Origin of the sequence: Emticicia sp. SJ17W-69 (assembly GCF_051209875.1) — a bacterium.
In the GTDB taxonomy this organism is placed as follows: Bacteria; Bacteroidota; Bacteroidia; order Cytophagales; family Spirosomataceae; genus Emticicia.
Window position 1 is genome coordinate 1,211,102 of sequence record NZ_JBNTQY010000001.1, and the last position, 230,686, is coordinate 1,441,787.

Consider the following 230,686-nt stretch of genomic DNA (forward strand, 5'->3'; position numbering starts at 1 on the left):
CTTACGATTTTATTACTAAGCCACCTGATTTGAATCGTTTGCTTGTAACGGTGCGTAATGCCATTGAAAAAAACAAAGATGTAGAAGTAATCAAAGTTCTTAAAAGAAGAATTTATAAAATCAATGAAATCGTTGGTGAGTCTGACCTTATCAAGAAAGTAAAAGAAACCATCGATCGTGTAGCTCCAACGGAAGCACGTGTATTGATTACAGGGCCAAATGGTTCGGGTAAAGAAATGGTTGCCAAGCAAATTCATGAAAAAAGTAACCGTTGTAATCAACCTTCAGTTGAGGTAAACTGTGCTGCGATTCCTTCAGAATTGATTGAAAGTGAACTTTTTGGACATGAAAAAGGAGCTTTTACTTCGGCAATTAAGCAAAGAATTGGTAAATTTGAACAAGCTGATGGCGGTACACTTTTCTTAGATGAAATTGGCGACATGAGCCTTTCAGCACAAGCAAAGGTGTTACGTGCTTTGCAGGAAAGTAAAATTACCCGTGTTGGCGGAGATAAAGAAATTAAAATCAATGTAAGGGTGATTGCAGCAACAAACAAAGATTTGAGAAAAGAAATTGCTGAAGGAAACTTCCGTGAAGACTTATTCCATCGTCTGAATGTTATTCCGATTCATGTTCCTGCATTATCTGACCGTAAAAATGACATTCCTTTATTGACAGATAAGTTTTTGAATGATGTAGCAGAAGAATATGGTGATGCAACCAAAGAGTTTGATGCAGACGCTATGGAGTATATGAAAAACTTGCCTTGGACAGGAAATGTGCGTGAATTACGCAACGTAGTAGAGCGTTTGGTAATAATGTGTGGACCTACTATCACACTTGATGATGTGAAATTGTATGCTGGTATTGGTTTTTAAGTAGTCAATGGACAACAGTCGATAGATGACAGATAGAAAAAGCGTCATGTTGAGATTCTCAGCATGACGCTTTTATTTTGTTAGCTATATTATAAAAATATTGTCTGCGGACTAATAAACAAATTCTCCAAATTCGCTTTTGATCGTTACTTTTTTGCTTTCGGCTGCTTCAACTCGACCAATAATTTGAGCATCAATTCCAAACGATTGAGAAATTTCGATAATACGTTGGGCATGAACTTCATCCAAATAAACTTCTAAGCGATGTCCCATATTGAAGACTTTATACATTTCTTGCCAAGAAGTTCCGCTTTGTTCTTGAATTAATTTAAACAGTGGAGGAATCGGGAAAAGATTATCTTTGATAACATGCAAGTTTTCGATAAAATGTAAAACCTTTGTTTGAGCTCCGCCACTACAATGTACCATGCCATGAATTTTCGAACGAAGTTCGGTCAAGAATGCTTTGGCAACTGGTGCATACGTACGAGTAGGAGATAGGATGAGTTTGCCTACATTTGTGCCAGCTATTTCCTCAGTTAATTCCTTTCCGCCGCTATACACCAAATCTTTGTTTATTTCATTGTCGTAGCTTTCTGGATATTTTTCGGCATAATTTTTAGACAAAACATCGTGTCTGGCAGAAGTCAAGCCATTACTTCCCATGCCTCCGTTGTAACTATTCTCGTAAGTCGCTTGTCCGTAAGAAGCTAAACCAACAATGACATCTCCTGCTTTAATATTATCATTAGAAATAATTTCATTTCGTTTCATTCGGGCAACGATGGTGCTATTGACAGCAATAGTTTTTACAAGGTCTCCCACATCGGCAGTTTCACCACCAGTACTATAAATTTCTACTCCGTGGCTACGAAGCATCGCTAAACAATCTTCTGTACCGTTGATAATTTCTCCAATTACTTCACCAGGAATTTTATTTTTGTTTCTATCAATACTCGATGAAATCAACATCGGGCCAACTGCTCCCACACAAATCAAATCATCAGTATTCATCACAATTGAATCTTGTGCAATGCCACGCCAAACCGAAATGTCCCCTGTTTCTTTCCAATATAAATAAGCTAATGAAGTTTTTGTACCAGCACCGTCGGCGTGCATAATATTGCAATAATCGGCATCTCCGCCTAAAGTATCAGGCGATATTTTACAAAATGCTTTTGGAAAAAGCCCTTTGTCTAATTTCTCAATTGCCTTATGTACATCTTCTTTTGCAGCCGAAACGCCACGCTGCATATAACGGTCAGTCATTTTAATAGTCTATTATTGAGTCACAAAGGTACTTGTTTAATGGGGAATGTAAAATGGATAATTGAAAATTAATAGTAGCACAATTCTCCGAATTGTACAAAACAAACAATTCGGAGAATTGTGCTACATTTTTTTTCGTTTCTTTAAATCAAATTTTTCGCCTTTTTGAAGCATCAAAAACTTCATTTCATTGGGCTGCTTTAAGGTTTCAAAAATCATTACTTGACTTTCGCCCAAGACTTCTGCATAGCGATTTTGCTCCACCACTAAAGCTGTATTTTCGTCAATACCAACACCTAACAGGGTAGGATTTTTGAAAATCAAGCCAATCAAACGATTTTGTCTTTGACGTTTGATAAAATGCTGATCAACAATGATTTCATTCATTAGTCCAAGTCCTTTTTTTGTTTCAACTTTCGAACCATCAATCACCTTGAAATCACCTTCCCCACTGATCATTATTTCCGACATAATGGCTGTCCCAGCACTTGTTCCTGCAAAAATTACGCTATTTTTATACATTTCGTGCATAGTTTTGAATAACTCTTCATCTTTCAAAACATCCATGATACGATTTTGGTCGCCGCCGCAAAAAAATACTCCTTTAGCGGTTTTTAGTTGAGCTAAAAGTTTTGTTTTTGTTTCTGCATTGAGCGGAGATAAAGGAGCATTTTCAACTGAAATTTTTGAAAGAGCAGCCACTTCATTTTTAATGTTTGAAAAAGCAATTTCTTGTTCGCCACTCGCCCATGGAATCACTAATATTTTACCATTTTCATTGCCACTAAATTCGATGAATTTTGTCAAAATATCAGGTGTTCGTTTGCCTCCACCAATCAAAATTAAACGTTCTTGAGCAAAGCTGATACTTGATATAAAGAATAGAAGTAAGGATAATTTTCGAGTCATGTTTTCAGAAAAATGGTTTATATCTTTTTTTTGTTGATTTTGCAGTATATTTCAGTCATAATTATAATTAACCAAACTTATACTTTTCAATCAAATCTATGAAAAAAAGTTTAATTCTTTTGCTTTTAGCCTTGGCTTCTTGCAGAAATACTACGCAACAAACTTGGCAACTTGCACCTTTTGCGAAACAGGATGCTGAAAATCCGATTTTAGGAGCAGTCGATACGACGACTTTTAATGACCCGATTTTGCAAAAATCAATCAATTGGGAAGCAAAGGATGTGTATAATCCTTCGGCAGTGGTGCGTGATGGGAAAGTATATTTGCTTTATCGAGCAGAAGATACTTTAAAAATTGTTGATGGTACTTCTCGTTTGGGTTTGGCTATTAGCGAAGATGGGATTCATTTCAAACGCCAAACAAAACCAGTGTTTTTTCCTGACAATGATTTTATGAAGAAATACGAATACCCAGGTGGTTGCGAAGACCCACGTTTGGTCGAAACTGAGGATGGGAAATATATTTTAACTTATACCGCTTATGATGGAAAAACAGCAAGGCTTTGTGTAGCTTCTTCGTCAAACTTACAGAACTGGAAAAAAGAAGGTTTGGCTTTTAAAGACCCTAAAAATGAAATGTTGTGGTCGAAATCAGGGGCGATAATTTGTAAGAAGGTTGAAGAAAGATTTGTAGCAACCAAAATCAATGGCAAATATTGGATGTATTGGGGTGATACCAATTTATTTTTGGCAAGTTCAGATAACCTGACTGACTGGAAGATTTTGGAAGACGAAACAGGAAAACCCAAGCCAATTGTAAAACCTCGTGATGATAATTTTGATAGTTGGTTGGTAGAATCAGGCCCAGCAGCATTTATTCAAGAAGAAGGAATATTCCTTATATATAATAGTGCCAACAAAGGTTTTCAAAATAAGAGTAAAGATAGCAAAAATGCTTACCGTGCTGGCCAAGTACTTTTTGATAAAAATGACCCTTCTAAAGTTATCGACCGTTCAAAAACTTTTTTCTTTGAACCCGATAAACCTTACGAACTCGAAGGACAAGTAAACCATGTAGTTTTTGTAGAAGGTTTAGTGAATTTCAAGAAGAAATGGTATTTGTATTATGGTACTGCCGATTCTAAGATTGCAGTGGCTGTGAAAGAAGAGTAATAATCATTTTTAGATAGATTTGACAACTTGCGAAACGTCGCACCGTTCAAAAGTTGTCAAATCTAAAATGATTATTTTAAACTTTCCAATTCAATAATTCCTCTAAAGCCGAATCAACTTTATCGAAGTCAAAATCATTGATGGTTTTATTCATCATTTTGGTGATTTCTTCATTACACAAATTTCCAATACTTCCTTCGAGTGTATGATTTAGTTCTCGTGGAGCTTCGTAGCTGCCACCAAAAACTTCCTCTTTTACTTGCAAATAAGCATCTCTAAAAGGTAAACCTTGCATCACCAATTCATTGACACGCTCGACTGAAAAGATTGGGTCATATTTTTTGTCTTCCAAAAGATTGGGTTTTACTTCAATATTTGAAAGCATGAAATGAGCAATGTCTAAGCATTCCAAAATTTGGTCGAAAGCAGGCATTAAGATTTCCTTTAAAATCTGCATGTCTCGATGATAGCCACTTGGAAGATTACTTGTGACAAATGCCAGCTCAGTTGGAAGACCTTTCAAACGATTGGTTTTTGCTCTCAGAAGTTCGGCCACATCAGGATTTTTCTTGTGAGGCATAATACTGCTACCCGTCGTGAAATCATCTGGCAAAGTCAAGAAACTAAAATTCTGAGAATTGTAGAGACAAATATCCATCGCCATTCTTGACAGCGTTGTAGCCAAAGAGGTAAGCCCTGAAAGTACTACATACTCAGTTTTTCCACGAGTCATTTGGGCATATACTACATTATAATTAAGGTCATCAAATCCCAAAAGTTTTGTAGTCAAAGTTCTATTTAATGGAAACGAACTTCCATAACCTGCCCCCGAACCAAGCGGGTTTTTATTAACGACTTTATAAGCTGCTTGCATCACCACAATGTCATCGACCAAACTTTCGGCATAAGCCCCAAACCAAAGCCCAAAAGACGAAGGCATGGCAATTTGCAAATGCGTATATCCAGGCAATAAATCGTTTTTATGTTTATTACTTAGTTCGATGAGTTTATGGAAAAGTTGTTCGCTTTGTGTAACAACTTGACGAACTTGGTGACGCATAAACAGTTTCAAATCGACCAGTACTTGATCGTTGCGTGAGCGGCCACTGTGGATTTTTTTTCCTGCATCTCCGAGTGCTTGTGTTAGTAACCACTCTACTTGTGAATGAACATCTTCAATATTTTTTTCGATGAAAAATTTGCCATTTAAAATATCATTATATATCTTTCGACACTCATTCAAAATGAGTCTAAGTTCTTCGGTTTCGAGCAAGCCGATACTCTCTAACATAATGGCATGAGCCATTGAGCCGAGTACGTCAAACTCTGCTAAATACATATCCATTTCACGGTCTCCGCCAACCGTAAATTTTTCAATGCGAAGGGCAGCTTCTATTGAGCTATCCTTCTTATCTAAATTTTTATTGCTTTCCTTTTGCCAAAGTTTCACGAGATTTGTGGTTTTATTAAGCTACAAAGTAACGCTGTTTTTCTTTGTAAATGAAGTATTTAGAAGTTTTTTAGATGTTTGCATCCGCCTGATAATTTTTAGCACGGTTTTTGCACAATTTGTAATTGATTAGAATTACCTAATATTATTAGATAGTCTTGTATTTCAAATAGTAATGATATTTTCCGATTATTTTTAGTTAAAAAAAATATAGGAACATAAGTGAAAGTTTGGCACAGATTTAGATAATGTGGGTAGGTAAGTATGGCAAATATTATGCCAAATAGTGCCATTTAGTGCCGTTTCTTGGAAAGAATACCTTTTTGAATATAAGCAAGTTACTGGAATTGAAAAATATTATTATTGATCAGTTACATTTTCTTATTTTTTGAGTCATAAATTTCATAAGAAAGACTCCCTTCTTGGGACGATATTCTTACATTTATTTCTATTTTGCTATTGAGTGAACCTTTACTATTATAAAAAGATGATTGAATTCTACAAGCCTCTTCATGAGGGTATGGTATATTTTACCATAAGCTCCCTCCGCATTTTTTTTCCCCACTTCAAGCATGATGCACAACTGTGCATGATTTCGATACGCTAAAAGACGATTCTTCGCCTTTGGGCTTTGCTATTGGGTAAAATCAAACTTTAGTAAAGGAAAATACTCATAATTACAAAAATACCCTGATTAAATTGAATATGAGATTAATTTTTACACTACAAAAAGCTATTTACAATATTACTGCTATTTTAATAGTGGCTAATAGTGTTTTGGTTTATGGTAGTGTTGGGTTTATCAGTGAGAACCCAAGCTCAGGAGCAGTTATTGGAGCAACAGTAGCTACGAAATGGGGTGAAATGACTGTAAGGACGATGAAACATACTCCTGGTGGCACACCGACCTATGGTTCAAGATCAGTAGGTTATATGGGCTTAACTATGTACGAAAGTATTGTTTGGGGAACACCAAAAAAGAAATCAATGGTTGGTCAAGTGTCAGGATTAGAAAATTTGCCAGTACCTAATAGTTTATACAAATACAATTGGATTCTATCTTTGAATGCTGGGCAATCTTACTTACTAAAACAATTATACTCACAAACATCTGCCATCAATAAAGCGAGCATTGATTCGCTTGAAAAAGTAATTTATCAATCTGAAATAGGATCAACGAGTCAAGAAATTGCTGAACGTTCGGTTAAATTTGGACAAGAAATTGCCAAAGCGATTTATGAATGGTCAAAAACTGATGGAGGATTTGAAGGCTACAAAAGAAACTTTGATAGTACTTATCAAGTTCCTGTGGGTAATGGTTTTTGGAAAGCTCCTAAAAAAGGTCAGTCTCCAGTTGAATTGCCTTTACATCCATACTGGGGAAAAAACAGAACGTTTGCTCCTGCAAATGGCGTTTTGCCTGTTCCTGAAATCATACCTTTTGATTATCATAAAGACTCTCCTTATTATGCTCAAATGTATGAAGTATTTGCCAAAAGAAATACTTTAACCCAAGAGGAAAAAGAGATAGCTAATTGGTGGGGTGATGATCCTTCTCAAACATTTTCACCACCAGGGCATTCATATAATTTAGCAACCATAACAATCAAGACAGCTAAACCAGATTTATTTACTGCAGCAGAGACTTATGCACGTGTTGGAATGGCAGTGGCAGATGCTTTTATTAATTGTTGGAAATGCAAATATACCTATCATGCCGAAAGGCCATTTTTGTTTATTTATTATAATCTAAGCAGAACATGGAACCTCTTTTGGCCAGAACCTCCATTCCCAGCTTTTTATTCAGGACACGCAGGACAGGCCGCCGCCGCTGCATCGGTACTAACAGATTTATACGGAGGTGCATTTAAATTCATTGATGATTCACATGTTGGAAGACCAAAAGATGAATGGAGGTCGGTTGAGTATAAAGCTCGAAGATTTAATTCATTTTGGGAGGCAGCCTTAGAGTCTGCCAACTCTCGTTTATACGGAGGCATTCATACTTGCCAAGATAATGAAGTAGGTTTGAAAGAAGGTAAGAAAATTGGGCAGAATATCAATGCTTTATCTTGGAGAAAATAACAAATATAATATTTAGTAAAAGCGAGTACAACTTTTGCATTTATAAAAAAAATTGAGTGAAAAATTACAATTACAATACGATGAGAAATTCTACATCTTGGTTGGCTATTGTCAACAAAATTGCTAAAAAAGGGAAAGCGTTCTACCTTTTCGCTGCTTTGATTAACTTTTTTCTATCAGAAAAAGTATGGAAAACATTTTTTCAAATGCCTGTAATGCAGGTGTTTGTTGGAAATGGATTGTCTATCAAAGCAAGAAAGCAAGCATTCCGCCCAGTAATCGGAGGCTATGTTTTAGCTTTTTTAGCAATGTTGTTTTCATTAGGTTCAGTTTCAACTGCTGAAGCACAAAATGCACCGCAAGGCTGCGACAAGTATTATTTACTTGTTGGAGAAACTGGTTCGGCTGCAGGAACCAATGGATTAACAGATGTATATCAATACTCTTCAAATCAAGCTTTCACAGGTTGTAGTTTACCTGGTGGTGGTGGTGAAGGCATGGTTGTTGACCCAACAAAAAACATAGCGTATTTATCTACGCCTAATAGTGTTGGACAAATTCGTATTTATGATATTGTAGCAGGAACATTTCTCACTCCTATTCAATTACCTTCTGGAGAAGATATATTAGATGTATCACCAACCAGTGATTTTAATTTTTTGTTTGTTTCGACTTATACAGGTGTATACAAAGTAAGTACTGTAAATAAAAATGTAGTTGGTTATAAACAAAAATCAACTTTAGTAAATTCTGGAACTGCTGATTTATGGGGTTGTGCTGTTAGACCATCAAATGGGAATGTTTATGTTTCTACTAACTGGCAAGGAGGAGCAAGTACAATTGAATATTTTAATCCAACAACGATTGTTAGTGGAGTAATGACGGGAGCAAGTACCAAAATTGCTGACGCTCCATCGGGCTATCAATATAGAGGTATTATATTTGATGCAGCAGGTAATCTTTGGGCAGTTGCTTCAAGTACAGCAGGTGGAACGAAAGCAGATAAAATTTTTAAATATAATCCTAGTGCCTATAATAGTTCTCCTCTTGCAACTTTCACTATGCCCGTTGCTACACACGCACCTTATGGAAATGTAAACGCATTTGACTTAGCTTTTGGACCAAACATCGGCACTGATCCAATTTTATATATTACAACTTTTCAAGGAGATTGCGTAACTCAATTAAATACAGTAACAGGGGGTTTTAACTCTTACTTAGACTACCGTTCTGGTTTTACTGCAAAATCAATCGCATGGGTTTGTGGAAACTTTAAATGTATTTGTACCGCTCCTGTGTTGACACTTAGTAATGTAAGTACTACACCTGGAACTTGTACAGGAAGTACGCCTAATAATAATGCAACAGCTACTATTAGAGGACTTGTTTATAATGCTACTGATATTGTCAAAGCTGATATAAAAGAAGGTTCGTCTTATGGACAAATACCTGTTTATGGTGCAGCTTCAAATGTTACATTAGCTTCAGGAGCGACTTCGGTTAAATTTACTAATCTCAAACCAGGTACGACCTATACAGTTCGAGCTTGGAGTGGAAAGGACGAATGTTTTAGTGATATTACTTTTACGACGGCTCCTTCTGCGTGTTGTACAGGTTGTATTTCTAATAATTTTGTAGTAAATGGAGATATGGCAACCGGGAATCCTCCAAGTAGTTGGACAGCTCCACAAGGTGCATGGACATTAGGAACTGGTTCAAATCGTGGAAATTTTGGCGTTTTAAATAATAGCAATACCAATAGTGATTTTTATGTTTATCAAGAACAAACAGCCGTATCTGGATTGACTTATACTTTAGATGCTTGGGTTGCTTCACATGGTATCGCAAATGCCAATGCTGTGGCTGAAATGTATTTGGAGTTTTATAATGGTGCTACTAAAATTGGAGAATCGGCACATTCAGCAACAACGTTAAATTATAATGGTACACTCGAAGTTTTGAGTACGATTGCAGCTATTGCTCCGACCAATACTACAAAAGTTAGAGTAGTAGGGCATGCCCGTGGTACAGCATTGAAATTTACAGATGTAATATTAACAACTTGTTATGGTGTTGTCAATTTAACATTAGGTAGTAAAGTTGACCCTAACTGTAATGTTAGTAATGGTTCGATTACTGTAACAGGTACAGGAGGTAGTGGCTCTTATGAATACCGTATTAATAGTGGAACATGGCAACCATCAAATACTTATACAGGTTTAGCTCAGGGTTCTTATACATTAGAAATAAGAGATAAAAATGCCCTTACCTGTACAAAGACTTTGAGTGTAACACTCACTTGCGTACAAACCTGTAACACAGTTATTTCTGGTACAGTTACGAATGTTACAACAATGGGTGCTTCGACAGGAGCAATCAATGTAACAGTTACAGGTGGTATTGCACCTTATACCTATTTATGGAATGATGGAGTAACAACACAAAACCGTACGAATCTTAAAGCAGGTATTTATTGGGTAACTGTAAAAGATGTACAGGGATGTAGCAAAATGTGGCAGTTTATTATTACTCAGCCTTATGATTGCAACGGTTTCCGTACGCAAACACAAGGTGGTTGGGGTAGTGATGCCAACGGCGAAAACCCAGGAGCGTATCGTGATGCAAATTTTGTAGGAGCGTTCCCAAGTGGTGTGACTGTAGGTTGTGGAACAAGATTATTAAAACTGACAACATCTCAAGCAGTTCAAGATTTCTTACCATCAGGTACAACTCCAACCACATTACCAGCAGGAACACTTACCAACCCTGGACAATCATATAGCAATAATTTTGCTGGACAGGTTGTTGCATTGACACTAAGTGTAGGCTTCGATAACTATGATGCCAATTTTGGTACTTCAACAGATAATCTAAAGAACTTAATAGTTAAGTCTGGCGTATTTGCAGGAAAAACAGTCCAGTTTGTTTTAGACGAAGCCAATAAAGCTTTGGGAGGCTGTACAACTTCATATACCATTACAGATTTACATAATGCAGTAACCAGTATCAATGAAAGCTATGTTAATGGCACTGCCACTGGTGATTATTTGAATTGTTGTACTTTAACTGTGGATGCAGGTGCAAACAAGACAATTTGTAATACTGACCAAATTGTTTTGAATGGTACAGTTACTAATGTTTCTTCTTGTGGAACACCAGGAATCACTACCTGTGCAACAACAATCACAGCCTCAACAGGTTGGATTGCAGATTTAAACTATGCGAAAGTTTGTGGCGATAATTTAGGAGCGAAATTATGGACAAAATCAGGCGATCCATCACCCTCATCTATTACTTTAGATTTAGGGCAATCATATCCAGCAGGAACAATTATAAGAGTAAGTTTAAAATTAGAGCATTGTTCAAACACAACATCTTATCAATCAGATGCTTTGATACAAGCCTCAACAAGTCCATCATCAGGCTATGTAAATTTGGTTTCATCTTTATTATTTACACATACATCTTTACAAGAATATACTTATACTTTATCTTCAGCCGCCCGTTACATCAAAGTTACTGATAATGGCAAATGTGCATTTAGATTAGATTATGTAAAAGCAAGTACTGTTGCTACCACATCAAATAGCGTTACTTATCTGTGGACAGGTCCAGGAATTGTTGGAGCTAATAATACTGAAAGTGTTACAGTAAATGCGGCAGGAACATATACATTAACAGTAACGGATTGTAATAACTGTCAAAAAAGCGATGTTGTAGTTGTTACACAAAATAATGTGTCTGCTAATGCAGGCGTTGATGCAACTATCTGTGCAGGAGGAAGTACTACCTTAACGGCTACCTTAGTTACAGGTGCAACTTATGAATGGAGAAGTTCAACCAATAGTGCAGTGCTTTCAACGAATCCAACCTTTACAGTTACCCCAACTACAACAACTGATTATATTTTAACAGTGATTAAAAATGGTTGTAGTGCTTCTGACGGAGTTAGGGTTACTGTAAATCCAATACCAACTTTAGTAGTGAGTGGTACACCAACACAACCTATTTGTACGCAAAGCAATGGTTCGGTTACTGTGACTGCAACAGGTGGTACTGGTGCTTATGAATATAGTAAAGATAACTTTGTTACTAAACAAAGTTCAAATGTATTTACAGGATTATCAGGTTCTGCTGCACCTGGAACTACTTACACTTTTTATGTAAGAACAGTCAATGCTCCAAATTGTGTTGGAACTGTGACGACAACCCTTATTTGTACACAAAACTGTACTTTAACTGTAGATGCAGGTCCAGACAAAACACTTTGTAATACTGATCAAATTGTTTTAAATGGCACAGTATCAAATGTTTCGATTTGTGGTACTCCAGGGGTTACCACCTGTGCAACAACAATCACAGCCTCAACAGGTTGGATTGCAGATTTAAACTATGCGAAAGTTTGTGGCGATAATTTAGGAGCGAAATTATGGACAAAATCAGGCGATCCATCACCCTCATCTATTACTTTAGATTTAGGGCAATCATATCCAGCAGGAACAATCATAAGAGTAAGTTTAAAATTAGAGCATTGTTCAAACACAACATCTTATCAATCAGATGCTTTGATACAAGCCTCAACAAGTCCATCATCAGGCTATGTAAATTTGGTTTCATCTTTATTATTTACACATACATCTTTACAAGAATATACTTATACTTTATCTTCAGCCGCCCGTTACATCAAAGTTACTGATAATGGCAAATGTGCATTTAGATTAGATTATGTAAAAGCAAGTACAGTAGGCAGTACAAATAACAGTGTTACTTATTTGTGGTCAGGCCCTGGAATTGTTGGAGCTAATAATACTGAAAATGTTACAGTAAATGCGGCAGGAACTTATACATTGACTGTAACAGATTGCCAAGGATGTGTAAAAAGCGATATTGTAGTTGTTACACAAAACAATGTTTCTGCTAATGTTCCAGATGTAACTATCTGTGCAGGAGGAAGTGCTACTTTAACAGCAACGCCAGTTGCAGGAGCAACTTATGAATGGAGAAGTTCAACCAATAGTACTGTTCTTTCAACAAGCCAAACCTATACAGTTACCCCAACCACTACGACTGATTATATTTTAACAGTTATCAAAAATGGTTGTAGTGCTTCTGATGGTGCTAAGGTAACAGTATTGCCAGCAGCAACGGTCTCTTTACCCGCAGATTTTCAAGTTTGTAGTGGTACAAGTACAACACTGACTGCTACAGGTTGCACAGGCACATTATTATGGAGCAATAATTCGACAGCATCAACAATAACCGTTGTACCTACAAATAATGGTGCTACACCGATTACTGTTAATTACTCGGTTACTTGTACCACTAATACTTACAATGGTTGTACTGCAACAGATGCTATTGTTATTACAGTTAATCCAAATCCTACTGTATCAGCAGATTCAAAAACAATATGTTTAGGTGGAACAGCCACTTTAACAGCTACTGGTTGTGTAGGTAATGTCGTATGGTCAGGTGCAAGTACAGCAAATGGAACAACAATTACTGTTACTCCTGCAAGTGTTGGTTCATATAGTTATATAGCTACTTGTACAAATACGAATGGATGTAAAGCAACATCAACAGGAGTTGTAACAGTAACGCCAACACCAACTGTTAGTTTACCAGCAGATTTTGCTGTTTGTAGCGGAACATCAACAATTTTAACAGCAACTGGTTGCTCAGGAGGTACATTATTATGGAGTGCTTCGGCCAATAGTGCAACAACAACTTCGGTTACAGTAATTCCGACAAATACTGGAGCGTCTCCAATAACGATTACATATTCAGTTACTTGTACAACCAGTTCAAATAATGGTTGTACCGCAACAGATGCAGTAACTGTCACAGTAAATCCTAATCCATCAGTAACGCTTACTCCAACAAATATTACATGTAATGGAGCAAAAGACGGGAAAGTCTTAGCAACAGGAAATGGTGGTACACCACAATATACATTTAGTTTAAATGGTGGAACATTTACAACACCAGCCGCAACTACAAATACATTTACTGGTTTAGACCCAAATACAACTTATACTATCACAATTAAAGATACTAAGGGATGTATAGGTACTGCTACAACTTCGCTTACACAACCAGCAACATTATTATTATCAACAACTAAAGTTGACCCTAAGTGTGAAAAATCAGATGGTTCAATTAATTTGTCCGTATCAGGTGGAACAACGCCTTATACTTACCTGTGGTCGAATGGAGCAACTACGGAAGACTTAACAGCTAAAGCTGAAGGTACATATAGTGTGACTGTTACAGATAAAAATGGCTGTTCAGCTACAACATCTGTTAACCTCACTCCACAAGATTGTTCGTTTGACTTAGCATTGAAGAAAGTATTAAAAACTGCTGGTACTTATAAACCAGGTGATAATGTAACATTTACAATCTCAGTTATTAATCAAGGAACAGTAACGGCAACGAATGTACAAGTAACAGATTATATACCAACAGGCTTAACTTTAGCAGATGCTGCATGGACAGCAGTTTCAGGAAAAGCTACTTTGAACGCAGTAATTGCAACGCTTGCTCCAGGTATAACAGTTACAAAAGATATAACATTTACAATCAATCAGTCTTATGAAGGAGCGACTGTAATCAATAGAGCAGAAATTAGTGCAGTAACAAATGCAAGAGGTCTTTTAGATAAAGATAGTAATCCAAACGCAACATTAGGTGATGATAAAGGTGGATTAGTAAGTAGTCCAGCCGATGATTATGTAGATGGAAATGGTACTGGTGCAATAGGTGACGGTGTAGCAGCGACAGACGAAGATGATGAAGACCCAGCTTTACTTAATATTACTCAAACATTTGATTTGGCCTTAGTTAAGAAATTATCAAATCCAAGTCAAGTAGTAGTACCAGGTAGTGATGTGAAATACATTATCACAGTAACGAATCAAGGGACCTTAACCGCGACGAATGTACAGATAACAGATTACATTCCAAGTGGGATGAGTTTGAATGATGCCAACTGGACATCAGTAGCAGGCAAAGCGACGTTGAATAGTCCAATAGCGAGCATCAGTGATAATAATGGTACAGCGACGGTAGCGATTACTTTGAAAGTAAATGCAGATTTTGAAGGGACTAAATTAGTAAACAGTGCAGAGATCAGTGGAGCGAGCAATAGTTTAGGACAAAATGATATAGACAGTACCCCAGACCAAAATGCGGATAATGATGCAGGTGGCAAGGAAGACAGTGCAAGTGATGATGTGATTACTGGAAATGGTACAGGTGTACATGATGATACCAATGCAGCGACAGACGAAGATGACGAAGACCCAGCAAGTGTAGTAGTGAAACAAACATTTGATTTGGCTTTAGTTAAGAAATTATCAAATCCAAGTCAAGTAGTAGTACCAGGTAGTGATGTGAAATACATTATCACAGTAACGAATCAAGGGACCTTAACCGCGACGAATGTACAGATAACAGATTACATTCCAAGTGGGATGAGTTTGAATGATGCCAACTGGACATCAGTAGCAGGCAAAGCGACGTTGAATAGTCCAATAGCGAGCATCAGTGATAATAATGGTACAGCGACGGTAGCGATTACTTTGAAAGTAAATGCAGATTTTGAAGGGACTAAATTAGTAAACAGTGCAGAGATCAGTGGAGCGAGCAATAGTTTAGGACAAAATGATATAGACAGTACCCCAGACCAAAATGCGGATAATGATGCAGGTGGCAAGGAAGACAGTGCAAGTGATGATGTGATTACTGGAAATGGCACAGGTGTACATGATGATACCAATGCAGCGACAGACGAAGATGACGAAGACCCAGCAAGTGTAGTAGTGAAACAAACATTTGATTTGGCTTTAGTTAAGAAATTATCAAATCCAAGTCAAGTAGTAGTACCAGGTAGTGATGTGAAATACATTATCACAGTAACGAATCAAGGGACCTTAACCGCGACGAATGTACAGATAACAGATTACATTCCAAGTGGGATGAGTTTGAATGATGCCAACTGGACATCAGTAGCAGGCAAAGCGACGTTGAATAGTCCAATAGCGAGCATCAGTGATAATAATGGTACAGCGACGGTAGCGATTACTTTGAAAGTAAATGCAGATTTTGAAGGGACTAAATTAGTGAACAGTGCAGAGATCAGTGGAGCGAGCAATAGTTTAGGACAAAATGATATAGACAGTACCCCAGACCAAAATGCGGATAATGATGCAGGTGGCAAGGAAGACAGTGCAAGTGATGATGTGATTACTGGAAATGGCACAGGTGTACATGATGATACCAATGCAGCGACAGACGAAGATGACGAAGACCCAGCAAGTGTAGTAGTGAAACAAACATTTGATTTGGCTTTGGTTAAGAAATTAAAAGCAGGTCAACCTTCGGAAGTAGGTTGTGAAGATGTCGTAAACTACGCCATTACCATTTACAATCAAGGTACGTTAAAGGCTTCAAATATTGATATTACAGATTATATTCCAACTGGTTTGGCTTTGAATAGTACATTAAGCTCTGGTTGGACATTAGTTGCTGGAAACGCAAAATATACTATTGTTGGACCAATATTGCCAGGTCAAAGTGCAACAATTAATATAGCATTGAATGTACTTCCATCGGCGGCTACAGGTTCAATTGTGAACATGGCCGAAATTAGTAACAATGCAACAAATGCCTTGAGTTTATTGGATATCGACAGCAAAGCTGATACAAACCCTGCTAATGATGCGGGTGGTTTAGCAGGCTCTCCAGCTGATGACTTTATAGATGGTAATGGAACGGGTCCAGTAAATAGTGGTACTGCAGCAACTGATGAAGATGATTCTGATCCTGCGTTAATTACTATGAAGGCGAAACCAACAGTAGTTGCTTCAAACAACGGACCTAAATGTTATGGTGATGAAATTACATTAACTGCCGTAGGAAATGCAACAACATATTCATGGACAGGGCCAAATAATTACAGTGCAACAGGAGCAATTGTGAAAATTGCGGCGTTGCCTGCAAATAGTGGTACATATACTGTTACTGCTATGTTAAATGGTTGCTTTATAACGGCTACAACAGTAATAAATCAAGCTGATAAAGTAACAGCGAGCATTGTAGGTACAAACCTGACTTGTAATGGCGATAACAGTGGCAAAGCGAACTTAACAGCGAGTGGTGGCACAGGAGCCTTGAAATATTTGTGGAGCAATGGAGCAACGACAGAAGATTTAACAGGTTTAGCTGCAGGTACATACAGTGTCACAGTAACAGATGCGAACTCGTGTACAGCAACAGCCAGTGTGTTAATCACCGAACCAACAAAAGTAGTAGCAAGCATTGTTGGCACAAACTTAACTTGTAATGGGGATAACAGTGGCAAAGCGAACTTGACGGCGAGTGGTGGCACAGGAGCCTTGAAATATTTGTGGAGCAATGGAGCAACGACAGAAGATTTAACAGGTTTAGCTGCGGGTACATACAGTGTCACAGTAACAGATGCGAACTCGTGTACAGCAACAGCCAGTGTGTTAATCACCGAACCAACAAAAGTAGTAGCAAGCATTGTTGGCACAAACTTAACTTGTAATGGGGATAACAGTGGCAAAGCGAACTTGACGGCGAGTGGTGGCACAGGAGCCTTGAAATATTTGTGGAGCAATGGAGCAACGACAGAAGATTTAACAGGTTTAGCTGCGGGTACATACAGTGTCACAGTAACCGATGCGAACTCGTGTACAGCAACAGCCAGTGTGTTAATCACCGAACCAACAAAAGTAGTAGCAAGCATTGTTGGCACAAACTTAACTTGTAATGGCGATAACAGTGGCAAAGCGAACTTGACAGCGAGTGGTGGCACAGGAGCCTTGAAATATTTGTGGAGCAATGGAGCAACGACAGAAGATTTAACAGGTTTAGCTGCAGGTACATACAGTGTCACAGTAACCGATGCGAACTATTGCAGTGCGACTGCCAGTGTGTTAATCACCGAACCAACAAAAGTAGTAGCGAGCATAGTAGGTACAAACTTGACTTGTAATGGCGATAACAGTGGCAAAGCGAACTTGACGGCGAGTGGTGGCACAGGAGCCTTGAAATATTTGTGGAGCAATGGAGCAACGACAGAAGATTTAACAGGTTTAGCTGCAGGTACATACAGTGTCACAGTAACCGATGCGAACTATTGCAGTGCGACTGCCAGTGTGTTAATCACCGAACCAACAAAAGTAGTAGCGAGCATAGTAGGTACAAACTTGACTTGTAATGGCGATAACAGTGGCAAAGCGAACTTGACGGCGAGTGGTGGCACAGGAGCCTTGAAATATTTGTGGAGCAATGGAGCAACGACAGAAGACTTAACAGGTTTAGCTGCAGGTACATATTCAGTAACAGTAACCGATGCGAACTCGTGTACAGCAACAGCCAGTGTGTTAATCACCGAACCAACGAAAGTAGTAGCAAGCATTGTTGGCACAAACTTAACTTGTAATGGCGATAACAGTGGCAAAGCGAACTTGACGGCGAGTGGTGGCACAGGAGCCTTGAAATATTTGTGGAGCAATGGAGCAACGACAGAAGACTTAACAGGTTTAGCTGCGGGTACATACAGTGTCACAGTAACCGATGCGAACTCGTGTACAGCAACAGCCAGTGTGTTAATCACCGAACCAACGAAAGTAGTAGCAAGCATTGTTGGCACAAACCTGACTTGTAATGGCGATAACAGTGGCAAAGCGAACTTAACAGCGAGTGGTGGTACAGGAGCTTTGAAATATTTGTGGAGCAATGGAGCAACGACAGAAGACTTAACAGGTTTAGCTGCAGGTACATACAGTGTCACAGTAACAGATGCGAACTCGTGTACAGCAACAGCCAGTGTGTTAATCACCGAACCAACAAAAGTAGTAGCAAGCATTGTTGGCACAAACTTAACTTGTAATGGGGATAACAGTGGCAAAGCGAACTTGACGGCGAGTGGTGGCACAGGAGCCTTGAAATATTTGTGGAGCAATGGAGCAACGACAGAAGATTTAACAGGTTTAGCTGCGGGTACATACAGTGTCACAGTAACCGATGCGAACTCGTGTACAGCAACAGCCAGTGTGTTAATCACCGAACCAACAAAAGTAGTAGCAAGCATTGTTGGCACAAACTTAACTTGTAATGGCGATAACAGTGGCAAAGCGAACTTGACAGCGAGTGGTGGCACAGGAGCCTTGAAATATTTGTGGAGCAATGGAGCAACGACAGAAGATTTAACAGGTTTAGCTGCAGGTACATACAGTGTCACAGTAACCGATGCGAACTATTGCAGTGCGACTGCCAGTGTGTTAATCACCGAACCAACAAAAGTAGTAGCGAGCATAGTAGGTACAAACTTGACTTGTAATGGCGATAACAGTGGCAAAGCGAACTTGACGGCGAGTGGTGGCACAGGAGCCTTGAAATATTTGTGGAGCAATGGAGCAACGACAGAAGACTTAACAGGTTTAGCTGCAGGTACATATTCAGTAACAGTAACCGATGCGAACTCGTGTACAGCAACAGCCAGTGTGTTAATCACCGAACCAACGAAAGTAGTAGCAAGCATTGTTGGCACAAACTTAACTTGTAATGGCGATAACAGTGGCAAAGCGAACTTGACGGCGAGTGGTGGCACAGGAGCCTTGAAATATTTGTGGAGCAATGGAGCAACGACAGAAGACTTAACAGGTTTAGCTGCGGGTACATACAGTGTCACAGTAACCGATGCGAACTCGTGTACAGCAACAGCCAGTGTGTTAATCACCGAACCAACGAAAGTAGTAGCAAGCATTGTTGGCACAAACTTAACTTGTAATGGCGATAACAGTGGCAAAGCGAACTTGACGGCGAGTGGTGGTACAGGAGCTTTGAAATATTTGTGGAGCAATGGAGCAACGACAGAAGATTTAACAGGTTTAGCTGCGGGTACATACAGTGTCACAGTAACCGATGCGAACTATTGCAGTGCGACTGCCAGTGTATTAATCACCGAACCAACGAAAGTAGTAGCAAGCATTGTTGGCACAAACTTAACTTGTAATGGCGATAACAGTGGCAAAGCGAACTTGACGGCGAGTGGTGGCACAGGAGCTTTGAAATATTTGTGGAGCAATGGAGCAACGACAGAAGACTTAACAGGTTTAGCTGCAGGTACATATTCAGTAACAGTAACCGATGCGAACTCGTGTACAGCAACAGCCAGTGTGTTAATCACCGAACCAACGAAAGTAGTAGCAAGCATTGTTGGCACAAACTTAACTTGTAATGGGGATAACAGTGGCAAAGCGAACTTGACGGCGAGTGGTGGCACAGGAGCCTTGAAATATTTGTGGAGCAATGGAGCAACGACAGAAGACTTAACAGGTTTAGCTGCGGGTACATACAGTGTCACAGTAACCGATGCGAACTCGTGTACAGCAACAGCCAGTGTGTTAATCACCGAACCAACAAAAGTAGTAGCGAGCATTGTTGGCACAAACTTAACTTGTAATGGCGATAACAGTGGCAAAGCGAACTTGACAGCGAGTGGTGGCACAGGAGCCTTGAAATATTTGTGGAGCAATGGAGCAACGACAGAAGACTTAACAGGTTTAGCTGCGGGTACATATTCAGTAACAGTAACCGATGCGAACTCGTGTACAGCAACAGCCAGTGTGTTAATCACCGAACCAACAAAAGTAGTAGCGAGCATAGTAGGTACAAACTTAACTTGTAATGGCGATAACAGTGGCAAAGCGAACTTGACAGCGAGTGGTGGCACAGGAGCTTTGAAATATTTGTGGAGCAATGGAGCAACGACAGAAGACTTAACAGGTTTAGCTGCAGGTACATATTCAGTAACAGTAACCGATGCGAACAGTTGCAGTGCGACTGCCAGTGTGTTAATCACCGAACCAACGAAAGTAGTAGCAAGCATTGTTGGCACAAACTTAACTTGTAATGGCGATAACAGTGGCAAAGCGAACTTGACGGCGAGTGGTGGCACAGGAGCCTTGAAATATTTGTGGAGCAATGGAGCAACGACAGAAGATTTAACAGGTTTAGCTGCGGGTACATACAGTGTCACAGTAACCGATGCGAACTCGTGTACAGCAACAGCCAGTGTGTTAATCACCGAACCAACAAAAGTAGTAGCAAGCATTGTTGGCACAAACTTAACTTGTAATGGCGATAACAGTGGCAAAGCGAACTTGACAGCGAGTGGTGGCACAGGAGCCTTGAAATATTTGTGGAGCAATGGAGCAACGACAGAAGATTTAACAGGTTTAGCTGCAGGTACATACAGTGTCACAGTAACCGATGCGAACTATTGCAGTGCGACTGCCAGTGTGTTAATCACCGAACCAACAAAAGTAGTAGCGAGCATAGTAGGTACAAACTTGACTTGTAATGGCGATAACAGTGGCAAAGCGAACTTGACGGCGAGTGGTGGCACAGGAGCCTTGAAATATTTGTGGAGCAATGGAGCAACGACAGAAGATTTAACAGGTTTAGCTGCAGGTACATACAGTGTCACAGTAACCGATGCGAACTATTGCAGTGCGACTGCCAGTGTGTTAATCACCGAACCAACAAAAGTAGTAGCGAGCATAGTAGGTACAAACTTGACTTGTAATGGCGATAACAGTGGCAAAGCGAACTTGACGGCGAGTGGTGGCACAGGAGCCTTGAAATATTTGTGGAGCAATGGAGCAACGACAGAAGACTTAACAGGTTTAGCTGCAGGTACATATTCAGTAACAGTAACCGATGCGAACTCGTGTACAGCAACAGCCAGTGTGTTAATCACCGAACCAACGAAAGTAGTAGCAAGCATTGTTGGCACAAACTTAACTTGTAATGGCGATAACAGTGGCAAAGCGAACTTGACGGCGAGTGGTGGTACAGGAGCCTTGAAATATTTGTGGAGCAATGGAGCAACGACAGAAGACTTAACAGGTTTAGCTGCGGGTACATACAGTGTCACAGTAACCGATGCGAACTCGTGTACAGCAACAGCCAGTGTGTTAATCACCGAACCAACAAAAGTAGTAGCAAGCATTGTTGGCACAAACTTAACTTGTAATGGCGATAACAGTGGCAAAGCGAACTTAACAGCGAGTGGTGGCACAGGAGCTTTGAAATATTTGTGGAGCAATGGAGCAACGACAGAAGACTTAACAGGTTTAGCTGCGGGTACATATTCAGTAACAGTAACCGATGCGAACTCGTGTACAGCAACAGCCAGTGTGTTAATCACCGAACCAACAAAAGTAGTAGCAAGCATTGTTGGCACAAACTTAACTTGTAATGGGGATAACAGTGGCAAAGCGAACTTAACAGCGAGTGGTGGCACAGGAGCTTTGAAATATTTGTGGAGCAATGGAGCAACGACAGAAGACTTAACAGGTTTAGCTGCGGGTACATATTCAGTAACAGTAACCGATGCGAACTCGTGTACAGCAACAGCCAGTGTGTTAATCACCGAACCAACGAAAGTAGTAGCAAGCATTGTTGGCACAAACTTAACTTGTAATGGCGATAACAGTGGCAAAGCGAACTTGACGGCGAGTGGTGGCACAGGAGCCTTGAAATATTTGTGGAGCAATGGAGCAACGACAGAAGATTTAACAGGTTTAGCTGCAGGTACATATTCAGTAACAGTAACCGATGCGAACAATTGCAGTGCAACAGCCAGTGTGTTAATCACCGAACCAACGAAAGTAGTAGCAAGCATTGTTGGCACAAACTTAACTTGTAATGGGGATAACAGTGGCAAAGCGAACTTGACAGCGAGTGGTGGCACAGGAGCCTTGAAATATTTGTGGAGCAATGGAGCAACGACAGAAGATTTAACAGGTTTAGCTGCGGGTACATACAGTGTCACAGTAACCGATGCGAACTATTGCAGTGCGACTGCCAGTGTATTAATCACCGAACCAACGAAAGTAGTAGCGAGCATTGTTGGCACAAACTTAACTTGTAATGGCGATAACAGTGGCAAAGCGAACTTAACAGCGAGTGGTGGCACAGGAGCCTTGAAATATTTGTGGAGCAATGGAGCAACGACAGAAGACTTAACAGGTTTAGCTGCAGGTACATATTCAGTAACAGTAACCGATGCGAACTCGTGTACAGCAACAGCCAGTGTGTTAATCACCGAACCAACAAAAGTAGTAGCGAGCATTGTTGGCACAAACTTAACTTGTAATGGGGATAACAGTGGCAAAGCGAACTTAACAGCGAGTGGTGGCACAGGAGCCTTGAAATATTTGTGGAGCAATGGAGCAACGACAGAAGATTTAACAGGTTTAGCTGCGGGTACATATTCAGTAACAGTAACCGATGCGAACTATTGCAGTGCGACTGCCAGTGTATTAATCACCGAACCAACGAAAGTAGTAGCAAGCATTGTTGGCACAAACTTAACTTGTAATGGCGATAACAGTGGCAAAGCGAACTTAACAGCGAGTGGTGGCACAGGAGCTTTGAAATATTTGTGGAGCAATGGAGCAACGACAGAAGACTTAACAGGTTTAGCTGCAGGTACATATTCAGTAACAGTAACCGATGCGAACTCGTGTACAGCAACAGCCAGTGTGTTAATCACCGAACCAACAAAAGTAGTAGCAAGCATTGTTGGCACAAACTTAACTTGTAATGGCGATAACAGTGGCAAAGCGAACTTGACGGCGAGTGGTGGCACAGGAGCCTTGAAATATTTGTGGAGCAATGGAGCAACGACAGAAGATTTAACAGGTTTAGCTGCAGGTACATATTCAGTAACAGTAACCGATGCGAACAATTGCAGTGCAACAGCCAGTGTGTTAATCACCGAACCAACAAAAGTAGTAGCAAGCATAGTAGGTACAAACTTGACTTGTAATGGGGATAACAGTGGCAAAGCGAACTTGACAGCGAGTGGTGGCACAGGAGCTTTGAAATATTTGTGGAGCAATGGAGCAACGACAGAAGATTTAACAGGTTTAGCTGCAGGTACATACAGTGTCACAGTAACCGATGCGAACTATTGCAGTGCGACTGCCAGTGTGTTAATCACCGAACCAACAAAAGTAGTAGCGAGCATAGTAGGTACAAACTTGACTTGTAATGGCGATAACAGTGGCAAAGCGAACTTGACGGCGAGTGGTGGCACAGGAGCCTTGAAATATTTGTGGAGCAATGGAGCAACGACAGAAGACTTAACAGGTTTAGCTGCAGGTACATATTCAGTAACAGTAACCGATGCGAACTCGTGTACAGCAACAGCCAGTGTGTTAATCACCGAACCAACGAAAGTAGTAGCAAGCATTGTTGGCACAAACTTAACTTGTAATGGCGATAACAGTGGCAAAGCGAACTTGACGGCGAGTGGTGGTACAGGAGCCTTGAAATATTTGTGGAGCAATGGAGCAACGACAGAAGACTTAACAGGTTTAGCTGCGGGTACATACAGTGTCACAGTAACCGATGCGAACTCGTGTACAGCAACAGCCAGTGTGTTAATCACCGAACCAACAAAAGTAGTAGCAAGCATTGTTGGCACAAACTTAACTTGTAATGGCGATAACAGTGGCAAAGCGAACTTAACAGCGAGTGGTGGCACAGGAGCTTTGAAATATTTGTGGAGCAATGGAGCAACGACAGAAGACTTAACAGGTTTAGCTGCGGGTACATATTCAGTAACAGTAACCGATGCGAACTCGTGTACAGCAACAGCCAGTGTGTTAATCACCGAACCAACAAAAGTAGTAGCAAGCATTGTTGGCACAAACTTAACTTGTAATGGGGATAACAGTGGCAAAGCGAACTTAACAGCGAGTGGTGGCACAGGAGCTTTGAAATATTTGTGGAGCAATGGAGCAACGACAGAAGACTTAACAGGTTTAGCTGCGGGTACATATTCAGTAACAGTAACCGATGCGAACTCGTGTACAGCAACAGCCAGTGTGTTAATCACCGAACCAACGAAAGTAGTAGCAAGCATTGTTGGCACAAACTTAACTTGTAATGGCGATAACAGTGGCAAAGCGAACTTGACGGCGAGTGGTGGCACAGGAGCCTTGAAATATTTGTGGAGCAATGGAGCAACGACAGAAGATTTAACAGGTTTAGCTGCAGGTACATATTCAGTAACAGTAACCGATGCGAACAATTGCAGTGCAACAGCCAGTGTGTTAATCACCGAACCAACGAAAGTAGTAGCAAGCATTGTTGGCACAAACTTAACTTGTAATGGGGATAACAGTGGCAAAGCGAACTTGACAGCGAGTGGTGGCACAGGAGCCTTGAAATATTTGTGGAGCAATGGAGCAACGACAGAAGATTTAACAGGTTTAGCTGCGGGTACATACAGTGTCACAGTAACCGATGCGAACTATTGCAGTGCGACTGCCAGTGTATTAATCACCGAACCAACGAAAGTAGTAGCGAGCATTGTTGGCACAAACTTAACTTGTAATGGCGATAACAGTGGCAAAGCGAACTTAACAGCGAGTGGTGGCACAGGAGCCTTGAAATATTTGTGGAGCAATGGAGCAACGACAGAAGACTTAACAGGTTTAGCTGCAGGTACATATTCAGTAACAGTAACCGATGCGAACTCGTGTACAGCAACAGCCAGTGTGTTAATCACCGAACCAACAAAAGTAGTAGCGAGCATTGTTGGCACAAACTTAACTTGTAATGGGGATAACAGTGGCAAAGCGAACTTAACAGCGAGTGGTGGCACAGGAGCCTTGAAATATTTGTGGAGCAATGGAGCAACGACAGAAGATTTAACAGGTTTAGCTGCGGGTACATATTCAGTAACAGTAACCGATGCGAACTATTGCAGTGCGACTGCCAGTGTATTAATCACCGAACCAACGAAAGTAGTAGCAAGCATTGTTGGCACAAACTTAACTTGTAATGGCGATAACAGTGGCAAAGCGAACTTAACAGCGAGTGGTGGCACAGGAGCTTTGAAATATTTGTGGAGCAATGGAGCAACGACAGAAGACTTAACAGGTTTAGCTGCAGGTACATATTCAGTAACAGTAACCGATGCGAACTCGTGTACAGCAACAGCCAGTGTGTTAATCACCGAACCAACAAAAGTAGTAGCAAGCATTGTTGGCACAAACTTAACTTGTAATGGCGATAACAGTGGCAAAGCGAACTTGACGGCGAGTGGTGGCACAGGAGCCTTGAAATATTTGTGGAGCAATGGAGCAACGACAGAAGATTTAACAGGTTTAGCTGCAGGTACATATTCAGTAACAGTAACCGATGCGAACAATTGCAGTGCAACAGCCAGTGTGTTAATCACCGAACCAACAAAAGTAGTAGCAAGCATAGTAGGTACAAACTTGACTTGTAATGGGGATAACAGTGGCAAAGCGAACTTGACAGCGAGTGGTGGCACAGGAGCTTTGAAATATTTGTGGAGCAATGGAGCAACGACAGAAGACTTAACAGGTTTAGCTGCGGGTACATATTCAGTAACAGTAACCGATGCGAACAGTTGCAGTGCAACAGCCAGTGTGTTAATCACCGAACCAACAAAAGTAGTAGCAAGCATTGTTGGCACAAACTTAACTTGTAATGGGGATAACAGTGGCAAAGCGAACTTGACGGCGAGTGGTGGCACAGGAGCCTTGAAATATTTGTGGAGCAATGGAGCAACGACAGAAGATTTAACAGGTTTAGCTGCGGGTACATACAGTGTCACAGTAACCGATGCGAACTATTGCAGTGCGACTGCCAGTGTATTAATCACCGAACCAACGAAAGTAGTAGCAAGCATTGTTGGCACAAACTTAACTTGTAATGGCGATAACAGTGGCAAAGCGAACTTAACAGCGAGTGGTGGCACAGGAGCTTTGAAATATTTGTGGAGCAATGGAGCAACGACAGAAGACTTAACAGGTTTAGCTGCGGGTACATATTCAGTAACAGTAACCGATGCGAACTCGTGTACAGCAACAGCCAGTGTGTTAATCACCGAACCAACAAAAGTAGTAGCAAGCATTGTTGGCACAAACTTAACTTGTAATGGGGATAACAGTGGCAAAGCGAACTTGACGGCGAGTGGTGGCACAGGAGCCTTGAAATATTTGTGGAGCAATGGAGCAACGACAGAAGACTTAACAGGTTTAGCTGCGGGTACATACAGTGTCACAGTAACCGATGCGAACTCGTGTACAGCAACAGCCAGTGTGTTAATCACCGAACCAACAAAAGTAGTAGCGAGCATTGTTGGCACAAACTTAACTTGTAATGGGGATAACAGTGGCAAAGCGAACTTGACAGCGAGTGGTGGCACAGGAGCCTTGAAATATTTGTGGAGCAATGGAGCAACGACAGAAGATTTAACAGGTTTAGCTGCGGGTACATACAGTGTCACAGTAACCGATGCGAACTATTGCAGTGCGACTGCCAGTGTATTAATCACCGAACCAACGAAAGTAGTAGCGAGCATTGTTGGCACAAACTTAACTTGTAATGGCGATAACAGTGGCAAAGCGAACTTGACAGCGAGTGGTGGCACAGGAGCCTTGAAATATTTGTGGAGCAATGGAGCAACGACAGAAGACTTAACAGGTTTAGCTGCGGGTACATATTCAGTAACAGTAACCGATGCGAACTCGTGTACAGCAACAGCCAGTGTGTTAATCACCGAACCAACAAAAGTAGTAGCGAGCATTGTTGGCACAAACTTAACTTGTAATGGGGATAACAGTGGCAAAGCGAACTTGACAGCGAGTGGTGGCACAGGAGCCTTGAAATATTTGTGGAGCAATGGAGCAACGACAGAAGATTTAACAGGTTTAGCTGCGGGTACATATTCAGTAACAGTAACCGATGCGAACTATTGCAGTGCGACTGCCAGTGTATTAATCACCGAACCAACGAAAGTAGTAGCAAGCATTGTTGGCACAAACTTAACTTGTAATGGCGATAACAGTGGCAAAGCGAACTTAACAGCGAGTGGTGGCACAGGAGCTTTGAAATATTTGTGGAGCAATGGAGCAACGACAGAAGACTTAACAGGTTTAGCTGCAGGTACATATTCAGTAACAGTAACCGATGCGAACAGTTGCAGTGCAACAGCCAGTGTGTTAATCACCGAACCAACGAAAGTAGTAGCAAGCATTGTTGGCACAAACTTAACTTGTAATGGCGATAACAGTGGCAAAGCGAACTTGACGGCGAGTGGTGGCACAGGAGCCTTGAAATATTTGTGGAGCAATGGAGCAACGACAGAAGACTTAACAGGTTTAGCTGCGGGTACATACAGTGTCACAGTAACCGATGCGAACTCGTGTACAGCAACAGCCAGTGTGTTAATCACCGAACCAACAAAAGTAGTAGCGAGCATTGTTGGCACAAACTTAACTTGTAATGGCGATAACAGTGGCAAAGCGAACTTGACAGCGAGTGGTGGCACAGGAGCCTTGAAATATTTGTGGAGCAATGGAGCAACGACAGAAGACTTAACAGGTTTAGCTGCGGGTACATATTCAGTAACAGTAACCGATGCGAACTCGTGTACAGCAACAGCCAGTGTGTTAATCACCGAACCAACAAAAGTAGTAGCGAGCATAGTAGGTACAAACTTAACTTGTAATGGCGATAACAGTGGCAAAGCGAACTTGACAGCGAGTGGTGGCACAGGAGCTTTGAAATATTTGTGGAGCAATGGAGCAACGACAGAAGACTTAACAGGTTTAGCTGCAGGTACATATTCAGTAACAGTAACCGATGCGAACAGTTGCAGTGCGACTGCCAGTGTGTTAATCACCGAACCAACGAAAGTAGTAGCAAGCATAGTAGGTACAAACTTGACTTGTAATGGGGATAACAGTGGCAAAGCGAACTTGACAGCGAGTGGTGGCACAGGAGCTTTGAAATATTTGTGGAGCAATGGAGCAACGACAGAAGACTTAACAGGTTTAGCTGCGGGTACATATTCAGTAACAGTAACCGATGCGAACAATTGCAGTGCGACTGCCAGTGTATTAATCACCGAACCAACAAAAGTAGTAGCGAGCATTGTAGGCACAAACTTAACTTGTAATGGCGATAACAGTGGCAAAGCGAACTTAACAGCGAGTGGTGGCACAGGAGCCTTGAAATATTTGTGGAGCAATGGAGCAACGACAGAAGACTTAACAGGTTTAGCTGCAGGGACATATTCAGTAACAGTAACCGATGCGAACAATTGCAGTGCGACTGCCAGTGTATTAATCACCGAACCAACGAAAGTAGTAGCGAGCATAGTAGGTACAAACTTGACTTGTAATGGGGATAACAGTGGCAAAGCGAACTTAACGGCGAGTGGTGGTACAGGAGCCTTGAAATATTTGTGGAGCAATGGAGCAACGACAGAAGACTTAACAGGTTTAGCTGCAGGTACATATTCAGTAACAGTAACCGATGCGAACAGTTGCAGTGCAACAGCCAGTGTGTTAATCACCGAACCAACGAAAGTAGTAGCAAGCATAGTAGGTACAAACTTGACTTGTAATGGCGATAACAGTGGCAAAGCGAACTTGACGGCGAGTGGTGGCACAGGAGCTTTGAAATATTTGTGGAGCAATGGAGCAACGACAGAAGATTTAACAGGTTTAGCTGCGGGTACATACAGTGTCACAGTAACCGATGCGAACTATTGCAGTGCGACTGCCAGTGTATTAATCACCGAACCAACGAAAGTAGTAGCAAGCATTGTTGGCACAAACTTAACTTGTAATGGCGATAACAGTGGCAAAGCGAACTTAACAGCGAGTGGTGGCACAGGAGCCTTGAAATATTTGTGGAGCAATGGAGCAACGACAGAAGACTTAACAGGTTTAGCTGCGGGTACATATTCAGTAACAGTAACCGATGCGAACTCGTGTACAGCAACAGCCAGTGTGTTAATCACCGAACCAACAAAAGTAGTAGCAAGCATAGTAGGTACAAACTTGACTTGTAATGGGGATAACAGTGGCAAAGCGAACTTGACAGCGAGTGGTGGTACAGGAGCCTTGAAATATTTGTGGAGCAATGGAGCAACGACAGAAGACTTAACAGGTTTAGCTGCAGGTACATACAGTGTCACAGTAACCGATGCGAACTATTGCAGTGCGACTGCCAGTGTATTAATCACCGAACCAACGAAAGTAGTAGCAAGCATTGTTGGCACAAACTTAACTTGTAATGGGGATAACAGTGGCAAAGCGAACTTGACAGCGAGTGGTGGCACAGGAGCCTTGAAATATTTGTGGAGCAATGGAGCAACGACAGAAGATTTAACAGGTTTAGCTGCAGGTACATATTCAGTAACAGTAACCGATGCGAACTATTGCAGTGCGACTGCCAGTGTATTAATCACCGAACCAACGAAAGTAGTAGCAAGCATTGTTGGCACAAACTTAACTTGTAATGGCGATAACAGTGGCAAAGCGAACTTAACAGCGAGTGGTGGCACAGGAGCCTTGAAATATTTGTGGAGCAATGGAGCAACGACAGAAGATTTAACAGGTTTAGCTGCGGGTACATACAGTGTCACAGTAACCGATGCGAACTATTGCAGTGCGACTGCCAGTGTATTAATCACCGAACCAACGAAAGTAGTAGCAAGCATTGTTGGCACAAACTTAACTTGTAATGGGGATAACAGTGGCAAAGCGAACTTGACAGCGAGTGGTGGCACAGGAGCCTTGAAATATTTGTGGAGCAATGGAGCAACGACAGAAGATTTAACAGGTTTAGCTGCAGGTACATATTCAGTAACAGTAACCGATGCGAACTATTGCAGTGCGACTGCCAGTGTATTAATCACCGAACCAACGAAAGTAGTAGCAAGCATTGTTGGCACAAACTTAACTTGTAATGGCGATAACAGTGGCAAAGCGAACTTAACAGCGAGTGGTGGCACAGGAGCCTTGAAATATTTGTGGAGCAATGGAGCAACGACAGAAGATTTAACAGGTTTAGCTGCGGGTACATACAGTGTCACAGTAACCGATGCGAACTCGTGTACAGCAACAGCCAGTGTGTTAATCACCGAACCAACAAAAGTAGTAGCAAGCATAGTAGGTACAAACTTGACTTGTAATGGCGATAACAGTGGCAAAGCGAACTTGACAGCGAGTGGTGGTACAGGAGCCTTGAAATATTTGTGGAGCAATGGAGCAACGACAGAAGATTTAACAGGTTTAGCTGCGGGTACATATTCAGTAACAGTAACCGATGCGAACTCGTGTACAGCAACAGCCAGTGTGTTAATCACCGAACCAACAAAAGTAGTAGCAAGCATAGTAGGTACAAACTTGACTTGTAATGGCGATAACAGTGGCAAAGCGAACTTGACAGCGAGTGGTGGCACAGGAGCCTTGAAATATTTGTGGAGCAATGGAGCAACGACAGAAGATTTAACAGGTTTAGCTGCGGGTACATACAGTGTCACAGTAACCGATGCGAACTATTGCAGTGCGACTGCCAGTGTATTAATCACCGAACCAACGAAAGTAGTAGCAAGCATTGTTGGCACAAACTTAACTTGTAATGGCGATAACAGTGGCAAAGCGAACTTGACGGCGAGTGGTGGCACAGGAGCCTTGAAATATTTGTGGAGCAATGGAGCAACGACAGAAGACTTAACAGGTTTAGCTGCGGGTACATACAGTGTCACAGTAACCGATGCGAACTCGTGTACAGCAACAGCCAGTGTGTTAATCACCGAACCAACAAAAGTAGTAGCGAGCATAGTAGGTACAAACTTAACTTGTAATGGGGATAACAGTGGCAAAGCGAACTTGACAGCGAGTGGTGGCACAGGAGCCTTGAAATATTTGTGGAGCAATGGAGCAACGACAGAAGATTTAACAGGTTTAGCTGCGGGTACATACAGTGTCACAGTAACCGATGCGAACTATTGCAGTGCGACTGCCAGTGTATTAATCACCGAACCAACGAAAGTAGTAGCAAGCATTGTTGGCACAAACTTAACTTGTAATGGCGATAACAGTGGCAAAGCGAACTTAACAGCGAGTGGTGGCACAGGAGCTTTGAAATATTTGTGGAGCAATGGAGCAACGACAGAAGACTTAACAGGTTTAGCTGCAGGTACATATTCAGTAACAGTAACCGATGCGAACAGTTGCAGTGCAACAGCCAGTGTGTTAATCACCGAACCAACAAAAGTAGTAGCAAGCATAGTAGGTACAAACTTGACTTGTAATGGGGATAACAGTGGCAAAGCGAACTTGACAGCGAGTGGTGGCACAGGAGCTTTGAAATATTTGTGGAGCAATGGAGCAACGACAGAAGACTTAACAGGTTTAGCTGCAGGTACATACAGTGTCACAGTAACCGATGCGAACAGTTGCAGTGCAACAGCCAGTGTGTTAATCACCGAACCAACAAAAGTAGTAGCAAGCATTGTTGGTACAAACTTAACTTGTAATGGGGATAACAGTGGCAAAGCGAACTTGACAGCGAGTGGTGGCACAGGAGCTTTGAAATATTTGTGGAGCAATGGAGCAACGACAGAAGATTTAACAGGTTTAGCTGCAGGTACATACAGTGTCACAGTAACCGATGCGAACTATTGCAGTGCGACTGCCAGTGTATTAATCACCGAACCAACAAAAGTAGTAGCAAGCATTGTTGGCACAAACTTAACTTGTAATGGCGATAACAGTGGCAAAGCGAACTTAACAGCGAGTGGTGGCACAGGAGCTTTGAAATATTTGTGGAGCAATGGAGCAACGACAGAAGACTTAACAGGTTTAGCTGCAGGTACATATTCAGTAACAGTAACCGATGCGAACAGTTGCAGTGCAACAGCCAGTGTATTAATCACCGAACCAACGAAAGTAGTAGCAAGCATTGTTGGCACAAACTTGACTTGTAATGGGGATAACAGTGGCAAAGCGAACTTAACAGCGAGTGGTGGCACAGGAGCCTTGAAATATTTGTGGAGCAATGGAGCAACGACAGAAGACTTAACAGGTTTAGCTGCGGGTACATATTCAGTAACAGTAACCGATGCGAACTCGTGTACAGCAACAGCCAGTGTGTTAATCACCGAACCAACAAAAGTAGTAGCGAGCATAGTAGGTACAAACTTGACTTGTAATGGCGATAACAGTGGCAAAGCGAACTTGACGGCGAGTGGTGGCACAGGAGCCTTGAAATATTTGTGGAGCAATGGAGCAACGACAGAAGACTTAACAGGTTTAGCTGCGGGTACATATTCAGTAACAGTAACCGATGCGAACTCGTGTACAGCAACAGCCAGTGTGTTAATCACCGAACCAACGAAAGTAGTAGCAAGCATTGTTGGCACAAACTTAACTTGTAATGGCGATAACAGTGGCAAAGCGAACTTGACGGCGAGTGGTGGCACAGGAGCCTTGAAATATTTGTGGAGCAATGGAGCAACGACAGAAGACTTAACAGGTTTAGCTGCGGGTACATACAGTGTCACAGTAACCGATGCGAACAATTGCAGTGCGACTGCCAGTGTGTTAATCACCGAACCAACGAAAGTAGTAGCAAGCATTGTTGGCACAAACTTAACTTGTAATGGCGATAACAGTGGCAAAGCGAACTTGACAGCGAGTGGTGGCACAGGAGCCTTGAAATATTTGTGGAGCAATGGAGCAACGACAGAAGATTTAACAGGTTTAGCTGCGGGTACATACAGTGTCACAGTAACCGATGCGAACTATTGCAGTGCGACTGCCAGTGTATTAATCACCGAACCAACGAAAGTAGTAGCAAGCATTGTTGGCACAAACTTAACTTGTAATGGCGATAACAGTGGCAAAGCGAACTTAACAGCGAGTGGTGGCACAGGAGCTTTGAAATATTTGTGGAGCAATGGAGCAACGACAGAAGACTTAACAGGTTTAGCTGCAGGTACATATTCAGTAACAGTAACCGATGCGAACAGTTGCAGTGCAACAGCCAGTGTGTTAATCACCGAACCAACAAAAGTAGTAGCAAGCATAGTAGGTACAAACTTGACTTGTAATGGGGATAACAGTGGCAAAGCGAACTTGACAGCGAGTGGTGGCACAGGAGCTTTGAAATATTTGTGGAGCAATGGAGCAACGACAGAAGACTTAACAGGTTTAGCTGCAGGTACATACAGTGTCACAGTAACCGATGCGAACAGTTGCAGTGCAACAGCCAGTGTGTTAATCACCGAACCAACAAAAGTAGTAGCAAGCATTGTTGGTACAAACTTAACTTGTAATGGGGATAACAGTGGCAAAGCGAACTTGACAGCGAGTGGTGGCACAGGAGCTTTGAAATATTTGTGGAGCAATGGAGCAACGACAGAAGATTTAACAGGTTTAGCTGCAGGTACATACAGTGTCACAGTAACCGATGCGAACTATTGCAGTGCAACAGCCAGTGTGTTAATCACCGAACCAACAAAAGTAGTAGCAAGCATAGTAGGTACAAACTTGACTTGTAATGGGGATAACAGTGGCAAAGCGAACTTAACAGCGAGTGGTGGCACAGGAGCTTTGAAATATTTGTGGAGCAATGGAGCAACGACGGAAGACTTAACAGGTTTAGCTGCAGGTACATATTCAGTAACAGTAACCGATGCGAACAATTGCAGTGCAACGGCCAGTGTGTTAATCACCGAACCAACGAAAGTAGTAGCGAGCATAGTAGGTACAAACTTAACTTGTAATGGCGATAACAGTGGCAAAGCGAACTTAACAGCGAGTGGTGGTACAGGAGCTTTGAAATATTTGTGGAGCAATGGAGCAACGACAGAAGACTTAACAGGTTTAGCTGCAGGTACATACAGTGTCACAGTAACAGATGCGAACAATTGCAGTGCAACGGCAAGTGTGTATATTACTCAACCTGAACCACTTACGTTGACAGGTACAAGTATAGATGTTAAATGTAATGATGAAACAAATGGCTCTGTTACTTTAACAGCAACCGGAGGTAAAACACCTTATTCATACAGTAAAGATGGAATTAACTTCCAACCAAGCAATGTGTTTAGTGGTTTGACAGCAGGAGTTTATACATTTACTGTGAAAGACCAAAATTACTGTATTAAAACAACTGTGGTTGAAGTTAAACAACCAGATAAATTAATTGCTACACCTTCTAAGACGGATGTAACATGTTACTCAGGCAAAGATGGTTCTGCAACTGTCAATGTTAGCGGTGGTAAAACACCATATTCTTACCAATGGAATACGGGAGCCACTACTCAAACCATTACAGGTTTAGCCGCAGGTACTTATACTGTTCAAGTAACTGACGCAAATGGTTGTAAGGTATCACTTACTGGTATTATTGTTAATCAACCAGCTCCTTTAGTTCCAACTATTGGTAGTAATTCACCAGTTTGTGAAGGAACAACAATTAGCTTAACATCAAGTGGTGGTATTACATATTCTTGGACAGGTCCAAATAGCTTTACCTCAACATTACAAAATCCATTTATCACACCAGCAACATTAGCTGAACAAGGCACTTACAATGTAACTGTAACTGATAGTAAAGGGTGTATAGGAACAACAGCAACAGTTGTAACAATCAAAGTATTGGAGAAAATTGTTTCAACAAATGCTAATGTTTGTGAAGGGCAGAACTTAACATTGACTGCCCCAGATTATGGTATTGGTGCAACATATCAATGGACAGGACCCAATGCTTTTGCTCAGTCGGGTAGAATTGTTACAATTAATAGTGTAACGTTAGCAGCTGAAGGTGTTTATACTATTGTTGTAACAAAAGAACTATGTACTACAACTGGAACAGTAACGGTTGATGTGAAAGAAAAACCAACACCACCTACAATCAGTGTTGATGGTGCAAATACAATATGCGAAAAAGGTTCTGTTACACTGGTAGCATCTGCTTGTGTAAGTGGAACTGTAGTTTGGTCAACAACAGCTACTGGTAATACTATTACTGTAGCGAATGAAGGAACCTATACTGCCATTTGTAAAGTAGGTGATTGTTCAAGTAACGTTTCAAATTCGGTAATTGTAACCAAGGGAACCACTCCTGTAGCTCCGACTATTACAAGTGACAAGACGATATGTTGTGATGGAGAGAAAGCGAAATTAACAGCGAGTGGTTGTGTAGGAAGTTTGACATGGAGTACAGGAGCAACGACGAGCATCATCGAAGTGAGTGTAGCAGGAACCTATACAGCAAGTTGTAGTAATTCTTGTGGCAGTAGCTCATCATCGACCCCAATAATAATCAGGACAGGAGTAAAACCAACAACTCCAACGATCGTAACGAATAAAGAGACGCTATGTTTAGGAGAGAGTGCGACATTAATAGCAAGTGGTTGTAATGGTAGTTTGAACTGGAGTACTGGAGCGACGACAAGCAGTATTACAGTACTTGTAGCAGGAACCTATTCAGTGGTATGTGAGACGATTTGTGGGGTAAGTCCTAAGTCGAATGAGATATTGATCAATACAGGAAACAAGCCAAATGCACCATTGATCAGTGCAGACAAGACAGGCATCTGTGTTGGAGAAAGTGCAGTATTGACAGCGAGTGGTTGTGTAGGAAGTTTGACATGGAGTACTGGAGCGACGACTAATATCATCACCGTCAGTGCAGCAGGCACATATACGGCAATTTGTAGCAATGTATGTGGTAGTAGTGGATCAAGTAATCCAGTGGTAATCAACCAAAACAGCAAGCCAAATGCACCACTGATTAGTGCAGACAAGACGATATGTTGTGATGGAGAGAAAGCGAAATTAACAGCGAGTGGTTGTGTAGGAAGTTTGACATGGAGTACAGGAGCAACGACGAGCATCATCGAAGTGAGTGTAGCAGGAACCTATACAGCAAGTTGTAGTAATTCTTGTGGCAGTAGCTCATCATCGACCCCAATAATAATCAGGACAGGAGTAAAACCAACAACTCCAACGATCGTAACGAATAAAGAGACGCTATGTTTAGGAGAGAGTGCGACATTAATAGCAAGTGGTTGTAATGGTAGTTTGAACTGGAGTACTGGAGCGACGACAAGCAGTATTACAGTACTTGTAGCAGGAACCTATTCAGTGGTATGTGAGACGATTTGTGGGGTAAGTCCTAAGTCGAATGAGATATTGATCAATACAGGAAACAAGCCAAATGCACCATTGATCAGTGCAGACAAGACAGGTATTTGTGTTGGAGAAAGTGCAGTATTGACAGCAAGTGGTTGTGTGGGAAGTTTGACATGGAGTACTGGAGCGACGACTAATATCATCACCGTCAGTGCAGCAGGCACATATACGGCAATTTGTAGCAATGTATGTGGTAGTAGTGGATCAAGTAATCCAGTGGTAATCAACCAAAACAGCAAGCCAAATGCCCCATTGATTAGTGCAGACAAGACCGGTATCTGTGTTGGAGAAAGTGCAGTATTGACAGCGAGTGGCTGTGTGGGAAGTTTAACATGGAGTACTGGAGCGACGACTAATATCATCACCGTCAGTGCAGCAGGCACATATACGGCAATTTGTAGCAATGTATGTGGTAGTAGTGGATCAAGTAATCCAGTGGTAATCAACCAAAACAGCAAGCCAAATGCACCATTGATCAGTGCAGACAAGACAGGTATTTGTGTTGGAGAAAGTGCAGTATTGACAGCAAGTGGTTGTGTGGGAAGTTTAACATGGAGTACTGGAGCGACGACTAATATCATCACCGTCAGTGCAGCAGGCACATATACGGCAATTTGTAGCAATGTATGTGGTAGTAGTGGATCAAGTAATCCAGTGGTAATCAACCAAAACAGCAAGCCAAATGCACCATTGATCAGTGCAGACAAGACAGGTATTTGTGTTGGAGAAAGTGCAGTATTGACAGCAAGTGGTTGTGTGGGAAGTTTAACATGGAGTACTGGAGCGACGACTAATATTATCACCGTCAGTGCAGCGGGTACTTATACGGCAATTTGTAGCAATGTATGTGGTAGTAGTGGATCAAGTAATCCAGTGGTAATCAACCAAAACAGCAAGCCAAATGCACCATTGATCAGTGCAGACAAGACAGGTATCTGTGTTGGAGAAAGTGCAGTATTGACAGCAAGTGGTTGTGTGGGAAGTTTGACATGGAGTACTGGAGCGACGACTAATATCATCACCGTCAGTGCAGCAGGCACATATACGGCAACTTGTAGCAATGTATGTGGTAGTAGTGGATCAAGTAATCCAGTGGTAATCAACCAAAACAGCAAGCCAAATGCACCATTGATCAGTGCAGACAAGACCGGCATTTGTGTTGGAGAAAGTGCAGTATTGACAGCAAGTGGCTGTGTGGGAAGTTTAACATGGAGTACTGGAGCGACGACTAATATCATCACCGTCAGTGCAGCAGGCACATATACGGCAATTTGTAGCAATGTATGTGGTAGTAGTGGATCAAGTAATCCAGTGGTAATCAACCAAAACAGCAAACCAAATGCACCATTGATCAGTGCAGACAAGACAGGCATCTGTGTTGGAGAAAGTGCAGTATTGACAGCGAGTGGTTGTGTAGGAAGTTTAACATGGAGTACTGGAGCGACGACTAATATCATCACCGTCAGTGCAGCAGGCACATATACGGCAATTTGTAGCAATGTATGTGGTAGTAGTGGATCAAGTAATCCAGTGGTAATCAACCAAAACAGCAAGCCAAATGCACCACTGATTAGTGCAGACAAGACGATATGTTGTGATGGAGAGAAAGCGAAATTAACAGCGAGTGGTTGTGTAGGAAGTTTGACATGGAGTACAGGAGCAACGACGAGCATCATCGAAGTGAGTGTAGCAGGAACCTATACAGCAAGTTGTAGTAATTCTTGTGGCAGTAGCTCATCATCGACCCCAATAATAATCAGGACAGGAGTAAAACCAACAACTCCAACGATCGTAACGAATAAAGAGACGCTATGTTTAGGAGAGAGTGCGACATTAATAGCAAGTGGTTGTAATGGTAGTTTGAACTGGAGTACTGGAGCGACGACAAGCAGTATTACAGTACTTGTAGCAGGAACCTATTCAGTGGTATGTGAGACGATTTGTGGGGTAAGTCCTAAGTCGAATGAGATATTGATCAATACAGGAAACAAGCCAAATGCACCATTGATCAGTGCAGACAAGACAGGTATTTGTGTTGGAGAAAGTGCAGTATTGACAGCAAGTGGTTGTGTGGGAAGTTTGACATGGAGTACTGGAGCGACGACTAATATCATCACCGTCAGTGCAGCAGGCACATATACGGCAATTTGTAGCAATGTATGTGGTAGTAGTGGATCAAGTAATCCAGTGGTAATCAACCAAAACAGCAAGCCAAATGCCCCATTGATTAGTGCAGACAAGACCGGTATCTGTGTTGGAGAAAGTGCAGTATTGACAGCGAGTGGCTGTGTGGGAAGTTTAACATGGAGTACTGGAGCGACGACTAATATCATCACCGTCAGTGCAGCAGGCACATATACGGCAATTTGTAGCAATGTATGTGGTAGTAGTGGATCAAGTAATCCAGTGGTAATCAACCAAAACAGCAAGCCAAATGCACCATTGATCAGTGCAGACAAGACAGGTATTTGTGTTGGAGAAAGTGCAGTATTGACAGCAAGTGGTTGTGTGGGAAGTTTAACATGGAGTACTGGAGCGACGACTAATATCATCACCGTCAGTGCAGCAGGCACATATACGGCAATTTGTAGCAATGTATGTGGTAGTAGTGGATCAAGTAATCCAGTGGTAATCAACCAAAACAGCAAGCCAAATGCACCATTGATCAGTGCAGACAAGACAGGTATTTGTGTTGGAGAAAGTGCAGTATTGACAGCAAGTGGTTGTGTGGGAAGTTTAACATGGAGTACTGGAGCGACGACTAATATTATCACCGTCAGTGCAGCGGGTACTTATACGGCAATTTGTAGCAATGTATGTGGTAGTAGTGGATCAAGTAATCCAGTGGTAATCAACCAAAACAGCAAGCCAAATGCACCATTGATCAGTGCAGACAAGACAGGTGTCTGTGTTGGAGAAAGTGCAGTATTGACAGCAAGTGGTTGTGTGGGAAGTTTGACATGGAGTACTGGAGCGACGACTAATATCATCACCGTCAGTGCAGCAGGCACATATACGGCAACTTGTAGCAATGTATGTGGTAGTAGTGGATCAAGTAATCCAGTGGTAATCAACCAAAACAGCAAGCCAAATGCACCATTGATCAGTGCAGACAAGACCGGCATTTGTGTTGGAGAAAGTGCAGTATTGACAGCAAGTGGTTGTGTGGGAAGTTTAACATGGAGTACTGGAGCGACGACTAATATCATCACCGTCAGTGCAGCGGGCACATATACGGCAATTTGTAGTAATGTATGTGGTAGTAGTGGATCAAGTAATCCAGTGGTAATCAACCAAAACAGCAAGCCAAATGCACCATTGATCAGTGCAGACAAGACAGGTATTTGTGTTGGAGAAAGTGCAGTATTGACAGCAAGTGGTTGTGTGGGAAGTTTAACATGGAGTACTGGAGCGACGACTAATATTATCACCGTCAGTGCAGCGGGTACTTATACGGCAATTTGTAGCAATGTATGTGGTAGTAGTGGATCAAGTAATCCAGTGGTAATCAACCAAAACAGCAAGCCAAATGCACCATTGATCAGTGCAGACAAGACAGGTGTCTGTGTTGGAGAAAGTGCAGTATTGACAGCAAGTGGTTGTGTGGGAAGTTTGACATGGAGTACTGGAGCGACGACTAATATCATCACCGTCAGTGCAGCAGGCACATATACGGCAACTTGTAGCAATGTATGTGGTAGTAGTGGATCAAGTAATCCAGTGGTAATCAACCAAAACAGCAAGCCAAATGCACCATTGATCAGTGCAGACAAGACAGGTATTTGTGTTGGAGAAAGTGCAGTATTGACAGCAAGTGGTTGTGTGGGAAGTTTAACATGGAGTACTGGAGCGACGACCAATATCATCACCGTCAGTGCAGCAGGCACATATACGGCAATTTGTAGTAATGTATGTGGTAGTAGTGGATCAAGTAATCCAGTGGTAATCAACCAAAACAGCAAACCAAATGCACCATTGATCAGTGCAGACAAGACAGGTATTTGTGTTGGAGAAAGTGCAGTATTGACAGCGAGTGGCTGTGTGGGAAGTTTGACATGGAGTACTGGAGCGACGACCAATATCATCACCGTCAGTGCAGCGGGCACATATACGGCAATTTGTAGTAATGTATGTGGTAGTAGTGGATCAAGTAATCCAGTGGTAATCAACCAAAACAGCAAGCCAAATGCACCATTAATCAGTGCAGACAAGACAGGTATTTGTGTTGGAGAAAGTGCAGTATTGACAGCAAGTGGTTGTGTGGGAAGTTTGACATGGAGTACTGGAGCGACGACCAATATCATCACCGTCAGTGCAGCGGGTACTTATACGGCAATTTGTAGCAATGTATGTGGTAGTAGTGGATCAAGTAATCCAGTGGTAATCAACCAAAACAGCAAACCAAATACCCCATTAATCAGTGCAGACAAGACAGGTATTTGTGTTGGAGAAAGTGCAGTATTGACAGCAAGTGGTTGTGTGGGAAGTTTAACATGGAGTACTGGAGCGACGACCAATATCATCACCGTCAGTGCAGCGGGTACTTATACGGCAACTTGTAGCAATGTATGTGGTAGTAGTGGATCAAGTAATCCAGTGGTAATCAACCAAAACAGCAAACCAAATGCACCATTGATCAGTGCAGACAAGACAGGTATTTGTGTTGGAGAAAGTGCAGTATTGACAGCAAGTGGTTGTGTGGGAAGTTTAACATGGAGTACTGGAGCGACGACCAATATCATCACCGTCAGTGCAGCGGGCACATATACGGCAATTTGTAGTAATGTATGTGGTAGTAGTGGATCAAGTAATCCAGTGGTAATCAACCAAAACAGCAAGCCAAATGCACCACTGATCAGTTCAGACAAGACGATATGTTGTGATGGAGAGAAAGCGAAATTAACAGCGAGTGGTTGTGTAGGAAGTTTAACATGGAGTACAGGAGCAACGACGAGCATCATCGAAGTGAGTGTAGCAGGAACCTATACAGCAATTTGTAGTAATTCTTGTGGCAGTAGCTCATCATCGACCCCAATAATAATCAGGACAGGAGTAAAACCAACAACTCCAACGATCGCAACGAATAAAGAGACGCTATGTTTAGGAGAGAGTGCGACGTTAATAGCAAGTGGTTGTAATGGTAGTTTGAACTGGAGTACTGGAGCTACGACAAGCAGTATTACAGTACTTGTAGCAGGTACCTATTCAGTGGTATGTGAGACGATTTGTGGGGTAAGTCCTAAGTCGAATGAGATATTGATCAATACAGGAAGCAAGCCAAATGCACCATTGATCAGTGCAGACAAGACAGGTATTTGTGTTGGAGAAAGTGCAGTATTGACAGCAAGTGGTTGTGTGGGAAGTTTAACATGGAGTACTGGAGCGACGACCAATATCATCACCGTCAGTGCAGCAGGCACATATACGGCAATTTGTAGTAATGTATGTGGTAGTAGTGGATCAAGTAATCCAGTGGTAATCAACCAAAACAGCAAACCAAATGCACCATTGATCAGTGCAGACAAGACAGGTATTTGTGTTGGAGAAAGTGCAGTATTGACAGCGAGTGGCTGTGTGGGAAGTTTGACATGGAGTACTGGAGCGACGACCAATATCATCACCGTCAGTGCAGCGGGCACATATACGGCAATTTGTAGTAATGTATGTGGTAGTAGTGGATCAAGTAATCCAGTGGTAATCAACCAAAACAGCAAGCCAAATGCACCACTGATCAGTTCAGACAAGACGATATGTTGTGATGGAGAGAAAGCGAAATTAACAGCGAGTGGTTGTGTAGGAAGTTTAACATGGAGTACAGGAGCAACGACGAGCATCATCGAAGTGAGTGTAGCAGGAACCTATACAGCAATTTGTAGTAATTCTTGTGGCAGTAGCTCATCATCGACCCCAATAATAATCAGGACAGGAGTAAAACCAACAACTCCAACGATCGTAACGAATAAAGAGACGCTATGTTTAGGAGAGAGTGCGACGTTAATAGCAAGTGGTTGTAATGGTAGTTTGAACTGGAGTACTGGAGCTACGACAAGCAGTATTACAGTACTTGTAGCAGGTACCTATTCAGTGGTATGTGAGACGATTTGTGGGGTAAGTCCTAAGTCGAATGAGATATTGATCAATACAGGAAGCAAGCCAAATGCACCATTGATCAGTGCAGACAAGACAGGTATTTGTGTTGGAGAAAGTGCAGTATTGACAGCAAGTGGTTGTGTGGGAAGTTTAACATGGAGTACTGGAGCGACGACCAATATCATCACCGTCAGTGCAGCAGGCACATATACGGCAATTTGTAGTAATGTATGTGGTAGTAGTGGATCAAGTAATCCAGTGGTAATCAACCAAAACAGCAAACCAAATGCACCATTGATCAGTGCAGACAAGACAGGTATTTGTGTTGGAGAAAGTGCAGTATTGACAGCGAGTGGCTGTGTGGGAAGTTTGACATGGAGTACTGGAGCGACGACCAATATCATCACCGTCAGTGCAGCGGGCACATATACGGCAATTTGTAGTAATGTATGTGGTAGTAGTGGATCAAGTAATCCAGTGGTAATCAACCAAAACAGCAAGCCAAATGCACCACTGATCAGTTCAGACAAGACGATATGTTGTGATGGAGAGAAAGCGAAATTAACAGCGAGTGGTTGTGTAGGAAGTTTAACATGGAGTACAGGAGCAACGACGAGCATCATCGAAGTGAGTGTAGCAGGAACCTATACAGCAATTTGTAGTAATTCTTGTGGCAGTAGCTCATCATCGACCCCAATAATAATCAGGACAGGAGTAAAACCAACAACTCCAACGATCGTAACGAATAAAGAGACGCTATGTTTAGGAGAGAGTGCGACGTTAATAGCAAGTGGTTGTAATGGTAGTTTGAACTGGAGTACTGGAGCTACGACAAGCAGTATTACAGTACTTGTAGCAGGTACCTATTCAGTGGTATGTGAGACGATTTGTGGGGTAAGTCCTAAGTCGAATGAGATATTGATCAATACAGGAAACAAGCCAAATGCCCCAGTAATCAGTACGACTAAGAATAGTTTGTGTAACAATGAAAGTGCGACCTTGAGTGCAACAGGCTGTTCAGGCAATATCAAATGGAGTACGGGAGCTACGACAGCAAGCATCAGTGTAAGTGCCGCAGGAACTTATACCGCAACCTGTAGCAATGCTTGTGGCGAAAGTGGAGCGAGCAATGCAGTGATTATCAACACTGGCAACAGTCCAGCGTCACCAGTAATCAGTACGACTAAGAATAGTTTGTGTAACAATGAAAGTGCGACCTTGAGTGCAACAGGCTGTTCAGGCAATATCAAATGGAGTACGGGAGCTACGACGGCAAGCATCAGTGTAAGTGCCGCAGGAACTTATACCGCAACCTGTAGCAATGCTTGTGGCGAAAGTGGAGCGAGCAATGCAGTGATTATCAGCACTGGCAACAGTCCAGCGTCGCCAGTAATCAGTACGACTAAGAATAGTTTGTGTAACAATGAAAGTGCGACCTTGAGTGCAACAGGCTGTTCAGGCAATATCAAATGGAGTACAGGATCTACGACAGCAAGCATCAGTGTAAGTGCCGCAGGAACTTATACCGCAACCTGTAGCAATGCTTGTGGCGAAAGTGGAGCGAGCAATGCAGTGATTATCAACACTGGCAACAGTCCAGCGTCACCAGTAATCAGTACGACTAAGAATAGTTTGTGTAACAATGAAAGTGCGACCTTGAGTGCAACAGGCTGTTCAGGCAATATCAAATGGAGTACGGGAGCTACGACGGCAAGCATCAGTGTAAGTGCCGCAGGAACTTATACCGCAACCTGTAGCAATGCTTGTGGCGAAAGTGGAGCGAGCAATGCAGTGATTATCAGCACTGGCAACAGTCCAGCGTCGCCAGTAATTAGTACGACTAAGAATAGTTTGTGTAACAATGAAAGTGCGACCTTGAGTGCAACAGGCTGTTCAGGCAATATCAAATGGAGTACGGGAGCTACGACGGCAAGCATCAGTGTAAGTGCCGCAGGAACTTATACCGCAACCTGTAGCAATGCTTGTGGCGAAAGTGGAGCGAGCAATGCAGTGATTATCAACACTGGCAACAGTCCAGCGTCACCAGTAATCAGTACGACTAAGAATAGTTTGTGTAACAATGAAAGTGCGACCTTGAGTGCAACAGGCTGTTCAGGCAATATCAAATGGAGTACGGGAGCTACGACGGCAAGCATCAGTGTAAGTGCCGCAGGAACTTATACCGCAACCTGTAGCAATGCTTGTGGCGAAAGTGGAGCGAGCAATGCAGTGATTATCAGCACTGGCAACAGTCCAGCGTCGCCAGTAATTAGTACGACTAAGAATAGTTTGTGTAACAATGAAAGTGCGACCTTGAGTGCAACAGGCTGTTCAGGCAATATCAAATGGAGTACGGGAGCTACGACGGCAAGCATCAGTGTAAGTGCCGCAGGAACTTATACCGCAACCTGTAGCAATGCTTGTGGCGAAAGTGGAGCGAGCAATGCAGTGATTATCAACACTGGCAACAGTCCAGCGTCACCAGTAATCAGTACGACTAAGAATAGTTTGTGTAACAATGAAAGTGCGACCTTGAGTGCAACAGGCTGTTCAGGCAATATCAAATGGAGTACGGGAGCTACGACGGCAAGCATCAGTGTAAGTGCCGCAGGAACTTATACCGCAACCTGTAGCAATGCTTGTGGCGAAAGTGGAGCGAGCAATGCAGTGATTATCAGCACTGGCAACAGTCCAGCGTCGCCAGTAATTAGTACGACTAAGAATAGTTTGTGTAACAATGAAAGTGCGACCTTGAGTGCAACAGGCTGTTCAGGCAATATCAAATGGAGTACGGGAGCTACGACGGCAAGCATCAGTGTAAGTGCCGCAGGAACTTATACCGCAACCTGTAGCAATGCTTGTGGCGAAAGTGGAGCGAGCAATGCAGTGATTATCAACACTGGCAACAGTCCAGCGTCACCAGTAATCAGTACGACTAAGAATAGTTTGTGTAATAATGAAAGTGCGACCTTGAGTGCAACAGGCTGTTCAGGCAATATCAAATGGAGTACAGGATCTACGACAGCAAGCATCAGTGTAAGTGCCGCAGGAACTTATACCGCAACCTGTAGCAATGCTTGTGGCGAAAGTGGAGCGAGCAATGCAGTGATTATCAACACTGGCAACAGTCCAGCGTCACCAGTAATCAGTACGACTAAGAATAGTTTGTGTAATAATGAAAGTGCGACCTTGAGTGCAACAGGCTGTTCAGGCAATATCAAATGGAGTACGGGAGCTACGACAGCAAGTATCAGTGTAAGTGCCGCAGGAACTTATACCGCAACCTGTAGCAATGCTTGTGGCGAAAGTGGAGCGAGCAATGCAGTGATTATCAACACTGGCAACAGTCCAGCGTCACCAGTAATTAGTACGACTAAGAATAGTTTGTGTAACAATGAAAGTGCGACCTTGAGTGCAACAGGATGTTCAGGCAATATCAAATGGAGTACAGGATCTACGACAGCAAGCATCAGTGTAAGTGCCGCAGGAACTTATACCGCAACCTGTAGCAATGCTTGTGGCGAAAGTGGAGCGAGCAATGCAGTGATTATCAACACTGGCAATAGTCCAGCGTCACCAGTAATCAGTACGACTAAGAATAGTTTGTGTAACAATGAAAGTGCGACCTTGAGTGCAACAGGCTGTTCAGGCAATATCAAATGGAGTACGGGAGCTACGACAGCAAGCATCAGTGTAAGTGCCGCAGGAACTTATACCGCAACCTGTAGCAATGCTTGTGGCGAAAGTGGAGCGAGCAATGCAGTGATTATCAACACTGGCAACAGTCCAGCGTCACCAGTAATCAGTACGACTAAGAATAGTTTGTGTAACAATGAAAGTGCGACCTTGAGTGCAACGGGATGTTCAGGCAATATCAAATGGAGTACGGGAGCTACGACAGCAAGCATCAGTGTAAGTGCCGCAGGAACTTATACCGCAACCTGTAGCAATGCTTGTGGCGAAAGTGGAGCGAGCAATGCAGTGATTATCAACACTGGCAACAGTCCAGCGTCACCAGTAATCAGTACGACTAAGAATAGTTTGTGTAACAATGAAAGTGCGACCTTGAGTGCAACAGGCTGTTCAGGCAATATCAAATGGAGTACGGGAGCTACGACGGCAAGCATCAGTGTAAGTGCCGCAGGAACTTATACCGCAACCTGTAGCAATGCTTGTGGCGAAAGTGGAGCGAGCAATGCAGTGATTATCAGCACTGGCAACAGTCCAGCGTCGCCAGTAATCAGTACGACTAAGAATAGTTTGTGTAACAATGAAAGTGCGACCTTGAGTGCAACAGGCTGTTCAGGCAATATCAAATGGAGTACAGGATCTACGACAGCAAGCATCAGTGTAAGTGCCGCAGGAACTTATACCGCAACCTGTAGCAATGCTTGTGGCGAAAGTGGAGCGAGCAATGCAGTGATTATCAACACTGGCAACAGTCCAGCGTCACCAGTAATCAGTACGACTAAGAATAGTTTGTGTAACAATGAAAGTGCGACCTTGAGTGCAACAGGCTGTTCAGGCAATATCAAATGGAGTACGGGAGCTACGACGGCAAGCATCAGTGTAAGTGCCGCAGGAACTTATACCGCAACCTGTAGCAATGCTTGTGGCGAAAGTGGAGCGAGCAATGCAGTGATTATCAGCACTGGCAACAGTCCAGCGTCGCCAGTAATCAGTACGACTAAGAATAGTTTGTGTAACAATGAAAGTGCGACCTTGAGTGCAACAGGCTGTTCAGGCAATATCAAATGGAGTACAGGATCTACGACAGCAAGCATCAGTGTAAGTGCCGCAGGAACTTATACCGCAACCTGTAGCAATGCTTGTGGCGAAAGTGGAGCGAGCAATGCAGTGATTATCAACACTGGCAATAGTCCAGCGTCGCCAGTAATCAGTACGACTAAGAATAGTTTGTGTAACAATGAAAGTGCGACCTTGAGTGCAACAGGCTGTTCAGGCAATATCAAATGGAGTACGGGAGCTACGACAGCAAGTATCAGTGTAAGTGCCGCAGGAACTTATACCGCAACCTGTAGCAATGCTTGTGGCGAAAGTGGAGCGAGCAATGCAGTGATTATCAACACTGGCAACAGTCCAGCGTCACCAGTAATCAGTACGAGCAAGAATAGTTTATGTCCAGGCGAGAGTGCGACCTTGAGTGCAACAGGCTGTTCAGGTAATATCAAATGGAGTACAGGAGCCACGGGAAATACAACAACAGTAAGTAGCTCAGGTACTTATACAGCGGTATGTTTGAATGCTTGTGGCGAAAGTGGGGCGAGCAATGTAGTAACGATAAGTGTGGGGACCTTACCAACAGCACCAGTGATCAGTACGACTAAGACAAGCTTGTGTGGCACAGAAAGTGCGACCTTGAGTGCGAGTGGATGTGTAGGGACATTGAAATGGAGTAATGGAGTAACAGGCAGCAGTATAGTTGTGAGTACATCAGGGACCTACACAGCAGTATGTAGCAGTACATGTGGCGACAGTGGTAACTCAAATGCGATAGTGATTAGCACAGGGTCAAATCCAGCGTCGCCAGTGATCAGTACGAGCAAGAATAGTTTATGTCCAGGCGAGAGTGCGGTATTGAGTGCAACAGGCTGTTCAGGCAATATTAAATGGAGTACAGGAGCCACGGGAAATACAACAACAGTAAGTAGCTCAGGTACTTATACAGCGGTATGTTTGAATGCTTGTGGCGAAAGTGGGGCGAGCAATGTAGTAACGATAAGTGTGGGTACCTTACCAACAGCACCAGTGATCAGTACGACTAAGACAAGCTTGTGTGGCACAGAAAGTGCGACCTTGAGTGCGAGTGGATGTGTAGGGACATTGAAATGGAGTAATGGAGTAACAGGCAGCAGTATAGTTGTGAGTACATCAGGGACCTACACAGCAGTATGTAGCAGTACATGTGGCGATAGTGGTAACTCAAATGCGATAGTGATTAGCACAGGGTCAAATCCAGCGTCGCCAGTGATCAGTACGAGCAAGAATAGTTTATGTCCAGGCGAGAGTGCGGTATTGAGTGCAACAGGCTGTTCAGGCAATATTAAATGGAGTACAGGAGCCACGGGAAATACAACAACAGTAAGTAGCTCAGGTACTTATACAGCGGTATGTTTGAATGCTTGTGGCGAAAGTGGGGCGAGCAATGTAGTAACGATAAGTGTGGGTACCTTACCAACAGCACCAGTGATCAGTACGACTAAGACAAGCTTGTGTGGCACAGAAAGTGCGACCTTGAGTGCGAGTGGATGTGTAGGGACATTGAAATGGAGTAATGGAGTAACAGGCAGCAGTATAGTTGTGAGTACATCAGGGACCTACACAGCAGTATGTAGCAGTACATGTGGCGATAGTGGTAACTCAAATGCGATAGTGATTAGCACAGGGTCAAATCCAGCGTCGCCAGTGATTAGTACGAGCAAGAATAGTTTATGTCCAGGCGAGAGTGCGACCTTGAGTGCAACAGGCTGTTCAGGCAATATCAAATGGAGTACGGGATCTACGACGGCAAGCATCAGTGTAAGTGCCGCAGGAACTTATACAGCGGTATGTTTGAATGCTTGTGGCGAAAGTGGGGCGAGCAATGTAGTAACGATAAGTGTGGGTACCTTACCAACAGCACCAGTGATCAGTACGACTAAGACAAGCTTGTGTGGCACAGAAAGTGCGACCTTGAGTGCGAGTGGATGTGTAGGGACATTGAAATGGAGTAATGGAGTAACAGGCAGCAGTATAGTTGTGAGTACATCAGGGACCTACACAGCAGTATGTAGCAGTACATGTGGCGACAGTGGTAACTCAAATGCGATAGTGATTAGCACAGGGTCAAATCCAGCGTCGCCAGTGATCAGTACGAGCAAGAATAGTTTATGTCCAGGCGAGAGTGCGGTATTGAGTGCAACAGGCTGTTCAGGCAATATCAAATGGAGTACAGGAGCCACGGGAAATACAACAACAGTAAGTAGCTCAGGTACTTATACAGCGGTATGTTTGAATGCTTGTGGCGAAAGTGGGGCGAGCAATGTAGTAACGATAAGTGTGGGGACCTTACCAACAGCACCAGTGATCAGTACGACTAAGACAAGCTTGTGTGGCACAGAAAGTGCGACCTTGAGTGCGAGTGGATGTGTAGGGACATTGAAATGGAGTAATGGAGTAACAGGCAGCAGTATAGTTGTGAGTACATCAGGGACCTACACAGCAGTATGTAGCAGTACATGTGGCGATAGTGGTAACTCAAATGCGATAGTGATTAGCACAGGGTCAAATCCAGCGTCGCCAGTGATCAGTACGAGCAAGAATAGTTTATGTCCAGGCGAGAGTGCGACCTTGAGTGCAACAGGCTGTTCAGGCAATATCAAATGGAGTACAGGAGCCACGGGAAATACAACAACAGTAAGTAGCTCAGGTACTTATACAGCGGTATGTTTGAATGCTTGTGGCGAAAGTGGGGCGAGCAATGTAGTAACGATAAGTGTGGGTACCTTACCAACAGCACCAGTGATCAGTACGACTAAGACAAGCTTGTGTGGCACAGAAAGTGCGACCTTGAGTGCGAGTGGATGTGTAGGGACATTGAAATGGAGTAATGGAGTAACAGGCAGCAGTATAGTTGTGAGTACATCAGGGACCTACACAGCAGTATGTAGCAGTACATGTGGCGACAGTGGTAACTCAAATGCGATAGTGATTAGCACAGGGTCAAATCCAGCGTCGCCAGTGATCAGTACGAGCAAGAATAGTTTATGTCCAGGCGAGAGTGCGGTATTGAGTGCAACAGGCTGTTCAGGCAATATCAAATGGAGTACAGGAGCCACGGGAAATACAACAACAGTAAGTAGCTCAGGTACTTATACAGCGGTATGTTTGAATGCTTGTGGCGAAAGTGGGGCGAGCAATGTAGTAACGATAAGTGTGGGTACCTTACCAACAGCACCAGTGATCAGTACGACTAAGACAAGCTTGTGTGGCACAGAAAGTGCGACCTTGAGTGCGAGTGGATGTGTAGGGACATTGAAATGGAGTAATGGAGTAACAGGCAGCAGTATAGTTGTGAGTACATCAGGGACCTACACAGCAGTATGTAGCAGTACATGTGGCGATAGTGGTAACTCAAATGCGATAGTGATTAGCACAGGGTCAAATCCAGCGTCGCCAGTGATCAGTACGAGCAAGAATAGTTTATGTCCAGGCGAGAGTGCGGTATTGAGTGCAACAGGCTGTTCAGGCAATATTAAATGGAGTACAGGAGCCACGGGAAATACAACAACAGTAAGTAGCTCAGGTACTTATACAGCGGTATGTTTGAATGCTTGTGGCGAAAGTGGGGCGAGCAATGTAGTAACGATAAGTGTGGGTACCTTACCAACAGCACCAGTGATCAGTACGACTAAGACAAGCTTGTGTGGCACAGAAAGTGCGACCTTGAGTGCGAGTGGATGTGTAGGGACATTGAAATGGAGTAATGGAGTAACAGGCAGCAGTATAGTTGTGAGTACATCAGGGACCTACACAGCAGTATGTAGCAGTACATGTGGCGATAGTGGTAACTCAAATGCGATAGTGATTAGCACAGGGTCAAATCCAGCGTCGCCAGTGATCAGTACGAGCAAGAATAGTTTATGTCCAGGCGAGAGTGCGGTATTGAGTGCAACAGGCTGTTCAGGCAATATTAAATGGAGTACAGGAGCCACGGGAAATACAACAACAGTAAGTAGCTCAGGTACTTATACAGCGGTATGTTTGAATGCTTGTGGCGAAAGTGGGGCGAGCAATGTAGTAACGATAAGTGTGGGTACCTTACCAACAGCACCAGTGATCAGTACGACTAAGACAAGCTTGTGTGGCACAGAAAGTGCGACCTTGAGTGCGAGTGGATGTGTAGGGACATTGAAATGGAGTAATGGAGTAACAGGCAGCAGTATAGTTGTGAGTACATCAGGGACCTACACAGCAGTATGTAGCAGTACATGTGGCGACAGTGGTAACTCAAATACAATAGTGATTAGCACAGGAAGCGGGCCTAATCCTCCATCAATTAGTACTACTAAAACAAGTATTTGTGGTACTGAAAATGCGATATTGACGGCAACAGGTTGTGCAGGAACAGTTACTTGGAGTAATGCAGCAACAGGAACCAGTATCACAGTAACCATAGCAGGTACATATACTGCGAGATGTTCAGGAATTGGTTGTGGAGATAGTGTGCCTTCAAATCAAGTAGTGATTAAAACAGATTCAGCACCAGCATCACCAATTATTAGTGCAAGCAAAGTTGGTCTTTGTGGAACAGAAACAGCCACATTAACAGCATCAGGTTGTAACAATACTGTGAAATGGAGCAATGCAGCAACAGGAACCAGCATTACGGTAAGTACTGCAGGAACTTATACAGCGACTTGTATTAGTGCATGTGGTGAAAGTGGACAAAGCAATGCAATTGTGATTGTTCTTACGCCTGCACCATCAATTCCAACAGTCACAGCAAGTAATACAAATATTTGTGGAACAGAAACAGCAACATTAACAGCGACAGGTTGTGCTGGAACAGTGACATGGAGTACTGGTGCAACGACAACAAGTATTAGTGTAAGTGTAGCAGGAACATATACTGCCACTTGTAAAACCATTTGTAGTGAAAGTGAGCCAAGCCAAGGCGTAGTTATCAAACGTGGAAATACACCTTCTGCACCAGTTATTTCATCAAACAAAACAAATGTTTGTGAAACAGAAAAAGCAACTCTAAGTTCAACTGGTTGTACAGGTATAATTACTTGGAGTACAGGAGCTACAAGTTCAAGTATTCAAGTAGGTGCGGGAACTTACACAGCAACTTGTACAAATAGTTGTGGAGTAAGTGGAAACTCAAATGCTATAATTATAACGAATGGTGGTTTACCTAATTCTCCAACTGTAACAGCAAATAGGACAAGCCTCTGTGGAACAGAAACTGCGATTTTGACTTCATCAAGTTGTGCAGGTACAATTACTTGGAGTACTGGAGCAACAGGAAGTTCATTGACAGTCACAACAGCAGGGACATATACAGCAGTTTGTAAAAATGCCTGTGGAACAAGTCCAGCATCAGTTGCAATAACAATTACTTCTGGAGGAAATCCTTCAGCACCTAATTTGACTACCGATAAACCAGAAATTTGTGCAACGGAATCAGCAACTTTGACAGCAACAGGATGTAGTGGAACAGTGACATGGAGTACAGGAGCAACAGGAAGTACTTTGAAAGTAACGACTGCTGGTACTTATACTGCAACTTGCCAAAACACTTGTGGAATAAGTATTGCAGCAGCACCACTAAACATCAAAACGAAAGCAGATTGTGGAACATGTAATGCACCAACGCCAGCAATAACAGCATCTGTAACAACTATCTGTAAACCACAAAATGTTACTTTGACAGCAACTGGTTGTGCCACTGGTACAATAGTTTGGTCAACAGGTCAGACTGGTACTTCGGTAATAGTGAAACCAACCGCGACGACAATTTATTCGGCAACTTGTAAAGTTTCAGATAATTGCACAAGTCCATTATCAAATACAATACAAATAAAGGTAGGTACAGTCGCAACACCGACACTTGCATGTAGCACAGATTTAGTTTGTAAAGGAGAATCAGTAACGATTAAAGCTTATGGTTGTGAAGGAGTGGTGATTTGGTCAACTGGCCAAACAGGTGAGTCAATTATTGTTACACCAGACGGTTCATCTACTTACACAGCAAAATGTAAAGTTGGAGATTGTGAAAGCCCAATTACTGAACATTTGAATATTGCTGTTGGAACACCTAACAAACCATTTGTGACTTGTAAAAATAGTGTCATCTGTTTAGGCGGAAGTTCAACTTTAACAGCATCAGGTTGTACAGGAACGGTAGTTTGGTCAACGGGTCAAACGGGTGCTGTCTTAACTGTTTCGCCAAAAACTGAGAAATCAACTTATTCTGCAATTTGTAAATCAAATGGTGGTAAGTGTGAAAGCGAAAAATCAAACGAGATTGAAATAACAGTTGGTAAGACGGTAGTTGCTCCAAAAGTAATAGCGGAAGTTAAGAATATCTGCCCTTTCAATACTGCAGACCTTAATACAGCCATTTTAGGAGATCCTTCCACCAATGGAGGTCAGTTTGAATTCCATACCTCAAGCTCACCAAGCTCACCAATCGTTACAAATCCAGGAGCAGTTGGAGAGGCAACATACTATGTCTTTGAACGTAGCAATGTTGGATGTTATTCCGATGCAGTTGCCGTGAGAGTGGTAATTACAGTTTGTCCAGGTGGCGTTACACCACCAAGCCCTCCAGTTGTTGATATTGAGGTAAGAAAAGTAGCTTCTGCCAAAAATATTCCAGTTAATGAAATAGCAACTTATAAAGTTGTTGTGAAAAATAAAGGAGAAGTGAAAGCATCGGGTATTGAAGTAAGAGACATCTTACCAAGCGGTTTAACTTTCGAAAGTGTAAGTAGCAATGCGAAGTATGCCAATGGAATCGTATCTATTAAAATTGATACTTTGAAAAAAGGTGATAGTACAACATTTACTTATACGACTAAAGTAACGGCTGCTGGTAAAATTGTAAATAAAGCCGAATTGTTCAAAATTAATGAAACAGATAATGTTTTATCAAACAATTCAAGCGAGTTTATAATCAACGACCCAATCAATGGTAAACTCATTGGTATCAGTAAAGTATGTGACCCAGCGGTCTTGGTAAGTGATATGATCTACAATGTGCCGTTTGTTATTTATGTAACCAACTTGGGCGGTGAAGATGTGAATAAACTTCAAGTGAAAGATGACCTTGACCGTGCATTTGGTAATGGAGCTAAGATTTTGAATGATACAATTAAATTAGTAGCAGATGCTGGTTTAGTAGTCAATCCAAAATACACAGGTCGTGGCTTAAATACAAACATGCTAATTGATTCAGCAAGTAGCATTAAGAAAGGTCAAAAATTAGCAATTAGATTTACGGTTAAAGTTGATTTGAAAAATGCAACTATCACAAACTTCTTTAATAGTGCTGAAGTTACTTTTGATGGTAATAAAAATGATATTTCAACCAGCGGTGTAAATGCTGACCCTGATGATGATGGTGACCCAACTAATAACCAAGAGGCAACTAAGATTGATATCAAAATCGACAATGTACCGACTAAACCTGCGATTGGTATTGCATTATCAATTGCTGATTCGGTGAAGGTTGATGATAAATCTTATAATGTAACTTATTTAGCACTTGTTAAAAATGTTGGTAACTCGAAATTGACGAATGTACAAGTAGCTGATAGTCTAAGCAAAGTATTTGCTGATAGTGTGACTTACCAATTGGTAGGTAAACCAACAGCAGGCAAAAACAGTACGTTGAAGTTAAATCCAAACTTCAATGGTAAAGAAGACGTAAATCTCTTGATTGCAGACTCGACCAGCAAGTTGAATGTAAGTCAGTTAGATTCAATCTACTATACCGTTAAAGTGTTCCATAATGGACACACTGGACCATTTGCAAACTATGCTTATGCGAAAGCAATTGGTAATGGAAATATCGTATCTGACATCTCAAATACAGGTATTGAAATTAAAGTAAATGAATCATCGCCAACCTTGCTAAGATTACCATTAGTATCAGGTATTGTTATTATTCCAGAAGCATTCTCACCAAATGGTGATGGTAATAATGACTTCTTTAAGATAACAATTCCAAATACAGCAAAATTGATAAGTGCTGATATTTATAACCGTTGGGGACACGTGGTCTATAGAGACAAAGATAATGTCTTGGCAACCAAAGGTTGGGATGGTACATCTAATCAAGGTATCAGGTTCGGAACAGAGGGTGTTCCTGATGGAACGTATTATTATGCAATTGATTACGAACTTGATGGACAAAGAGTTCATAAAGTAAGCTACATCACCATTGCAAGATAGGATAAATCTTAAGTAACCCACTAAATGCCACCTTTTCAAAACGAACAAAAACGTGATGAAAGGGGGCATTTTTTTATTAATTAAAAGTGTAATTTTTGAGCTAAAATTGAGTAGAATTGATTAATACTGGTAGAAAATACAACGCTCATAGGCCCTATGTTTGATGTGATTATGAATTGCCAATTATTGACCTTAGAATATCACTTTTTTTTCGAAAGTATTAACATTGTTACAGGCATGATTTTTGTAAACTGTTCGTTATTCATTCAAGAAGCAACTATTTTTAGAAAATGTTATTAAAGAGGTTAATCATATTTATCTACCTCACAACTGCTACTTTTGCCTTATTTGCCCAAAATAACTCCAAATTGCTTCAAAAAGCAGATGCACAATATGGAGCCTTGGCATATGCAAAAGCCATAGAGTTGTATGAAACTGCTTTGAAAAAACCGAAGAGTTTGACAGATGATGAGATCATAAAAGCTAAAATCAATCTTGCTTTAAGTTATAAACAAGTAAAAGATTATCAGAATGCTGAAAGAGTATTTTATGATGTTTTAAGTGGAAATCCTATCTTAAAAGGAGACGATATTAAAGCATATCGCACATTTGCCCAAGTGCTTACAAGTAATGGTAAATTCTCAGAAGCCAATTTATATTGGCAAAAATTTAATGAATTACAAGAACAAGATAAACGAGGAGTTGAATTTGTTAAATTGAATAGCAACCGTGAAGCTTTAGAGCGAAATTCAGGAAGCTATAAGATAGAATATGTTGGAATCAATTCAAGTAGTGCCGATTTTAGCCCTGTTTATTATAAAAAAGGCTTAGTTTTTGTTTCAGGAAGAAGTGCCAACGCAAGTATTAAGAGAGTTTTTAATTGGGATGCTTCTTCATTTCTTGACCTATTTTATCTCGAAGACCTCAAAGCTCTTGGTACGGAAACAGGTGCATCTGCTACTGGTTCGAGTTCTCAAACAGCTTCTCCAAAAACACCTCAACCATCCAAAAGGCTGGGGAGTGATTATTATACTCCACCTACTGCCAATGATACAAAAACCGTTGGTCGTAAAGGAAGTGACTATATCACTGGTAGTAAAGATTTGGATTATGAAGAAACACCTTCGATTCCTACCGAGAAATTTAGCAAATCACTTAATTCAAAATACCATGAAGGCCCTTGTGCTTTTTTTCATGATGGAATGAAAATTGTTTTCACAAGGAATAGCCAAAGTGGGGGAGGAGGTATTTTTGGACAAAAGAAAAATGCAGCGATTACTCGATTAAAACTTTATACTGCCGAATATGAAGACAAAGAGTGGCGAAAAATCAAAGAAATTCCTTTTAATAGCAATGATTATTCGTGCGGACATCCAACCCTGACCATTGATGATAAAATCATGTATTTTGTGTCTGACATGCCAGGAGGATATGGTGGAACCGATATTTGGATGACTCGATATAACAATGGAGATTGGACAAAACCTCAAAATTTAGGCGGAACAGTGAATACTCGTGGTAATGAAATGTTTCCATTCATTGATGAGCGTGGCAACCTCTATTTTTCGTCCGATGGTCATCCAGGCTTGGGTGATTTAGATATGTTTTTCATTCCAATGAATACAGCTACGGCCATGCCAAGTGGGAAAATACGCAACTTAGGTGCTCCGCTTAATTCAAGTAAAGATGATTTCGGAATTATTACAGATAGCGAGCGTCGTACAGGTTTTTTGAGTAGTAACCGAAAACGTGGCGGAAACGATGACGATATTTATAAATTTACTCGTCTTGGTACACTTTATGGCTGCCGTGAATTAGTCGTAAATATCTTTGATAATGAAACCAAAAAGCCTTTCGATAGAATTAGGTTTGAGTATGAAGTTAAAGGAGAGCCAGCCTTACGTGAAAGTGCGATCACCAATACTTTAGGTACAATAAAACTATGTTTAGAAGCAGATAATGACTTTAATTTCTATGTAAAACAAAATGGTTATCAACCAATAACTGTGAATTTTTCAAACAAAGACGCTTCTGATTATGAATCTTCAAAATTAGATATATACCTAAAAAAAGAAGTGTTGATTGTAGAAAAAAACAAAAAAAGTAAGGTTGAAACACCTAATCTTACTGCTAATGAGATTTTGGTAGCTCGTAGAAATGGTAATAGTATTTCTACAATTTTTAGAGGAGTTGTGACGGCAGGTAAAGATAGTACGCCAATTGCGGGAGTATTGATAAAGTTTATCAATCAATGTAATGGAAGTATTCAAGAAATGACCACAGGAGCCGATGGTTCTTATGAGTTTAAGCGTGAGTTAAATTGTGATTATATTTTGGAGTCGGTGAAGGAGGGATTTGGAAAATCTTCAGAATTAGTGGCAAAAGTTGAAGAAAAACGTAGTATTATTAATATTTTCCGTAAAAAGACTGCACCAGTAAATATCGGTTCATTATTTGATACAAAGTTGTATAAGGTGGGAGATGTGGTACAATTAGACAATATTTACTACGACTCCGAAAGTGCAAAAATCAGGAAAGATGCTGCCCGTGAACTTGAAAAATTGGTAAATACCATGCGGAAAAATCCGAACATGATTATCGAAATTCGCTCGCATACTGATACACGTGGCAATGCTCAAGATAACTTATATCTTTCTCAACTCAGAGCCAATGAGGTTGTAGATTTTATGGTACAAAAAGGAATTGCCCGTGGAAGAATGCGAGGTGTTGGAAAAGGAGAGTCAGAGCCTGTTAACGGATGTGGAGATGGTGTGCAGTGTACTGAAGCAGAGCATCAACGCAATCGCAGAACTGAATTTAAAATTCTTTCAATTGAACGGAAATAATCCTATTCATATTTAAAAAAAAAGATAGGATGAATATATTTATTCATCCTATACTGTATAGCCATGAAAACTATTTTTCAATAGTGTACAAATATAAATAATACTTAATTGTAATTGTATATAATTCTATAAACTGTATTTTTTGGTGTTAAATCGACATGAAAACCAAGTTTTTGAGTAGGAATTATGACAACATATCTCGAAAAGATATGTTGTTTTGTTTTAAACTAATTTATCCAAAATTTTAAATGATTTATTTTGAAATCAAATTAATTATTTAGATATTTATATAAATAATTAATTATTGATTATTAAGCATCTAAAATCATGGCAGAATTCACAAATAATACTCGTCAATCAAGGGTGGATATGACCCCAATGGTAGATTTGGGATTTTTACTTATCACCTTCTTTGTTTTTACCACTACATTTTCATCGCCAAATATGATGAAACTAATGATGCCTGATAAGTCAGACAAGGAGGTTCCATTTATAAAGTATAGAAATACTTTGACTTTTATATTAGGAAAAGATAATCGAATTTTTTGGCATCAAAAAGGGCGTACAGACCTTAGTTCAGAAGTTTTAAATGAGACTTCTTATGGAACAACTTTAAGTAAATTAATTATTGAAAAACGGAATAGTGCTATTGAAAAGGAAAATTTTACGGTAATAATCAAGCCATCCGATGAATCAAATTATAGAAATACTGTGGATGTGCTGGATGAAATGAAAATAACTAATCAGCCAATTTATGTGCTAACTGATATTTCACCGAAAGAAGTAGAAGTGTATCAGAATAAGGTGAAGTTATGAAATAATTGAGCCGCTTGAAAACCCTCAAGCGGCTCAAAATACGCTTAATTATTGCTTCTCGCTTTCACATTGATTTGTAAAGGACTATTAACGTTACCAATACCTTTGATTGAAAAATCAGTGATATAAGGAATATTTGTTAAACCCGATGGAACAAAAGGTGTTGTACCCGAAAATGCCCCAATAGGTGTGCTACTTGGTCCAACTATAAGTGCAGGTGAGTTTACAGAAAGTTCTAAATTGCTTTCAAGAAAAGGATTTTCTGCCCAAGGGTTTGTTACTTTAAAAACGGTACTTGAGCTAACTGAGTTTACATTTCCATTATTAACTGGTAAGCCTGCATGTCTGGTGCATAGGTTATTTGATACTGTTGTTCCTTGACAAGTTGTCACTTCTATAGCAAAAAAGGACTCTGTATCACGTGTATCAAAAATATTGGCTGTGATGGTATTTGCATCCACATCTCTAAAAGCAAATACTTTTTCGCTAATATAAAATGTATTTCTTGTGATGTTTGCTGAAACAAAACTCGCTAAACCTTCAGAAAATCGGCCAAATGGAAATGAAATATTTTATTAGTTATAGTACAGTTTGATGTTCTTCTACCGTCTGAGTTATTTGCATAAGACTCATTTCCTAATCCAATAAGACTATGAGTAATTCTATTATTGCGTATAATGGTATTATTTGCAATGGTTGTTACACCTTCAAAGGTTTCAAATCCTAATGAAAGCGAATTTATAAGATTACGTTCAACGATACAATTAGCATCACTAATAGTAATTGCACCCAGTATATCCAATCCAGTTATTCGGCTGCCAGCACTTCCCTGAGCAAAGTATGATATTGATAATAATATGAATAGCAATGCGTTTTTTATGATATTTTTTATCTAATTATTTGATTATCAGTATATTATCTGGTTATTTGTTGAGTTTTTATACTTTCGAGTGCTGTGAGTTTTTGTTCAAAACCTTCCAGCATTTTCTTCAAAGTATTAATCTGAGATTGTTGTTCTTTTACTGCATTGACGAGAGGCATCACGAAGTCAGAATATGCCAATGAATAATATCCATCAGCCGATTTTTTCAAACCACTAAATGGTAGATTTAAATCTTTCAATATTTGTTCAATATCTTGAGCAATAAATCCATCGTAACGGATTTTATTTTTATCATCAATGTAGTTATAAGAAGCAGTTTGAAGACGATTGATAAAATCAAGACCGAGTTTAGGCGTATAAATGATGTTTTCTTTGAGGCGTCTATCTGAAGGATTGCTCCATGCAACTTGCCCTTCTATGACCGTCACGGAAGTGTTACCAATACGCACTTTATTGCTGGCATTTACTTTAGCATCAAAGCCTATGGCTGTGGCATTTGATAGGTTTGGTAGGCTTACATCTGCACCATTACCAACACCTGTATTATTTCCTCCAGTAGTATTACTATTTAGTGAATTTAACCCAACGCCAGTATTACCATAGCCAGTTGTATTGTTTTCAAGGGAAAAACTTCCAAGAGCAGCATTGTTTGTACCAGTTGTATTGTTTTTAAGAGTTAATATACCAGTAGCACTATTTTGAGAACCTGTTGAATTTGCAAAAAGAGAAAGATGCCCATTTGCAGTATTGTAGCCACCAGTTGTGTTATAGAAAAGAGCCTTGAATCCGCTAGCTGTATTAGCATTACCAGTAGTATTTTTAAACATAGTAGTGGAGCCAATCGCTACATTATTAATACCAGTCATATTAGAAAAAAGCGATGCTTCTCCGATAGCCGTATTATCATAAGCAGTTGTATTGTTATAAAGTGCACCTGTCCCTATAGCAGTATTATAATCTCCATCTATATTACTAAATAGTGTCGATTGTCCAACGGCAGTATTTCGAGAGCCAGTTTTATTGGCTTTTAAAGCATCCGTTCCCATAGCGGTGTTTTCTTCACCAATTGTGTTACTGAATAAAGCCGCAAAACCAGTAGCGGTATTACTACCTGCTGTTTTATTTTGATGGAGAGCAAAGAATCCTGTAGCAGTATTATAACTACCAGTAGTGTTGCTATAAAGTGCATCAGGGCCTAAAGCAGTATTCGCACCGCCTGTTGTATTATTACTAAGCGTATAATAGCCATAAGCGGTATTATAATTTCCCGTTGTATTTTTTTCTAATGAAAGAAAACCACTAGCGGTATTCCAGCTACCAGTCGTGTTATTATATAAAGTGTGTGTGCCAAGGGCAACATTTTGTGTGCCAGTTGTGTTAGAATACAGCGATGATTCTCCGACAGCAGTATTCTCACTGGCAGTGGTATTAGAATTAAGTGCCCGACTTCCGACTGCTGTATTATTGTTGCCCGTTGAATTTGTGCCAAGTGTAAAAAATCCAATCGCCGTATTCTCATTACCAACATTGTTTACTGCTAAAGAAGAACTCCCCATAGAAGTATTATAATTGCCAGTGGTATTTGAAGATAAAGCTCTATTACCAACTGCACTATTTGAAAATCCTGTTGTATTTTGTAGTAATGACCACATTCCAACAGCTACATTAGTTCTTCCAGTTGTATTTTGGGAAAGTGTATATCCTCCAATTGCAACATTCTGAAACCCACTTATATTTGAACGTAAAGCGTTTGTTCCAATGCCAATGTTAAGTTCTCCACTATTGTTAAAAAATAATGTTGAATCTCCAATGCCAATATTGCTATATCCAATAGTATTTGAGTAAAGGCTGTTTCTTCCAACAGCCACATTACTATGTCCTGTGGTAGTTGATCTAAGTGTATTTGTACCCAAACCCACATTTGTAATAGAACCATTGCCGCTGGTTTTGCCTTGAATCCCTCGTGGACTGATAATAACCGAGCCATCGGTGGCTTCTTGGGTATTGATTTGTGCATGACCCAGTAAGGTGATGCTTGAGAATATTGAGATTAGGATTTTTTTCATGAGTTAGTTTTTTGATAAAGTTTAATTGCAACCTTCAATTTTAGCAGAGAAAACACTGCCATTATTTGCTTGAAATGTGGGTGAAAGCGTCACGCTTTGGGTAGCCGAATATATACTTGTAGCACCTGCCGCCACACGTTGCGTAGATATAATAGTACCTGCTCGTTGGGTAGAGGTAGTGGCATTGCCCGATAAAGTCAGATTCGAACCGCTTACTGCAACTGCATTTGAGGTACAAATGGTGTTGCTATACCTTAAAATATTATTGTTACTGCCGTAATCTCGCCCGATTATCCAGCCACTGCTACCACCAGGAAGCATAAAAATTCTAATGCCAATGTATTGGGTTGGCTGAGTAAAATATGTTGACCCTTTAAAGAATGTGTTACCTCCGTTTTTGGTCGTAATAATATCTGAACCGATAATATTTGAGGATAACATCCAACCCCGATTGTTATCAATAAATTGTAAAGATGTAATGCCCCGATTGGCATAAGCCGTAGTCTGAATAGCCGAATATGAAAGCCAGTTTGTACCTCCATTGACAGTTTTTGAAACATCAGGAAGTGTAACGCTTGGATTTGCATTCCGTCCACCAGTCCAGCCAGTATTGTTATCTATAAAGGAAAGTTTTCTATATACTCCCGCACTGGTAGAAGTAGAAGTTGTCCAATTTATACCACCATCAACGCTTTTACGTACAAAACTCGTATTATTAGCAGAGCTACTGCCCGTTAAATAACCTGTATTAATATCAGTAAATTGAACATCAGTATAGGTGTCATTTGTTGATGCTCCATTATCAATACTTACTGTATTCCATGTAGCTCCACCATCAATTGTTTTCAATACTAAGTATTGGCTACCAACTGCCCAACCAGTAGCTGCATTCAAAAAGAAGACATCCGTCAAATTGTTACTTACACCACTTGATACGGTTTGCCAAGTTGTTCCACCATTCATGGTGCGTACGATTACACCATTGGCTCCCACAGCTACACCATTATTGGGGTTGGTAAAATAAATGGAATTCAAAGTTGTTGTGATTCCGCTTGTTTGTTGCGTCCAATTATCACCCCCCAAAGTTGTTTTGAAGATTTGTCCATCACTTCCAAGTACCCAGCCTGTGGTTGAGTTAATGAAAAAAAGATCAATAAGTTGTTGATTAGATGGAGATGCCAATGTAGGCATCCAATAACCTTCTTCCAAAGTGGTTGCTACCTGATAGGTTGCTGCATCAGTGGGGGTATAAGTAGCACTTGTAGCACCCAAAATAGCGTTAAAATCTTTATACCACTGAAAACCAGTTGCTCCGTTTGCTGATGCTGTAAGCATAGAACAAGTAAAACCCGAACCTGAGATAATTGGAATAGATGTCTCGGTGCAAGCATTAGCATTGGGGGTTGATAAAATGTTAATAAATGCTGTCTTTATTGTCGTTGCTGATGCATTTCCACAAATATATGCAGGCGAATTGGGGTAAGTTAGGACATCTAATTTCACAGTATAAATACCAGATACCGAGAATGATATAGTAGGATTAATAGCAGTATTACTACTAATTGTATAACCTGTAGTTGAGCCACCTCTATATGGTGTTATTGTCCAAGTATAATTAGTAATTTCACATAAATTAGTGGAAAGGTTATTTAAAGTGTAGGATGTACCCTTGTTTAGTGTCACACTTGTAGCATTTTCAGGGAAATTTGAGATACTAAAATCTGCACCTAACTGCTGAGCATTGGCATCTGCTAAAAAAAAGCTACAAATTAATAAGCACCATGTTTCCCAAAAAGCTTTTTCGTTAGTGTTAATAATTATCTTATTCATCATATTAATAATTTAAATTTTAAAAAATAAGTGTAAAAATATGCCTATTGACAGGCATTAAACTTCCATTGCACGAGCTACTATTTATAAATAAATTGTTACCCGATTGACTAACTTGACCGTCAACAAAAACATAGAAAAAAAGAAAAGGAGAAATTTCTCATTGATCTTAAAATTCAGAATTTGCCCTTATTGTGAGATTATTTAGCCATTTTTTCCATAACTTGTTTTCCCTGTCTTCGTGAAAAGGGAATTATCTGGTTATTATGAAGTGTTAATTGTTTAGCACAATGACTAAGTACATAATCCCAGTTAACGACAAATTTCTTGTTGGTTCGAATAAAGTTTCCGTGAGAGTTGAGGCTTTTTTGGACTCTTTTTAGGGTAGTTGCGATAATGAATTGTTCGCCATTGAAGAGGTGAATGGTAGTATAGTTAATATCAGCAACAAGCATTAAAACTTGCTTGGGTGATACTGTTTTTCTTCCCCCAATCGAAATATAATTCGATTCAGAGTTCGATTTTGTTGAATCCGTTTTCATTGAAAAATACTATTTTGAACAGCAAAAGATTGTACTTTGTTTCGATACAAATGTACAGGTAAAGATTATTGCAAAACAATACCACGTTAGAGGGATTTTTGTGTTACTTCGATTAGAATTTTGAAGATTTATGACTGTTTTTCTCAATTTTGTGAATAAAAACCTTAGAAGTACCGAATAATAAAAATGGTTAAAAAATATTATAATATGATATTTTAATTACTACTTTTGAAAGTTAATGATTATTAATATTTAGTGTATTAATCATTAAATTAAATGTAGATATAGTTATTTGTCTGTTTAACTTTTGGGTATTAAAATAAGCCTTCATCAAATATTGTTAATCATCAACTTAAACTACTATTTTGAATAAACTCACACAGATTTTTGTCATATTTTTGTTTACATATCCTTATTTTGTTTTCGGTGGAAATGTTAAAAAAGTACAATTTGACAGAAACTTTAAGTACCTGTATTTATCAGGAGAGAATCAATATGTAAGGTCTGAAAAACGACTAACTTTTGCTGAACTTGTTAAAGATGCAAACACCAATACGCTAACTTTTTTGCATAATTTCAAAACCAAGCGAGACAATAGTTTTTATTGTATTAAGATAGAAGTACAAAATATTGATAACGAAGATATTGAGGTTATAATGCTTGTGGATGAACCACGCATTGATCATTTCAATTTTGTAATGTTTGAAAACGGAAAGCCTATAAATACCTTCTCAAAATTTATTCTTGACCCTCATATAAAAATCTTAGGTAACAAATTAATAAATGAATTGCCATTAGTATTAAAAGCAAAAACAAGTTATAAGTTATATTTCCAAATAGATAATCGAATTTCGCTCAATAAATTGAAATTACCTCTCAAGTTTATTGCTAAATCATATTATCCTACGCAACAATTCTGGGCGACACTCTTTGAAAAGATATATTTAGGAACATTATTTTTTATCGTGGTCTTTACATTGATTTTTGTTGTTTTGTATCGTCAACGTATTTACTTTTTTTACTTTTTGTATCTTTTAGGTTTGGTGATATTCTATGTTTGTGTCAATAATTTCATAGTATATGTATCAGATTCAGAAACTTTTTTTAAGAATAATTGGAGCGGACTTGCTCTTAGTTACTTTTTAATGCTGGTGGGTTATGTTCATTTTTCTGAAGAATTTCTAAATGTTTCACAGTTTGTCAAACCCATATATATCAGATATCTTAATCTATTAAAAAAGAGCTTTTACATTTACTATATTGTATCAATTTCTCTTTTATGGTTATTTAATTTTAGTTCGGTAAAAGTAGCTGCGGTGTCTGTATTTATCATAAACCCTTTAATGCTATTATATATCTGGTATTTTATATTCAAAGCATTTCAAAATAAATTTAGTCCAGTCTATCTTTTTACATTAAGTTATTTCCCTATTTTCTTAGTTGGCTTTTTTCTTGACCCACTTGGGACTTCAGGGCTATTAGGAGCCAATATAAATGCGATCTTCTACAGTTCACATATATTTGAACTTTTTACATTATCAATCGCAATTATTTACCGATTCAGATTGATTGAAGTAGAAAAAAACAACTTAAATCTTGTGGTGTTTCAACAGAAAGAAAATTTATTGAATGTAGAAATAAAAGCACAGGAAATGGAGCGTGAAAGGCTCGCAAAAGACTTACATGATGATTTAGGTGGAACACTTACTGCCATTAGAAATATGGCAATCTCCAAACCGAATGAAAAACAGTTACTCCCATTAATCGACCGTGCGATTATTGATTTAAGGAATGTTTCAAAAAACCTTCTACCAATAAACCTTGTAAATAATGGATTGATAAAGGCCGTTCAACAAAATATAAATTACCTTCAAGTTGCGTCGAATATAGAATTTGACTTTATAACATTTGGAAAAGAAAAACGATTAAATAAAGAAGAAGAATTACATACTTATCGAATAATTGCAGAATTATTAAACAATATTATTAAACATTCTGTAGCAACAAAAGCTACAATGCAGATACTATATTATGATGATTATTTGCATATTTCGATAGAAGATAATGGCATTGGTATCGACACACATAAAAATAATTTAGGAATTGGCTTGCTAAATATTCAAGCACGTATTGATTTCCTGAAATCTAAACTAATTATTGACACTAATGAGAATGGTACATTGATAACTTTTGATGTGTATTATTCGACTCATTAAATTAACTGAATGAAACCAAAAATTATTATAGCCGATGACCACTTACTTGTGAATGATGGTATAAAATATTTATTATCAACTGACTATGATATTGTTGCTCAAGTAATAGATGGAGGAAACGTGATCGAAGTTTTACACCGTTTTGTGCCCGATGCAATTTTATTAGATATTAATCTGCCTAATAAGAACGGCTTTAAAATTGCAGAAGAGATAAAGCGAAGTTTCGGTAATATAAAAATCGTTTTTTTAACAATGTATAGTGAAATGAGATTTATTGAAAAAGCCAGACTTTTAGAAGTTCACGGATATATGCTAAAACATTCGACAAAAGAAGAGCTTGTCGAATGTCTCAATGCAGTGTTGATCAATAAAACCTATTATGACCCAAAACTTGAAGCATTAACCATTAATTTGCATCAAAAAGATAATTTTGTTAAACAATTTGCTATCTCTCCACGAGAGTTAGATGTCATTAATCTTATTTGCAAAGGGCTAAATTCACAAGGTATTGCTCAAAAATTATCAGTTAGTGTCGAAACAGTTAAGACCCATCGAAAAAACATTTATTATAAGTTAGGAATAAATAGCGTTTTTGAATTAGTCGAATTTGTTGATAAAAATAGTTTATCATAGCATACTGTATATTAGAGCTACAAAAACAATCATAAAAATGGCATATCTCGAAAGGATATGCCATTTTTGTTGTTCAATATTATTTTTTATCAAATCAATGGAACACAATCAAATAAGCTGCCCCAACTGTAAACATAGTTTTTCGATCAATTCTGCTATTGCGAGTGATATTGAAAAGTCTATTTCTGAAAAAGTGAAGAATGATTATCGCCAAATTATGACCGATTGGCAAAAGAAAGAAGCTGAAAAATTTGAACTAAAAGAGCAACAACGTGATGCAGAATTGAAGCGAAAAGAGCAAGAATTGGCAGATTCTATTGAAAAACAACGCAAAAATCTCACAGATGAGATTCAAGAACGCCTTAAACGTGAGAATATGGCTTCTATCGAATCATTGACTAAGCAATTGGAAAATCAAACTGAAATGATAAGTAGTTTGAGGAAAAAAGAGATAGATTTTCTGGAAAAAGAACAAGCCTTGAAAGATGAAAGAGACCGAATGGAGTTGGAGAGAAAACAGTTTGAACTTCAAATTCAAGACCAATTGAAAGAAAAACTAAGTAAAGATTTCGAAATAAAATATGATTTGATTATCAAAGAAAAGGAAAAACAGCTCGAAGATCAAAAGAAACTGGCAGCCGAAATGCAGCGAAAAGCCGAGCAGGGTTCGATGCAATTGCAAGGCGAGGTACAAGAAATGGGTTTGGAAGAAATGCTAAAAAATACTTTTATCTATGATGAAATCAGTGAAGTTGGTAAAGGAATTCGTGGAGCAGATGTCATTCAAACTGTGAAAAATGAGTTAGGGCAAATCTGTGGAAAAATTATCTATGAAAGCAAGCGTACACAAAATTTTGGTGGAGATTGGATTGAAAAACTAAAAGATGACCAACGACAAATCGGAGCAGAAATAGCCGTATTAGTTACTCAAACAATGCCCAAAGATATGGAGCGTTTTGGCGAAAAAGATGGTGTATGGGTTTGTAACTATTTGGAAATGAAGGGATTAGTATTTGCTTTGCGAAAGATTTTGATTCAAACACAAACTGCTAAATCTGCCAATGAAAACAAAACAGATAAAATGAGTTTGCTTTATTCATTCTTGACTTCTAATCAATTTCGTCAGCAAATAGAAGCTATTGTAGAAAGCTTTACAACGATGAAATCAGATTTGGATAAGGAAAGACGTGCCATGCAACGCATTTGGAAAGAAAGAGAAATGCAAATCGAAAAAGTAATTGGCAGCACCATTGACATGTATGGTAGTATCAGAGGCATTGCAGGAAATGCTATCGCCCCAATTCAATATTTGGAATTGCCTGGAAGTGAGGAAGAATAAAAGTAGGACAGATTTTTTAATCTGTCAAGCGTAGAAGCGAAAAAGACGGATTAGGAAATCCGTCTTACTTTTCTACATAACTTTTCTCAAAGCATTTTTTACTTCAGGAGCAGAAATAAGCCCCGTATGTCGCCAAAGTAATTTTCCATTTTGGAAAAGCATCAAAGTTGGCACAGCTTCCAATTTAAATTTCTTTTTGAGGGCAACATTTTTGTCCACATCAATTTTTACAACCAGTAGGTCTTCCTCCAATTCATCGACCAATTGGTTGAGCATCGACGAAATTTTCTTACAAGGTTTACACCATTCTGCCGAGAAATCTATTAAAACGGGTTCATCTGACCCAATTAATTCTTCAAAAGAACCAGTCATTTTGCTTTTATAGTTTACTGAAATAATATTACATTTTTTAGCAAGAAATGGTTCTTTTATTTGTACAACAATTTTCCAAATTGTTCAGCGAGAATAAACAATTTGGAAAATTGTTGTACAAATTACTTCTCCAAATATCGTTTTTTAAAAGCCAAAGGGTTTTCGTTGGTAATTTTCTTGAAAGTTCGATTAAAGTACGAAAGGCTTTCAAAACCACATTCAAAGCAAGTTTCGGTTACGTTTTTATCTAAAAGTAGTAGCCTTTTTGCTTGACTGACTCGGTAAAAATTCAAGAATTCGGTAAAAGTAAGCAAAGTTCTTTTTTTAAAATACCGACAAAAAGCTGCATTCGATAAATTGCTCAAATTGGCTACTTCATCAATTTCTATTTTTCGTTGAAAATTTTCATCAATAAAGCGATAAAGGTGTTTGAGGCGTTCTTGTTCTTTTTTATTGTATTGATTTTCTACTGGATTTGTGTGCAATAATTCAATATTCTTGGCCGATGCCAAAACTTTAAAAATACTCAAAATTTCTAAAAACTGCTCAAAATGAGGTAATAAATATAGATTTTTCAGACGTTTTGCCACTTTTTGCTTTGTTTCAGCATCGAATGCAATTCCAAACTTTGATTTTTCAAAGAGTTGAAAAATCCCTAAAAGTTCGGGAGTATTGGCAAAAGCGTCGCCTAAGAAATCTTGCTGAATATGAATCACCACTTCTTCATAATCGGTTTGCACGCCATAATCGAAATTGAGGTGTGGAATATTGGAGCCAATAAAAACCAAATCGCTTTCTACGTAGCGTGAAATATGTTCGCCCACATGGCGAGTGCCATTTGCTCCTTCGATATAAACCAGTTCAAATTCAGGATGGAAATGCCAAAAGAATAAATCATTCAATTTTGGGTTGTGCATCAAACGAAACGAACTATTGACATCGGGCTTTATTTCTTCAAATTGAATCTTCATTTTTTGACATATAATTTTCCAACTTAGCATGGCAGAACTTGACTGTAGCGAAAATCAATTATGCCACGTCTGAGTCTTAATTATACTATGAGCGTTTGAGATATTTATATTTTTGTCTAAAATTAACAATATTATATTTAAATACATTATATAATATCAATATAGTTCAAATTTAGGTAATTATTGGCGTAGAAATCATGGTTTTAAATCTGTTATCTTTGTATCATTATTTCAATGCTAAATATAACAAAAAGATGGAACTCAAAGAACAAGGAATGGTGGCTACGATGATGCCAAATACCAATCACACCGATATTCCAGGAAACCCTTCGACTGCAACAAGTAGTTTTTTGAAATTAAATGACCGTTCAAATGGCAAACCTTTAAAGGTTTTGAGTGATGAGGATTGGGCTTTTTGGATAGAAAATGGCTATGTAATTATCAAAAATGCTGTGCCACGTGAACAAGCTCAAGCGACTGCTCAGTTTTTGTGGGAATTTGAAGAAAAAGATCCAAATGACCAAAGTACATGGTATGCACCGCCACGTGCTGAAATGAAAATGAAGGAATTAGGAGGAACGGGCATGGTGGAAGTATATAATAACCAACATTTATGGAATAATCGTCAAATGCAAAGAGTGTATGATGCTTTTTGCGATATTTGGGGAACTGAAAAATTGTGGGTAACAATTGACCGTGCGAATTTGAATTTTCCGATTCGCCCAGGGTTTGAGTACAAAGGGTTTATTCATTGGGACTATGACCCAGAAACAAAACCTCAAAATGTACAAGGGGTTTTGGCACTTGCCGACCAAACTGACGAAAATATGGGTGGTTTTCAATGTATTCCAGAGCTTTATCGTACGTATGATACTTGGAAATTAACACAGCCCGATAACCGTGACCATTTTAAGCCTGATACTACGGGCTTTGAAGATAAATTTCATAAAGTGAAATTAGAAGCAGGTGATTTATTGATTTTTAATAGTACTCAGCCACATGGTATTCGCCCAAATAATTCAGTAGATAAAGTTAGAATCGCTCAATATATTTCGATGATGCCTGCTGAAGAGGAAAATGTAGCCATGCGTGATTGGCGAGTAAATTCTTGGAAAAATCGTATTTCTCCCGAAGGCTATGCTTTCCCGGGTGACCCAAGAAATTGGGAACAAACAAAATATGGTATTGCCGAGTTGAATGATTTAGGTAAAAAATTATTAGGGCTTGAAAAATGGTGACCCCACCCAGCATCAGCTGCCACCCTGAAGGAGAGTCAATTTTACATAAAAACATGATGCAAAAACAAATTATGAGCACCCTCAACAATGGCATTTCAATGCCTTTGTTGGGGCTTGGTGTGTATGATATGTACAAAAAAGATGCCGAGCAAGCAGTTTTATGGGCATTAGAAACAGGTTATCGCTTGATAGACACGGCAGCCATGTACGAAAATGAAGTCGAAATAGGCAATGCTGTACGAGCAAGTGGCATTGCCCGAAAAGACATTTTCATTACCACAAAAGTACATGACAAAGACCAAGGTTTTGAGCAAACTTTAAGGGCGTTCGACGAAAGCCAAAGAAAACTTGATTGCGAATACATTGACTTGTATTTGGTTCATTGGCCATTAAAAGCTACACGAAAAGAAACTTGGAAAGCTCTTGAAAGAATCTATTCAGAAGGACGAGTGCGGGCAATTGGCGTGGCAAATTATATGATTCCATTTTTAGATGAATTGGCCACATATAGCAATATTATTCCTGTTGTCAACCAAGTAGAATTTAGCCCTTATTTGTATTTAGAAGATTTATTGAAATATTGTCAGGCGAAGCATATACAGTTACAAGCTTATACGCCTTTGGTACGTGGGCAACGTATGAACGATGCAAAACTACTTGCTTTATCACAAAAATATGCCAAAACTCCTGCCCAAATCATTCTTCGTTGGGCTTTGCAACATGGTGTTTCTCCCATTCCAAAATCCGCCAATTTAGCAAGAATCAAAGAGAATTTCGATGTTTTTGATTTTGAAATGAATGCCGAGGATATGAGTAAAATGGATGCTTTCAATGAAAACTACCGAGTGGTTGATGACCCAATGGAACTGTTTTAACAAATTTTTGTCCTACCTTTGAGCAAATATTAGATAGAAACTCGATGAAGCAAAAGGATAGAAGGCCGAAACAACAAAATACGCAAAAAGTAGCAAAACCAGAGGCAACTCGATTTACGGTCATTGAAGAAACTGAATTATTGGTTTTTTTATTGGCAAAAATGGCTCAAAAAAGCCGAAATGATGTGAAAATTTTGCTACGAGATAAACATATTTTTGTTGATGGAAAGCCGATTACACAGTTCAATCATGTCCTGAAACCCGAGCAAATTGTTGAAATTCATTGGAAAAAAGCTCCAGAAGAGCAAAAATATAGAGGAATCAATATCGTTTTTGAAGACCAATATTTGATTGTAATTGAAAAACAAGCAGGCGTCTTATCAATTGCTACCGAAAAACAAAAAGACAATACAGCTTATAGTATTTTGAGTGGACATATCAAAAAGCAAGACCCTCGAAATCGTATTTTTGTGGTACATCGCCTCGACCGTGAAACATCAGGATTAATGATGTTTGCCAAAAGCGAGAAAGTACAAAAACTTCTGCAAGAATCTTGGAATGCTACGATTCAAGAGCGAACTTATTTGGCTGTGGTTGAAGGGTATGTAGAAAAGAAACAAGACACAATTACTTCATACTTAGTTGAAAGTAAAGCTTTGATTGTCTATTCTAATAAAAATTCGGAAGTAGGGCAGAAGGCGATTACACACTATGAAGTACTAAAAAGTAATAAAAATTTCTCTTTATTGAAAGTAAATCTTGAAACAGGACGCAAAAACCAGATTCGAGTACATGCCAAAGATATAGGTCATTCGGTAATCGGTGATAACAAATACGGTGCAAAAACCGACCCCATCAAACGCTTAGGATTGCATGCGTGGGTGTTGGCATTCAAACACCCAATCACTGGCGAAGATTTGAATTTTGAAACTGAAATTCCTGCAAAGTTTTTAGGTTTATTTTGATTGCATTTATTACTTCATTATTATTTGTTACACAATTTTTTTACCACAATAGACACTATTGAGTCACAATAGACACAAGTTTTATCTCGTAATAGCCTTGTGTCCATTGCGAAATCCATTGTGTCTATTGTGGTTAAGCAAATATTTGTAATTTTATCCAATGATGAATTATTAAAATCAATTTTCCTCCTCTAATCACTCTCTCTACGAAAAATTTCGTAATAAATTTGGAAACTATAATTCTTGTGCATTATCTTTGTTACGAAATATTTCGTAGATGATTTTTTATTTTTTCTGTAACCTTTTTTTATTTGTGAAGTATCCACAAGAGTAAAGGAAACAGTAAGCACAACTTTTGCAGCACAAGCCTTTCTTTTGGTTATTAGTTACTGGGAAATTGATTATTGGTCTAATTCACCAATAACCAGTTCACCAATAACAAATTCACTTGTGTTCACTATAATTTTTTTGAAAAAGCTATAACATTTTAATTATGAAAAATTTACTACTCGTGCTTCTAACGAGCCTGTCGAGCTATGCCTTTGCTCAAACATTTACCATAAAAGGCCTTGTGAAAAATCCACAAAATGAAGGCGTTTCCTTTGCTACCATTGCCGTTCATAATGTTTCAGATTCAACACTTTTTAAAGCAGATATTGCGGACGAAAATGGTGGTTTTAAAATCGTAGGAGTTGTAAAAGGAAAGTATTTCTTGAAAATTACAACCATTGGATTTGTTCCTTTTAAATCTCCAGCCTTTGAAATTGTTGATAAGGATATTGATTTTCAGCCATTTATACTAATTTCTGACACACAACAACTCAAAGAGGTAAAAGTGGTTGCCTCCAAACCTTTGATAGAAGTAAAGGAGGATAGGATTGTCTTCAATGTCGAAAGTAGCATTAATTCGACTGGTTCGAATGCTTTAGAATTGATGCGAAAATCACCAGGCGTGCAAGTCGATAAAGATGAAAATATATTGGTGAAAGGCAAATCGGGTGTAAGAATATACATTGATGGACGGCCATCGCCGATGAGTGGAAAAGATTTAGCTTCTACACTCAAAAGCATGAATTCGGCTGATATTGAAGCCATCGAAATCATTACAAATCCTTCGGCAAAATATGATGCTGCGGGAGATTTAGGAATCATCAATATTCGTTTGAAGAAAAATCGCAAGATGGGAACCAATGGAAATGTGAGTTTGGGCGGAATGTTTGGCATTACACCAAAATATAATACTTCGATTAATCTCAATCATCGTGATAAAAAAACCAACCTTTTTGGTACTTATAGTTATAATCAAGGTGCTTGGCATAACCAAACTTTAGATAATCAGATTTTGAATAATATCATGTATAACAAAACATGGAAAGGGCTTTGGCGTGATACTTCAAATAGTGTAAAGTTAGGTGCAGATTATTTTATCAATGCCAAAAATACCATTGGTTTTAGCAGTAATGGCAGAATAAGTAATCACAATGGCGGTGGTGAAAGTGAAACTTTGATAGGTAGAAGATATAGCTCGGTGCCAGATTCGGCGGTACTTAGTTCACAAACATCAAATCCCGAGAAAAATAAGAATTTAAACTTAAATCTCAATTATCGCTATGCCGATACAACTGGTCACGAATTGAATGTAGATGCCGATTATGGCATTTTTACATCGAGAGGCATAAGTAATCAGCCCAATAGATATACTTTTTTGAATAATGCTCAAGAATCATTTTCGAGAAATTATGTAACCAAAACGCCCATTGACATAACAATAAAATCGTTTAAAGTTGATTATGAGCAACCATTCAAGAAAGGCAAATTAGGCTATGGGATCAAGCTTTCTGACGTAAAATCAGACAATACTTTTGATTTTTTCAATAAATTGAATGATGTCGAGGTCAGAGATATTGATAGAAGTAATCAATTTACTTATACTGAAAGGGTGTATGCGGCATATCTCAATTATAATAAAACGCTCAACAAAAAATGGAGTTTGCAAGTAGGGGTGAGGGCCGAAAATACAAAATCATTAGGAAATTTGGTGAGTTATAAACAAAATGCTTTGAACAAAGTAGATACTACCTACATCAACTTGTTTCCAAGTGGAGCTTTGACTTATAAAGCGACCGATAATCACTCTTTTAATTTGAATTATAGTAGAAGAATCAATCGCCCAAGTTACCAAAATCTGAATCCATTTGAATACAGAATTGATGAATTGGTTTATTCAAAAGGGAATCCGTTTTTACGTCCCGAATATGCCAATAGTTTCAAATTGACGCATATTTATAAAGGGAAATTGACAAGTTCGGTGGGGTATTGGCGAACCAGATTCCCTGTGGTGGGGTTACGTATTCCTTATGATAATAGCCGCACTTACTTTATTTCAAGAAATTTAGATTATTCACAAGGTTTTAACTTGGATATGAGTCTGACGGTATCGCCTACTAAATGGTGGGAAATTTATTACAGCCTCAGTGCCTACCATAGCCTTTATCGAGCCAGTTTAGACAATGGATTGATTATCAATAATCCTACAACAGCATTTAATTTTAATGGACAAAGTACCATCAAACTAAAAAATAACTGGACTTTTGAGCTATCAGGTTGGTATAATTCTCCTTATCGTCGCATTGATTATAACTCAGCAATGGGCATGATGGATATGGGTTTACAAAAGAAATTCTTGAAAGATAATGCAACTTTAAAATTAACCTTTAGCGATGTTTTGCACACTGCCCGAGGAGGTTATCATTCGGAATATGCTGGTGTTGCAACTGATTTGCGATTCAAATTTGAAGGTAGAATGTTGCGAGTCAATTTCAATTATCGTTTTGGTAGCAAAGAAATCAAAGCGGCAAGAAACCGTCGAACAGGCTCAGAAGATGAACTGAATAGAATTAAAGGAGGATGATTTGATGGAAAACCCCTCCTAAACAAGCAATAAGAGGGGTTTTCCATTTATCCAATATTATTTCCATTCATCCAAATCACCCAAAATGGGGTAAAACAGGCATGCATTCACCCATTATTTTTGTAATACATTATGAAAAAATTATGAAAAAGCTATTTACACTTGACTTCTATGGCATCTCTATGTCCATACAAAACATTCTCAGTAAATAATATTTCCAAATACTTATCATCACTCATCACTAAAAGATTTTACTCTGTATGAATCATACAGTTTGTTGTTAGGTAAATAAAATCCCGACCGTATTGCGTTGGGATTTTTTATTTTCAAATTCAACTTGTTGAAAATTTAATCTACATTTAAATTTACTAAACAACCTTTTTGAAAAATCAAATCCCCTTCACTGCCTCAATAACCCTAATCTGTTCTAAAACTTGTTCAGGTTTAATATAAAGTTCTTTACCTTCGACAATAGCACCATATAGATTTTGGAATAGAAAATCCCAATTACCAACTTCGGTTTCAATATGCCCTTTGAAATGTTGGCCTCCGATTTCTGTGTTTAGAATTCCCCATTTATCACTTGGTTCTACACCAAAACCATCCATTCTTGGCATCAAACCTGCTTTTAAGTGATCTTCTTGTACATCAATGCCATATTTTACAAATGAACCTTTTGTGCCGTGTAGAATATACCTTGGTCCTTCTTCTCGTACCAATAGACTTGATTTTAGCGTTACTTTTAGTTTTCCATAATCGAGTCTAATATCAAAAGCATCATCAATACTTGAGCCTTCACGCTGAGTATAGGTTTCGCCTGAAATTGACATTGGCGAACCAAAAAGTACAATTGTTTGGTCAATGATATGAGCTCCTAAATCATATAAAATTCCGTTTGCGGGACTCACTTCCTCTTTCCATTTTTTTGGATTTAAGATTGGCTTATGGCGGTCGAAATGAACTTCAAAAGCTACCAATTCGCCTAAAAACTTATTCTCTACGACTTTCTTCACAGTCATGAAATCGCTATCAAAACGACGATTTTGGAAGATAGAAAGAACTTTACCTTGCTTTTTTGCTAAAGCGATGAGTTCTTCTGCCTCGGCAACTGTGGCTGTAAATGGTTTTTCTACCAGTACGTGTTTGCCCGCTAGAAGTGCTTGACGAGCTTGGCTAAAGTGTAAGTGACTTGGTGAAGCAATGCTCACTAAGTCAATTTCGGTGTCGGCCAAAACTTCGTCTATACTACGAGCAACGCCTACACTTGGGTATATATCTCGTGGGTTTTGTGAACCTGAAACGATGGTTTTTAGATTAAAATTAGGGTTTGTAAGGAAAAAAGGAGCTTGGAGATATCTCCCCGAAAGTCCAAATCCAACAAGAGCAACGTTGAGCATAATGGCTTAGATTTTGGTTGAAGCCACTAAAGTAGAACTTTTTATTGATGGACAAAAGAAGTTAGACAAGAGAAAATAGATTTTTTCTTATCTAATGTTTTTTGCCTAGTATCTTATTTCTAAATTCATATCCAAAATTCTCATTTTTCGGCGTGAAACATCAATTTTTTCGCCAGTAGAAAGACAAGCAAAATGGCCCTCAATGGTTTTTTCAAATCCTGTCAAGTATTTCAGATTGAGCAGAGTTCCCCTATGGATTCGAGTAAAATCGCCTTTATTTGAAAGCTGTTGTTCAAAAGTTTTCATGGTATAAGAAGCCAAAATGACTTGCCCACTATTCAGATGGAATTTTGTATAATTATCATAACTTTTGAGATAAACAACGTCTTCTGGACGAATGCTTTTTTTGCGATGATTCAACCAAAGCATTTCTGGATTACAATTTTTTGGAGATATTATAGAATTTTTCATGGTTTTTTAAAATTTAACATCACTGAATTCGTGTTTTACTCTAAACTTCCCTACGATAATATGATCGCTTACCTTCGGGTCGTTGGTGGCATCTCCACCAAATACTTTTACATTTATTTTGCCCGTAATAATTCTGTATTTTTCACCGAAACGCTTACTTTCGGTAATAACAATGGCATCTGGAACTGGTATGGAAGAGGCAGGGAAATTGGTATTGAAACTATTAGAGGTATAGTTTTTTTCTGGAAAGTTTTGCAGAGAAACACTTCCTTGTGTTATTTCATCGTCAAAGTTTTTTGATCCGGAGGGTGTGCTTGATGGCTTGGTTACATCTTCTGTAGTGGCGAGTAAAAGGTTTATTTTGCCATATTCGCCAGCAAAAATCTTAAAAACTGGCTTTTTCAAAGCGGTATTATAAGAAGTAGAAATTTCTTCTGATGGAATAGAAACTTCTTTGTCATCTATCGTAAAAGTGAAATATAAATCTTCTTTTTGAGTTGCTGCGTTTTCATTAGTATTTCTACTATTATTGCAGCTTAGAAAACCTATAAATACAAATAATATAGCTAAAGGAAGAGAGTTTTTCATTGTATAAAATATTAATAGAAAGGTAGTTATATGTATATTAGAATGCTAAAAGTAAGTGACCAGAAAATCTTGCGTATTCAGTAGAAGGTGATATATATTGACTAGCACCAGATGTTTGATTAGATACTACTTTTACCTTGTTGCCAGCAGAAAGTTGACAATCCACGCTCAATGAATTAGTCATATAGTTAGTAGTAGTGGCAGTAACTAGTTCGACATCCAAGCCTACAATGCCACCATCTTTCTGGATTTGTAAATTATATCCTCCCGCACCTGCACCAGGATTCCATAGAACAAAAGCATCAAAATGGTAAATACCGCTAACAGGGGCCGTAAATTCACCAGTAGTTGTATTATAATTGTTTGAAATATCATACTCTTCGACACTAAATGGCAAAGTGCTATTGCCATTTCCTACAGGGAATGCTGAAGCACCAATATCTTTCGCCGCAAAAGCAGAAGAATTTGCTCCGCCAGCGATAACGAGCTTCCCGTTGGCATCAGCCGATACATTTCTAATACCAGTACCAGCCAAACTCGAAGACCCAATAGTGCCATTTACTTCTAATTTATTACTCGTAGGCACTGTACTAATTCCAACGTTTCCATTGGATGCATTGAACCTAAAACTCCAACCAGGAGTGCCATAAAACCCGAAAAGATCATCAGATTCCATACCTACAAAAACACGCTCTGTACCAGCAGTATTATCATACCAAATACCCGCAGTGTTAAATCCCCCATTGTTTCTGAGTCTAATTCTGCCGTTTACATCTAAAGGATAAGTGGGTACAGAAGAAGAAGGCAAACGGATGCCGATATTACCTACAGTACCATCACTTGGGGAAAGGTGAATAAATCCCAATCCTATACCTGTATTTTTTAAAAAAATTTGCGGAGTACCACCATAGGTTGTTAGAGCAAAGGGATGATTTGAAAAAGAGCCAGCATAAACCGTTTTTTCGGGGTAGGGTGCCATCCAGTCTCTAAAAGTAGCTGTACCATCACTATGAGAATAACCAGTAGAGTTTGGAATAGTTTTTAAAATATGCCCAGAATTAAGAAAATCGGCATCAGAAGGTTTTATAGTGATTGATTGACTAAATACTTTGACACTAAGTAATAGTGAGCAAAAAAGTAGTTTTTTCATGGCAATAAAGTTTAAGAAACATTTTAACAAAGGTCTATGATTAAAGGGTAGTTGTCAATTACGGAAAACCGTGAAATCACTCACGGAAAACCGTGATTTTTGAATATTTTGTAGCGTTTATATCAAATAAAAGAATAATTTTATGATAAAATCACACCTGATGAAGAAGTTTATACCACTATTGATACTATCGGTTTTTTCTTTTGGAATTGTAAAAGCTCAATTACCCAATCTTGGAGAAATTGAGCAATCTAAACAGCGTCTTACTGAAATTAGTAAACAGCCATTTTCTTTTGTAAATGATACATTGCAGCTATTTTATCTCAATAAAATATGTAAAAACTATTCATTATTGACACGATTATTTGCAGATTCTGGTCTTTATTATACCGAAAAACTTTACCAAAAATCAGTCATTGCCAATAATGATATTTATCAGCTCAGGGCTTTATTTTTTTATTCTAATTTTTATATAAAAAAGAGCCTTTATACCAAAGCTTTAGAGGTGAATTTGAGTACACTAAAAAAATGTGAAGAAAAAAACGTTATATGTGATGATGTTTGGAAAATAAACCTACGATTTGGACAGATTTATTATAATATCAAAGAATATGATAAAACCGTCATTTATATCAAAAAAGCTATTGAATATTTAGAAGGGAAACCAAATTTATCTACCGAATTGCACCTGCAATTAGCCGAATGTTATCGACTCGGGGGAGTTTCTTCTCAAATTTTAGGAAATAAAGAAATGGCAAAAAATATGTTCTTGAATGTAGTAAAGCATTGCGAATTATCAAAAAATGACATCCAAATTGCTTTTGCTCAGTCGGTTATGGGTGATTATTATTTGGATATTGAACGTAATACGGAAGAGGCCAAAAAATATTTAGATGAAGCAGATAAGATATTTACTTCAAAAGCATATTTGCAGGGGAAAGCGTCTTTATATTCCAGTTATGTGACACTTTATAAGTTAAAAAATGCACCAGAAAAGGCTGAACCATATGCCAAGTTAATGCTTGCAAATGCGATTGAATCAAAAAATAATTCAGTAAAATATCAGGCATTAATAGATTTATCTGAAATAAGTGAATTACAAAATAACGCTCAAAAAGCTTTTGCTTATTATAAAGAAGCGATGCTATTGCGAGATAGTACACAAAAAGCACAAAGGATTAATGATTTGACCGAAATACAGAAAAGGTATGATCTTGAAAAAATGCAAATTCGATATGAAAATGAAAAACTTATTCAACAAAGAGGAACTGATTTTTTGCAAAAACAATATGAAATCGCCAAACTAAAAAGCGAAAAATTAGCCCAAGATTTTAATTTAGAATCAATTAGTCGAAAACTTGAGAATGAACACGCTTTAGCAACCCAACAAGCCCTTAAGATAGAGTCTGATAAACAAAAAAATCAACAAGAGAGATTGTCTAAACAATTAAAAGTTAATGAGTTATCTAATAAATTAATGCTTGAAAATCAACAGCAAAAATCACTTCTAATTATCGTTGGGTTGATTTCATTATTGGGAATATCAGCTATGATTTATAATTTTATTTTAAGAAAAAAGAATAGAGAATTACTCAATAAAAACCACGAGATTCAAGAAGCTTTATTAAAAGGCCAAAGTATTGAGCGGAAGCGAGTTGCTAACGAATTACACGACAACGTTGGTTCTCTATTATCGGCGGTAAGAGTGAGTTTATTGACATTGAACAGTACAAAATTGCCTAATCATGACCAAAAAGTATATCTACAAATCCAAGAAATGGTTGAAAATGCTTGTCGAGAAGTAAGGCTCATTTCGCATAATTTATTACCTGAAGAGCTTGAAAAATTTGGATTAGAAGTGGCCTTAGAAAAAATGATAGAACGACTCAATTTTTCAACCCCTATCGAATTTACTTTAAACACCAAAGGTTTAAAAGAATATTATTCAGATGGTATAACCATAGACCGTAAAACCGCCTTTCATTTATATTCTATTTGTTTAGAATTAATTAATAATATCTTGAAACATTCGGGAGCAACTGATGCTGCCATGACATTTAGAAAAAAAGAAAAAACACTCGAACTTTTTGTACGAGACAATGGAAAAGGGCTTCAAAACTATTTAAAAGGGCAAGGTTTGACAAGTGTAGAAGAGAGGGTAGAGGCCATGAACGGTATTGTAGAAATTGAATCAGAAATTGGTGAAGGCACACGCACGCATATCAGTATTCCTATTACTCAGCCAGCTTATGCCTCATCGCAAATTTAATTAGTCCAACAACATTTTTCACATCTAACTTTTTCATCAAACTTTTTCGATGACTTTCGATAGTATTGACACTTACAAATAATTGTTCGGCAATTTCGTTGGTTGAAAACTCTTGTGCGATGAGTTTCAAAACTTCAATTTCACGCACCGAAAGTTGAGCCAATTCCTTGTTTATCAAAGATTTATCTTTTTCGCCTGAAGTGATTATATTTAAAACTTTTTGACTATAATAAGGTAAACCTTGATGTAATTTTCCGATAGCTTCTTCCAATTCAGCTTTGTCAGTATCTTTTAATAAATAACCCGATGCACCTGCTGCAATAGCTTGTCTGATTTTGTAGGGTTCATCATCAATCGTAAGAATGAGTACCCTAACATCTGGAAATTGTTCATGGATTTTGGCAGTTAATTCAATGCCATTCATTTCGGGCATTTGCAAATCCGACAATACCATATCAGCATGGTTATTCTCCAAATAATCTAACACATCGCCCCCCCGTTGAAAAACGTTTACTTGTCGAACGTCATTCATTTGTATCAGCAAAGAGTAAAGTGATTGTCCAAAAAGATGGTGGTCATCAACTAAGATTATCTGCATAAATTATTCTTTCACTCATGTTTTGGAAGCAATTTAATCCTTTTCTTCTAATTTAAAAAAATAAAACAATAAACCATCCTTCAAAACGCACAGTATTTTTCATATTTTCCCCCTATCTTTGAAACAAATTCAAAATCAAAAGATGGCAAACTGGGTAAAAGTTTTTGAAACAAAGAATGTTTTTAAAGCCGAGTTATTAAAAAACGAATTACTTACGCATGAAATTATGGCGGTTGTTCTGAATAAACAGGATAGTAATTATTTAATAGGGTATTACGAAGTCCAAGTGCCTCAAGAGCATGAATCTATCGCAAAAGTAGTAATTGACATATTTAATCAAAATGACCTCGAAACTAAACCAACTTCCTAATCTTGCCCAACGAGCCATTGCTGCTGTGATAGGCGTTGCCATTATTTTATGTGGCGTTTTATATAATGAATGGACTTTTTGGTTGCTATTTTTAGCCATCAGCATACTCACTCAACGTGAGTTTTATAAATTACTCAAACTTGATGAAAATCTTCCATTAAGTGTTTATGGTATTTTTTGTGGAATTGTCTTAAACGCCCTAACTTTTTTTATCGAAAAAGAACTTTTGTCTTTTAAATATTATTACTTGATTGTACCTTTACTGACTACCACTTTTTTCATAAAACTATATCGTAAGAAAGATACTAAGCCATTTGCAAATTTGGGTTATACTTTTCTTGGAATCATTTATGTTGCTGTTCCTTTTGCTTTGATTAACGAAATGGTTTTGACCGATAAAGGCTATGCTCCACAATTGATTTTAGGTTGTTTGTTTATTCTTTGGGCAAATGATACAGGAGCATATTTTGCTGGAAGGTTTTTAGGAAAACGTAAACTTTTTGAGCGAGTTTCTCCTAAGAAAACATGGGAAGGATTTTTTGGCGGAGCAATAATTTCGCTCGCCATAGCGTTTATTCTAACAAAGTATTTTGATAGTTTGTTGAGTTGGCAATGGTATGGAGTCGCAGTTATTATCTTTGTCACAGGTACGCTTGGAGATTTGGTTGAATCGCTCTTTAAACGTAGCATAGCCATCAAAGATTCGGGCAACACAATTCCAGGGCATGGAGGTTTTATGGATAGGTTTGATGGCCTATTGCTTTCGATGCCTTTTATCGTTACTTTTCTGAAAATTTTTGGGTGAAAATATAGAATGAAGACTAAAATTACATATCTTTTTATACTTATTTCGTTGATAGTCAGTGGTTTGTCTTTTGGACAAGGCGAAATAAAATATATCACATTTTCGGGTTTGGTGATTGATAGTCAGACAAAAGAACCTTTGCCAGGAGCATACATTACAATTCCAAGAGCAGGTCGTGGGACGCTCTCAAATAGCAAAGGATACTTTGTTTTGGGCGTATTTCCAGGCGACACTGTTATCTTCAGTTATTTAGGTTTCAAAAAACAATTCCATATTATTCCTAAGAAAACAGAGATAGATTATTCGGTTTTTGTTGAGCTACAAGTTGACTCTAAAATGTTAAAAGAAGTTAAAGTTTATCCATTTAGCACTGAGGAGGAATTTAAGCAAGCGTTGGTCGATATGAAACTTCCTGATGACAGAGAACGAAAGATTTTACAAGAAACATATAGCCCCGAAAACATCGCCAAAATGGCCTCTGTACATGGCATGAGTGCCGATGCTAATTACAGGTATGGACAGAACCAGTTCTTGAAACAAATGGAAAGTAGAGGGCAAGTAACAATGAATCCTTTACTGAATCCATTCGCTTGGGTAAACTTCGTCAAGTCGGTGAAAAGTGGTGCTTGGAAAGACAAAGCATGGAAAGCTGGAGCAAATACCGCTCCCTCTGATAATGTAACCCGAGATGAATTTTTTAGAAATAGTACGAAGAAGAATTAATAATTTGTTGTTATTTCATGTAATGATTGTATTATAAAAAGAAATAATAGACTACTAATGTTTAAATACCCCTTCATAAACTTTTTTTTACTACCTTTGTTCTCCGATAACTAATAGTAATTTCGGAACTTTTTAGCATTCTTCAATGACTCACAAACCCTCTGATGCCCTTCTACTCCTTGAAGATGGCACTGTTTTCAAAGGAAAAGCACTCGGCAAAATTGGTACTTCGGCTGGTGAAATCTGTTTTAATACAGGCATGACTGGTTACCAAGAAATTTATACCGACCCTTCATATTTTGGCCAAGTGGTTGTGAATACCACTTCTCACATCGGCAATTATGGCGTTGTTTTAGATAATGAAGAAGAATCTTCAAGTGTCAAAATCAGTGGTATGGTTTGTAATTCCTATGCCAATCACTATTATTCACGGACAACTGCCGATTTTTCGCTCCAAGAGTATTTTGAGCGAGCTAATATCGTCGGTATTTGCGATTTAGATACTCGTCAGATTGTTCGTCATATTCGTGATGCAGGTGTAATGAACTGTATTATTTCTTCGGAAATTCTTGACCCAGCCGTTTTAGCACTTGAATTAAAGAAAGTACCCTCAATGGATGGTCTCGAACTTTCATCAGTTGTAAGTACAAAAAGTGCTTATTTTATGGGTAATGAAAATGCCAAATATAAAGTAGCAGTTTTAGATTTTGGTGTGAAGAAAAGTATCCTTAAAAACTTCGTTGAGCGTGATTGTTACTGTAAAGTTTTCAATGCTAAAACAAGTTTTGAAGAAATTCAAGCATTTAATCCTGATGGATTTTTCTTGTCGAATGGCCCAGGTGACCCTTCGGCAATGCCTTATGCAGTTGAAACGATCAAGCAAATAGTTGAAACTAACAAACCAATTTTTGGTATTTGTTTGGGGCATCAACTTCTGGCCTTAGCAAGTGGCATTGGCACATATAAAATGAAAAACGGCCATCGTGGCCTGAATCATCCTGTGAAAAACTTACGAACTGGTCTTTGTGAAATTACTTCGCAAAACCATGGTTTTGCCGTAAAACCTGACCAAGTTTCAAGTATCGAAAATATTGAGTTGACACATATAAATCTCAATGATCATACCATCGAAGGTATTCGTAGAAAAGATAAACCCGCATTTTCGGTACAATATCACCCAGAAGCTTCTCCTGGCCCGCATGATTCTCGTTATTTATTCGACGATTTTGTGAAGATGTTATAAATAAAGAAGCTCCTCTAAAACCTGTAAGGTCTGAAAAAGACCTTGCAGGTTTTTTGTTATTAATATTGTCTATTGACCATTGACTGTCTATCTTTGCGAAAAAAGGGAGTGAATAATGACCGAAGTTATAAAGAAAAGGTCGTTTATTCCAAGAAGTAAAGACCCATTTACCAAATTTCGGTTTGAAACTTGATAAAGAAACCCTCTGATAACCAATTATTTATGAGATTATATAGCACTAACCACCAAAGTCCTGATGTAGATTTAGAAGAAGCTGTTTTTCGTGGACTTCCACCTGATAATGGCCTTTATATGCCAACCGAGTTTACTAAGTTACCTCAATCATTTTGGGATAATGTAGGAAATTTGAGCTTACAAGAAATCGCTTTTGAAGTGTCAAATGCTCTTATAGGAACAGATGTACCTTCGGAAGATTTAAGAAAATTAATAGACACTGCGATTGATTTTCCTGCACCATTGGTGAAAGTAGAAGAAAATACTTATTGTTTAGAACTCTTTCATGGTCCTTCGATGGCTTTCAAAGATTTTGGAGCGAGATTTATGGCAGGTTTGATGTCATATTTTCTACAAAAATCTCAGAAGCAAATTCATATTTTGGTAGCTACTTCGGGAGATACTGGTGGAGCAGTAGCACAAGGTTTTTATCAAACACCCAATATTGATGTGACGATTCTTTACCCAAGTGGAAAAGTAAGCGATATTCAAGAAAAACAATTGACTACATTGGGCGAAAATGTACGAGCTTTAGAAGTGAATGGTACTTTCGATGATTGTCAAAAATTGGTCAAACAAGCATTTTTAGATGAAGAATTGTCGCGAAAATTTGATTTAGCTTCGGCAAATTCAATCAATATTGCTCGTTTGATTCCGCAGGCATTTTACTATGTCAATGCGTATGCACAACTTAAAAAACAAGGAATTGATTTGCCAGTGGTTATTTCAGTTCCCAGTGGTAACTTTGGAAACCTGAGTGCAGGTATCATTGCGTGGAAATTAGGTTTGCCAGTGCAGCACTTCGTGGCAGCAACCAATATCAATAACGTAGTTCCGAAATACATTGAAAGCGGAGTTTATGAAGCTATAAGCCCTTCATTATCAACGATTTCTAATGCCATGGATGTGGGAAATCCAAGTAATTTTCCTCGTATGAAAGCATTGTTGAATGATGATTGGCAAGAGATGAGAGATGTTTTATCAGGCTATTTTTATACGGATGAGGAAACAAAAATAGCGATGAAAGATGTCTATGGACGCACAGGCTATGTGATGTGTCCACACACTGCGGTGGCGTATTTAGGATTAAAAGCTTACGAAAAAACCTTAAAAACGCCAATTAGTGGTATTTTCTTTTCAACTGCACATTATGCAAAATTCTTGGATGTGGTAGAGGAGGTAGTTGGAGAGCAGGCGATTCCTGAAAGATTAGCTGCTTTATTGAATAAAGAAAAACAAGCTACATTAATAAGTACAGATTTTGTAGATTTTAAGGCTTGGCTAATGTCAAATCTTTAAAATAAATGAGGCACGTTTTTAAAACGTGCCTCATTTATGAATGTCTATTGTATCATTTCAATGATGTTCGTGATTGGCAGGATTTCTATCATATCCACCAGCAAAGATGATAGACATTACCAAAAGTCCAAGAATAAAAATAAATAAATCACCGAAAATCCAAAGAACTGCCATGATTGCTAAAAAAATAACCAACATGAGCCAACTTGGAAGCGGTTGTGATGTGTTTGAATGATTTGCCATAATGTATTTTGAAATTACGTTAGATTCTGGCTGCAATTTATCAAAAAAGCCTCAAACTATAAAATTTTACTTAACTTTCTCATAAAAATAACTATTTCCATCAGCTAAAACTGATCCAATTGGTGCAGCTTGATATAAAACTAGATAAATGGGATTTTCGGTAAATGAGTAGAAAGAATAAGTACTGTCTTTTTCGAAAATAATTATATCTCTGGAAGAAGTTCCTCCATCAGTCAATTTTGAGGTTTTGATATTACTGATTTCTTCTACTTTTCCATCTTTTGTTCTTGTAAAAGCATTTGTAGAAAAATTGAAGTCTAAGACTTCTTCATAAGTAGGCTTGTACTCTGTTGGGCCATTAGGAGCTGGGAAACCGTATCCAATTTTGGATAGTTTCCACTTGCCATTTAATTTTGACATTTCTGGATTTATAGCTTGCGAGCTTTCAAGCTGACAATTTACCATCAAAAATGTTATCAAAAATGTTATTATTGTCATTTTCATGGTTTTATAATAGAAGTTATTTAGATTAATTGTTTCAGCGATTGATTCTTGTTTTATCCACACAAACTTTTTTGTTAGGGTTGTCTGAATTTTAAAATCGCAGGAATACTTATATTTTCATTTTTACATTGTGAGATTTACTAATTTGGATATTTCTTAATATTTGTTTGGTAGAACCATTCATGAAAAATTATCATTTACATCAATAACTGGCAAAATTGTTTAGGTTTTACTAAATACTTTACAAACTGTAATCATTGCCACTAAGGATAGATTCATTAGATATTTTTGATAAGATACTTTTTTAAGAAGAAAGGTTGGAATTATTAATATGTTTATCAAAAAATAAGATTTTTTTGAGTAATACTTTCCACTTTATTTCAAATATTAAAAATCAAACTCCAAAATCTCATCATCATTCATTAAATTTTTAATCGCTTTTTCGTGGTTTTTTTCTGGGCCTTTTACAATCCAAATACCGCTGATAGTTTCGTTGTTTTTGCTTTGTGTACCTCGCTCTGCCTCTAATCCAAACTGCTCAAATTTTTCTTCGTAGTGTTTCAGCGATTTGCTTCTAAATCTACAAACAATACGGTAGGTACGAATACTATTTTTACGTTTGATGACTTGTTGAAGAGGCACAAGTGCATATAATGCAAAAACCACCAAAATCATTGATACAAAACCAGTTTCGTAAAGTCCATCACCGAAACCTACACACATCCCTAATGCGGCAGTTACCCAAGCAGCTGCGGCAGTGGTGATGCCAGTTACACGTCCGTTTGAATTATCTCGAAAGATGATTCCACCACCCACAAAGCCAATGCCAGTAACAATATTGGCTGCAATGCGAGAAGGGTCAGAGCCGAGTTTCATCGAAATCAGCGTAAAAAGTGTCGAACCTAAACTTATCAAAATCATGGTGCGAAGCCCTGCCGATTTACTATGATATTCTCTCTCTAAGCCGATAATAGCTCCAGTTCCAGCTGAAATAAGTAACTTTATGATATCTTCTGTTATAAAATTCATGGATAATTTTTTTTCTAAAATTATTTTTTAATATATTCTTAAAAACTTAACACAGATTTTTTGCTTTTGTGTGTATAGTTTGTTGTATTTGTATAATAATTAGATAACAATTATCTAACAATATAATAATATTAAATATTTTACAACAATGAAACCAGAAATAAAACAAAAAGCAACTGAAATTGCAGATGTGCTTGCAGCAGTAATCAGAGGCGAAACTACAAATAAAAAAATAAAAAAAGCAATTGATAAATCGGCTGAGAAATTGGCAAAAGAAATAGCTGAGATCAAGAAAGGTGCTGAAAAAAAGGCAAAAAAAGAAGCCAAAAAGGCAGAAGAAAAAGCAAAGAAAGCTGCTGAGAAAGCAATAGAAGAAGCAAAGAAAGCAGCTAAGAAAGCAGAAAAAAATGCCGAGAAAAATGCTGAAAAAAAAGCAAAAAAAGCAGATAAGAAAGGAGAGAAAAAAGCAAAAAAGAAAGAAGTAAAGGTTGAAGTTCCTGTTTTAGCTGCTGTACCTCCAAAAGAACCAACTCCAAAACCAACAGTAACCAAATCAGCAGCTCCTGCCAAACCTACAGCACCGAAGCCAAAACCAGTTGCTCCAACAAAAGTTGTTAAGACGCCTGATAATTCAAAAGAGTAAATGATGGAGAAAATGTTGAAATTGGGTGTTTATCGTCAGTTTTTTATACTGACCGGCACCTTTTTTTTGTTTTTTTTGACAAAGAATGTTCTTGCTCAGAATGTTAATGAATTAATTATCAGTGAGATAATGGCAGACCCTACCCCTTCAAGAGGTCTACCAGAAAAAGAATATATTGAGCTCTACAATCGTACTGATAAAGCCATCGATCTTAATAAATTTAAACTTACTTATGGCTCTACAACGGTTGTTTTTCCAAGTTTCATGCTTGCCGCTAAAAGTTATGCGATTGTTACCAATAAAACCAGCGAAAAAGAATTTCAAAATTTTGGAAACGTGATTGGATTGAGTAGTTTTTCACTCCTCAATACTGGCACAACCCTAACTTTGAGAAATGATAAAAACAAGACCATTTTCTCTGTTACTTACTCAGACAAATGGTATGAAAAAGGCAAAGACCAAGGGTTTTCGTTGGAAATAATTGATGTCAATTATCCTTGTGTGGAAGAAGGCAATTGGACTTCCAGTACGGCTACCTTGCAAGGAACACCAGCCAAAGAGAATTCCGTAAAAGCTAATAAACCTGATCTTACACAACCAGCTTTACTTCGTTTTGAAGTGACTAATTCATCGGCAATTAAATTGATTTTTTCAGAGAAATTAGATAGCCTTTCTTCGGTTAGTATCAATGCTTATTTATTTGATAAATCGCTGAAAATCAATAAAATAGCAATAGAAAGTCCGCAAAACACAAATGTGAATTTGACTTTAAATGCACCATTCCAAGAAAATACAATTTATAATTTATCAATTAAAAATATAAGCGATTGCTCAGGAAATGTTTTGACCACCGCTCAAATAGCTTTAGGAAACATAAAACCCGCTGATTCAGGAAATGTAGTTTTAAATGAAATTTTGTTTAATCCACGAAGTGGGGGAGAAGATTTTGTAGAAATTTATAATCGTTCAGAAAAGATAATTTCGCTTAAAAATTGGTCTTTGGCTAATGTTGATGCTACTGGGAAAGTAGCGAATATTAAAACAATTACAAGCAATGATTTTGTCTTGCAACCTAAGCAGTTTCTGGTTTTAACACGTAATGCTAAAACAGTTCAGAGCCAATATTTTAAGGCTGTAAAAAACAATTTTTTAGAGATGTCTTCATTGCCTTCTTTTCCTGATGATGCAGGCTCAGTAGTGCTATTAAATGATGCTAAAAAGGTTTTTGATAGGTTTGATTATGCTGAAACTTTTCACCATCCATTAATTGATGATAAGACAGGGGTTTCGCTCGAAAAGGTCAATTTTAATGTAGCTTCATCTGAGAAAAAAAATTGGCGATCAGCGGCAGCAAGCGAAGGATATGCGACGCCTGGCTATACCAATTCTCAGGGAATTTTAGATATTCAAGAAACTGTTTTTAAAATCGAGCCAGAGGTTTTTACACCTGATGGCGATGGTCAAGATGAAGTAACAAATTTGAAGTTTCAACTCGACCAAAATGGCTTTGCTGCAAATGTTAGTATTTTTGATGTGAATGGACGGAAAATTAAGCAACTTTCTCAAAATCAACTACTTAGCGTCAATGGTGAACTCGAATGGGATGGCAAAAATGACGGGAATGAAGTGGTTTCTGTTGGCTATTATATCATGTTGGTTGAGCTGTTTAATCCTGCTGGCGAGAAGAAAGAATTTAAAGGAAAAGTTGTAGTAGGGAGTAAAAATTAAGTTATTCTTATTTACTCGATCAACAATTATTCGATGTTTAAATTAGTTTTTCTTTGACAGCTTTTTCAATTGCTTCGGCTTTAGAATGCACTTCGAGTTTCCAATAGATATTTTTAATGTGTGTCCTTACCGTTTCTTTATCAATAAATAAATCTTCAGCAATATTAGTATAGCTCTTTCCTTTGGAAAGTAATTCTAAAACTTCAGTCTCACGTGCCGAAAGTGGCGAATTATGGTTTTTCTGGAAAGAAGCAACTACCAACCGAGCAATATTTGTACTCATGGGAGCTCCACCGCTCATGATTTCTTTGATGGCATCAATCAAGCGACTTGGCGGCATATTTTTGGTTAGATACCCGCCTGCACCCGCACATAAAGCCTTGAAAACCAATTCATCATTTTCATAAACTGTTACTACAATCACTTGTGCTTGTGGATATATTTTTTTTATTCGTTCGATACCTTCAATGCCATTCATTCCAGGCAATTCTATATCCATCAAAACCACATTGGGTTTGTCATTTTGTAGGTTTTTTAGAAAATCCTCACAATTATTATATGAATTAATTACTTTAAAACCTTGATTTTCGTTTAAGAGCATCACAAACCCTTCTCGAATGATATGATCATCCTCTACTAAGCAGATTTTGATTTGATTATTTGTTTGATAGCTCATTGATATGAATGAAAAATTGATAATTATTTACTTTGTAACACAAGTTTCTAACTTGTACCGTCGGTTCAAACAATTTGGAAAATTATTGTACAAAAAATGGTTAATTTTAATGAAAATATTGACAATATGAAAGTCAGACTTCATTCATTATAAACCTAATAGTTGTACCTTCATTATTTTTTGAATTGATTTCTGCTTTTCCTCCAATTTTTTCGGCACGACTACAAATATTAGCTAACCCGTTTCCATTGTTAGGTTTATTTACTTGAATGCCAACGCCATTATCTTGCCAAATTACTTGTAATTGATTGTTTTCAAATTTAAAACAAAGTCTTACTTGCGTAGCTCTGGCGTGTTTGAGGGTATTCATAATGGCTTCTTTGAACAACATCACTAAATGCCGACTTGCTCCCATTGGTAGTTTAATATGAGCAAAATCATCTGAAATTCCCTCACAAACAAATCTAATATCAGTTTTATCAAGTGTTTCATCACAAAAATCTTTGATACGAATGGCAATTTCAAATAAATTATCATGCTCAGGATTTATCGCCCAAATGAAATCTTTTGTGCCTTGATAAAGTCGATTGGCATTGTCACCAATTTTTGATAAAAGTACCAATGCCTCATCATTTTCAGCTTTTTTGAGTTTGTTTTTAATAAGCTCAGTCAAAAGCGAGATTCTGGTAAGTGAATTCCCAAATTCATCGTGCATATCTTGGGCTGCAATTTTTCTAACACGCTCATTTTCATCTAATTTGACTCGCTCAAGCTCAAGGACACGATTAACTTTAAAGCGATAAAAGGCAGTGACTAATATCGCTATGATTGCAGTAGTTAATAGAAAAAACCACCAAGTTTGCCAAAATGGAGGTTTGATGTAAATTGGAATGCTTAGTACATTGGTATTATTCCATATACCTTGATTATTAGAACTTTTTACTTTTAAGACATAATCACCAGCTTTTAGATTAGCAAAATTGATATACCGACGAGAACCACAATACACCCAATCTTTGTCAAAGTTTTCTAATTGATAAGCAATTTGATTTTTTTCTGGATTTGTAAAATCAAGTGGAGAAAATTGAAATGTAAAGAAATTTTCATCATAATTAAGTTTTACTTTACCATCTTTTTTTAGCAAACTATCTACGTTTTGTGCTTGCTCAAATTTTTTAAATGAAGCAATGATAGTTTTAGGAAGATGTTGATTATCAACCATTTGCAATGGATTAAAACTTATCAAAACAGACAAACCTCCAAAAAAAAGTTCGCCATCGGCTGCCCTGAAATATGCCCCAGAATTAAATTCACGATTAGCCAATCCATCGTCGGAAGAATAATTTTTGAAAGTTTGAAGTGCTGGGTCAAAACATGAAATACCATTGTTGGTACTTAGCCAAATCCTGCCTTTGGCATCGGGTAAAGCCCCATAAATAAAGTTATTGGGCAAGCCATTTTTTTCGGTAAAATGAACAAAATTTTCTTTACCGTTTTCAACAACCAATTTACTTAGTCCTTTGGCACTTCCTACCCAAATTTGATTGTTTTTATCATGTAAAATGCACAAAACAAGGTCGTTTATCAGGCTTTTTGGGTTTTCGGCATCATTTCTATAAGTTTTGAAAGATTCGTTTATAGGATTGAATTTAACCAAACCATTATTAGTACCAAGCCATAAATTCCCCTTTTCATCTTCTTCCAAAGCCATCACTGACAGCCAAATATTATCAGGAGTTTTCTCATAAGTTTTTATTTTTTTTCCTTCAATTTTAAGCAAATAAGCATTTGTCCCTACCCAAATTGTATGATTTCGATCTTCTAAAAATCGCATCACTTTAGGTTCGTAACCTTTGATTTTGGGAATATTAAATTTAAAGAATTTTCTTGTTTTTCGATTGTAGCGAAATAATCCTTCATTAGCACCTACCCAGAGGTTTTTATGGCTATCTTCAAAAACAGCTTGAGAGAAATTTTGCCTTTCATCATTATTATTTAAAAACTGCTTTTCGAGTACATTGGTAGCGATATTTATCTTAAATAAACCTTCATAAGTGCCTACCCATAGATAACCAAAGCTGTCTTTACAAATACCAAAAACAGATGCTGATGCTACTGATTTTTCTTTTAATAATATTTTATCCCATTGCTTAAAACTATTTTTGGAATGACTAAATGTATGCACGCCAGCATCTCTCGTACCTATCCATACAATGTCTTCGTTTGCCTCTTTCCCCTCATAAATGGTATAAACAACACTACTTTTTAATCCATTATTACTCGAAATATCTTCTTCTATGTGTTCAATCAGTTTTATTTTGTCGTTTTTTATTTCATAACGAAATGCCCCATTGCCATAAGTCCCTAACCAGAGAGTGCCGTAGCGGTCGAGCATAATTGAGGAATTAAAATTATCAGGCACAGCCAATTGATTGCTAAAATCAATTAGACTTAAATCATTTAGATTAAGGCGGAAAACTTTATTTAGCGAAGTTATCCAAAGGTTATTTTGTGCATCACAAAATAGGCGATTGATAGGCGTATTTAAAGATTTATATACTGAATTTGGAGAATTTTTCGCATGTTGAAATTCAACATGTTGTTGTTCGGGTAATTCTTTATCATTTTTGATAATAATTTTGTTCAAACCCGATCTACTTCCTAACCAAATTTCGCCTTTTTTATCTTTTACAATGTAAGATAAAGTATTATTATTGAGGCTTTTATTGTTTTTATTGTCATTTGTGAAATGAATGGCTTTGTAGGTTTTTCCTTTAGGAATCAATCGCCAAAGTCCGTTATAAGTACTTACCCAAAGTGTCTTATGGCGGTCTTCGGTAATACCTGTGATGACTGAAGAATAGTCATTGTTTTTTTCTAAATCAGTGTGTCGAGTGAAATCTTTTGTGATTTTATTGAAGCTATTGAGTCCATGTTTAGTACCAATCCACAATTTATTTTTTGAATCCTCGTACAAAAAACTAATATCATCATTAGAAAGAGTATTTTTTTCAAAAGGATTATTATAGAAATGTTGTATTTGTAAGCCATCATAGCGATTAAGCCCATTCTGCGTACCAAACCACATATAGCCATCATTGTCTTGCAAGATGGTTCGCACTTCACTTTGACTAAGACCTTCTTTTAAGCCAATTTGGTCAAAATGACCTTTAGCCAACGCAAAATGGCCAATCAATAAAAATATGAATAGCAATCGTAGAAACATAACATAGAATTGAAGTGCTAAGTTACGGATTTAATGTTTATCAAAACCTAACCCATTTTGGGGGGAATAATAGGAATGACGATCGACGAATGATGAGGAAACGAATAACGAGTAAGGAATGATGAATCGCAAATATGTAATTTAAATGCCTTTCAAAACTTTGTTCTGAAAGGCATTTAAGGTCATTCAAAAAGTTATAAGTGACTGATAATGATTCGTATAGCTTAGCTATACATCATTCTTTATTCGTTACTCGACATTCATCATTCGTAACTCGTCATTCAATATTCCACATTCGATATTCGACATTCCCTTAGTTTGGTCTCAATCTAAACACTGTTCCTGGGTTTTCTATGCTTACGTAGAGGTAACCATCAACACCCATTTCAACATTACGCATACGACCAACATTTACAAGGAGTTTTTCTTGACCTACAATCTTATTGTTTTTGATAATACAACGATTGAGATAATTGAAGCGGAGTGAGCCGACCATTAAGCTGCCCTTCCAAGCAGGGTATTTATCACTACTCACAAAAGCCATTCCAGAAGGTGCGATTGATGGAATCCAGTAGAGTTCAGGTTGCTCCATTCCTTCTTTTTGGCTAATGTTGGTGATTGGTTTACCATCATAATTAATGCCATAAGAAATAACAGGCCAACCAAAATTTGCTCCTTTTTTCGCAATATTTACTTCATCTCCGCCACGTGGGCCATGTTCATGCTCCCAAATTTCACCTGTCTCTTTGTTTAGTGTTAATCCTTGTGGGTTTCTATGACCGAAACTATAAATACTTCCACGGCTTTTTGTGTCATTTACAAAAGGGTTATCTTTAGGAATACTGCCATCATCATAGATACGGTGAATTTTGCCATTGTCATTATCAGTATTTTGTGGAAAAACGGTTTCCATACCACGCTCTCCGACAGTGAAGTATAAATAACCTTGCTTGTCGAAAACGAGTCTTGAACCATAATGATGTTTGGTTTTGGTATAAGGTTGGGCTTCGAATATTTCTTCAACTTCGGTAAACTCATTGCCCGAAATTCGACCTCTTACAATGGCAGTTGTGGTCAATTTTGTGCCATTTTCTTCTTTAAACTTTGAATACGATAAATAAATCCAACCATTATCAGAAAAATTTGGATGAAGTTCAATATCAAGTAGCCCTCCTTGACCTTCAGCTAATGCTTTAGGGGTGTTTTTGATAATAGTTTTGTTACGATTATTATCGACCAAATACAATACACCTGCACGGTCGGTAATTAAATATTGTTCATTAGGTAATTGAGCAAAACCCCAAGGGCTTTCAAATCCTGTAGCAATTGTATCTAAAGAAACAGTTATACCTGAAGATTTGAAAATATTTGAGGTTGGCTTATTTGATACTTTATATTGGTCAACATTGGCAATGTTTTTAACAATTAACTCGGCCAATTTATCAATATCTTTAGCATCAATGATTGCTTTCCACGTTGGCATTCCCAAATCTACATAACCATTAGTGATACTTGCAACAATCTCAGCTTTCGACTTACCGTGTTTCCAAGTTCTATCAACAAAAGCTTCTACTTTTTCACCATGACAGCTTGAACAATATTGTGTATAAATTTTTTCTGTTTTAGGGTCTGAAATAGATGGGGTTTTTGAATTATTCGTAGGAATAAAATTCAAATATAAAATGCTACTTATAATTAGCAGTGGTAGTAGTTTTTTAGCCATTTTATAATGAGTTTGGTTAGGGTAATTGGATAATAATGCAATTTACAGCAATATTTTTCTTTAAAAAAGTATCCTAAAAATAAGATAAAATTATTTTAAGATTTCGTAGGTTTTGAAGGAAAATCAGTCGTTGTATGATTAAATAAAAAAGCCTTTCAGCATTTATGCTGAAAGGCTTATAAATCAGAGAAATAATTTTATGGTAAATTCAGTAAAAAACCGATAGTAAAATTAGCATCCCAGTCAAAAATAAATTGATCACAGCCAGTAGCATCTTTGATGGCTTTATAGATATTTACGCCAGCTTTTCCTTTGGCATCATCCATTTTATAATCTTTTGGAGCCTTTAAAATCGTGTATCTTTCTTTGCCTTCACGTACTTGTTTTGCCATAGAAAAAGGCACACCACCTATGATAAAGCAGGTTTTACGCTTCATTGATGGAATTTCAGCACATTTTGTTTTTACATCATTATACACTTTTCCATCATCTGTTCCATCTTGGAAATATTTAGCTCCATACGTTTCAAAGGATGAAACTCCACCATTTTTCCATGAAATTTTAGTATTTCCCGAACCAATGTCTGTTACAAAAGCTTCATCTTCAAAGTCTTGTGGAAGTACACATTTTAAGCCGTAAGCTCCTTCTTGTTCAGGTGTAACAGTATTCACAAAATAGTTTAAAGCCTTTAAGTTTTTAACAATTTTTTGAGTAACTTCAGCTTTAACAGCACCTGAACTCACAACAAAATGAATATCACGTCCACTGACACCAAAGTCAAGCATTTTTCCGATATATTGTTTCAAGCCTGCACGAATATCATCATCTGTTGCCATATTTTCGGTCACTAAACTGTTGCCAAATTCAGCTTTTTCAAGTTTCCAGTTTTTGCTTTTATCAATTCTAACAATAAATGAATTGAAACCACTTGCACCTAACTCAACAACACCTTTTAACTTACCATTGATAGGCTCGGGTGCAACATAACTAAATGAAGAAGAGGTTGATGCACTTGCTTCATTGTCACTTGAAGAACTACTTGATGAGGAACCTGTTGCAGTAGCACTACTTTCGTTTGCTGGGCCTTCTTCTGGAGCTTTCGTGTCTGTTTCTGATTTTTGTTCAGCACTTTTACTCATTAGATTTTTGCCAAAACCAGTGTTTTCGAGGATATACTTTCCGCCAAAAAAGATTGCTCCAAGAATGGCAAGCATGATGAGGAATCTTGCAAAGGGGGTTAATTGATTCATTTTTTTAGTGCGTTCGTCGCCACGATTTATTTGTTGAAAATAAAAACTAAATTTTGAAAACAAATTAACGGATAATAAGAGGAAATACCCAAGAAAAGAATGATAAAAGGTGAAAAAACTCTTTATCAACGTTTATTTTGTTTATGACAGAAAATCAACCTTTGCCTCTTATTTTACGTACCTATAAAAAAATCTTGATAAGTTTACAGCGTTTATTCTTGATTCATCGTCTTGGTAAATGTACAGTAAACATAACAGATTTTAAGTTATATAATCGTACTTAATAAACTTATTTATGCGTTACGTAAGACAAATAACCCAAGACCAAGCTGATTATTTGAGAGACATTGCCCGCCGTAGTCGTAACTATCGGGAGCGGGAGAGAGCAAAAGCTATTTTGTTGAGCTATAAAGGCTATAATGTAACCGTTTTATCTGATATTTTTGAAGTCAGTCGTGGAACAATCACTAACTGGCTTGATGCGTGGGAAGCTCGTGGACTTGGTGGATTGAAAGATTTACCAAAGCAATTAAATGAGACATCATTGAAACCTTCGTTGAGCAACAAAGCAATCTCGACGAAATCGTTGATATATAACTAAAACTTTTGAAACAAATCTACTTTAAATTAGCAGGAAAGTTTGTCGCTTATAGTGGCAAACTTTTTTTTGTTTTGTATGTTTGTAACACAACTTTCTAAGTTGTGGCATTGTCAGCATCATTATGATTGCCAATTTTCAAGCATCAAGCAATGAAACCAGATTTTTCAAAAATATCACTAAATTCGGCAGTCGGTAGTCGACAATCGACTATTAGTAGCGACGAGTCGAGCCTTAAATCTCGAATCTCGAATCCCGAATCTACTTTCCGAACTGCCGAAGGGATAAATGTCAAGCCTCATTTTACGGCTAATGATATTAAAAATGCTGAACATATACACTTTTCTGCGGGAATTCCACCATTTTTGAGAGGGCCATATAGCACGATGTATGTCATGCAACCTTGGACAATTAGGCAATATGCAGGCTTTTCGACCGCCGAAGAATCGAATGCTTTTTATAGAAAAAATTTGGCTGGTGGACAAAAAGGTTTGTCTGTTGCTTTCGACTTGGCGACACATCGAGGTTATGATTCTGACCATCCAAGAGTAACGGGTGACGTTGGAAAAGCTGGTGTTGCCATTGACACGGTCGAAGATATGAAAATTTTATTCGACCAAATTCCTTTAGACGAAATGTCGGTTTCGATGACTATGAATGGTGCAGTTTTACCCATCATGGCATTTTATATTGTAGCTGCCGAAGAGCAAGGCGTTTCGCCAGAAAAACTATCTGGAACGATTCAGAATGATATTTTGAAGGAGTTTATGGTACGAAATACCTACATTTATCCGCCCGAATTTTCGATGCGAATTGTGGGAGATATTTTTGCTTATACGGCCAAAAATATGCCAAAATTCAACTCAATTTCGATTTCTGGTTATCATATTCACGAGGCTGGAGCTCCAGCACATTTAGAATTGGCTTATACTTTGGCCGATGGTTTGGAGTATATTCGCACAGGAATTGCTGCAGGAATGGATATTGATGCTTTTGCTCCAAGACTTTCATTTTTTTGGGGAATTGGCATGAACCATTTCATGGAAATTGCCAAAATGCGTGCAGGGCGTTTGCTTTGGGCAAAAATTGTAAAACAATTTAATCCTAAAAATGATAAATCTTTGGCTTTACGTACCCATTGCCAAACTTCGGGCTGGTCACTTACCGAGCAAGATCCATTCAATAATGTGGCACGAACGACCATTGAAGCCATGTCGGCAGTTTTAGGACATACGCAGTCTTTGCATACGAATTCGTTAGATGAAGCAATGGCTTTACCGACAGATTTTTCAGCAAGAATTGCCCGAAATACGCAATTGTATTTGCAACACGAAACCGAAATTTGTCGAGTTGTTGACCCTTGGGGTGGGTCTTATTATGTTGAATATTTAACCAAAGAATTGGTTGAAAAAGCATGGGCTTTGATTGAAGAAGTAGAAGTTTTGGGTGGAATGACAAAGGCGATTGAAACAGGTTTGCCAAAAATGAGAATCGAAGAAGCAGCGGCAAGAAAACAAGCAAGGATAGATTCGGGCAAAGATATAATTGTGGGAGTCAATAAATTTAGAACGGATGAAGAGACTATTATTGATGTATTAGATATTGATAACCAGGAAGTTAGACGTAAACAAATTGAAAAACTTGAGAGAATCAAGGCGGAAAGAAATATTGAGGAAGTCAATGCAATTTTAGATAAAATAACGGAAGCTTGTAAAAATAGCGAGCAAGCAGAAAATTTATTGGCTTTAGCAATAGATGCTGCCAGAAAACGTGCTACTTTAGGTGAAATTTCGTATGCTATGGAAAAAGTATCAGGGCGACACAAAGCCGTAATTCGCTCAATATCAGGTATTTATCAGGCTGAAGTTTCGGACGATGAGAATTTCAAGCTTGTCAAAGAAATGACTAATCGTTTTGCCGAAATCGAAGGTCGTCGTCCGAGAATTATGGTTGCCAAAATGGGGCAAGACGGTCATGACCGTGGAGCAAAGGTAATTGCAACCAGTTTTGCCGATTTAGGCTTCGATGTGGACATTGGCCCTCTTTTTCAAACTCCCGAAGAAACAGCGAGACAAGCCACCGAAAACGATGTACATATTGTTGGTGCATCAAGCTTGGCGGCTGGGCATAAAACGCTCGTACCACAGTTGATTGAAGAGTTGAAAAAGTTGGGTAGAGAAGATATTATGGTGATTGCAGGAGGGGTAATTCCTGCACAAGATTACCAATATTTATATGATGCAGGTGTAAAAGGTATTTTTGGACCAGGGACAGTTATTTCGGTAGCTGCTCAGAAGATTTTAAAGGAATTGATGGGAGTATAGGTGAATTTATCATTTCAGCCAATTCTTCAAAAGAAAAATATTTGAGCATAGAAAAACCAAAATGCAATTCGACCCAAATAATCCTATAGTAAAACTTTGTGCCGAAGGAATAAATATTGAAGGAGATGCTTCCGAAGCTCTTCAATTATTTCAACGGGCTTGGGATGAAGCTACTAACGATTTTGAAAAATTCATAGCTGCTCATTATGTAGCTCGGCATCAAAAAAGCACCGAAGATAAATTAAATTGGGATAAAATCGCCTTAAATGCTGCAATAAAAGTAGATAATGAAGAGATAAAAGAAAGTTTTCCATCGCTTTATTTGAATATTGGAAAGTGTTATGAAGATTTAAAAGATTTTGAAAATGCAATAGAAAACTATCAATTAGCCTTAACATATACCGACCATTTGCCGAATGATGGTTATGGAAAAATGATTGAATCGGCTATAATAAATGGTTTAGAAAGAGTTGTATAATAATTTTATAATAATATAAAATTGTATAAGCTTGTGATTATCAGTAACTTATGTAGATTTTTTCTTGTGTAAAACCTCACAGGAATTTTATTTCCCAAAAAAATACTTCAAATTTGTCCAATTCTTCAAATGCCAATCGTCATAGTGTTGTAGTTTCAATAATAACAACCATTTAAATCTTAATGCAATGAACGAATTCATGATGATTTTCCGTAATCCTTACATGCCAGAGTTTAAGCCAACATTTGAACAAATGCAAGCCAGTATCAAACAATGGCAAGATTGGATAGGAGGGATTGCCGCACAAGGCAAATTTGTTAGTACAAACCGCCTAAGTTCGATTGATAGCAAAATACTTAAGCCTAATAATGTTGTGACTGACGGCCCCTATGCCGAACTAAAAGAAATTGTGGGTGGAAACATAGTAGTAAAAGCGGACTCAATGGAAGAAGCTTTAAAATTGGCAGAAGGTTGCCCCGTCTTATCAGTTGGCGGGCATGTGGAGTTGAGAAGTATCATAAAAATGTAGTAATTTCACCACAAAACAATCAATATGGCACTACCAAATATTTTTACAAAATCAGTTTCTGATGCGGTTATTCAGAGAATTAATCAGTTGACAGCAAGTACTCAGCCTCAATGGGGAAAAATGAGTGTGGACAAAATGTTGGCTCATTGTAATGTAACTTATGAAATGGTTTATGAAGACATTCACCCAAAACCGAATGCTTTTATGAAATTCGTTTTGAAATTGCTGGTTAAAAATACCGTAGTGAATGAAGTATCTTACAAAAGAAATAGTCAAACTGCCCCTCAATTTCTTATCAAAGATGCCAAAAACTTTGAGCTTGAGAAAAAACGTTTGATTGATTATCTGACTAAAACACAACAATTAGGTGAAAGTTATTTTGATGGAAAAGAATCTCATTCGTTTGGAACTTTAAACAAAACCGAATGGAACAATATGTTTTATAAACATTTAGACCATCATTTGACTCAATTTGGTGTATAAATGCAAAAAAATGAACTCATTCCATATTTATTCAAAACAGAGTATCGAAAAATCATTTCGGTACTCTGTAAATTGTTTGGAATTGTTCATATCGAAATAGCTGAAGATATTGCCAATGATACTTTTTTACTCGCAACCGAAACTTGGAGTTTGAAGGGAATTCCTGATAACCCAACCGCTTGGCTGCATACGGTTGCTCAAAATAAAACCAGAGATTATTTTCGTAGAAATAAGATTTTTACCGAAAAAATTGCTCAGGAAATCAAACATAACCAAGAAGATTTTGAAGAAATAGACATTGATTTATCTCGACAAAATATTGCCGATAGTCAGTTGCAAATGATGTTTACCATTTGTAATCCTGTTATTCCAATAGAGGCTCAGATAGGTTTAGCCTTACGTATTTTGTGCGGATTTGGCATTGAAGAAATTGCTGAAGCATTTTTAAGTAACAAAGAAACCATCAACAAACGATTATTCAGAGCCAAAGAAAAACTCCGAGAAGAAAACATAAAAGTCGAACTTCCTGATGAAGTTGAAATCGACAAAAGATTAGAGGCTGTTTTGACCACCATTTATTTGTTGTTCAATGAAGGCTATTACTCTTCTACTCAAAACCAAAACCTTCGCAAAGAGCTTTGCCTCGAAGCCATGCGGCTCAATTATTTATTGCTCGAAAATAGCAAAACCAACAAACCACGTGTAAATGCTTTATTGTCTTTGATGTGTTTTCACGCTTCTCGATTTGAGGCAAGATTTACCGATAGTGGAGAGTATATTTTGTATGAAAATCAAAACAGAGATTTATGGAATGATGATTTGATTGAAAAAGGTAACTATTTCTTAATTGAAAGTGCCAAAGGACAAGAAATTTCAAAGTATCATTTGGAAGCCTCAATTGCTTATTGGCATTGTACCAAAGTTGAAACGCCTAATAAATGGGAAAATATTTTACAACTTTATAATAGGCTGCTTCAAATAGAATATTCTCCCATTGCAGCCTTGAATAGAACTTATGCTCTGGCAAAAACAAGCGGAAAGCAAGAAGCAATCAAAGAAGCCTTGAAGTTAAATCTCTCAGATAATCATTTATACCATTCACTTTTAGCCGAACTCTTCACCGATTTAGATAATGATATCGCTCTAAATCATTTAAAAACTGCTATGAAACTTTCAAAAACTGAGGTTGATAAGGCTGTAATTTCAAAAAAAATGCAAAATTTAATTTAAACTCTGTCTTTCTTTCCGATAAACCATCGGAGTGGTGTGCATTACTTCTTTAAAAACTCTATTGAAAAAAGATTGATTGCTGTAGCCCGATTCATAGGCGATGAATTCGATGCTTTTATCAGAAAATGACAATGATTTGCAAGCTTGTGTGATGCGATATTCATTGAGAACTTGCTTGAAAGTTTTTTGTGTATGTTTCTGAAAAAATCGACAAAAAGAAGAATCAGTTAAATGCAATAAATCAGCGACAGTTTGACTGCTGATATTTTCGGCAAAATGATGAGAAATATACTCAAAAACCTTTTCGATTCGTTCGGCTTGTTGGGAGTTAATATTTCCAGAAACTACCCCTAAAACTTCATAATTTGCCCTTGAAAGTTCATCTAACACTTCTATAAAAGTTAGCCATTTTTTGAGTGAATGACTTTGTGGTAATGATTCAAATTTATTTCTAAAAATTGCTTCATTGGCAGAGAGTGGAAGTACAATGCCTTCTTTAGCGAATTTTACTAATTGATTTACTTTTTCAAATTCTGGAAATTGGGTCAATAAAATATTCAATTGTTCTGGCGTAATCTGCAATACATATTCTTCATAATGCTCGCTTTCAAAGCCCAAATCAAAGCTTTTATGCGGAATATTTGAATTGAGTAAAATCACTACGCCATCTTCATAAGCGTATTCTTTATTGCCAATGTATAATTGGCCTTTGCCATGCGGTACACAGACCAATTCTATCTCAGGATGAAAATGCCATGATTTCATCGAACAAGTGCGAGTATGTATATTATGATACACCCGCAACGATAATCCTTGTGTGGGTTGAACTACCTCTAAAAAAGGTTTTTTAGCCTTCATTTGCTGCTAAATATGATTTTATATCAAAATTAAGACAATTTGATGTTAAAAATAGCCAAATAAAGAAAATTTTACCATAATTTATTCTTCTAATTTTGTAACAAATATTTTATGATTATGAATAATACATCTTTGCTTACCAATCGAATCGCAGTTTCGACTTTCTTTTTTGTCAATGGATTTTTATATGCTAATTGGACTTCTCGCTTGCCTGAATTACAGCGATTTTTTGGTATAAATAATGCTCAGTTGGGTTCGGTATTGTTTTGTATTGCTCTCGGTTCGATAGTTTCGATGCCATTGGCAGGCTGGCTGGGCAGCAAATTCGGTTCTGATTCGATTGTAAAAGTGACCGCATTATTGTTTTGTGTGGCTATTCCACTGGTGGCCATTTCGCAGAACGAATGGATAATTCGACTTTGTTTTTTCTTTCTCGGAGCAGCCTCAGGCTCGATGGATGTAACGATGAATGGACAAGCAGTTTTAGTCGAACGTCTTTGGGGAAAAGTAATTTTTTCATCGTTTCATGCGGTTTTTAGCATTGGAATGGCAATCGGAGCTGCTGTTGGTGGAGTTTTTTCCAGTTTTCAAGTGCCGTTGCAATCGCATTTAATTATAATAAGTATTTCGGGCGTTTTGCTTTCTATTTGGGCTTCTACAAAATTGATAAAAGATACACCTACTGCCAATGAAACAATAGTTTCTGAAGGTAAAACTGACAAACTTTTAGCTCTAAAAACAATTTTGCCTTTCGGAATCATTGCTTTTTGCTGCATGACGGGCGAAGGTTCAATGGTTGACTGGTCAGCTATTTTTATGAATAAAGTGGTCGGACAAAGTGAAGTGTTAAGTGCGTGGGCGTTTGGCACTTTTGGTGTATCCATGACTATTGGACGAGTATTTGGTGATTATTTTACGCTAAAACTTGGCAAACAAAAATTGATGCTGATTGATGCCTTGTTATCAATTGCAGGTTTGGGAATTGCCCTTGCTTTTGTCTCGGTTTGGAGTACTTTTGTTGGATTTTTTTTAGTTGGTTTGGGGCTTTCTACGATTGTACCGATTGTATTCTCTTCGGCAGGAAATCTTAAAAATATCAGTCCATCGGCAGGGATTTCGATGGCTACTTCTATTGGTTATACTGGCTTCTTTATTGGCCCACCAACGATTGGGTATTTGGCCGAAGAGTTTGGTTTGAGATTTGGATTGGGGTTTGTTCTATTTTTGTTTGTGCTGATGGCTGGAATTTTGGTTTTATTAAGCAAAAAACAGTAATTTAAAGATGAGTTTATACTTATGTGTCGATTGCCAATACGCTTTTTTCATCTTAGCAGGCTTTATCGGTAGCATCCTTTGGTTGGTTTGGTTGATAATTGTTGGCGTAAAAATTATACAAAATCGAGGCAATCATTTGGTGTGATTGTCTCGGTTTATCACTAAAATTCAATAGAGAAAATAGTCCACCTACTTGCGTTCATTGTCCATTTCATAGGGTTCATTGCTGCTATACCTTTGCATTATCAATTTCGATAACATTAATTAAAGTTTTTAGATAATGCAAAATCAATTTTTAGTTCCAACAAGAGAACAAGTCGCACCAGCCAATCAAGTAATTTTCGATAACTTACAAAAAGCATTAGGGTTTGTACCTAATTTATATGCAACCATTGCTTATTCAGATAATGGTTTAGCAAGGTTTTTAGCGTATCAAAATGCTAAAACTTCTTTGTCGAACAAAGAAAAAGAAGCAGTTAATCTCATAGTTAGTCAAGTTAATGGCTGTGTATATTGCCAAAGTGCTCATTTGGTTTTAGGTAAAATGAATGGGTTTTCTGATGAACAATTACTCGATATTAGAAAAGGAAAGTCAGCAGATGCAAAACTAAATTCATTGGTGCAATTGGCTGCTGATATTACCCAAAATAGAGGAAACTCAAACGATGCTTTGGTGACGGAGTTTTTTGCACAAGGTTATACTAAAGAAAACTTAATAGATTTGATACTTCAAATAAGCGATAAAACAGCAATGAATTATCTACATAATCTTACTAAAGTTCCAGTAGATTTTCCTTTAGCTCCAGCATTGTAATTTTTCAGAAATGAGTTGATTGCAACAATTGACTCATTTTCTCCACCCAAAATCGAAACGAAAATGAATATTGAACAAAAACACCCGCTACCACCATTTACGATGGAAACAGCTTTACAAAAAGTGAAATTGGCAGAAGATGCTTGGAATAGCCAAGACCCAGAAAGGATTTCAAAGGCTTATAGTGTTGATACTGAGTGGAGAAATAGAACGGAATTCATTAATGGAAGACATGAAGTTGTTGCTTTTTTACAAAAAAAATGGCAAAAAGAGTTGAATTATAAACTCAAAAAAGAGTTATGGGGCTTTCGTGAGAATCGCATGGCTGTTCGATTTGAGTATGAATATCAAGATGTTGATGGTCAATGGTTTAGGGCTTATGGTAACGAAAATTGGGAGTTTGATGAAAACGGTTTAATGCGGAAGCGTTATGCAAGTATCAATGACTTGGCAATAAATGAATCAGATAGAAAATTATAAAATTAATTATTATGAAAAATCAAATAGAAAAATCGGTCAATGTAGATTTGTCACTGATTGCAGACGAAACTACAAAAAGTAGTCAAAATGTAGAAACTGAGGAGGAAGTATATATTTATGATGAATGTGGGGATACACTTTGGGATAAAGTATTAGCTCAAGAAGAACAAAAGTCAGTCAAAAAATAACAGAAAAGTCATGGCAAAGAACTTCGCAGAAATAGGTTTTAGTAAATCATCGAAAGATTTACAAGAAAAGTACGGAAGTAGGGCAAGTTATGAACGTATGGAAAGAATAACTTTTCGTAATTCATTAACTCCAAACGAAATAGCTTTTATTTCAAATCGAGATAGCTTTTATATATCAACGGTTGGAGAGAATGGCTTTCCTTATATTCAGCATCGAGGTGGGCCAAAGGGCTTTTTGAAAGTTTTGGATGAAAAACGCTTAGGATTTATTGATTTTAAAGGAAATATGCAATATATTTCTGTTGGAAATTTGGCGACCAATAATAAAGTTTGTTTGTTTTTGATGGATTATCCTGCAAAAACAAGACTGAAAATTTATGCAACAACTGAAATTATTGAACTTAAAGAAAATCCTGAATTATATGAATTGCTTAATTTAGAAACCTATCAATTTCGACCTGAACGTATGATGGTTTTTCATATTGAGGCGTTTGACTGGAATTGTCCACAACACATCACACCACGCTATACACTGGATGAAATTGATACTTTTTTAGCTCCGCAAAGAGAATATATCTCAAAACTTGAAGCAGAAATAAAAGCTTTGAAAGTACAGTTAACAGCTAATAATTCTTAGAATACTGAAGTTTTACGCAAAAAAATAATGACTAATCAAAACTCTTTTACTTTAATCAATCCCCAAAATGGTAATCTTGCATTTAAATTGTTTTCGTTTGAAGGAAATAACCATTTTGACCAGATACAACGACTTAATTATTTCTCGTTGATTTGGATTAAGGAAGGGACTGGAAAGGTAAAATCAGATTTTTCGGAATATAGTTTTGAAAAAAACACTTTATTTTCTTTCGCACCGTACCAACCTTTTATGTTTTCCAATGTCGAAAATATAGAGGGTATCACTATTCATTTCCATGCTGATTTTTTTTGTATTCATAAACACCAACAAGAAATAGCTACGAATGGTATTTTATATAACAATGTTTATAGTCCACCGTTTGTGTTGGTTGATGATGAATCAAAAAAAATATTTGAGATGGTTTTGGAGCAGGTGAAAACCGAAATGCAAAATTTGGCTTTGGCACAATATGAACTTTTGGTTTCATATTTGAAAATATTTTTGATAACAGCTACAAGACTGAAAGTTAAGCAACAAACACAAATACAAGATAATCTTTCAAATAGCAAAGAACCATTTATTCTTCAAAATTTAAAGAATTTTATTGAAATACATTTTAAATTGAAACATTCGGCGAGAGACTATGCTGATTTATTGAATATTACTCCCAAAGCTTTGGCAAAAATTACTAAAATACACTTTAATAAAACGCTAACTGACTTAATTTCAGAACGAATTATCATTGAAGCAAAACGAGAATTGTATTTAACAAACAAACCAATCAAAGAAATCGCCTACGAATTGGGCTATGAAGATGAACATTATTTTAGCCGATTTTTCAAAAATAATGCTGATGTATCGCCACAAACATATCGAGATACGGTGGGTTTTGCCCGTGCGTTAGCTTAATCTTTTCTCGAAATTTCCATTTATCTTTTACCCTCTTTCAAATAAATTTAGCACTTTTGCTATATCCTTTTGTTCAATAATTAAATTTAAATTTTCGGCTTCGATAATTCCTTTTTGCTGAAGATTTAATAAAGTTCGGTTGAGGCTACGAACAGTAATCCCCAAATAATCGGCTAAATCTTGTTTGTTAAGTTTAAGCGGCTGCACCGAAAAAAGGTAGATAAGTTTCAGGATTGAATATTCTAAAGGATAGTTTTGCTGATAGGATGCCCTGCTCGCAGTTTGTGCTACTCGTGTGGCGAGTTCTTTTAAAATTAGATAATTTAAGTTCCAATTTGATTGTAGAAGCTCAATAAAATACTGATTCGGAATCTTGAAAACTTCAATATCAGTCAATGTTTCGACATTCGTAAGACTTTGGCTATTATTGAAAATTTCTAATTCACCAATAATTTCTCCTTCACCTAAAAATTCAAGAATATAATCTTTACCATTGTTTTCGGTGATAAAACATTTTACAATCCCGCTTTTGATGATATATAAGTTGCTGATATTTTCACCTTGTACAATAATTCTTTCTTTTTGAGGTAGTTTTTTTTCAGAAATAAAGCTCGTTGAATGGCTCAGCTGAGAAATATACGCTAATAATTCTTGATTGTATCTTATCATTTTCTACTCTTCGAGACAAATGTCCTTTTCTATGGCAAATGTAATCTGCATTTTTGCCAAATTAAACAATACTTGTCATTGTTTTGGTCATGTTTTCGGGAAAATTAATAATTTCCCTCTATGTTTTATCAATGAAGAATACAGATTATTCAAAATTACCAAAAGTAGAATTGCATTTGCATTTAGATTGTTGTTTGAGTTTTGACGTAGTTCATAAAATTGACCCAACGATTAATTATCAAACATATAGAGCATCATTTATAGCACCTGCAAAATGCACCGATTTAGCCGATTATATCACTCGTGCCGTCAGTGGTTGTAATCTGATGCAAACCAGTGAGCAACTAAGATTAGTTACACTTGATTTATTTGACCAACTGAAAAACGATTTTGTAATTTATGCTGAAATTCGTTTCGCTCCACTTTTGCATACATTCAAAGGTTTGACACCAACTGAGGTTGTTTCAATAGTCAATGAAGCAATAAATGAAGGCATTGAACAAACAGGTGTAGAAGCTGGACTGATTTTATGCACTTTGCGTCATTTTTCAGAGGTTCAAAGCATGGAAACAGTGAAATTAGTTGAGCAATTTAAGGGTACAAATGTTATTGGGTTTGATATAGCAGCTGACGAAGCTGGATTTCCGATTGACAATCATTTGAAAGCTTTTGCGTATGCTAAAGAGAAGAATTTGCACGTAACTGCTCATGCTGGCGAAGCAAAAGGTGCTGAAAGTGTGTGGAAAACACTGAAAAATTTTCATCCAAGCCGCATTGGGCATGGTGTTAGAAGTACAGAAGATACTAATTTATTGGAATTTCTGAAACAAGAAAATATTCATCTCGAAGTTTGTCCAACCAGTAATGTGCAAACCAATGTGGTTGATAAAATAGAAAATCATCCTGTGGATAAAATCTATAAAAGTGGCGTTTCAATGAGTATCAACACCGATGCCCGAACGATTTCGAATGTTGATTTAAGGCAAGAATACGAAACTTTAGAGAAATATTTTAACTGGCAAAAAGAACAGTTTTTAAAATGTAATCTCGAAGCTATTAGACACGCTTTTATTTCATCAGAGAAAAAAGCTATTTTAATCAAAAAAATAGAAATGATGTGGAGCGAACATTCTGTTCGCTAATAATAATTTTAACAATTGTTATACAATACAAAAACCAATGAACATTAAAGTAATTGCATTTGATGCTGATGACACCCTTTGGGTAAATGAACCCTATTTTTTGGAAACAGAAAATAAATTTTGTGCCTTGCTTGAAGATTATTTGCCACATCATACTATTTCGCAAGAACTCTTCAAAACTCAATTACAGAATTTGCCGCTCTATGGATATGGTGTAAAATGTTTTACACTATGTATGATAGAAACTGCTCTCCGAATTACAGATAATACGCTGAATGTGAGCGTTTTAGAGAAAATCATTGAAAATGGAAAGGCACTTTTAGAAAAACCAATCGAACTGTTGGAGGGAGTTGAGGAGACTTTGCAAGCTCTTTCATCAAAATGTCGAATTGTGGTAGCTACGAAAGGCGATTTACTCGACCAAGAACGTAAACTCAAAAAATCTGGTATTGAGCATTATTTTCATCATATCGAAATTATGAGTGAAAAGAAAACGCCTGATTATGAGAAACTTATCAAACATTTGGACATTAAGCCTGAAGAGTTTTTGATGATTGGTAATTCCATCAAATCTGATGTTTTACCTGTGTTAGCTCTTGGTGGGCATGGAGTACATGTACCCTATCATACCACTTGGGCTTATGAACAAGTTGAACATAATATTGATAGTCCGAATTTCAAGAAAGTAGAAGCCATTAATGAGATTTTGCCGTTTTTGTTGGGGTAGTTTTTTTAAATGCCATCGGTTTTAACCGACGGCATTTAAAATGATAGAGATTTATCTCACAAATTGCCACTTGCTTTTTTGTATCTCACACTTGCTACCAAAAAGTTATATATACTGCTAAGGTATTGATTTTCAGCGTTTTGTAATGAATATTCAGAATTTTTTAAATCGGAAATGATGATTACACCTTTCTCAAATCTGAATTTATCAGTTTCTAAAATCTGTTGTGCGAGCGTGATGTTTTTCTTCGCCTCTTCCAAATTCAATTTAGATTGTTGTAAAGTATTCCAAGTACTTTTCGATTCGTAATTGAAATCATTTTTTAAACGCTCCATATTTAGCTGATTAATTTTCTGACGAACCAAAAAATCTTGCATCGAAAGTTTAGCCTGCTTTCCATCAAAAATTGAAATATTGGCACGAATGCCTAAATAATTTGATAAAAACCAAGTTTTATTTGCAAATGGATTGAAAGTATCAGAAATCTGAAATGCAGAATAATTTCCATAAGCGGATACTGTTGGTAAATTACGAATTTTTTGTTTCTGACCATTCAATTCATTCAATCGAAGGTTCAGTTCCTCTGCTTTTACTTCTGTTCTTTTTTCTGTATTGAATTGATTCTCAATAATTTGTGAGTAATTCAAGATAGACGTAAGGTCTTCGGCTGGCTCAAGCTTATCGCCAGTATTGAGTTGATATTGTAGTGTGACTAAGCTCAATTCATAATCTTGAACATTTTTGGTTTGAGTCAATTTCGCATTACTTACATCGAGTGTAAATTTATCTAAATCATTTTTTAGAATAGTACCTTGTTCAAATTTTACTTGTGCCGCATCTAAGTAAGCGTTGGCACGCTGCAAAGCAATTTCAGATAAACGCAGTTTTTCTTTATTGAAAACTGCCGAAAAATAGGCTTCAGTAATGCTTTGTTTGAGATTGAGTTTTTGTTGTTCAAGTGTATTTTTTTGAGCTTCAGTTTGTGTATCATTCACCAAACGGTCGATTTTTTTATTGGCATCATACACTTTCTGCTCGGCTTGTAAAGCAAAGGTATTATTGAACGGACGGCCTAAACGCACAATCGTTTGTGACTCGCTCGAACCTGGTAATGCAAAAGGTAAAACCGTAGTTTGGAGTTGTGTATTCCATCTTACATCACCGCTTGCACTGACTTGTGGTAGCCATTTTGCTTTGATTTTATCATTTTCGCTATTGGCAATCTGAATATTCAAGGCTTGGGTCTTTAACTCAATCCGATTTTCGATACCTTTTTGTATTGCCTCGTTGAGCGTTATTTTTTGAGCAAAAACTTCATTTCCTTGCAGCAAAAAAGTGGTATATATAACAATGCCGAAAATTACTTTTTTCATATTTTTCTATATTTTCTCAAATCTAAAAACCTTATTTGAATGAATGATTTTTTTCTATCTAAAACGGAAAAAATACACTATTAAACTGTTTAGTTTGGATGTTAAAATTCAATCAAAACGCTTGATAGTGCTTTGGTACTATGTTCTAAACACAGCCGCTGGTTCGAGTTTTGTTATTTTTCGCATGGCAAGAAGGCTACCCAAAATAGCAATAAATAGAGTTACACCAATCAGAAAAACAATTAAGCCGAGAGTAACTTGAATATTTAAACTGGTTTTAGTGGCTTGCACGAAGCCAAAAAGTAAGAAATAGGCAACAATAAAACCAACAATGGAGTAGATAGTTGCTTGCCATAGAATCAATTTCCTAATGACACCATTGGTGCCACCGATTGCTTTGATAGTACCATAATCTTTGATGCGGTCATTGACTGCCGAAAACATAGTAAGGCCAACAATAGCGAAACCTGTGATGATAGCAAAGACTACCAAAAGACCAAATGATGCTACAATACCGCTATTTAAAGCAAAATATTTGAGACTTTCGTCAGTATAAGTTTTTCCATCACGAGCTTTCACACCTGGGATTTCTTTGTTTATGGCATTTATTACTTGTTCGATTGATGCTCCATCTTGCCATTCCACCAAAAAAGCTGAGGCTTTGGTTGTTGGTACTTTGCAGAGTTTTCTGGCCCGTTCAACAGTCGTAAAACCATAAGCTACACCCAAGCCTTTTGCTCCTTTGGTTTGACCAACCAACACCACCCGATTGCCATTATACTCAAAGTGGTCACCTATTTTGATGTTTTTCTTTAAAATGGCATCATAAGAATCTGTTATAACAGCTCCTTCTTGCAGTAAATCTTGCAGATTGCCGATGGCAAAATTCCATGGCCCACCTGCATAGGAGGGAGCTTGTGTGCCTATCATTGTGATATTGGTTTTTGTGCCATTGCTAAACTTGGCACTTCCTCCACCAACAATTAATTGATTGACTTTTTTTACGCCTGATATACTCATCAATTCTCGATAAATTCTCATGTCAAGTAGTGGTAAATCGCTGACTTGTTGGCTTTTATCGCTCACCACCCAAATATAGTTTTGGTTGAATTGTGCCAAAGATATAGTACTGTTGAGAAGTGAAAAGCAAATACCGAGTTGTTGTCCAATTAAGAAAACGGACAAGATAATGCCGAACAAAATACCAAACATTTTGGCTTTGTCGTACCACATAAATTTGAATGCTTCGTTTAACATGGTTGGATTTTGGCTATTAGCTTTTAGCTATTAGCTATTAGCTTTTTGGAAATGTTTATTTTCTATTATTGAATTTGTTGAATATTGCATTTAAAATAATCAAAATTCCTTAAAAATAACGTTTTTGATAGCTATCGGCTAAATGCTAATAGCTAACCGCTTGCTCACTTCAATAAAATCACACAATCCACTCGACTACCAATTAGCGGCATTTTGCCAGATTCTAAGCGAATTGATACATCACGTACTCGCCTGTCTTCTTGCTCAGTTGATTGGTCCTTGAAAAGCGATTTTTGTTTCAAATAATCGGCAGCATAACTGACCGAGCCATGAGCAAGCGTATCACCCGTTGTTTGTGAAATAATGAAGGCTTTTTGTCCTAATTGTATCTTTTCGGCATAAAGTTCATCAACTTCGGTTTTGGCAATGAGAGAGCCAGTTGGAGCAAATTCGGCTATTTGTGTTGTATTATTGACATAATCTCCCGTTTTTACTGAAACCTTCAGTACTTTCCCTGAAATCAAAGCATTGACTTTTTTCTGATTAACCAAAGTACGAAAATAACCGATATCGGCTTGTAATTCGTTGATTCTACTCTTCGATTGCTCAATATTTGCAGTGGCAGTTTCTACATCTTTTACTAATTTATCAACTGTTGCTTTACTATCATCAACGGCTTGTTTTGTTTGGGCATTTCCTTCAAATAAGCGTAGGTTTCGTTCATAACTGTCACGAGCATTTTTTAGACTTACTTTGACTGCTTCCAGATTGGCTTGATTGACAGCAATAGCAGCTTTTTGGGTTGCTATTTTACTTTCTGATTGTGACAATTGTGCATTTTCGATACTATTTTCAATAGTCAATAAACTTTGCCCTTTTTGCACAATTTGATTTTCTTTGATTAAAACAGCCAGTACTTTGCCATTGATACCCGCTGTGAAATTCAAAATTCCATCTTCAGGCTCGATACGTGCCACACCCAAAATTTGATTATTGGTTGTTGGGACTTTTGCGAGAGAATCGGCTTTGGCTTTTTCAGCAGCTTCTTTTTCTGCTTTGTTACCACAAGAAGCCAAAACTGCGATGGTGAGAATAGATATGATGTAATTTCTCATACTTTTAAATGCTATTATCTGATTTTGACAATTCATATTTTTAATGAATAAAAACTTGTTTTAATTAGGCTGTTCTTTAGTTAGATTGAAAATTTCAGTTGCAATGCCATTTTTTACTTCCACAACTCGGTCAGCATATTCTTGCAAACGAGGGTCGTGCGTTACGACTGCCACTGATTTTCCTTGTCTTGCCAAATTACGAAGTTCGTTCATGACAACTCCCAAAGAATCTTTATCAAGTGATGCAGTTGGTTCATCACAAAGAATTAGTTTGGGATTGGTTACTAAAGCTCTTGCAATGGCAATGCGTTGTTGTTGACCGCCCGAAAGTTCTTTAGGTAAATTCTTGCGTCGATCAGTCATATCAACAACTTCTAAGGCTTTTTGTACCCTTTTTTTAATTTCGGAACTGGTAACTCCCTGAAGTTTTAGGGGTAAACCCACATTGTCTTCGGCATTGAGTGGAGCGAGTAAGTTGAAGCTTTGAAACACAAAACCAATAGTATTGAGGCGTAGTTTGGCTAAATCATTGGTTTTGAGGTCGTTGATATGTTTTCCATCTACCCATAAATCACCAAAAGACGGGTAAATCACACACCCTAACAAGGAAAGAAGTGTGGTTTTGCCCGAACCAGATGGCCCAATGATAAGCATTAATTCACCTTCATTTAGTTTTAATGTAGTTGCTTGAAGAGCCACAATAACTTGGTCGCCAGTTTGATATTGCTTTCCTGCACCTTTTAGTTCTGCAATCATTATTTATATAGACTTTTAATATAAAACAACTTTTGAGCGTAAGTGTTTTTTTTACTCAAATGTAGCTTATAAATATAGTCCATAATTATGAGATTGAACAGTATTGTTGAATATACATGGTTTTAGAGCTATTTTTCCCATTAACAATCATTAACAAAATAACAAGTAAACCTTTTGTGATGGTTCTGCATCTAAGTATTAGATTTCAATAATTTAGAAAACTTAATAAAGAAAACCAAAACGAAATAAAACTATGAGAAAGCTAATGATTGTGGCAATGTTGGTAGCAAGTGCTGCCGTGGCCAATGCACAAAGAGGAAATGACAGAAGAGACAATGGCTATGATAACAGAGGTGGTAGCTATGACAACAGAGGTGGGGGTTATGACAGGAGAGACGACCGACGAGGTGATAATTATGATCGCATTGATAGTTACCAACGTGAAGCTCGTCGCCAAATTGCTTTTGGAATTGAAAGTGGACGTATTACATCACATGAATCGAAAAAGTTATTGCGTGAAGTAGAGCATATCGAGTACAAAGAAAATCGTTACAAACGTGATGGCGTGCTTGACCCACGTGAACGTAGAGATTTAATTGAAGATTTGACAGTTTTGAATCGTTGGATCAATCGTGAAAAACGTGACGGTGACCGTATAACGTATGATGATTTCAGTAGAAATAATCGTGGTAATGACCGTAGCGACGACCGCCGCTATAATGACAGATATAATAGAAGATATTGATATTAAGAATTGCCAAAACCTTACGGGATTTTTTCAATCCTGTAAGGTTTTTTTATGCGTTTATTGATAAAAACTACTGTGCAACTTCTTCGGTCTGCAACTGTTTTTCATATAGTTCACGATACGCTCCACCTTTTTCATAAAGTGTATCATGTGTACCTTCTTCAACTACTTCACCATTGTCTAAAACCAAGATTTTGTCAGCTAATTTGGCTGATGAAACTCGGTGCGAAATGATAACAGAAGTACGATTTTGCATGATACGTTGTAGATTATTCAAGATGATATTTTCAGTATTCGTATCAACTGCTGAAAGGCAATCATCTAAAATTAAAATCTTAGGTTCACGAGCAATGGCACGAGAAATAGATAATCTTTGCTTTTGCCCGCCCGAAAGTGTAATTCCTCTTTCTCCTAATTTTGTGTTGAATTTCTCAGGAAAATCCATGATATTTTGATACAAATCGGCATCTTTCGTTGCTTTTATCACTTGCTCGTCTGTCAAATTTGGTGAACCAAATTTAGCATTATTCATAATCGAATCCGAAAACAAAAATACTTCTTGTGGAACATATCCCATTTGGCTACGAAGATATTGGACATTATAGTCTTTTATTGAAATGTCATCAAAAAGTATGTTGCCTTTGGTGGTATCATACATTCTTACAATCAAGTTTGCAATTGTACTTTTCCCCGAACCTGTCGTGCCAAGTATAGCTACTGATTCACCCGCTTTTATCTCAAGATTGAAGTTTTTCAAAGCTTGAATTCCTGAATCTGGATAGATAAAATCAATGTTTCGGAAGCTGATATTTCCTTCGATATTTTTCGTAATATTTTTCGTAGAAACAATCTCCGATTTGATATTTAGAAATTCATTGATACGTTTTTGTGAAGCTGCTGCACGTTGAATTTGGCTCGATGTCCAACCCAAAGCGATGAGTGGCCAAGTGAGCATAAACACATACATGATAAACTCAGTAACATTGCCAGGGCTTAATCTTCCTGCAATGATTTCTTGTCCACCCACAAACACACACAAAACCGTACTTAAACCAATTAAAAGAGCAGTTGTTGGCGAAAAGAGAGCATCTACACGAGTTAAAGCCAAAGATTTTGATTTATAAATATCACTTTCCGTAGTAAAACGTTTGGCAGAATCATCTTCACGAGCAAAAGCTTTCAGCACTCGGATACCTGAAAAAGCTTCTTGCACAAAAGTAGAAAGGTTGGAAAGGCTTTTCTGTATTTCTTCTGAGCGTTTATTCATGATGGTACTTACCATAAAAATACTTGCCGAAAGCACAGGCATTGGTAGCAAAACCCACCAAGTTAAACGAGTATTGACCGAAAACATATAACTCAAAACCAAAACCACCAACACAAACATATTCATCAGATACATGAGCGATGGTCCAACATACATTCTCACTTTTCCGACATCTTCTGAAATTCTTGCCATTAAATCTCCTGTATTATTTTGGCGATAAAAACTCAAAGGCAGACTTTGATAATGAGCATAAATCTCATTTTTCAAGTCAAATTCGATATGACGTGACATCACAATGATGGTTTGACGAACAGCGAAAAGAAAAATCCCTTTTAAGATTGCCATCGCCAAAATCAACAAACCATAAATACCGATGCTTGTTGTAAAAACATCATACATGGTTTTTTGCGTCTGAGAATTATCAAAAAGGAAATAAATATCAATCGTTTCTTTTACCAAATCGAGTGCATGGCGTACAATTTGAGCAGGAATAATACCAAAAAGATTGGAAACGATGGTAAAAATGATACCCAAAATCAAGTACCATTTATATTTAAAAAAGTATTTGTTGAGATAAGCGAGGTGTTTCAAGAGTTCTGAATGCTGAGTTTAGAGTTTTGTTTGCTTTTTAGCATACTTACACTATTTCTAACAACGATTTTTAGAAAATTGTTGCATAAATGACTATGAAATTTCGTTATTCACCCTTCTATTGACTGTCAATTATTAGGATTAATGATGATTTTTGGTCGATTCTGATAACCATTTGTTGGTAATGAAGGTGCAATGGCATTGAATGGAGCTATAGCTGCTGAAAAATTTTTTATTAGTTGAGAGAGATTCACATTGATTGTTTGACCTAATGTCAATTGTTCGGTATGATTATCAATCCAAGTTTTGAATTCTGCCAAAGCATCTAAGGAGTTTTTATAGTATTGGGTGCTTTTTTTAGCAATAAAAATGATAGCTTTTGCATGATTTAAGTAAGCAATTTTTGAATATTCCAACATTTTCTGCTTTACTATACTTGGATCAGTAATACCACCAATCGTAACTACATCTGCTTCATTGATTTCGGTCTCAATTTCACCAGTAAAGTTTGAGCGAACTACATCTGCATCCCAAGTTTTTATGCCAGAAAAACTACTCGTTTGAAAAGTTGTTTTCAATACATCGGCATAGGTATTTATATCGGGAATATTAAAGGTTTTTCGAGCTGAACTTAGTTGGTCGGTATTTGATCCAGCCTCAAAACAGAACTTGATAGAAGCATTTTTCTCTTTGACAAGCTCTTTACACGATACTAGAAACGTTTTCATTTGTTTGTAATTGAAGTGATACCAATCTTCAAATAAAACACTATTATACATATTACGTATATCATTACCAAACATCTCTTCCAAAGAACGAACATTTACTTTTGGAGGCTGAATTTGACTTTGTGTGAGGTAGCTTGTGCCATAAGCTGTGTTTAACCCTGCCAAGCCTGCATATCGCTCATTGACTAACCAGCTTCTAAATTGATTGACATTGGCGAGTGTGTAGTCATATTCGCAGGTGTGTGGATTAGTAAAGTTGAAACCATTCCACGCATTTTCATAATTAAAACCTGATTCAAACTGTGCTGATGTAACTACTGAAACCCAATATAATTTTTTACCTAAAATTGGATAATATCTATCCATAATTTTCTGAACAAAGCCTTTCATTTTCGTTTTAGCAGAAGTAGAAGCGAAAGAACCATGCCCTGAACCATAGCCAATTCTGGCAGGGTTTCCAAATTGGTCTTGAATGATTTCTCCGCCAAATAGATCAAAAAGAGCATTATCAAAAGTATTATATACATTTTGATTGGGGTCAGTTTCGTCTCTTTCCTGAAAATAATACCTTGTGTCATCATAATCGACAGCGATTCTTATCGCTATATAATCATAAACATTATTGGCATGACCAAGAATTTTATCAAACCTACTCCAATATTGGTTAAGTAAGTCGGGATTCGTTTCATTAAATTGAGAAAGACTTTTAAAAACTTCTTCCAAACGAATAGTTGTTCCAAATAGATTTGCTCCTTTATTTGCAAACTCAGTCATTTCTAGGATGATTTGGTCGGTTGTTCCATACGTAACTTGATAACCCAATTTGAAATCGGGGTCAGTTGCCGTAGTAAGAGCTTTACATCCTTTAATCTCGGCTTTGAAAGATACGCTATCTCTTGTTGAAAATCCTGGATTTAAGATAATTTCTCGGCCAGAATTATAGATAACGTTTGCTTTATTTGAAATGATGTTATTAGCAATAATTTTACCATGAGAATTATTGGTTTCTTTCAAAATAGTACCAGAACTGTAATTGTCGTTTGGATTTTGTAGTTGAACTAAATCGGGACAAATGGAGATATTTGCTGAACTCGTCACAGTACCATTTCCACAAACATTAGATATGGAGATAATGCTATAGTTGGTATTCTGCGTTGGTGTTACTGCAATTGTTTGAAATGATTTGTCAGAACTGAATGGAGCCAAACCAGAAATATTCACGTTATAATCTCCTCCTCCATCTACAAGTAATGATAAATATGCAGGAGATCCAATTACGCTAATTACCTGATTTCCAGTTAATTGAGCAGATAATTTATTGTAAATATTTACTACTAAATCTGAGCTAATACCCGTGCAACCATTGGCTGTCCAATGAATAGTAAAAACCCCTGACTGTGTTGGTTGAAAATCAATATTTGGACCAGTATAGACAGTATTGTTATTAAACTTCAAAATTCCTTGTGGTCCTCCAGAACCTTGAATTCTGAAGTTACTTAGATTGGTTGAGCAGATGTTTTGTGGAGAAATAAGTCCCAAAGTATTACTTAAAATCACAGGTTTGGGAACACTATTGACTACGAATGTATTATCGGTTCGAAAAGTGCCAACAATCTGATTATCAGTCGTCAGCACTCGAACATAGAAGGTATTTTCAGCTAAGCTATCAGGGACGGTAAAAGATATGGGACTATGGTCACCATTTGCAATTTCGACAATTTTTCCTTCTTGAGAGCCATTAATACCAATTAATTGTACACTAAATGTTGTATTATTTTTAAAATCCCCCAAAGTGTTGAATTTGATTTGAGCTTGCCCTCCCGCACAAATCCGATAAGAAACACTATCTAAAACAATACTCTGTGTATTGCTTATTTTAGTAATAAATGCCCTTTTTCTATTGTCCAAACGATTAGACTGATTGCTAAAATTTGTATTTAAATTAATTTGCCCAAATGAAGCTTTTCCAAAGTTTTGTCCAATAAAAATGATGTTTTTTGATGAATCTATAGCCAAACCATTGATTAAAACAGCGTTATAAACTTTGATGTTATTGATCGAACCCACCAAATTTCCTAAAGGATTATAGATTGCTACAAATGGTGTTCCAGAGGTATTGCTGATAGTAGTGAGATCTTTTTGTTGTAAGCGATGCTTGTCAATTAAAAAATACTCAGAACTATTGCTATTTTTTAAATAAGAGGTAAAATAGATGTTGTCTTGTAAATCCATGCCTAAAGCATTTCTTCCTTCTTGCAATATATGATTATTGAATTTGACCCATTGAGCATTGCCACCTGAATTTATTTTCAGCAAAGCAACTGTTTGCGTACTATCAAAACCATTGGGTGTGCTTGGAAAAGTTAAGCCTGCAAAACTTCCGCCATTGGCCGGTTTTAAGGAGAAACTCAAATAAATGTTATTTTTTGAATCAATTTTTAGGTTTGGAGCAGGTGTTGAATGAATATTTACTTGAGTAAGTTGTGATTTTTTAGCCCATGACCAGCGATTCACAGTGGTATTATATTTTGCTACAAAGTAACCTGCATTACTAAAATTAAGTTGATTTGTGCCAAAATTAACTTGAAGTGCAGTCCCAATTCCAGTGGTCGCACTTGAACCAGTTATAATTACATTATTTTGAGAATCAATATCAAGATTTGAGAAACCTAACGCACCATTAGGTGAATTTACATTTATTTTTTCAAGCTTTATGATGCTCAAGTTAGAAGGTTTTAATTCGGCCATCACTAACCCCGCATTTTCATTGCTATATTGGTTCCCATCAATAAATTTTAGTATATTTGGAAGTCCCTGATGCCATGTGTAAAGCAACCAAAGTTTTCCTTTTTTTGCCTTTAATGAATAATAACCTTTGTTCCCTAAACCATAAGTTGCTTGAGCATCAAAGCTGGTAGGAGAGTTGCTACAAGTTTTTAGACTTGTTAGATTTGACAAAATATCTAAGTTTCCACTTAAATCAAATTTAGCAATCCAAGCGAATTTTCCTTTATACCTATATTCATACTGCGTTGGTGTTATATTAGGAATGGCATATCGACAATAACCAAGAATGGAACCTAAGGAGAAATTTTCTTCATCAGTTATTACTAAAGAGGCTTGATTTTCAGGTGTAATGCTACAAGGAGATGTTGCGTTAAACTCAGAAACAATAAATATTTGACCATGATCAATTGTCAAATCACAGTACTGATAGTCGCTTGTTTCAGTCAAAGTATTCCATTTTCTATACCAAGCTAATTGCCCATCTGATGTGATTTTAGCCAAAAAACCAGTCCTTTTCTCGGTGCTGTCACAGAAGGCACTATTTCCTTCGATAGCATTGATACTGATATTGCCCAAACTCATTTTTTGGGAGAAAAAACCAGCAATATATAAATTATTTGTACTATCAATTTCTGAATCAACAATAGTAGATGGATAATTGAAAGTATTTGTCCAAAAAGTATCAGCTAAAGCCCAAGACCAATTGGGTTTACAATTCGATAAAATTAATTGTTTTGAAGTAGAAATAGTACAGCCATTTTTAGAAGTATGAACAATATAATTTCCTACATTTTTAATCCCAGCTTGATTAATTGTTAATGTATCATTTGTTCCAACTCCAATTCCTGACCACAGAAAAGTGGATTGATTGGATACACTATCACTAACGATGATTTTTATATCATCTCCTAAGCATGAGTTACTTGGAACTACCTGAATCGATGGTTTGGGGCTTGCTCTAATAGCAATATCTGTTCCATTTTTATTGCTAATCGCACTTGAGTTAGTGGCAATGACACGTATTCGGTATTTGGTGCCTTCCGTAAAATTAGCAGGAATCAATACATTTTGAGTAAGTGCGTTGGCAGAAACAGTAGCCAAATTATATGGATGCAGAAAACTTCCACTTGAATCAGAAAGTTGTATCGTAAGTAAATTGGTATTTGAAAAAGTCCCATTGGTAATTGCCCAATTGATTGAAGCGGTTGTAGGTGTACAAATAAGATTTGAACTTAGCTCTTGTAATGTAATAATTGGCGAAGCAGAAATCTTGCAAGTATCAATCACAGATAAATTTGTGCCATTATCCTCGCTAATGATGATTGGATCGGTACTCACCGCTCGTATGCGATATTTATGACCTAAGTAGATTGAATCGGGTAAAACAAAAGCAATGCGTTGAAGAGAGGCATTGAGAAATCGAGCTACTTCGATGGGTTTGTTAAAATTTCCAGAGGAGTCTGAAAGTTGAATTTTAAAAAAATTACCTTGTTTAAAAGTACCTGTTGAAGAAAATGCGACCTGTTCAACTTTTGCCTTGCAAATTGTTTCTCCATTAAAGGAAACACTTAATGATTGAGCAAAAATTGATTCAGAAATGAATATTATAAAGCAGCAAACGTATATTTTATTCATTATTTAGCACTTTTTTGTTGATAAAATTAAAAAAAAAACTCCTTAATCAATTCAGAATTTATTTAACGGTCGTGCCATTGTTTAGCGTTTGTTTTGCTTGAAGATAGAATGGCCTATCAAATGGGTATAAATCTTTGAACAAATACCCCTATTTGTATAGAAAATGAAGTAGTTGTACCGTATAATAAAAAAGCCTTGCTTCACTTTTTGATTATCAGTAGTTTTAATAAATATTAATTTGCTGTTAAAAAAGATGAATAAGCCACTAAATGTAGTTTTAGCAGACCAACATCCTTCCATGTTGAAGGGGATTTCTGCAGAATTAGAAAATGACAGGAATTTAATCGTAGTCGCCTGTACACAACATATTGAGGAAATTGAAAAGAAGCTAATCAGCAATAGGGTAGATGTTTTGGTACTTGATTATTGGTTTAGAGAAAGCAACACACAAAGTATTATTAAGAAATTGAGAGTTAAATACCCGGTACTAAAAATTATACTATATACGCAAGAAGAACGTCTTTCTTATGTGAAAGAAGTATTAGAGAATATACATGGGTATATACTAAAAACTGAACCAGAAGGCTCATTAACCATGGCCATTCAAAGGGTTATACAAAATAAAAAAGCCATAAGTGAAGATATAAGAGAGAGTCTTGAGGCTGGGGCGAATGTCAATCATTCATTGTCAAGTCAAGAAAATAAGATTTTATATTGCCGTATTGAAGGAATGAATCCTTTAACGATTTCAGAACAATTATCAATTTCTGAAAAAACAGTACGTAAACATATTGATAATGCTCGTAAAAAATTAGGTTTTGTTAAAACCGAAGACATGATTAGGTGGTTTTGGAAACAAAATATATAGGTGGTTAAGAAGTGTAAAAGTGAATCTAATCTGATACAAAATTTTTGTGTCAGATTTTTTTGCTTATATAGAGCTTTGGTTACTACACTTTTGGTGTAGAAAAATTACAAAAAATACTTATAATATATACATTTATGAGGTATTTGAATGTGGGTAGAAAGTATTAAACTTTGTTGATGATATTCACAGTCAAATCCCCTTACTAATGAAAGCACTTTACGTAACTCAAAAAGTTCATGTTTTGCTTGATGATATTCGATACTTACAAGCAGATACCAACTACACAATCATTCATACCAATCAAGACGAGAGTATTATTTCGTCAACTACCATCAAAAGACTGAATGAAAAAATAGAATCAAACGATTTTTTAAGAATCAATAAAAAATATGTTTTGAACAAAAAATTTATCAAAGCCTATAATGACCTTGATAGTTCTGTCATGCTTGATGATGGTCAAACCTTCTTACTTTCTCGCCGTAAAAATCGTACTCTTCGAGCTGAACTTAATCAAATATAAGTCAATCTACCGATTGATTTTTTAACATTAAATAATTTCAGAATTCTAAACCTATAAAATAAATATGAAAAAACTTATCCCTGTCTTAATTGTATCAAGTAGTATTCTTGCTCTCAATCAGGGCATTGAATATTGGAAGGATAATGCTCAGCCCAATGTGGAAAGCTACCAATTGGTAAGCAAGATAGAAAAGAAAATAGATGATAAACCCAAAAAGAAAAAGCGAAAAACGGAAGAGCCTACACCGATTGAATCTTTTCCAGAAAATGTGATAAGTTTCTTCACAGAACAATATTTAAGTTTTTCATCAGCTCCTTTAGAAGAAGTTGTTTTATCTACACCAGAAGAAACAATTGAAGCTAACAACAAGGCGAATAGACTTGCACTAGCTTGCCCAGTACTACCTACTCCAACGATTGCGTTTACAACAGCCAATGTATCTTCAACTATTGGTTGTAGCAGTGTTTCAATGACTGCTGTTGGGTGTGGAGCCAACTCTGTTAGATGGTACCAAAATGGTGTTTTTCAAAGTACAGGTACTTCTTATAGTGCTTTTCCATCTAATACTTCCAATTATCATGCTGAGTGTTGGGATGGCTCTTCTTGTACAAGTACGCCAAGTAACATGGTTCAAATACCTGTTTGGAAAGTAAGGGTGACTCCTCTGACCATTGACCCAACTATTTGTGCAGGAAATACTGTAACATTTACCGCAGAGATTTATAATGCAAGTTCAACGCCATTTCCTTTGACGCCCACTTATCAATGGCAAAATAGTGGTAATAATATTTCATTAGCAACTAATCAATCTTATGTGGCCAATAGTTCGGGCAATTATAATGTAATGGTAAAATTACCAGCTCCATTTCCTGCTGGTTGTACAAGTTATGGTTATGCTCCTCAAGTAAACTATTTACCAACGCCAACTATTACAGCCAATACACCTACTAATGTTTGTCCTGGTAATTCGGTAAGTATGGGTTGGAATTATGATTATCAATTTTTCCAAGGTGCTGGGACACCCACTTATCAATGGAAAAAGGATGCTGTAAATATTGCCGGGGCTACGAGTGCATATTTTACTGCAACACAAGGGCCGGGGGCTTATACGCTTACTATAAGTAAAAATGGTTGTTCAGCTACTTCAGCACCAATAAATGTGACTAATTCAGGTTCGGCACCAGCAGGAAAACCGATAATTACAAATTCAGCTATTTCTAATACACCAGTGCCAAGTCCAGTGTATGCTTGTCCAAGTAATGGGGTTACTTTTTTTGCAAGTGGCTGTACTCCAGAACAACAACCTTACTGGAGTTATAAGTATTCTTATGGGGAAACAGGTAGTAGTATTGGTAACAGTGCTATTTTTTATAGTAAACAATTTTTGGGTAAACCAGCTGCATTAAAAATTACAGTACGATGTGGAACAGGCACAACGTGTCTTGGCTCAGCGAGTGATACTTTAATTTTGAGTCCTCCAAGCGTGGACATTATCAAAACAGTGGGCTCTACAATATGTAATCCAACAATCTTAACAGCCAGTAGTACACCCAATACCAATGTTTCGTTTCAATGGGCAATTAATTCTAATATCATTCCTGCTCCTTTTGGAACTGGAAATCAATATTCGGCCAATTCTGGAGGTGAGTATCAACTCTATGCAACTTACAGTAATTTGCCTGGGGGAAATTGTTTTATTTCAAGTGCCACAGTTAACACAACAAGCACGCTCGCAGTTGCAACGCCAAGCATTAAGGCTTGTAATGGTATCAACCCTAACGTATGTACTGAGCTTGCATCACCTGTTACATTGTTTTCTGGTTCTTCTGTAACATTGCAAGCAACTAATTGTAATGGTACCGTAACATGGTCAACTGGTGCAACTGGTTTTAGCTTGGTGGTATCAACAGCAGGTACTTATAACGCAACTTGTGGTAATGGTACTTGTACAAGTCCAAATAGTAATACCATTCAGGTGATAGTAAACCCCTGTAATGCAGCTGTTAATTTAGCTCATCCTGCTAATGATATTTCTACAAATCCAACAATAAATGGTACATTGTGGCAAGCATCGGCCACCAGTGGGGTAATTGTAGCATCGAATTGGATAACTGGAAGTGGTACGAAAGTTACATACCAAGCAAAAAGTATTTCGCTTTCACCTGGTTTTATTGCCAACTCAGGAACCATATTTTCAGCATCGGTTGGAGGTTGTAATTAGCCATCGTAAAGATAGGAGGAGAGCTAAGTTCTCCTCCCATTATCTTGCACTGGGGCAAGCTAAAAATAATTGTTCAAGGGCTTGATTTGGTGCAATTCCTTTTTGGGCATCTAATGGTATTTGTTCTAATAATGGACTGTCGCATTCATAGTTGTCTCGATAGATAATCAGCATCTTACTGAGCTTTTCTAAATCCCCAATTTGAAATGCTGTGGTAATCCACTCAAAATAGACTTGTTTTGGCATAAAAACAGTCATTAAATTGCCATTCCAAATCCAATTTACAAAACCCTCTGGCTTACCTAAACTATCAAAAATTTCCCTCAAAAGCTTGATATTATTAGCTATTTCGGTTGGAGGTATTTGTTTTAATTCTCTATCTATATCATAATTTGAGTCTTTTAAAGCTTTGGCATATAGTCTATAAAGTTTAGCAGGAACATATTGTGGAGCTATTTTAATAATTTTATCAAAATTAGCTATTCCTTCATCAAATCTACTCTGACTGATGGCAGCTCTTCCTTTTTGCATATAAGCTAAAACATAATTGGGAGATAATACTATCATTTTATCCAAGGTTTGCTTCCCTGTTGATAAATCATTGATATTCAATTCAATCATTGATTTTAATTCAAGCATTTTGACTGATGGCGGATGTCTTTTTATCTCTTTTTCTATAAGTTTTTGGACGCTTAAAGTATATAGTTGTTTTTGTTCGGGGAGTAGCTGACTTCCAAGAACAGTTTGATGCATAAAAGTCAATTGTTCAATCATATTAAGATTTACTGCTGAACGAATAGTATAGGTTTTATTGGATAATTCGATGAGGTTTTCGATTGTTGGTTCAGTGATAGCTTTGGAGAAAACCCAATACGAACGAATATTTTGGTAGGTAAATTGATAGAAAATGGTACCTAAAACGCCAATGAATAATAGATTGATGATTGAATCATATTTGTTGATACTCAAGATATTAATATCTTTTTTGGGACTATTCAGATAAATAAATGCTAAAATAATCATAGAAAAGATAGTGTTGACCAAACTATCAGGATTAAAGCAAATAAAGCAACAGTAGAAGAAAAGCCAACCAGTTAGCAAGATTTTTAATAATTGATGAAAATTTGAACGCCAAATACTCAATATAGCACTTATCCATATAGCAATATAGCATAAACCACCAAGCAAACCACCAGCTACAAACCAATCTAAAAAAACATTATGCGACCTATCGTACCATACTCCGTCTTCTGCTAATTTAGCGTTAAAAAATTTAGCATAAACATAAGTGAAATTCTCTTGTCCCCAACCCAAAAACCAACGGTCGGCAAAGCCTTCAAAAGCAATTTTCCAAACCAAAAAACGAGAATCAAGCGTACTTATATTTGTCAATCTACCAATAGGAAGATTTTTTTGAACCCAAGTATTTTGACTAATAAAGTAAAAGATTATAGTACAGAAAAAAAGAGTTAAAGTGCTAATAATTAGTGTTTTAACTCTTTTTTCTTTTTTTATCAAATTATAAATATAAAGGATTAGCATAGCAATTGCTGAAAGCAAGATTGCCATATAAAATGTCCGAGTAAGTGTCTGAAAAATGGCCCATATGAGAACAATGATTCCAATCAATAGAATCCATTTATGTTGAGGCTTATATTTGAGATAAAATATGGCGATTAAGAAAAGATGATTGGCTAAATAAAAACATAAAAAAGCTGGGTTTCCGATAGTAGAAATGAGTCTTCCTGCAAACTTTTCACCTGACAAAATACCAAAAATAGCTACCGCAAAAGCAACGATAAGCATCATCATAAAAACATATTTTTGATTGGTTTCATTTCTCAAAATGGCAGCAAGCAAAAAGAAAAATAGACATAATAAAATTGTATTAATTGCTCCCTCCATTCGTTCAAAAGTTGCTCCAATACTGAATAAACTATCATAAGATAATAGGTTTATTATCAATGTAATAGTTCCAAAAATAGCAATCGAAAGAGATAGGTTATTATAGGAAAAAGTCCAACTTTTCTTATCAGAGAGCAGATATGTTATTGCACACAAAAGCACTGAAACTTGAAATAAAAGAGCCTTCGGAACTACATAACCATAAAATCCAGCTCTATCAAAAATAAGTGGGATGAGCAAAATTAAAAATAAAAAAACAGCGGTGGTGTATCGGGTCAGCGTATGCATATACTTATGAAGCAGTAAATTTAAGAAAGTGTAATTTCAGTATAATTACGATTGTGTGGGAGAATTTTATCTCAAATTTATTTTACGGTCTTTTACACCAATAAAAAGCCCATCAAAACCAAGTTTTGATGGGCTTTTTATAAAAAAATTATAGATAAACGTCAATTTACTCGATTACCTTGCAGCGATAATCATTCCTAAGCCAATAACATAGCAGAGTAACATAATATTAAGAATCATGGATGTGCCTTTGGGTGCATTTTTGAACTCTTTCCAAATATAAATTCCCCAGATAGCTGCCACGATTGTGGCTCCTTGTCCTAATCCATACGAAATGGCTGGGCCTGCTTTGCCCGAAGCGATGATATTGAATGACATTCCTTTACACCAAATCATCCCACCTAAAATTCCCATCAAATGGTTTTTGAATGACCCTTTGAAATAATCACTATAATTGACGGGTTTTCCTTCAAATGGACGCTTCATTAGTAGTGTATTGAATATAAAATTGCTCAATAAAACACCAATCGCAAAAAAGAAAACAGCAGTATATGGACTGAGTTTGCCTGCCTCTGGTACATTGAAATCAGGGAACATGGCGGCAGCTACGTATTTATAGAAATAGCCCATTAGAATACCTGCAACAACTGATAGCAATAAGCCTTTGGTAGAAACTCCGCTATTGCCACTTTGCATTTTGCGATAGGCATTGGCATTTAATAAAATTGCTAAAACAATCAATGCCATGCCTCCGAAAAGTAAGGTTTTATCACCAACTGGATTATCAAGATAATTGACAATGACACCAATCACCAAAGCCAAACCAATGCCTACTGGGAAAGCCACTGACATTCCAGCAATAGTAATAGCAGCAACCAATAAAATATTAGCAGCATTGAAAACCACACCTCCAATCATTGCTGATTGAATACTTTGAGCATCTGCTTGTTTAATGTCTTCTATAAAACTTCGACCGCCTTCTCCAAAACTTCCAAAAGTTAAAGCAATAATGATTGCCATCAATAGCATTCCCAGTACATAGTCCCAGTAAAATGCCTCGAATCGCCAGTCTTTTGAGGCAAGTTTTTGCGTATTTGCCCAAGACCCCCAACAGAGCATCGTAACGATGGTGAAAACAACAGCGAGTGAATAATCTTGAATGATAAACATGGTTTTTGAATTTAGGATTTTACAAATGACGATTTACGAATGACGAATTGCGAATGACGATTTACGAATGACGATTTACGAATGACGATTTACGAATGACGATTTACGAATGACGATTTTGCAAATGGATTTCTTTATTTGTTACTCGTCATTCAACATTCGTCATTTTTTCTTTCTTTATTCGTAAATCGTCATTCGTAAACTCCTCATTTCTTCTTATAAGGTCCAAAAGTACCAATGGTTAATTTTTGCTGTGGTTTGCTCGAATACCAGATTAATTCTGATAAATAACAGATGATTTCAGGGTCAGGATTAATGAGTTTGAGCCTTACCTTATGCGACGAATCTGTTAATTGATATTTCCAACAAATTTCGTGGCGACGAGTAGTGAATTTTGCAGGAAGTTTGACAGTTTCACTCAATTTATCATCAATGTAAACTTCAATTACGGCAGACTTTTCACTTTTTGAGTCCCATGAACTACTACTTTTTGGCTTACTTTCTCCTTTTATTACGAATCCATTTCCTTCAAAATCAAGTTCCATTTCGTCTTCCAAAGTTTTGCCAATCCATTTTTTATCTAAAGGATATTGCCCTTCAAAACTTTGTTCAAAACGAACAGTAGTTGGTAATTGAGATTTGATGGTAATAGTGTTTCCTGTAACTTTTCCTCCATTGCGTTCGATGTTTAAAAGAGCATGTTTTGTACCTATTTCATAAACATCATTGAGTGAAGTACTGGTGTATTTAAAATCTAAATCTTCGATGTCTTTTAAGCCTAATTTCCAGTAGGCAGGAATGGCTTTATAACCTAACATTGCTCCTAAAATTCCACCTGCTGAAGAAGGGTTACAATCGGCATCTTGCCCACAACGAGTGGTAATTTCCATTGTTTCGGTAAAATCACCTTTTCCATACAATAATCCTAAAACCACATAAGCTGAGTTGATGGTGGCATCAATATTAAATGGAGCAAAAACGCCATCAGGGCAACCAATATCATTGGTCCATTTTTGTTGAAGTTCAAACCAAGTTTTTTTCCAATTGTCAGGATACATTTTGTGCCATTTGATTACATCCGTAATGCATTCATAGTACTTTGATTGCTTTGGAATGGTCTTTAAAGCCTCATTGACCACATAATTTATATCATTAGAGGTCAATGCTAATGAATACATGGCACCGATATAAACGCCTCCATACCAACCATCGCCATAATTCATAATATGACCGATTTTATCAGAAATTTTTGAGGCAGTATTAGGCATTCCAGGAGACATCAAGCCTGCAAAATCTGCTTCAATTTGGTAGTCAATGCAATCGGCATGTGGGTTATTGAGCCAATGTCCCGAGGCAGGAGGCATAATTCCTTGGAGGATATTATAGCGAGCTGCTTGGTTGGCATGCCAAAGCATATAACCCGCATTTGCGAATGCTTTGGCGTGAGATTGAACAGGAGCATCAAGTCCTTCTCGTTCAAAAACTTCTACAAAAGTTAAATCCATATAAAGGTCGTCATAAACACCTGGATTATTGACCATTGTTTTCTTCAATAGACCATCATACCATGGAATTTTTTGATAGTCATTAATCATCGTTCCGTTGAACTTAAATTCTACAGGAGCTCCAAATGTAACACCAATGGTTTGTCCAGCCCAACCACCCATTATTTTGTCTTTAAGTTGTTCTTTGCTCATAGTGATCATTTTTTGAGCATCCACAATAATTGATAATAACACGAAAAATGATAATAGTAAAGTCTTAATTATAAGGACTTTACCGAAAATTTGACTACGAATTGGAAGGGTTTTCATATTTATATAGTAGAAATAGATGTTTAGGATTGATAATTTTTTCACACATTCAATAAGTCAATCATTCACTCATTGAAGTTATCTCACTGCGTTTAGGAGCAGATGCTTGAGCTCCCATCCGAGTAACTGAAATGGCGGCAGCTCTACATGCAAAACTGATCGCTTGTTCTAAATCTTGCCCTTCTGAAAGGGCTACAGCTAAAGCTCCATTGAAAACATCACCTGCGGCGGTTGTATCTGTTGCTTCAACAACGGGGGCAGGAATCAAATGATTGATGGTATCATTATGCAAGTACGCTCCACGAGAACCTAATGTAATAATGACATTTTTTACACCTTTTTCATGCAATTTCAAGGCTGCTTGTTCGGCCGTATTTAAGTCAATTACTTTGATTCCTGTGAGTAATTCGGCTTCGGTTTCATTTGGCGTAATAATGTCAAGGTATTTGAAAACCGATTCATCCAATACTTGAGCGGGAGCGGGGTTTAAAATTACTTTTGCCCCACGTTCAAAGCTTTTTTTGATGGCAAATTCAACAGTGGGAATAGGGATTTCTAATTGAAATAAAACTGTATCGTTGGGCATAATTTGTCCAATTGCTTTTTCAACTTCGCTGATTTGTAAATTTCCATTTGCTCCAGAAGCAACGGCGATGCTATTTTCACCTTTAGCATCTACCAAAATTAAGGCAACGCCCGATGGGTTTTCAAGGTCAGTAAAAACAAAATCTGTATTGATACCTTCTCTTTGGAAACCCTGTATAGCTTGTTTTCCAAAAATATCATTGCCTGTTTTACTCACAAAAGTGACATTTGCTCCTAATTTTGCTGCTGCAACCGCCTGATTGGCTCCTTTTCCACCTGGATTCATCAAGAATGTTCCTCCAATAATGGTTTCTCCTGGGGCTGGAAGTTTCTGTGATTTTACCACCATATCGGTATTTGAACTACCGATAACAAATATTTTTTGTTTCATCTACCTAAATTTTGTTTTAAATATGCATCCATAATTCTCTTCAAAAATTCATCGGTATTGATGCCAACACCAATTTCAGCATTGGGAGTTTTGGTTTTGTCAATTCTTGTATAACCTTTGTCATCAACCTCAATAAATACTTTTTCAGTTTTGAATAAGTCTGGGTAAAGTGCCATTCCGATGGCAACTGCATCAAAAAGTGTAGGCGTTGCCGTATTTGACCAAAGTGTGGTAAGTCCGCATAAAGTACTTGTCAAAACGCTTTGTCGATACAATAAACGTTCTTGATTGGCTTTGTTCCATTTCACAAAAGTCGTAATGTCAAGTCCTGCATAAACAATATTTGCACCTGAGTTGACAAATTTTTTGGAAGCCTCAATATCTACCTTTACATTCCATTCTGGATTGATTGTTGGACTACCATTATACCCAATATAAAATGAGCCAAACATGGCAATTATCTTCTTTGCCAGTTTTAGTGCTTGTGGGTCTTTTTCGATAATATCCTTCATATTGGTAACAGGGCCAACCGAAAACAAAATCACTTCATTGGGATATTTATGCAATTGTTCGATGATAAAATCTGCTCCAGATTGCTGAATTGGTTTGACTTTATTAAACCCTTTCGACCAGTAATATTGTTCGGCGTACCAATTGGCACGCTCATCTGTGTTTGAAGTATTTCGACCCATCGCCACAGGGATTTTCTCTAAACCTGTTTCGTAGAGCATTTTGCAAGCCATTTCAGCTCGGTCATTGGTGCGGCCGTAGCAAGTAGTAATTCCCAAAATCTCAAATTTATCTGTGTTTGAAAGCATCAATGCAACAGCGAAGGCATCATCAATATCATCACCTAAGTCGCAGTCGAGAATCACTTTTTGTTTTTGTGCTTGTAGTGCGATTGTTGTGAATAAAAAGAAGATGAAGAGATGTAGTTTTTTCATGTTTTTGTTTAAATTATATTCAAATTAAATACAATTTTTTCATTGTTTAATAATATTTATTTAGCCAATATTGTGTAATTTTGGCTAATTACAAATTAGATTATTTTTTATAATTAATTGTTTATCAGTATTTTATAAGTATAATTTAGCTAATATAAAACTTTTAATTCCAGATAAATGAACCTTATCACATTAAAAAACCTCATTTATTCACTCTCGAAAGCTGAGAAAAAAAGTTTTAGCTTGCTTACAGGAATGCAAGAAGGCGACAAAAAATACTTGAAATTGTATGAATATTTATTGACGACCAAAAATATTGACATCGAAAATCTTGAAAAAAGCTATACAAAAAATGGATTAGAAGCAGCCAGAAAGCATTTGACGCATAATCTAATGAAGGCGATTCGACAAGCAGAAAATGATAAAAATGTGGAAAATCGCTTAATTATTGATTTGAAAGATGCCCAAATTTTACATCGAAAAGGTTTTGTAAGTGAGAGTTTTGAGTATTTAGATAAGATAAAACAAACGGCTTTAAACAATGAATTATATCCTTATTTTTTAATGGCCGCTCGACTCGAATTGCAATATTTGACACGATTGCAATTGGCAGGACTTGACGAATTTGAAATGATAAAAAAACAAAGTAAAATTGAAGAAATTCTTGAACATGAAATGCAAGTACATCGACATTCGAGCTTGCATGAAATCTTATTGATTCGCTATTGGAGAAAAGGGACTGTCAATAGTTTAAAAGAAAAAACAAAGTTAAATGACTTATTATTAGAGGAATACAATATTTTAAATAATAGAAATTATCGTTCTTTTGAATCTCAAAAACTTCATCTCAATTTCCAATCGGCTTATTTTATGATGATTGGTGACCATGAAGGAAGTTTGAAGCTTTTTTATGAGTTGGATGCACTATTTCAGAAAAATACACACCTTTGGAAAGACTCACCAACTTATTATATTTATCTATTAGATGGAATTCTGACTGATTTGTGTGCAATGGAACGTTTCAACGAAATGCCTTTTTTTGTTAATCAATTGAAAAATATAAGTTCTGATTCACAAGATTTGAATTGGCAAATTGAGCTATTAGCAACGCATCATCAACTCACAATTTTTAATCAAACCAATCAGTTTCAGGAAGCAGCTACATTTCTTGAATTTCAGAAAGAAATGATTGAAAAACTTACCGTAAATACTCCTTTTAATTCACAAGCACAATTATGTCTGACGATTGCCATTACGCACTTTTGGCGACAAGAATACAAACAAACGCTTCGTTTTTTGAATTTTATGTTGAATAATTATCGAAATACTTTTTCGTACCAAATTTATGTTCAGTCGAGGTTTTTGTTTTTAATTACACAATATGAATTAGCCAATTTTGATTATTTACGTTATGAAATTCGTTCGTTTGAGCGAAAACTAAAAGCTGATAAACAAGAAAGTTTTCTTGAAAATTTGCTGCTTGAAATATTAAAAAAATTAACACAAAAGCCTAAAAATCTATTAAAACTATTTGAGGATTTTATAAAAAAAATACAAGCATTAGATGATTCTTCCAATCAATTAAGGCTTTTCAAAACTTTACTGATTGAGCGGTGGTTGCTCAGAAACAAGATTGATGAATTTAATCATTAGGTATTTAACAATATAATTATTTCTTCTAATTTTGATACCTCATCTAACCAAAGAAAAGTATGCACTTCCTCTCAAAAAAACTTTTTTATATTTTTATTCTCTTTTTTATCAATGTTTCGTCTTTCGCTCAAAACAATGAGAAAACTCCTTACGTTGTGATGGTTTCGTTTGATGGCTTCAGACATGATTATGTAGAAAAATATAATGCTAAAAACATTAAAAAATTCATCAAAAAAGGTGCTGCTGCTGAAATGATGCAGCCATCATTTCCAAGCAAAACTTTCCCTAATCATTATACTTTAGTCACTGGACTTTACCCTGGACACCACGGTTTGGTTGATAATACTTTTTATGATAAAGGGCGAGATACATTTTATTCCATTCGTCAACGAGACAAAGTTGAAGATCCTTATTATTATGGTGGCTTGCCTTTATGGCAATTGGTTCAGCAAAACGGTATGAAATCTGCATCTTACTTTTGGGTTGGTTCTGAGGCTCCAATAGGAGGGAAGTTTCCTGATTATTATTACCGATTTGATGATGCTGTGCCACCCAAAAAACGTGTTCAAGCTGTATTTGATTGGTTGAAATTACCTGAAGCTGAGCGTCCAAATTTGATGACAATTTATTTTTCGATGGTTGACACACAAGGACATGAATATGGACCCAATGGAGAAAAAACCAAAGAAGCTGTAATGCAGGCCGATAGTTTGGTTGGGATGTTGATGGCAGGTTTGAAAAAGATTGATTTGCCTGTCAATGTCATTTTGGTTTCCGACCACGGAATGTATGAAATGCAAAACAAACCTCAGTATTTTATTTACCAAGAAGACTTACTGGCAGGTTTGTCAAAAGATGATTTTATATTTGTGAATAATAGTACTCATGCCAATATTTTCATTAAAAATAAAGCTAAAGAAGAAGAAATTTATACTTCTATCAAAGCGAAAGAAGCTCATTTTAAGATTTATAAAAAAGCGGATATTCCTGAAAAATTGCATTTCAATGAGCATCCTCGCATCGGAGATTTGTTTTTTGTGGTTGAGCCTGCTTACAGTATCTATTCGAAAGAAGCTTTGGAAAAGAAACCAGAAACCAGAAATGTGTGGGGTGTACATGGTTTTGACCCAACCATAACGCCTGAAATGGGTGCCATTTTTTATGCCAATGGACCTAATATCAAGAAAGGAAAGAAATTACCAACTTTTCAGAATATCCACGTTTATCCATTGGTAGCAGCGATTTTAGGAATCACTCCTCCGAAAATTGATGGAGATATTAAGGTTTTGGAAGGTATTTTGAAAAAATAACATAATCAAAAATATGATGAATCAAGAAATAAACAGAATCATCAAAGCGATTAAAGCCGCTTATGATGGTAAAGGTTGGTTTGGAGATAATCTTCTGCAACAATTAGAAGGAATTGATGCTGTAAAAGCCTATAAAGTTCCTGAAAAGCTCAACCATTCTATTGCTGAAATTATCCATCACATGATGGCTTGGCGGCTTTTTGTTGTAGAAAAATTGAATGGAAATGCTGAGTATGAAGTTTGGGATACTGAGCTCAATTGGGTGAAAATTACGAGTTTAGATGAAGGAAATTGGGTATTTTTGAAACAAAAATTAGCAGAAAACCAACAACTTTTAATACAAACGATTCAACAAAAAGCAGAAGAATTATTAGATAGCAAAGTAGATGGTAGGTCTTATAATTTTCGTTTAATGCTTCAAGGTATCACTCAACACGATATATATCATATTGGACAGATTTCTATGGTTAAAAAGTTAGTATCATAGAAAAAAAATATTGTTATAATTCTAAGCCTTTTCTAATGTGAGTTTAATTCGATTCTAATTTGTCTGTTGTAGTTTTGTTCTATCTTATAAGGAGTAAGTCTTTGAGGATTAGGAAAATTTTAGTTTTTAGTTTAGCAGAAAAAGCAGTTGATATTCAACTGCTTTTTTAAGTTTAAAGATATTTCAAAATAATTAGTAAATTGGAGATGATTATTAAATAAAAATGATAGAGAATAAAAAAATACTTATTGTTGAGGACGAAAGTAAAGTAGCAACTTTTATCAAAAAAGGCTTACAAACCCAAAGTTTTGATGCTGAAATAGCAGAAACAGGAAGTGATGCAAAGCTGCTTTATGATACTCAAGTCTTTGACCTAATTATCTTAGACATTGGTCTGCCTGATATGAGTGGTTTAGATGTTTGTGCATATATTCGGGCAAAAAACACTAAAATTCCGATTTTGATGCTGACAGCTTTAGGTACTGTGGCTGATAAATTATCGGGTTTTGAAGTAGGAACGGATGATTATATGGTAAAACCCTTCGATTTTATGGAACTTTTGGTAAGGGTAAAAGCTCTGCTCAAAAGAACTGTTGAGGTAGAGCAACCTTCTGAAAAGCTCCAAGAAGCTGATTTAGAACTTGATTTGAAGGAAAAAGTAGCCCGCCGAAATGGAAAAGTAGTTGAGCTGACAGCCAAAGAATTTAGCTTGCTTGAATACCTGATGATCAACAAAGGTCGTGTAGTATCGAAGGTTGATATTGCTGAAAAAGTTTGGGATATTAATTTTGACACTGGCACTAATTTTATAGAAGTATATGTCAATTACCTTCGTAATAAAATAGATAAAGGGTTTTCTAATAAGCTCATTCATACAATTGTAGGCATGGGCTATATGCTAAAAAACAAATGACAATTCGGACACGTATGACGGTGCTATTTTTGGGCATCTTTTCTATTTTATTACTAATTTTTTCAGCGATTATCTATTTCGAAAGTGAAATTTATCGCCAAGAAGAATACAAAACTCGGCTGCGTCAAGAGGCACTTACGGCAGCAACTATCATTTTCAATAAAAACGAAATTAGCCCCGATCTACTTAAACTTTTAGATAAGAACAATGTAACGGCTCTCAACCAAGAAGAAATCATTATCTATGATGTAGATAATAAAGTAATTTATGAAAGTGGCTCAGATTCAACTAATTTGAAACATGATATTTTAGACCAAATAAGACAAGAAAAAGAGCTTTTTTGGAAAGAAAATAACCTTGAAATGTATGGAATTGTTATCAAAAATAACAATAAGGAGTACATTGTTTTGGCATCATCAGTTGATAAATATGGCTTGCAGAAACAACGGAATTTGGCTTTAACGTTAGGTTTTTCTGCTTTGATTTTGGTTTGTGTCAGTGCTGTTACTGGCTGGATATTTGCTCGAAGGATGCTTCTGCCGATTCAACAAATGATTAATAAAATTGATAAAATTCGTGCATCTCAACTTAATTTAAGGCTTGATGAAGGAAATAAAGCCGATGAATTAGAGCAACTTTCGATTCGTTTTAATCAAATGCTCGACCGCCTTGAAAGTGCTTTTCAAACTCAACGCTCGTTTGTTTCTCATGCTTCTCATGAGCTGCGAACACCACTTACGGCTATTACTGGACAAATTCAAGTCTCACTTTTGGCTAATGATAATCCTGCCGATTTAAAACTAATGATTCAATCAGTATTGGATGATGTACAGCAACTGAACAAACTAACAAATAACCTTTTAGATCTGACAAGTATTGATGCCGATGATACAAAATTTAGGCATTTTCTCGTGAATGTATTAGAGATTATTTGGCAAATTCGAACGGAATTGCTCAAGAAAAATCCTGATTATCAGATACTTATCAATTTAGATGATGCTACCGATTTAATGCCTGAAGTGAAAGGAGATGAGAGTTTGCTCTATACCGCTTTGATTAATTTAATAGAAAATGGAGCGAAGTTTTCACCAAATCATCAAGTTGAAATTAATATTAAAATTGAAAATCAAGCTTTGATTATTGCTTTTCATAATGAAGGTTCGGTCATTCCTTTCAATGAATTGAATCAAATTTTTGAACCTTTCAAAAGAGGCTCAAACGCACGAAATACCAAAGGACATGGTGTTGGATTATCTTTGACTCGACGCATCGTACAACTTCATAAAGGTCAAATCAGTGTTGTTTCTTCAAAAGAAGAGGGAACAATCTTTACGCTTTTACTTCCCAAATAAATTCTAAGCAATTTCTAATATTAGCTTAATTCTAACCTAATATTATTCTTTTATCTTTGTATTGTCATCAGAGAGAAATACATTGGTATTGATTGATGTGATTAAATATTATTCGAAAAAAATATAAACATAAAAACAATGAAAACTTTCGTAAAGTATGTTTTCGCTTTTGTAGCATTGGGTTCTGGTTCGGTTTTTGCCCAGAAATCATCAATAGATTCACCACATAATTACAAACGTCCAGTTTTTCAACAAAGAAAAGCTCTTTCAGAAAGTAAGAATGTGACAGTATTTAGCCAACCAGCTAATCAAATCAAAAACGATATTAGTTCGGTGCATAATTACAAGCGTCAAGGTAAAGTGGATTTTTCATCGGAAGCTACTTTAGTCATTGAAATGCCCGCTACTGAACCCACATCCATAAATCCGCTTTTATCGTCTAACCACTATAAAAGCCAATTTCAAACAACTGAGTATAGCCGACAAATGGCTTTCAAAAAAGGTAGTTTAGACCAAACTACCATAAATATTGCCAGAAAAGACTCGGTAAAAACGGCAGTAAATTAATCAATTTATATTTTCTGAATAGCCAAGGTTACTCGGAAAATCCATCTCAACCTCTATAAAAATGACAATGTTTGAATATCGCAAAATGATACTTGAGAAAGTAAGTTTTGAACCTCAAATTTTTAAAAAAGAGTTAAGAAAGGCTCTTCGACAATCAACCAAAGATGAGTTTAGATTATTAATGGAATGGTGTCGTGAAAAATTTGGAAAAAATAGCCAAACAGAAAACTCATTAGTAGTCTGAATGTATTTATGATGCAAATAGTGTTTTTTAGGTTTTGAAAACGCAAGAATAGTGCGATAATTTTGATTATTATCGCACTATCTTTATTTTAAATGCTCTGGTAAAGTAATATTTATACTCGATTCGTCAGCAATCGGCGTGAGTCTTTTACTTGGAATCGGAATAATTCCTGACCAAATTGGCAAGGCTTTGTCTTCTTCATCATCATTTGGCATTCCTGCACGCATACGTGCTGATGCTTCCGAAATATCAAAAACCAAAAGCATAGTTTTGTTCACCTCGTTGGCTTTCATTGGACGAAGATAATCCCAACTATTGGGTACTATTTTATCGGTCAATTCTTTGAAAAATAGGGCTTTTGCTTCATAATCATCTATTCTGATGGCATTTGAAAAAATAATGACCGAACGATAATTAACCGAATGATGGAAGGCAGATTTTGCCACCACAAGCGAATCAGTGAGCATTACAGAAATACAAACGGGTATTCCTGACTCAATCCCTCGCAAAAAATGACTACCAACTGAGCCATGAATATAGAGTTTGTTTTCTTTGCGAACAAAGGCAGTTGGAATTGAAAAGGGTTGATTATCAATCGAATAGCTGATGGTGCAAAATAATGCTTCATCTAAAATCGAATAAATCAATTCTTCGTCGTATTGTGTACGCTTTGGCATTCTGCTCGTAGTCGTACGTGGGGTTTGTTGTAGCATAATTTTCTTTGGTTTTATAATTCAAGTCTAAAATGGTGATAGACGATTCTCATTCCTTTGTTTAAATAAAGTCGATGAGCATCATAACGCTGATGTCCCGAATCGAGATGAACTGCTTTTAAGCCTTCGGATTTAGCTTTTTCCACCACATAATCAAATAGTTTTCCTGCATGACCTTTGCCTCGTGCTTCTGGTAGGGTCGAGAGGTCATCAATATAAATGTATCGACCGTCGAAAAGTGAGGTAAGATATCGAAAACCACAGGCCGAAATTGCTTCATTGTTTTCTTCGATAAATATCAACGAATAGTTTTCGGCTTGCATTTTTGGTAATAATTCAAGCAATAGTTCGGGTGTAAGATGTGGGCGTAGTGCTTGCAGTACCCTAAAACATTTTAAATAATCTTCTTTGGTTTGAGCGGTTTTGATTTGCATAAAAATCTTTTGTTTTGAAATTCTATGCACAAAAGTATATCTTTACTGGATGGATATAATCAACCAGTTTTAAGAAAATGAGTAGTCCAGTTGTATTTCCTTACAAATCACTTTTGGTGATTGATAAAAAGTTGAAAATGCCTGTTTATCAGCAGATTACGAATCAGTTTTTAGCTTTAATTCGTAATGGAACTTTGAAGTCGGGGCAAAAAATATTGAGTTCAAGACAATTGAGTGAAGTTTTAGAAGTCCATCGAAAAACAATTATTGTTGCTTTAGATGAGTTATTGGCTCAAGGTTGGCTCGAAACCAAACAAGGAAGTGGCACTTTTGTTGCCAATAATTTACCCGAAATTAAAGCTCAGAAATTGAAAGAAAATGATAGTTTTTCTATAAACAAAGATGGAAAACTATCAGCAGGTTTTAGTTTTGAACCAAAGCCTTTTTTACAACGAGAAGTAGTAAAAGCCTCCGATAAATTGCATTTAGATGATGGTTTTCCCGACCCTCGTTTAGCTCCTTTACTTGATTTGTCGAGGGCTTATAGAAGCAATTTGATTCATGGGAATTCGTATGTTAAATTAGGATATGGCGATACAAAAGGCTCGATGTGGTTGCGACAAGAATTGGCAAAATACCTGAATGAAAGCAGAGGTTTAAAAATCACAGCAGATAATATTTTGATTGTGCGAGGAACAATGATGGCGATGTATTTGCTCACAACAGCATTCGTAAAAAAAGGTGATAATGTGGTTTTAGGAGAAAAAACTTGGTCGAGTGCTAAGATAAATTTCCAACATGCGGGAGCAAATATCTTGACGATTCCGACTGATGAAAATGGTATTTTGGTTGATGAATTAGAAGAAATTTGCAAAAAGCAAACCATTAGATTGATTTACATAACATCACACCACGATTATCCGACAACTGTTACGTTAAAAGCAGACCGTCGCATAAAACTCTTGAATTTGGCCCAAAAATATCGTTTTATAATCTTTGAAGATGATTATGACTATGACTTTCATTATCAAAGCAAGCCACTTTTACCGCTCGCCAGTGCCGATGATGCGGGTGTGGTGCTTTATTCGGGGTCGTTTACTAAAAGTATTTCTCCCGCGTTTCGGGTGGGGTATTTGGTTGCTCCCGAAGAAGTGATTGAACATTTGTCACACTATCGTAGAATTATTGACCGTCAGGGAGATTTGATGCTTGAAAACTCAATTGCTGAACTTTTGCAAGAAGGAATTATTCAAAAATACCTCCGAAAATCATTGCGTGAGTACCGAGAAAGGCGTGATGTTTTTTGTGAATTATTGAAGCAAAATTTAACAAATGAAATTGATTTCCAAATTCCCGAAGGTGGAATGGCAGTTTGGGCGAAATTTAAGGAAGGCATAGATTTAGTAAAGTCAGCCGAAAATGCCTTAAAAAATGGACTCTATTTTTCTAATGGTTTACAGCATAATTTGCCTAATAGAAATATCAATTCTACCCGTTTGGGCTTTGCCTCTTCGACAGTGGAGGAGTTGAGAAAATGTGTTGAGATTTTGAGGAATAGTTTAGTAAAGTGTTGAGCATCAATTGATTAATAATGCCTAATTTGCACACAAGACGGCTCATGGATTTTTATGCTATTACCAACTTTTTTTAATAAACCTGTTTTTGCATTTCGCTTAAAAACTATCACATCGCCACTTACTTGATTGGCCACAATCACAAATTTCCCAGTTGGGTCAATGCCAAACATGCGTGGATGCTCGCCCAAAGTAGATTGATAGCCAACGGTTTTGAGTGTACCATCTTTTTCGATGGAAAAAATAGCAATCGTATCTTCTTTCCCACGATTGGAAGCATATAAAAATTTACTATCAGGCGAAAGATGAATATCGGCACTTCCAAAACCATTTTTATATTGACTTGTATGAGCTTCAATTCTTTGAATACTGGTCAATTTGCCATTTTCGTAAGCATAAACACTCACCGTTCCCGAAAGTTCTTCGATGCAATAAGCAATCTTTCCATTTGGGTGAAAAGTAAAATGCCTTGGACCACTGCCTGCCACAGTTTGGGTAAAAGGATAAGGAGTTTCTTGTAAAGGCTGTTTTTGCGAACTATCAAATTGGTAACATCTGATTTTATCTGCACCTAAATCGGGTAAAAAAACATAATCATTTTTAGGTGAAAATACTGCTGAATGAACATGTGAGCGTTCTTGTCTTTTTGGGTCAATACTGTGTTCGGTTGTATATTGAAAGTTTTGCACAAAAGGGCTTATTTTTCCATTTTCAAGCGAATAAACTGAGGCACTTCCCTCAGTATAGTTAGCATTAACGAGCCATTTCCCACTTTGATGAACCGACAAATAAACAGGGTTTTCACCGCCACTTCTTTGGCTGTTGATAAAAGTTAAGGTTTTTTGTTGAGTATCAAAGGCATAGCTGCTAATGCTGCCCGCATTGGGCGTTTTTGTATCAGTGCAAGCATATAAATACTTGCCATCGGGTGATAAATTCAGATAAGAAGCATTATGAACATTAACACTTGTGATTTTTTTTAAAGCCCCTTTTGGAGTCAGTTGATAAACATAAATGCCTTCTTGGGTATTATCCAAACTGTATGAGCCAATGAAAACATAAGTATTTTGTGCATATAAATGAAGGCTAAGCAATAGCGAAAGTATAAATATTATAGTCTTTTTTGTCATTTTAGGTCTAAGTTTATCTTCGAACAAGTTCTTTTTTTTAAATTCCAAATAACATCAATTCTTTTTCTTCGCCTCCAAATTTTATCATTTTTTCAAAATGCAAACCAATCTTTTTAATCAAGCCAATTGATTTTTCATTATCAGGATTCACGATGGCAATGATTCTTTTGATTTTGAGTGTATTTAAAGCATAATCAAGCGTGGCTGATGCTGCTTCATAGCCAAATCCTTTGCTAATGAGATGAGGTAGAAAAGCAAAACCAATATCAATATCAGGTAAAGAATCTCGCTTGATAAGTCCACACATACCAATTGTTTTGCCTGAAGTTTTTTCAATCACTGCATAAAAACCGAAGCCATTTTCTTGATAACTTTTCAAAGTGCCATTTTTAAGATAATTTTCTGCATCTTCAATCGAATGAACATTTCTATCACCAATGAATTGCAGCCAAGTAGGCGTATTTAGCAATTCGAGCATAAAAGGTGCATCCTCTAATGTGAGTTTTCGTAAGTACAGTCTTTCGGTTTCGATAAGTATTTGCATAGCCTAATTTTTTTCTACTTCAAACCCAAAACCTCCGCAGTTCTTTCACGAGTATCATGAGCTAATTGAGCATCAGACGCCAAAGATTTGCTATATGATGGAATCAATTTTGATAATTCTGTTTGCCAATGAGGTGTTGCTTCTAAAGCAGGGAAACATTTTTTCAATAAACTGAGCATGATGCTTACCGAAGTCGATGCTCCTGGTGATGCTCCGAGCAAAGTTGCCAATGAACCATCATGGGCATAAACTACCTCAGTGCCGAATTCCAATACACCACCTTCTTTCTCATCTTTTTTGATAACTTGTACACGCTGTCCTGCTTGCTGTAATTCCCAATCTTCCAATTTTGCCTCTGGAAAATATTCGAGTAGGGCATCTAAGCGGTCTTCGGGCGATTGACTTACTTGCTCGATGAGGTATTTTGTGAGCGGAATATTGTGAATTCCTGCCGAAACCAACGGCAAAATATTGTTCCATTTGACCGAAAGCGGCAAATCTAAATATGAACCATGTTTCAAGAATTTTGTAGAAAAACCTGCAAAAGGGCCAAAAAGTAAGGCTTTTTTGCCATCAATCATGCGAGTATCAAGGTGAGGAACGGACATGGGAGGCGAACCTACATTGGCTTTGCCATAAACTTTTGCATAATGTTTTTCAATCAATTCAGCTTTGTTACAAACCAACCATTGTCCGCTAATTGGAAATCCACCATAACCATTTCCTTCGGGAATATCCGCTTTTTCGAGTAAGGGTAGAGAGCCTCCGCCCGCTCCAATAAAGACAAATTTAGATGTATAAATGGTTTCTCCTTTCGTTTCTAAATCTTTTACGGTCAACGCCCACAAACCATTTTCAAGGCGTTTGATGTCTTCTACCTCATTGTTTAAATGAAGTGTGACATTGTTGTCTTCATGCAAATAAGTAAACATTGAACGAGCCAAAGCTCCAAAATTGACATCTGTACCAATATCCATGCGAGTACTAGCTACTTCTTGGGACACTTCACGCCCATCCATAATCAAAGGCATCCATTCGCTGAGCTGGTCATGATTCGTTGAAAATTGCATTTCGCTGAATAAATGATGTTTACTCATAGATTCATAGCGTTTGCGGAGGAAAGTGGTATTGTTTTCACCCCAAACAAAGCTAATATGAGGAATCGGTCGAATGACATTTTTGGGATTTTCGATAATACCTTCTTGTGCCAATGAAGCCCAAAATTCCTTCGATTTTTCAAAAGATTCAGCAATTTTGATAGCTTTTTCGATATTTATAGTACCGTCTTCTTGTTCAGTAGTATAGTTGAGTTCGCAAAAAGCCGAATGACCCGTACCTGCATTATTCCATGCTTCCGATGACTCGGCAGTAACTTTGTCCATTCGCTCAAAAATATTTATTCTCCATTCAGGTTCTAATTTTTTCAAAAAAGTACCTAAAGTTGCACTCATAATTCCTGCCCCAATCAATATGACTTCAGTATAATTTTCTGTTTGATCTTTTTTCATAATTAAGTACAACGGATTTCCTAATCCGTTCATTTTTAATATTTTACTACTCTATAGCAAACGGATTAGGAAATCCGTTGTACGATTTCAATAAAATCTCAGCTCCGCACGACGGTTTTTTTGCCGATTTTCTTCGGTGTTATTTTCAGCATTGGGTTGTGTACTGCCATCCCCTTTCAGCGTGATGCGATTGAATTTAATGCCTTTATTGAATAAAAAATTTGAAATAACTTTTGCTCTAAATTCGGAAAGGTAAATGTTTTGTCTAACATCTCCAATATTATCAGTATGGCCTGTGATTTCTATATTTATTTCAGGGGATTCTAACATTTTCTTACTGATTTGTTCCAAAATTTCTTTCGATTCTTGTTTCAAAGCACTACTACTTTGGTCGAAAAAGATAGTTTGGATTTCAAGATTTACAGGCTTATTGGTAGCTTTGAAGGCTTGTTTTTCAACTTGTACTACTTTTGTTTCTATATCAGCAAATGTTTGTGCTTTTGAATCAAGACTGATGACCAATTGATTTAAACCTTCGATTGCTTCCAATTCTTTGATAATCGGCGAAGCATTTTTTGGATGGATCGTAATTTTATATTTTTCTCCCACAGTCAAGTTGCCTAAATGAATCCCATCTATTTTAGAAAGTAGAATTGATTTTGCATGACTTGTTTCAACTATTTCTATTTTAGATAAATTTCCTTCATTTTTAACAATTAAGTTTAAAAAAGATACCTTTTTTATCAGCTTAGCAGTATTTTCATGGATAGTTTCGTCAAAAGACTTGATAACAATATTACTCAAAAAATTTTGATAACCATTGGCAGTTACTTGAACAAGAATATTGTCTTTTTGTGTAAAATTATACTTGAAAATGGGATTTTCTGGCCCAGTTTTTATGGTAACAACATCTTTTTTATCAGCATTGACTAAGCGAAATTGTGCAGGAACAATATGCCCATCGAGAGCATCTATTGCCTGAAAAATCTGTGTGTTTTTGGGAATATTGTTTTGTGCAACACTATCTGTTTTTTGAGCTGCAAATTGCAAATAAAGTTGGTTATTTTTAGATTTATTGTCAAACAACAAGGGGATATTGCATACAATATTTGTGGTTTCTAAGTTTTCTAAATTCATCAACACATTAGAAACGATATAATTGTTTGATTTAGCTTGAAGAATCAACTGTTTTGGTAAAGCATCGATCTCAAAACTCCCATCAGTATTATTATTTATTTCTTTGATATTCGTTTCAGCATCTTTGTAAATAATAGTAATTTGAGCGGCTAAAGGCATTTTTGTTTTTAAATCTTCTATTTTACCTTTAATTTTTACATTTTTGGATTCCTGACTAACGGCCAATGTATGTAACATCGTCAGATAAATCAGCATAAGAAAACAACGATTCATTGATTAGGTTTTTAAATTGAAAATTGGAAATGGAGAATTGAAAAAAAAAGTTAATACTTTTAGCCTTTTATAAGGCTTTTTGAATGCTTAATTATTCATCTTCAATTATCCATTAAAATTATTGTTTGATAAATGCTCCAAAAAGAGCGGCTAAGGTTTGTAAAGTATTACCAATTACTTCTTCATTTTCGACAGGGATTTTTAAATAAACTTTACCTGTTTCATCTTTTTCAGTGATGTATTCAACAAAGTTTTTCTTCACTTCAGGATTATTCAAAGTTTGGGCTAATTGTGTAAAAAACTTGACTCCACTTTGAATCAACTCATCATTTGGACTAATGATATTTCCTGATGAACTGGCAAAGTTAACCTGCTCTTCAGTTTCATTTATATCATCATCGCCCATAAAAGTGGCGGTTCCTAATCGGAGTTCAGCTTCGGGTGTATCAATCAAGATACTTTCTGAAGTATTGCTCAACTCTTGTTCCTCAACTTCATGTTCTTCAATGGCGTCAATAATGGCATTTTCATCTTGTGGTGCATCAGTCAAACTCTCAACCGAATTCATAAATTGCTTAAATTTATCATCACCCAAGAAAATGGTATCTTCCCCGCCATCGAGTACACCCTCTGCCATAGCACCTTTAAACTTCAATACATCAAGCATTTTATGCTCGATCGTACCTGTTGAAACCAAGTTGATAATTGATACATTCCGTTCTTGTCCAAGTCGATAGATTCTTGCGATTCTTTGTTCTAAAACTGCTGGATTCCAAGGAATGTCTAAATTTATCATTAAAGAAGCCGACTGTAAATTTAAGCCTACTCCACCCGCATCAGTTGAGAGAAAAACTCTGCTTTTAGGGTCATTTTTGAAGTTATCCAAGAGGTCTTTTCTTTTGGCACTTTCTACGCCACCATGCAAATATTCATATTTAACTTCACGTTGATTTAATTCTTGTGAAACCAAACGTGTCATGCGTTCCCATTGACTAAAAATGACCACTTTTTCGTCTGAATGTTCAAAAACTTCGTCCAAAATATTCATCACTTCCTCGATTTTCGTATCGTGTCGAGTTTTTTGGTCAAGGATGTAGGTGCTATTACAAACCATTCGCATTTGACTTAAAGAGAGTATCAATCGCTTGCGGTCTGTTTCATTCAGGAATCCATATCTACGCCATTTATTCACTAATTTTGCAACATTATCGCCCAAATCGTTGTGCATGTCCATTTGTTCTTGTGTCATCGGAACAAATAAATTCTTGTCCATTCGCTTGGGTAACTGCGATAAAACCTCCTTTTTAGTTCTACGAATCAATATATCTGAAAGTTTTTCAGATATTTCTCTCAGGTTTTTATAACCAACTACTTTTCCTGCATCATCAGTTATTTGGTATTGATTTAAAAAACGATAGATGGGCCCCAAACGATAAACATCAATAAACTGAGAAATAGAATAAAGTTCTTCTAATTTGTTTTCTAAAGGAGTCCCCGTCAATACGATGGCGTAGGGAGTTACGAGTTTTTTGATTTGCTGAGAAACCTTTGTTTTCCAGTTTTTGATACGTTGAGCTTCATCCAAAATAACCATGTCTGCTTCCATTTTATTGAGCAGATCCAAGTCATTGGTTACAGCGTGGTAGCTAACAATCACATAAAAAGCCTCAGAAAATTCATATTGAGCTTTTCTTTTAAGTAACGGCCCCTCTACTACATGAACAACACTGTCGGTAAATTTTTCAATTTCAGATTTCCATTGATATTTGAGAGAAGTTGGGCAAACAATAAGGACACGGTTGATGCCTAATTCTTTTCGGTAAAGTTCGGCAGTTGCAATTCCTTGAAGGGTTTTTCCAAGACCCATTTCATCAGTGATAAGGCTTCTTCCTGCCAAAGCGGCAAAAAATACGCCTTTACGTTGGTAAGGAAAAAGCGGCACTTTCAGTAAGCCATCAAATGCTTTATCTTCATCGCCATCGGGCATGATACGCCATAAATAATCACGGCGACGAGTTTTATCACGCTCCGCAATGACAAAATCAAGGGCGTCAGGATAGCACCTAAAACTATTGCTTAGCTTGTTGGCTTCTTCTAAAAACAACTCAAAAACGCCAAAAGAAGCTGGCTTAAGCACAAAATTTTGGTCGAAATAAGTTTTTGCCAATGCTAAATAAGCTTCTTTCTGCTCTAAACCAACTCTTATTTTTATTTCACGTCCGTTGCGATAATCTAAATAAACGGAGCTATAATGAGGCTGAAAACCATCTTTAAATGCCTTTTTTGATCCATGAATTTTGCTTAAATATTGCATCGTAGCACTGATATGCTTGCAAACCCCCAAACGATTGGTTTTGAAATCGAGGCACTCACAAAAATTCTGTGAATCATCTGCACTTCTGATGGCTACTTTATACGAATTATTGGTGGCATTATTGGTTACATAAAAATCAGAAAAAAATTTTTCCTGTCCGATATTGCTTATCAAAAATTCATTGTCTTGCCCAAATTGTTTCCGTAGTCCAATCTGCCATTGGTCGAGTGTGAGGTTTTCTGGCTTACGATAATAGGGGATTTTCTTGGAAACTTCCACCTTTTTTTTCTTGGCAGATTTATTTTTGGAAGATTTATGGGGTGCCATTTTTAGTTTTTTAAGCGTGATTTAAAAACTGCCCGAATTTACGAATTTTTCGGGATTTGAAAGCTTTTAAAAATTATCAACTTTATTATTTTTAGAAGATTATAGCCGAAAATTGTTTTGACAATGAACAATTCCCTACTTTTACTTCAAGCCCAAAAAAACCTTGTAAATCTGCAAGACTTATAAGGTTTTTTGAGTAAAAATGACGCAAGAACAAAAGTTTGAATCTCTTATTGAGGGAATCGTGTCAAAAGGCTATGCTGTTTGTGACAATTTTTTAACACCGAATGAAGTAGAAAATCTACTCGTGACTTTTGCCCAACGATACGATGCTGGGAAGTTTAAAGAAGCCAGTATTGGTAAAAAAAGTGAGGCACATCAAGAATCAAGTATCCGAGGCGATGAAATCTTATGGCTTGAGACTGATTCAATAAATGATGCAGAACGCATGCTTTTAGACAAAAATCAGGCTTTTGTTAATTACCTCAATCAAACTTGTTATTTAGGAATTGTAGATACCGAGATTCATTTTGCTAAATATGCAATTGGGAAATTTTATCGCCGACATAGAGATACTTTCCAAACCCAGCGAGGAAGGGTACTATCAGTAATTTACTACCTCAATACACATTGGGTTGCAGAAAATGGCGGTAATTTAGTGATTTATACACAAGAAGAGGGCTTAGAAAAAAGCATCATTATCGCTCCGTTGGCTGGGCGTTTGGTGTGTTTTGAAAGTGAGAAACTTGACCATGAAGTTACCGAGGCTTTTGCAGAAAGATTAAGCATCACAGGTTGGTTACTCAATCGCAAGTGAATCTTTTATAAGAATGCAATGCGGGAGGAACGTTATCAAAATTAATTTGCTTTAAAACCAAATGCTTTGATAATATCAATATTACGAATAATACCATAGGCCAATAAAAATTCACCAATTGTACAGGCAAGCCGAACCCAAGTATAAGCCGAATCAACTTCTTCTACATAAATATCATAAAGATAAATACTATCAACGATCGAAGAAACTAAAATCCCTGCTTGTATAGCATAAAGACAATACTTGTCACGAGATTTTGTGAGAAAACCAATCGTTATATAGGGCATTTGTGTGAGGCTGAATAAGGCTGCAATGGTTAAACTAAAATTGTCGGAATCGGAAATTGATAAAATGAAAAAATCTACAGCCATAATTCCTACAAAAGTAATAACATAAAGATATTTATTGGAAAAATTTCGTAGAAGGCCATTTCTTATGAATATTGCTATATACAATAAACGAATGAGTATCATGATAAAATAATCGAGGTCATAAACTCTTTCCGAACCTATCTTTGGCATTAAAACTGGAAAGAGAATTTCAAATATTATATACAATACATAAATCAGCATAAGTAGGTAAATGCTTATTGTGAATTTTTTCCAAAAATGAACAATGGTAAAAAGTAGTAATAGCATAACATCAGATTGATTGAGAACCTGAGTAAGCCTAAATTCTGACAAAGAAAGAATTTCTTGAGAAAAAGGAGTATATAAAAAATAGAAGTGGACTGCCGCAACGGTCATAAAGTAAAAAGACGTAAACCTGAGTGTCATTATTGTTTTTTTTACAGATATATAGATTGGGAAACATCAAAGAAACTTTTCTAAGTTCTTTTTAAATGAGCTTATTACAACCTTTCATCCAATGATTTCAATGACGAACATTAACGCAAGGCCGATAACTTACTCTGTCGAATCATTTCAACAGTAAAATCTATTACACTTGTATTATTTTTTATTAACTCTTCATAGTTACGATTTACTTCAAAGTCAGGTTGTAGAAAAAAATCTTTATTTACATGATTAGGTAATCGGTGCATGATTTTCATCAATGGTGTGTGAACAATAAATTTTGTGTTTGGTAACTTAAAATCTTGCCAATTAACGGCAAAACTACCCCAAGTTGCTCCTCCAACGGCTTGTCCAATGAATTTATCTCCAATACCTAAATCTTTCGCCAAATTAAGTGTAAAAGTAGTTGCTGAATAACAACCAGGATCAATAATAAAATACGTTTTCCCTCGATAGGCTAATCTTTTTTCAGGTTTTTGTTTGTCATTACGTTTATTAACACGATACATCCATTCTCCTTTTCGTTTCGGAAAACCCATCCACATGGTTAGTGGTGGGCCAATCCACTGAGGCTTGAAAAGTGTAAAATAAGCCTTTTTCTTAAAGGCGAGTGTATCAACCAATGTAAAAGGTGTAGGTGAAAGGTATTTTAGAAAACGAGAAATATTTGGAATATAACCACCACCATTGGCCCTGAAATCTATGATTAAATGCTCAACTTTTAGTTTTTTGATTTCTCCAAACCTTGTTCTTAACAACCGTTTGAATTTGCGATTGTCAAAATCAAAGAATTTGTCTTTCATTGAAAAATCGGTAATATCAAGTTTTGAAATATGATTAGTACTATCAATGATTTTTAAAGCAAAATTAGGTCTGGTAAGTGATTTATAACGTTTATTTGAAGTTTTATTGATTTCGGCGTTTGTCAGGCAAGCTACTTTTTTTGTCAGAATAGAATCATTTTTAGCCAAGCGATAAGTGATTTTGATAGAGTCAAGTTCACCATATTTTCGCTTAAAATAATTGGGGAAAGCCCCAGTTGTATAATAATCTTTTACGACCTCATTACCATTATCGCTCGAAACCAAAGGTTTGAGTTTTTGCATTAAATTAGTAATCGGCTCATCATTGAATGCCAAAACTTCAGAACCCCGTAAAATACTTGAATCACGGGCATAATTAAGCGAAATATAATATTTATTGCTGATTTTTCGGAGATAAAATGGCACATACTTGGTTTTCTTAGCATCAAAACGCTTTTTATTGAACAGAAGATTGGTGTGTCCATCCTTTACATTAGTAACCAAATTGGAAAGAATACTAAATATTTCTAAATAGTTAAGTGGCTGATTAACAGAATTATACAAAGAGTCATATTTTTGCAGATAAGCTTCTTTGCTTATGTAATAATACATTCCGGGGTGAATTTTTTCAAACTTTTTTTTCAAAAAAGCCATATCTTGCCTGACTTCTTCGGGTGTAAAAGTTGCCTTATTTTTTTGTGCGAAAGTCAATAATGGTGAAAGCAAAAGTAATAGCAATAGTTGTTTCATGGGGCTTTTAATGAGCGATTTGTGAGTTTGTGATTGAGTGATTTGAAATTTTTATTGAATGAGTTAAATGTTCAAAAGAATCACTCAATCACAAACTCACTCATTCACTAAACACTACCTAATCTTGACCTTATTTTTAATTAAATTCAAGGTGAATTTCAATACCGTGTCTTCATTTTTTAGAAAATCCTCAAGATTTGGATTGACCTCAAAATCGGGTTGTAAAATAGGTTTGTCATATTTTTTTGAATCTATATTATAAAGAATACGTCCTAGTGGTAATGAAATTTCTAATTCAGTGTTAGGAAGTTGAATGGACGAAAATTGTGCAGCCGAACAGCCATCATAAGCTCCCCCGCAAGTCATACCCACGTAAGTTCCAACATCCATGTTATGCAATTTAGAAACCAACAAAGCGGCGGCTGAAAATGTACCTCCATTCATCAAAACATAAACATTATTACCATAGTGAAACTCATCATGTGGACGTTGTTTTTGGTAATATTTGCTTTCTAAATAACCTTCATTATCTTTAATTGTAAATTCAGTATTAAGTCTCGAAGATGCTTCTTTAGCAAGATAAGCATCAAATTTTTTATAATCTTGTTTGAGTCGTTGAAGTCCAGCTTCTCTAAATCCCAATTTATAAGCATCAAATGGCTGTGTCACAAAATACCGAAGGAAAAAGATTGAATAATCGATGATTCCACCCGAATTTCCACGTAAATCAAGAATTAAATTCTCTATTTTATTTTCTTGTAGTTTTCTAAAAATCTTTCTTGTTTCACCTTCAAAATTACCTCTTCCGAAGTTTCGCATATCATACATAAACGAACGAATATCAACCATCGCAACCCGCTGACTTGAATCGATAACTCGGTAGGATACAATGCCTGTGGTATCTTCATCTACATCAGGATACCTAACTTCGTACATTTTCTCCATAAAATCAGCATTTTGTCCTTCTATTTTGCTGGTTTTTGCTTTGTCTTGCCCTTGCTTTCGATAAGTCAATAAAAAACTATCTTGCTCACCTTTCCACAAATAATACAATTTTCTAAATTCTCTAATCGCATAATACTTTCGAGCATTTGGATTAATTCCATCACCATTATAATAAGATATATTTTCTAAATGCTCTAAAATTTTCTTTACTGGTTGACCATCAATTGCTAATATTTCAGTACCACGAGTTATTTTTCTATCAGCCGAGTAATTTCTCGAAACCAATAATTGATTATTGATATATCTAACGCTGAAAGGGAAATATTTTGGTCGTTCAAGAGAAGAATTGTTTTTTGAAAGTAGTCGGCGATCGGGACTCATGTGCGTATGACCACAACCAAGAGCCTGAACCATTGGTAAAAAAATAAAATAGGCGTCTCGAAGCGAATAACGCCCGCTGACGCTTTGGGAAAGTGAATCATAGATTCGCTCGAATTTTTCCTTAGTAATATATTTGTAGGGGTCGGGGTGGTATTTTTCGATTTCGTTTTTTAATGAAGTCAAATCTTCTCTTATCTGTTCGGCCGAATAAGATTGTGAATAAGCAGCTAAATAGCTGATTACCAACAAAATAGTACTAATATATCGAAGCCCTCTTTTCATTTACTTAATTTCTTTGATTCAAATCTACTTTAAAATAATGATAAAAAAAATACCTCACTCAGCTCTCTCCTTCAAGGAGAGGGCGTTAAATATCAGATGATTTAAAGTCCTTATATCTTGGGAGAAGGGTTTAGGATGAGGGTAAACAACAAATAATATAGAAATTTCCCCTTGAGTGGTTAGGGGTGTTGGGATTTTTTTCTTAATTTTGCAGCTCAATAAACATAGTTCTTTGAACACCTATGCTCAACAGACGCCTCATACGAATTCGTGCGATGCAAGCCCTTTATGCTTATAAGCAAGCTGAGGGTGCGAATTTTCAATTATCTTTAGACCTCATTGCTGAAACTTTTGCTCCTGACTTAAATTCAATGGAATTTCAAGACAAAGAAAAATTGGAAGGCTATCGAAAGTTAGGTCAACAATTACTTCAAGAAGAATTTTCTCGCCAAAAAGAAGATGATTTCAATGCTCCACCAGAAGTTGTACGGGCAGTTGAGAAAGCCAAAGACTATTTTCTTCTCAAAAATAAAAAAGACATTCAACATTACGCCAGTAGAATGGTGATTGAAGCCGAAAGAGTGTATGATTTGTATTTGCAAATTTTACAACTTTTTATCGAAATCGCAGACCGTGCCGAACTGGATGGAAGTAATGCCAGTCAATCAAAGTTTGCTGATAATCAAATTATTAAAGCTCTCAGACATGAACGAACACTCGAAACACAGTTGATTCGTAGAAGTATTGGCTTGAGTGGCGAACAAGTTTTTATTGCTAAACTTTACCGTGAAGTCATTCGCACAAACAAATACTACGAAGAATACTGCTCTAAAGTAAATCATACTCTTGAAGAAGATTTCTCAATCTTGAAATATTTGTTAAAAAACGTAATTTTGAAACAAGAAATTTCGTGGGAGTTTTTTGAGAAGCAAGATCTTTATTGGATTGATGATATCGAAACGCTCAGAGCGGCTGTTACGCATACTTTTCAAGCGTTTGTAGAAGATGGAAAATTAAAAATAAGTCTTTTAGATGATGAATGGGAGGAAAGAAAAGAATTTTTACAAACTTTGTATCAGAAAAGTATTCTTGAATCAAAAGATTTAGAAGAAATTTTGATTCCAAAGTTGAAAAACTGGGAGATCGAGCGTATTGCCAGTACCGACCATATTTTATTGAAAATGGCTTTAGTTGAGATGCTTAATTACCCAAGTATTCCTGTGAAAGTTACGATCAATGAAATTATTGAAATTGCAAAAGATTATAGTACACCCAAAAGTGGACAGTTTGTCAACGGGATTTTGGATGGCGTAGCAAAAGAACTCAAAGAATCAGGACGACTTCGCAAAAGCGGACGAGGAATGCTGGATAATAAGTAGGTGCAGAAGCACAATGTAGAATTAAGAATGTTGTAGTTCGACTTTCCAATTCATTTAATATTATCAATTATCTAAAATAACGGGTGTTTTTAATAAAATAAGTATTCACTCAATCAATAAATCACTCATTTACTCATTAAATTTATGAGCAATTCAACAAGAACTTTCATTTCATTTTTAGCTGGAGTAGCTACTGGAGCTGCTATTGGCATTTTGTATGCACCTGAAAAAGGCGAAGTCACACGAGATAAACTGTCTTATCGTTTGTCGAGATACCGTGAACAACTCCAAAAATTCATCAATGACCTTATCGAAAGAGGTGATGAAGTAGCGATGGAAGTAGTAGGTGGTGACAGCTCGGCAAAAGCCGAAGGGCAAAAAGTAGTAAGCGAAGCTCGCCAAAAAGCGGAAAAACTCTTAGAAGATGTAGAATCTTTGATGAGCCAAATAAAGTCAAAAAGCTAATAAAATTTATAAGATTAACAGGTGGTCAGTATTCCGCATTTTAATTTATAACAATTAATCACTTAAAACCATCATTTGTCATTGATGGACTTTCAATTATTCTTATGAAAAAGGTGTTTTTAGCCATTACTTCAACGATTATTCTTGCTGGGCTTAATTTTTCTTGCAATTTGATTGATTCACAAAATCAAACAAAAACGATGACTAAAGAAGATTCTTTGGCAGCTATCGCCAATGCTCCCGTCATTGAATTTGAAGAAGAATATTTTGACTTCGGAACACTTACCGAAGGTGATACAGTTCAACATGAATTTAAATTCAAAAATGTTGGAAAAAGTGCTTTGCAAATTACAGATGTACAAGTGCAATGTGGCTGTACAGTTGCTTCAAAACCTGAATATCCTGTGGGTATTGGTCAGTCAGCTAAAATTGTGGTTCGTTTTAATAGCCTTGGAAAAGTGGGCACGAATAAGAAATTTGTTACTATTTATTCGAATGCTAATCCAAACCAAACGGTGTTATCATTTACAGCACTTGTGAATAAAAAAGATATGCCAGATGCTTTGAAAGCAGCCGCTTCAAAAATACCTAAAATTTAATTTGAAAATGGTTTTAGACGAAAAACTGTTCATATTGAAATATCGTCATAGAATCTAAACCTTTTTTTAATAAACTTAACTCTAAAAATAATGATTCTTTTACAAGCTCAAGGTGGAAACGGAATGTTTTCAATAATTATGATGGTTGGTATGATTGCGGTATTTTATTTCTTTATGATTCGTCCGCAACAAAAGAAAACCCAAGACCAAAAGAAAATGGTTGATGAGTTGAAAGAAGGAGATGAAATTGTGACTTTTGGAGGAATGCACGGTAAAATTGTATCAAAAGATGAAACAACTGTTACACTTTCAGCAGGTGGCGGAGCAAGATTAACTTTTGATAAAACAGCAGTTGCAAGAAAAAAATAATTATAGCGGGCGGCGTTCCGCTCCACTGTCGATAGTCCATAGTCCACGGAAATAATGGTTTTCTGTCATCTGTGGACTATCGTCCATTGACTTTTAAAATGAATTTACGAACATTATTTCTGTGCTTTCTTGCGGCTTTTGTATTTTGGTTATTGAATTCGCTCAATAAAGCAGGTTATTCTACTAAAATAAATTTCCCTTTAGAGATAAAGTACAATGACTCTCTTTATATTCCAGTTACTCCACTGCCAAAACAAATTACAGTGAGTGTATCAAGTACAGGATGGGATTTATTGAAAGACAATTTATCACTAAATGCTTCACCTTTGGTTTATGAGATAGATAATCCGTTGACAGTTAGGAGATTAGACAATAGTTTTTTAATGGAATCTCTTACTACAAAACTCAAAAATACTAAAGTAAACTACATTGTATCAGATACAATTAGCTTAGTTTTTGAACGAAAATTATCAAAAACAATCAACTTAAAGGTAGATAGTTTGGGAATTGATTTACACAAGAACTTTGTAGTTTCGAGTTTAATCAATCTTTCACCAGCCCAAATTTTAATTGAAGGGCCAGAGTCAGTTTTGAAAACTTATCAAGATACATTCTTTATCAAGATTCCAGCTAAAAATTTAGCGACCAATTTTGATGATAAAGTTGCGATTGTTTTACCTAAAAATACACAGGTTAAAGCAAATACCGAAAAAACATTGGTTAGTTTTGAAGTAGCAGAATTGTTGAAATAGGTTTTAGGAAATGAGTTTTCTTTCATAATACTTTATTTCTCAGATTAATTTTTAACCCAATTTTCTTCAAAATCTAATGTTTTTACCTAAAAAGCAACACCTAATTCCTAAAACCTAAGTCATGGCTTCAGAAACTTCACGTCGCTCAAAGGCTACTCCCATGAAAGATGCTATTGAAGCATTTCTGAAAACGTTTGACCTCAAAACCAGATTTAATGAAACTTATCTGATTGCTTTTTGGGGACGAATGATGGGACAGACCATTGCCTCTCGCACCAAAGAAATCTACGTAAAAAATCGTGTTTTATATCTTCGTATCGATTCTTCACCTCTTCGTCAAGAGCTTTTTATGGCAAAAACCAAACTTATCGACCTCGTCAATAAAGATGTTGGCGAATCAGTAGTTGATGATGTTGTGTTTTTGTAGTAAACTTTTTTTAGTCAAAATCTTGTTACTGGTAAAACAACTAAGATTCTTTAGACAAACTGGAAGTTAGTCACATACAAATATGACAAAAAAAAATATACTCGTAGAAAGAGAGCGTAATCGGCAAGATTTGGGCTTCGGTACAAAAATGACCGACCGACGTACTCGCCTCATCACAAATAATGGACAATTTAATGTAAAACGACAAGGGCAGTCGTTTTGGGCATGGCTTAATACTTACAATCGCCTCATTACCATATCATGGCGTCAGTTTTTTTTATTAGTCCTTTTAGTTTATCTATTGCTAAACCTCGGTTTTGCGTATCTGTATTATTTAATAGGAGTCGAGCATTTGGCTGGTGTTGATATGACCACCACTCATTCACAGTTTTGGGACGCTTTCTTTTTCTCTGCTCAATCGCTCACTACCGTTGGCTATGGCCGTATTGCACCCATTGGTTTTGCCGCAAGTTTTGTGGCTGGACTTGAATCATTGGCTGGTTTGATGATGTTTGCCATCATTACAGGCTTGCTTTATGGGCGTTTTTCAAGACCCAATCCTCGTATTTTATTTAGTAAAAATGCTATTATCGCACCATATTTAGACACAAATGCCTTGATGTTTAGAATGGTGAATGAAAAAAGTAACCAAATTATCAATTTGGAAGTGAGTTTGGTTTTTTCTAAAGTTGAAGAAAAAAATGGGGTAAGAAATAGGCAATATTATGGACTTACACTTGAACGCTCAAAAGTGAATTTCTTTCCTACCAACTGGACGATTGTCCATGCCATAACAGAAGATAGCCCTTTTTATGGCGAAACTTCCGAATCTTTGGCAGCAGCCGATGCTGAGTTTATGATTGCGACGCAAGGTATTGATGATACTTTTGCCGACCCAGTACATAAACGACATTCTTATTTTCATGATGAACTTGTTTGGGGAGCTAAATTTAAACCTATGCTTGAAACTGATGGTGAGGAAAGCTATATCTTAGACCTGAGCAAAATTGATGATTATGACCAAGTAGCTTTAAATGCTTGACAATTTTTGCATTAGGCTTTAGGCAATACGCTTTAAGCAATTTAAAATTTATAAAAAGCATACAGCTTATAGCATAATGCTTATCGCTAAAAAATGAACTCATTAACTACTCCATCTGCTCTAAAAAAAGGCGATAAAGTTGCCATTGTTGCTTTAGCAAGCAAACTTACTTTAGATGATATTCAGTCCGCAATCAATCTCATGCGAGAGCAGTGGGGTTTAGAAGTCATTGTAGGTGAATCGGTTGGAGCAGCTTATTTTAACTTTGCAGGAACTGATAGCGTTCGCCTAAATGATTTTCAGAAACAGCTTGATAATCAAGAAATTAAAGCAATTTTCTCTGCCAGAGGTGGCTATGGGAGCTCAAGAATTATTGATAATGTTGATTTTACAGAATTCAAGAAAAATCCAAAATGGATAATTGGCTTTTCTGATATTACAGCAGTTCATTGTCAGCTTCAAGCTATGGGCTTTCAGAGCCTTCATGCTCCTATGCCTAAAACTTTCATGCGGAACTATTATTCAGTTCAAACGCTTGAAATATTTCTTTTTGGTAAAAGTATCGACTACAAAATTCCATCAAATAATATTAACAAAGAAGGTAGGGGAGAAGGACAAATTATCGGAGGAAATCTTTGTATGTTGGCACATTTAATCGGCTCAGTTGCAGATTTAGATACTGATGGAAAAATTCTATTCATTGAAGATGTTTCAGAATACCTTTATAATATTGATCGTATGATGATTCAACTCAAACGGGCAGGAAAATTGAAGAATTTAGCAGGATTAATTGTAGGCGATTTTTCGGATGTAAAAGAAAATGATGAACCTTTTGGTAAAACTTTTTATGAAATCATAGAAGAGCATACAGCAGAATATAATTATCCGATTTGCTATGATTTTCCTGTTGGACACGAGTCGGTCAATTGGGCAATTCCATGCGGACGTGTGGCTACGTTAATTGTTGATAGTCAAGAAGTTAGTTTAGAATTTAATCTAATTGCTCAGGCTTAATTCTGACGATTTTATCACCTTTTAAGACTACCAAATCACTCTTGTTTTTTTTCTTAAATTCAATCAATTTTTCATAAACCTTGTCCATTCCTTCCAAGATTTTGGTTTGCTGTTCGCTTAGTTTATGGGGTTTCATTGCATGAGTTTTTTAATGTATCAAATTTACTTTGATTTTGTATATAAAGTTCTGTTTCAAATGTTTTTGTTGCAATCAATTCGTGTTTACCTTCTGAATTGTCAAAAATCATTACTTCATCAACTATTGGAATATAAATATCAAACAAATTATTTATCCCATTTTTATATCTTCGTTTGATTACTTCTGTTTCGATATTATGTCCACCTTCCATCACTCTTGTTTTTACTCTATCAATGGCTAATTCAACATTTCTCAACCAAAAAAAGAGCAAAACAACTGTATAATGATTCTCTTTTGCCTTTACTACGGTATTTTTGTAACTTTTAGTGGAAAGTGTAGTTTCAAAAGCAAAATTCTCTTTATTTTCTAAAAGTTCTTTGATTCTATGCAACATTATTTGTCCAGCTTCAAAAGAAACCTATTCAGGTTGAAATGGCGAAAGACCCTTCGCAATCTCGTCAGTATTGACAAACTCTTTACAATTCAAAATATCAGGTAAAATTGTGAAGGAAGCAGTGGTTTTTCCTGCTCCATTGCAACCTGCAATGAATGATGTAAAGCGTTTTGTTCATACTCGCATATGTAGAATTGGTGTTTCGGTTTTGGGTGAAGTCGAAATTTTCTACACGGACTCCTTATTTATTTACAAAAATAACAAAATAAAATTAATCATAATTTTTTTATATTTGCAAAATAGTATGCTTGCATACTTTATTTTCAAACAAAATTTATTCAACCATCTAATGGAAATTAACTATAAAATTGAAAACAATGTGGCGATTATCAGTTGGAATATGACAACATCGCCCATGAACGTATTAAATGATATTTCGATTCCTGAGTTTGAATCATACCTCGAAAAGGCATACAATGATGCCGAAGTAAAAGGGATCATTATCACATCTGAGAAAAATGAATTCATTGCGGGGGCTGATGTAAAAATGATTTTGCGTAACAATGACAAAGACCCAGCCGAAATGCACAAGTTTTCATTAGATTTTAACCATATTTTCCGAAAACTCGAAACATGTGGAAAGCCAGTCGTAGCTGCCATGAATGGAACTGCTTTGGGTGGAGGTTATGAAGTTTGTTTGGCTTGTCATTATCGCATCGCATTGGATAATCCCAAAGCCGTTATTGGTTTGCCCGAAGTGCAATTGGGTTTATTGCCTGGTGGTGGCGGTACACAACGTTTGCCACGTTTGATTGGTATCGAGGCTGCTTTGCTATTGATGGTTGAGGGCAAACGAATTACGCCAAAAGAAGCTTTGGGTTATGGAATGGTGAATGATATGGCTGCAACTCGTGAAGAAATGATGGAAAAAGCCATGAAGTGGATTTTGGCAAATCCAAGAGCCATTCAACCGTGGGATGAATTTGATAAGAAAACAGGAGCAATCAAAGCTCGTGAAAACTATAAAGTACCTGGTGGAAATGTGCAATCACCCACAGGTATGCGAACTTTTGCAGGCGGTACGGCCATGATTATGGACAAAACCAAAGGCAATTATCCTGCTCCAATTGCTATTTTATCATGTGTTTACGAAGGTTTACAAGTAAATATCGACCGTGCGATTCCAATTGAGGCTCGATATTTTGTAAAAGTTGCTACATCAAAAGAGGCCAAAAATTTGATTAGTGTGATGTTTTTGGGTAAAAATGATGCAGATAAAGGAGCAAGTCGTCCGAAAAATATTCCAGCAACCGATGTTAAAAAACTTGGAATCTTAGGTGCAGGTTTCATGGGTGCGGGCATAGCGTATGTGTCGGCAATGGCAGGAATTGAGGTTGTGTTGAAAGATGTGAGTATTGAAGCTGCTGAAAAAGGCAAAGATTATTCGAGAGGTTTGGTACAAAAAGGTATTGAAAAAGGAAAAACAACGGTAGATAAAGGCGAAAAACTTTTAAGTTTGATTAAAACAACGGCCGATGTTGCTGATTTGAAAGGTTGTGATTTAATTATCGAAGCAGTTTTTGAAAATCGTGAGTTGAAGGCAACTGTTACAAAAGAATCAGAACCAATGTTGATTGAAGGGACAGGCGTTTTTGGTTCAAATACCTCGACACTTCCGATTACAGGTTTGGCAAAAGCTTCTTCAAAACCTGAAAATTTTATTGGTATTCATTTCTTCTCGCCAGTTGATAAAATGATGTTAGTAGAACTGATTCGTGGAAAAGAAACTTCTGACTATGCTGTCGCTTTGGCTGTCGATTATGTCAAGAAAATCAGAAAAACGCCAATTGTGGTGAATGATTCTCGTGGATTTTATACGTCACGTTGTTTTGGAACATATACTACCGAAGGAATCGCCTTGTTGAAAGATGGTGTGAATCCAATTTTAATAGAAAATGCGGGAAAAAATGCAGGAATGCCAGTAGGAGCCTTAGCAGTTTCGGACGAAGTAGCTTTAGATTTAGCGTTGAAAATATCGAAACAGGCCATTGCTGATGGAGCTTTGACAGAAGAAGATACTACTTATCAAGCCACAAAATTAATGGTTGAAGATTTAGGTAGATTAGGTAAAAAGAACAAAAAAGGTTTTTACGAATATCCTGAGGGTGGAAAAAAATATTTGTGGGAAGGGCTATCTCAATATTTTCCTGTTTCTGAAACTCAACCTGAGATAGAAGAAGTGAAAACACGTTTGCTTTACCGCCAAGTTATTGAGTGTATTCGTTGTATGGACGAAGGTGTTTTGATTTCAAAGTTAGATGGAAATATCGGATCTATTTTGGCATGGGGATTCCCTCCTTATGCAGGTGGGACGCTTAATTTTCCTGAATTTGTAGGTATAGATACATTTTTGAAAGAAGCTGATCGCTTGGCAAATACTTATGGAGAAAGATTTAGACTGACCGAAAAGCAAAAGGAATTGGTGAAAAATTTGTAATATAATTTCTTAATACTTTAGCAAAAAAAGACGGACATAATCCGTCTTTTTTTATGAATTGACAGAAAAAAAATGATTTATATCTTAGAAATTGAAATTTTTGAAGAGCAAGATTCGTTGTCAAACCAAGCAAATACATTGAAGGATACAAAAAATATTAAAACGAACATATTTTGGCACGTTTTTATCTTGCTTTTGTTGACGTAATACTACTAATCAGTGAAATATTTAATAACCTTTATATTGATATTGCTATTTTTTGAAAATAGCCAATCACAAATTATGTATCGTACTCGCTATCAATCAGCGATTATGGCTGAAACGTTTGCCATTAGCCCGATTGGTTCAATCAACTATGAGTATTTACCTATTCGTTGGACAAATAGTTTCTTATCAACTCGTATTGGCTTAGGTTTTTTACCAGGGGGTAAAGAAACAGATGTAGGTAGTGTCACTAACGGTGGTGGTGTATCAGTTCCTGCTTCTATCACTTACAATTATCTTATCAATAATCTACGTAGAGGTATTAATAAAAGAGTAAGTGTGAAGTGCAAATCAGCCCCTTCAAAAATCGCTTCAGAATGGTTTGCCGAGATCGGAGCAGGCTATACTTTAGCTGCTTACCGCACTACTGAAACTCGGAATTTTACTTTTGGAATTCTTGGTTTACGTCAGCAAGTTATTTTTGATATTCCACCACACCCAAGAGTTGTTTTTCTTCGATTAAATGTCACGCCTTCATACTCGGTTGGTAAATATGAACTTCGTGGAGGAGTTAGTATTGGTCTTTCGCTTTAAAACTTTGCAAAAAATTATACATTCGCACACAGAATAAAGCTTTTCAATAGTTTTTGATAGGCGATGATATTGCTCTTTTTTTGAGTATCAGACCAATTCAATTCTATTGACATTAAATTACCCACTGTTTCTATTGATGAAAGTGTAGCTTTCCAATCCATTAATTCCATGCGAGTACGTCTGGCAAAAAAGTCACGCAAACTACACACCATTTCATGTCGAATTGTATAAATTACTTCTGCTTTAATGAAAGGATAGTTTGGGTGGATTCTTTCACTATATGTATTATCACTCTCAAGTAGTTGTAAAACTTCCTCAGCTTTTGTGCCGTATTTTTTGAGCAAATGTTGAGAGATATCTTCATCCAATTTATATTTTTCCTGAATGATCTTCCAAGTATCAAATTGGTAATTCTCTCCACCGACTAAATAATGTAATGCTGTACTACATTCAACATCTTTACCTAAAAGTTTGCAGGCCTCATCAATTGTATCTTTTGCCATGAGTCGGTAAGTTGTCCATTTTCCTCCGAGCAAACTAATAAGATTAGACTTTTCATCATACTCAACTTCGTGGTCACGTACCAATTTTTTGGTGGCTTTTGAGCCAGACGATGCAATTAATGGGCGAAGCCCGCCAAAACCAGATTTTATCTGAGATTTGTCAGGAATTGTGGCAAGATAAGGTCGAAGTGTATCAATCAAAAAATCAATTTCTTGGTCAATTAAAATAGGTTCTTTTTCTAAATCACGGTATTCGTCGTCTGTTGTTCCAACCATTACTTCTCCCTCAAATGGAATAACAAAAATTACTCTTCCATCTTTAGTTTTCGGAATCAACATGGCATCTTGACTTTGCAAAACTTCTGGTGGAAGCATGATATGTACACCTTTACTTGGGCGAAGCCGTTTTTCTTGTGTAGGGTTTGCCAAAAGTCGAACACTATCGCCAAAAGGGCCTGTACAATTGATGAATAATTTGGCCTTTACCTTAATCTCGTTTTCAGTTAGATTATCTTTTACGATAGCGGTTTTTAATTTTCCGTTGCTTTCTTTTTCAAAACCAGTGATTGAAGCATGATTAACCACAACCGCCCCTGTTTTATTGGCAGAATGAGCTAATGCCAAGCAATATCGAGCATCATCAAGTTGGCCATCGTAGTACATAACTGAGCTATGTAACTTTGGGGTTAGTGTTGGGATATGTTCGAAAGTTTCTTTTTTAGTGAGCCATTGAGCTTTTGGAAGGGTATCGTTTTTGGCAAAAAAACCGTAGATTGTTAGCCCAATTGTGAAATAAAAACCCTCAAACCAACTAAATACAGGTGTAATCAAAGCTAAAGGATGAGCCAAATGCGGTGCATTTCTGATTACGGTATGTCTTTCTTCTAAGCCATGTTTTACTTGACGAAGTTGAGCAAAATCTAAATTTTTGAAAGCTTGTTCTAAATATCGCACGCCACCATGAATCAGTTTGGTTGATTTTGAAGAAGTTTCGGCTGCGAAATCTTCTTTTTCAATCAAAGCAACTTTGAAACCTCGCAAGGCAGCATCTAAAGCACAGCCAGCACCGCTTGCTCCGCCGCCAATGATGCAAATATCAAATGTTTCGTTTTGTAATTTTTCGAGGTTTAAATTTCTATTCATGCGAGTACTTGTGTGTTTTGCTGCAATTTAGGCATTTTTAGATAAAAACTATTTACCAATGGCACGAATTACATAACTATAAGTATATTTTTTTTCCGTCAAACGGTATTCATCATGTGGTAGCAAGCCCCAACTATTATCACCACCAACACCTCTTTGCTTGAGGTCGATGTGTAAAGAAACTAAAGGTTTTTTGATAATATCAATTGGATGACGATTTTTCTTGATTGTACCTTCATCAAATTGTTCGTTTTGATAAGGCATCGCACTAAAGCAAAGCGGCTGAGAACCTTCAACCTGTAACCCAGTGCCATTGGCATCGGTCAATGTCAACCAACGAGTATCGGTTTTATAACCATTTTCTTGTGGACGAACATAATTTTGGGTGAATTGATTTTCAGTTTTATCACTATAAAGCCCTATAAATGAAGCTGAATTGCGATCCGAATAATTTTCAAAAGGACCTCTGCCATAGTAATTGAGGTTGTCAAATTGTTTTGGCAATTCTAACCTCATACCAAAACGAGGCATTTCAGGTAATTCATCATTATGAATATCTATGCTTGCTTGGATTTTGACTGCTCCATCATTTAAAATCAAGTAGTTTAAGGTATAATCTGCCATTATGTTTCCCATACGGTAAACTACTTTTATGGCAAGTCCCTCATTGTTTTTTTCTCCAACGATAATATCTTTGATTTTACGATTACTATGAGCCGCTCGCCAAACGCCTGCTGTTCGAGCAAAATCTTGACCAAAATCATTATCAGTGGTGGCACGCCAAAAATAAGGTTCAGGAAACTGATTGATAATTGATTGACCTTTAAAGGTATATTCAGTTAATTGCCCATAAGAAGTATTGAATGTTCCGCTGATATTTCCTGCTGAGAACTTTAAATTATTTTCGGTGCGATCTATTTTTAATGTACCTTGATTGCTTGTTTTTGTAATAAAATAGTTGCTATCTTTTGCTCCAAACTGTTCACGAGCCAGTTCATGCCCTGCAGGAATCGCAATCGTAGCTTGGCGTTGATAAGCATAGAGATTGAGTAAATATTCGTCTCCATTAGTAGTCGTAAATTTAGGCAAATTGAGCAAAATACTCTTTTGTTGACGAGGCTCTAAATCAATTAAAAAACTATTTTCTTCTACAACAGAACCATTTTTGGTCAAAACCCAACGAAAGTCATACTCTTGAAGATTTGTAAAATCAAACATATTACTGATATTGATTTTACCATTTTTCCAATCTTCATTTTTGAACAAAATATTTTGATATACTTTTTTTACTTCAAAAAGACCAGGATGTGGAGAACGGTCGGCTGCAACCAAACCATTACAGACAAAATTCTCATCATTACGTAAATCTTGACTACCTAAATCGCCACCATAAGCAAAAAATGAACGCCCATATTTATCAGAAGTTTTGATTCCTTGATCTACCCAGTCCCAAATACAACCACCTTGCATCACAGGACTGTCATAAATTATATCCCAATATTCTTGAAAATTACCACTACTATTACCCATTGCGTGTGAATATTCACACATAATAAAAGGTCGAACTTTGCCTCGTTTCCCACTCTTATTGCTCAATGTTCCATCTTCGCTCATTTTCCAATCATAAGCATATTCCTTCATGTGACTAACGGTTGGATACATCGGTGTTACGATATCTGTATTTTCAGCTTCCCCAGCTTGCTCTGATTGTACAGGACGACTTGCATCACGTTGTTTTATCCAAGCATAATTTTTATAAAATACTGGCCCATTACCACATTCATTTCCAAGTGACCAAACTACCACGCAAGCATGATTTTTATCTCGTTCAACTACTCTTTTGGTTCGGTCAATGTGAGCTGCTTCCCATTCTGGTAAATAGGCTACGTGCTTAGTTTTATCAACCCAACCTTGCAATTCTGCCCCCATTCCATGACTCTCAATATTGGCTTCATCAATAACATACATTCCATATTCATCACATAATTTTAACCACATTGGGTCATTAGGATAGTGTGAGCTGCGACAAGTATTGATATTATATTGTTTCATTAATCGTAAATCTGCTTTCATCAATTCGAGGTTTGGTACATGCCCTTCAACAGGGTCATGCTCGTGGCGATTGACCCCTTTTACATAACTACGAACTCCATTGATAAGAAAACTGCCATTCTTTATTTCAATTTTTCGGAAACCGATTTTCCCCCCTGTTGCTTCAATTACTTGATTTTTGGTATCATATAAAGCAATACTCATGGTATATAAGTAAGGATTTTCGCCAGACCAACGATTTATATTTGGTAAAGTACTTTCAAAATTGACAGTATTAAGGCCATTTTTAGTGATAATACCTTTCTTTTGAGTGAAAATTTTCTGATGATTTTTGTCGAAAATCGAAACCTCAACATTAAAAGTCGACGAAGTATTAACTATGCTTTTTACATCAACTGAAAGAGAAAATTTTCCATCTTTATAAGCATTTTCTAAGTCAGCTTTTGCAAAAAAATCTTGAACTGCAACTTTATTTCTTGCAAAAAGAAATACATCACGCTCAATACCGCTCAAACGCCAAAAATCTTGGTCTTCTAAATAGCTACCATCATGCCACCGAAATACTTGAACAGCAAGTGTATTGACTCCTTTTTTTAGAAACTTAGTAATGTTAAATTCGGCGGCTGACTTTGAAACTTTCGAGAAGCCTACTGCTTGTCCATTTACCCAAATATAGGCAGCTCCAGTAATAGACCCAAATTGAATAAAAGTTTCTTTACCGTCCCAGTTTTCAGGAATGGTAAACTTGGTACGATAACTTCCTACTGGATTATAGGCATGGTCGATGTAAGGCGGATTTTTAGGAAAAGGATAGACAATATTTGTATAAATCGGAACACCAAAACCTTTCAGTTCCCAATTGGATGGCACTTGTAAATCTGACCAATTGAAGTCATTATACCCTTCTTTATAAAATTCGGTTGGACGTTCTTCTGGTCGATTCACATAGTAAAATTTCCAATTTCCATTGAGTGATTTATAAAAAGGAGAAGAGGAATAATTATCATTAAAAACATCTTCCACATTAGCATACGACATAAAAGTAGCATGCGGTGCTTCTTTATTAATTTCTACTGTTGTTGGGTCTTCCCATTCTTTGAATGTGAAATTTACTTGTGCAAATACCGACTTAAACAAAAGCTGTAAAGCGATTGTCAACAATATTTTTTTCATAGGTAGGCAAGGGTATTAGTTATGGTTGATATTTTAAGCGTTTTCAAAAATATCTGTAATTTCTTCAACACCGTTTGTGATTTTGACCTTATAGGAGTCTAATTCTAACTTAAATTGATGATAGTAAGCGGTTTTTATGGTTTCTAAAAACGCATCAACTATCTCTGTTTTTACCAAGTTGATGGTACACCCACCAAATCCACCACCCATCATTCTGGCTCCAGCTATCGACTCCGATAGGGGAGAATTCAACGTATGTTCTACTAAAAAGTCTAATTCAGGGCAGCTTACTTCGTAGTCTTTGCTTAAACCTTCATGTGTTTCGTACATTTTTTGCCCAAAAGTTGCTAAATCATCTCTTTCGAGTGCTTCGCAAGCAATTGTCACACGTTCGATTTCCTCTACCACATATTTGCAACGTTTGTAAACAACATAAGGTAATTTATCGGATTGACTTCTCAGCATTTGTGCCGAAACATCTCTTAAACTATCAATTTGCGGAAAGGCATTTTGCATAATTTTTACTCCTTCCTCACATTCAGCTCTACGTTTGTTGTACTCGCTATCACCGAGATTATGTTTTACACCAGTATTACATAAAACGATGGTATAATTGGGAGCGTGGAATGGAAAATATTGAAAACTTAAATCTTGGCAGTCGAGTTTAATTACTGAATTTTCTTTGCCATGAATAGAGGCAAACATATCCATTATCCCACAATTTACACCCGCAAAATTATGTTCAGCTAATTGTGCAATGAGAGCTAAATCGAGTTTTGAAATGTTTAAATCGAATAATTTACTAAGAGCAAGACCCATTCCGCTTTCGACCGCTGCCGATGAAGACAAACCAGCACCAAGAGGCACATCCCCTCCAAAAACTAAATTAAAACCATTCGGAATTGTATAGCCTTTTTTGATCGTTTCAGCTAAAACACCAATCAGAAAATTTGCCCAACCTTTGTCAGATTTACCAATCTTTTCTAATGAAAACTCATAAGAATCTTGCAGATCATAAGAATATAGTTTGCACGTTTGGTCATCTCTAGAAGCAATAGAAAAATAAATAGCCTTGTCAATAGCAGCAGGAAGCACAAATCCATGATTATAATCTGTATGTTCACCTATAAGATTGATTCGTCCAGGTGCACGCACTGAAAGAGTGGGGATTTGGTCGAAAATATCTTCAAATTTTTGGCAAATGAGTTTGTAATACATCATGTTAAATCGTCAGTAGTTTGGATAAAAATTGTAAAAAGAAAGCCCCAAGAAACTTTGGGGCTTCTATCAATAATTTTTTATTAACTTAATCACTTTTGTTTTTTGAACTACTTTGAATCAAAAATAGTGTTTTTTTAAGTTGTTATTGTCTTTATTTTAGTGTTATAAGGACCAAATAGCGTGTGCAATCGTTTGCTTTGTTCTTTTTTATTCTTTTACAATTCATTGCAAACCTTTGCACATATTATCGTAAATTATCAAGCCTTTGGATGTTCGGCTTTTACTTATAAGCCTTTACAGATTGCTGATTTATACCAAATAATAGGGTGTTTTTTACAATAACAATTGATCGTACATCACCTTTAATATTTAAACCTGAAATTTTTTGTGGAATACTTAAAAACTGACCTTTTCCATCTCCTTTGAGTAATAATCCATAATTGGCATCATACTTTCCGAATTTTAGTCGAGTTTTATTTAAATTTCCGCTAAGCAATAAATCTTTTTTACCATCATGGTCATAATCAAGGGTTGTAATCGTATAGATAGGTGAAAATTGCACTTCAATTGGCAAACGCTTCTCTTGAAATTTACCTTTTCCATCATTGATAAAATATGCTGTTTTGAAATAATTAGCCTCTAATTTTTTTGCATCTTTTATTTCGTTTTCTCCAAAAATATCAGTCAAAGTTGCATTAGAATAACTATCATAGCTCGTAAACTTTGGACGTTTGGATGGAACCTGCTCTAAAAGCTCGTCACGAGTGAGATATGGGTAAGACTTACCTTGTATATAAAAGCATAAAATTGGATCAATACTTCCATTGTCATCAAAATCTTTGTAATAAAGTTCGGTTGGTTGGCTATCGCTTGCATTTGCTTGGCTATTGAGTCCGAGATTACCAATGAGTAAATCTGGAGAGCCATCACCGTTGAGATCATCTACCAATAACTTGTTCCACCAACCTGCGTATTTTTTCTCAAAATACGTCTCGGTTTTATCTGTAAACTTTCCATTTGAATTTTCAAAAACTGTAATTGGCATCCATTCTCCTACGATAACTAATTCTTGTTTTTTGTCTTTGTTTAAGTCAACAAAAGCAGCATCAGTAACCATGCCAATGTATTGTAATTCTTTTGGTGTATTATCTTTAAAGTTGCCTTTTCCATCATTTACTAACACATAACTTCGAGGTGTTTGCGGGTATTTTCCTGGAATGACTCTTCCTCCCACAAAAAGGTCAGGTTTTGAATCATTATTTATATCACCCACACGTACGCACGCACTACTTGTAAGCATCACAGGTAAGGCAGCAGCACTTAGTTGAAAGTCACCTTTTCCATTATTTAAAAACAATTGATCTTGAAGATTTGGGTCATTTTCAGTAAAATTGCCATAACCTCCATTTGCTACATAAATATCTTGAAAACCATCACCATTCGCATCAAAGAAAACTGCATCACTTACATCAGCATTTGGATTTGATGGAAAAGCTTTTTTCGTAAAGTTTCCAGATTTTTGTTGCATAAATAATTCACTTTCTTTGCCGTAACTTCCGCCTACAAAAATATCTTCTAAACTATCATTATTTACATCGCCTTTGACCATTGCCGGACTCATAAAAGACAATGAATTTGGCATCAAAGATTGTCTTTTGAAATCATTTTGCAGGGTATTTGATTGAATAGAAGCAATAGGAGAAGCTATTTCTGCAAAAATCGTTGTTTGTTTTGGCACTGCTAACTTTTGAAAAATAGCGTTTTTCTCTTCTAAAACTAAAGTTTGATTAGACTGAATATCTTTTAAAACTTGACTTTTGTCTGTATTCCAAATGACTTTTATAGAATCAATTTTTGTGGTTTTTCCTAAGCCAAAATTGAGTGTAAAACTCACATTCGACTGGAATCCACGTGTAGGCATTTGCTCTTGATATTGTGTATTTCCTTGACTATATAAATAAACTTTTGTACCAATACCCATTTTATTGGCATTTTCGCCTGCAAGTTTTACTTTCAGAAATTGATTACCGAGTTTTGTATTCGCTTCATTTTGATAGACAAAAGCAGGTAAATTAATATTATTGACCACTAAATCTAAATCGCCATCATTATCTAAATCAGCGTATGCAGCACCACTGCTGTTCGATTGTTCGCCAAGCCCCCAGTTGGTAGTTTCGTTTTGAAAATTCAATTGACCATTGTTACGGAAAATATAATTTTTTACATTTGATGAAGGCATTTTTTGTACTAATTCAAGTACATCTTGTCGTTGAAAACCACCCTGTTTGTTTGCCATGAAATCATCCATATATTTCAAGAAATCAAGATTGGTATAATCATGTAGATATCCATTTGTGATGTATAAATCTTTCCATCCATCATTGTCATAATCGGCAAAAAGGGCTGCCCAACTCCAATCAGTGTTTGAAATGCCAGAAACTTGCCCAATTTCGCTGAAACTGCCATTGCCATTATTGATTTGAAGCATGTTTCGCATATATTGATGATGAAATCCAGATTTAACGCTCAAATCAAATTTATCATAATTATCAGGCGACATCAATAATTTTTGACGGCGATTGTCTTCGGGAAGCATATCAAGCGTAAAAATATCGGGTAATAAATCATTATTAATATCGGCTACATCATTGCCCATCGAGAAATTGGAGGTATGCCCCAATTGCTCACGACTTACTTCATTAAACGACCCGTTTTTTTTATTAATATAAAGACGGTCAGGCACGGCATAATCATTGCTCACATAAATATCAGGCCATCCATCTTGGTTAAAATCGGCAATACCTGCTCCCAAGCCATACGATAAAGCCGAACTTTGAATGCCTGCTTGACGAGTAACATCTTTAAAAAAACCTTTATCATTTTTATAAAACCTTGAGCCACTCACGGCATCATCAACTTTGGTCAATGCAGCAGTGCGAGCTTCGTCCAAAACTGGGAGTGATTTGATATTATGATTGAGTAAAAACATATCCAAATCACCATCTTTATCAGCATCAAAGAAATAAGCATTGGTACTTGAAGCAGGGCTGTCGAGTCCAAATTTTGCAGCTTGCTCAATAAATGTTGGATTGCCGTTAGCATCATTCCCTTGATTGATGAATAGCTCATTTGCCTTTTTTTCAGGCATTAAATTACCCGAATGGCAGACATAAATATCTAATTTGCCATCTGCATTTACATCCGACAGTGTAACCCCTGTTTTCCATGGACCTTCTCTTCCTGCAACACCAGCAATAGCAGTAATATCTGCAAATTCCATGTTTTTCTTATTCAAGTATAAGCGATTAGACTGCATATTTGAAGTAAAATAAATATCATCAAATCCATCACCATTCAAATCCCCCACAGCTACACCACCTCCATTATAGAAATATTCATACATCAAAACATTGGTATTTAATCCTTCATTAATGATATTTTGGAAATCAATATGTGTTTTTTCGGAAGGAAGTAAAGTGAAAATTGTTTGCTGCTTTTCACCTTCGGGTTCATTGCTTTCTTGTTTTGAAGTGGGTTTATTACAGCTAATAAAAAAGGTGTTTACTACAATGAATAAGTAAAAGGTTGTCGAAATTTTCATTTTTAAAATCATCAAGCTTCTCTGTTTGGGAGTCAGGGGTTGGGGTTAAGATTGGATTTTGCTAAACAAGCAAACAAATATACAAAGATGTTTTATAGATTGTTTTTAAATATGCTTAAAAACAAAATCGAGTAGCCAAATAGCATTGATGCTTTTGGCTACCCAATTTTAGAAATTCAACAATTAATATCCAGGATTTTGGATTAATTTATTATTTCGATTTATTTCATCACGATGAATTGGTAAGAAATAAATTTTATCGTCCCAGTTGCGATTTTCTTTACCTGGGTCAATTTTACCAACGGTATATGTATAGTCGTAGCTACTTGGGTCAAATTTATAAATCGAAACGGTCTTCCCAGCTTTTAAAGTTCCTTTAACAAAAATGATACTTGCCTTACGTCCAAGAGTTGTTGGAGCAATCATCCAACGACGAGCATCGTGGTAACGTTGTTCTTCAAATACCATTTCGACTCGACGCTCATTGCGATAACGCTGACGAAGTTCTTCACCAGTTTCTGTAATGGCTGGCATACCTGCTCGGAAGCGAATTTGATTTAACCATTTTTTAGCTTCGGTGTCTTCACCTAATTCTATACATGCTTCTACATAATTGAAAATTGCTTCAGTATAACGTAAAAATGGCCAAGGAATTTGTTGCCAAGAGTTTTGGTCAACTAAGCCTGGGTTAGGATCAGTAAACTTACGCATATAGTAGCCAGTATAACTTCCGTTCCAGTCTTCAATGCTACTTTTACGTGTATCTAAGCCAAAATGTGTCCTTTTTGTTCCACCCGAAATGACTTCGTACTCACCAGTTTGGATTTGGTTTGCTGGGTCGAGTGGAGCTGCACTTGCAGAGCGTGGTTTCCAAGGAGAACCTTCATATAAAACGGTTGATTTTAAACGAGGATCTCTATTTTCATAAGGGCTTTTGGCATGGTCTGGATTATTCCAGCTAAATTTCGAGCCATCCATCATTTCATAATCATCAATCAACTCTTGGATTGGTGTATTTCCTGCCCAGTTGTTATAGCCATTTGGCCCATTGAAAAGCCCAACACGTCCACCGTCTTCGTTTTTACTTTGAATAAAGTACCTTCCGAAAATGATTTCGTTTTGCCCACCATTTCTTGCCAATGATTGATTCATGTAGTTTGTTGAGGCTTGTTCTGGAGCAACAGGGGCTGATAACCCTAATTGGAAACCAAACCCAGGCAAATCTAAGACAGCTTTTGCGGCTGTTTTTGCTTTTTGCCAACGTTCAGTACGACTGCCACTCACAAAACCCATCAATTCAGGTTTAGAAAATGAAGCCATTGCTTTAGACTTTGCTTTGGCAGTTGGTACATCATATAAGTCACTGGCAGCATAAATCAACATACGTGATTTTAATGCTAAAGCCGATGCCTTAGTTGCACGCCCTTTTTGCAAAGATTGACCATCAAGTAATACAGCTGCTTCGTCGAGGTCTTTTACAATAAAATTAAGACACTCTTCAAAAGTATTTCTTGCAGTTAAAAAATCACTATCAGTTAAAGCAAATGCTTTGTCAACGATTGGTACGCCGCCGTAATAACGCACCAGTTGATGATAATAATAGGCTCTCATAAATTTAGTTTCACCTTTCAAACGCTCAACAATTTTATTAGCATTTGGAAATTGCGGATTCTCTAAATTTTTCAATGCAAGATTACAAGCTCTGATTCTTGAATACATATTTACCCAACTCAAAGTACCATTAATCCAACCTGGGTCGGCAGGGTTACTTCTGCCCTCAGTGATAGTCGTAATATTTCTTCCAGGATGCGTAAAAATAGTTTCATCGGTCAATGAGGCGAGCATCTGCTCATTAAAACCACCTACTCCTAAACCTCCATATAACTCACTTACAAAAGCCTCAGCTAAAGAAGCATCTCCCCAAACTACATTTTCAGATAATTGGTCGAGTGGTTTGGTATCTACAAAGTCATCATTACAACTAATCGCAAAAAACGAAACTGTAAGGAATGACAAAATTATTTTTTTATACATTTTCATTTTTCTAATTTTTAAAATTTAACATTTAAACCTAAGTTCATCACTTTTGATTGAGGATAATATTGACCAGTAGTACTTGCTGTTTCAGGGTCGAATACCTTTAATTTATCAATAGTAAATAAATTGATACCACTTGCATAAATTCTCATGCTGCTAAAGCCAATTTTTTTGCCGATGCTTTCTGGAATGGTATAACCCAACTCAAAGTTTTTCAAACGCATATAATCAGTGCTTCTCAACCAATATGTGTTTCCACCTGAAAAATATTGGTCAGAACGGTTGGCGATACGAGGGTGAACATCACTTGGATTATCAATTGTCCAACGATTTTGATAAATATCAAGTAAATAATTACCAATATTCCCCATTTCGCCTGCACTTACATATTGTTTTGCACCAGCAGCACCTTGAATCAAAATACTTAGGTCAAAATTTTTGTATTGAGCTCCAAGATTGATACCACCTTGGAAAAGTGGAAGTGTAGTATTATCGGTTCTTACTTGGTCGTCAGGTGTGATTTTTCCATCTTTATTATAATCTACATATTTCATATCACCAGGTCTGAGTTCTTTCACAATTGCTGAATAATCAATACCTCTTGCGTCAATTGCAGCTTGGTCTTTGAATACCCCATCGTAAAGATATGCCATGAAGGTGTTCATAGGGCGACCAGTTGTTCTTTGCCATTCTGGAGCTCCTGGTGCCTCGTCCCAGAATTCAATTTTATTTTTTGAATAACCACCGTTGACACTCACATTATATTTGAAATCTCCGATTTGACTGCGGTAGCCTACATTGAAATCAAATCCTTTGTTTGATACTTCTCCGATATTTTGTGCTGGAAGGCTGATACCTGTTGATTGAGGTACAGAAGCATTTTTGAACCAAAGGATTTTTGAACGATAGTTAGAAAAATAATCAAATTCAAAACTTACTTTTCCGTTGAATAATTGACCTTCTAAACCAATATTTGAATTAGAAGCAACTTCCCAAGTGATATTTTCATTAGGTAAACGAGTTTCGTACAAAGTTTTTTGCTCGGCATCACCCAAAATATAACTACGGAAACCATACGTTGAAAGGTATTGATAAGTAGCTGGCGTAGTTGAGTTAGGAAGATTTACTTGGTCATTCCCCAATTGTCCCCATGAACCTCTTAGTTTCAAGAAGCTAATAAATGGAAGTTCTTTCATGAATTTTTCTTCTGACACTACCCATCCGGCCATTACACCTGGGAAAAAACCATAGCGAGTAGCTTTAGGGAATCTGTCGGAACCATCATATCTCCACAAAAATTCAAGAAGGTATTTTTCTTTGAAATTATAAGCAACACGACCAAAGTAATTGATACGTGCAGTTTCAAAACCACCACCACCGTTGTTTCTTTCTAAATCGCCACCTGCAAACATTTGGTCAAGTGCTGATGAAATAAAGTAACGACGGTAAGCATTAAAGTTATTTCCTTTGATAGTTTCGGTGTTTGTTCCTGCTAAAACAGTAATGCCATGATTGCCAAATGTACGCTCATAAGTAGCGACTCCGCCAAGCAATATATTGAGTTGGTCGTCAAATGATTGTGTTAAGTTTGGTTCGGCAGGCCCACGCTTGCTTGCTACCAATTTTGGTGTAGTACCATCTGCTTCAAAACCAGAGCCTTGTTGGTATAATAGCCACGGAATTTGCCATAATTTTCTTGTTCCAATCCTTTTGTCAATGGCTGCTGTTCCTGTAAATTTCAAACCTTTTACCCAAGGAATTCTGATGTCGAGTGAACCGTTACTTTGAAAGTAATCTTGTTTTTGGCGATCATAGCCAGATAAATCGGTTGTGATGACAACAGGGTTTTCACCATTTTCAATATCGGGGCCAGGAAGCCCATTTGGCCAATAAGCTTGTTGCTGCGGTTTTCCTCTCATTTGCATTCTGAAAATGGCAGCGGCCGAGCGTGTTGGATAATTTCGTGCTTCTTCACGAGCCAATAAACCGATGTTTAAATCGATGTATTTGTTGATTTTTGCATCTAAATTGAATCGAACATCATATTGTTGATAGGCCGTAGCTGATTTTTTGTAGAAACCATCTTGATTTTGATACCCAATTGAACCTAAATACTTTACGTTTTCTGTTCCACCCGAAACTTGTAAATTGTGTTGAGTTTGTGGTGACCAAGGCTTTAAAGTTGCGGCATACCAGTCTGTATTTGGGTGTAGCCAAGGGTCTGAACCATCATTGTATTGTTGAATATCTTTTGGTGTAAAAGGTGCTTTTCTGATTGAGCCATCAGGGCGAGTATATGAACCTGTCGATTTATAAGCAGTATTGGCTGCTCCCCATTCGCTTACAGGTAAACCATAAATATCGAGGTCGTTGAGCATACTTACATATTGAGCGGCATTTGCCAATTTAGGAATGACTGTTGGCTGTGAAAAACCTTGGTTAGCCGAATATGAAACCTGTGGTTTTCCTGTTTTACCACGTTTGGTAGTAATCAAAATTACACCATTAGCAGCACGAGAACCATAAATAGCTGCCGAGGCATCTTTTAATACCGACACACTTTCGATGTCATTTGGATTAATGCGGTCAAGTCCACCAGCACGGTTTGGAATACCATCAACAACGATAAGAGCATCACCATTGTTCAATGTATTTGAGCCACGAATACGAATCGCCGAACCATCGGCACCTGGCTCGCCGCTACGGTTTACAGCCACAACACCAGCCATACGTCCAGCAATTGAGTTACTCAAGTTGACAGTTGGAGATTTGATTAACTCAGAGCCTTTCACTGAGGCTACCGAACCAGTGATGGTTTCTTTTTTCTGAACACCATAACCCACCACAACCACTTCACCTAAAGTTTTGGTGTCTGTTTGCATACCAACATTGATAGTTGAGCGATTTCCAACAACGACTTCTTGTGGTTCATACCCAACGATACTAAATACTAATACAGCTTTACTATCAACGACCGTGAGTGTATAATCTCCGTTTGCATCAGTTGTTGTCCCTTTTTGTGTACCTTTAATCAAGATACTTACACCAGGTAAAGCTTCTCCTTTTTCGGCATCAGTTACCTTTCCTGTTACCTTTTGTTCGAGAATTTTACCAGCACTGGGCTTAGCAAAAACATTTGGAACAGACAATGCCCCAACTGCCCCCAAAAGAAGTACGACGAGGGTTCGTAGAGTAAATTTTTTCATAGAAGAGTTTGAATTTTTAAGGTTAATAACACGGTAAGATTAAAATGAAATTAATTTTAAATTAAAATTGAATTAAAAGTAAATTAAAATATTTTAAAAAGTATGATTTTATGATTTGAAAATATAATAAAACTAAGGAATATGTGAAAATGTTGCTTATTTAGCTATGTATATAGCATTTGCAAACGTTTGCACAAAATTTTATTATTATTATTATTATTTGTACTATTTGAAGACTTCAGCAACAAGTGTATCCCAGGTTTAATTTTTTAATTGATTTTATGAGAAGGCTAAAAGTTGCCAACATAAAATTTTAGATGAGAAATTTGAGGATAAATTCTAACAAAATGGTGTAAATGATTAGGCTATTTTTATGGAATTTTAGGTGCTAATTTTAAAATTTCGTACTTGCCTTTGCAAGTATTTTTTTTAAATAATAGATATGCTACAATCTATCGAGAGGATATTCTGGAAATTAGTATAAAAAAAATGCAATTTTTTGAAAAAAAAGCAAATCTGTGCAAACCTTTGCACATCATAATGTAGAGATAAATACACACATTCAAACGTTTGCATAGCTATTTTATGCTATTTTTCAATATAAATAATGCAAATAATTCTTGTATAGATTATACTATTATTGCAATTTGCGATGGTCTTAGAGTTATATATCAGAGTAGTCTTATCTTTCTTTATTCAATTACCAAAAAGTATTTTATGCCTTGTTTGTTCATGCTGTTTTTGATTTTTTCAAACATCAGTAAATTTTATTGTACCTATTATTTTGCACGCCCCGCTTGTTCAGTATCGGGTATTTCTTATCCGATAAACTTATTACTTACTCATTATTAACCTTAATCTTTTACTAAAATTAACCAATCTTAAAATTATGATTATTTCTACTCGGCGTATTCACCTAAAAAGGAAGATAAGTCTTCTTTTGGCGGTGTTTACTTTTGCGATTTTTACAAATGCAGTCGCTCAGAATGTCAAGGGTAAAATCTCTGATGACAAAGGGCAACCATTACCTGGGGTTAGTGTATTGACCAAAGGCACAAATACTGGCGGTATCTCAGATGCTAATGGAGAGTACTCAGTATCAGCAGGTAAGAATGCTACTTTGGTATTTACTTACATTGGTTTCACAACAAAAGAAGTAGCGGTAAATGGTCGCTCTGTAGTTGATGTGAGCCTCGAAGAAGATACTAAAGCTCTCGGTGAGGTAGTTGTTGTAGGCTACGGTACTCAGAAAAAAGTTACAGTAACTGGAGCTGTTGTAGCTATTCAAGGAGAGAAAATAATAAAATCTCCAGCTACTGATATTTCTAACTCACTTGCTGGACGTCTTCCAGGTTTGGTTGTTATACAAACCAGTGGTGAGCCAGGAAATGACGGAGCTAAAATATCTATTCGTGGTACTAACACACTCGGAAATAGTAGCCCATTGGTTGTTATTGATGGGATTCCTGATAGAGATGGAGGTTTAGGTCGTTTAAGTCCACGTGATATTGAGTCGATTTCAGTTTTGAAAGATGCTTCGGCTGCAATCTATGGTGCAAGAGCTGCCAATGGAGCTATCTTGGTAACAACAAAAAGAGGTAAGTCTGGTAAACCAACCATCACTTATGATTTCAACCAAGGATTCGCACAACCAGCAAGAGTTCCTCAAATGGCAAGTGCTTATGAATATGCCAACATCATGAATGAGTTGCCAATTTATAACTCAATTCCAGCAGGTGAGTGGTCAAATGCTTGGAAAAGTATTCAAACAACAGGTACTTATAAATCGCCAACAGCGGGTGTAAGTTCATTGAGTGCTAACTATAGCCCAGACGCAGTGAAAAAATTTGCGGATGGTTCAGACCCGTGGCGTTACCCAAATACTGATTGGTTTGCTGATGCTTTCAAAACTTGGTCACCACAAGCACGTCATAATTTGCAATTGGCAGGTGGCTCAGAAGCGATTAAATATTTTGCTTCATTAGGTTATGTGAATCAAGATGCTTACTACAAAAATTCGGCAACAAGCTACCAACAATATAGCTTTAGAACAAACTTAGATGCTAAAGTCAACAAATATATCAATACCAATTTAGGTATTATGGTTAGAAGAGAGCAACGTAAGTACCCAACTGAAAGTGCAGGTTCGATTTTCAGAATGTTGATGCGTGGTCGTCCAACTGAGCCTGAAGTATGGCCAACAGGACAACCAGGCCCAGATATTGAAAATGGACAAAATCCTTATGTTATTACAACAAATGCAACTGGTTATGTCGATTCTCCTACTGATTATACGCAAGCTAATGGTGCTATAAATATCACCAACCCTTGGATTGATGGTTTGAAATTGACGCTTTCTGGTGCAATTGATAAAAATAGTAATACTAATAAAGTATGGCAAACACCTTGGTCGCTTTACTATTGGGATAAACAAACCTTCGAAGCTGATGGCGTAACGCCTAAATTAGAAGGAGCTGTACGTTCTAACTTTAAAGACCCTCGTCTTTCTCAAAGCTATAACTCAGTGTTAAATACCAACATGTCAGCGTTATTGAGTTACGAAAAGAAAATTGGTGATAATACATTGAATGTTTTAGCTGGTGTAACAAAAGAGAACTTCAAAGGTGAAAACTTTGGTGCTTTCAGAAGAAACTATATTTCTTCAGCAATTGACCAACTTTTTGCTGGAGGTTCGTTACAACAAAATACAGGTGGTAGTGCATATAACAGAGCCAGATTGGGTTATTATGGTCGTGCACAGTACAACTACAAAGAAAAGTATCTTATCGAAGGTATTTGGCGTTATGATGGTTCATATATTTTCCCAGAATCGGGTAGATTTGGATTCTTTCCTGGTTTATTGTTAGGATGGAATTTGACCAACGAAAAATTCTTTAAAGTTCAAGGAATTGACTATTTGAAACTTCGTGCATCGTATGGACAAATGGGTAATGACCAAGTATTCTATAATGGTTCATTACAAGAATATGCTTATTTATCAACATATGGCTTTGGTTCATACCCAATCAATGGCCAAGTAGTTACTACTTTAGGTGAAACAGTTTTGGCAAACCCTAGCTTCACTTGGGAAAGAGCTAATAACTATAATATTGGTGTGGATGGTACATTCTTTAATAGTAAGATTGATTTGACTTTGGAGTATTTCTATAATAGAAGAGACCAAATTTTGATTCAAAAAACTGGTTCAACACCTTCTTCTTCGGGTATCAACTCTTTGTTACCTCCAGTAAATGCAGGAAAAGTTGATAACCGTGGTTTTGAATTCAACTTAGGTTTCAATAGTAAAGCCTCCAATGCACTTACTTTTAGAGCAGGTATTAATGGTGGATATGCTAAAAATAGAGTAGTGTTTATGGATGAAGTACCTGGAGCTCCTGGTTACCAATTGCAAGAAGGTAAACCAATCAATAGCTATTTAGTTTATAAATCAGCAGGAGCTTTCAAAGATGCTGCCGAAATTGATGCAAACAAAATTGATTACAGTGCTGTAACTTCAAAGCTTCGCCCTGGTGATATGAAGTTTGAAGATTATAATGGTGATGGTAAAATTAATGGTGATGATAGAGTTAGATTAGATAAGAGTGATGTCCCTACATTCAACTTTGGTGCTACAATGGATATAAAATATAAAGGTTTCGACCTAAGTGTTTTATTCCAAGGTGCAGCAGGTGCAGCTATACGTATCCAAACAGAATCAGGTGATATTGGTAACTTCTTGAAATACTCTTACGATCACCGTTGGTCAATTGATAATCCAAGTAGCACTGATCCACGTTTGGCAAGTAGAGGTGATACGTACTATACAGGTGGAAACTACGGAAATAATACCTATTACTTGTTTAGTAAAAACTATGTTCGTTTGAAAAACTTAGAATTAGGATATAACGTACCAAGCAGCATTGTTCAAAAAGCTAAGTTAGGTACTTTAAGAGTTTATGTAAATGGATTGAACTTATTGACAATTGATAAAAATAAGATCTTTGACCCAGAGGCAACAGCTCAAAGTGGTGTTTATTATCCACAATCTCGTGTAATCAATACAGGTTTAAGTCTAACATTCTAAAAAAGCAAATAGAAAAAATGAAGAATCTTAAAATAAAAGCAAGCCTGTTTGCAATTATAATGGCGTTTGCTTTCTCATGTGATAAAGAATTTTTGAATACCAAGCCACTTGATAAAATATCAAGTGCAGCTACTTGGGCTGATGGTCCGCTATCTGAAGCCTTTATTTTCAATGTTTACTCTTTTTTAGGTTATGGTGGTTTTGAAGAGCAAGCTCTTGCCGCTTATACTGACGAAGCGATGTTTACACACGCCGGAAGAAATATTAATACCTTTACTGAAGCATCAGAAAGTCCATCAAACGTAGCATGGGAAAGTGATACTTACAGATGGGGAAGAATGTATTTGGCAATCAGAGAGGCTAATGTGGCTCTTGAAAACCTTCCAAAAGCAACTTTCACAGATGCAGTATTGAAAGAAAAACTGACTGGTGAGGCATATTTCTTGAGAGCATATTATTATCAACAATTGCTTAGATTTTATGGTGGTGTGCCATTAATCAGCAAATCTTATGGCTTGAATGAAGATTATACAGTTGCTCGTAATACTTATGATGAATGTGTGAAATTTATCGTTAGTGACCTTGACAATGCAATCAAGATGTTGGATGGTAAAGGTGCTACACCTGGTAGAGCTTCAAAAATTGCTGCAATGGCTTTGAAAGCAAGAGTGTTGCTTTATGCAGCCAGCGACTTGCACGATGGCCCTACTGTAAAAGCTAAATCAAGCGTTTTGGGTAGCTATTCAAACTTAGATTTAATTGCTTATACATCTGGTGATCGTACTGCGAGATGGAATGCAGCAAAAGCAGCAGCAAAAGCAGTTTTAGATGCGACTTCTGGGTATAAATTGAATTTAACTGCTCCTGTTTCGGCAGAAGAAGGTAAAAACAATTATATCTCAATTGCAATGGGTGGTCAAAGTGGTATAGGTGATGCTTCAGCAGCTTCGGAGTTAATCTTACAACGTACACACACTGCCCTTTATACGCAAGAAGATAACTGGCCTTTAGGTGGTATTCACTATGGTATCAACAATGGTCCAAATGGCTATCATAACTGGGCTGGAAATACCCCAATTCAAAACTTAGTTGATGACTATGAAATGATGGATGGTTCTAAATTCGATTGGAATAATAAAGACCACAAAGCTGCTCCTTTTGAAAATAGAGACCCACGTTTTTATGCAACTGTATTATATGATGGTGCAACTTGGAAACCTCGCCCTTCAGATGTAGCTGGTTTAGACCCTGTGAATCAAGTACAAACAGGTTATTATGATGATGGTGCAGGTGGAAAAATCAATGGTATTGATACAAGAGAGTCAGCAGTTGAAAACTGGAATGGTAGCCGTACCCATTATTATACGCGTAAATTTATTGACCCAAATCCTGCTGTTGCTGATAACCAATCTTCTGCACAGGTAATTCCTTGGCCATTTATTAGATATACTGAAATGGCTTTGAACTATGCTGAGGCATGTATCGAAACTGGAGACGAAGCCGAAGCTACGAAATGGATCAACAGAATCAGATTCCGTGCTGGTATGCCTGCTGTGACAGATAAAGGTACCACGTTAAGAGACAGATTACGTAATGAAAGACGTATCGAGCTTGTTTATGAAGAGCATCGCTACCATGATGCTCGTCGTTGGATGATTCCTGCAACAACCGTAGGTAGAGGTATAAAATCTATCAATGTTGATGCAAAGCTTAAAGCAGGAGCGAAAGCACCTAAACTTTATAAGTTTGATAAATCAGTTTATGATTATAATTATACAGTTGAAGATAATACCTCAAATGAAACCAGAAAATGGAATGATAAGATGTATTATCGAGTACTGAGCAGAGACGAAATGAATCGAAACAATAAATTGGTTCAGAACCCTGGATACTAATTGATCATGTTTTGACCCCTTCTAAAATCTACCTCACTTTGGAAATGCCATTGTGGGGTAGATTTTAACTTTTAGCCTGATACTAAAACAAGTATTTGCTCATATTCATTAAATTGAGTATTTTTCAGTTTTAATACTAACCTTATACTATAATCTACTTGGTCAAGATGAATAATCTATCCAAAAAATGCTTGTGTATGCTTCTGTTGATCAGTTTATTTTCTGGCTGTAAAGAAAAGCAAGAATTAAGCGAACAAGATTTTGCCATAAAATGGGCAGAAATGACGCTTTTCATAACAAAAAATACGCCTTCAAACTCACCTACATATTCATCAAGATGTTTAGGCTACATAGGTTTAACAATGTACGAATCCATTGTCAATGGTGATTCAACTTATCAATCACTCGCAGCACAATTAGATGGTCTTGATAGTCTTCCAAAACCCCAAAAAGATAAAAAATACGACTATAAATTAGCACTAAATGCAGCACAAGCAACAATCTTGAAAAGTATTTATAATCAAACTTCAGACCAAAACAAACTAAAAATTGATTCTTTAGAAAAAGCTATTTACGAAAACTATTCTGAGAAAATAGAAGATAAACTATTGATTGACAGGTCAGTATCTTTTGGGAAAGCAGTAGCAAATGCAGTTTTTGAATGGTCTAAAATAGATGGTGGACATCGAGGTTATTTAAAAAACTTTGATAAAAAGATGGTTTATCCACATAAATTAGGCTCTTGGAAACCACCATTGTATGGACAGTCGTTTAGTCATTATCCACTACATCCACACTGGGGTGAAAATCGTACTTTTTTAGTTCAAAATCACCAAATTCCCGACCCCACAATCATCCCTTATGACACTTTACCAAACTCTGCTTACTACAAACAATTTTTGGCTGTTTATCAACAAGAAAAAGCCTTAACCCAAGCTCAAAAAGAGGCCGCTATTTGGTGGGGAGATGACCCAGACGAAACGTTTACACCACCAGGTCATTCTTATTATTTGGCAACATTAGTCATCAAAAAAAGTAAACCAAGCTTAATAAAATGTGCAGAAACCTATGCCAAAGTGGGTATGGGAGTGGCTGATGCCTTTATTAATTGTTGGAAGTGGAAGTATAAATTCTTTACAGAAAGACCTAACACATATATTACTCAACACATCGACCAAAGATGGGAATCTTTTTGGCCTGATCCGCCGTTTCCTGCTTTTCCATCTGGACATGCCATTCAGGCGGCAGCGACAGCAACAATTTTAAGTAGTTTATATGGAGAAAAGTTCTCTTTTACAGATAGTTCGCATGTTGGTAGAAAGCGTGATGAATTGCGTAATGTAGATTTCAAAGCAAGGCATTTTGAATCATTTTGGCAATTAGCAGAAGAGACTGCCAATTCTCGTTTCTATGGTGGAATTCATGTTCCACAAGATAACCAAGCAGGCTTAGAAAAAGGAAAAGTAGTTGCAGAGAATATTATACAATTGAAATGGAAGAAATGAAAAATATTAAAGCAAATAAAATAAAAAATGTATTTGGATCAGTTTTGCTAATTGATTCTCAGAATGTTATTCAGTTATTAGCCTTTATTTTATTTTTTATAAGCAATGATTCTCAAGCTCAAACACCTTTCAAAGATATTACACAAGAAGCTGGGATTAAACATCAGTTTCAGGTTTTTGAAGGTTTTTTAGGGGGTGGAGCTTGTGTTTTTGATATAAATAATGATGGTTTTGATGATATTTACCTCGCAGGCGGTATGGCCGATGATGTACTTTATTTGAATAATAAAAATGGTACATTTACCAATGTCTATGAAAAGTCTGGGTTAATCGGCACTAAAAAATTCCTTACACAAGGTGCGGCTGCGGCAGACGTCAATCGTGATGGATTTGTGGATTTATATATTACAACTATCACGTCGAAAGGCACAAAAAAGATTATTCCGAGAGCGATTAACTTACTTTATCTCAATAATGGTAATGGTACTTTTCGTGATGCTACGGCAGAATTTGGACTCGGAAAACTTAATTCTTTTAGTACAGGAGCAAGTTTTGGCGATTTTAATGCAGACGGCTATCCTGACCTTTACGTAGGAAATTATTTTACTGAATATCCTGGCGACCTTAGTACAATCAATGATGCCATGATTGTGAGTGCTAACCAAATCACAGAAGGTTATTTATTATTGAATGAAAAAGGTAAAGGCTTTAAAAATGTCTATAAAGATTATGGCATGAGCCATAAAGGCTTTGGTTTTGGCGGAGTATTTACAGATTTTGATAATGATGGCGACCAAGATTTATTTGTCAACCACGATTTCGGCTATAAACGAACGCCCGATTTACTTTATCAAAACAATTATCCTTGGGCATCATTTGATGAAATTGGTAAAAAAATGGCAATGGATTTAAAAATCAACTCGATGGGAGCGGCCGTAGGTGACTATAACAATGATGGTTGGATGGATTATTTCATAACTAATATCCGATTCAATAAATTTATGGTTAATGGTGGTGCAGGTAAACCTTTTGTTGAACAATCGCAGCCTTTGGGATTAAGTTTTATGTCGATTAGCTGGGGAGCCAACTTTGCTGATTTTGATCATGACGGTGATCTTGACCTTTTTGTAGCCAATGGAGATTTGAACCCTAACTGTACGCCGATGGGTGATAATTATTTTGAGAATATTGGTGGAAAATTTATTGAAAATGGTAGGCTAAAAGGCCTAAGTGACTACGGAATAGGGCGAGGTTCGGTTGTTTTTGATTTAGAAAATGATGGAGATTTAGATATTTTAGTAGTTAATCAAAAGCCCGTTTTAGAAGGCTATCCTGTTGAATCAGTGACACACTTGTTTCGCAATGATTCTTCAAAAGGAAATTGGATAAAAATTGCTTTAAAAGGTATTGAAGCTGAAACAAATGGGATAGGCTCAAAAATAGAAATTGTTGTAAATGGCGTGCATCAAATTCGAGAAATTGATGGCGGAGGTTCAAGTCACTTATCTCAAAATGCTACTTATGCCCATTTTGGTGTAGCAAATGCTACCAAAATAGATGAAATCATTATACATTGGACAGGTGGAAATACGCAAGTTTTGAAAGACCAAAAAGTAAATCAAACCCTAATACTTACCGAAGAAAAACATTTTAGTATATTCGCAGTTTTAAAATGGATACTCTTAAGTTTTGTCGTTTTAGGTATTGGACTATGGCTTTGGAAGAAGAAGAAATCCTAATCATATCAATGTTATGATTTTTCTTAAAAATTACTTTTGCTTACTCTTGATTATTTGCCAAACCACTGTTTTTGGTCAAACTACGGTGGTTCTTTTAGGTACGGGTACGCCAAATCCTGATCCTGATAGGTTTGGTCCATCGTTGGCCATTGTGGTAAATAATACTCCCTATATTGTAGATTGCGGGCCAGGTGTTGTTCGTAGGTGTGTGGCTGCCGAAAAAAAAGGTATTAAAGGTTTAGAAGTCTCAAAATTGAATCGTCTTTTTATAACGCATCTTCATTCGGATCATACTTCTGGGCTGTCGGATTTTATACTTACGCCTGCAGTTATAGGTAGAAATAAATCGTTAAAGGTTTTTGGCCCGAAAGGGTCAAAAAAAATGGTAAATCATGTCATGAAAGCTTATGCTGAAGACATTGATTTAAGAATAAATGGCTTAGAACATGGCGATTCAAAATCATATTCGATACAAACAACCGAAATAGCAGAGGGAATTATATATAAAGATACAAACGTTACAGTAAAGGCATTTAAGGTTAATCATGGTTCTTGGAAAGAGGCGTTTGGCTATCGTTTTGAAACGAAAGATAAAGTAATTGTTGTTTCGGGCGATTGTACTTATAGCGAAAACCTCATCGCCAATAGTAAAGATTGTGATATACTTATTCATGAAGTTTATTCACAAGAAGGTTTTGACAAAAGGACGCCTCAATGGAAGGCGTATCATTCGCAATTTCATACTTCTACTAAACAATTAGCAGCGATAGCTAATATTGTACAACCCAAACTTTTATTATTGACACATCAATTGATTTGGACATCAACAGAAGAAATAATGCTTCAAGAAATTATGAATGATTATAAAGGCAAAGTGATTTCAGGACATGATTTGGATATTTTTTGACAGGTAAAAGTATATTATTTGAAATCGCAGTTAATATGTTTTTATAGACTAAGTTTACTATAAAATTTGCTTTTTTTTTAAAACTTGCCATCAGTTAAACAGTTATCATGCAGAGACACCAAGCAACAATCAAAGAAATTGCCCAAGAATTAGGGATTTCAATCTCAACCGTTTCAAGAGCTTTGCAAAATAATCCTCGTATTGGATTAAGAACAAGAGAACGAGTTTGGGAGGTTGCTAAATTGATGCATTATGTGCCGAATCCAGCAGCTATTTTGTTAAAGAAAAATAAGACTTCCACCATTGGCGTAGTATTGCCGTATTTGCAAGAGGAATTTTTTTCGATGGCAATTACAGGCATTGAAGATGTTGCTTTAGAAAAAGGTTATAATGTGGTTGTGAGCCAATCTCGTGAAAAATTTGAGCGTGAAGAAAAAGCTCTAAAATCCTTTTTGAGCAGTAGAGTGGATGGGGTCATTGCTTCGGTAGCGGCCGAAACCAGTAATTATAGTCATTTCAAAGAATTGGAAAGTTATGGTACTCCATTGGTGTTTTTTGATCGTGTTCCACGAAATTTGGAAGCCAATAAAGTACGTTGCAGTATTACGCAAGGTGCTTTTGAAGCAGTTGAATTTTTGGTTAATAAAGGAATCCAAAGAATTGCCTTGCTGAATGGCCCAACGAGTATGGAGGTTTCAGATGAACGATTGAATGGATATTTGTTGGCAATTAAGAAATTTAAGTTACAAACTACCCCAAATTATATCAAATCTACCGATTTGTCGAAAGAGCAAAGCGTTGAAAAAATGCTCGAATTGCTCGCTTTGAAAGAACCACCACAAGCGATTCTAACCTTTAATGATTATTTAGCACTTTATGCTATGCAAGTTTGTAAACAAAAAAATCTTGTACCAAACAAAGATATTTTGTTTGTAAGTTTTGCAAATCTACCAATGACATTTTATTTAGATAATCCTCCTCTTGCATCGGTTGACCAGTTTGCTTATAGAATGGGTATCAAATCTGCCGAACTTTTAATCAGCATCATCGAAAACCCTTCTAAAGAAATGCCTCCATATCAAGAATTGATTTTAGAAACAAAGCTTGTAGTGCATTGAGTAATTATTAATTTTCAATGCTTGTTTCAATCATTGCATTAGTATTGTCTATTTCCTCAAATAAAGCGATTGGTTCTTCCTCCTTTTCTTTAATTTCAAAAAAGCGTTGGTGGATATCAAAAGGTTCATCTTCTGCAGAAAGCGAACACATCACTTTTTTGTAAGTACCGTCTTCTTGTAATTCATAGGCATTGACATTATCACGTAAGTTATAGTCCAAAATGTGCATTACTTGGCGTTGTACTTCTTCATCAACTAATTCAAACAAAGACTCAATTCGTTTATCAAAACTCCTTACCATAATATCGGCACTGCCACCATAAAGTTTGGGTTGGTTGTTATTATGGAAATAGAAAATACGGGCATGCTCCAAGAATAGACCAACGATTGACCGAACAGTAATATTTTCGCTCAAACCTTTACGACCAGGACGCAAACAACAAATGCCACGGATAATCATCTTAATCCTTACACCTGCTTGAGAAGCTTTGTAAAGCTCATCAATCACAAATTGATCTTCAACCGAATTGAGTTTGATACAAATACCACTTGGCAATCCTGCTTTTGCATTTTCAGCTTCTAACCTAATCATCTCGATTAGTTTGTTTCGCATATCACGAGGTGAAGTGATAAGGTACTGATAGTCAGCAGGTTGAGAATGTCCAGTGATAACATTAAAGAACTCTGAAATATCTCTTGTATAAGCCGGATTAGTAGTAAGCAAGCCAATATCTGTATAAAGTCTTGCAGTATCTTCATTGTAGTTTCCACTTGCCAAGTGAGCATATTGTACAACTCGATTCCCTTCTTTTCTTACAATTAGCATTAGTTTGGTGTGGGTTTTATACCAACCAATACCATAAATAACAAAACAACCCGCTCTTTGCAATTTATCGGCTTCTTTGATATTATTTTCTTCATCAAAACGAGCCTTTATTTCAAACAAAACAGAAACGTGTTTACCATTTTCTGCGGCTTTTAAAAGAGCTTGGGTAACACGGGAGTTTTTTGCCAAACGATAAATCGTTAGCTTGATTGCCAAAACATCAGGATCCTCGGCTGCTTTTTCGATTAACTGAAGGACGGGTTCAAAATTATTATATGGATGATGAAGTAAAAGGTCTTTTTCACGAATTACTTCAAAAATATCAACATTTTTATCTCTTAATCTGATAGGAGTAACAGGCGGATGAATGGTTGAAAGGTCTTCTTGAAACTCTGGATGACGAATAATTTGCCACAAACAAGTATAATCAATGAGGCATTCATCTACAAAAATATTATATTTGTCAATCTCCCAACGTTTTTGAAGCATTGTCACCATCCATTCATTAGCATTAGGTTCAATTTCCATAAAAACAACCCTGCCTAAACGACGACTCTTTATTTTTTGCTTGATTTCATCAACAAAATCTGCTTCAATATCATCCGATTCTTCCAAAGTAAAATCACCATTTCGTACAATCCTAAAGAGATTTACTGATTGAATCTCAACATTTCGATAAAGTTTTTTAATTTCATGTCGAACAATTTCTTCGATTGGTAAAAACAAAATTTCTTCGCCTCGTTCGATGGTAACAAACCTTGGTAAATTACCTGGGATTTGGACAAAAGAGATTTTTTTATTTTCACTATCATCAGGAAAAAGTGTCGAACGATTGGCATCAGTTACCACACCAAAAATCAAAGTTTTGGCAATAAGTACAGGAAAAGCATGTGTGTGGTCGAACAACATAGGGGTAAGCATCGGGTAAATCGTATTATCGAAATAACTGATGGCTTCTTCTAATTCGTTGCTGGTAAGGTCATTAACTTTTATTAGTTTGAATTTGTATTCTGAAAATAAGGGTGTCAGTTCTTCTTTGAATATGCGGTCTTGTTCTTGTGAAAACTGGCGAATAGATAGTAGTAAGGCTTTGCGAAATGGAATTTCACGAAGTCCAGAGTAATCAATTCTTTCTTTATTAAAATCAAGGTAGTTATATAAGCTACCTAAACGAACTGTAAAAAATTCGTCAAGATTGGAAGCAGTTATTGCTAAAAATTTTAACCTTTCAAACAGATTTAAGTCTTTTTCACGGGTTTGGTCAAGTACTCGCTCATTAAATTTTAGCCAACTCAAATCACGACTCAAATAGTTAGATTGCTCTATACTATCAGCATAACGATTGATTTTTGATTCTTGTATTTCACTTTTAATTCCCTGATTTTTAGTAGGCGAAACTAAACCGTTTAAAAACGAAAAAAGGCTACCTTTCGAGCCTTTATCAATTGGGATATTTTTATTATTATCTTCCATTGCTCAATGACAAACTGTTTGCTTGCGAAATAAGGCAATTATGGACAAAAAGGCAAGGATTTAATGATAATTTAACATTATAGACTATTTTGAATTGATACAATGGTACTTCTTAAAATTATGTAACAACAATGACTTTATTCAAACTTAATTAAGTTATCTTTACAGGAATTAAAAGCGAGGAATCGCTACAAATGCTTTAGGCCATCCAATGAAACTACAAATTAGTTGCCAACTTGATTATCAAACCCAAGAAAATGTACCTTTAGTGTTGATGTTACGCCCAAGGAGCGGCTCAGGGCAATGGGTCGTTAAAGAAGAATATTTGTTTACACCAAATGTACCAGTGATAGAATATACCGATTTATATGGTAATTTATGCCAACGTTTGATTAGTCCAATAGGTAGTTTTAGCATTAAAACATCAGCAGTTGTCGAAACAAGCGAACACATAGAAGTGAACTTTGGAGCTGAATTTATACCTGTTGAACATCTCCCTGATTACACCCTTTTATATCTTTTACCGAGTCGCTATTGTGAATCGGATCGGTTTTCTTATATGGCTGCCGAAATTACCCAAAACCTTGCTTTAGGTTATCCACAAGTAGAAGCCATTCGTCAATGGGTAAAAAATAATGTTATTTATCAATATGGTTATAGTTCTTCATCTTCGTCGGCATGTGACATCAATCAGAGTAGGATAGGGGTTTGTCGAGATTTCTCACATTTGGGTATTGCTCTTTGTCGTGCCATAAATATTCCTGCCCGAATGGTAGTTGGTTATCTTCATGAACTCAATCCAATGGATTTACATGCTTGGTTTGAAGCTTATTTAGGTGGAAATTGGTACACTTTTGATGCAACCCAAACCGAGCCAAAAGGCAACAGAGTAGTGTTGGCGTATGGTCGTGATGCAGCTGATGTAGCTTTAGCAACCCAGTTTGGCGATATGCAGTTATTGAATATGTTGGTGTCAGTAAATAAAGCAGAATAAGCCTAAGCCACTTTTAAAATTAACAATTCAACCGTTTAAGAATAAATATGAGATATTTTTCGTTATAAAACTGCTATATTTTTATTATCTTTGCACCCATGTTTTTAAAAAGACCACATATCGCCCTCTTGTTTATCGGTATTTTGCTGTTTTCGTCTTGTTCTAGCAAGTTTATGAAGCTGCAAAAGAAAGGTACAACCGAACAAAAGTATTTAGCTGCTAATGATTACTACAAAAAAGGAGACTATTACAAAGCAGGCACACTTTTTGAAGAAATCATTCCTTTGTTAAAAGGAGATTCGCTTGCCGAACAGTCGCAGTTTTATAATGCCTATTCTCAGTTTCAACAGAAACAGTATAGCATGAGTGCCTATTTGTTCAAATCTTTTTACGCAACCTATGCCAATAGCCCATTGGCCGAAGAAGCATTCTATATGTATGCTTTTTCAATGTTTAAAGATTCGCCTAATTATAACCTCGATCAAACCAGCACACTCACAGCGATTGATGCTTTACAGACTTTCATCAACTCTTATCCTGATAGCAAATATGCTGAGTCATGTAATCAGAATTTGAAAGATTTAAGACATCGTTTGGAGGAAAAAGCTTATGAGAAGGCAAAATTGTATTATAAAACCAGTGGTGTAACCATTGCTAATTTTAAGGCCGCCGTTGTAGCGATTGATAATTTCCAAAAAGATTTCCCTGATTCAGAGTATATTGAAGAGCTTTCGTTCTTGAAAGTACAAGCTCAATTTGAATTGGCTGAGGTAAGTTTTGAGACCAAACAAAGAGAGCGTTATACTGCTGCGTTGCAATTCTATGAAGATTTTATTGATGCTTTTCCGAAAAGTAAATACATCAAGCAAGCAGAAAAAGTATATGATGGCTCTACAAAAGGATTAGAAAAAGTTGCCAAATACGAGCAACAAGTAAAAGAATTTAAAGCAAAAGAAGCCGAAAGAGCCGCTAAAGAAAAAGCTGACAAAGAAAATACTGCTAAGAAAGATGAGAAAGTGGGCATTAATGAATTAAAAACTAATAAATAAGGTTCTATATAAATATTCAGCGTACGTAATACATAATTTTTAAAGATATGGCAATCAATCCTTCAATCGTTTCGAGAGACTTAGATAAACTCGCTGCCAAAACAGGTAATATTTATGAGTCGGTATATATTGCATCGCAACGTGCAAGACAAGTGGCTATAAAAACTAAAGAAGAATTAACTCAAAAATTGGGTGAATTTGCTTCAAATATTGATAATTTAGAAGAAATTTTTGAAAATCGTGAGCAAATTGAAATTTCAAGATTTTATGAGCGTCAACCAAAACCAACTTCGGTTGCTTTGGAAGAATTCATTGAAGACAAAGTAGAATACCGTTGGAAAGACGCTGAATAACAAGTCGATTGTTATGAAAGATAATATTTTAGCAGCCAGATTTCTCTGGCTGCTTTTTTGGTTTTATAGTCTGACAATTAAAATAGTTACCCTTAAAAAGGATAATCTACTGCTATATTCAAAATTAAATTTTCTTTTCGCCAAGCTTTTGTGAAAGGATCAATTTGATTAATTACCCAACGTTCTTTTTCTGGTAGCCAAGGCTTGCAAAAGGGTGTAGCAAGGTCGAGTCGTAACTTAACATAAGTGAAATCTAATCTTAATCCCAAACCACCACCAACAGCAAGTTGCTTGTAGAAATCTTTGCCAAAAACACCATCAGCCGTATAAAATGAGTTTTCGTTATATTTGGCCGACCAAATATTTCCTGCATCAACAAAAGCGGCCAAATTGATTAATTGGGTCACTTTGATACGCAGTTCAGTATTCATTTCAAGTTTAATATCGCCATAAGAATTGATGAAAATTGCATTGGGGTCAGCCGTCACATTAAAGCTACCTGGGCCAATCGACCTTGCCCTAAATGCCCTAATACTATTACTTCCTCCTACAAAATATTGTTTTACTTGATAAGGTAAGCTTTTTGAATTTCCATACGGTACGCCATAGCCCAAAATCATTCGATTAGCTAAACGAATATTTGGGCTAAGATTGAGATAATATCTCATTTCAGCATCGAAACGCAAATACTGTTCAAAAACTGTATTGGAGATGCGTTTTGAATCGTCTTCACTTTTTTTGGTTAAAAGTCCCGCAATATTTCCTGCAATATCTACCCCAGTATTGAGATAAAAATAATTCCTACTATTGAGCGTTTGTTTTGGTATATAAGTAATATTATATTGGCCACCTAAAATTAAGCGGGTTTGTAATATTTTATCGTATCGGAGTAAATCTTGGATATTATTACTTCTAAATATTTTTTCTACAAACTCTTCACTAATATTTTTTGGTTTGATCAAATTGATAGAGAGTGGAGTAAAACTGTGTTCAACTTCAATATTTTTTCGCCAACTATAATTTAAAGAACTTCTGAGTGAAGTAGTTGTATATTGTGTATAGGCATAAGTCGAGCTATCATCTCTGAAGCCAACACCTTTTTGAAGTAGCCGCTCATAGCCAATATTGATATTGGTTTTAGGAAGTGCTTGGTTGCGTCCTGCACGTATTTTATAGAATGGTAAAAGAAATCGTGGAAAAGTAAGATCAGCATCGCCTGCTATACGGTAATAGCTATTGACATTGTTATTGAGCCTTCCACCTAATTGGAAGTCGAACCCTGCATTAAGACCTATTTTTAAAATCTCTGCCCCTCGAAAAACATTCCGATTTGACCAGTTTCCACCCAATGTTGTTCCCGCTAAGTTATTGGAGCGAGTAAGGGCATCCAACTCTGCTTGAAAAGATTTATTTCTAAGAGAAGTTAGGTCGTAAATGACATTGATAAATGCCGAATCTGAGCGATTGACTAATTCAAAACGATTTTTTACGAATTTGAAATTCCGCAAGTTGATTAAACGAGACAAAGAAGCATCATGTGTTTGACTATTATAAATGCGGCTTGTACTGAAACCAATAGCGTCGTTGAAAACCCTTTCATGATAAGTTTTTTTAGGGTCAAAAACTCGAATACCTCGCCTAGTGCGTGTCGAGCCACGAGTGCTGTCTTGAGTATCGACATACACCAAAATGTCTTTAATACGGTACTGTTTCAGTGATGTTTGCAGAATATTAGGTTTTAATTCTACATACAAATTCACTTTCTGTTTATTTTGGTTAGAATCGGCCTTGATGATAAGAAAATCAGGACGAAAAAAGTAAAATCCTTTTAGTTTTAAGGCTTTATCAATGCGTTCTCGTTCAAGTTTAATGTTGTCAAAACGATAAGGCTGATTAGTTTTTAGCAATGAATTTTCTTTTGTTATTTGAAGATTTTTTCCAAAACTCGAACTATCTTTATTGACAAACACCACACTATCAATGCTATAACGAGGCTTGACAGTGGCGGTATATATAGCACTTGCTTTTTTACCATTAATTAGTAAATCACCCGATGCGGTTGAGCGAAAATAGCCTTCATTATTTAGAAAATTACTAATGATATCGGTATTGATATTGACCGCTCTTTTACTGGCAAGTACAGGAGGCTCACCAAGTTTACTTCTAAACCATTGTCGAAAACCTTTCTCTTTTTTAGGCTCTCCTAAAAGGTAATAAAACCAAACTTTATAAGGAAACCCCAAAAGTGTACTGTTAGGAATAGGTCTTATGATGGTCACTAATTGCTCATGAATAGCTTTTGTTTGTGATTTGTTAAAGCTCGAATCAGCATAGACTTTTATTTTGGCTCCCGTATAAAGGCTTTCACCTTCGGGAATATGTTTGCTAATAGAGCATCCCCATAGTAAAAAAATATATGCTAATGATATGACTTTTTTTATACTCATTTCTTCTTTTGAAATAACTCCTTAAAATACTCATAGTCGAGCGTAATGGAGAATGATACACCTGTCGCAACCACAAACCCATCAAGAATCGCTTGATATTGGTTTTTGCGGTAAGCACTAAACAAATATCTCCCGTCTTTACTGAGATTATAATTGAGTGAAATATTATCTACAATTTCATTCGAGCTGGCTGTGCCAGTAGTATTTTCCAATTGAAAATTTCGTCCCACAGCTATTTTTAATCGATCATTCAAGAAGGCCTTACTTAAGCCAACATTTAAATCAGTTTTTGCTTTATTTACGCCTTCTGTATTAACGGCCGTAGAGTTAAGATTAAAGTCAAGTTTGATGCCTTTGATAAGGTCTCCAGCCAATAAGTTGAGTTGGTCGGATAGTAATTTGCTCACACTTTGTCGAGCAATAGCTTCAGGATTTATGCCTGAAAAGAAATCAGTCGATTGTTCAGTTAAAAAACGATTGAGAACCAATAGAGCAAAAACCTGCTTGTTCATATCAACTTGATTTTGTTTGAGTGTAGCCAAGTAACCATCATTTTTGATTGCATCCGAAATATCAGACGGTGCATTAGCATCAACTCTGATATCAAAATCAACGATTGGATTTGATAGATTTCCACTCATTTTCAATAAAACGTCCAACGGCACTTTACCTAATGCTTTTGCATTGGCATCAACTTTTGGAACTTCAGCCACAATTTTATAAGCCGCTGTAATATCAATTTGAGCTTGCATTGGGTCGCCAGTCCAGAGCAGTGAACTGCCTTTTTCAATAATAAACTGCTTTTTCAAAAATTGGAAAGACAAATCATAACTTCCAGAAGTAAGTTCGTATAATCCTAAAACATAGGCTTGTCCACTTGGGGTAATTCCTGTATTGAGTTGTGCATTGCCTTTTACTTTGATATTATCGCCATTAAGTTCATCAACAATTACAGTTAATTGAGATTTATCATCAACTTCAATATTAAGAGAAACTTCTTCAACAAAATCAAAAGCATTTTCCGAATCTAATGAATCAGCTTTTACTTCAGCACTCGGATTTTTTAGATTGACAAACTGAACAATACCATCAGTTTCGGCCTTGTCAATTTCTCTATCAGGCATGATAACGGTAATATCACTACCATTTTTTAATTTGATATTGCCCTCGATGGCAGGTTTGGTGCCTACACCTTTTACACTCAAATTGGCATCAATAAAGCCTTTTCCATAGAAAAAATCATTGTCTTTTCTACTACCATTGAGTGCCATGAAATTTTTGGTATCAATATCAAGTTTATAGCTATAATTTGGAAGATTTTGCAGTGAAAGCGAGCCATTTACCAATAAATTTTGCCCCAAAGTATCAGCAATGATGAATTTATTAAAAGAAATAAAACTATTTTTGAATCCCATACTTTGATTTTGGATTCGATATTTGGCACCTAATTGAGCTAAACTAAACGAAACTGTATCAAACTTTATCTCACCATCAATCACAGGTTTGCTTGGTTCTCCTTTTAAAAATAATATGCCGTCTAAATTTCCTGAAGCATTTTTGAGTTGTCCAAAACTAAATGCTTCGACGGTTTTTGCTCCTAATTTGTTGATGTCAATCTTGAAATCAAGGGGTTGTTTACTTTTCAAAAGATAGTTGCCATCCAAATGAATATTATTATTGTTTTCTACAAGAGCTGCTTTTACATTGATTTTATTGGAAGTCTCATTAGTGGCTGTGACACTTAAATTGCCTATGGGTATTTGCGTAAAAGCAAAGTTTTGAATAGCCAAATCACCAGTAAATTCGGGTGAAGTCATATAATTACTAAGCTTGAAAGAACCATTGAGTGTGCCAGAGGCGAGTGTAGAATCAAGCGTAGCTATTGTCACAAATGGCTTAATAACAAGGCTATCTATTTGGATTTGGAGTGGTGAATTTGGCTCAGGCGAAAGGCTATTGATTAACAGTTTTTGCTTGTCTTGCTTTAAAACCAAATCTTTGATATAAACTCCTTTAGGGCTATAATCAATGAAACCCGTTGAGTCTGATTCCCATTTTCGATAGTCAATCAGTGTGCCATTTTTACTTAAATTAAGACGAAGTTTGTCATCAATCGAACGAAGATTTCCTGCAAAACCATAGCGATTGGCATTGAGCGAATCTTTTACAATTAAATTTAATGAAAGAACATTGTTTGAAACTTCTCCCCCGATAAATGCTCGTCGAACCCTATAACCGTCATAAATTACTTGAGCAATATTTCCTTCGTATTTGGCTTTGTTATTTGTTCCAAAAATTTTGAATCGAGCGTTATTGACAGTTGAAGTATCATACTCTACAAAAGGAATAAAAAATGAGGCGTTTAAAGTAGTGTCTGCTTTATTATTCAATGTAGCACTTACTTTAATAGTATCTAATTTAGTGATTTCAGGTATAAAACTTTGAATAATTGGGTGGTTATTGAGCGTAGCATCAACCTTTAAACTATAGTCATTTGTGATGGGTGTATAAGGAAATGCAGGAAGTGCAAAATATTTATTTACTTCAGTCAATAAAATATCTGCAATCTGCACATAATTAAACTTTCCATTGATATGTGCATTAAAAAAGGGTGATTTTAGTGTAATATCTCTTTGATTATCAATGGTTTTAAAATTCAAACTAACTTTATCTAAAGGAATCCGCTTACCGTCTTTTACCGAAACTGCCTTATTAATTAATATTTCCCCTAATGGATTTTCGGGATTAGTTGAGGTCATATTTAATCGAATATCACCTTGTATTTTAAGGTTTTCGGCGTAGAAATTTAGCTTTTTTAAGTCTAATTCATCAATAGAAACATCCGCAACGATAGCAGGGTATTCGTCTGCTAAATTAGCTCTGCCTACAATCCTTATTTTTGAATTTTGATCTGTTATCGAAGCATCAAAAATGGCATTCTGATCTTTTATTGAGCCTTTTAATGCTAAATTGCTATATTCATAGCCTTTTATGCTTGCCTTTTGTGCCGTTCCTTCAACACTTGCTTGCATCGTTTTTGGGTCAAATCCAGTGCCTTTTATTGTTGCATCAAGCGTGAGCTTCCCTACTGTTTCGGGTTGTTTGGTGAGCTTGCCGAGGTCAAAATCTTGGAAAATAATTCGACCATCATACTTTTGATTTTTATCGGCAGTGATATTTCCTAAACTCCCTTTAAATGAGGCTCCACCAAATTCAGAATCTAATGCGGCATCAATGACCAAATCTTGTATTTTCCCTTTGATAGAGCCTTTTATTTTTACAAACTCAGGAAGCTCAATACTTTTTGGAATAGCACTATCGCCAGCCATTTGCAAAATATCTTTTTTGCTCATACTTAGTTCGCCAATATTTAGATCAAGCCCTAATTTGTCGGTATTGGGTAAACCTAAAATTCGACCATTGATTTGCAGGTGTGTTTCACCAAAACCATCCACATTTAATTTCGGAACTGATAGATTATTTACTGTGCCGCTTACAATTCCATCAACTTTGATTATATCATTTTCACGACCTTTAAAAGAAGCGTTTTTAGCTAAATCTGGCACCAAAATAAACAAATCTTTGACAGCCAATTGACTCTTTTTAAGGTTCAATTTCAGCTTGACTTTACCTAAGTTTTTGGTGAAATCATCAACAGAATTATACTGCATCAAAACCTCGTCTTGTAAAAGTGTGTTTGGTGTTTTGACAAGCAGTTTTTTAAAACTTATTTGTTTATCAGTATAACTAAAATCACTGCTGATATTTTGTACGATAAGGCCGCTATGTTCATTAAAAGTAGCTTTGTCTAATTGCCCTGATATGAGTTTTGGACTAAAAACAAAATTATTTAAGGTCAATCCTAGATTTTTTACATTGAGGTGTGAAGCGTCTAAACCTTTTGCTTGGGTAAGTGTGTTGAAATCATCGTAGCGAATACTATTATTTTTTACTTGTATTTTAGCGATATTGATTGCCCAATTGTTTGGTTTACTTTCAGGGTTGTTTGGTTTTTGAGGTTTTTTATTGAATTCTACGAGTGTTTCGGTATTTTCGAGTAAAATGCTTTTCAAACCAACTTGTTGTTTTTCTAAGTAAAATCCATTTCCTTCTGCTTCAAATTTGCCTAATTTTACTTTGTTTTTTATTCCATCTTCTGCACTTTCAAACGACCAATTGAGATTGGCTAAACTAATTTTTTTAAGACTAAAATCAAGTGTATCAGAGGGGTTTTTATGAGTAGTCTCTACATTTGTAGAAGGGCGTAAAGGTTTATAAAGGTTGAGTGAAACCGTGCCTCCATCACCATTGATTTTAGCAAAGTGGTATTGTGATTTATCAAAATTAAATTTATCGAATTCGGTTTCTAAATAACGCAAATTTGCATCGGCATCAGTGCCTAAAATTGCATCTTTATAGCTGACATTTACATTAGAAAGTTTGATTTTTTTTAAGCCAATTTCAAGTGGAGCGGCTGGTGTAGTCGTTGTATCTTTAGCTTTGGAAGGTGTATCAAATGCTTGTACGATGAAATTAAAATTGAAAGTCGTATCAGGTAGTGTTCGATTGATTTTTACTCTAATGCCTTGAAGTTCTACTTGATTAATAGCAACCTTATTTTGCAATAAAGCCAACATATCTACATCAATATAAATCTTTTTACCCGCAATAAGTGTATCTTTTTGGAGGTCTTGGACATAGACATTTTCCAAAGAAATCCAGTCAGGAATATGAAACCTGACTTTCTCTATCTCGATTTTGGTTTTCAGCTTTGTGTGCAAATAGGAAACGACTTGTTTGGTCAGAAAATCCTGGCCTATGGAAGATTCTAAAAAGATAAATAGTCCCCCAAACAACAAAGAAATTCCGACTAATAGCCAGCCTATTATGCGGAGAAGTCGTCTCATGGATGCAAAAATATACTAAATATACTTATTTTAACGTATCTAACAAAGACTTAGCGTGAAGTTTTTGAATTTTATTATGAAATATTACATTTTTGCAAGATATTAGACTGTTTTAATTCAAAAATCGAGTATTTAAATAAGTTTTTTTTTTGATTTATTATTTACCATTACCGATTAATCATTTATAATTCACCATTAACAATTCAATTTTGAGCTTAAAAAATAAAAAAATATTACTCGGTGTTTCGGGAAGCATCGCTGCCTATAAATCGGCTTTGTTGGTTCGTCTATTAGTAAAAGAGGGTGCTGAGGTAAAAGTCATCATGACACATGCCGCCAAAGATTTTATTACGCCTCTTACACTATCTACGCTTTCTAAAAATCCAGTTTTGTCATCTTTTACCAATGGTGAAAATGGTGAGTGGAATAACCATGTAGAACTTGGATTATGGGCGGATGCCATGATTATTGCTCCTGCTTCTGCAAACACACTTGCTAAATGTGCCAATGGGATTGTTGATAATTTATTGATAGCCAGTTATTTATCTGCGAAATGTCCAGTGTTTTTTGCCCCTGCGATGGACTTAGATATGTATGTTCACCCAAGTACAGTTGAGAACCTTAGGAAATTAAAATCTTTTGGGAATGAGATCATTAATGCTTCGTATGGAGAATTGGCAAGTGGATTGGTAGGAGAGGGTAGACTTGCCGAACCAGAAGAAGTTGTGCATCAACTCACAAAGTTTTTCTCAAGAAAAGAGACACTAAAAGGAAAAAAAGTTTTAATTACGGCTGGCCCAACCCAAGAGCCAATCGACCCTGTAAGATTTATTAGTAATCATTCTTCAGGAAAAATGGGCTTTGCAATAGCAGAGGCTTTCGAGATGGCTGGGGCAGAGGTAGTGCTTGTCAGTGGGCCTGTTTCAATCCCTTTTCCAAATGGGGTGAAAATAGAAAAGGTACAATCTGCTCAACAAATGTATGAAGCTACCACTAAGTATTTTTTAGAGAGCGATATTGTAATTCTGTCGGCGGCGGTTGCCGATTATACACCTTTGCACGTAGCAGATAAGAAAATCAAGAAAAAAGAAGATGTTTTTACTATCGAAATGACCAAAACGACCGATATTGCCGCAACTTTAGGGAAAGAGAAAAAAACTGGTCAAATTATTGTTGGTTTTGCATTGGAAACTGATAACGAGTTTGAAAATGCCAAAGGAAAACTCGAACGGAAAAATTTTGATTTCATTGTTTTAAATTCTCTGCAAGATAGTGGGGCAGGTTTTCGTTATGATACAAACAAAATCAAAATTATCAATCGTGCAGGAAAAGTTTATAATTTTGAATTGAAAACCAAGAAAGAAGTGGCAATGGATATTTTGGAAACAATCATAAAGATTGATTCTTGAAGATGAATTATTTACCAAATACATGAAAAAAATTATCTTATTATTATTACTTGTACCTTGTTCGCTATTAAAAGCACAAGAACTCAATTGCAATGTAACGATCATTTCAGACCAAATTAATGCCCAACAAGCGGCTGAAAAGCAAGTCTTTGTGGACATGAAAACATCTATCAGTGATTTTATGAATAATAAACGCTGGACAAATGATATTTATAGCCAAGAAGAGCGTATCAAATGTAATTTGATAATTACTTTTACTAAGTCGCCGCAACAAAATGTTTTTCAAGGAAATGCCCAGTTTCAGGTTATTCGACCAGTTTTTAATAGCACTTACGAAACACTAATTTTGAGTTATGTTGATAGAAACTTTAATGTTTCGTTTTCGCCAGAAGACCGTCAAATGGTTTTTAATGAACAAACATTTTCAAATAATCTAACTTCTATTTTGGGTTTTTACTCGATGATTGCCCTAACTTTAGATTATGATTCGTTTGGTAAAACAGGTGGAAATCAATATTTACAAAGAGCCTATAATATTGCCAACTTGGCTTCAAGTGCAGGGCAAGCTGGTTGGGAGCAGTCAGGCGACCAACGAAATCGTTATTGGTTGGTAGAAAATCTTCAAAATCAGCAACTTTTGCCTTTTCGGGAAGGTTTTTACAATTATCATCGCTTGACTTTAGATAATTTTACAACTGACCCAGTTGGTGGTCGAAAGCAAGTTTTAGATTTTTTGAGTTCTATAAAAACCATGCAGCAATTAAGAGCTAATTCAGTGCTATTAAATAGTTTCATGAATGCTAAAAACCAAGAAATGGTCAATATCTTTTCTGAAGCAACGAAAGATGAGAAACAAAAAGCTTTTGCTCTTTTATCGGCTGTTGACCCTTCAAAAACTGAATTGTATCGAAAGCTGGTGAAGTAATTTAAACGTTTAATAACTGCTTTATTTGTAAATCGCCAAAACCGTAAATTCCTTCTTGTTCGGAAAATTTCGTGAAAATGCTATTAAAATCATTAGGAACGTTTTCGATGATTTTCTTTAGTATTTTTTGTGGCCTTCCTAAAGAATTGTCTAACGGAAATCGGTCGATGTGTGCTTGACAAACCTCTTCCAAATACTCGAAACAACCTGATTTTTCTTTCGATAAATCTTTCAGTTTTTCAAAATCACTATTTAGAAAAGCATTCCATAGTTTTGTACCTAATTCAATATCGTTAGCTGTAAAAGGAACTTTTGATGCGTATGCTTCTTCAAGTTTTTCGGTACTGGCTTTTCCAAATCCCTTCCAAATATCAGCTTGATCTTCTATGATAGGAAAAACTCTATGAAGTTTTAGATTGGTATTTTTTTTAAGCAATGTTAATACAAACCACAAATTGATTTGACAAAATAAATCATTTTCGAACCAAAGACAAACTTCCGACCCATCTGGCAAAGTTGTTAGTTTTTCGAGTTCTTTTACTGTAATTTCAAAATATTGTTCAATTGAAGCTCCATAAGAATCAGCAATAAATTTTGCTCTAATTGCCCAAAAATCTGCCAAGTTATTAGCCAATACCTCACCATCAATCAAGGCTTCACGACATACAATGAAATCTTGGTTAATTTTTGTTGCTCTTAGCTGCTCTGCCAAACAGTCGCCATTTAAAAGATGAAATGTGGCCATTTTATAATTTATGTTATTTTTCAATTATTTAAATAAATTCCTCCAGAATCCTCCACTTTCCTCCATTTTCTTGTTCAATTAAACTGATTTTGTGGAATTTTATTCTTTGTGGAAATGATATTTGATTTATTTTATTAAATATTTCATCAGTACAAGATGAGTTGCGAGGGTGCATTAATGTAATATGTGGATTGTGTTTTCTTGGTTTTTCAATAATGTTAGATAAAATACTTTCTCGCAATTGATGAAATGGATCATTGTTTTTATCTGCTGAAATCAACAATCCTTTACCTTCTGAAAATCGAATAATTTCGCCAAAATTAATAGTGATTGCTCCAAAATCAAGATTTCTTAAATTTTTCAAGACATTTTCAATATCAGTAATTTCATCTTCACGACAAAGGGTCACATGAGCTTTTATCAATTGAAATTGCTCAGGATTATATTTTTTTCTGATTGTTTCGATTGTATTTGAAAATGGCTCTTCCACAAAAAGTGTTAATTGCTGGCGTGTGATTCTCAATGTTTTAAGCAATTAAATTCTTTAAAAAATTCCCTACAAAAAGTATTGCAGGACGTATTAAATTATAAATTAAAAAGCCAATAATTGAAATAATAGAACCAATGCCCGTAGGCAAAACTGCTCCAAAAGTGAATGTCATACCAATCACAAAACCAAGCAGACACTCGGCTCTATAAATAGGATAAAAAAGAGCAAGAATCATCACACTTGGAAAAAAATACCCTAAAATTTCGTTAAATTTGAAAGTAAATAATAGAGCTAACAAAATGCCATACATCAAGGCCCCTACAAATCCATAGATTATTTTTTGAGGAAAATTAGATAGATTTAGTGCCTGTTTTTCATTCAGTTTTTCTCGTTTTTGAATACGAAGTAGCACCAGCCAAGTAAGCAAAGGTAGTAGAATTCCTCCCCACCAATTCGAGAACTTGGGTAAATCTTCACGAGCCAGTATATGGTGGCTTGGTACACCACCATGAAAATAATTCCATCCTAAAAGTCCCCAAATTGCAATAGAAACAATACCTATAATGTAAAACTGTATTTTTGTAAAGTGATTCATTTTTGGATGTGTATGAAAATAAATCACAAAAGAGAATAAAAAAAGACCGTTTTACAATCATAAATTGATAGACGGTGATTATGCAAGAAACACAAAAAGAGAAGGTTTTAAGTCTTCTCTTTTTTGCGATTTTAATTTTCCATTATCAATTAATTAGTATCCCCATTTTTTCATGATTGCCAAATCTTCTTTCATGCAATCCAATGGAGCTTTGCCTTGATATGATTCTTGTTCGATGATGAAATATTTAGTACCACCCGATTTTACGCCAATATCAATTACTTCTTTTGTTCCGATAACACCTACACCTAAAATCGAACTTTCCCAGCCTCCGTGTTCGCTTTCGCTCTTGACTTCGTCTTTTACGTGCATCAATTCAAATCTACCAGGATATTGTTTAAGTAAATCTAAGGCTCTTCCACCGCCACCGTACATATTACCAATATCTAACTGTTGAGCAACGAGTTTCGGGTCGGTATTTTGCATAATGATGTCATAAACCCTCACGCTACTGAGTTTTAGACTAAATTCAAAATCGTGGTTATGATAGCCAAACTTCATTCCAGATTTTTGGCAAAGTTCGCCCGATTTATTGAAAACATCCATAAAGTGCTTCAATTGGTCTAAATCTTTACGCATACTTAGATCTAACGAAGGACTGATTACATATTTTTGTCCACAGATAGCAGCGTCCTCAACGGTTTGTTTCCAAGAATCAGAAAAATCATTCTTAGCTTCATCCCAATGTTGCCTGCCCATTACAGTATGTCCACTTGGCATTTTTAGTCCTAAATCATCCAAAATTTTACGGAATTCTTTGGCTGTATAGCCATAAAATTTGCGGTTAATATAGTTAGCGTGTTCAACATCAGTATAACCCATTTCGGCCAATTTTTTCAAATTTCCAAGTGGGTCTTTTTTCATGTCATCTCTAATCGAATATAGTTGAATGCCAACTACTCCTTTTTTCTTTTTTGCTGCTAATAATTCGCTAGAAAAAGCGGCAGTACCAGCCAAAGCTAAAGCACTTTTTTGAAGAAATTCTCTCCTTTCCATAGTTTATTTCGTAGGTTTTATAGATTGAGTTTTAAATGTACCGAAATTATAAATAAGGTGAAACCGAAATTTTTATTAAATCTATTAATTCTTCGTCCATAAATTGGTATTCATCAGGAATATCCAAGACCACTAACTCTTTTTTATCGACAACTCTTGCAAATCGTTGATTGATACGTTCTCTATGTTTCTTTTCCATTACAAAAATAATATCAGCCCAATTAATCAATTTTTCGGTTATTTTTATTCTTGCCGAAGGTTCTGTTCCAGCCGATTGCACTTGATGCTCTTGGCTATTTTTGAAAATTGCCTCAGCCGTCGGACTTCTCCACTGATTTCTGCTACACACGAAAAGTAGATTCATTTATTGAAAACTAAAAATTTAATTACTTGTGAAAATGTAAAACTCGTAACTCATCATTCGTAACTCGTCATTCAAATCATTCTTTCGTCACAATTTCATCCAAATTCAGCATGGCATTTGCTGTAACAGCCATTGCTGCCAACGCTGGTGAAGTATCAGTTCTACCAAAAAACTTATAAGCTTCTACTGGATTTTTTCTGTATTGTTGTTCAGTTTGTTGATAAAGTTTTGTCAAAATTTGTAATTCTCGTTCGTCTATATTTCGCATCATTATCAAATTAAAACCTGCTTGAATTTGCTGTTCAGGGCTTTTTCCTTTTTTCATCATTGTTTTTGCCAATTCTTGTGCTGCTTCAATATAAGCGGGGTCGTTGAGTGTTACGAGTGCTTGTAGAGGCGTGTTGGTTCTTAGCCTACGTGACTGGCAAAATTCCCGACTTGGAGCATCAAATGACATCATTGAAGGATAAGGTGAAGTACGTTTCCAGAAAGTATAAATGGCTCTACGATGTTTATCTTCGCCGTTTGATGTCTGCCAAGATTCACCACTCCAGGGCGATTGCCACATTCCGTCTGGTTGATAAGGCATGACACTTTTTCCGTACATTTTACTTGATAAAAGTCCACTTACGAGCAATGCTTGGTCACGCACTTGCTCTGCTGTAAGTCTAATACGAGGACCACGAGCCAAAAATCTATTAGCTGGGTCTTTTTCTAATAATTCTTTGTTGACTTCTGAAGATTGCCGATAAGTGCCTGATAATACGATTGTTTTGAGTAATTTTTTGACGCTCCATTTCATATCATCTTGAAAAGTTACTGCCAAAAAATCGAGCATTTCAGGATGTGAAGGAGGAAAGCCTTGCGTACCAAAGTCTTCTACGGTTTCTACGATTCCAGTACCAAAAATCTGTTCCCAAAAACGATTCACAATTACTCGTGATGTTAGTGGGTTTTCTTTGTTGACGAGCCATTTTGCAAAACCAAGACGGTTTTTAGGATAGTCATTTGGCATTTTAGATAAATATTTTGGCACATCTGGCTGCACCTCTTTGCCTTTCACGAGCCAATTACCTCGTTCAAAAACTTGCTGTTTTCTTGCCAAATCTCCAGTGCCTTCAATTAAGATAGGTGCATAGTCGGCTTTAGCATTCAAAATTTCTTTATATTTTTTTTCAATCGCCTGATAATCAGGAGTTTCAGCAAATGTATTTTGAAATGACAACCATTTAATTTGCAGCCATTCTTTCGGTGTCTTTGGATTAGTAAAAACAAAATATAAATCATGTTTACCTTCTAATTTTGGAAGTGGATAAAACATGACTGTATCACGAGTTTTAAAAATTGGAACAGTCAAAATTGTTTTCCCATTTAAGGCATTATCTTTTATCAATAAAGTACCTTTTTCGTTGTTGGTATTGAATGTCATTACCAAACGATTTTTACCTGTCAATGTCACATTTTTCAAACGACCATAGCCTGTGTGTTGCAATCCAAGATATTTTGAATCCATCAAAGTTGATGTACCTGGCGAAAGTTGCTCGACATCATGCGAATTAAATTTTGGTTCTAAAACCTTGGCAAAATGTTCAAATTCTTTGACTTTTGTTTGTCCAGATTTAGTCAGAATCCAGTTTTTCACCTGCTCAATTTTAGTTGAATCTTCTTTTTTGTAGAAACGTAAATAAGGTGTTTCGCTTACCACGTCTTCATCACGGGTATTATTAAAAAACGCCATTGTTTTGTAATATTCGTCATGAACAAAAGGGTCATAAGGGTGCGTGTGACACTGCACACAAGCCAAAGTTGTACCTTGCCACACATCAAAAGTTGTATTTACACGGTCAATCATGGCTGCAACTCTGAACTCTTCATCTACTGTTCCACCTTCATCATTGGTCATTGTGTTTCGGTGGAATCCAGTTGCAATAAGTTGATTATCAGTAGGTTGTGGTAATAAGTCGCCAGCTAATTGTTCAATTGTAAACTGGTCAAAAGGTTTATCTTCATTGAAAGCTTTGATGACATAATCACGATAACGCCAAATATTTCTATAAACATCACGTTCGTAACCTTTGGTATCGGCATAGCGAGCCAAATCTAGCCACATAGCCGCCCAACGCTCACCGTAAGCAGGAGAGGCGAGTAATTTATCCACTACTTTTTCGTAGGCATTTTCAGACTCATCCTTCAAAAATTCTTGTACTTGTGCTTCAGTAGGAGGTAAACCTGTTAAATCTAAATAGACACGACGAAGCAATGTACCTTTATCGGCTTCAGGTGAATGTGTAAGCCCTTCTTTTTTCAGTTTATCTAAAACGAAATGGTCAATTTCATTTTTAGCAAAACGAGTTTCATCATCTTTGAAAAGCCCGATGCGTGCAAAAAATCCACCAATTGAAGGCACATTTGGCTTTTCTGGTTTTTGATATGCCCAATGTTCTCCCCATTTGGCACCACTATCAATCCATTTTTTTAAAATCTCAATTTCTTCTTTTGCTAAAACATCTTTGCCTTTTGGCATTCGATCGTCTAAATCATTGGTGATGAGTCGTTTATAAAACTCTGAATGTTCGGCATCACCAGGGATAATCGCAATTTTCCCAGATTTTCCTTTCGTATTTAAAGCTTCCTGTGAAAATAAAAAACTAAGATTTGCAGCTTTTTTCACTCCGCCATGGCAAGCCACGCAGTGTTTATTCAAAATCGGTTTTACCTCTGTATTAAAATCAACTTCATCAGAGAAAGGATTAAAGCCAAAGGCCATCATTCCAATGGTGGCTACCGTTATGATACTTATAATAATAAGATTAGAGCTTTTCATAAACTTGTCTATACAAGAGATTGATTTACAAATTTAATAGAATCAATATGATTTCATATTAATTTCACAACAGAATAATTAATTTTGAAAAATCATCACTAAATTTAGCCATTCGACACATCTTTTACTTGGATTGTATGAAAGTATTTGTAGAATCTTGAAATAACCCGAAGATTTGCTGAGCATTAAGGAATTAGGATGTAGGAATTAGGTTTTAGGACAGATCTTTTTCCTTTCGTAATACTTAATGATTCTTACGATTAAAGTAAATTCAACAAAATTCTAATACCTAAAATCTACGTCCTAAAACCTAAAAAAATGAGCGATTTCTTATCAAAACTGAAAGGTATTTTTATTGTGCCAACACCTGCTGATGGAAAATCGGCAGAGCCTGTAGCCAAAACGGCTACACCAGCTACTACTACTGTACCTGTTGCACCCGCACCCTTAAGTGGGAAAGTTTCTGACAAATTTTATGATATTTTGTTTGGAGCAATGGAAGCCAACAATCAGGAAGGATTTGATTATTTGGAATACAAGAAATCGCTTCAAACCCTTGCTAAAATGCCAATGGACGAGCAAACTCGCTATGCTTCGGCGTTTGCAGCAGCACAAGCGATGGGTATAACATCTCAAAAACTAAATGATTCGGCTCAGTTTTATTTGAATGTTTTGAAAACAGAAGATGCAAAATTTCAAGAATCAGTGAATGCACAACGCCAAAAACAGATTGGTAGTAAAGAAAAAGCGATTGCAGATCTTGATGCAACAATAAAAGCCAAAGGCGAACAAATTGCCAGATTGACACAAGAAATAGCTGCACACCAAGATGATATGGGTAAAATGAAAGCCGAAATATCAGAAGCGGTGGTAAAAATAGAAACAACACTCAGCGATTTTCATGCAACTTATAGTGATTTGACAAGTCAAATTGCTCAAGATGTGGAGAAAATGAGTAAATATTTGAAGTAAAAAGTAGTCGATGGGTAGTATTCATATTCCAGAAAGAAAAATTATCGATTTTCAATTATTCATTAAAAAATACCTAAACCAAAAAGAGAAATGCCTCATTCTCTTTTCAATTTAAAAACAAAACTCCCATTTTAGAGGCTGGGAGTAGTCAATAAACAATGGAACTACAAGAATCTAAACCAAAATCATTTTGGAATCGCCCAGAAGGCACGACAGGTATGCTTTTCGCCGCAGGGGCATTGCTTGGTGGTGGTTATCTACTATACCAAGCACTACCATTTCTGATAACATTAGCATCAAATACGCTTTATTTGGCGGGTTTACTCATTGTTTTAGCGGCCGTTATCTATATGATACTCGACCCAAAAATGCGTAATCTCATTTTCTATATCTATAAAAGTATCATGCGTTGGGTTACAGGTTTATTTGTTCAACTCGATCCAATTGGTATTTTAAAAACTTATATTGACCAATTGCAAGGAAATTTGGGCAAAATGAACCAACAAATCTCAAAGTTAAAAGGTCAAATGATTAATCTGAAAACGATAATCGAAACCAATAAAAAGCAAATTCAAAATGACTTGAGTTTGGCAAGTAAAGCCAAAGAAACCGATAAACAAGCCATGATGGTTTTGAAAGCTCGTAAGGCTGGTCGTTTGCAAGAGTCTAACATGAAATTAGATGATTTGTACAAAAAAATGGAAATTTTGTACCGTGTATTAGGCAAGATGTACGAAAACTCAGCGGTAATGCTCGAAGATATTAAAGACCAAGTGGTAGTAAAAGAGCAAGAACGCAAGGCGATTCGTGCAAGCCATTCTGCCATGCGTTCAGCAATGAATATTTTGAGTGGAGATAAAGATCAACGCCAAATGTTTGATATGGCAATGGAATCTATCACTGACGATGTGAGTCAAAAAGTAGGTGAAATGCAACGTTTTATGGAAGTTTCATCAAACTTTATGGATTCAATAGATTTACAAAATGGCGTTTTCGAGGAAGAAGGTTTAAATATGTTAGAGAAATGGGAGAAAGAAGGCATTTCGTTGCTCTTGGGTGATGATAAAAAAGCATTAATTGCAGGAAATAGTGTTTCGTCAACGAAATCGTCAGGAAATCAGTACGATAAATTATTTGAGTAAAAATAAGCAAGATTTTAATTGAAAAACGGAGGTCTTATCGCTAAGATCTCCGTTTTATATTTTTTTAAAATCAATATTTCTTCATTACCTTCACAAGCATATTTGTAATTACTTCATAGCCTTTATCAGAAGGATGAAGCCCGTCGTAAGTCATATCAATTGCTTCGACTGGATAAGGATATTCGTCTTTTTCAGGATTAAATGGAACATCAATAAATTGTGGGTAAGTATAATTCTTATATTCTCCTGTTTGAGGGTCTTTTAGTCGTTTGAATTTTACTAAATTTTCGTGTGTCATACCACTTTCATTGTAGAGATCAATCACTTTACAATGTTCTTTTTTGCCAATAACTTTAATTGCTTCTGCAAACTGAGCTAAAAACTGTCCTTTTTTTTCTTTATACGAACCAAAAGCATTGTTTTTGAAATTATTGATATACACAAAATCAACTCGCTGCATAGGTGTAATTAGGATGATTTTAGCATTTTTATTCAGCCTTCTAATTTTGTCAATGATGATGCGATAAGAACCATATAAAGTTTTACTACCTGTATTTTCCTGATAGTCAGACATTTGCCCAATAGGCCTCCCTTGCCACCAATCATTTGTTCCAAGAAAAACAGAGTAAACATCTGCAGCCGTAAGCCCCAATGTTTCAATTTTATCAGCTATTCCGCCTGATGTCCAACCATTATGCCCTTGATTGACATAGTGAATATTTGGTAGTTTTTCAACTACACCACTCATGTAGCCTTTTGTAATTCTATTACCTGTTTCGTTTGGATGTTCGTTCAAATAGGTGATAGAGTCACCAATGGCTACCCAAGTTATTTCTTTGGGTTTGTACGAACTGCTTAGAAAGAATAAAGAAGTTAATAATAGTAGTTTTTTCATTTTAGTTTAGTTCGACGGAGTTCCTACCGCAACGGCGGATCCTTCCGTCCTAATATTTGTCAAAAAAAGACGGTTGTGGTAGAAACTCCGTCGTAATGCACAAAAAAATCGCATAAATTCTTGATAAACAAGTATTTATGCGATTAAATATTTTCTAACTGAAAATTATTAGTTATGTCTTACCAACAATTTTTTTGTAACTAATTTTTTGCCATCTACAACCAATTGATAAAGATATACACCTGAATCCCAATTAGTTGTCTGAACTTTTAATTTGCGGTCATTTTTATCTAATTCATAATTAGCAACTTCATTGCCAAGTAAATTATAGAATGACATACTTGCTTCATTTACATTTCCTGTAATCACATAATCAATGTTTGCAATGTCATTGGCAGGGTTTGGGTAAATATTGGAAACAATTAATTTCTCGCTTGAATAAAGTCTGTCATTGTTATTTTCACCTACACTTTTATCAAACGTAGCAGCAGGAGCTTCATTATTGACAGTTTTTGCAATAACTGGTTTTGAAGAACCATTCAATAAGGCATTTCTAAAGTACTGATTTACGACTGAAGGTTTATTCAATTTTACCTCGGTTGGCATTGGTTTGCTCACAAAGGCTAATTTTTGAAGGGAAGCCTTACTTGTAGTGTTTGGCTTCTTCCCAATATCCAAGCGAGACTTGCCTTTCTCCACTTGGGCGAAAGCAATGTTGGATACGAGTACAACTCCAATCAGTACTGATAAGTATTTTTGTAAATGTTTTACCATAAATTAACCAAAATCAATTTTATATTTTTGCACGTATACTATTAGGGATAATACAAAAATACGTGAAAATTTTTAAAATCCAAACTATTTTATGTTATTAAGACTACTTTTTTGGACAAAAGGTTGCAATGAAAAGAAACTTTTTTCGTTAGCGATGTTTTTTTAGTAAAAAAGTGTACTAAAGAGCTATTTTTTTATTGGAATCATAGCAAATTTCAAGCCAAGAACTTCTGCTTTTGTGGGTTTTTCTTTTTCTCTCCAATTAAAACCTTCCAATTGATTACTGTCATTGGTTAATTCTTTTGGTGGAACGAGTTTGGAATCTGGTTTACCTAAAAATGATATTTTATTTACCTGATTTTCTTTAAACTTTACGTTCATTTTACTGCATTCGACTCGATTCACACCAATGAGTTTATTTTTATCATCTAAGGCATAATAAATACTTTCTCCATTGCCTTCTACCATCACTTGGTCGATACGTGTATCTTTATTGAATAAAACAGAGATGTTTCGTCCTTTGATTTGGTTGAAATTCTGAGATGTATCTTTAGCAATCACAAAACCTTGGTTAATCATGTACATACGATCGACTTTTTTGTTTTTCATATATACGTGAATAGTGTCGGCTTCAGATTGGTTTTGAGTACTCCAAAGAATAGGTTTTGTAAAAAAATGTATCACCGAATCTTTTAAGTCGTATAGAAGCGAATCGCAGCGGCTTTGCATATCAGAGCGATAAACTTTCACATGCCCAAAAGCTATGAGTTTTTCCATCCTATTTTCTCTTTTAACTGTATCTTTTTTTGCTATTTTGTTTTGCAAAGTATCAATTGATTCGTAGGCGTAAAGCGTGTCAGCACTTAAATAAAGCGTATCTCGCTCGGCCGTATGACGCATCAAAGCATTGCCCAAAATTTTGGTAAGACCAGTCTTCCCATCTCTCATACCAATATTTCCATTCAAGATAACTTTATCTTTTTTTGAAACTAATTCTACATTTCCTTTGGCAATACCTGACTCGGTTTTTTGGTTGAAATTCAGCGTATCACCAATGAGCGTATAATCATCATTGACGATTTTTGAGCGACCTTTAAAATTTGATAGCTGCGTTTGGGTATTATAAGTACTTCCTGCATTGGCTATAATATCGCCATCTTTGCTTTTGATAAGGGTTGGAGCTTTAAAAACCGCCATTTTTGTGCGAGCATTGTATTGCAAGCTGTCGGACGTAATGGTGTACTTAGGGTTAATTATTTCGACGTTTTCTTTATAATTGAATATCTTGCTTCGGGTGTTATAAAAACCTTTTTCACTTTTTAAAGTGCTTGAATCTTGCACAATTACTCCTCTCACTGGGTAGTAAGCTCTGTTCTTCTGAATATCATATTCTACAATACGAGTAGTGAGTGTTACTTTCTTATCTGTCAGAACTACTTTTTTGCCTAAAACTCGGGCAAAACGGGTATTTCCATCGTAATAAAGTGTATCACCTGTAATTGTGAGTGTATCTCCTTGTACAATTCTGATTTTTCCGTAGGCTTCGAGGGTATTGGTTGATTCATTCTGTGTGGCACTTTGACAATACAAAATTGCTCCTCGATGTGAAAATGAAACATTTCCAAGAAATTGACGAGTAATTACAGGATTTTGATTAATTCCCAATAAACTATCGGCACTCAAAAGATTAATACGTGAGTTGGGTACTTTGGGTGGTGGTGGATTTAAGGGTTTTTGAGCGAAAGCACCGACTGCGATAAACAGTAGTAAGCCAACTGTAAATCCGTGTGAGGTTAAACTTTTTTTAATATATTTAATCATCTTCGATTGAAACTTCTAAATTTGTTCGCAAAATTACGCAATTGCTTTGATGCTTCATGCCTTCTTAACATATATTAACGAGCAAAAATTATTTGAACCCACAGATAAGATTCTACTTACTGTCAGTGGAGGGAAGGATTCTATCACTTTATTTAATCTTTTTTGTAGGGCGAACCGCAGTGACGGCCGTTTCCAGTTCGCCGTAGCCCATTGCAACTTCCAACTTCGAGGTGAAGATTCAGTTGGAGATGAAAAATTTATAGAAGATTTGTGTAAAAAGCAAGGGATTACATTTCATACGACTAAATTTGAAACCAAGCAATTTGTCAAAAAAAATAAGGTATCTACGCAAATGGCTGCTCGAACTTTGCGTTATGCGTGGTTTGAGCAAATCAGACAAGAATTTAATTATACCTATATAGCCACAGCTCATCACCTCAACGACAGTATCGAAACTGTGCTTTTAAACCTCACAAAAGGCACAGGAATTTCTGGTTTAAGAGGAATTTTACCAAAAAACGGCTTTATTATTCGTCCACTTTTGTTTGCTTCAAGAGAGCAAATTGATAGTTATTTGGCTGAAAATCAATTGGTTTGGCGTGAAGATAGTTCCAATGCCTCTGATGATTATCAACGAAATTTATTGCGACATCAAGTAGTACCTATATTAAAAAAAATCAACCCTAATTTTGATGAAACTTTTGCTCGAAATTTAGAACGTATGCAGGCAGTAGAAGCTGATTTTCGTAGGAACTTGAATGCATTTAAAACCGACGTGTTGCGTGAAGAAAATGGGGTCTTTTTTTTGAGTATCTCTCAAATCAAGACGTATCAATCGGCTGCTTATTTTTTGGAAGAATTATTGAAAGATTTTGGTTTTAATTATTTTCAATCAAAAGAAATTTATCATTCGCTTGATGGCCTTTCTGGGAAAATATTTCATTCTTCTACACACACAATTTTGAAAGATAGGGAAGAATTAATCATAACCGACACGACAAGCCCACCCCAACCCTCTCCGATAGGGAGGGAGCAAGAGCAAAAATTACCAATTGCTGGAGGTTGGGAGGGCATATATACAGTAAAATTTGAAGGTAAAAACTTAAAGTTTTCATTAATTGATATGGCTGATTTTGATGCGAATTTTACCAAAAATAGTATGGTACTTTTTGTGGATTATGAAAAAATTGTCTTCCCTTTGATGCTCCGGAAGTGGCAAGAAGGCGATTGGTTTATCCCTTTCGGAATGAAAGGTAAGAAGAAAATTTCCGACTTTTTGATCGATAAAAAGATCTCGATGAATCTTAAAAAAAACATATTTTTACTTACTTCTGAAGACAAGATTTGTTGGGTAGTTGGTTATCGAGCAGATGATAGATTCAGAATCACTACTAACACTAAACGAGTGTTGAAAATTGAAATTATTTAACTAAATTAAGTAACTGTTTTTTATTGATAAATGCTTTAAAATGTTGGTTTTACTTAAATAAGTAGCGTTTTTTAATGATATTTCTCTTGTTTATTAATAACCTGTAACTAAGCAAGCAAAAAAACTACATAGCTTTAATACTCCCTTCTAATCAATTTGTTTAGCAGTTTTCTTCTTTGGCACGGGTTTTGAGCCCACATTAATATAACCTAAAAAAACAGTGAACTTTCGCTGCTTCCCGTAAAACTTTAAAAGTGCTTTATTCATGGAAAAATACAACATTGTACTGTTGGTATTATTTTGTTTAATAACCCAACAAATTGTCGCTCAAAGTGGTAGATTGAAGCTCGCTAATCGGAACTTTGAGAATATGAGCTACATTGAGGCAATCCGAAATTATGAGGATTTTCTCCGTACTGCCAAGAAAGGGATGCCTGAAACAAAGGAAGCCCTCACAAAGCTTGGATACAGTTATCGAAAAGTACAAGATTCAAGAAATGCAGAGAGAATTTATGCCGAAATAATCGAAAATTTTAGTAAAGATTTAGAGAGTGAAATCTATCTATATTATGCTCAAGCTTTAGCAAATAATGGCAAATATAAGGAATCTCAAAAAATGTATAGTCGCTATGGTCAAGAGCAAACGACCGATATGAGAGGTCGAAAGTTTACGGTAGCCTATATGGACAATAGTCGTTTTTATCAAGATTCTTCTTTGTATAAGGTTGATTATTTATATGCCTTGAATTCTCGACAATCTGATTTTAGCCCGATGTATTATAAAAACAGTTTAGTTTTTGTATCTTCAAGGGAAGAAGGAGGTGCTATTAAGCGAGTTTTTATGCAAAATCAAACACCATTTCTTGATTTATTCATGTTTCCTGACACCGCAGAATTAAGGAAAGATAATGTGATGGCAATGAAGCAAACCGGAGGAATAGGTGGTGGAAGTTCCACATTTAGTAGCTCAGAAAAAATAGAAGCCGTTGCGGCTGAAGAAAAACCTTTGTCGAAAATTGAGCAGTTTAGCAAAACCCTAAATACAAAATACCACGAAGGCCCAGTAACGTTCTTTAAGGATTATAAAAAAATGGTTTTTACCAGAAATAATTACAATAAAGGGAGAAGTAGAACAGGATCTGATGGAGTGAATAAATTGAAACTTTATATGGCCTATGAAAATGGTAGAAGTTGGGGAAATGTAAAGGAATTACCATTTAATAGCGATGATTATTCTTGTGGACATCCTGCACTTTCGCCAGATAATACAAAGCTTTATTTTGTTTCAGATATGCCAGGTGGCTTTGGTGGAACAGATATTTATGTAGTAGAATATCGCAATGATCAGTGGAGTTCGCCTGTAAATTTAGGTAGAGAAATCAACACAGAAGGCAATGAAATGTTTCCTTTTATGGACGATAATGGAAATATGTATTTTTCATCAGATGGGCATGAAGGACTTGGAGGATTAGATGTATTTTATGTAGAAATGCGTGAAGGTATTCCGATGAGTGATGTGCAGAACTTAGGAACGCCTATTAATTCTGAAAAAGATGATTTCGGTTTTATCACCGATGCCAATCGTTCGAGCGGTTATTTTAGCTCCAATCGCAAACGAGGTTTTGGGGATGATAATATTTATTCATTCCGTCGTGGCTGTCGCCAGTTGAATTTATTGGTTTATGATGCAGATACAAAACAACCATTAGAAAATGTAGATGTGAGATTATTAAAGAATGGGGTTAATAAAGAATTATTTGTGACAGCCTCAGATGGAAAAGTAAGTATTTGCTTAGAAACAGGAAGTGATTTTGAGTTTAAAGCTTTAAAAGAAGGCTATGAGGCAAATGGGATTTCTTATGGAACATTTGCTACGTCATTAAAAAACAAGACTTCTATTACGATTTACTTACAAAAATCTAAAGCTCCGATTGTGAAAGGAACAATTGTGGCAGAAGTCAATCAACAACCTATTCAAGGTGCCGTAGTAACACTTCAAAATGAGAAAGATGGTTCTGCCCAACAGGTTGTGACGGGTGCAGATGGAAAATATGAATTTCAAGCTAAAAAAGAAGGTGAATATTCGGTATCAGCGAGTAAGGACCGATATGCTGTGAATACAGAAAATTTAGGAAAAATAAAGCAAACTAAGAAAGGAAGTAAGACTGTTGAACAAGATTTAGGTTTAGTTGGTCAAGGAGATATTTTTAGATTAGATAATATTTATTATGATTATGGTCAATTTTTCATTAGACCTGATGCAGCCAAAGAATTGGAAACGAAATTGGTACCATTGTTAAAGAAATATTCGGATATGCGAATCGAGGTTCGCTCTCATACGGATAGTCGCTCCACCGATGCGTTTAATACCAAATTATCAGAAAATCGAGCAAGAGCTGTTGTTGATTACTTGGTAGCACGTGGTGTAGATATAAGTAGAATTGAAGCCAAAGGCTATGGCGAAAGTGAGTTATTGAATAATTGTAATGATGGTGTAGCTTGTACAGAAGCACAACACCAAGCCAATCGACGTACTGAATTTAAGATTTTAGCAATTTCGGCGGTGAGTATGAATAAGTAATTTTGCCATAAGCTATATATGCTTTAGGCTTTTTATTGAGATATACATTGCTTCAAGCGTATAGCCAAAAGCATATAGCAATAAAAGAGTAGTTTTTTTCATAGTTTAGGGTTAGGGTTTATTATTTTACTAAAAGCATCGCCAGATTGAGCGATGCTTTTTTGTTCAATTACCGCCTAGTAAATTTATTTGAATAATTGTGTAAATATTTTATAATTTTGAGTAGTTTTCACTACCCCCTTTCTATTAATTTTATGAAAAAAACACAAAACTTCATCAAAGGTGTAATTGTATTTGTTCTTTTAAATACAGTATTCTCAATTGAAGCTCAACAAAAAATTGACTTAATTAAGAATGAACCTGGAAAAATTAGAGGTCAGAAAGAAGCTGACGATGACCCAGAAGGAAGAAAAAATGCTGAATTAGAGCGTGTTTCTTTGCCAGATGGAAAAGTCCCTTATAATGAAATGATGAAAGCACAAGTACTTGTTGATGGTATTTTGAAAACCTATAGTGCTATCACTGGTATTGAATGGAAAGAAAGAGGCCCTAATAATATTGGTGGTCGGACACGTGCTTTGATGTTTGACCCAAATGATGCTACCCATAAAAAAGTTTGGGCAGGTGGCGTTGCAGGAGGAATTTGGTATAATACTGATATTACAAATGCAGCAACATCTTGGATAAAAGTAAATGATTTTTGGGACAATTTAGCAATTTCATGTATTGCCTACGACCCCTCTAATCCACAGGTATTTTATGTAGGAACAGGTGAAGGTTATGGTAATTCAGATGCTACAGCTGGAGGTGGAATTTGGAAAACTACCAATGGTGGAGCTACTTGGAAAAGACTATTAAGTACAATGCCCGATTTTAATGTAACAACTGGACTTGGTTATGCCTTTCAGAATATACAGAAAATTGTAGTCACCTCTACGGGAGTTGTTTATGCAGGTACGCAAGGTGGTTTGGCAAAATCAAGCGATGGCGGTAACACATGGACACTGATTACATCGGGTGGTTTACCTACTGTCATTACATCTTCGTTTGTTTCTGATATTGCTATCGGAACCGATGGAATACTATTTGTAGCTTATGGGCGATTTTATGATTCTGTTGGTCTGACTGGCACAAAAAGCCAAGTATATCGCTCTACTACCTCTGCAGGAACCACTTGGACAAACATCACTCCTGCAGGAATCCCTGCTAACAGTAGTCGAACATCCATTGCTTTAGCTGCATCAACCAGCGGAGCGACTCAAAAGATTTATGTACTTTCGCATAATTATTCAAATAATGGGGTAGGGTACTTTAAAAGCTCAATAGATGCAGGCACTACATGGACTACGACCATTACCCCTCCAAACAATGGATTAACACCCGATTATACTAATGGACAAGCGTGGTATGACTTGCCAATAAGTGTACATCCAACTAATCCTAATATTGTAATCGTTGGTGGAGCAACTCATGCCCGTAGCATTGATGGAGGAGTCACTTGGTACACTTTTGAATATTGCTATTTAAATGATTCTCAACCATTAATTTGTGCTCCAGCAGCAACTTGTATTCATCCCGACCATCATGCTTTTCTTTTTCGCCCAGGTAGCCTTAATGAAGTGGTGATGGCAAATGATGGCGGCGTTTTTTACTCTTCTAATTATGGCGATAATACTGTGGTTTTGCCCGCTGGTTTAGTTTTCGGTGAAAGGAATAAAGACTATAATGTTACACAATATTATAATGCGGCAATTGCTAATACTGCCAATGATGGGTATGTATATGCTGGAGCTCAAGACAATGGAACGCATATTATCAGAACTTCACCGAATGTCATTGGTTGCGGAGCAATAGCCAACGGAGGTGATGGAGTAGCGGCTTTAGTTGATCAAAATGATCCAAATACTGTAATAATGTCGTATGTTTATGCCAATCATTATTTGTTTGATAGAGAAGGAAATTATAAAAAAACCTTAGTTGGATTAAATAATGGAACTTTTATTAATCCCTGTGATTTTGATTCTCCTGCCAATGTTTTTTGGACCTATGGGGGGCAGGCAAGTGGATCAGGTTTTATTAGAACTTATCTTTATCGAGTTGATGGCATCACAGGGGGCGTTTCAAACGCCAGTACAAGACCTTACTTTGATGTTGCAACGCCTGCAAATTTGGCTCCGAATTTAAGGTTTATAAAAGTTGCTAAAGCAGCAAACACACTTTTTGTGGGTACTGGGAATGGAGAAGTCTATAAGCTTGTCTATACTTCTCCTTCATTGGTTTTAACTGCTACAAAAATAATGACAGGCTTGACAGGATTCATTTCGTGTATTGATATTGGAGCAACCGATAATGAATTAATAGTTACCTCTTCAACTTTTAGTGTTAAATCAGTATATTATACCAACAATGGAGGTACAACTTGGACAAGTAAGGATGAATCAACTTATGGGCTTCCTAATATTCCTGTAAGGTATGCATTGTTTAATCCCCTAAACTATAAACAAGTATTGATTTCAACCGACATGGGAGTTTGGTCAACCAATGATATTACTGCCGTAAATCCTGGCTGGGCTTTAACAAACTCAGGACTTGCTCATGTTCGTTGCGAGTCAATGCGTTATCGCTCGGCAGATAATACTGTAATATTGGCAACGCATGGTAGAGGTACTTTTACAACAAAGTTATCAGCTACTCCTTTATGCCAAAATACTTATACGCTTATCTCTCCTTATGACAACAAAACCACTGGCACTTCTGTATATCAGGCATCACAGACAATATCGGCAACTAATAAAATACAAACAGGTGCGAATGTAACGTATAAAGCAGGAAAATACATTGAACTAAAACCAACCAATCCAAATGATGGTGGCCCAGGTTTTTTGGCTGATACTGGCTCAGTATTCTATGCTTACATTACAGGTTGTGTTGCATCAATTGTTGCTCCTCCAGATGCCCCAGAAGAAACTAAAAAATAATTTTTATATAATTCCAACTATTTGCACGAATTTTGAATCATATCTTTTAATGAACTAAAATATTTATTCAAATGAAAAAGGTAATATTGTCAATCGTCATTAGCGTTTTTTATCTGAGTTGCGGAAAAATAGAGGTGCTTCCAGAAGGAACAATAGAAGGAAGATTTGAAATAGGTCCTCTTTGTGGCGTCGAGCCAATAACTGCTGATGAGCAGCATCCATGTGGATTGAGCTTTGAAGCCTTAGATAAAATTTATGAAGTTTATAAGGTACAATTAATCAATACCAACACATCGGCCGTTGTCGCTGAAAAGAAAATGGACCATACAGGTATGTTTAGCTTTACTGTTCCTGAAGGTTCATATAACTTGGATTATACACCACATATTCTGTATGGTAGTAATAAACCAAGTTCAGATAAAGCCATTAATTTGGCAGTAAAGGCAAGCCAAGTAACAACTGTAAATATTACAGTAAATACAGGACTGAGATAATATAAAATTTGATTATTATCCAAGGAAAGCATCGCCATTGAGAGCGATGCTTTTTTGTTTAAAAACTCTAAGGTTTTTTCATGCGATAAGATTACTTTTGAAGAAAAATCCAGAAAAAGGCAAACAATACATAATACAGAAGAAAATGGCAGAAAAAAACATTGAATTTCTTTACAAATACCTAAATAATGCTTCTCCAACTGGCTTTGAAGCTCCAGGACAGCAAATTTGGTTGGATTATATCAAACCTTATATTGACGAACAGATCATTGATGTTTATGGTACTGCGGTGGGCGTAATAAATCCTGGCCAACCTTATAAAGTAGTCATTGAAGCTCATTCTGACGAAATTTCTTGGTTTGTTAATTATATTACTGAAGATGGTTACATTTATGTTCGTCGCAATGGTGGTTCTGATCATCAAATCGCTCCATCAAAAAGAGTAAATATTCATACCCGTAAAGGTATTGTGAAAGGCATTTTTGGCTGGCCTGCAATTCATGTGCGTGAAGCAGCTACCGAAGAAAAACCAACGCTAAAAAATATTTTTATTGATGTAGGTGCTGCTAAAAAGGCAGAGGTAGAAGAAATGGGTATCCATGTGGGTTGTGTGATTACTTTTGAAGATTCTTTGATGGAGTTGAATAGCAAATTCTATGTAGGACGTGCTTTAGATAATCGAATGGGTGGCTATATTGTGGCAGAAGTAGCACGAAAATTGAAAGAAAACAATATCACTTTGCCTTTTACACTTTATGTCGTGAATGCTGTACAAGAAGAAATAGGCTTGCGTGGTTCAGAAATGATTTCTCGCCGATTAAAGCCCGATGTGGCAATATGTTGCGATGTTATCCATGATACACAATCGCCCATGTATAATAAAAAAACAGATGGTGATTTGGCTTGTGGTAAAGGCCCAGTTTTAACTTATGGCCCAGCTGTTCAAAATAATTTATTGAATTTTATCATTGATGTAGCCAACGAAAAAAGCATTCCTTTTCAGAGAGCCGCAGCCAGTCGTTCCACAGGAACTGACACTGATTCATTTGCTTATTCGGCAGAAGGTGTAGCATCAGCATTGATTTCTTTGCCACAAAAATATATGCACACTACCGTAGAAATGTGCCATAAAGACGATATTAATGCTTGTATTGAAATGTATTATGAAGTTTTGTTGAAGTTAGAAGCAGGACAAGACTTTAGGTATATCAAGTAAACATAAGCTATTAATATTTAGTTTTTGAAAAAATATTTCCAAAAATACTTGGAAATATTTTTTATATAAAGTTACTTTGTAACACAAAGTTCTTTTTAAAATAATGTATCTAAGAAAAATCCAAATATCATTCTCAATTAGCAGAGCAACGTTAAGTTTAGTTTTACTAACCTTTCTAAGTTGCATTTTACTGATAATCAGGGTAGTAGAAACACAACAATTGCGAGGATTATTTCTCCTTTGGAATCTTTTTTTGGCTTGGATGCCTTTGTTTTTTGCACTTATGGCAAGAAGAATGGCTTCTTCAAAATCAGCAATTACTAAATCCAAACAAATACTTATCTATACAACTTTAGCATTATGGCTTTTATTTTTTCCTAATTCACCTTATATTATTACAGATTTAATACACTTGGGTGAATACAATAATCAAATTCTGTGGTTCGATACTGTTGGCTTTTTTATTGCAGCTTTGGCAGGAATGGCAACGGGACTTTATTCGCTCTATGTGGCTCATCAGGTACTTAATCAATTGCTTAGCAGCTTAATAGCTTGGGTAATCATCTCTATAAGTATTATACTTTCGGGTTTTGGTTTATATTTAGGGCGATTTGTTCGCTTCAATAGTTGGGATTTATTTACCAATCCTTTCCATTTATTTCGTCAATCGTTGCATGAAATGAGAAATCCATTGGCGATGCAAACAACGATGGTTTTTACGCTGGTTGTGATGGTATTATATATTTCTATGATTATCTTAATTCCCAATCGCCATGCAAGTATTAAAAATGTTGCGTAGCTTTAAGTATGCTATTCGAGGATTAGATTTTTTGGTTGAAGAAAATAATACAAAATTTCATTTATTAGCTGCTATAATTGTTTCATTAGTAGGATTTTATGTAAAACTGTCAGCTAATGAATGGGCAATTGTTATTATTCAAATCGGTATTGTGTTAGCTGCAGAAGCATTTAATACAGCCATCGAAAAACTCAGTGATTTTGTTTCACCTGAGCATCAAATACTCATCGGGAAAGTAAAAGATTTATCGGCAGCAGCAGTTTTGATTGTTTCAGTTATTGCTGTAATTATTGGAATTATTATATTTTTGCCAAAGATTTTAAGCATTTAAGAAATAAAAATGAACGACTTGAAGATTGCTACGGCACAATTTGAAAATAAAAGTGGTGATAAAAGCTATAATCTTGAAATGATTAGACAATTATCATTCAAGGCGGCTCAGGAAGGGGCTGATGTCATTGCGTTTCATGAATGTTCGATTACTGGTTATACTTTTGCTCGCCATCTATCGAAAGAACAGATGTTGGAAGTAGCAGAAATTATTCCCGAAGGGCCAAGTATTCAGCAGTTGATTGAAATCGCAAAAGCCAATAATATCGTAGTTTTAGCAGGCTTGTTTGAAAAAGATATTGATGATAAATTATACAAAGCTTATGTTTGTGTTGATAAAAATGGCTTGGTAGCAAAATACAGAAAATTACATCCTTTTATTAATCCACACCTCACGCCTGGCAATGAATATGTAGTTTTCGACTTGCTCGGTTGGAAATGTGGCATTTTGATTTGTTATGATAATAACATTATTGAAAATGTGAGGGCAACTAATTTATTGGGAGCGGATATTATTTTTATGCCGCATGTAACCATGTGTACGCCTTCAACTCGACCAGGAGCTGGTTTTGTTGACCCAAAATTATGGGAAAATCGGGAGCAAGATCCTACTTCTTTGAGAATTGAATTTGATGGTTTAAAAGGACGTGCTTGGTTGATGAAATGGCTACCCGCAAGAGCTTATGATAATGCTATTTATGCGATTTTCTCCAATCCAATTGGTATGGATGATGACCAACTTAAAAATGGTTGCTCAATGATCATTGATCCTTTTGGAGATATAATTGCCGAATGTCGCAATCTTGGAAATGATATTGCCATGGCTGTTTGTACGGCTGAAAAACTTAAACAAGCGGGTGGTTATCGCTATAAGAAAGCACGAAGAACAGAGCTATATAAAGATATTTTAGTAAAGGATAATATTTCTGAACAAAAAGTTGTTTGGATGTCCAACGAAAACCTGTAATTTACAACATGAACGAACATCTCGAAAATCTCAAAGAAATTCGCTCCTTGATGGAACGCTCCTCGAAATTCCTTTCCTTGAGTGGACTTTCGGGTATTTCTGCTGGAATATGTGCATTAATTGGAGCTTGGTATGCTTATGCCAAACTTAATGTTGATGGCTCAAGTGTATTAAGTAATCCAGAGATTAGGCATGAAGTTGTGCCGCAATTGGTTATAGGAGCGTTATTTGTTTTATTTTTTGCCTTTTTGTTTGGAGTATTGTTTACTGTTAGAAAAGCAAGGAAACAAGGGCTAAATGTTTGGAATAGAACCTCAAAACTACTATTACTCAACCTTATGATTCCATTAGGTGCAGGAGGAGGCTTTTGTTTGGGAATGCTTTATCATGGTTTTTTTTGGTTGTGTTTTCCCGCCACACTCGTTTTCTATGGTGTAGCATTGGTTAGTGCCAGCAAATACACTTTACATGATATTTTTTATTTGGGAATTGCTGAAATAGTTTTAGGAATTATTGCTTTGTTTTTAGCAAAATATAATCTCATTTGTTGGGCAATTGGATTTGGAGTTTTGCACATTGTTTATGGTACCGTAATGTATTTTAAATATGATATTGCTCCAAAACATCGAGAATTACATTCTCCAATTGAGGATTAGGGTGTATTTAATTGATTGATTATCAGTATTTTATAAGCTAAAAGCTAACTGCTAAGCGGAACGCCGCCCGTAGCCAATTATGCAAATATTACAAAACTTCAATAAAGCATTTGAAAGCAAAGCTCGACTGGGAATAATGTCGGTGCTAATGGTTAATGACGAGGTAAGTTTCATTGTTTTGAAAGACCTCTTGTCTTTGACTGATGGTAATTTAGCAACGCATTTACGAGCTTTAGAGGAAGCAAATTATATTACATTTAAGAAAGAATTTATCGGACGCAAACCAAGTACGGTTTATAGCGTGACCGATGAAGGGAAAACTGCTTTTGAACAGCACCTCAATGAGTTAGAAAAGTTTATTAAAGGGGGATAATTGTTTTTTTTGTATATATACTTTGTGTTACAAAGTTCTTTTTAATACATTTAAATAAAAACTTAGATGAAAAAACAGACAATTCAGATCACAAGCCTAATGGTGCTGCCACTGCTTTTCAATGCAATATTTTGGAAAGAAGATTTTGGGATTAATCTATTGATATTCAGTAGTTTAGTGATGTTTATCTTAGCGTTTTTTTTGTTTCCAGAAAGCATCAATAAACGAAATGTACAAATATCAATGCTACTTACTTTGCTATCTGGTCTGATGGTGATTGTGCACAATTCGGTGGTGAGCAAGATGGGGCATTTAGCTTCGTTTTTTCTGATGATTGGTTTTATGCAAGAAAATCGTTCAAAGACAGTTTTTGAAGCTGCTTTACAATATATTATCAATTATTTTGGAACATTTATTGAAGCCCCCAAACATTTGCAACGAGCTTCCGAGTTGGTGTTTGGTGAGAATAAACTTGCAAAAATCATCAGCCGAAACCTTTATTTAGCTATTATTCCAATCTTAGTTTTTGGGGTGTTTTTCTTGATTTTCTTTAATGCTAACCCTGTTTTTAATGAATTAGTTAGTAATTCATGGCTGTATCTTTCCAATTTA

148 protein-coding genes (2 of these 148 cut by a window edge) are annotated in these 230,686 nt (G+C 36.6%); 84 read left to right on the forward strand and 64 right to left on the reverse strand.

Annotated elements, in window-relative coordinates; genetic code table 11:
• On the forward strand, positions 1-878 hold the 3' portion of the coding sequence (locus ACQUQZ_RS05160) for a sigma-54-dependent transcriptional regulator (protein WP_435353697.1). It extends 286 nt beyond the left edge of the window; the window shows 878 of its 1,164 coding nt (coding positions 287-1,164); its start codon lies off the left edge, out of view; its stop codon occupies positions 876-878.
• A 111-nt stretch (positions 879-989) separates the two neighbouring features.
• Here the strand turns inward: ACQUQZ_RS05160 and ACQUQZ_RS05165 are convergent, their stop codons facing one another.
• A complete protein-coding gene (locus ACQUQZ_RS05165; protein WP_435353698.1) occupies positions 990-2,147 on the reverse strand; it encodes an AIR synthase-related protein in 1,158 nt (385 codons plus the stop codon).
• Positions 2,148-2,270: 123 nt separating this feature from the next.
• Positions 2,271-3,056 (reverse strand): cyanophycinase, encoded by a 786-nt coding sequence (locus tag ACQUQZ_RS05170; protein WP_435353699.1) that lies wholly within the window; start codon positions 3,054-3,056, stop codon positions 2,271-2,273.
• 98 nt (positions 3,057-3,154) lie between these two features.
• Between ACQUQZ_RS05170 and ACQUQZ_RS05175 the strand changes: the two genes are divergently transcribed.
• Positions 3,155-4,228 (forward strand): glycoside hydrolase family 130 protein, encoded by a 1,074-nt coding sequence (locus ACQUQZ_RS05175; protein ID WP_435353700.1) that lies wholly within the window; start codon positions 3,155-3,157, stop codon positions 4,226-4,228.
• Positions 4,229-4,304: 76 nt separating this feature from the next.
• On the opposite strand, the gene argH is transcribed toward ACQUQZ_RS05175, so the two are convergent.
• Positions 4,305-5,678, reverse strand: a complete 1,374-nt coding sequence (gene argH / locus ACQUQZ_RS05180; protein ID WP_435353701.1) for an argininosuccinate lyase — start codon at positions 5,676-5,678, stop codon at positions 4,305-4,307.
• 705 nt (positions 5,679-6,383) lie between these two features.
• On the opposite strand from argH, the gene ACQUQZ_RS05185 reads away from it, so the two are divergent.
• From ACQUQZ_RS05185 to ACQUQZ_RS05200, 4 genes are all read left to right on the forward strand, one after another.
• Positions 6,384-7,763, forward strand: a complete 1,380-nt coding sequence (locus ACQUQZ_RS05185) for a vanadium-dependent haloperoxidase (protein WP_435353702.1) — start codon at positions 6,384-6,386, stop codon at positions 7,761-7,763.
• A gap of 80 nt (positions 7,764-7,843) precedes the next feature.
• On the forward strand, positions 7,844-55,903 hold the full coding sequence (locus ACQUQZ_RS05190) for a gliding motility-associated C-terminal domain-containing protein (RefSeq protein ID WP_435353703.1): 48,060 nt from the start codon (positions 7,844-7,846) through the stop codon (positions 55,901-55,903).
• A gap of 290 nt (positions 55,904-56,193) precedes the next feature.
• Positions 56,194-58,749, forward strand: coding sequence for an OmpA family protein (locus ACQUQZ_RS05195; protein ID WP_435353704.1), 2,556 nt, complete (start codon positions 56,194-56,196; stop codon positions 58,747-58,749).
• 327 nt (positions 58,750-59,076) lie between these two features.
• Positions 59,077-59,565 carry a biopolymer transporter ExbD gene (locus tag ACQUQZ_RS05200; RefSeq protein WP_435353705.1) on the forward strand — a complete coding sequence of 163 codons (489 nt, stop codon included), beginning with the start codon at positions 59,077-59,079 and terminating at the stop codon, positions 59,563-59,565.
• Between the two features lie 44 nt (positions 59,566-59,609).
• On the opposite strand, the gene ACQUQZ_RS05205 is transcribed toward ACQUQZ_RS05200, so the two are convergent.
• The 4 genes from ACQUQZ_RS05205 to ACQUQZ_RS05220 all read right to left on the reverse strand — a co-directional run bounded on the left by ACQUQZ_RS05205 (position 59,610) and on the right by ACQUQZ_RS05220 (position 64,886).
• Positions 59,610-60,026: a hypothetical protein gene (locus tag ACQUQZ_RS05205; protein WP_435353706.1), complete on the reverse strand. Its 417-nt coding sequence runs from the start codon at positions 60,024-60,026 to the stop codon at positions 59,610-59,612.
• Positions 60,027-60,480: 454 nt separating this feature from the next.
• Positions 60,481-62,514 (reverse strand): tail fiber domain-containing protein, encoded by a 2,034-nt coding sequence (locus ACQUQZ_RS05210; RefSeq protein ID WP_435353707.1) that lies wholly within the window; start codon positions 62,512-62,514, stop codon positions 60,481-60,483.
• 21 nt (positions 62,515-62,535) lie between these two features.
• On the reverse strand, positions 62,536-64,344 hold the full coding sequence (locus ACQUQZ_RS05215) for a WD40/YVTN/BNR-like repeat-containing protein (protein ID WP_435353708.1): 1,809 nt from the start codon (positions 64,342-64,344) through the stop codon (positions 62,536-62,538).
• A 200-nt stretch (positions 64,345-64,544) separates the two neighbouring features.
• The gene (locus tag ACQUQZ_RS05220; protein ID WP_435353710.1) at positions 64,545-64,886 is read right to left on the reverse strand and encodes a LytR/AlgR family response regulator transcription factor; all 342 of its coding nucleotides are present in this window, start codon (positions 64,884-64,886) and stop codon (positions 64,545-64,547) included.
• Positions 64,887-65,251: 365 nt separating this feature from the next.
• On the opposite strand from ACQUQZ_RS05220, the gene ACQUQZ_RS05225 reads away from it, so the two are divergent.
• The 3 genes from ACQUQZ_RS05225 (at position 65,252) to ACQUQZ_RS05235 (ending at position 69,074) form a co-directional block, all read left to right on the forward strand.
• Positions 65,252-67,102: a sensor histidine kinase gene (locus tag ACQUQZ_RS05225; RefSeq protein ID WP_435353711.1), complete on the forward strand. Its 1,851-nt coding sequence runs from the start codon at positions 65,252-65,254 to the stop codon at positions 67,100-67,102.
• Positions 67,103-67,111: 9 nt separating this feature from the next.
• Entirely contained in the window at positions 67,112-67,735 is a 624-nt protein-coding gene (locus ACQUQZ_RS05230; RefSeq protein WP_435353713.1) for a response regulator, read from the forward strand.
• A 97-nt stretch (positions 67,736-67,832) separates the two neighbouring features.
• Positions 67,833-69,074 carry a DUF2130 domain-containing protein gene (locus tag ACQUQZ_RS05235; RefSeq protein WP_435353714.1) on the forward strand — a complete coding sequence of 414 codons (1,242 nt, stop codon included), beginning with the start codon at positions 67,833-67,835 and terminating at the stop codon, positions 69,072-69,074.
• 72 nt (positions 69,075-69,146) lie between these two features.
• Here the strand turns inward: ACQUQZ_RS05235 and ACQUQZ_RS05240 are convergent, their stop codons facing one another.
• Positions 69,147-69,446, reverse strand: coding sequence for a thioredoxin family protein (locus tag ACQUQZ_RS05240; RefSeq protein ID WP_435353715.1), 300 nt, complete (start codon positions 69,444-69,446; stop codon positions 69,147-69,149).
• 122 nt (positions 69,447-69,568) lie between these two features.
• Positions 69,569-70,417 carry a helix-turn-helix domain-containing protein gene (locus ACQUQZ_RS05245; protein WP_435353716.1) on the reverse strand — a complete coding sequence of 283 codons (849 nt, stop codon included), beginning with the start codon at positions 70,415-70,417 and terminating at the stop codon, positions 69,569-69,571.
• A gap of 254 nt (positions 70,418-70,671) precedes the next feature.
• On the opposite strand from ACQUQZ_RS05245, the gene ACQUQZ_RS05250 reads away from it, so the two are divergent.
• The 4 genes from ACQUQZ_RS05250 (at position 70,672) to ACQUQZ_RS05265 (ending at position 76,406) form a co-directional block, all read left to right on the forward strand.
• Positions 70,672-71,655 (forward strand): phytanoyl-CoA dioxygenase family protein, encoded by a 984-nt coding sequence (locus ACQUQZ_RS05250; protein ID WP_435353717.1) that lies wholly within the window; start codon positions 70,672-70,674, stop codon positions 71,653-71,655.
• A gap of 71 nt (positions 71,656-71,726) precedes the next feature.
• Positions 71,727-72,530, forward strand: a complete 804-nt coding sequence (locus ACQUQZ_RS05255; RefSeq protein WP_435353718.1) for an aldo/keto reductase — start codon at positions 71,727-71,729, stop codon at positions 72,528-72,530.
• A gap of 44 nt (positions 72,531-72,574) precedes the next feature.
• A complete protein-coding gene (locus ACQUQZ_RS05260) occupies positions 72,575-73,495 on the forward strand; it encodes an RluA family pseudouridine synthase (RefSeq protein WP_435353719.1) in 921 nt (306 codons plus the stop codon).
• A gap of 493 nt (positions 73,496-73,988) precedes the next feature.
• On the forward strand, positions 73,989-76,406 hold the full coding sequence (locus ACQUQZ_RS05265; RefSeq protein WP_435353720.1) for a TonB-dependent receptor domain-containing protein: 2,418 nt from the start codon (positions 73,989-73,991) through the stop codon (positions 76,404-76,406).
• A 389-nt stretch (positions 76,407-76,795) separates the two neighbouring features.
• Here ACQUQZ_RS05265 and ACQUQZ_RS05270 read toward each other — a convergent pair whose 3' ends face one another.
• The 4 genes from ACQUQZ_RS05270 to ACQUQZ_RS05285 form a co-directional block, all read right to left on the reverse strand.
• Entirely contained in the window at positions 76,796-77,803 is a 1,008-nt protein-coding gene (locus ACQUQZ_RS05270) for a Gfo/Idh/MocA family oxidoreductase (protein WP_435353721.1), read from the reverse strand.
• 105 nt (positions 77,804-77,908) lie between these two features.
• A complete protein-coding gene (locus tag ACQUQZ_RS05275; RefSeq protein WP_435353722.1) occupies positions 77,909-78,274 on the reverse strand; it encodes a LytR/AlgR family response regulator transcription factor in 366 nt (121 codons plus the stop codon).
• A gap of 6 nt (positions 78,275-78,280) precedes the next feature.
• Positions 78,281-78,862, reverse strand: coding sequence for a hypothetical protein (locus ACQUQZ_RS05280; protein ID WP_435353724.1), 582 nt, complete (start codon positions 78,860-78,862; stop codon positions 78,281-78,283).
• A gap of 37 nt (positions 78,863-78,899) precedes the next feature.
• The gene (locus ACQUQZ_RS05285; RefSeq protein WP_435353725.1) at positions 78,900-80,012 is read right to left on the reverse strand and encodes a C1q-like domain-containing protein; all 1,113 of its coding nucleotides are present in this window, start codon (positions 80,010-80,012) and stop codon (positions 78,900-78,902) included.
• Between the two features lie 142 nt (positions 80,013-80,154).
• Here ACQUQZ_RS05285 and ACQUQZ_RS05290 point away from each other — a divergent pair, with 142 nt between their 5' ends.
• Entirely contained in the window at positions 80,155-82,281 is a 2,127-nt protein-coding gene (locus tag ACQUQZ_RS05290; RefSeq protein ID WP_435353726.1) for a tetratricopeptide repeat-containing sensor histidine kinase, read from the forward strand.
• Here ACQUQZ_RS05290 and ACQUQZ_RS05295 read toward each other — a convergent pair.
• The gene (locus tag ACQUQZ_RS05295) at positions 82,247-82,879 is read right to left on the reverse strand and encodes a response regulator transcription factor (protein WP_435353727.1); all 633 of its coding nucleotides are present in this window, start codon (positions 82,877-82,879) and stop codon (positions 82,247-82,249) included. The genes ACQUQZ_RS05290 and ACQUQZ_RS05295 overlap by 35 nt on opposite strands.
• Positions 82,880-83,021: 142 nt before the next feature.
• On the opposite strand from ACQUQZ_RS05295, the gene ACQUQZ_RS05300 reads away from it, so the two are divergent.
• From ACQUQZ_RS05300 to thrC, 5 genes are all read left to right on the forward strand, one after another.
• Positions 83,022-83,249, forward strand: coding sequence for a hypothetical protein (locus ACQUQZ_RS05300; RefSeq protein ID WP_435353728.1), 228 nt, complete (start codon positions 83,022-83,024; stop codon positions 83,247-83,249).
• A complete protein-coding gene (locus ACQUQZ_RS05305; RefSeq protein WP_435353729.1) occupies positions 83,221-84,054 on the forward strand; it encodes a phosphatidate cytidylyltransferase in 834 nt (277 codons plus the stop codon). Before ACQUQZ_RS05300 ends, ACQUQZ_RS05305 begins: the two co-directional genes overlap by 29 nt.
• A 9-nt stretch (positions 84,055-84,063) precedes the next feature.
• Positions 84,064-84,777: a carboxypeptidase-like regulatory domain-containing protein gene (locus ACQUQZ_RS05310; RefSeq protein ID WP_435353730.1), complete on the forward strand. Its 714-nt coding sequence runs from the start codon at positions 84,064-84,066 to the stop codon at positions 84,775-84,777.
• 145 nt (positions 84,778-84,922) lie between these two features.
• The gene (gene carA / locus ACQUQZ_RS05315; RefSeq protein ID WP_435353732.1) at positions 84,923-86,020 is read left to right on the forward strand and encodes a glutamine-hydrolyzing carbamoyl-phosphate synthase small subunit; all 1,098 of its coding nucleotides are present in this window, start codon (positions 84,923-84,925) and stop codon (positions 86,018-86,020) included.
• 222 nt (positions 86,021-86,242) lie between these two features.
• Positions 86,243-87,553, forward strand: coding sequence for a threonine synthase (thrC, locus tag ACQUQZ_RS05320; RefSeq protein WP_435353734.1), 1,311 nt, complete (start codon positions 86,243-86,245; stop codon positions 87,551-87,553).
• 57 nt (positions 87,554-87,610) lie between these two features.
• Here the strand turns inward: thrC and ACQUQZ_RS05325 are convergent, their stop codons facing one another.
• The 3 genes from ACQUQZ_RS05325 to ACQUQZ_RS05335 form a co-directional block, all read right to left on the reverse strand.
• Positions 87,611-87,796 carry a hypothetical protein gene (locus ACQUQZ_RS05325; RefSeq protein ID WP_435353735.1) on the reverse strand — a complete coding sequence of 62 codons (186 nt, stop codon included), beginning with the start codon at positions 87,794-87,796 and terminating at the stop codon, positions 87,611-87,613.
• 66 nt (positions 87,797-87,862) lie between these two features.
• Positions 87,863-88,300 carry a hypothetical protein gene (locus tag ACQUQZ_RS05330; RefSeq protein WP_435353736.1) on the reverse strand — a complete coding sequence of 146 codons (438 nt, stop codon included), beginning with the start codon at positions 88,298-88,300 and terminating at the stop codon, positions 87,863-87,865.
• 387 nt (positions 88,301-88,687) lie between these two features.
• The gene (locus ACQUQZ_RS05335; RefSeq protein ID WP_435353737.1) at positions 88,688-89,329 is read right to left on the reverse strand and encodes an MgtC/SapB family protein; all 642 of its coding nucleotides are present in this window, start codon (positions 89,327-89,329) and stop codon (positions 88,688-88,690) included.
• Positions 89,330-89,477: 148 nt separating this feature from the next.
• Here ACQUQZ_RS05335 and ACQUQZ_RS05340 point away from each other — a divergent pair, with 148 nt between their 5' ends.
• Both ACQUQZ_RS05340 and ACQUQZ_RS05345 read left to right on the forward strand, forming a co-directional pair.
• Positions 89,478-89,972: a hypothetical protein gene (locus ACQUQZ_RS05340; RefSeq protein ID WP_435353738.1), complete on the forward strand. Its 495-nt coding sequence runs from the start codon at positions 89,478-89,480 to the stop codon at positions 89,970-89,972.
• 12 nt (positions 89,973-89,984) lie between these two features.
• A complete protein-coding gene (locus ACQUQZ_RS05345; RefSeq protein ID WP_435357639.1) occupies positions 89,985-91,700 on the forward strand; it encodes a lamin tail domain-containing protein in 1,716 nt (571 codons plus the stop codon).
• A gap of 37 nt (positions 91,701-91,737) precedes the next feature.
• Here ACQUQZ_RS05345 and ACQUQZ_RS05350 read toward each other — a convergent pair whose 3' ends face one another.
• The 4 genes from ACQUQZ_RS05350 to ACQUQZ_RS05365 form a co-directional block, all read right to left on the reverse strand.
• Positions 91,738-92,376 carry a response regulator gene (locus tag ACQUQZ_RS05350; RefSeq protein ID WP_435353739.1) on the reverse strand — a complete coding sequence of 213 codons (639 nt, stop codon included), beginning with the start codon at positions 92,374-92,376 and terminating at the stop codon, positions 91,738-91,740.
• A gap of 133 nt (positions 92,377-92,509) precedes the next feature.
• On the reverse strand, positions 92,510-95,602 hold the full coding sequence (locus ACQUQZ_RS05355) for a sensor histidine kinase (RefSeq protein WP_435353740.1): 3,093 nt from the start codon (positions 95,600-95,602) through the stop codon (positions 92,510-92,512).
• Positions 95,603-95,915: 313 nt separating this feature from the next.
• Positions 95,916-97,325, reverse strand: a complete 1,410-nt coding sequence (locus tag ACQUQZ_RS05360; RefSeq protein WP_435353741.1) for a PQQ-dependent sugar dehydrogenase — start codon at positions 97,323-97,325, stop codon at positions 95,916-95,918.
• Positions 97,326-97,522: 197 nt separating this feature from the next.
• On the reverse strand, positions 97,523-98,575 hold the full coding sequence (locus ACQUQZ_RS05365; protein WP_435353742.1) for a hypothetical protein: 1,053 nt from the start codon (positions 98,573-98,575) through the stop codon (positions 97,523-97,525).
• 143 nt (positions 98,576-98,718) lie between these two features.
• Between ACQUQZ_RS05365 and ACQUQZ_RS05370 the strand changes: the two genes are divergently transcribed.
• The 7 genes from ACQUQZ_RS05370 (at position 98,719) to ACQUQZ_RS05400 (ending at position 104,217) form a co-directional block, all read left to right on the forward strand.
• Entirely contained in the window at positions 98,719-98,859 is a 141-nt protein-coding gene (locus ACQUQZ_RS05370) for a hypothetical protein (RefSeq protein ID WP_435353743.1), read from the forward strand.
• Between the two features lie 11 nt (positions 98,860-98,870).
• On the forward strand, positions 98,871-99,176 hold the full coding sequence (locus ACQUQZ_RS05375; RefSeq protein WP_435353744.1) for a helix-turn-helix domain-containing protein: 306 nt from the start codon (positions 98,871-98,873) through the stop codon (positions 99,174-99,176).
• Positions 99,177-99,325: 149 nt separating this feature from the next.
• Positions 99,326-101,497: a methylmalonyl-CoA mutase gene (gene scpA, locus ACQUQZ_RS05380; RefSeq protein WP_435353745.1), complete on the forward strand. Its 2,172-nt coding sequence runs from the start codon at positions 99,326-99,328 to the stop codon at positions 101,495-101,497.
• A 61-nt stretch (positions 101,498-101,558) separates the two neighbouring features.
• Complete coding sequence (locus tag ACQUQZ_RS05385; RefSeq protein WP_435353747.1) at positions 101,559-101,975, forward strand: rRNA adenine methyltransferase; 417 nt, start codon at positions 101,559-101,561, stop codon at positions 101,973-101,975.
• A 187-nt stretch (positions 101,976-102,162) separates the two neighbouring features.
• Positions 102,163-102,504, forward strand: a complete 342-nt coding sequence (locus tag ACQUQZ_RS05390; RefSeq protein WP_435353748.1) for a YciI family protein — start codon at positions 102,163-102,165, stop codon at positions 102,502-102,504.
• 24 nt (positions 102,505-102,528) lie between these two features.
• Positions 102,529-102,987 carry a DUF1569 domain-containing protein gene (locus tag ACQUQZ_RS05395; protein WP_435353749.1) on the forward strand — a complete coding sequence of 153 codons (459 nt, stop codon included), beginning with the start codon at positions 102,529-102,531 and terminating at the stop codon, positions 102,985-102,987.
• A complete protein-coding gene (locus ACQUQZ_RS05400; RefSeq protein WP_435353750.1) occupies positions 102,988-104,217 on the forward strand; it encodes an RNA polymerase sigma factor in 1,230 nt (409 codons plus the stop codon). It abuts the gene before it with no gap.
• Here the strand turns inward: ACQUQZ_RS05400 and ACQUQZ_RS05405 are convergent.
• Positions 104,209-105,075, reverse strand: a complete 867-nt coding sequence (locus ACQUQZ_RS05405; protein ID WP_435353751.1) for a helix-turn-helix domain-containing protein — start codon at positions 105,073-105,075, stop codon at positions 104,209-104,211. The genes ACQUQZ_RS05400 and ACQUQZ_RS05405 overlap by 9 nt on opposite strands.
• Positions 105,076-105,192: 117 nt before the next feature.
• Here ACQUQZ_RS05405 and ACQUQZ_RS05410 point away from each other — a divergent pair, with 117 nt between their 5' ends.
• The 7 genes from ACQUQZ_RS05410 (at position 105,193) to ACQUQZ_RS05440 (ending at position 109,378) form a co-directional block, all read left to right on the forward strand.
• Positions 105,193-106,350, forward strand: coding sequence for an MFS transporter (locus tag ACQUQZ_RS05410; protein ID WP_435353752.1), 1,158 nt, complete (start codon positions 105,193-105,195; stop codon positions 106,348-106,350).
• A gap of 7 nt (positions 106,351-106,357) precedes the next feature.
• The gene (locus ACQUQZ_RS05415; RefSeq protein ID WP_435353753.1) at positions 106,358-106,495 is read left to right on the forward strand and encodes a hypothetical protein; all 138 of its coding nucleotides are present in this window, start codon (positions 106,358-106,360) and stop codon (positions 106,493-106,495) included.
• Between the two features lie 135 nt (positions 106,496-106,630).
• Positions 106,631-107,164 (forward strand): carboxymuconolactone decarboxylase family protein, encoded by a 534-nt coding sequence (locus tag ACQUQZ_RS05420; protein ID WP_435353754.1) that lies wholly within the window; start codon positions 106,631-106,633, stop codon positions 107,162-107,164.
• 63 nt (positions 107,165-107,227) lie between these two features.
• Positions 107,228-107,644 carry a DUF1348 family protein gene (locus ACQUQZ_RS05425; RefSeq protein ID WP_435353755.1) on the forward strand — a complete coding sequence of 139 codons (417 nt, stop codon included), beginning with the start codon at positions 107,228-107,230 and terminating at the stop codon, positions 107,642-107,644.
• Between the two features lie 11 nt (positions 107,645-107,655).
• Positions 107,656-107,832: a hypothetical protein gene (locus ACQUQZ_RS05430; protein WP_435353756.1), complete on the forward strand. Its 177-nt coding sequence runs from the start codon at positions 107,656-107,658 to the stop codon at positions 107,830-107,832.
• Positions 107,833-107,842: 10 nt separating this feature from the next.
• Positions 107,843-108,469 (forward strand): pyridoxamine 5'-phosphate oxidase family protein, encoded by a 627-nt coding sequence (locus tag ACQUQZ_RS05435; RefSeq protein WP_435353757.1) that lies wholly within the window; start codon positions 107,843-107,845, stop codon positions 108,467-108,469.
• Between the two features lie 27 nt (positions 108,470-108,496).
• Positions 108,497-109,378: a helix-turn-helix domain-containing protein gene (locus ACQUQZ_RS05440; protein ID WP_435353758.1), complete on the forward strand. Its 882-nt coding sequence runs from the start codon at positions 108,497-108,499 to the stop codon at positions 109,376-109,378.
• 27 nt (positions 109,379-109,405) lie between these two features.
• Here the strand turns inward: ACQUQZ_RS05440 and ACQUQZ_RS05445 are convergent, their stop codons facing one another.
• Positions 109,406-110,047: a Crp/Fnr family transcriptional regulator gene (locus ACQUQZ_RS05445; RefSeq protein WP_435353759.1), complete on the reverse strand. Its 642-nt coding sequence runs from the start codon at positions 110,045-110,047 to the stop codon at positions 109,406-109,408.
• 131 nt (positions 110,048-110,178) lie between these two features.
• Between ACQUQZ_RS05445 and add the strand changes: the two genes are divergently transcribed.
• Both add and ACQUQZ_RS05455 read left to right on the forward strand, forming a co-directional pair.
• A complete protein-coding gene (gene add / locus ACQUQZ_RS05450; protein WP_435353761.1) occupies positions 110,179-111,189 on the forward strand; it encodes an adenosine deaminase in 1,011 nt (336 codons plus the stop codon).
• 37 nt (positions 111,190-111,226) lie between these two features.
• Positions 111,227-111,916: an HAD family hydrolase gene (locus tag ACQUQZ_RS05455; RefSeq protein WP_435353762.1), complete on the forward strand. Its 690-nt coding sequence runs from the start codon at positions 111,227-111,229 to the stop codon at positions 111,914-111,916.
• Between the two features lie 56 nt (positions 111,917-111,972).
• Here ACQUQZ_RS05455 and ACQUQZ_RS05460 read toward each other — a convergent pair whose 3' ends face one another.
• The 4 genes from ACQUQZ_RS05460 to ACQUQZ_RS05475 all read right to left on the reverse strand — a co-directional run bounded on the left by ACQUQZ_RS05460 (position 111,973) and on the right by ACQUQZ_RS05475 (position 116,417).
• Positions 111,973-113,289, reverse strand: a complete 1,317-nt coding sequence (locus ACQUQZ_RS05460) for a TolC family protein (RefSeq protein ID WP_435353763.1) — start codon at positions 113,287-113,289, stop codon at positions 111,973-111,975.
• 138 nt (positions 113,290-113,427) lie between these two features.
• Positions 113,428-114,546, reverse strand: coding sequence for an ABC transporter permease (locus ACQUQZ_RS05465; RefSeq protein WP_435353764.1), 1,119 nt, complete (start codon positions 114,544-114,546; stop codon positions 113,428-113,430).
• A 164-nt stretch (positions 114,547-114,710) separates the two neighbouring features.
• A complete protein-coding gene (locus tag ACQUQZ_RS05470; RefSeq protein WP_435353765.1) occupies positions 114,711-115,661 on the reverse strand; it encodes an HlyD family secretion protein in 951 nt (316 codons plus the stop codon).
• Positions 115,662-115,721: 60 nt separating this feature from the next.
• Positions 115,722-116,417: an ABC transporter ATP-binding protein gene (locus ACQUQZ_RS05475; RefSeq protein ID WP_435353766.1), complete on the reverse strand. Its 696-nt coding sequence runs from the start codon at positions 116,415-116,417 to the stop codon at positions 115,722-115,724.
• 253 nt (positions 116,418-116,670) lie between these two features.
• Here ACQUQZ_RS05475 and ACQUQZ_RS05480 point away from each other — a divergent pair, with 253 nt between their 5' ends.
• Positions 116,671-117,162, forward strand: coding sequence for a hypothetical protein (locus ACQUQZ_RS05480; RefSeq protein ID WP_435353767.1), 492 nt, complete (start codon positions 116,671-116,673; stop codon positions 117,160-117,162).
• Positions 117,163-117,235: 73 nt separating this feature from the next.
• Here the strand turns inward: ACQUQZ_RS05480 and ACQUQZ_RS05485 are convergent, their stop codons facing one another.
• Together ACQUQZ_RS05485 and ACQUQZ_RS05490 are read right to left on the reverse strand one after the other, a co-directional pair.
• Positions 117,236-119,023, reverse strand: a complete 1,788-nt coding sequence (locus ACQUQZ_RS05485) for an ABC transporter ATP-binding protein (protein WP_435353768.1) — start codon at positions 119,021-119,023, stop codon at positions 117,236-117,238.
• Positions 119,024-119,151: 128 nt separating this feature from the next.
• The gene (locus tag ACQUQZ_RS05490) at positions 119,152-124,173 is read right to left on the reverse strand and encodes a 3-coathanger stack domain-containing protein (RefSeq protein WP_435353769.1); all 5,022 of its coding nucleotides are present in this window, start codon (positions 124,171-124,173) and stop codon (positions 119,152-119,154) included.
• A gap of 253 nt (positions 124,174-124,426) precedes the next feature.
• On the opposite strand from ACQUQZ_RS05490, the gene ACQUQZ_RS05495 reads away from it, so the two are divergent.
• The 3 genes from ACQUQZ_RS05495 (at position 124,427) to ACQUQZ_RS05505 (ending at position 127,782) form a co-directional block, all read left to right on the forward strand.
• Entirely contained in the window at positions 124,427-125,041 is a 615-nt protein-coding gene (locus tag ACQUQZ_RS05495; RefSeq protein ID WP_435353770.1) for a response regulator, read from the forward strand.
• 205 nt (positions 125,042-125,246) lie between these two features.
• A complete protein-coding gene (locus ACQUQZ_RS05500) occupies positions 125,247-125,561 on the forward strand; it encodes a LytR/AlgR family response regulator transcription factor (protein ID WP_435353771.1) in 315 nt (104 codons plus the stop codon).
• Positions 125,562-125,625: 64 nt separating this feature from the next.
• The gene (locus tag ACQUQZ_RS05505; protein WP_435353772.1) at positions 125,626-127,782 is read left to right on the forward strand and encodes a 3-coathanger stack domain-containing protein; all 2,157 of its coding nucleotides are present in this window, start codon (positions 125,626-125,628) and stop codon (positions 127,780-127,782) included.
• Between the two features lie 39 nt (positions 127,783-127,821).
• On the opposite strand, the gene ACQUQZ_RS05510 is transcribed toward ACQUQZ_RS05505, so the two are convergent.
• The 5 genes from ACQUQZ_RS05510 to ACQUQZ_RS05530 form a co-directional block, all read right to left on the reverse strand.
• The gene (locus ACQUQZ_RS05510) at positions 127,822-129,975 is read right to left on the reverse strand and encodes an O-antigen ligase family protein (RefSeq protein ID WP_435353773.1); all 2,154 of its coding nucleotides are present in this window, start codon (positions 129,973-129,975) and stop codon (positions 127,822-127,824) included.
• Positions 129,976-130,149: 174 nt separating this feature from the next.
• Positions 130,150-131,145 (reverse strand): GRP family sugar transporter, encoded by a 996-nt coding sequence (locus tag ACQUQZ_RS05515; protein ID WP_435353774.1) that lies wholly within the window; start codon positions 131,143-131,145, stop codon positions 130,150-130,152.
• Positions 131,146-131,351: 206 nt separating this feature from the next.
• Complete coding sequence (locus ACQUQZ_RS05520; RefSeq protein ID WP_435353775.1) at positions 131,352-132,842, reverse strand: ADP-ribosylglycohydrolase family protein; 1,491 nt, start codon at positions 132,840-132,842, stop codon at positions 131,352-131,354.
• Positions 132,843-133,020: 178 nt separating this feature from the next.
• Entirely contained in the window at positions 133,021-133,935 is a 915-nt protein-coding gene (rbsK, locus tag ACQUQZ_RS05525; RefSeq protein WP_435353776.1) for a ribokinase, read from the reverse strand.
• Complete coding sequence (locus ACQUQZ_RS05530) at positions 133,932-134,879, reverse strand: nucleoside hydrolase (protein ID WP_435353777.1); 948 nt, start codon at positions 134,877-134,879, stop codon at positions 133,932-133,934. The genes rbsK and ACQUQZ_RS05530 overlap by 4 nt, the downstream gene beginning before the upstream one ends.
• A 177-nt stretch (positions 134,880-135,056) precedes the next feature.
• On the opposite strand from ACQUQZ_RS05530, the gene ACQUQZ_RS05535 reads away from it, so the two are divergent.
• The 7 genes from ACQUQZ_RS05535 (at position 135,057) to ACQUQZ_RS05565 (ending at position 141,405) form a co-directional block, all read left to right on the forward strand.
• Complete coding sequence (locus tag ACQUQZ_RS05535) at positions 135,057-136,532, forward strand: hypothetical protein (protein ID WP_435353778.1); 1,476 nt, start codon at positions 135,057-135,059, stop codon at positions 136,530-136,532.
• A 59-nt stretch (positions 136,533-136,591) separates the two neighbouring features.
• A complete protein-coding gene (locus tag ACQUQZ_RS05540; RefSeq protein WP_435353780.1) occupies positions 136,592-137,842 on the forward strand; it encodes an ectonucleotide pyrophosphatase/phosphodiesterase in 1,251 nt (416 codons plus the stop codon).
• A 16-nt stretch (positions 137,843-137,858) separates the two neighbouring features.
• Positions 137,859-138,329 (forward strand): DinB family protein, encoded by a 471-nt coding sequence (locus tag ACQUQZ_RS05545; RefSeq protein ID WP_435353781.1) that lies wholly within the window; start codon positions 137,859-137,861, stop codon positions 138,327-138,329.
• A 223-nt stretch (positions 138,330-138,552) separates the two neighbouring features.
• Positions 138,553-139,242, forward strand: coding sequence for a response regulator transcription factor (locus tag ACQUQZ_RS05550; RefSeq protein WP_435353782.1), 690 nt, complete (start codon positions 138,553-138,555; stop codon positions 139,240-139,242).
• Complete coding sequence (locus ACQUQZ_RS05555) at positions 139,239-140,594, forward strand: ATP-binding protein (protein WP_435353784.1); 1,356 nt, start codon at positions 139,239-139,241, stop codon at positions 140,592-140,594. The genes ACQUQZ_RS05550 and ACQUQZ_RS05555 overlap by 4 nt, the downstream gene beginning before the upstream one ends.
• A gap of 138 nt (positions 140,595-140,732) precedes the next feature.
• Entirely contained in the window at positions 140,733-141,161 is a 429-nt protein-coding gene (locus ACQUQZ_RS05560) for a hypothetical protein (RefSeq protein ID WP_435353785.1), read from the forward strand.
• Positions 141,162-141,222: 61 nt separating this feature from the next.
• Positions 141,223-141,405: a hypothetical protein gene (locus ACQUQZ_RS05565; RefSeq protein ID WP_435353786.1), complete on the forward strand. Its 183-nt coding sequence runs from the start codon at positions 141,223-141,225 to the stop codon at positions 141,403-141,405.
• Between the two features lie 83 nt (positions 141,406-141,488).
• Here ACQUQZ_RS05565 and ACQUQZ_RS05570 read toward each other — a convergent pair whose 3' ends face one another.
• A complete protein-coding gene (locus ACQUQZ_RS05570) occupies positions 141,489-142,118 on the reverse strand; it encodes a pyridoxamine 5'-phosphate oxidase family protein (RefSeq protein WP_435353788.1) in 630 nt (209 codons plus the stop codon).
• 14 nt (positions 142,119-142,132) lie between these two features.
• On the reverse strand, positions 142,133-142,552 hold the full coding sequence (locus ACQUQZ_RS05575) for a GNAT family N-acetyltransferase (RefSeq protein WP_435353789.1): 420 nt from the start codon (positions 142,550-142,552) through the stop codon (positions 142,133-142,135).
• 77 nt (positions 142,553-142,629) lie between these two features.
• On the opposite strand from ACQUQZ_RS05575, the gene ACQUQZ_RS05580 reads away from it, so the two are divergent.
• Positions 142,630-144,126, forward strand: coding sequence for a PLP-dependent aminotransferase family protein (locus tag ACQUQZ_RS05580; RefSeq protein ID WP_435353790.1), 1,497 nt, complete (start codon positions 142,630-142,632; stop codon positions 144,124-144,126).
• Between the two features lie 11 nt (positions 144,127-144,137).
• Here the strand turns inward: ACQUQZ_RS05580 and ACQUQZ_RS05585 are convergent, their stop codons facing one another.
• The 5 genes from ACQUQZ_RS05585 to ACQUQZ_RS05605 form a co-directional block, all read right to left on the reverse strand.
• Positions 144,138-145,256, reverse strand: coding sequence for a lactonase family protein (locus ACQUQZ_RS05585; RefSeq protein ID WP_435353791.1), 1,119 nt, complete (start codon positions 145,254-145,256; stop codon positions 144,138-144,140).
• A gap of 37 nt (positions 145,257-145,293) precedes the next feature.
• Positions 145,294-145,800: a GNAT family N-acetyltransferase gene (locus tag ACQUQZ_RS05590; protein ID WP_435353793.1), complete on the reverse strand. Its 507-nt coding sequence runs from the start codon at positions 145,798-145,800 to the stop codon at positions 145,294-145,296.
• Positions 145,801-145,814: 14 nt separating this feature from the next.
• Entirely contained in the window at positions 145,815-147,308 is a 1,494-nt protein-coding gene (locus ACQUQZ_RS05595) for a malate:quinone oxidoreductase (protein ID WP_435353794.1), read from the reverse strand.
• Between the two features lie 87 nt (positions 147,309-147,395).
• Complete coding sequence (locus ACQUQZ_RS05600) at positions 147,396-148,718, reverse strand: OmpA family protein (protein WP_435353795.1); 1,323 nt, start codon at positions 148,716-148,718, stop codon at positions 147,396-147,398.
• Between the two features lie 118 nt (positions 148,719-148,836).
• Complete coding sequence (locus tag ACQUQZ_RS05605; protein WP_435353797.1) at positions 148,837-151,359, reverse strand: DEAD/DEAH box helicase; 2,523 nt, start codon at positions 151,357-151,359, stop codon at positions 148,837-148,839.
• Between the two features lie 202 nt (positions 151,360-151,561).
• Here ACQUQZ_RS05605 and ACQUQZ_RS05610 point away from each other — a divergent pair, with 202 nt between their 5' ends.
• Positions 151,562-152,176 (forward strand): 2OG-Fe(II) oxygenase, encoded by a 615-nt coding sequence (locus ACQUQZ_RS05610; protein WP_435353798.1) that lies wholly within the window; start codon positions 151,562-151,564, stop codon positions 152,174-152,176.
• Positions 152,177-152,217: 41 nt separating this feature from the next.
• Here ACQUQZ_RS05610 and ACQUQZ_RS05615 read toward each other — a convergent pair whose 3' ends face one another.
• The 3 genes from ACQUQZ_RS05615 to ACQUQZ_RS05625 form a co-directional block, all read right to left on the reverse strand.
• Entirely contained in the window at positions 152,218-152,814 is a 597-nt protein-coding gene (locus ACQUQZ_RS05615) for a hypothetical protein (RefSeq protein WP_435353799.1), read from the reverse strand.
• Positions 152,815-153,062: 248 nt separating this feature from the next.
• Positions 153,063-154,523: a S41 family peptidase gene (locus ACQUQZ_RS05620; RefSeq protein ID WP_435353800.1), complete on the reverse strand. Its 1,461-nt coding sequence runs from the start codon at positions 154,521-154,523 to the stop codon at positions 153,063-153,065.
• Between the two features lie 114 nt (positions 154,524-154,637).
• Positions 154,638-156,131, reverse strand: a complete 1,494-nt coding sequence (locus ACQUQZ_RS05625; protein WP_435353801.1) for a S41 family peptidase — start codon at positions 156,129-156,131, stop codon at positions 154,638-154,640.
• A gap of 242 nt (positions 156,132-156,373) precedes the next feature.
• Here ACQUQZ_RS05625 and nusB point away from each other — a divergent pair, with 242 nt between their 5' ends.
• The 8 genes from nusB to ACQUQZ_RS05665 all read left to right on the forward strand — a co-directional run bounded on the left by nusB (position 156,374) and on the right by ACQUQZ_RS05665 (position 162,178).
• On the forward strand, positions 156,374-157,510 hold the full coding sequence (gene nusB, locus ACQUQZ_RS05630; protein WP_435353802.1) for a transcription antitermination factor NusB: 1,137 nt from the start codon (positions 156,374-156,376) through the stop codon (positions 157,508-157,510).
• 144 nt (positions 157,511-157,654) lie between these two features.
• Positions 157,655-157,975, forward strand: a complete 321-nt coding sequence (locus ACQUQZ_RS05635; RefSeq protein ID WP_435353803.1) for a YtxH domain-containing protein — start codon at positions 157,655-157,657, stop codon at positions 157,973-157,975.
• A 104-nt stretch (positions 157,976-158,079) separates the two neighbouring features.
• Positions 158,080-158,574 (forward strand): DUF1573 domain-containing protein, encoded by a 495-nt coding sequence (locus tag ACQUQZ_RS05640; RefSeq protein ID WP_435353804.1) that lies wholly within the window; start codon positions 158,080-158,082, stop codon positions 158,572-158,574.
• Between the two features lie 90 nt (positions 158,575-158,664).
• Complete coding sequence (gene yajC, locus ACQUQZ_RS05645) at positions 158,665-158,943, forward strand: preprotein translocase subunit YajC (protein WP_435353805.1); 279 nt, start codon at positions 158,665-158,667, stop codon at positions 158,941-158,943.
• Positions 158,944-159,041: 98 nt separating this feature from the next.
• Positions 159,042-159,695 carry a hypothetical protein gene (locus tag ACQUQZ_RS05650; protein WP_435353806.1) on the forward strand — a complete coding sequence of 218 codons (654 nt, stop codon included), beginning with the start codon at positions 159,042-159,044 and terminating at the stop codon, positions 159,693-159,695.
• Between the two features lie 121 nt (positions 159,696-159,816).
• Positions 159,817-160,122 carry a DUF721 domain-containing protein gene (locus ACQUQZ_RS05655; RefSeq protein WP_435353807.1) on the forward strand — a complete coding sequence of 102 codons (306 nt, stop codon included), beginning with the start codon at positions 159,817-159,819 and terminating at the stop codon, positions 160,120-160,122.
• A gap of 82 nt (positions 160,123-160,204) precedes the next feature.
• Positions 160,205-161,164 (forward strand): ion channel, encoded by a 960-nt coding sequence (locus ACQUQZ_RS05660; RefSeq protein WP_435353808.1) that lies wholly within the window; start codon positions 160,205-160,207, stop codon positions 161,162-161,164.
• Between the two features lie 93 nt (positions 161,165-161,257).
• Positions 161,258-162,178 carry a S66 peptidase family protein gene (locus ACQUQZ_RS05665; RefSeq protein WP_435353809.1) on the forward strand — a complete coding sequence of 307 codons (921 nt, stop codon included), beginning with the start codon at positions 161,258-161,260 and terminating at the stop codon, positions 162,176-162,178.
• On the opposite strand, the gene ACQUQZ_RS05670 is transcribed toward ACQUQZ_RS05665, so the two are convergent.
• Positions 162,156-162,314 carry a hypothetical protein gene (locus tag ACQUQZ_RS05670; RefSeq protein WP_435353811.1) on the reverse strand — a complete coding sequence of 53 codons (159 nt, stop codon included), beginning with the start codon at positions 162,312-162,314 and terminating at the stop codon, positions 162,156-162,158. The two genes, ACQUQZ_RS05665 and ACQUQZ_RS05670, sit on opposite strands and share 23 nt — an antisense overlap.
• Positions 162,301-162,711, reverse strand: a complete 411-nt coding sequence (locus ACQUQZ_RS05675; RefSeq protein WP_435353812.1) for a zeta toxin family protein — start codon at positions 162,709-162,711, stop codon at positions 162,301-162,303. The genes ACQUQZ_RS05670 and ACQUQZ_RS05675 overlap by 14 nt, the downstream gene beginning before the upstream one ends.
• A gap of 349 nt (positions 162,712-163,060) precedes the next feature.
• Between ACQUQZ_RS05675 and ACQUQZ_RS05680 the strand changes: the two genes are divergently transcribed.
• Together ACQUQZ_RS05680 and ACQUQZ_RS05685 are read left to right on the forward strand one after the other, a co-directional pair.
• Positions 163,061-165,208 (forward strand): 3-hydroxyacyl-CoA dehydrogenase NAD-binding domain-containing protein, encoded by a 2,148-nt coding sequence (locus ACQUQZ_RS05680; RefSeq protein ID WP_435357640.1) that lies wholly within the window; start codon positions 163,061-163,063, stop codon positions 165,206-165,208.
• Between the two features lie 282 nt (positions 165,209-165,490).
• Entirely contained in the window at positions 165,491-166,006 is a 516-nt protein-coding gene (locus ACQUQZ_RS05685; RefSeq protein ID WP_435353813.1) for a hypothetical protein, read from the forward strand.
• 14 nt (positions 166,007-166,020) lie between these two features.
• On the opposite strand, the gene ACQUQZ_RS05690 is transcribed toward ACQUQZ_RS05685, so the two are convergent.
• The 6 genes from ACQUQZ_RS05690 to ACQUQZ_RS05715 all read right to left on the reverse strand — a co-directional run bounded on the left by ACQUQZ_RS05690 (position 166,021) and on the right by ACQUQZ_RS05715 (position 180,942).
• Positions 166,021-167,652, reverse strand: a complete 1,632-nt coding sequence (locus ACQUQZ_RS05690) for a glycerol-3-phosphate dehydrogenase/oxidase (protein ID WP_435353814.1) — start codon at positions 167,650-167,652, stop codon at positions 166,021-166,023.
• A gap of 48 nt (positions 167,653-167,700) precedes the next feature.
• Positions 167,701-170,877, reverse strand: coding sequence for a glycoside hydrolase family 2 TIM barrel-domain containing protein (locus ACQUQZ_RS05695; RefSeq protein ID WP_435353815.1), 3,177 nt, complete (start codon positions 170,875-170,877; stop codon positions 167,701-167,703).
• A gap of 33 nt (positions 170,878-170,910) precedes the next feature.
• Positions 170,911-172,095, reverse strand: a complete 1,185-nt coding sequence (gene galK / locus ACQUQZ_RS05700) for a galactokinase (RefSeq protein ID WP_435353816.1) — start codon at positions 172,093-172,095, stop codon at positions 170,911-170,913.
• Positions 172,096-172,378: 283 nt separating this feature from the next.
• On the reverse strand, positions 172,379-175,699 hold the full coding sequence (locus ACQUQZ_RS05705; RefSeq protein ID WP_435353817.1) for a VCBS repeat-containing protein: 3,321 nt from the start codon (positions 175,697-175,699) through the stop codon (positions 172,379-172,381).
• A gap of 183 nt (positions 175,700-175,882) precedes the next feature.
• Positions 175,883-177,739 (reverse strand): RagB/SusD family nutrient uptake outer membrane protein, encoded by a 1,857-nt coding sequence (locus ACQUQZ_RS05710; RefSeq protein WP_435353818.1) that lies wholly within the window; start codon positions 177,737-177,739, stop codon positions 175,883-175,885.
• Between the two features lie 11 nt (positions 177,740-177,750).
• The gene (locus ACQUQZ_RS05715; RefSeq protein WP_435353819.1) at positions 177,751-180,942 is read right to left on the reverse strand and encodes a SusC/RagA family TonB-linked outer membrane protein; all 3,192 of its coding nucleotides are present in this window, start codon (positions 180,940-180,942) and stop codon (positions 177,751-177,753) included.
• Positions 180,943-181,831: 889 nt separating this feature from the next.
• Here ACQUQZ_RS05715 and ACQUQZ_RS05720 point away from each other — a divergent pair.
• The 6 genes from ACQUQZ_RS05720 to ACQUQZ_RS05745 all read left to right on the forward strand — a co-directional run bounded on the left by ACQUQZ_RS05720 (position 181,832) and on the right by ACQUQZ_RS05745 (position 192,190).
• Entirely contained in the window at positions 181,832-185,026 is a 3,195-nt protein-coding gene (locus ACQUQZ_RS05720; protein WP_435353820.1) for a SusC/RagA family TonB-linked outer membrane protein, read from the forward strand.
• A gap of 17 nt (positions 185,027-185,043) precedes the next feature.
• Entirely contained in the window at positions 185,044-186,921 is a 1,878-nt protein-coding gene (locus ACQUQZ_RS05725; RefSeq protein WP_435353821.1) for a RagB/SusD family nutrient uptake outer membrane protein, read from the forward strand.
• 197 nt (positions 186,922-187,118) lie between these two features.
• Entirely contained in the window at positions 187,119-188,426 is a 1,308-nt protein-coding gene (locus ACQUQZ_RS05730; RefSeq protein WP_435353822.1) for a vanadium-dependent haloperoxidase, read from the forward strand.
• On the forward strand, positions 188,423-190,165 hold the full coding sequence (locus ACQUQZ_RS05735; protein WP_435353823.1) for a CRTAC1 family protein: 1,743 nt from the start codon (positions 188,423-188,425) through the stop codon (positions 190,163-190,165). The genes ACQUQZ_RS05730 and ACQUQZ_RS05735 overlap by 4 nt, the downstream gene beginning before the upstream one ends.
• Before the next feature lie 13 nt (positions 190,166-190,178).
• Positions 190,179-191,072 carry an MBL fold metallo-hydrolase gene (locus ACQUQZ_RS05740; protein ID WP_435353824.1) on the forward strand — a complete coding sequence of 298 codons (894 nt, stop codon included), beginning with the start codon at positions 190,179-190,181 and terminating at the stop codon, positions 191,070-191,072.
• A gap of 107 nt (positions 191,073-191,179) precedes the next feature.
• Positions 191,180-192,190, forward strand: a complete 1,011-nt coding sequence (locus tag ACQUQZ_RS05745) for a LacI family DNA-binding transcriptional regulator (RefSeq protein WP_435353825.1) — start codon at positions 191,180-191,182, stop codon at positions 192,188-192,190.
• Positions 192,191-192,197: 7 nt separating this feature from the next.
• Here the strand turns inward: ACQUQZ_RS05745 and ppk1 are convergent, their stop codons facing one another.
• Positions 192,198-194,489: a polyphosphate kinase 1 gene (gene ppk1, locus ACQUQZ_RS05750; protein WP_435353826.1), complete on the reverse strand. Its 2,292-nt coding sequence runs from the start codon at positions 194,487-194,489 to the stop codon at positions 192,198-192,200.
• A 211-nt stretch (positions 194,490-194,700) separates the two neighbouring features.
• On the opposite strand from ppk1, the gene ACQUQZ_RS05755 reads away from it, so the two are divergent.
• From ACQUQZ_RS05755 to ACQUQZ_RS05765, 3 genes are all read left to right on the forward strand, one after another.
• Positions 194,701-195,483, forward strand: coding sequence for a transglutaminase domain-containing protein (locus ACQUQZ_RS05755; protein WP_435353827.1), 783 nt, complete (start codon positions 194,701-194,703; stop codon positions 195,481-195,483).
• A 98-nt stretch (positions 195,484-195,581) separates the two neighbouring features.
• On the forward strand, positions 195,582-196,532 hold the full coding sequence (locus ACQUQZ_RS05760; protein WP_435353828.1) for an outer membrane protein assembly factor BamD: 951 nt from the start codon (positions 195,582-195,584) through the stop codon (positions 196,530-196,532).
• A gap of 47 nt (positions 196,533-196,579) precedes the next feature.
• Positions 196,580-196,885, forward strand: a complete 306-nt coding sequence (locus tag ACQUQZ_RS05765; protein WP_435353829.1) for a DNA-directed RNA polymerase subunit omega — start codon at positions 196,580-196,582, stop codon at positions 196,883-196,885.
• A 92-nt stretch (positions 196,886-196,977) separates the two neighbouring features.
• Here ACQUQZ_RS05765 and ACQUQZ_RS05770 read toward each other — a convergent pair whose 3' ends face one another.
• Both ACQUQZ_RS05770 and ACQUQZ_RS05775 read right to left on the reverse strand, forming a co-directional pair.
• Positions 196,978-199,332 (reverse strand): BamA/TamA family outer membrane protein, encoded by a 2,355-nt coding sequence (locus tag ACQUQZ_RS05770; protein ID WP_435353830.1) that lies wholly within the window; start codon positions 199,330-199,332, stop codon positions 196,978-196,980.
• Positions 199,329-204,239, reverse strand: coding sequence for a translocation/assembly module TamB domain-containing protein (locus tag ACQUQZ_RS05775; RefSeq protein ID WP_435353831.1), 4,911 nt, complete (start codon positions 204,237-204,239; stop codon positions 199,329-199,331). Before ACQUQZ_RS05775 ends, ACQUQZ_RS05770 begins: the two co-directional genes overlap by 4 nt.
• A gap of 209 nt (positions 204,240-204,448) precedes the next feature.
• On the opposite strand from ACQUQZ_RS05775, the gene coaBC reads away from it, so the two are divergent.
• Entirely contained in the window at positions 204,449-205,648 is a 1,200-nt protein-coding gene (gene coaBC / locus ACQUQZ_RS05780) for a bifunctional phosphopantothenoylcysteine decarboxylase/phosphopantothenate--cysteine ligase CoaBC (protein ID WP_435353832.1), read from the forward strand.
• 22 nt (positions 205,649-205,670) lie between these two features.
• A complete protein-coding gene (locus ACQUQZ_RS05785; protein ID WP_435353833.1) occupies positions 205,671-206,573 on the forward strand; it encodes a DUF4835 family protein in 903 nt (300 codons plus the stop codon).
• A 1-nt stretch (position 206,574) separates the two neighbouring features.
• Here ACQUQZ_RS05785 and ACQUQZ_RS05790 read toward each other — a convergent pair whose 3' ends face one another.
• The 6 genes from ACQUQZ_RS05790 to ACQUQZ_RS05815 all read right to left on the reverse strand — a co-directional run bounded on the left by ACQUQZ_RS05790 (position 206,575) and on the right by ACQUQZ_RS05815 (position 212,647).
• Positions 206,575-207,318, reverse strand: a complete 744-nt coding sequence (locus ACQUQZ_RS05790; RefSeq protein ID WP_435353834.1) for a DUF1835 domain-containing protein — start codon at positions 207,316-207,318, stop codon at positions 206,575-206,577.
• A gap of 28 nt (positions 207,319-207,346) precedes the next feature.
• Positions 207,347-207,841 (reverse strand): 2'-5' RNA ligase family protein, encoded by a 495-nt coding sequence (locus ACQUQZ_RS05795; RefSeq protein ID WP_435353836.1) that lies wholly within the window; start codon positions 207,839-207,841, stop codon positions 207,347-207,349.
• 4 nt (positions 207,842-207,845) lie between these two features.
• The gene (locus ACQUQZ_RS05800; protein ID WP_435353838.1) at positions 207,846-208,403 is read right to left on the reverse strand and encodes a hypothetical protein; all 558 of its coding nucleotides are present in this window, start codon (positions 208,401-208,403) and stop codon (positions 207,846-207,848) included.
• A 153-nt stretch (positions 208,404-208,556) separates the two neighbouring features.
• Entirely contained in the window at positions 208,557-209,459 is a 903-nt protein-coding gene (locus tag ACQUQZ_RS05805; protein ID WP_435353839.1) for a sugar phosphate isomerase/epimerase family protein, read from the reverse strand.
• 46 nt (positions 209,460-209,505) lie between these two features.
• Positions 209,506-209,823: a low molecular weight protein tyrosine phosphatase family protein gene (locus ACQUQZ_RS05810; RefSeq protein ID WP_435353841.1), complete on the reverse strand. Its 318-nt coding sequence runs from the start codon at positions 209,821-209,823 to the stop codon at positions 209,506-209,508.
• Positions 209,824-209,899: 76 nt separating this feature from the next.
• Positions 209,900-212,647: a DUF1553 domain-containing protein gene (locus tag ACQUQZ_RS05815; RefSeq protein WP_435353842.1), complete on the reverse strand. Its 2,748-nt coding sequence runs from the start codon at positions 212,645-212,647 to the stop codon at positions 209,900-209,902.
• Between the two features lie 318 nt (positions 212,648-212,965).
• Here ACQUQZ_RS05815 and ACQUQZ_RS05820 point away from each other — a divergent pair, with 318 nt between their 5' ends.
• Both ACQUQZ_RS05820 and ACQUQZ_RS05825 read left to right on the forward strand, forming a co-directional pair.
• On the forward strand, positions 212,966-213,619 hold the full coding sequence (locus ACQUQZ_RS05820) for a hypothetical protein (RefSeq protein ID WP_435353843.1): 654 nt from the start codon (positions 212,966-212,968) through the stop codon (positions 213,617-213,619).
• Positions 213,620-213,777: 158 nt separating this feature from the next.
• On the forward strand, positions 213,778-214,761 hold the full coding sequence (locus ACQUQZ_RS05825; RefSeq protein WP_435353844.1) for a hypothetical protein: 984 nt from the start codon (positions 213,778-213,780) through the stop codon (positions 214,759-214,761).
• A gap of 70 nt (positions 214,762-214,831) precedes the next feature.
• Here the strand turns inward: ACQUQZ_RS05825 and ACQUQZ_RS05830 are convergent, their stop codons facing one another.
• The 3 genes from ACQUQZ_RS05830 to ACQUQZ_RS05840 form a co-directional block, all read right to left on the reverse strand.
• Positions 214,832-215,656 (reverse strand): SGNH/GDSL hydrolase family protein, encoded by an 825-nt coding sequence (locus ACQUQZ_RS05830; RefSeq protein ID WP_435353845.1) that lies wholly within the window; start codon positions 215,654-215,656, stop codon positions 214,832-214,834.
• Between the two features lie 168 nt (positions 215,657-215,824).
• Positions 215,825-216,430 carry a T9SS type A sorting domain-containing protein gene (locus ACQUQZ_RS05835; RefSeq protein WP_435353846.1) on the reverse strand — a complete coding sequence of 202 codons (606 nt, stop codon included), beginning with the start codon at positions 216,428-216,430 and terminating at the stop codon, positions 215,825-215,827.
• A gap of 186 nt (positions 216,431-216,616) precedes the next feature.
• Positions 216,617-218,251, reverse strand: a complete 1,635-nt coding sequence (locus ACQUQZ_RS05840; RefSeq protein ID WP_435353848.1) for an OstA-like protein — start codon at positions 218,249-218,251, stop codon at positions 216,617-216,619.
• A 49-nt stretch (positions 218,252-218,300) separates the two neighbouring features.
• Here ACQUQZ_RS05840 and tilS point away from each other — a divergent pair, with 49 nt between their 5' ends.
• The 11 genes from tilS to ACQUQZ_RS05895 form a co-directional block, all read left to right on the forward strand.
• Positions 218,301-219,680 carry a tRNA lysidine(34) synthetase TilS gene (gene tilS / locus ACQUQZ_RS05845; protein ID WP_435353849.1) on the forward strand — a complete coding sequence of 460 codons (1,380 nt, stop codon included), beginning with the start codon at positions 218,301-218,303 and terminating at the stop codon, positions 219,678-219,680.
• Positions 219,681-219,945: 265 nt separating this feature from the next.
• On the forward strand, positions 219,946-222,261 hold the full coding sequence (locus tag ACQUQZ_RS05850) for a carboxypeptidase regulatory-like domain-containing protein (protein ID WP_435353850.1): 2,316 nt from the start codon (positions 219,946-219,948) through the stop codon (positions 222,259-222,261).
• Positions 222,262-222,515: 254 nt separating this feature from the next.
• Positions 222,516-225,239 carry a WD40/YVTN/BNR-like repeat-containing protein gene (locus ACQUQZ_RS05855; RefSeq protein WP_435353851.1) on the forward strand — a complete coding sequence of 908 codons (2,724 nt, stop codon included), beginning with the start codon at positions 222,516-222,518 and terminating at the stop codon, positions 225,237-225,239.
• Positions 225,240-225,310: 71 nt separating this feature from the next.
• Complete coding sequence (locus ACQUQZ_RS05860; protein WP_435353852.1) at positions 225,311-225,733, forward strand: hypothetical protein; 423 nt, start codon at positions 225,311-225,313, stop codon at positions 225,731-225,733.
• 145 nt (positions 225,734-225,878) lie between these two features.
• On the forward strand, positions 225,879-226,949 hold the full coding sequence (locus tag ACQUQZ_RS05865) for a M42 family metallopeptidase (RefSeq protein WP_435353853.1): 1,071 nt from the start codon (positions 225,879-225,881) through the stop codon (positions 226,947-226,949).
• 103 nt (positions 226,950-227,052) lie between these two features.
• Entirely contained in the window at positions 227,053-227,748 is a 696-nt protein-coding gene (locus tag ACQUQZ_RS05870) for a DUF1361 domain-containing protein (RefSeq protein ID WP_435353854.1), read from the forward strand.
• Positions 227,723-228,079, forward strand: coding sequence for a diacylglycerol kinase family protein (locus ACQUQZ_RS05875; protein ID WP_435353855.1), 357 nt, complete (start codon positions 227,723-227,725; stop codon positions 228,077-228,079). The genes ACQUQZ_RS05870 and ACQUQZ_RS05875 overlap by 26 nt, the downstream gene beginning before the upstream one ends.
• A 9-nt stretch (positions 228,080-228,088) precedes the next feature.
• Positions 228,089-229,045: a nitrilase family protein gene (locus ACQUQZ_RS05880; protein ID WP_435353856.1), complete on the forward strand. Its 957-nt coding sequence runs from the start codon at positions 228,089-228,091 to the stop codon at positions 229,043-229,045.
• A gap of 8 nt (positions 229,046-229,053) precedes the next feature.
• Positions 229,054-229,701, forward strand: a complete 648-nt coding sequence (locus tag ACQUQZ_RS05885; RefSeq protein WP_435353857.1) for a hypothetical protein — start codon at positions 229,054-229,056, stop codon at positions 229,699-229,701.
• 79 nt (positions 229,702-229,780) lie between these two features.
• On the forward strand, positions 229,781-230,074 hold the full coding sequence (locus ACQUQZ_RS05890) for a winged helix-turn-helix domain-containing protein (protein WP_435353858.1): 294 nt from the start codon (positions 229,781-229,783) through the stop codon (positions 230,072-230,074).
• 66 nt (positions 230,075-230,140) lie between these two features.
• Positions 230,141-230,686, forward strand: partial view of a DUF4153 domain-containing protein gene (locus tag ACQUQZ_RS05895; RefSeq protein WP_435353859.1) — the beginning only. The gene runs 957 nt beyond the window's last position; the window shows 546 of its 1,503 coding nt (coding positions 1-546); it begins with the start codon at positions 230,141-230,143; its stop codon lies off the right edge, out of view.

Bases quoted from the DNA above. Each gene is read 5' to 3' on its own strand.
- ACQUQZ_RS05165 (WP_435353698.1), bottom strand. From the start codon at position 2,147: ATGACTGACCGTTATATGCAGCGTGGCGTTTCGGCTGCAAAAGAAGAT.
- ACQUQZ_RS05170 (WP_435353699.1), bottom strand. From the start codon at position 3,056: ATGACTCGAAAATTATCCTTACTTCTATTCTTTATATCAAGTATCAGC.
- ACQUQZ_RS05175 (WP_435353700.1), top strand. From the start codon at position 3,155: ATGAAAAAAAGTTTAATTCTTTTGCTTTTAGCCTTGGCTTCTTGCAGA.
- ACQUQZ_RS05185 (WP_435353702.1), top strand. From the start codon at position 6,384: ATGAGATTAATTTTTACACTACAAAAAGCTATTTACAATATTACTGCT.
- ACQUQZ_RS05190 (WP_435353703.1), top strand. From the start codon at position 7,844: ATGAGAAATTCTACATCTTGGTTGGCTATTGTCAACAAAATTGCTAAA.
- ACQUQZ_RS05195 (WP_435353704.1), top strand. From the start codon at position 56,194: ATGTTATTAAAGAGGTTAATCATATTTATCTACCTCACAACTGCTACT.
- ACQUQZ_RS05200 (WP_435353705.1), top strand. From the start codon at position 59,077: ATGGCAGAATTCACAAATAATACTCGTCAATCAAGGGTGGATATGACC.
- ACQUQZ_RS05210 (WP_435353707.1), bottom strand. From the start codon at position 62,514: ATGAAAAAAATCCTAATCTCAATATTCTCAAGCATCACCTTACTGGGT.
- ACQUQZ_RS05215 (WP_435353708.1), bottom strand. From the start codon at position 64,344: ATGAATAAGATAATTATTAACACTAACGAAAAAGCTTTTTGGGAAACA.
- ACQUQZ_RS05220 (WP_435353710.1), bottom strand. From the start codon at position 64,886: ATGAAAACGGATTCAACAAAATCGAACTCTGAATCGAATTATATTTCG.
- ACQUQZ_RS05230 (WP_435353713.1), top strand. From the start codon at position 67,112: ATGAAACCAAAAATTATTATAGCCGATGACCACTTACTTGTGAATGAT.
- ACQUQZ_RS05235 (WP_435353714.1), top strand. From the start codon at position 67,833: ATGGAACACAATCAAATAAGCTGCCCCAACTGTAAACATAGTTTTTCG.
- ACQUQZ_RS05240 (WP_435353715.1), bottom strand. From the start codon at position 69,446: ATGACTGGTTCTTTTGAAGAATTAATTGGGTCAGATGAACCCGTTTTA.
- ACQUQZ_RS05245 (WP_435353716.1), bottom strand. From the start codon at position 70,417: ATGAAGATTCAATTTGAAGAAATAAAGCCCGATGTCAATAGTTCGTTT.
- ACQUQZ_RS05250 (WP_435353717.1), top strand. From the start codon at position 70,672: ATGGAACTCAAAGAACAAGGAATGGTGGCTACGATGATGCCAAATACC.
- ACQUQZ_RS05255 (WP_435353718.1), top strand. From the start codon at position 71,727: ATGAGCACCCTCAACAATGGCATTTCAATGCCTTTGTTGGGGCTTGGT.
- ACQUQZ_RS05260 (WP_435353719.1), top strand. From the start codon at position 72,575: ATGAAGCAAAAGGATAGAAGGCCGAAACAACAAAATACGCAAAAAGTA.
- ACQUQZ_RS05265 (WP_435353720.1), top strand. From the start codon at position 73,989: ATGAAAAATTTACTACTCGTGCTTCTAACGAGCCTGTCGAGCTATGCC.
- ACQUQZ_RS05270 (WP_435353721.1), bottom strand. From the start codon at position 77,803: ATGCTCAACGTTGCTCTTGTTGGATTTGGACTTTCGGGGAGATATCTC.
- ACQUQZ_RS05275 (WP_435353722.1), bottom strand. From the start codon at position 78,274: ATGAAAAATTCTATAATATCTCCAAAAAATTGTAATCCAGAAATGCTT.
- ACQUQZ_RS05280 (WP_435353724.1), bottom strand. From the start codon at position 78,862: ATGAAAAACTCTCTTCCTTTAGCTATATTATTTGTATTTATAGGTTTT.
- ACQUQZ_RS05285 (WP_435353725.1), bottom strand. From the start codon at position 80,012: ATGAAAAAACTACTTTTTTGCTCACTATTACTTAGTGTCAAAGTATTT.
- ACQUQZ_RS05290 (WP_435353726.1), top strand. From the start codon at position 80,155: ATGATAAAATCACACCTGATGAAGAAGTTTATACCACTATTGATACTA.
- ACQUQZ_RS05295 (WP_435353727.1), bottom strand. From the start codon at position 82,879: ATGCAGATAATCTTAGTTGATGACCACCATCTTTTTGGACAATCACTT.
- ACQUQZ_RS05300 (WP_435353728.1), top strand. From the start codon at position 83,022: ATGGCAAACTGGGTAAAAGTTTTTGAAACAAAGAATGTTTTTAAAGCC.
- ACQUQZ_RS05305 (WP_435353729.1), top strand. From the start codon at position 83,221: ATGACCTCGAAACTAAACCAACTTCCTAATCTTGCCCAACGAGCCATT.
- ACQUQZ_RS05310 (WP_435353730.1), top strand. From the start codon at position 84,064: ATGAAGACTAAAATTACATATCTTTTTATACTTATTTCGTTGATAGTC.
- carA (WP_435353732.1), top strand. From the start codon at position 84,923: ATGACTCACAAACCCTCTGATGCCCTTCTACTCCTTGAAGATGGCACT.
- thrC (WP_435353734.1), top strand. From the start codon at position 86,243: ATGAGATTATATAGCACTAACCACCAAAGTCCTGATGTAGATTTAGAA.
- ACQUQZ_RS05325 (WP_435353735.1), bottom strand. From the start codon at position 87,796: ATGGCAAATCATTCAAACACATCACAACCGCTTCCAAGTTGGCTCATG.
- ACQUQZ_RS05330 (WP_435353736.1), bottom strand. From the start codon at position 88,300: ATGAAAATGACAATAATAACATTTTTGATAACATTTTTGATGGTAAAT.
- ACQUQZ_RS05335 (WP_435353737.1), bottom strand. From the start codon at position 89,329: ATGAATTTTATAACAGAAGATATCATAAAGTTACTTATTTCAGCTGGA.
- ACQUQZ_RS05340 (WP_435353738.1), top strand. From the start codon at position 89,478: ATGAAACCAGAAATAAAACAAAAAGCAACTGAAATTGCAGATGTGCTT.
- ACQUQZ_RS05345 (WP_435357639.1), top strand. From the start codon at position 89,985: ATGTTGAAATTGGGTGTTTATCGTCAGTTTTTTATACTGACCGGCACC.
- ACQUQZ_RS05350 (WP_435353739.1), bottom strand. From the start codon at position 92,376: ATGAGCTATCAAACAAATAATCAAATCAAAATCTGCTTAGTAGAGGAT.
- ACQUQZ_RS05355 (WP_435353740.1), bottom strand. From the start codon at position 95,602: ATGTTTCTACGATTGCTATTCATATTTTTATTGATTGGCCATTTTGCG.
- ACQUQZ_RS05360 (WP_435353741.1), bottom strand. From the start codon at position 97,325: ATGGCTAAAAAACTACTACCACTGCTAATTATAAGTAGCATTTTATAT.
- ACQUQZ_RS05365 (WP_435353742.1), bottom strand. From the start codon at position 98,575: ATGAATCAATTAACCCCCTTTGCAAGATTCCTCATCATGCTTGCCATT.
- ACQUQZ_RS05370 (WP_435353743.1), top strand. From the start codon at position 98,719: ATGACAGAAAATCAACCTTTGCCTCTTATTTTACGTACCTATAAAAAA.
- ACQUQZ_RS05375 (WP_435353744.1), top strand. From the start codon at position 98,871: ATGCGTTACGTAAGACAAATAACCCAAGACCAAGCTGATTATTTGAGA.
- scpA (WP_435353745.1), top strand. From the start codon at position 99,326: ATGAAACCAGATTTTTCAAAAATATCACTAAATTCGGCAGTCGGTAGT.
- ACQUQZ_RS05385 (WP_435353747.1), top strand. From the start codon at position 101,559: ATGCAATTCGACCCAAATAATCCTATAGTAAAACTTTGTGCCGAAGGA.
- ACQUQZ_RS05390 (WP_435353748.1), top strand. From the start codon at position 102,163: ATGAACGAATTCATGATGATTTTCCGTAATCCTTACATGCCAGAGTTT.
- ACQUQZ_RS05395 (WP_435353749.1), top strand. From the start codon at position 102,529: ATGGCACTACCAAATATTTTTACAAAATCAGTTTCTGATGCGGTTATT.
- ACQUQZ_RS05400 (WP_435353750.1), top strand. From the start codon at position 102,988: ATGCAAAAAAATGAACTCATTCCATATTTATTCAAAACAGAGTATCGA.
- ACQUQZ_RS05405 (WP_435353751.1), bottom strand. From the start codon at position 105,075: ATGAAGGCTAAAAAACCTTTTTTAGAGGTAGTTCAACCCACACAAGGA.
- ACQUQZ_RS05410 (WP_435353752.1), top strand. From the start codon at position 105,193: ATGAATAATACATCTTTGCTTACCAATCGAATCGCAGTTTCGACTTTC.
- ACQUQZ_RS05415 (WP_435353753.1), top strand. From the start codon at position 106,358: ATGAGTTTATACTTATGTGTCGATTGCCAATACGCTTTTTTCATCTTA.
- ACQUQZ_RS05420 (WP_435353754.1), top strand. From the start codon at position 106,631: ATGCAAAATCAATTTTTAGTTCCAACAAGAGAACAAGTCGCACCAGCC.
- ACQUQZ_RS05425 (WP_435353755.1), top strand. From the start codon at position 107,228: ATGAATATTGAACAAAAACACCCGCTACCACCATTTACGATGGAAACA.
- ACQUQZ_RS05430 (WP_435353756.1), top strand. From the start codon at position 107,656: ATGAAAAATCAAATAGAAAAATCGGTCAATGTAGATTTGTCACTGATT.
- ACQUQZ_RS05435 (WP_435353757.1), top strand. From the start codon at position 107,843: ATGGCAAAGAACTTCGCAGAAATAGGTTTTAGTAAATCATCGAAAGAT.
- ACQUQZ_RS05440 (WP_435353758.1), top strand. From the start codon at position 108,497: ATGACTAATCAAAACTCTTTTACTTTAATCAATCCCCAAAATGGTAAT.
- ACQUQZ_RS05445 (WP_435353759.1), bottom strand. From the start codon at position 110,047: ATGATAAGATACAATCAAGAATTATTAGCGTATATTTCTCAGCTGAGC.
- add (WP_435353761.1), top strand. From the start codon at position 110,179: ATGAAGAATACAGATTATTCAAAATTACCAAAAGTAGAATTGCATTTG.
- ACQUQZ_RS05455 (WP_435353762.1), top strand. From the start codon at position 111,227: ATGAACATTAAAGTAATTGCATTTGATGCTGATGACACCCTTTGGGTA.
- ACQUQZ_RS05460 (WP_435353763.1), bottom strand. From the start codon at position 113,289: ATGAAAAAAGTAATTTTCGGCATTGTTATATATACCACTTTTTTGCTG.
- ACQUQZ_RS05465 (WP_435353764.1), bottom strand. From the start codon at position 114,546: ATGTTAAACGAAGCATTCAAATTTATGTGGTACGACAAAGCCAAAATG.
- ACQUQZ_RS05470 (WP_435353765.1), bottom strand. From the start codon at position 115,661: ATGAGAAATTACATCATATCTATTCTCACCATCGCAGTTTTGGCTTCT.
- ACQUQZ_RS05475 (WP_435353766.1), bottom strand. From the start codon at position 116,417: ATGATTGCAGAACTAAAAGGTGCAGGAAAGCAATATCAAACTGGCGAC.
- ACQUQZ_RS05480 (WP_435353767.1), top strand. From the start codon at position 116,671: ATGAGAAAGCTAATGATTGTGGCAATGTTGGTAGCAAGTGCTGCCGTG.
- ACQUQZ_RS05490 (WP_435353769.1), bottom strand. From the start codon at position 124,173: ATGAATAAAATATACGTTTGCTGCTTTATAATATTCATTTCTGAATCA.
- ACQUQZ_RS05495 (WP_435353770.1), top strand. From the start codon at position 124,427: ATGAATAAGCCACTAAATGTAGTTTTAGCAGACCAACATCCTTCCATG.
- ACQUQZ_RS05500 (WP_435353771.1), top strand. From the start codon at position 125,247: ATGAAAGCACTTTACGTAACTCAAAAAGTTCATGTTTTGCTTGATGAT.
- ACQUQZ_RS05505 (WP_435353772.1), top strand. From the start codon at position 125,626: ATGAAAAAACTTATCCCTGTCTTAATTGTATCAAGTAGTATTCTTGCT.
- ACQUQZ_RS05510 (WP_435353773.1), bottom strand. From the start codon at position 129,975: ATGCATACGCTGACCCGATACACCACCGCTGTTTTTTTATTTTTAATT.
- ACQUQZ_RS05515 (WP_435353774.1), bottom strand. From the start codon at position 131,145: ATGTTTATCATTCAAGATTATTCACTCGCTGTTGTTTTCACCATCGTT.
- ACQUQZ_RS05520 (WP_435353775.1), bottom strand. From the start codon at position 132,842: ATGAGCAAAGAACAACTTAAAGACAAAATAATGGGTGGTTGGGCTGGA.
- rbsK (WP_435353776.1), bottom strand. From the start codon at position 133,935: ATGAAACAAAAAATATTTGTTATCGGTAGTTCAAATACCGATATGGTG.
- ACQUQZ_RS05530 (WP_435353777.1), bottom strand. From the start codon at position 134,879: ATGAAAAAACTACATCTCTTCATCTTCTTTTTATTCACAACAATCGCA.
- ACQUQZ_RS05535 (WP_435353778.1), top strand. From the start codon at position 135,057: ATGAACCTTATCACATTAAAAAACCTCATTTATTCACTCTCGAAAGCT.
- ACQUQZ_RS05540 (WP_435353780.1), top strand. From the start codon at position 136,592: ATGCACTTCCTCTCAAAAAAACTTTTTTATATTTTTATTCTCTTTTTT.
- ACQUQZ_RS05545 (WP_435353781.1), top strand. From the start codon at position 137,859: ATGAATCAAGAAATAAACAGAATCATCAAAGCGATTAAAGCCGCTTAT.
- ACQUQZ_RS05550 (WP_435353782.1), top strand. From the start codon at position 138,553: ATGATAGAGAATAAAAAAATACTTATTGTTGAGGACGAAAGTAAAGTA.
- ACQUQZ_RS05555 (WP_435353784.1), top strand. From the start codon at position 139,239: ATGACAATTCGGACACGTATGACGGTGCTATTTTTGGGCATCTTTTCT.
- ACQUQZ_RS05560 (WP_435353785.1), top strand. From the start codon at position 140,733: ATGAAAACTTTCGTAAAGTATGTTTTCGCTTTTGTAGCATTGGGTTCT.
- ACQUQZ_RS05565 (WP_435353786.1), top strand. From the start codon at position 141,223: ATGACAATGTTTGAATATCGCAAAATGATACTTGAGAAAGTAAGTTTT.
- ACQUQZ_RS05570 (WP_435353788.1), bottom strand. From the start codon at position 142,118: ATGCTACAACAAACCCCACGTACGACTACGAGCAGAATGCCAAAGCGT.
- ACQUQZ_RS05575 (WP_435353789.1), bottom strand. From the start codon at position 142,552: ATGCAAATCAAAACCGCTCAAACCAAAGAAGATTATTTAAAATGTTTT.
- ACQUQZ_RS05580 (WP_435353790.1), top strand. From the start codon at position 142,630: ATGAGTAGTCCAGTTGTATTTCCTTACAAATCACTTTTGGTGATTGAT.
- ACQUQZ_RS05585 (WP_435353791.1), bottom strand. From the start codon at position 145,256: ATGACAAAAAAGACTATAATATTTATACTTTCGCTATTGCTTAGCCTT.
- ACQUQZ_RS05590 (WP_435353793.1), bottom strand. From the start codon at position 145,800: ATGCAAATACTTATCGAAACCGAAAGACTGTACTTACGAAAACTCACA.
- ACQUQZ_RS05595 (WP_435353794.1), bottom strand. From the start codon at position 147,308: ATGAAAAAAGATCAAACAGAAAATTATACTGAAGTCATATTGATTGGG.
- ACQUQZ_RS05600 (WP_435353795.1), bottom strand. From the start codon at position 148,718: ATGAATCGTTGTTTTCTTATGCTGATTTATCTGACGATGTTACATACA.
- ACQUQZ_RS05605 (WP_435353797.1), bottom strand. From the start codon at position 151,359: ATGGCACCCCATAAATCTTCCAAAAATAAATCTGCCAAGAAAAAAAAG.
- ACQUQZ_RS05610 (WP_435353798.1), top strand. From the start codon at position 151,562: ATGACGCAAGAACAAAAGTTTGAATCTCTTATTGAGGGAATCGTGTCA.
- ACQUQZ_RS05615 (WP_435353799.1), bottom strand. From the start codon at position 152,814: ATGCTATTACTACTTTTTACCATTGTTCATTTTTGGAAAAAATTCACA.
- ACQUQZ_RS05620 (WP_435353800.1), bottom strand. From the start codon at position 154,523: ATGAAACAACTATTGCTATTACTTTTGCTTTCACCATTATTGACTTTC.
- ACQUQZ_RS05625 (WP_435353801.1), bottom strand. From the start codon at position 156,131: ATGAAAAGAGGGCTTCGATATATTAGTACTATTTTGTTGGTAATCAGC.
- nusB (WP_435353802.1), top strand. From the start codon at position 156,374: ATGCTCAACAGACGCCTCATACGAATTCGTGCGATGCAAGCCCTTTAT.
- ACQUQZ_RS05635 (WP_435353803.1), top strand. From the start codon at position 157,655: ATGAGCAATTCAACAAGAACTTTCATTTCATTTTTAGCTGGAGTAGCT.
- ACQUQZ_RS05640 (WP_435353804.1), top strand. From the start codon at position 158,080: ATGAAAAAGGTGTTTTTAGCCATTACTTCAACGATTATTCTTGCTGGG.
- yajC (WP_435353805.1), top strand. From the start codon at position 158,665: ATGATTCTTTTACAAGCTCAAGGTGGAAACGGAATGTTTTCAATAATT.
- ACQUQZ_RS05650 (WP_435353806.1), top strand. From the start codon at position 159,042: ATGAATTTACGAACATTATTTCTGTGCTTTCTTGCGGCTTTTGTATTT.
- ACQUQZ_RS05655 (WP_435353807.1), top strand. From the start codon at position 159,817: ATGGCTTCAGAAACTTCACGTCGCTCAAAGGCTACTCCCATGAAAGAT.
- ACQUQZ_RS05660 (WP_435353808.1), top strand. From the start codon at position 160,205: ATGACAAAAAAAAATATACTCGTAGAAAGAGAGCGTAATCGGCAAGAT.
- ACQUQZ_RS05665 (WP_435353809.1), top strand. From the start codon at position 161,258: ATGAACTCATTAACTACTCCATCTGCTCTAAAAAAAGGCGATAAAGTT.
- ACQUQZ_RS05670 (WP_435353811.1), bottom strand. From the start codon at position 162,314: ATGAAACCCCATAAACTAAGCGAACAGCAAACCAAAATCTTGGAAGGA.
- ACQUQZ_RS05675 (WP_435353812.1), bottom strand. From the start codon at position 162,711: ATGTTGCATAGAATCAAAGAACTTTTAGAAAATAAAGAGAATTTTGCT.
- ACQUQZ_RS05680 (WP_435357640.1), top strand. From the start codon at position 163,061: ATGGAAATTAACTATAAAATTGAAAACAATGTGGCGATTATCAGTTGG.
- ACQUQZ_RS05685 (WP_435353813.1), top strand. From the start codon at position 165,491: ATGTATCGTACTCGCTATCAATCAGCGATTATGGCTGAAACGTTTGCC.
- ACQUQZ_RS05690 (WP_435353814.1), bottom strand. From the start codon at position 167,652: ATGAATAGAAATTTAAACCTCGAAAAATTACAAAACGAAACATTTGAT.
- ACQUQZ_RS05695 (WP_435353815.1), bottom strand. From the start codon at position 170,877: ATGAAAAAAATATTGTTGACAATCGCTTTACAGCTTTTGTTTAAGTCG.
- galK (WP_435353816.1), bottom strand. From the start codon at position 172,095: ATGTATTACAAACTCATTTGCCAAAAATTTGAAGATATTTTCGACCAA.
- ACQUQZ_RS05705 (WP_435353817.1), bottom strand. From the start codon at position 175,699: ATGAAAATTTCGACAACCTTTTACTTATTCATTGTAGTAAACACCTTT.
- ACQUQZ_RS05710 (WP_435353818.1), bottom strand. From the start codon at position 177,739: ATGAAAATGTATAAAAAAATAATTTTGTCATTCCTTACAGTTTCGTTT.
- ACQUQZ_RS05715 (WP_435353819.1), bottom strand. From the start codon at position 180,942: ATGAAAAAATTTACTCTACGAACCCTCGTCGTACTTCTTTTGGGGGCA.
- ACQUQZ_RS05720 (WP_435353820.1), top strand. From the start codon at position 181,832: ATGATTATTTCTACTCGGCGTATTCACCTAAAAAGGAAGATAAGTCTT.
- ACQUQZ_RS05725 (WP_435353821.1), top strand. From the start codon at position 185,044: ATGAAGAATCTTAAAATAAAAGCAAGCCTGTTTGCAATTATAATGGCG.
- ACQUQZ_RS05730 (WP_435353822.1), top strand. From the start codon at position 187,119: ATGCTTCTGTTGATCAGTTTATTTTCTGGCTGTAAAGAAAAGCAAGAA.
- ACQUQZ_RS05735 (WP_435353823.1), top strand. From the start codon at position 188,423: ATGAAAAATATTAAAGCAAATAAAATAAAAAATGTATTTGGATCAGTT.
- ACQUQZ_RS05740 (WP_435353824.1), top strand. From the start codon at position 190,179: ATGATTTTTCTTAAAAATTACTTTTGCTTACTCTTGATTATTTGCCAA.
- ACQUQZ_RS05745 (WP_435353825.1), top strand. From the start codon at position 191,180: ATGCAGAGACACCAAGCAACAATCAAAGAAATTGCCCAAGAATTAGGG.
- ppk1 (WP_435353826.1), bottom strand. From the start codon at position 194,489: ATGGAAGATAATAATAAAAATATCCCAATTGATAAAGGCTCGAAAGGT.
- ACQUQZ_RS05755 (WP_435353827.1), top strand. From the start codon at position 194,701: ATGAAACTACAAATTAGTTGCCAACTTGATTATCAAACCCAAGAAAAT.
- ACQUQZ_RS05760 (WP_435353828.1), top strand. From the start codon at position 195,582: ATGTTTTTAAAAAGACCACATATCGCCCTCTTGTTTATCGGTATTTTG.
- ACQUQZ_RS05765 (WP_435353829.1), top strand. From the start codon at position 196,580: ATGGCAATCAATCCTTCAATCGTTTCGAGAGACTTAGATAAACTCGCT.
- ACQUQZ_RS05770 (WP_435353830.1), bottom strand. From the start codon at position 199,332: ATGAGTATAAAAAAAGTCATATCATTAGCATATATTTTTTTACTATGG.
- ACQUQZ_RS05775 (WP_435353831.1), bottom strand. From the start codon at position 204,239: ATGAGACGACTTCTCCGCATAATAGGCTGGCTATTAGTCGGAATTTCT.
- ACQUQZ_RS05785 (WP_435353833.1), top strand. From the start codon at position 205,671: ATGAAAAAAATTATCTTATTATTATTACTTGTACCTTGTTCGCTATTA.
- ACQUQZ_RS05790 (WP_435353834.1), bottom strand. From the start codon at position 207,318: ATGGCCACATTTCATCTTTTAAATGGCGACTGTTTGGCAGAGCAGCTA.
- ACQUQZ_RS05800 (WP_435353838.1), bottom strand. From the start codon at position 208,403: ATGAATCACTTTACAAAAATACAGTTTTACATTATAGGTATTGTTTCT.
- ACQUQZ_RS05805 (WP_435353839.1), bottom strand. From the start codon at position 209,459: ATGGAAAGGAGAGAATTTCTTCAAAAAAGTGCTTTAGCTTTGGCTGGT.
- ACQUQZ_RS05810 (WP_435353841.1), bottom strand. From the start codon at position 209,823: ATGAATCTACTTTTCGTGTGTAGCAGAAATCAGTGGAGAAGTCCGACG.
- ACQUQZ_RS05815 (WP_435353842.1), bottom strand. From the start codon at position 212,647: ATGAAAAGCTCTAATCTTATTATTATAAGTATCATAACGGTAGCCACC.
- ACQUQZ_RS05820 (WP_435353843.1), top strand. From the start codon at position 212,966: ATGAGCGATTTCTTATCAAAACTGAAAGGTATTTTTATTGTGCCAACA.
- ACQUQZ_RS05825 (WP_435353844.1), top strand. From the start codon at position 213,778: ATGGAACTACAAGAATCTAAACCAAAATCATTTTGGAATCGCCCAGAA.
- ACQUQZ_RS05830 (WP_435353845.1), bottom strand. From the start codon at position 215,656: ATGAAAAAACTACTATTATTAACTTCTTTATTCTTTCTAAGCAGTTCG.
- ACQUQZ_RS05835 (WP_435353846.1), bottom strand. From the start codon at position 216,430: ATGGTAAAACATTTACAAAAATACTTATCAGTACTGATTGGAGTTGTA.
- ACQUQZ_RS05840 (WP_435353848.1), bottom strand. From the start codon at position 218,251: ATGATTAAATATATTAAAAAAAGTTTAACCTCACACGGATTTACAGTT.
- tilS (WP_435353849.1), top strand. From the start codon at position 218,301: ATGCTTCATGCCTTCTTAACATATATTAACGAGCAAAAATTATTTGAA.
- ACQUQZ_RS05850 (WP_435353850.1), top strand. From the start codon at position 219,946: ATGGAAAAATACAACATTGTACTGTTGGTATTATTTTGTTTAATAACC.
- ACQUQZ_RS05855 (WP_435353851.1), top strand. From the start codon at position 222,516: ATGAAAAAAACACAAAACTTCATCAAAGGTGTAATTGTATTTGTTCTT.
- ACQUQZ_RS05860 (WP_435353852.1), top strand. From the start codon at position 225,311: ATGAAAAAGGTAATATTGTCAATCGTCATTAGCGTTTTTTATCTGAGT.
- ACQUQZ_RS05865 (WP_435353853.1), top strand. From the start codon at position 225,879: ATGGCAGAAAAAAACATTGAATTTCTTTACAAATACCTAAATAATGCT.
- ACQUQZ_RS05870 (WP_435353854.1), top strand. From the start codon at position 227,053: ATGTATCTAAGAAAAATCCAAATATCATTCTCAATTAGCAGAGCAACG.
- ACQUQZ_RS05875 (WP_435353855.1), top strand. From the start codon at position 227,723: ATGCAAGTATTAAAAATGTTGCGTAGCTTTAAGTATGCTATTCGAGGA.
- ACQUQZ_RS05880 (WP_435353856.1), top strand. From the start codon at position 228,089: ATGAACGACTTGAAGATTGCTACGGCACAATTTGAAAATAAAAGTGGT.
- ACQUQZ_RS05885 (WP_435353857.1), top strand. From the start codon at position 229,054: ATGAACGAACATCTCGAAAATCTCAAAGAAATTCGCTCCTTGATGGAA.
- ACQUQZ_RS05890 (WP_435353858.1), top strand. From the start codon at position 229,781: ATGCAAATATTACAAAACTTCAATAAAGCATTTGAAAGCAAAGCTCGA.